Origin of the sequence: Paenibacillus rhizoplanae (assembly GCF_042684125.1) — a bacterium.
Classification (GTDB): domain Bacteria; phylum Bacillota; class Bacilli; order Paenibacillales; family Paenibacillaceae; genus Paenibacillus_AQ; species Paenibacillus_AQ rhizoplanae.
In genome coordinates, this window is sequence record NZ_JBHUKY010000021.1 from 1 (window position 1) to 230,686 (window position 230,686).

Genomic DNA, 230,686 nt, shown 5'->3' on the forward strand with positions numbered 1-230,686 from the left:
TTCAACCCTTCTTGTTATAAAAGGAAATGGAGAAAACCGAAGGAGCTACAATTGCGTTTGACAGTCTCGTTCATATCAGCGATTGGAACAACGGTCCGTTCGCGGAGCGTCCACCCAAGTGAACACGTACATCCTTCTCCATATTAGATAAATTCAACAAACTCATTAACCGGCTTACGGTATCCGCGCGGTCTGATCTTGTGCTGGTTATCCTTGCCGATCGTAATCAGCATCACCGGAACCATATGATCGCCGAGACCGAGGGTAGCCTTGACAGCCTCCGGATTGAAGCCGATCATCGGGCAGGTATCCCAGCCCTTATCTTTGGCAATCAGCATGAACTGCATCGCCGACAGAGAAGCATTGCGGATCGCTTCATCCCGCTGGAACGCATCGTTTCCGGTATAAGCATCGTTGATGGATTGAATGGTCTGCTCGTAAGCATCCTCGCTCATCGCTCCCAGCAGCTTAAGCCCGCTATAGATTTCGGGAGCCTGCAGATAGGCATTCTTGTCACCCAGCACCACAATAACAGCCGATGCAGTGTGGATCTTGTATTGACCATACGCATCATTGCGGATGGCTTCCTTCACGGTATTATCGCTGATTACCTTGTAATGCGTGTGCTGAAGATTATAAGCCGAGGGAGCCAGACGGGCCAGGGAGAACATCTCTTCGAGTTCGCTCTGCGGAATTGTAACACCTTCCAAGAAATTATTAGCTGATCTGCGGGACTGCACCAATTCGGAAAAAGTACTCATAAGTCATTACCTCCATCTAATTATGTATGTTGCTTAGTTATAATAAATTGCTGATATAAATTAATAAACTTACATTTAGTTACTTGCTTAAGATATCACGACTCTCTGTATACGTCAATGAGGAAAAACATAATAATTTGTAAATTTAACCTGATTAAACGGTCGAGTTCGATAAAACCGATGAGGAAGTGATAAAAATCACAAAATAGGTTGCAAAGGCAAAAAGATTGTGACAATAATAACAAATAGAGTGTTATAATAGTCACATAGTTTTATTGGATGTAATTGTGCAAGCATACCATTTGTTAAAGGAGACTTCGATATGTCAGAAACTGTTACTCAATCCCTGCCTGAACAAGAAATACCTGAAGCAGCCCCTCCCAGAGAGGATGTGCTGAAAGAGCTTTTGAAGCCGGAGGTTCAGCAATCTCTGATTAATCTGGTCGAGCAGCTGCCGCAGATCACAGAAATGGTTAGTATTTTGTCCAAATCACTAGAGTTTGTGCAGTCGGTTGCTACGGATGAAGTACTCAAAAATGATACGGTCGGTGCGATCAAGGAAATGGCGGGTCCTGTGGTGGGCACTGCCAAGAATCTGGCGGCCACAGTCATTGAAGCGAAAGACCGCGCAGATGCAAGCAGCGAAACGATCAGCCTGTTCGGCATGATGAAGATGATCAAGGACCCGCAGGTACAGAAGGCTCTCCGGTTCATGAATGCCTATCTGCAAGTCAGCGGTGAACGTCAATCGGGTAAATAGCCCGTAATACTTAATTGTACGGATGGAGGAAATATCATGTCAAAACATATAGTAATTCTAGGTGCAGGCTACGGCGGGCTGCTAAGTGCCTTAACCGTACGTAAATATATGAGCAAAGCGGAAGCCAAAATTACGGTAGTCAATCAGTATCCAACTCACCAGATTATTACAGAATTGCACAGGCTTGCAGCGGGCAGTGCATCTGAACAGGCGGTTGCCATGCCGCTGGCGAAGCTGTTCGCCGGTAAGGATATTGATCTGAAAATTGCCAAGGTCAATTCGTTCTCCGCTGAGAACAAGCAGGTTATTCTCTCGGACGGCGTCATGCTGACCTATGATGCTCTCGTTGTGGGACTGGGCAGTACCACCGCGTACTTTGGTATTCCGGGACTTGAAGAGTACAGCATGGTGCTGAAATCAGCAGCAGATGCGCTCCGGATTCGCCGGCACATTGAAGACCGGATTCGTGACTACTCCAAAACACGAAATGCGGCAGATGCTACGATTCTGATCGGTGGCGGCGGACTGACCGGCGTAGAGCTGGTAGGCGAAATTGCCGACATTCTGCCAAAGCTGACGAAACAATACGGAGTGAATCCTGCTGAGATCAAGCTTTTGCTCGTTGAAGCGGGTCCGAAGATTCTCCCTGTCCTGCCGGATCATCTGATTGAGCGTGCTACGGCCAGCCTGGAGAAGCGCGGGGTTCAGTTCCTGACCGGTCTTCCGGTAACGAAGGTAGCCGACAATACGATTGATCTGAAGGATGGGCAGCAGATTGTGGCGAACACCTTCGTCTGGACCGGCGGGGTGCAGGGCAATCCGCTGGTTGGTGAATCGGGTCTTGAAGTCAACCGCGGCCGGGCCACGGTAAATGAGTTCCTGCAGTCGACTTCACATGCAAATGTATTTGTAGCCGGGGATAGCGCCGTTGTTTTCGCGCCGGATGGCCGTCCTTATCCGCCAACGGCACAGATCGCCTGGCAGATGGGTGAGCTGATTGGTTATAATCTGTTCGCTTATCTTAATGATAAACCGCAGGAGACCTTCAGCCCGGTAAATTCCGGCACACTCGCCAGCCTGGGACGCAAAGACGGGGTAGCCATTGTTGGCGGTAACTCCACTCCGCTGAAAGGACTGCCGGCCACACTGATGAAGGAAGCCAGCAATATCCGTTACTTGACTCATATCCATGGCTTATTCAGCCTGGCCTATTAAATTTTTGTACTAAAGATCCCCCTGGGGCTGTCCTATGACAGTCTTAGGGGGTTTTCTGATTTTAGGAATAATTTTCAATGAAAACGTGTCCGCAGGAAAGTCTATTTGCTATAATGATCATGTTTACATACTACAGATGTTTTCATAGGAGGATTTCAGGCATGCCATTTCAAAAGAACGATATCATCCTGTTTCAGGGGGATAGTATCACAGATTGTGGACGCAATTACGCCGATGCCTCATCGCTGGGTGTAGGTTACGCGCTGATGGCTGGCGCCCGGCTTGGCCTTCAGTATGCGGAGAAGAATCTTACGTTCCTGAACCGCGGAATCAGCGGCAACCGGGCGGTCGATCTGCAGGAGCGCTGGGAGAGGGATTGTCTTGCGCTGAAGCCAACCTGGGTGTCTATTTATATTGGAATAAATGATACCTGGCGGTGGTATGATTCCGGACAGGAGACTACAGCGGCGGAATTCGAGTCTTCCTACCGGGATTTGATTGAACGTACCAAGCAGCATCTGGATGCCAGGCTGGTGCTGGTGGAGCCGTTCGTATTGCCGGTGCCGGAAGACCGCAAGGGCTGGCGTCAGGATTTGGACCCGAAAATTCATGTCGTGCGTGAGCTGGCCCGTGAATACGGCGCTGTGCTCGTGCCGCTGGATGGTCTGTTCGCAGCGGCATCCGTCAAGGCTGAACCTGCCTTCTGGGCGGGGGATGGCGTACACCCTTCACCTGCTGGACATGCCTTAATCGCCGATGCCTGGATGAAGGCCGTAGGTGCAATAAGCTAAGATATACGTTGATTTCACTCTGCGTAACAAGGCTGTTATACTTGTAGGATACATACTCAAGGTGATGCTTTGATAACGAGAGGAATGTGAGCAGGGATGACGAGCGAGACGCTCCAGGATATGCAAGGATTGAAAGCGGCAGGTAAAGTGGTAGGCTACACCATCGCCGAGATGAAGAAAAGTGTAGTTCCCGGTATGACGACTGCGGAGCTGGATGAAGTGGGGGCGAAGATTCTGAACCATTTTGGCGCAAAATCCGCTCCAAAGGTAACGTACAATTTCCCTGGAACGACCTGCATCAGTGTTAATGAAGAGGTAGCGCATGGAATTCCGGGGCCACGTGTGATTCAGGCCGGAGATCTGATTAATATTGATGTCTCTGCCGAGCTGAACGGTTATTTTGGCGATGCCGGGGTATCGTTTCAACTGCCTCCATATAATGAGAAGCTGATCCACCTCTGCCGGAGTACGGAAGAGACCATGATGAGCGTGATTAATCACCTCCGGGCGGGCATGAAGGTTAACGAGATCGGCCGGGTTATGGAGTCGGAAGCACGGAAGCGCGGCTATAAAGTCGTGCGTAACCTGTGCAGCCACGGCATCGGCAAAGCGTTGCATGAGAAGCCGTTTGAGATTCTGCCCTTCTATAATCCGCGTGTAACGACGGTGCTGAAAGAAGGCCAGGTCATAACCATCGAGCCATTTCTGTCCACAGGCACTGATTTTGTAGAGCAGCAGCCGGATGGCTGGACACTCAGCGTTGCCGACAACAGCCGCGTAGCCCAGTTTGAGCATACGATTGTGGTCACCAAGGGCAAGCCGATTATTTTGACTAGTGCGTGAAGATATATAAGACGCACTAAAGCTATTAACAAAAAGCAAAAAGAAGTGGAGGGGAAATTTGGAACTGGAGGAGCGATAGCGTCCGCCTTTGTGTTTGGATTTCTACCGCGAGGAGCGGTTTATATGAAGAAATCCAAACACAACAGCGGCCGGAGGGCCAAATGTTCACCGCAGCGACGACCCAGCTTTTAGTGCAGACCTTAAATGTGTCTTATATATAGGAATATTTAACAGTTGTAATGTATGCATTACGTAAGAAACCCTCATACTAAAGATGATGTTATGATATGGAATGCAAGAATCTTTTTCCAAAATCGGAGGGTTTATTAAAGTGGATAATGTACCGCAAGTCAGTCAAGCCTTTATGACGTTTATGAAGGAAGCGCCGGAGCAGCAAAAGGCCCTTGGCGAAATTGTGAAGAAACTGGATGCCGCAAGCAGTCTGGATGCTAAAACCGAGGAGATTGCTTATATTTCCGTACTCGCGGCGGTTAGGCTGGAGAGTGGGCTGCCCTTTCATGTCAAGCATGCCAAAGCGCTCGGCGCAACCCGTGACGAGATCATCAGCGCAGTGCTGCTGCCCCTTCCGGCAGTAGGCAATGTGGTGATTCAGGCCCTGCCGGTGGCTTTGCAGGCGTATGACAGTGAATAGCGGTTTGCTGTCAGAAAACTCCCCACGGGATTGACAATTGCTCGAAATGTAACTATTATAGTTGCATCTGGCGGAAGTTTTCCGGCCAGTGTGAAGGAGTGATTGACATGAACATCAGCACGCGGTTTGCGGTGGCTATTCATATTCTAACCTTAATCGACAGCAACAAAGACGGCAAAAGTACCTCCGAGTGGATTGCCGGCAGCGTGAATACAAATCCGGTGGTGATTCGCCGCCTTACGGGTATGCTGAATAAAGCCGGACTGGTGGAGGTCCGTCCCGGTGTGGCCGGAGCGAAGCTTGCCCGCAGTGCAGCTGATATTACGCTGCTGCAGATTTATAAAGCGGTGAATGCGGTGGAAGAGGACTCCCTGTTCTCTGTCCATGAGCATCCGAACCCGGAGTGTCCCGTAGGCAAGAACATTGCCGGGGCTATTATTCCAGTGTTCTCCCTTGCGCAGAAGGCGATGGAGAATGTACTGCAGGAGGTTACCCTGGATCAGATCGTACATCAGATTCCAGTGGCTTGAGACAGGAATCTGATGTACGTAAATTTAAGGAAACCTTCAGCCCCGGTTTATGTTTTTTTAAGGTTGGGGGAGTATAGTGAAGTTCTCCACCCCCCAGTGGAACCATTTATGGAAGACCCCGCCGTGCCTCGGCAGGGTCTTTCTTTATTGCTACTGGATATATTCAATCATTTTCATTAAACCTTTATGTGTTTTTCATCTGGCATTAAGCTTCGCTCAGTATAGTAGACCCATGACCCCCTTACAATAGACTTTGGCCCTGCCGGTTACCGGCGGGGCCACTTTTTTGAGTCGTAGCTGTTTGACACTAACTTTACACTTCAATCTCTTTGAATTAGACTGACACATATATGATAGGGACAACAGGGATATCGATGCCGCAATGGTTGGATTTATACTAAATAATACTAAGCGTACATATAAGGAGATGCTGTCCATGAAGAATCAATACACCATCCTGGGAGCTGCCCTAATTTTGGGCTTGTGTCTGGTTGCCAGCAGCTTCGTAATCGGCGACCGGCTTAGAGCGGGTTATGAGCTACAGCAGCAGACACCTACTGGAGCACAGAGTGAAGCGCAATCTGAGGACCATCCGTTAATGACACTTGCAGAGACTGCGCAGTTCCTGCGTCTGAGTGAAGATCAGGTGAAGAATATTATGAAGGCGGAGAATGCAATGTTGCGTAATGACGGACCTTTCGAGGGGGCGAAGCTCCCTTATCTCAGAATAGACAACAAGTTCCTGTTCAATAAGCAGCAGTTGACGGTCTGGATTCTGGCGGCTTCGCAGGAGCACAGGGTATATCTGGGGGAGAAGCTAGCTGGTAAATAAGGATCGAAATAGAGTGGAGGGGACGGCAGAATGAAGTTTTTTACTATACCCTGGTATGAAGAAATGCAGGTGCGCGGGTTCATGGTCTTCCCGGAGACAGAGCAGGACTGGCTGGAGGATGTGGCCTGGCATGTGGCGGAAGGGATAAGCTATGAGGAGCGGGCCAAGGATTTTCTGGAATATATGAAAAAAGATCTGCTGAAATATCTACCCGTGTACTTCCACACTTCGATACATGACGGTACCATAAATTCCGCTTATCCTGTGCCTGAGTTCAAGGAACGGGCCATGCAGTGGGGCAGGGAGTATGACGAACGGCTGCAGTCAAATTTCAGAGAATACCGCAAAGGCTATGAAGCTATTAAGGATAAACTCCCTGCCAATGCCGTACAACTAGTAGAGAATAATCTGCATGATGCCAGAGTAATCTCCTATACCATGCCTTCAGAAGGTGTATTGGAGATGATTCTGGACTGCGGCGGGGCGATGCATTACCAGTGTGAGATTAAGCTAACGTTCAGCGGTGTGAGCGGACTGCGCTTGCCGGAACCGCTGGAGAAGAAATACTGGCTGTACGATGAGATCTATGCCGCGGAGCAGGGGTTCGAGCTTCGGGTTCTGATGGATTCCCCGCCAAGTGAACTAAGAATTACTGCACAGGATGTATCGGTAGATATCCTTGGTGAACCTAAATAACGGAATGACTGCTTCGGAGTCTGGCCTGGTGGCTGGGCTTTTTTGTTGGTCATGATGTGTATTGTAAAAGTAATTGACAAACATATAGATCGCAACTATACTTAAGTAAGTTAATGTGTAACGGAAATTGAAATTACCTTTGCATGGACATGACAGGAACAGTCAACACTAACCGTTATTATGTGGAATATATTCATTTCAGGAGGGATTCCTATGACAGCAACAGCTATATTACCGCAACAACTGGAAATTGGACTTGTACAGATCCGTGTAAGTCATTTGGAGCGCTCGCTCAGCTTTTATCAGAATGTGATCGGACTGAAGATTCTGCGGCAGCAAGGGCGCGTGGTAGAGCTGACGGCGGATGGCCAGCAGGTGCTGCTTGTTCTGCGGGAGATTGAGCAGGCTCAGGTGCTGCGCCGGAACTCGGTGGCCGGATTGTACCATTTTGCAATTCTGCTGCCGGACCGGCCCTCTCTGGGACTGGTGCTGCGCAATCTGATCGACTCCGGGGTATCGGTGGGCCAGGGGGATCATCTGGTCAGTGAAGCTCTGTACATTGAGGACCCTGATCATAACGGAATCGAGCTGTACCGCGACCGGCCCCGTGACACCTGGAAGTACGAAGCAACAGGTAATGTGGTCATGACTACCGATCCGGTGGATGTGGACGGTCTGCTGGCTGCATCGGAAGGCCTGAGCTGGACAGGGCTGCCTGCCGGCACTGTAATGGGTCATGTTCACTTTCATGTCGGTGATCTGGCAGAGGCCAAGAAATTCTATGTGGATGCCCTTGGATTCACGGTGACCGCCCATTACGGCGATGCGGCCATGTTCATCTCGGCTGGAGGCTATCATCATCATATGGGGCTGAATACCTGGGCTGGCAAGGGTGCTCCGGCGGCTCCTGCGAATGCGGCGGGCATCGATTATTTTACACTATTGCTCCCTGACATTCAGGAAGTACATGAAGTGGCTGAACGTGTGAAGCGTGCCGGATACCGTGTGGAAGAAGAAGGCGGGATCATCACCCTAAGGGACCCGTGGAATATAGGCATACAACTGCTAGTGAAACGCTAAAATAACAGGGCGGACAGCACCACGTTACAATATTTACTACTAGACCAGCGGCAGAAGCCGTGAATGATAAGACAACGGAAGGTACGGCGGAGAATTGTAATTTCCGCGGTGCCTTCCGTTTGTTGACGTTAGCCGGGTCAATGCAATATTATAATTGATTATCAGACGGGGAGATGATGGGCTTGGAGACTTTTCTGGCTGTGCTGTTGATGCTTGGATTAATCGCCGTATCGAATATCTTGAACCGCTTCATTCCGTTTGTCCCAGTTCCCCTGATTCAGATAGGACTTGGAATCATTGCTGCACTCATTCCGACGGGAATACATATGCACTTCGAGCCTGAGCTGTTTTTTGTATTATTCATCGCTCCGCTGCTCTTCAATGACGGGCGGCGGACACCGCGCGGGGAGCTGTGGAACCTTAGGGCACCGATTCTGCTGCTGGCGCTGGGACTTGTATTTGTCACGGTATTTGTGGCAGGCTATGCGATTAACTGGATGATTCCCTCGATTCCGCTGGCAGCGTCCTTCGCACTGGCGGCCATTTTGTCTCCTACCGATGCGGTAGCGGTAAGTGCGCTGGCTGGAAGGGTTCATCTTCCCAAAAGCATCCACCGCATTCTCGAAGGAGAATCGCTGATGAACGACGCTTCCGGCTTGGTAGCATTTAAATTTGCGATTGCAGCCATGGTTACCGGCGTGTTCTCTCTGCCTAAGGCTTCGGTCAGCTTTGTAATGATTGCCGCAGGGGGACTGCTGCTAGGTGCAGTGCTGTCGTTCCTGCTGATCCGGCTCAGCGTGTTCATCCGCAGGTTCGGCATGGAGGATGTGACCATCCATGTCCTGCTGCAGATCCTTACGCCGTTCATTATTTATCTGATCAGCGAGGAGATCGGGGTCTCGGGCATCCTGGCCGTTGTGGCAGGGGGTGTCATGTACGCCATTGAGAAGGACCGGGCAGTCTCCCCGCAATATAAGCTTCAGCTTGTATCTGCCAGTACCTGGTCAGTGCTGCTGCTGGTGCTGAACGGTCTGGTCTTCCTGATTCTCGGCGTATCCGTTCCGGATGTGGTCGAGGTTATTTTCCGGGATCAGACCCTGAATAACTTCATGGTTGCCGGCTATGTTCTGGCGATTACAGCGCTGCTGATTGTGCTGCGGTTTCTGTGGGTCTATGGTTACTCCTTATGGGAGAGCAAGCGGCTGAAGGCAGAGAAGGCCCCGCTGAAGTCACAGATTATTACGTCGATCTCAGGGGTGCGGGGAGCGGTAACCCTTGCGGGTGCTTTCTCGATTCCGCTGGTGCTTGGGGACGGAGTGACGCCATTTCCGGAGCGGGATCTCATTATTGCGCTGGCAGCAGGTGTGATTCTGATGTCGCTGGTCATCGCCAGTATCTTCCTTCCGCTGCTTGCGGACAGTGAAGAGACGGTAGTTCAGACTGCCGGAGCTGTGCACGGGAATACGGAGCTGACGGCCAGAAATGTGGTCATTGACGCCGGGATGTCGATGCTGCGTAGTCTGGTCTCAGAGAGCCCTGAGCGCTCAACTCAACCTGTGCTGCTGGAATTCACAGATAAGGTTGACAGACTGTGTGCTGCAAAACCGGATCATGATCCGGCCCATGAGCAGTTCCTCCGTCTGGGAGTCGAGGCGCGCAAGAGCGCGCTCGAAGCCGAACGCACGGAGCTGCGGCGGATCATGGAGAACGGGGCGATACCGATGCCTGTTGCTGTGAAGATGGAGGAACTGCTGGACCATACGGAGTCTCTGCTGTGCAAACGGCTGAATACGCAGATTAAATTCTCTTTAACAGAGATTCAGCGGCTGTTCTCTGGACTGTTCTCAGGTAAGCTGAATGGGGAAGAGGGGCGGCTTGCCATGCAGAATGCCGAAAGCGCGCGGACGGCGAAGATTGCGATGTGCCAGGCGGCAGTATCCGCCGTTAGTGCGGGAATAAGTGATGAGAACCGGCTCGCCTCACAGAAGGTCATCGACAAGTACGAACGGCTGGAATCCCGGCTCGTGCAGGGGGATGGCTGGACCCATGATGGCGTGCTGGATGATGAGAAGCTGGAGCTGAAGCTGCAGGCGATCCAGGAGCAGCGGAACACCGTGCAGGAGATGTACCAGAACGGGGCGATTAATCTTAAGATTGCCGGCAGGCTGCGCCGGTTCGTCGATCAGCTCGAAACCTCCATCTGGGAGGATTAGACTGTTAGAGCGCCGGTGTTGCAATATATTTTACCTGATACAATATACAAAGCCCGCTTGCGCAGGGACCCGGTGTCCTTGCTGCAAGCGGGCTTGTCTGTGGAATGGAGCCTTACGGTTGTTTGGGCAATTTCTTGAGGCGCATAAAGACTTGGCCCAGCACCTCGCTCAAGACCAGACCGGCCGCAATGGCTCCAGACAGCAGGAGCGCCTGAACCCCATACTGGATGCCGAGGTTATTATCGTTCTCCACGAACCTCCGCATGGCATCATACGCAAGACCGCCCGGCACAAGCGGGATGATGCCGCCGACACTGAAGATAATGACCGGCATCTTGAAGGAACGCGCGAAAAACAGGCTGATCAGTCCGACCACAACGGTAGCACCAAAGGTTGCGACGACAGTATCGGAACTGTGATCCAGCAGCAGGTACAGCATCCAGCCGATCATTCCGGCGAAGCCGCATTGCAGCAGCGCGCGCACCGGTGCATTGAATAGAATGCAGAAGGTTGAGGCAGCGATGAAACTGGTGATCAATTGCAAAATCATGGCAGGACGACCTCTTTCAAATGGGTGTTAAAAAATAGACAGGACCAGCCCAATGCCAGTCCCGATGGCGAACGCAGTCAGAAAGGCGTCGGCTCCTTTGGAGATGCCGGATACCAGATGCCCGGCCATCAGGTCACGGACCGCATTGGTGATGAGCAGCCCCGGTACGAGCGGCATTACACAGCCGATGATAATCTTGTCCATCTCCCGTCCCACGCCGAGCTTGACGGAGAAGAAGGCCAGCAGGCCGATAATGAAGGAAGCAATGAATTCTGCGAAAAAACGGATCTGCACCAGACGGTGGAGATAAGTTGCAGCAGCGAAGCCTGCCCCGGAGATCAGGAGTGACGGCAGCGCGTCCCACAGGCTGCCCTTGAACATCACGGTGAAGCAGGCTCCGGTCAGAGCGGCGGCTACAATCTGCAGCCATACCGGGTAAGCATGCGCTGCATCATCGACCACGCCCAGACGCTCACGCGCTTCGGCGGCTGTCAGCTGGCGTTCGGTCAGCCGCCGTGAGATGTCATTGACCTCGGATACCTTTTGCAGGTCTGTTGTCCGTTCGGCGATACGGAAGAGCTTCGCCGGCTCGGTCCGGCTGGTGGTGAACATAATGACCGTCGGCGTGACATAGCTATGCGAACCGGGGAAGCCGAGTGCCGCCGCCATCCGGCTCATGGTATCCTCCACACGGTAGGTCTCTGCGCCGCTCTGCAGCATGATTTTGCCAGCCAGCAGGCACAGATCGATAATGTCATGTGTGGAAGTATTGCTATTCGTGCTTGTACTTTCCAACTTCGTTAATCCTCCCCGGGAATGTTGTCTATTCGATTGTCGCCTGAAAGTCTGAAAATTTCAACCTTTATTCCATAGCATCCGGCAAATCAAGGGTTTTTATCAGTAATAGCGTACAAATCCAGCTCGCAGCGGCGCCATGCTTACCAGCTATTCTTCCAGCGTACATAATCCCGTAGCCACCCCTCCTGAAACAATCGTCAGAATCGAATGGAAAAAAGTCTCCTTGGAGATCAGAATACCGCCTGCACCGATGATCAGGAAGTCCGTCAGGAAGATGATCAGTCCGACATTCAGCGGAAGGTAGCGTTGGATGAATCTGGCCAGGAGGTCTGTTCCGCCTGTACTGGCTTTGAAGCGCAGCATCAGACCAAGTCCGGTGCCCATCAGGAAGCCGCCGATAATGGCGCTTGAGATGGAGCCCAGCTCAATATAGTAGAGGAAATAATACTGAAGCGGAAAGAGCAGCTCGATCAGCAAGGAGGAGGCCAGCAGACCCAGAATGCTATTGTAGAAAATATCCCGTTGCCGGAACCAGGCCAGCAGGAAGATAGGCAGACTGCATAGCATGATGCACAGTCCGATTTTGGTGCCGGAGATATAATTAATAATGAGGGCAATGCCGATAATTCCTCCATCGAGGATTTTATAGGGAACCAGGAAGAAGTTGGTTCCTGTTGCAATTAGCAGGCTGGCCAGCAGAATAATAACATAGCTTGGGAAGGATCGCATAGTCAACATCTCCGGAATTAAGGCATGTCTTAATCCTTATGCGACCATCTGGAAAAAAATAGCTAAAAGTTCTACTCTGCCCGAATTAATTGACCATAAAGCAGGTGAAGTCTGAAATGGGTTATTTCTATAAAATACTGGAGACCGATATGGAGCTGCTGGCTGCTGCACTGTCGGAGGTGCCGGTGGCAGTGTGGCTGAAGAGCGGGGCGGAGCAGCAGCTTGAGACGGGCCCGATCAGAGCCTATACGCCGCAATCCGTGCGGATTCGCGGGTTATCCTACTGCCGGGAGCTGCATCAGTTCCGTATCTTTGCCCCGGGTTCCGCCTAAGTGCATTCATGCTCAGCGCGAATATCGCTTGCGGAAGCGCAGCGGAGAGATTCCGACCTTGCGGCTGAAGCGCCGGGAGAAGTAAGCTGTACTCTCGAAGCCGGTGCGCTCTGCGATTGCCGCGATCGGGATCTCTGTCTTAAGCAGCAGGAGCTTGGCCTGCTCCAGCCGGTAATCGGTCAGGTACTCCATGGGCGTAAGCCCGTAGACACGCTTCATGCAGCGGGCCAGGTAATTGTAGTGAAAATGCAGGGCGTCCGCCAGAGAGGTATTCGTGACTTCTTCCATATAATGATTCCGCAGATAGGCCTCCGTCTGCTCGGCAATCTCGTCTGCCTGGCTTCCGGCCGTATCTTGCCGGGCCAGATCCATCGTCCGCAGCATCTCCTCGAAGATACGCTGCTGATGCCACACGGCGCTTGAGCGCCTGCTATGGCTCAGCTGCAGCAACTGCCCGGCCTGGCCGCTCCGTGCGAAGGGGGCAGGTAGCGGTCCGAACTGGGGAATACGGATGGTATAGGGGTGGGTAAGAAACTGCCGGAAATGCGTTTCCCGGTCCGCATATACCGGCTCACCCGCTGATTCCGTCCATTCTCCCACCGTGTGAAAATGAACCCAGGTGAAGATCGTCTCTGCTTCACACGGCTGCACTGAATAATGGTAGCGGTCAGGCAGCAGCAGCAGGGTATGCCCGGCGCCCACTGCCCATTCTGTATGCTCCTCTCCAATGTGCAGGCATCCCTGCTCCACGATGATCAGATCGAATTTGCCCATACGGCTGCGGTTCGGATGCTGGTCTCCGGGCAAATAGACGGTACGGCCGCATTCCAGGAAATAGGGGAAGGGCGGTGCGGCCAGATGAATATAGGAAGAATTAAGTGTCATTAGCAGCTCCTTGGAAAGGCATATGTCCTGAATTAACTTCGCTAAGCCTTATATAAAAGTTGTGTGAAATAGTACAAAAACGGGGTTGTTTATGCTTCTGTTTTTGTTATATTGTACCGTCTATAATGGCAATTAGCGAGGAAGAAATGCTGAAGAGGAGATGCTACAATGAGTCAATTTGAAGGTACAAAGGTTCGGACAACCGTTCAACCAGATCATTCCGGTCATTCGGATCAGGGAGGCCACAGAGTGTCCGTTCAGGATGAATTCTGGGGCCGTTATATCCGGTTGGTGCAGGAGACAGTGATTCCTTATCAATATGAGGCGCTTCATGACCGCGTGGCCGGGGCTGAACCGAGCCATGCCATTGCCAATTTTGAAATCGCTGCCGGAAGAAGACAGGGTAAGTTCGGGGGGATGGTCTTCCAGGACAGCGATGTAGCCAAGTGGCTGGAGGCAACGGGTTATTCCCTCAGCATCCGGAGGGACCCGGAGCTGGAACGCCAGGCGGACGAGGTGATCGATCTGGTGGGAGAAGCACAGCAGGCCGACGGATACCTGAACACATACTTCACTGTCAAGGAGCCGGGCAAGCGCTGGACGAATCTCCAGGATTGCCATGAACTGTATTGCGCCGGACATTTCATCGAAGCGGCAGTGGCTTATTATGAAGCGACCGGTAAGGACAAGCTGCTGAGTATTATGCGCCGCATGGCCGATCATATCGACTCTGTCTTCGGACCGGAGGAAGGCAAGCTGAAGGGCTACGACGGTCATCAGGAGATTGAGCTGGCGCTGGTGAAGCTGTACCGGCTGACAGGGGAGGAGAAGTATCTGAAGCTCAGCCTCTTCTTCATTGACCAGCGCGGGCAGGAGCCGAACTTCCTGCGCCAGGAATGGGAGAGCCGGGGCAGGGTTACACATTGGGGCGGGCAGACGGATCATATCGATATGGCCTACAATCAGTCCCATATACCGGTCCGTGAGCAGACGGTAGCCGTAGGCCACTCTGTCCGCGCCGTCTATATGTATACCGCCATGGCCGACTTGGCCCGCCTGACCGGAGATGAAGCACTTCGCGAGGCGTGCCTGCGCCTGTGGAGCAATATGACAGAGAGACAGATGTATATCACTGGCGGAATCGGCTCCACCCATCACGGCGAAGCTTTCACCTTTGATTACGATCTGCCTAACGATACGGTCTATGCGGAGACCTGTGCTTCGATCGGGCTGATCTTTTTTGCCAGACGAATGCTGGAATTGACTCCCAATGCCCATTATGCCGATGTGATGGAGCGTGCGCTCTATAATAATGTACTCGGCTCGATGGCGCAGGACGGCAAACATTATTTCTACGTCAATCCGCTGGAGGTCTGGCCGCAGGCCTGCACCTGTAATCCCGGCAAACAGCATGTGAAGGCGCAGCGCCAGGGCTGGTTCGGCTGTGCCTGCTGCCCGCCGAATGTGGCGCGCCTGCTGAGCTCATTGAATCAGTATATCTACACTGAACACAGCGATACGCTCTATACGAATCTGTATATCGGAAGTGAGCTTAGAACTACACTGGGAGGAAAAGAGGTGAAGGTCACTCAGTCCAGCAAGCTTCCATGGGAGGGCATAGTCACACTGAAGGTTGATCCTGCGGAAGCCGGGGTGTTCGGTATCGCCCTGCGTATTCCATCGTGGAGCGGAAAGGTCCGGATCAGCGTCAATGGCGAGCTCCTTCCAGCGCTTGATGCTTTGGAGCAGGGCTATGCGGTAATCCGCAGGGAGTGGCAGCCCGGTGACATAGTGGAGCTGATGCTTCCAATGGAAGCGCACCGTGTATACGCCCACCCGGAACTGCGGGCTAATGCCGGGAAGACGGCTATTCAGTACGGGCCGCTGGTCTATTGTCTGGAATCCGCAGATAACCGCGAGCCGTTAAGCTCGGTATCTCTAAGCAAGGAGGGAACGTTCACGGAATTTTACGATGAAGATCTGCTTGGCGGAGCGGTAGTGATCAGAGCAGCGGGTTGCCGGGTGAAGGAGCAGAGCTGGAGCGGTGGACTCTATAGCACCACCAGGGCGGTGGTACAACCGGTGGAAGTGACGGCGATTCCGTATTATCTGTGGGGCAACCGCGGCAGCGGAGAGATGAAGGTATGGATACCGGAGTAATTCCGGCGGCCGCCTGTCCATAAACAAACACCCCGGCTGGACCGCCTTGGCGGACAACCGGGGTGTTATGCTTTTATAGGAGTGATAGATAATTAGCCGAGAGTGACTACAACCTGGTGAACCGCACCGTCGCCCGCAGGAGCGATAATGTTGCCTTCCACGGCAGCACCGTCGAGGGTCAGGCTGGCTACGCCTTTGGAGACATGTTTCGGGTTCTGGATCGAGATCACATAAGTGTCGCCACGGAAGACGCGGGTAATCTCGAAGCTATCCCATTCTGCAGGGATACAAGGGTCAACCTTGAGCCCGGCGAAGTCTGCCTGAATCCCCAGGATAGACTGCGTGATTGCTACATAGTTCCAAGCCGCTGTACCTGTCAGCCAGGAGTTTTTCGCTTCCCCGTGACGTACGGCATCTTTACCGGCGATCATCTGGGAGTACACGTAAGGCTCCATCCGGTGCACTTCGCTGATGTCCTCCAGGTAGGCTGGGGCAATTTTTTTGTAGATGTCAAAAGCTCTGTCGCCATGTCCAAGGACCGTCTCGGCAATCATGATCCACGGGTTATTATGGCAGAAGATCCCGGCGTTCTCTTTGTAACCCGGAGGGTACGTGGAGATTTCGCCTAAGTTCACATAATACTTGGAATACGGAGGCTGCTGCAAAACAATACCATAGTCCGTATCCAGACGTTCCTGCACGGAAGTCAGGGCGCGGGCCGCTTCACCGTTCTCTACACCGATACCGGCCATTACGCACATTCCCTGCGGCTCGATGAAGATCTGGCCTTCTTCGTTCTCCTTGCTGCCGATCTTGTCGCCATAGTGGTCATAAGCGCGCAGGAACCAGTCGCCGTCGAAGCCGTGGGACAACGTGATGGCACTCATGTTCTCGATCTTGGCAACAGCGTCAGCGGCTACATCATCCAGTCCGCGCATCCGGCAGATCTCGGCATAGTCCGGTCCAACGAAGACGAACAGGCCTGCGATGAACACAGATTCGGCTACGCCGCCTGCGATATTCTCCGTGGTCTGGAACGATTCGCCCGGCTCGGTGGAGAAGCAGTTCAGGTTCAGACAGTCATTCCAGTCCGCGCGTCCGATCAGCGGCAGGCCGTGAGGCCCGAGGTTGTTCGTGACATGCTCGAAGCTCAGCTTCAGATGCTCGAACAGGGTTGCAGTGTGATCCGGATTGCTGTCAAAAGGAACCTGCTCATCAAGAATCGAATAGTCGCCGGTCTCCTTAATATAGGCGGCTGTACCCGAGATCAGCCAGAGCGGATCATCGTTGAAGCCGGAGCCGACTTCGTTGTTGCCCTTCTTGGTCAGCGGCTGGTACTGGTGATACGCGCTGCCGTCAGGGAACTGGGTAGCGGCGATATCGAGAATCCGTTCTCTGGCACGCTCAGGAATCTGGTGGACGAAGCCGAGCAAGTCCTGGTTGGAGTCACGGAAGCCCATACCGCGGCCAATCCCGGATTCGAAGTACGATGCGGAACGGGACATGTTGAAGGTCACCATACACTGGTACGGATTCCAGATGTTCACCATCCGGTTCAGCTTGTCGTCCCCGCTCTTAATCTGGTATTTGGACAGCAGGTTATCCCAATGCGCAGCCAGTACCGCGAGGGCGGCATCCACCTGGGCATCCGTAGCGAATTGATCGATGACAGCCTGGGCTGGCTTTTTGTTGATGACGTTCAGGGCTTCCCACTTCTCATCCTCAGGGTTCTCAATGTAGCCGAGCACGAAGATGAAGCTCTGGGCTTCGCCTGGCTCCAGCGTGATGTCAAGTGCGTGGGAGCCGATAGGTGACCAGCCGCTGGCTACGGAATTCGTAGCTTCACCGGCAGCAACTGCCTGCGGAGCGTCCAGTCCATTGTACATGCCCACGAAGGATTCGCGGTCGGTATCGAAGCCGGCGATTTCTTTATTTACCGAATAGAAGGCGTAATGGTTTCTGCGCTCGCGGTATTCGGTTTTGTGATAGATAACAGAATCCTTCACTTCAACTTCGCCGGTGCTGAGGTTACGCTGGAAGTTGGTCATATCATCATTGGCATTCCACAGACAGAACTCGGCAAAAGAGAACAGCTTAACAGTCTTCTTCGCGTCGCCGGTGTTCTTAACGACAAGGCGGTGTACTTCAGCGTTATGGCCCATCGGTACAAAAGCAAGCTGATTCACGGAAATGCCGTTACGCTCGCCTGTAATGGAAGTGTAGCCCAGGCCGTGGCGGCATTCGTAGAAGTCCAGATCGCGCTTCACCGGCATCCAGCCCGGGGTCCAGAAATCACCGTCATCGTACAGGTAGTAGTAGCGGCCGCCTGTATCCAGCGGAATATTGTTATACCGGTAACGGGTAAGTCTTCTCATCCGCGCATCGCGGTAGAAGGTGTAGCCCCCGGCAGTATTAGAGATCAGGCCGAAAAACTGCTCGTTGCCGAGGTAGTTAATCCAAGGATAAGGTGTTTTGGGGGTGTTGATTACATACTCTTTGCGGGTGTCGTCAAAAGTTCCGAATTTCATGAGAGACAAGTCTCCTTTCGATTGTGAACGCGCGTTTACAAGACGGAGAAAAAATTCCCTCGGGGCAAGGGATTTTTCCGTAGCTATAGCTATACTCTACTTCTTAGGCGGCTGACAGGAATCTCTGGTGATCAGACGCGCCGGGAAACTGATGGTGCTGAAGGTAGGCTGCTGTGAATCACATAGCTCAATGACCTTCTCGACAGCGGCTTTGGACATTTCATAAATCGGCAGACGGACGGAGGTCAGCTTAGGATGAATCCGCGCAGCAAGCTGCACATCGTCGAACCCCGCAATGGAGATATCCTCCGGCACGGAAAGGCCATGCTCCGAGAACGCTTCCATCGCCGATATAGCCATATCGTCATTGGAAGAGAAGAAGGCAGTCGGCAGCGGGCCGCCGGAATCCAGCAGCTTCTTCACTTCCTGGTAGGCAGTCTCCTTGAGAAAATCACCCTGAAGGACGAAGTCCTGCTGCAGGGCAAGTCCATGGCGCTTCAGCGTATTCTCGTAAGCCATGTAGCGCTCCCGTCCGGAATAAGTATTCATCCGTCCGCAGATCATACCGATCTCCTTATGGCCGAGACCGATTAGGTACTCAATGGCTTCTACCGTACCTTCGTAATCCTTGGAATTCACAATAGCGAGATGGTTGCGGTCCAGATGCTCTGACATAATCTCCGAAATGTCATAATCGATCAGTACAAGCGGAGCGCCCAGACCCACCATCTCCCGTACAATCTCGATATCCTTCTGGGTGCCGACAATGATGCCTCCGTCAATCCGTTTCTGGAGGAAGGCCTGCTTGACCTTCAGGAAGTCGTCGGGCGAATAGACGGTGTGAATCAGAACATAACAGCCGCGGGCATTCGACGTATCTACCACAGCATCGACGAACGGGGCGAAGTAATTATTCTGATAGATCCGCGTCGCATTCTCCTTCTCGTTCATACTGATGGCAAACAGCCCGATCGTGTCGGTCTTCTTGCCGGCCAGAGCCCGGGCGAAGCTGTTCGGCTCGTACTGATGCTGCTCAATCACCTTCAGCACCTTGGCCCGGGTCTCTTCAGGGACATTGGAATAATTGTTGATCACACGGGATACGGTGCTTCGCGAAACCCCGGCTAGCTTGGCAATATCTTCGCTTCGCATAAGGTACCCCCTCTAATTGTAAACGCGCGTTTATGAGTTTATTGTAAAATAAACCGGCCTGGAGGTCAATCGTTTGCCGGAAGATTTTAGTTTGAAATAGGCTCTTTACTTTGCATTGCTTACACAAATGTGCCAAACTTGTTATGATAAGGATATAGACTTATATCATGTTGAATTAGGGGGTTGTAAGCTGTGTATATGACAGGTTTTGGGTCCATGCTCGCTGGAGGATTCAGTATTTTTGCTCTTTTGCTCTGGTTCACTTGTCTGGGTATGGGGATTTATTTATTTGTTCTGGTGGTGAAGCTTGCACGCAGGGGAATCATCGCGCTGGACTTGTACAACCACTCCAAAAATCTGGAGATCCGCGAACGTTACGAATCCGTTGGGCGGAGAGATGATTTCTGAATGATTGCATCTGATTGCAGGATTGATTATACTCCGAATATGAAATATTCAAATTTGTCATATCTGGAGAGGAGTTTGAGCGAATGAAGAAGAAGATGACTGCTGCGCTGACTGCATTTGCTGTACTGGGAGGAATGGGCACAGGTGTGTATGCCGGAGCCAATCTGCAGGAGATCAAGGCATTTCTGAATCCAAGCATCAAATTTAAGATGAACGGCCAGCCCGTACAGCTTAAGAATGGCAGCGGTGCAGTAATTGCCCCAATTTCCTATAAGGACACAACGTATCTGCCAGTCCGTTCCGTATCTGATCTGCTCGGGGTTACCGTCAAGTTCGATGCGGCAACGAATACGATCTCTCTGGGAGAACAGACATCGGGCGTACCGATCGCAACAGGTTTTGATGATATGTATCACACCAAAGATCCGGGCAAAACGGTCTTCAAGGACAAGGATTACAAGGATGTCTTCTTCGACAACGCCAGCGGTGACCGCGGCACTTCATTCATGCTCCACCCGGACAAAAAATATCAGAAGCTTTATCTCCAGGTAGCCGCAATCGGCGGGGAGATTAAAGACTTTGCGGTACAAGACAGCGACACCAACACTGTGCTGAAGAAGCAGACCATTGACCCGGCAAACGGGCTTACTACCATCGAAGTAGATATTGCCGGAGTAAGTAGCCTATATGTCAACGGAGATGTAAAGAATGGAACAACGGTCTTCGTTCCGCTTACGACATCGTATTATAAATAAATTTCCGAACTTATATATCATTCATGCATGCCCCGGAAGCCTTGGTTTCCGGGGCATCTTTTTGTCTATTCGTTGTTTTGAGGAAGAAAATAATGGGTATTATCCGGTAAGCCGGTGAATCTAACTGGCCATGTAACTGTTGAATGAATTAATGAGGAGTGAGAAGATGTACACCAAAAAACTAATAATGACCTTATCCTTGACGTTGTTCCTATTGGCCCTCAGCGCCTGCGGTAATGCCGAGGATAAGCCATCCACCGAATCGATGCAGACCACTGCACCGACAGCAGAGAATGTGCAGACTCCAGCGCCGACAACAGAGGCCGAACAGACTGCAGCACCAACGGCGGAGCCGGAGCAGACGCCTGAGCCGTCAACCGGAGGTAACGATACAGCCGCAGGTTCCACGGAGCTTCCGAAATATCTGCCGGAGGACTTCCCGATGCCGGAGAATGTAACAGAGACTGTCCTGTCCACTACGGCGGAGGACGAGGGCAAGAAGTCAGCCATGCTGATCTTTAGAACAACCGACAGTATGGAATCGGTAACGAAGCTGTATGATGATTATCTGGCCTCTAAGCTGGGCGATCAGTCCGTGAAGACCATTGACCCTAAGAACCTGATTATCCAAGGCACGACCAAGGACAACAAGCAGAGCTGGTCGATTATTGGCGGTCCGCTGGCATCCCAGGAGGGGGTCGTGGAACTGACTGTAAGCTGGTCTGAAATTTAATACGGACAGCCAAGCTGCTGTACCCAGAGGAAATCCGTTGAGACTCGATTCAGAGCAGTCAACGGATGTTTTTTTGTAATTGGGCAAAAAGTGTCGAATTTTGTATTTAAGTAGTATACGTCAGGCATGGTGGAGTTATATAATTATTCTTGTGAATGAAATTAGTCAGGCGGTGTAAATGGTGTGTCGTGGGAACCTGTAGGCTTTATGTTTTTCTCAACAATAGAGACGTTTGCGCTCTATTATCTGATTATGTCTCTCTATAGATTCAAATGGAGATGGTACATATGGCAGGCTTTATTCGTGATCTTGCTGAACAATCTGCAAAGCTATCTCTTACGCAATGAACTAGGTATGTCGAATGTCGCACCACTTGTTTTAATCTTAATTTTTATCTTCTTCTTCGCTGCGGTGGTGAGGATGCCGCTGATTTTATCCATCATCGCAACGATATCGGGATTTGCTATTTTCGCTGGGATTCAGACGCTGCTCATCCTGCTTATTTTCGGCTCCATTTCGAATGTGGGTAGTACGGCCAACGGATATTTTCTGCAGGTGGCGACTGCGGCAGTTGTGTTTGGTATCTTTGGGTTTCTGTACCGCAGAGGCAAGGGCTTCACATTCGATTTGGATAAACTCCGCTTTAAGATAGAGGATATCCTGCTGTCCGTGCTGATATTTGCATTCGTCATCGGAGTATCTGGCCTACTCTACTTTAATGATATTCTGCTAAATGCCGTGATTTTCCTGGTGATGTCTGTATTCCTTCTATATTATTCCACCCGGAGGGAGCGGGAAGATGCTTGAATTCATGTCCGGCAAACTGGCATTTACGATTAAAAATATCGTTCCAGAGCACCCGGCATCCTACGCTGTCCTGAAGTTTGCTATTAGTGTAGTGCTTAATGTGGTGTTTATTATTGGGCTGACACTGGTAGTGTCCCTTTTAACGGGCAGGACAAGTGAAGCTCTGCAGATTCTGATCTCCTTTGCCTTATTACGTCAGGTGTCCGGCGGGGCCCATCTCAGGTCAGGTATAGCCTGTGTCTTGTTTACGGTAAGCATGTTCACGGTCCTGTCCTTTGTGGAGCTTAGCTCCTTCTACGTTATGTTATTGAATGCAGCTAGTCTGCTAGTGGTTCTATGGCTGGCGCCCATTGGGATTGAACGACAAACGCGGATTTCCAAGCGGCACTGGCCTAAGCTGAGAATCGTGGCGTTACTGCTAGTAGCTTCCAATATCGTCGTAGGATCACCTGTCATCGCGGCCAGCTTTTTGGCTCAATCCATCAGTCTGATTATAGCTAGAAGGGAGGTGGAAATCTGACAATGAGAGCTTTGCAGCGCAAAGTAGTGTATAAGCTTGCTTCTGGTTTGTCCGCCTTGGCTGCCCTTATCGTGTTGGTTACAGCGAGTGTATTCTACATTAACCAACCGGAGGTACCTGAAGAGTTACTTAAATAACATTGGAGTTGATCCCTTTGAGCACGATATCTGTTACTAGAGACACAGAGGGAAACACTGGTGTATTCTCACTCGATATTGCAAAAATAACTTTTATGGAATTTGAACGGACTATCTATCGGATCATTGTCCATACGTACGATCAAACCTTTTATACAGTAGGTACGCTGAAATATTGGCTCAATACCCTGGCCAGTTCAGGATATAATTTCGTTCTAGCAGATAGAAACACGTTAATTCAGGTTTCTAACATTATCCAATTGGATAAGACGTTTCATATTGCTTATTTTGGGGAAGATCACAGAGGAGTCGAGCAAAAGTGTTTTCTGTCAGAGAAGGGCTATAGAGAAATTCTAAAATACGTAAAGACATCCGAATCGGATATTATATTAGTGGAGCTGCCCCAGTGGTAGCTTTATTTTTTTGGAGGTTTGTATATAAAATAAGGCTGACCCTGCGCAGTGCATTCTGTAGCGCCTGGGCCCGGCCTTTATTCGGTTAGCTTAGTCTGCAGATAATTTGGAATACATACACAGATCAATGAAGCTTCCTTTGGAACGCTCACTCTGCCTCAATATTCCTTCCAGCGAAAAGTTTAATTTCTGCAGTACCTTAATAGAATTGATATTAGCAGGCTGGGCCTTTGCTTCTATTCTATTGAAGCCCAGTGTATCAAACGCATAATCTATTAGTGCGCGAAGGGCTTCAGGCACATATCCTTTTCCCCAGCATTCGCGGCTAAGGTCATAACCAATCTCTGTCTTGGCATTGTCATAGTCCAGCGTATTGAAACCACAGGAGCCGATAATCCGGCCGGATTCTGCTTCTGTAATGGAATAGCGGATCGCCTGATTCTCGGTGGCTAACTTACCCAGCAGCTCAATCATTTCCACGGCCTGACTCTCATCCGTGAAGCTGCTGATATTCATGAACCGGGTGACTTCAGGATCGGACCAGATCGGGAACAGGCTGGCTGAATCGGCGGTGCGCATTTGTCTTAATACTAATCTCTCGGTTTGTAATTCTGTAATCATCAATAAGTTACCTCCATTAAATATATATGGTATTGGTGAGGTACAACTATTGATATCTGCGCATAGTTCAGTCCTTTCCGTGTGTAAGCTGCCTCTATTATATCAGGACCGCTTCAACAAATCTTCATAATGAAGGGTACTTTGCTTGGTGGCCACTTCTAATCTATCAACATATCTTATGTATTGTGAGGACGAAGACAGCGTAGTGATTTCGTTCCTCTCAAATATATTTTAGGAGGTATAGTTTATGCCACATAAACTATCGTCTACCCATCTGATTAACCAGGGAGATACTTCGATTTACTATCCAGGTACCTCTACCTCAGCTTTTACAGACTCTAATTTTTACAAAAAATGCGGGAAAACTGCAGCCGGTGGAGATATTAAGAAATATGGTTGTGCAATTTGCGCTCTTGGGATGTTTATTCTATATAAAGGCAGGTTGTCTAATGCAACCAAATCGAATGTGTATTATGCCGTTGTAGAAGCAACAACGAAAGGGACCAATAATGCTGCTGATTTCACGGCAAGTGGATTCACTGCAAAAATCGGAAGTCAGAGCATAGGTGTAACTATTACTCCGATTGCTGACGTTTCAGTGGAAGCAGAAAAAGGGAACATCTGCATGATGAGACTTGAACAAAACGGAAACTCCCACTATGTCATTGTGGACGGGCATAACTCCTCGGCTTCAAATTTTGATAAATATCTGGTGTGCGATCCTGACGGCGGTGTTCAAAAGACTCTGACAGCAACGATGCAGAAAAGAGGATTTTCGGTTAGTGCCTCTGTAATCACTGAGAGGTATAAGCTTAGTTAAGGGAGTCATGATCGCCATTAATAGAGGCTGTGTGGGCATGTGCTCATGCAGTCTTTTTTTATAACTCTTACAATGGTAACCAAAGGTTTAATTTGGTGCGTGGATGCGGCCTGTTTCTTGTCGCGCCTACGATGGTAAACTTTAGATAAAAACATCTGGGAGGGCATTATGCGAAAAACAGTACTGGTATTATTGTTCTTGTTTGTATTGACCGCTTGTGCAAATTCAAAGGACGGGGTGACCACCAAACACTTAGCCATCCAAAAGGTGAATGATCATAAAGCCATTGTTGAGTATGGAATGAGCCGTGCGGAAGCGGAAGAGGTACTGGGCAAGGGGGAGGAGAAGGATATCGCCAATTCAGTCATGTATAGCTCTGGCGTAAGAATTATGTACCGTGAGGATAAAGTGGCAGGTATCACTCTGGCGGAGGAATCGAAAGATACGTATGAAACCACCGGCGGCTTTAAAATTGGCATGTCTAAGGATGACTTCAAACAAATCTATGGCGATCAATATCTGAAGGATATGGAGCGCAACCTGGATTATGCTTACGATTCCATCAATAAGCGATATTTGCAGGAGAAAGAGTGGGTGGCGAAAGCGGAAGATGACACGAAAATATATGTAATTTCAGCCATGTTCAACGGTAAGGGTGAAGCAGACGCCGTTGTATTGGTGGATAAGCGAATGGCGATCACGTTTAGGTAGAAGGGAAGTTCTGACGATAAAACATATGCTGGTATGTTTCTTAGAGCTTTGGGGACAGAATAGCAGTATATGGGGCCCAAAAGACTGGCTTTGTCTACAACGAGTAGTTCTACCATGATATAATCAATGTATATGATTGGAGTGATAATAGTGGAATTACTCGACGCACGGAATGACTTTATCTTTAAGAAAATTTTCGGCAGTGAGAATAACAAGGATGTCCTGCTGGCCTTCCTCAATAGTACCTTCATGGAGGCAGGCGAACCCCCGCTGACAGAGATTATATTAATGAATCCGTACACAGATAAGGATGCTCCGGCGGAGAAACAGTCTATTCTGGATATCAAGGCCAAGACGGCTGAGGGCAAACGGATCAACATCGAAATGCAGCTGTTCAATCCATACAATATGGAGAAGCGGACACTTTTCTACTGGAGCGAGATGTATTACCACCAGATTCAAAAAGGCGACGATTATAGTCAATTGAAGAAGTGTGTGACGATCAATATATTGAACTACTCCTGCCTGCCGAATGACCGCCATCATAATGTCTTTCGCCTGCGGGAAGATCATACCGGGATATCTCTTAACAATGATCTTGAGATACATGTGATGGAATTAACGAAGCTTGAGGAGCAGGCCGTTCCATTGACTGGTGGTCTGATTAACTGGTTATTATTCCTGAAGGGTGTCGAACAACCAAACTGGGAGGTGCTGACCATGAATGAGCCTATGCTAAAAAAAGCAATGGATACGCTGGAGTTCCTGAGTCAGGATGCCGCTACACGTATGGAATATGATGCCCGGATGAAGTATTTGCGGGATGAGGCGTCGCGGATGAACGGAGCGAAAGCAGAAGGACGAGCAGAGGGTGAACGAAAAAAGGCAGAGGCAATGGTGCGTGAACTTCTTGCTCTTGGAGTGGAAATCTCCATTATTGTTAGAGCCTCAGGCCTCTCAGAGCAAGAAGTTTTAAAGTTAAAGTCAGTTTGATAAGGCATCGGGGCTTTCAATTAATGAAATTCAAAATTTAAAACTGTTGCAATGATAACAACGAAAAACGAAGCCGATCTTATGATCGGCTTCGTTTCTTTAAGTCTTTCTGCGTATAGGACGGATGGGGTTCGAACCCATGACCCCTACCCTGTCAAGATAGTGCTCTCCCGCTGAGCTACCGTCCTGCAACGAGATTTATAATAACATAGGAGGTAAGAGGATGGCAAGAATTTTTTTATTATGCTATAGATGATACAGTTAAGCACGACCCTACTCCACCCGTCCAGTGACAAAAACCCACAACACCCCATCCATAGTATATTACAATATTGGCGCTTGTCTGGAAGTTCTTTAACCAACATAAAAGGTGGAAATCTATCATGATCGTAACATTGCATGAAGCGGAGTGCCCTGGAGTGAGTCTCCAGTATGTAGTGATTTTTATGAAGCAAGGGAAGGATTGGGTGCTGGTGCGGCACCGTGAGCGGTCTACATGGGAATTTGCCGGCGGGCATATTGAGGTGGGTGACATACCCGGGGATTTACCCCACGCTATATGCGAGAGTATGTGAACATGTGAAGCATCTGTGAATCAATTGTAATGCTGAAAGGAGGCCCAGCTCATGAGTTACGAGATTACGAGGTTTAGGCGTCTTGGTGACTACCTGAGATCACGCCGGGAACGTCTGCAGCCTGAAGCTGTAGGGATTAAGGAAACAAACAGTCAGCGCAGAACACCAGGGCTGCGGCGGGAGGAGGTTGCGGTTCTGGCTGGTCTCAGCAGCACCTATTATGCTTGGCTGGAGCAGGGCAGGGAGGTTACCGCCTCCAGAGAGGTCATGGAGAGTCTCAGTCAGGCGCTGCGGTTGTCACCGGATGAGAAGAAGCATCTGTTTGAGCTCTGGAATCCGGGCTTGCCGGATACACTTGCTTCTATAGATACAGCCAGTCCGGAGCTGAACCCGCAGTGGCGGGATATTATCCGCCAATTGACTTATCCGGCTTTTATTACGAATGAGCGGTCCGAGGTACTGGCCTGGAATGACAAAGCGAGTGAAGTGCTTAGTGATTTCGGAAGTCTGCCTGATTCTGAGCGCATAATGCTGCGTCTTCTGTTCCTGGATCTGGAGCTGCGCCGCCGGATGCTGAACTGGGAGGAGTTCGCTCTCTATTCAGTAGGGGTGTACAGAACCTATTATGACATGAACCTGCACGATCCCTGGTACAAGGAGATGGTTGATCAGCTCGTGGAGGATAGTGCGGATTTCGCTGAGATGTGGAAGCAGCACAACATTCAAGGCAAGAAGGTCAACCGTGTGGTCATAGAGAGCCTGGGTACAAGTCAGCCTGTAGTCTACGATATCAATTCGATGGCCAATCTGGCGGATCACCCGGGTGTGCATATTTGTATCTATACCCCTGTCTCAGCGTAGCAGACGATACTCAGGGGACATATGTCATACGGTTCTCCCGCTCCCTGGTAATGATCTTACTAGCATGAACGTACTGTGGCTGCTCCACGGCAGGACGGTTAGAATAAGGACATGTTCGTAAGATCTATTACAGGTACAAGAGGGAGGCAACCATATGCACACAAGAACACTCGGGAACGAAGGGCTGAGCGTATCGGCACTGGGACTCGGAACGATGATGATGCCGGATAATGAAGAGTCTGTAAGAACCATTCATGGTGCACTTGATCTGGGAGTAACCCTGCTGGACACAGCGGATATCTATGGGGCCTTCGAGCAGCAGCGCTTCGGCGGCAATGAACGGCTTCTCGGGCATGCGCTTAAGGGCCGGAGAGATCAGGCTGTGATTGCGACCAAATTCGGCATTACACATACTCAGGGACCGAAGGGAGACCCGGCCTATATCAAAAAATCCGTAGATGCCAGCCTCTATCATCTCGGCACAGATTATATCGATCTGTACTATCAGCACCGTCCTGATCCGAACACCCCTATTGAGGAAACCGCCGGTACCCTGGCTGACCTCGTCAAGGAAGGGAAGATCCGCTATATCGGCTTATCCGAGGCTTCGCCTGAACTGATCCGCCGGGCACATGCGGTGCATCCGTTGACCGCCCTGCAGACAGAGTATTCGCTCTGGAGCCGGGAGGTGGAGGATGAGATTCTGCCGCTGGTCAAGGAGCTGGGCATCGGATTCGTTCCTTATAGCCCGCTGGGCCGCGGTTTTCTGACTGGACAGATCAAGAGCTTCGAGGATCTGCCGGAGGATGATTACCGTCGCCATTACCCGCGGTTCCAGGGAGAGAACTTCACCCGGAACCTGGAGGTCGTCTCGCTGATCGGGCAGATGGCAGCCGAGAAAGGCTGCGCCCCGGCACAGCTTGCGCTGGCCTGGCTTCTTGCCCAAGGGGAGCAGATCGTGCCGATTCCCGGCACCAAGCGGCTGGAGCGGTTACAAGAGAATCTCGGAGCGCTTCAGGTTACTTTGACGGCAGAGGACCTCGCCCGGATTGAGCAGATATCCCCGCAAGGGATTGCAGCCGGAGCGCGTTATCCCGGCCAGAACTAAGTCATCACACAGAGCGGACAGCCGCTGTGTATTCATCTATATTAATTTCCCGTAGCGTTCTTCTCCGTGCCGCTTGCTTTGGTGAGCGGTATGAGAGGCAGGACGCTTTTGTCTTTCATCCGCTCTATTTCCTCCTCTATGCGCTGCACCTCTATCCGCTCAAACAGTAATTCAAGCTCCAATATAGGCTGCTCTACCAGGACGGATACCGGGTGCCATACAGGCTGTTCTATGGACAGGAAGCCTCTAATCTTCTCGCAGGAGAAGGGGATGAACGGGTTCAGCAGGTTAGACAGATTGGCAATAATCTGAACACAAGTGTACAGAGTGTTGCCCCCGGCCGCAGGATCATGCTTGATCTGGAGCCACGGCTGCTGCTGATCGAAATACTTGTTGGCCTGGCGGATATGCGAGAAGATGAACTCCAGGGCTTCCTTGAAATGTCCGGCTTCAATTAACCTTCCTGCTTCCTTATACAGATGCTTCAGATTGCTAACCCATGCTTCGTCCAAGACTCCGTCTGGAACTCTGCCATTCCAGGACTTATTCACAAATGCGAGGCTGCGGTTGACGAAATTGCCGAACGCGCCCAGCAGCTCGCTGTTATGGCTGTAGATGAACTCTCTCCAGGAGAAGTCAGCATCCCGCTTCTCGGGGCCGTTCGCAGTCAGGAAATAACGGACCGAGTCGGGGTCGTACCGGCTGAGAATATCCGGCACCCAGACCGCCCAATTGCGGCTGGTGGAGAATTTCTGCCCTTCCAGGGTCAGGTATTCAGAAGAGAAGATTCGGTCCGGCAGATGCAGCTCCTCAACTCCGAGCAGGATAGCAGGCCAGATCAGGCTGTGAAAAGGAATATTGTCCTTTCCGTGCACATAGTAAGCAGTTGTAGTCGGCTGCCCCTCATTATCTTGGCCGGATGGTACGGACCAGAAATCCTCCCAGCGGCCCCCGGTCTCCGCCGCCCACTGCTTGCTGGCGGACAGATAGCCGCTGACGGCTTCGATCCAGACATAGATTTTCTTGTCAGCGAAGCCTTCAATGGGGACATCCACGCCCCAGTCCAGATCGCGTGTTGCTGCGCGGTCCTGCAGGCCTTCCTGCAGATATCTGCGGGTTAGCCGGACGGCGTTGTCTCTCCAGCCCTGCGCGGAATTAGCATAATCTGTGAGTGCTTGCTGGAAGCTGGACAGCGACAGGTAATAATGCTGAGTAGAGCGCAGCACAGGCGTAGAGCCGCAGAGGGCACAGGTGCGCTCCAGCAGATCCACCGGATCGAGAATCGTTGAACAGTAATCGCATTGGTCCCCCCGGGCCTGCTGTCCGCAGACCGGGCAGAGGCCATTGACATAACGGTCCGGCAAGAAGCGTTGGTCCTGCTCACAATAGCACTGGAGAGTGGATTTCTGGTACAGATACCCGTGATCCAACAGCTTAAGGAACAGCTCCTGCACCGTCCTGTGGTGATGTGCCTGATCGGTCCGGGTATACAAGTCATAGGTGAAGCCTAAGGCACGGAAGCAATCGGCGAACTCCTCATGATACCTGCTGGCGAATTCACCCGGCGATACACCCTCCTGCGCCGCCTGTACAGCAACGGGGGTACCGTGGCAGTCACTGCCGGATACATAGAGTACAGCATCGCCTTTGGCACGGTGGTAGCGGGCCAGAATATCTCCCGGAAGAATGCTGGCGAGTCTGCCCAGATGCAGGGAGCCGTTGGCATAAGGCCATGCCCCTCCGATAAAAATGTTAGTCATATTTCTCTCCTCCTCAAATTTTGTGGACGCAAAAAAGGCACTCATCCCTTAAAGGGACGAGAGCCTGTGCTCACGTGTTACCACCCAAATTCATCAATGCCTCGCGGCATCCACCTCTTCAGGTACGTCCGCAGAAAAAAGCGGGTATACCCTAGCATGGTAACGGATGCGGGTTCCGGCGCAGCCTACGACCCGTTCATGCCGGGGTTCGGTGCGCAGCTCTGAGACCATATTCCCGAGGGTTTTCTTTGCTCCTTTTCACCGGCCGGAGCTCTCTGTGGAAGAATTGCCAGGGTACTCTTTCTCTTCGCAGCTATTGTGGTTATCCTAATTACTGGATATCATATATGCAAGCCGGGAGATTTGTCAACATCATAAGTCTATTTGCAATCCACCGCACTCCTGTGCGACAGTAGAGAGTAAGGGCAAACGGGAAGCAGAGGAATGCCTGATCCGTAGCCTGGAAGTGAAGCGACACAGAGATCAAAAGGAGATTGAGACTATTGCAGGAAAACAAACAGGAGAAAAAAAACTCGGGCGCATGGGGATGGCTGGGCAGCGGGGCGGTATTGCTTCTGCTCAAGGGAAAAGCCATTATCTCTCTGCTTAAGCTGGGTAAAATCGCAGGTCCGCTGATCTCCATGATGGTATCGATCTGGGCGTATGCACTAATTTCGCCATGGCAATTCGCGGTGGGCTTCGTTGCCTTAATGTTCGTTCATGAGATCGGCCATGTGATCGCTGCCAAGCGGATTGGGCTGCCGGTGAGCGCGCCGCTGTTTATTCCGTTTATGGGTGCACTCATTACGATGAAGCGGCAGCCGCTGGATGCCAGACAGGAAGCTTATGTAGCTTTTGGCGGCCCTATATTGGGGAGTGTCGGCGCGCTGATCGTGTTCGGAGCAGCCTATTATTATCATAGCCCCTTGTTATATTCACTGGCTTACATCGGCTTCTTTCTTAACCTGATTAACCTGCTGCCGATCCATCCGCTGGACGGGGGGGAGAATTGCCACGGCCGTTACACGCTGGTTATGGCTGGTAGGGCTCATTGGAGGATTAGCTGTAATCATCTATCTGAAATCTATCCTGTTCGGCATCATCTGGGTAATGTTCGCTTATGATATGTATAAGAAGTACATCAGCCGGCGTACGAAGAATCAGATGCATACTGTGCTCAAAAGCTTCCTGATCCCCATCGAGGATCTGCAGAATCAAGGGTATCTGATCCCCGGGCCCGAGCATAAGCGGGAGCTGCCGTTCACCACCTACAGTGATTTGAACCGCCAGCAAATCGTCGGGGTACGCTGGGATAACCTGGATTACTATGGAACGACAACCATGCCGGTGCAGTCTCTGATCGGAAAAGTCAAAGTCGTGCAGCTCGACCAGCTGTATGTGGATGCCAGCCTTCATATGAAGATGACCTGTGAGATCAGCTTCACGGTATATGACAATGATAAATATTATGAGGTGCCGGCGGCCACCCGCTGGAGATATGGTGCTGCGTATTTTGTGCTTGCCGGAGTTCTCGGGGGCATGATGTATCTTGTCCATGTGGTCGGCAATGTAAATCTGTAAGGATCGTTTATGAACCTCCCGATTCGTCAAAGCTGTAAAGAGCCAAGAAGGAAGAGGGGGTTCACTATGCGTATGGCAAGAATAGGCTTCATAGGGATTGGAGCATGTCTCCTTCTGGGGATCGCCGGATGTACGGCAGGCAAGCAGGTTCCTGAATATACGGATGTTCACAGCATGACCGGACTGGACGGGAGCCTGAATTCACGGGATAGCCTGACCTCGCCGGTTCTGCGGGATGTGTATGATAACTCGATTCCCGAGGAGGTCTATGACACGCCCTGAGTACAGTGTTCAGCGGTTCCTTGCCCGGAAGCTCTCAGGCTCTATACAGGATATTAATAATTCTGTATAATGCTCCATATTGATTGGACCTACAGAGAGGAGCCAGGGAGATGGCAGTAGAAATCGTACATGTTACAACAGAGGAACAGCTGCAATTGGCGCTGGAGATCCGCAAGAAGGTATTTGTGGAAGAACAGAAGGTGCCGGTAGAAGAGGAAATCGACGAATATGATGCCATCAGTGAGCATGTGCATCATTTCCTGCTCATGGAGGGCGGGCAGCCGGCGGCAACCGGACGGCTGATCTATTATAAAGCGGACACCGCCAAGATGCAGCGGATTGCCGTTCAGGAGGCCTTCCGCGCCAAGGGATACGGACGTATCCTGCTGCTGGCTATGGAAGAACGGGCCCGTGAGCTGGGTCTGCAGGCGTCGATTCTGGATGCCCAGTGTCAAGCAGAAACCTTTTACAGCAAGCTCGGCTATGAAGTGATCTCCAAGGAGCCCTTCTATGATGCAGGGATTCTGCATGTAAGAATGAATAAGGCCCTGTAATCTGCCGGGTACATACTCTTTCGCTGCTATGGACAAGCTAGAGTCGAGCCAGGATAGATGGCTAATTCTAGTGCGAAGGAGACGATCCTAAGTGATGAATCAGGAACGGGAACGCTTTATTGCCGCCAAACGTAATGGTGACGGGGATCTGACCGGGTTCCAGACTTCGTCCGGGCGTGTGCTGGATTATCAGCAGGCACTCCAGGAAGTACAGTCCGGCAGCATCGAAGGGGTCAATGTATTTAAGGGCAAAGACGGCGAAATGTATATCCGCGGCGATGCAGACGGAGATCCTACGAACAATCTGGATCAGCTTCCGCAATTTTAGCCGGGCATAGATAACAGGGAGAACGGCCGGACAGGCGTCTTAATGGCGCTGAAGTCCGGCCGTTTTTATGTGCCCAGGAAGACGCGGGCTTCTCCGAAAATGCTTTGTTAAAGCCTGCTGTACAGGCCGAAACCGGTTGCAAGGGGGCTTGATTTTCTTTTCTTCTGCAAAAAGAAATAAATCCCTGAATTCTGCGCAACTTGTCGAAGGCTGAGCAGTATACATTAACAGCATGAATTATTTGGAGGGGCTTTACAATGAGATGGAGAAAAATTGCTCTGTGCACGGTTGTGTTTTTCATGATGGGAAGCTCCTATTTGTTCGCGGACGCTGTGAACCAGAAGATCAAAGTATGGAGCAATGGAAAGGAAATAGCCGATGGCGGCTATTTGATTGACGGCAAGACCTATATTCCCGCCAGGGAGGCAGGGGGTGTCGTCAGCTGGGACGGCTCGGGCAGAGTGACGATCCTCAAGCCGAATGTTCATATCGTACTGTTCAAAGGCGACACGGTATTCGGCAATGTCAACACAGGCAAGCTGAAGATGAAGATTCTAACGCAGGTGGACAGCCTGAAGGACAGCATCGCTGCTGTGAAGGTGGCAATCACTGACCCTTCCGGGAATGTGAAGGATATTCTCGAGGATGCCGGCGGCTCCAAGAATGAGGATTTCTGGTTCTCCACACCGGAGTTCACCTATGATTTCAAAGAACCGGGCAAATATAGCGTAGGCTTCTTCATGAAGGCATCGAGGAGCGGAGATTACATTCTTGTGTCCGAGAAGGTAGTTACGGCCTCATCCAAGAATTAAGTCCCTCCTGCAAATTGACCTGTACTTATCTTACGTGTTACGATACCAAATGTAGGATAATTCAATTAAAGTGAGGTATTACAATGAGCGATCACAAACATGAGCATGGCCATGAACATGGTGAAGCATGCGGTTGCGGACATGATCACGACCATGAGCACGAGGAGTTTGTGCTGACCTTGACGAACGAGCAGGGCGAAGATGTAGAAATGGTACTGGTGGAAACGTTCGATGTAGGCGAGAAGTTGTACGCCCTGCTGCTTGAGCGCGAGAATCCGGAAGCAGACGGAATCATCCTTCGTATGGAAGAAGAGGACGAGGAAATGGTTCTGTACAACATTGAAGATGAAGCTGAATGGAAAGCTGTTGAAGAAGCTTATAACGAGCTGCTTGCCCAGCAAGAATAGATTTCAGGCATTCATGCAAAACCCCGATACTCAATACGTATCGGGGTTTTGCATGTCGCACTGCTATAGGACAAGCCTTAGGAGATAGGCTCTGCTTCGACAATCACCTTTACATTGGTAATGCTGCGGTCCTCGGGTCCTTTGACAGGCAGTCCGATTTCTACATGGTCGATGATATAGTCGATATTATCCTGGGTAATAACTTCTCCAGGGAGAAGAATAGGAATTCCCGGCGGATAGACGTAGATGAATTCTGCAATAATGTAGCCTGCGGACTCCCGGAAAGGAACCAGCTGCGTATCTGCGTAGAAGGCATCTCTCGGGATCAGGGCCAGCTGCGGGATATTCGGCACCTGTACCTTAAGCTCATAGATTTCACCCTTGCTGTAATGGATCGCTGAGAGCACCTGCAAGGCCGCAAGCAGCTTATCTACCGATTCCTGTGTATCACCAGGGGTAATCAGGCAAAGAATATTATACATGTCGCTGAGTTCAACTTCGATGTTATACTTTTGCCGGAGCCAGTTCTCAGTCTCATAACCGGTAATGCCCAGATGCCGGACATGGATGTTCAGCTTGGTCGGATCATGATTGAAGGTAGCTTCTGTTCCGAGAATTTCTTTGCCGAAGCTGTACAGCCCCTCGATCTCATTAATCGAATTACGGGCATAATTGGACAGGGCAATGGTTCTCGCCGCCATCTCATGACCGTTCAGGGCAAGGTTGCGTCTGGAGGTATCCAGAGAGGCAAGCAGAATATATGAAGTTGAAGTGGTGGTCAGCATGCTGAGAATGGTCTGTACCCGCTGTGGGTTGACAAGGCCCGTCTTGGCATTGAGATTCAGTACCGAGCTCTGCGTCATGGAGCCGCCCAGCTTATGGACGCTGGTTGCTGCCATATCTGCACCGGCCTGCATAGCCGATACCGGTAAATCCTCATGAAAATGAATCAGTACTCCATGTGCCTCGTCCACAAGTACGGGAACCCCGTAACTGTGGGCCAGGTCGACAATCGAACGCAGGTCGGCGCATACGCCAAAATACGTTGGATTGATAACGAGGACACCTTTGGCATCCGGATGGCGCCTCAAAGCCCGTTCGAGCGAGCTTGTGGTTATGCCGTGGTCTATCCCAAGATTCTCATCCTGTACAGGAGAGACGAAAATAGGCTTGGCTCCGGAGAAAATAATGGCCGACATCACCGATTTGTGAATATTGCGCGGCACAATAATTTTATCTCCTTCTGAGCAGACAGAGAGGATCATAGTCATGATGGCATTGCTCGTGCCTTGTACACTGAAATACGTGTAATCGGCGCCGAAAGCCTCTGCAGCCAGCTTCTGAGCTTCAAGAATAACCCCGGTGGGCTGATGAAGATCATCAAGCGGTGCAATATTGATCAAATCTATGGATAGAGCGTTATCGCCGATAAACTCACGGAATTCGGCATCGGTTCCTAGCCCCTTCTTATGTCCCGGAATATGGAATTGAACTGGATTTCCGGCGGCATGCTTTTTGAGAGCAGTGAAGAGGGGAGTAGCTTGTTGATTCATTTAATGCTGTCACAACCTTTCGCGAAGAGTAGTTTTTGATTTCTTGCTGAAGCGGAAGTACCGTCCATTGGGACGGATTGGTCTTTTCTACTTAAGCAAGCAAGCATCAGTATAACAAATCAATCAACATAATACTAGGATGTGATGAAATGTCTGGCAAAGTAGCGCAACGTATGCATATCAGTTTAGCCTCACCGTTCATATTAGAAATGTGGATCATTATTTTCCTGGTCGAATTCGTCAAAGGATCGTTGCTGGTAGCCCTCCTGCCAGTCTATATGGAGAATATTCTCGGCCTCTCCGTAACGGTGGTCGGGTTCGCCTTCGCGCTGCAGTATCTCGGGGATAACCTCTTCCGCAGCCCGTTCGGCTGGGTGATGGAGCGGATCGGCTACCGCTGGACGATGACCGGGGCGCTGCTGCTGCTTGTCGTAGCTGTCGGGCTGATTATGTATGCCAAAGATGCCGTTAGCTTGTCCATCGCCTGTCTGATTCTGGGGATTGGCACCTCGCCGCTGTGGCCTTGCACGATGACAGGCATCACCGAGCTGGCGGGCTCTACCCAGAGCGGCAGCAGCGGCGCAGCTATGGGGGCGGTGGAGATGGCTTCGCTGGCCGGAACCGGAGTCGGTCCGATAATTGTCAACTTCATGATGGATCATGGCGGACAGGGCTACCGGACGGTCTTCCTCGTGCTGATGGGCTTCGCTGCTGCTGTTGTAGCCGTGGCGCTGTTCCTGCCCTCGAAGATCGGCGGCCATGCGCCGCGCGCTGTCCGCGAGATATCGGCGGAGGGGCCGCCGGTGCCGCGTAAGCCGGTAAAGCCCTTGCAGAGTCTGAAGCGGACCTGGCAGCAGGTCACCTCCTCCCTGAAGGTAAGCCGCCTGCTGTTCCCGGCATTGTTCCTGCAGGCTTTTGCGATCGGGCTTATGACGCCGGTGGTCACCTTGTTCGCACGCTCGGAGCTGCATGTCACCCCTAACCAGTTCAGCCTGCTGCTGATTGCCGGTGGAGGGATTACCGTGCTGACGCTTATTCCGGCAGGGAAGCTGGTCGATAAGGTCGGCACCTCCATCTTCCTCAATATCGGCTTCCTGCTGGCAGCCTGCTCCATGGCGTTCTTCTCACAGGTCCGCTGGCTGCCGCTGGCCTTCGTGGCGGTGGCGCTGGTTGGGATCAGCTATGCGTTGATTCTCCCGGCCTGGAACGCCTTCCTGGCCAAGCAGGTGCCTGAGGGCGAGCGGGGAACCGTCTGGGGACTCTTCCTGACGCTGCAGGGCTCAGGCATGGTTGCTGGTCCGGTCGTGTCAGGCAAGCTGTGGGATACGGTCAGCCACGGTGCCCCTTTTCTGGCCAGTGCCGGAGTAATGGTTGTATTATTCGGCCTGCATCTGCTGATCGTCCACCGGACGAAGCTGAAGCACGCTAGAGCGCACTGAGTTCAGCAAGCACAGGTAGTGAACCCTTTATGGAAATGCAAGAAGCCGCAGACCCCCTGAAAAGGAGGCGAAACGCGGCTTTATTGCTGTTTTTGCGCATAATAAGACTGGCCAATACCTCCTATGCGGGTCCCGGCGTTTGGAAAAGGCCTAAAACGGGTAAAAATAGTCAATAAACCAAGTTACCGCTACATAATATGAAGTATAAAATAAGTGTAAGCCAAACAAAGAATCAAGGTGCAAGCGGAGGTCCGGCAGTCTGTTCTACTCTTAGGTTAGGCCATAAAGCTGACTATGCTTAAATCAAGCAGTTAGGGGGGAGTGCCGTGAACAAAAATGATGAAGTGGAGTATTGCAATCTGGAGCTGCGGTTCGACAGACAACATATCCAGGATCTAATCAAGGATCTGATCAAGGAAGGTTATTCCCTGTACTGGAGTGAGAACGAGAGTGTTTTTCTTATTTCGGTGCGCACCGGCCGCAAGCTTGTGAAGCTGCGCTTCCAGCGGATTAAGGACGGCTTCAAGCTGGTGGGAGACTACATGATCCGTGATGCGCGCCTGTCAGAATGGATGGAGAAGCTGATTGGGGATATGAGAGGTCATGCCGTTGTCAAGCGCTTCCGCGACCGTCAGATCATTATAGAGAATATTTTATTCGGTGAAGTCATCCGCCTGGTGGAGATTTCCGGTTATCAGCAGCGGGTGCTGTACCAGAAGGGACCGCTACTGTCGGATCAGGAGCTGACGAAGCTGTTCTACTCCATAGAGGGCGAAGAGCGAATCCGCGACCGCAGGCTTGCCGTGGATGAACAGCTCGACTTGCTGAATGAAGCTATGCGTGAGCGCGATACGGATGCGGTCGCTGTTAGCACAGCGAAGCTTGAACAATTGACCAGGGAGCTGGCTGCGCTGGAGTGGTAGTGCGCTGAGTGAATAAATGAGATTAAGGGCATCCCATAGCGGGGTGTCCTTTTATTGTGCCTTTCTGGAGGAGGGGGTTCACTTCTGCGCACAAAACCGTTAAAATAGTCATTGTGAGCAATTTCCCTGATGGATCGAAGTTTGTCAATGAAATTGGTCTCTCTTTCGCAGGCAGAACTTTGCTGTCTCTGACAAAGGGTGGTATTCTAATACTGCGAGAAATGGATTTCACAAAAATACAGGGTGCAAAGGGTGGAGAACCAGATGTCAAAACAACAAATCGGCGTTATTGGCTTGGCGGTAATGGGCAAAAATTTGGCTCTTAACATCGAGAGCAAAGGCTTCAGCGTATCCGTGTTTAACCGTTCCCCGGAGAAGACACATGATCTGGTCGCAGAAGCAGCAGGCAAGAACCTGGTGGGCACGTTCTCCGTTGAAGAGTTCGTACAATCACTGGAAGTACCGCGCAAGATTCTAATCATGGTGCAGGCAGGCCAGGCAACCGATGCTACAATCGAGCAGCTTCTGCCGTTCCTGGATCAAGGCGATATTATCATCGATGGCGGTAACGCTTATTTCCCTGACACGGTACGCCGCAGCAAATATCTTGAAGACAAAGGCTTCCGCTTCGTCGGCACCGGCGTGTCCGGCGGTGAAGAAGGCGCACTCAAGGGCCCTTCTATTATGCCAGGCGGTCAAGAAAGCGCGTATAAGCTGGTTGAACCTATTCTTACGGCGATTTCAGCCCACGTGGGCGGAGAGCCTTGCTGTACATATATCGGGCCGGACGGTGCAGGACACTATGTGAAAATGGTGCATAACGGCATCGAGTACGGTGACATGCAGCTGATTGGCGAAGCCTACCACCTGCTCAAGGACGTTCTGGGTCTGGATGCCAAGGAGCTGCATGGCACCTTCGCAGAATGGAACAACGGCGAGCTGGACAGCTATCTGATCGAGATTACGAAGGATATCTTCGCCCAGTATGACGAAGAGACCGGCAAGCCGATGGTAGACGTCATTCTTGATGCTGCCGGACAAAAGGGTACCGGCAAGTGGACAAGCCAAAGCTCACTGGATCTCGGCGTGCCGCTGTCCATGATTACCGAATCCGTCTTCTCCCGCTTCCTGTCTGCTATGAAGGAAGAACGCGTTGAAGCCAGCAAGGTACTGAGCGGACCTCCTGTAGCTCCTTTCGACGGCGACAAAGCTGAATTCATCGAGAACGTGCGCAAAGCATTGTTCGCCAGTAAGATCGTATCGTATGCTCAGGGCTTCGCCCAGCTGCGTGTGGCTTCTGACGAATACGGCTGGAATCTGAAATACGGCGAGCTGGCCAAGATCTGGCGCGGCGGCTGCATCATCCGTTCCCGGTTCCTGCAGAACATCACAGATGCTTATGAGAGCAATGCAGAGCTGAAGAACCTCCTGCTTGATCCGTTCTTCAAGGATGTTATGGACAACTACCAGTCGGCATGGCGCAAGGTTATCGCTTCGGCTGTAACTCTGGGTATTCCGGTTCCGGGATTCTCCAGCGCCCTGGCGTACTACGACAGCTACCGTACAGAACGTCTTCCGGCGAACCTGCTGCAAGCACAGCGCGATTATTTCGGTGCCCACACCTTCAAGCGCGTGGACAAAGAAGGCGTATTCCACCACAACTGGCTGGCAGAGTAACAGGCAGCCGTTCCGCTTAACTCACAGGGACCCGAGATGCTTTCCGCTTTATGCGGAGGGCTTTCGGGTTTTTTTGCAAATTTGCCGCCATTGTGCAAACTTTTCACCCTGTGTTATGATATGACAAATGTCGCGGCTTGGAGGTAGTTATGGACGATCGAAATATCATTCTCGTCGGGATGATGGCTACGGGGAAATCCACAGTAGGCGCCATTCTGGCCGAGGAGCTTGACTATGAACTGATTGATCTGGATGCAGTAATTACCGGAAGAGAGGGCCGCAGTATTGCGGATATCTTTGCAGATGGCGGAGAGCAGGCGTTCCGGAGCATTGAATCAGAAGTACTTCAGGAAATGCTGCAGGGAGAGCGAAGAGTGATCTCTACTGGCGGCGGGGCGGTGCTTGCGCCCGGAAATGCCGAAGTCATGCTGGAGCATGGATTCGTTGTGGCCCTTACAGCCTCGGAAGATACCATTATTGAACGGGTCAGCGGGGATGAGAACCGGCCGCTGCTCGCCGGCAATGCGGCAAACCGGGTCCGTTCCATTCTGGAACAGCGCAGGGAAGCTTACCGTTTCGCGCATTGCACGGTCGATACAACGGAGCTGAATGTGGCTGAGGTCTCGCAATACATTTTACTGCGTTACCGCGATTGAGCTTTTATGTGTGTTGGCGCTATGCATCAGGATGAAGCTTATTCCGCGCTGGTATCGTCCCACTCAATCATGCCGCCGCTCAGGTTAGAGCCTTGAATGCCGAATTGCTGCAGATATTCACATACCCGCTGGCTGCGGCTGCCGGAGCGGCAGATGAAGATGATCTCGGTATCAGCTGGAAGCTGCTCCGTCTGCTGCGGGATCTGGCCCATCGGGATGTGCTGCGCACCGGGAATCATGCCGAAGGCAACCTCATCGTCTTCACGGACGTCGATCAGTAGAAGTTCTTCGCCGGAAGCGAGTCGCTTACGCAGCTCCTGCGGTGTAATTTGCGGAATTTCATTCATGTTAGTACCCTCTTTTCTGCCCGAATGGGAATGGACTTTCTTCACGCAATAATAACACAACTGCGGATTACCCTGTCAAACAGGACCGTACATACAGACTATATATTATGAAGGAGCGCTTATACTATGGACGTTATTGTTAGGCCTACGCCGACGCTGCAAGGAGAATTCGGAGCCCTGTCCTCCAAAAACTACACCACGCGCTACCTGCTGGTAGCCGCTCTATCTGAAGGAGTCAGCACGATCTACCATCCTGCCCACAGCGAGGACAGCGACGCGATCCGCAGATGTATCGCCGATCTCGGCGCAGTCCTGACCGAAGATGAGGAGAAAATCGTAGTGCAGGGGTTCGGACGCCATCCCCGTGACGTTAAGGAGTTGAATGTCGGGAATGCCGGCGCCGTGCTTCGTTTCCTGATGGCAGTGGCTGCGCTCAGCCCTGAGGTTACGTTCGTGAATACCTACCCGGATTCCCTTGGCAAGCGGCCGCATGATGACCTCATTCAAGCGCTCGGGCAGCTTGGCGTTGAAGTGGAGCATAATCAAGGAAGGCTGCCGATCACCATCCGCGGGGGCAAGCCGCAGGGGGGGCGGATTACCGTCTCTGGTGCCGTAAGCTCACAGTATCTCAGCGCGCTCTTATTCCTGACCCCGCTGCTTGAAGAAGACAGTGAGATTATCGTGCTGGATGATCTGAAATCCAAGGTGGTCATCGGCCAGACGCTGGAGGTTCTGGAGCAGGCCGGGATCATCATACATGCGGCGGATGATTATATGTCCTTCAAGGTACCTGGACGCCAGAACTATGTTGCCAAGACCTATACGGTACAAGGCGATTATCCGGGATCAGCCGCAGTACTTGCGGCCGCAGCGGTGACTAAGTCGGATGTGACTATTCACCGGCTGGCTGAACAGAGCAAGCAGGGGGAGCGGGCCATTGTCGATGTGCTGCGGATGATGGAGGTGCCGCTCACCCATGAGGACGGAACAGTGCATGTGCAGGGGAACGGTATTCTCAAGGCGGTCGAATTCGACGGGGATGCGGCAACCGATGCGGTGCTGGCTATGGTGGCCGCCGCTGTTTTTGCCGAAGGGACCTCGCGCTTCTATAATGTGGAGAATCTGCGCTACAAGGAATGCGACCGCATCACGGATTACCTGGCCGAGCTGACCCGTGCCGGTGCGAAGGTCGAAGAACGGCGTGACGAGATTATTGTCCATGGTACACCGGAGGGGGTTGAAGGCGGCGTGACGATCAATGCCCACTATGACCACCGTGTGATTATGGCACTTACTGTAGTGGGACTGCGTGCCCGCCAGCCGCTGCTGATTAAGGATGCGCATCATGTAGCGAAGTCTTATCCCCAGTATTTCGATCACTTGCGCTCATTAGGCGCTAATGTGGAATGGGTAGAGTGACGGAGACAGGCCAGTTAAGCATAGCTCCGCTTACCCGGGAGGATGTTACCTCGGTAACGGATCTTTACAGGCTTTCGATTACGGATGCTTTTGAAGGGGAAGGACTGGGTCACTTGGACAGTGACATTCAGCAGGAGATCGAGTCCAAGATACGGATGGTTAACATTTCCCTGAATCCGCAGAACTCAGATACGTATTTCTGGGTGGCCCAGATGGACGGTATGGTCGTCGGTACCATCTCGTATGCCCCTTGCGGAGAGGATATCTGGGTCTGTACAGGAAATAAGCTTGATGCTGTAGGTGAGCTGGGCAGTCTATATGTGCTGCCGGATTATCAGGGACAAGGGATTGCTTCGGCTTTGATTGCGGAACTGATGATATTTCTCAGACAACAGGGGATTGCTGCGTTCTGCCTGGACAGCGGCTATAGAGTCGCGCAAACCAAGTGGCTGCAGAAGTTCGGAACGCCCTATGCGGTAGTTAGGGATTATTGGGGACCGGATTCTGTTCATATGGTGTGGCTGTGTCCGGTGAACGGAACAATATAGCGGGATCAAGCGGACGGTTCGGATTTGGAACTTTTTCTGATGCGCGGTATGATGTAGGTATAGCTGAATCTGGTATGTGCCCAGATGCGCAATTAACGGAAGGGGTAATACACATGAGCTTTGAGAATCCGAGCAGGGATCAAATTGGAGACATTCTGGCTGCTGCAGGCAATATTGCCGTAGTGGGCCTGTCCGACAAAACAGACCGCACCTCTTATATGGTAGCCGGAGCTATGCAGAGCCGGGGCTACCGGATTATTCCGGTGAATCCGTCGGTAGACGGGGAGATCCTGGGCGAGAAATGCTACCATACCCTCGCGGAAATTCCTGAGCCGGTGGATATTGTGAATGTATTCCGCCGCAGCGAATATTGTGCAGCTGTAGCGCAGGAGGCCGCTGATATCGGCGCGCGTGTTCTCTGGCTGCAGCAGGGGATTATTAGTCAGGAGGCTGCGGATATCGCCGCTGCCCATGACATGATCGCGATCATGGACCGCTGCATCAAGGTGGAGGAAGCCATTACGATGAAGGGCCGTAGCCGGGGGTAATTGCTTCGAGGACAGCCGGAGGCGGAGTTCCGATTCCGGGTGTGATGCACCGTTCCCGGCAATCATACGAACTCCGCTGTCTCACCCGCAGGAGTTCCGTATTCGCAGAATAATAAGTTTTATTGAGTTTGATTTGCTATACTTTACTTAGACGAAGAACGTCCTTTATCCCATTTTCAGATGGGTAGGACGTTCTTTTTTTATTTTGCGGGAGCGGGAGGAGATTTCTATGGAATTTGAACAGGCACATGGCAACTTTCTGGAGATGCATACTAATGATAGGGGCGGTGAGCGGCGGGGAAGGCTGCTGCGCGGACATAATTATGCGGAGAAGCTGTTTTTGCAAAATGTATGGTGGCCGTTGTTCGAGTCACTGGAGCATTTGCACCCGGAGTATGAAGTGTATGACTGGAACCGGAAGTCACAATTTTTGGACTTTGCTTTTTTACCGCTGAATGGTGCGCGCTTCGGTATCGAATGTGACGGTTATCAGAGCCATATCAAGGACATGGACCGGGAGAAATTCAGCTATGCGCTTAACCGGGATACCTTCTTGACTGGAATGGGCTGGAAACTGCTGCATTTCTCCTTCGACGATATCCAGCAGCGTCCCGAAGTATGCCGGATGCTGCTGCAACTGGCGCTCGCGCCTTATCTGGCCCGGAACAGGGCAGGCGGGGAGCGCCTGTTGTCAAAAGAGAAAGAAGTCCTGCGTCTGGCGTGGCAGCTTGGCAGGCCACTTCGGCCTAAGGATGTCACGGACATTTTTCAGATGAACTATAGAACTGCCCGCAAGCTGTTAAGCTCATTGAGCGCTAAAGGGATGTTACAACCTGTTACTGGTGGAAGAGGGATAAGATCCTATGAACTCCGGCCCATGCATCAGGATCAAACCTGGTGAATATACTCTGCTGCCCGCTCCTTAATGGCTGGAAAGTATAATTGATCGTATTAAAGGAGTACTTGTGCGTTCTATGACACCTGTGGTCTATAGGGTTGTATGGGCAAGCGGGATATTACTGCGAATGTATGGACATGATGATTGCACTTTGTGCAGTAGATACCGCTGGAGAACCACTTTTATAAGGTTCAGTTGCACTTTGTGCAGTAGAAATTTGTATTTAGGTTGATATTGGCCGGATTCTGAGAATTCTAATGTACGAAGTGCAATAGATCGTTAATTTGAGTAGGATTACAGGTGATCTGATGTACAAAATACAATTGCGGCGTATTGCAGCGTAGTTCTCAGGTTACTTGCCGCGACCTTTCGCAACGGAGAGTGGAGCGCACGAATCACACGGATTCTTTTGACAAAAACTGCTGTAACGCTTACCATTCAATATAGAAAGAAAGGAGAGGGTCGCCTTGAATTGGCTCGGATCTTTGCAGCAGTTGGGCAGAGCCATTATGCTTCCTACCATGGTGCTTCCGGCGGCAGCTATCCTGCTGAGTCTGGGCAGCTTACCGTGGTCTGCATGGGGACTTTCTTCGGTATCCGAAGTGACGACGTACGCGGGGCAAGGAATATTCTATTTCATGCCTTATTTGTTTGCTGTCGGTGTGGCGTGGGGGTTGTCCAATCAGGCCGGACCGGCCGGACTGGCTGCACTCGCAGGGATGTTCACTTATGACCGGATTGTGTCCAACATGGGAGACGGGGCTGTGCAGCCTGCAACATTAATTGGTATTATCCTTGGAATCGTAGCCGGTGTGGCGCATAACCGGTTTAAGAATATCAAGCTGCCGGAGGCGATCCAGTTTTTTGGAGGGTCGCGTTTTGTTTTGCTGTTCATGGGCTTATTCTCGGCGCTGTTCGCCTGGGTCATGCTCGGAGTATCCCCGCTCCTGCAAGAGCTGCTTAATCAGCTGTTCAGGGTAGTGCAGATGACCGGCGGCTATGGAGTGTTTGTCTACGGGGTGCTATACAGGGTGCTGACGGCCTTTGGCCTGCACCATATTCTGAATAATGTGTTTTGGTTCCAATTGGGCTCCTTTACGACGCCTGACGGCAGTGCAGTCGTACAGGGGGATTTGCCGCGCTTTTTTGCCGGAGATCCTACAGCGGGTGTGTTCATGGCCGGACTGTTCCCGATTATGATGTTCGCGCTGCCCGCCATTGCCTTTGCGATCATCCAGGAAGCGCGCGAAGACCTTAAGCCTAAGATTAAGAAGACTTTTTTGCGTGCAGCCCTGGTGTGCTTTCTGACTGGCGTATCGGAGCAGATTGAGTTTGCCTTCCTGTTCGCTTCGCCATATTTATTCGCACTGCATGTGGTTATGTCAGGTCTTGCTATGGTGCTGACGTACTCGCTCGGGATTCATCATGGATTCTCCTATTCGGCAGGGACCATTGATTTCTTCCTCAACATGCATTTGTCCCAGCGGGCCTGGCTGCTGATTCCCATCGGGATCGGGTATGGAATTGTCTACTACAATGTGTTCCGCTGGGCGATCCGACGGTTCCAGATTCCTACGCCGGGCCGTGAAGAAGGCTCTGAGCTTGGGGACTGGGCGGGGAATATTCCGTATCAGGCTCCGCTGATTCTGGAGGCGCTGGGCGGCAAGGAGAACATTGTGCAGGTGCAGGCCTGCATAACCAGGCTGAGATTAACAGTGCATAACGACCGTTTCATAGATACAGGGGCGCTTAAGGGGCTTGGCTCCGCAGGCATTATCAAGCTGGGCGGCGGTAATGTGCAGGTCGTGTTCGGTACCTATTCAGAGCTGATCCGCGAAGAGATTGACAAGCTGATGCTGCGCGATCTGCCGCAGGTGCTGTTCAGTTCGCCTATCCAAGGGCGGATGATGCCGATCGAAGAAGTGCCTGACCATATTTTTGCCGCGAAGCTGGTTGGAGATGGAGTAGCCTTTTTCCCGGACAAAGGAGAGCTGGTCTCGCCCGTATTCGGCAAGGTGATGCACGTATACCCTACGATGCACGCAGTGGGCATTGCTACGCCCGAAGGCCTGGAGGTGCTGATGCATATCGGGATCGATACTTCGCAGCTTAAAGGGCCGTTCGAGGCGCTTGTACAGGAAGGTGACAGTGTGGAGCCGGGGCAGCTGCTGGTCCGGTTTGATCTGGCCTACTTGAAGGAGCATGCCGCTTCGCTGGCGACACCGATGGTGATTACCAATCCTGACCGGGTCAAATCCTGGAGCTATGCTCCATTCAAAAACGTCAAAAAGGGGCAGTCTTCCGTCATGTCCGTGGTACTACATGAAAGCAATGTTGGAGGGATCGAAGCATGATACAAGGCATAGGCGCTGCAGCAGGTGTTGCCATCGGGAAGGCCTTTGTTTTGCCGAACTGGGAATGGAGTCTGCCGGACACTCAGGTGAATCCGGTGGATCTGGCTAAGGAGTTCGAACGGTTATACGAAGGAATTCGAACCTCCAAGGACGAAATCGAGTTTATCAAAAAAGAATTCCGGGAGGTTGTCGGACCGGAGGAATCGAGTATTTTCGATGCTCATCTGGCGATCCTGGATGATCCGGTGTTCATGAGCGAAATCCGCGGCATTATCGAACGCCAATATAAAGCGGCCGAGGTGGCAGTGAAGGAAGCGATAGACCACTTTGTAGCGATGTTCGATCTGCTGGACGATGAATATATGAAGGAACGGGCCGTGGACATCAAGGATGTCGGCAACCGCCTGCTGAAGCATCTCCTGGGTGCGCCGGAGGTAACCCTGCCGTCTGACACCCAGCCCTATATCCTTGTGGCTAAGGAACTGTCCCCCTCACAGCTGGCCCATTTGAATCCGGCTTATGTGCTGGGCATCGTTACGATGATGGGCGGCAAAACCTCGCATTCCTCCATTATGGCCCGTGCGCTAGGCATTCCGCTGGTGGCAGGCCTGGAGAACAAGATCCTGACTCCGATCCAGACCGGGGACATGCTGGTGCTGGACGGAGAGACCGGAGCGGTGATGCTCCATCCCGATGAATCTACATTAAGAGACTTCACCTCCAGGCGCGCGAAGCAGCAGAGGAAGCGGGAGCAGCTTGAACTGCTTGCTACAGTCGAGGCAGTTACCAAGGACGGTGTATCGCTGCGGCTGGCCGGTAATATCAGTTCGGTGAAGGAGCTGAACATGGCGCTGAAATATGGGGCCGAGGGAGTGGGGCTGTTCCGCACGGAGTTCCTCTATATGGACCGCAGCTCCTTCCCGACAGAAGATGAGCAATTCGAGGTGTACAAGCTGGTCGCGGAAAAAGTCGGCAAGGAGACCGTTGTCATCCGTACGCTTGATATCGGGGGGGACAAGCACCTGGATTACTTCCAGCTGCCGGAGGAGCAGAATCCGTTCCTCGGCTACCGGGCAATCCGGATCAGTCTGGACCGCAAGGATATGTTCAAAACACAGATAGCGGCGATTCTGCGGGCCAGCCATTACGGTAATGTCCGAATGATGTTCCCGATGATCTCCTCTGTCGAAGAGGTACAGGCTGCCAAAGCGGTGCTGAACGAAGTCAAGAGTGAGCTGGACAGCCGGGGTGTACCGTATAACCGCGAGATGAAGGTAGGCATAATGATCGAGGTTCCGGCCGCAGTGATGATTGCCGACCTGCTGGCGGAGGAAGTGGATTTCTTCAGTATCGGCACGAACGATTTGGTACAATATGTACTGGCTGTGGACCGGATGAATGAGCAGATTGCCCATATGTATCATCCGTACCATCCGGGAGTGCTGCGCATGATCCGCATGACGGTGGATGCAGCGCACAGCGTGGGTATCGATGTCAGTGTATGCGGCGAGATGGCCGCAGACGAGCGCTCGTTACCGCTCTGGCTGGAGCTGGGGATTAGTGTGCTGAGCATGTCGCCGCAAGCTTTGCTGAAGGTGAAGCACCGCACGCTGAACACACTGGCTTCCGAAGCCAGAGAGATTGCGAAGCTTTGCTTCCGCAACCGCACCAGCTCGGAGACAGAGGAGCAGCTCAGTGCTTATGTAGGGCGCAGCGGATTCCCGCTCGGCGCTACTGGAGATTCCAAAGAGAAGACTTCATAGCCTTCTAGCGGCTTAGCGATATCAGCGGAACAATGACAAGTTGAACAAGAATATCGATATTAAGTCCGGGGTGAGGGTCAAGGGGGCCATACACACCGGGCTTTTTGCTTTGAAATTACGGGGGAACAGGTTAGCTGTCAAAAAAGTAAAACCGTTTGGGCTGCGAGACAGTCAGTATATACAGAAGTCAAAAAAAGAAAGGGGAGACTAAGCCTGGATGGAACATACGTGGGAAGGCGAGCAGGTGCGCCACTTGAATGAACAGGAGCAACTGTTTATCGGCCGGGTACTGGAGCAAAAGAAAATACTCTACAGTATTGCGTACAGCTACTTGCGCAGTGAGGCAGAGTCGCTTGAAATGGTTCAGGAAACTACATACCGGGCTTGGGTCAAGCGCAGGAGCCTGAAGGACGATGCCCGGTTCGCACCCTGGCTGACCCGGATTCTGATCAACTGCTGCAAGGACGAACTGAAGCGGAGGAAACGGCTGACTGCTCCCGTGCCGGAACAGGCAAGTGCTGGACTGCAGGAGATGACCAGTGACCGTAAGCTGGATATGGAGCAGGCCCTGGAAGCAGTGAAGCCCAAATACCGTCAGGTGCTTGTGCTGAAGTATTACCGGGATATGACGCTGACAGAAATTTCCGGGGTGCTGGGGAAGCCGGAAGGAACGGTCAAGACCTGGCTGAACAAGGGACTTAAGCAGTTACGTGACAAAATGAGAATCAAAGGGGGACTATAGCATGGTCAAGACCGAAGAAGAGCTGCTGAAGGAGTATTACCACAGTCTGTCGGCAGAAGCGGAGGAGGTCCCGGAAATGCGGCTGAACACGGCAATCCGCAGAGGCATAACACGTTCCCGGAGAAGCTCTATGTCATTAAGGAAGCGTTATGCTCTGGCTACAGCGGCGGCAGTACTTGGACTTGTGCTATTGTTCTCCTTTCCCCGGGCGAGTGAGGTGTTGAAGTCACAGGGGGCAGCTCCGGATCAGGCAGCAATATTTCAGAGCTACGGACCCTTTGAAAAGTACATTCCAGCTGTGATGACCACAAACGCTGTATCTTCGGCAATCGAGGATGGCCTTGTACAGCGCGTCACGGGTGTTACTGCGGAGCAGAACGGATTTGTTCTTACTGTAGATGGAATTGCTGCGGATCAGAAGGGGATTATCGTTTTGTATTCATTACAGAATAAGACTGATGAGAATGCCCGAGTAGCACATATTCAGTTAACATCAGCTGTTTCAAATCCTTTGCATACATCCCTGGGGCCTGATAATTCAATTTCCCCAAAACGTATAACCTACGGTTATGAGGTAAGGCAGTGGGAGAGTGATGATGCAGGCGCTCTTCCCGATCAAATTAAGTTTGAGCTTGAGCTTGGTAAGTACAAGCAGTTCACGCCAGCTTCAGCAGATAGCCCTCTCGCTAAATTTTCTGTAGCTCTTCCGCTGGACAGGGAGCAGATTGCTAAGGCAGGAGAAACCGTACATGTAGACAAAACACTGGAAATAGACGGTCAGAAAATTGAAATTAATGAGGTCTATCTGGCCGCCTCCGGCATTTATCTGGACTATACCTGCGACCCGCTGAACTCCAAACAGATCTTCTCTATGTATAAACCGGGTCTCTTAGCGGGCGGCAGTGGTGATTATACGTATCTGGCTTTACGCGCCGCCAGCTTTACGGACAGTGGGGGCAGACTGATATTTGCTAACGACAGCAGCTTGACACAATCGCTCCAGCTGCAAATCAAAGGAATTCTGGCACTGGATAAGAAGGCAACCCAATTAATTATTGATACGGACAAGCAACAAATTATCAAGGCTCCGGATCAAAATTTGCAAATGTCCGTTCATAACACGGAAAGGGGCTCCACGCTGGTGCTGGAATATTATTCTCAGGCACAGACTAACAGTATCTACAATGACTTAATGCTGGGGCAAAAATTCACCGATGGAGCAGGTACAGTCCATTCAGCAGACAAGTTTGATATTGATATTCCGCGGCGTACTGAGCCGGAGAATGCGAAGTCAATCCCTCACATGTACTACAAGGGTCTGGGCAGCAATAAATACCCGCAGCCGCTGACGTTCACCATTGAGGCGTATCCTGCCCTGATCAAAGAGAAGCTGTCTCTCCCTATCCGCTAATCCTCCTTTAAAAGCGGCAACAAGCCCTGAACCCTGTCAGACGACAGGGCAGGGCTTTGTTTATATCAGATATCATGCTGCCTGTTATTCCCCGGCCAGTGCATCACAGAACGCTTTGCCGTAAGGCGGCAGGTCCGGCGGTCGGCGGGCGGAGATGATGTGGCCGTCCTGGACGACCGGCTCGTCCTTCCAGATGGCTCCGGCGTTCTCCATATCGTCACGGATGCCCGGTGTGGAGGTGACTGTTACGCCTTCAAGAATTTTGGCGGAGATTAAGACCCAGCCTGCATGGCAGATCTGGCCAATCGGCTTTTTCGCGGTGTTGAAATCCTGCACCAGCTTCAGCACTGCGCTGTACCGGCGGATTTTGTCGGGTGCCCAGCCTCCGGGAACGAGGATGCCGTCATAATCGTCAGCCTTCAGCTCGTCCCAGCTGTATTCAGCAGTGGCAGGTACGCCATATTTGCCGACATACGTCTTCCCCTTCTCAAGGCCTGCTAGATGAACCTCGGCCCCTTCCTCGCGCACGCGGTATACAGGATACCACAGCTCGAGGTCTTCAAATTCATCGTCCACCAGCGCAATGACTTTTTTACCTGACAGTCTCATTCTGTACAACTCCCTTCGGCTTAACTTCCTGATATCTATGTCATTCTATCAAAACAGACACTTGAAGTCACTTTTCGATATGGAAATTCCTAAGAATATTGCCAATTAAAACATGATATGCAAACTAGCAGGGATTCAGGGGGATGAAGTCGAATACTAGAGAGGGAAAAGGCAAAACTATGCGTTTTTAAAAGATCATTCTGAGGTGTGGGAGATGTATAAGGAACAATTAATGAAGAAGTCTTGTGGCTGCGGCGGGATCATGACCATACATATGCATACGCTGATTTATAGTGCGAAGATCAAAATTACTCATGTCCCTGTATATACCTGCGGGCAATGCGCCCGTTATGAGCCCCTGCCGGTTATTAAGCGTGACCTGGGTCTGCTGATCCGGGAGCTTGGAGAACGCCCTGCGGGCAAGCTGCATCTGTCCTTTGCGGACCGTAATGAGTGGGCCAGTGTGCTGAAGGATACCTTTGCATCGGGCTTGTTTGCCGGCGGCTTGCCGGAATTGGAGGAGGCTATCCGCAAGGCAATGCAGAGCCGGATTGATCTGCTGCTGGATGTATACCGCACGGCGGCGGATCTGTCCGACAAGAAGTGGATGGAAGAGATCGGCCTGCGGCTCTCCCAGTTGACGGCTCATTCGGCAGAAAGTGCCAAATAAAGAGCATTTTTTGACATTTTGAAAAAAAGTCTGCAAAAACAATGAAAAACTTTCAACGAATGTTGGATTTTTCACGCGCTTTTTGATACGATAGAGAAAGCATACAGAATTCTTGAAATTTTAAGGGCTTCCACTGGAAGCTATTGGAGGATCAGGAATTGGCGGAAGGCGTCAAAGCCGCGCCAGGACTGGCGTTTCAACCTTTGAAAGAAATTTTGAAAGGAAAATGAAGCGTTATCATTGCACAATTGTACAAAGTGTCGTATCATAATTTTAATTAGTCGAACGATAAAATTTATCGCAATGGAGAGAGTAATTTGACGGTAACCATTTACGATGTAGCTCGAGAAGCAGGCGTATCTATGGCTACGGTATCACGGGTTGTGAATAATAACCCCAACGTGAAGCCGCAGACCCGGAAGAAGGTTTTTGAAGCGATTGAGCGTTTGGGCTATCGTCCGAATGCGGTGGCGAGAGGTCTCGCCAGCAAGAAAACGACAACCGTAGGGGTTGTTATCCCTGATATCTCAAACTCGATTTTTGCGGAAATTGCACGCGGGATTGAAGATATTGCCAATATGTATCACTACAACATCATTCTCTGTAACGCAGACAAGCGCAAAGAGAAAGAGATTCGTGTCATTAACACACTGCTCGAGAAGCAGGTGGACGGGCTGCTGTTCATGGGCGGAACCGTTACGGAAGAGCATATTCAGGCGTTCCAGACCTCTGCTGTGCCTATCGTGCTCTGTGCGACCCGCGATGAGAAGGGAACATATCCTTCCGTGGATATCGACCATGAGACGGCTGCCTTTGATGCAGTGAATACGCTTATCCGCCACGGACACAGGGAGATCGCAATGATCAGCGGTACGCTGCAGGACCCTGCGAACGGATATGCCCGGTTCCACGGCTACAAGAAGGCGCTGGAAGCGGCAGGTATCGAGTATCAGGAAGATCTGGTACGCATCGGTAACTATCGTTACGAATCCGGTGTCGAAGCCATGAAGTATTTCCTGGGTCTGAAGAAGAAGCCGACAGCTATCTTTGCTGCTACCGATGAGATGGCGATTGGTGCCATTCACAGCATTCAGGATGAAGGCCTCAAGGTGCCGGATGACTTCTCAATTATCAGTGTTGACAACATCCGGATGGCTTCAATGGTTCGTCCGCTCCTCACTACTGTAGCACAGCCGATGTATGATCTCGGTGCTGTAGCGATGAGATTGCTGACGAAGCTGATGAAGAAGGAGACGGTTGAGAATCCGCGGGTTATTTTGCCGCATGAGACCATTCTTCGTCTGTCTGTCAACCATGTCAACAAATAAGATCAGCGTTTAGCAAGTGAATATAGGTTTCTTAAGAAGCTCCTTCGGGAGCTTTTTATGTTTGCGGGCAGAAAGTTCAAGGGGGATATGAAATGAGCGGAGTGCTGGGTCTGATTGGCGCAATGGATGAAGAAATCAAGCTGCTGCTGGAAGAGATGGAGAATCGGCAGACCACGGTGAAGGCCGGAATTACCTTTTATGCAGGGACAGTATTCGGGAAGGCAGCTGTAGTCTGCAAATCCGGGGTCGGGAAGGTGAATGCCGCAGTAACCACACAGATTCTGTTGGACAGCTTCGGAGTGGAAAAGGTGCTGTTCACTGGAGTGGCGGGGGCGCTGCACCCTGAGCTGAACATCGGGGATGTTGTTATTTCGTCCTCCTGCATTCAACATGACATGGATGTTACAGCGCTCGGTTATGCCAGAGGGGTGATCCCATATCAGGAGATCTCCGCCTTCCAGGCAGATCCGCTGCTGGTGAAGCTAGCAGAAGAGGCCTGTCAAGAGCTTAGACAGAAGTCTGTGACGGGCATTGTGCTGTCCGGGGATCAATTCATTGCCAGCAGGGCGTCAGTAGCTATGCTGCGTGAGCAGCTGGACGGGGCCTGTGCAGAGATGGAGGGTGCGGCGGTCGCCCAAGTCTGCCATATGAACGGGATACCTTTTGTAATCGTACGTTCAATGTCAGACAAAGCAGACGGCTCAGCACATGTGAATTACAGTGAGTTCACCGTAACGGCCTCACAGCATTCACATGCCATTCTGGAGCATATGCTTAAGGCTATGTAACCTGCAGGCAGGCCGCCTGAATTAATACATAAACCGCTGTCTGAAGCGAACCCGGTCGAAGGTCTCACGGGAGGACAGCGGTACTTCCTGGCCCATGCGGACCATTAGGCAATTGGCCGGATGCGAGCAGATCTCCGGATCATCGGTGGCATACCACACCATATCTACCGTCTTCATGAGCTTCTCCATCATCTGGCGGTACTCCCATACACTAAGGCCGCTTCCCTTGAGGTCCCAGTGCCAATAATATTCGGTTGTGAATACGATGCAGTTCTCCAGCTGTCCCTCTTCAAAAGCGCTTGAAACCAGCAGCTTCGCAAGGCCGCACCCGCGATACTCGTCAGCCACTTCGATAGCTCCCAGCTCAACCAGATCCTCCATCCCGCCCTGAGACCATAACTCCAGTTCATCCGGATAATGAAAAGTGACATAGCCCACGATAACGTCTGAGACCACTGCTGCCAGGATGCGTCCTTCAGGTAAGCCAGATATCTCTATCAAGGCTTCAAGCTGCTCCTGCGGCTTACGGAAGGCGTCCAGATCGCGGTGCATGCTTAAGGTCTGAAGCGTTTCGGGTGATAAGGGGCCACCGATAGATATAAGCCGGCCTTGATGCTCTATGGTATGGGATACTGGGATTTTATGATGCTCCATTCTTGGGCTCCCTCCGGTTCACTATAATATGGAATGTAACCGCTTCCTGTGATATACTGATTCCGACACGGAATATTCACATTTAGAGTGTTGACGAAATTAAGAGAATTAGAGGGTACCCTTAAAGCTTAAAGCAAACCAGTAGGGGAGGCAAGAGTAATGGGGCAAGTTCAAGGCGAAATTTTGCCGGGCCGGGTGCAGCACTCGAATATGGAGGACTATTCCCGGGCAGTTGACGAATTCCGGTGGGAGGATGTCGAGCGCAGCTTCTCCTGGCATGGGACCGGCAAGGTGAATATGGCACATGAAGCTATAGACCGTCATGTCGAGGAGGGGCGAGGGGCTGCTACGGCGCTGATCTACAGCGATGCGGTGCGTGAGGAGCGGTACACCTTCGCCGACTTACGGGAACGGTCGAATAAGTTCGGTAATGTACTACGCAAATATGGAATCGGCAAAGGCGACCGGGTGTTCATCTTCATGCCGCGTACCCCGGAGCTGTATTTCAGCCTGCTTGGCATTCTGAAGACGGGAGCAGTGGCAGGTCCGCTGTTCGAGGCATTCATGGAGACGGCGGTCAAGGACCGTCTGGAGGATAGCGGAGCGGTAGCGCTGGTGACTACCCCGGAGCTGCTGCACCGGGTGAAGCGGGAGCAGCTCCCAGGACTGCGCCATATCTTTGTAGTCGGAGCCTCTGCTGCTGAGGATTCCGGGCTGCTGAGCTATGAAACGGAAATGGCTGAAGCCTCCGCTGAGCTGGAACCGGAGTGGCTGAGCCTGGAGGATGGTCTGATCATGCATTATACCTCCGGCTCCACCGGGAAGCCCAAAGGCATCTACCATGTGCAGAGAGCCATGATCCAGCACTATTATACAGGCAAGGTAGTTCTGGACCTGCGCCCGGACGATGTGTACTGGTGCACGGCCGATCCGGGTTGGGTGACCGGAACCTCTTACGGAATATTTGCCCCCTGGCTGAATGGAGTAGCCAATGTGGTCCGGGGAGGCCGCTTCAGTCCGCTGGACTGGTATAAGACGATCGAACGCTTCGGGGTGACGGTATGGTACAGTGCGCCTACGGCTTTCCGGATGCTGATGGGGGCTGGCAAGGAGACTCTGGAGGGGATCGATCTCAGCAGTCTGCGTCATGTGTTATCTGTCGGCGAGCCGCTGAACCCGGAGGTCGTACGCTGGGGCGACAAAATCTATCAGCAGCGGATTCATGATACGTGGTGGATGACCGAGACGGGGGCACAGCTCATCTGCAACTACCCGGGAATGGGCATCAAGCCCGGCTCCATGGGCCGGCCGCTGCCGGGGATTGAAGCGGCTATCCTGGATGACCGCGGCAACATGCTGCCCCCGTATTCCATGGGCAATCTGGCCATCCGCACCCCCTGGCCGTCCATGATGGGCCAGGTGTGGAATAACCAGGCTAAATACGATGAATACTTCCGAATTCCCGGATGGTATATCTCGGGGGATTCGGCGTACATGGATGAAGACGGCTATTTCTGGTTTCAGGGCCGGATTGATGATGTAATCAATTCCTCCGGGGAGCGGATTGGACCCTTCGAGGTCGAGAGCAAGCTGGTGGAGCACCCGGCTGTCGCGGAGGCTGGGGTAATCGGCAAGCCGGATGTCATGCGTGGTGAGATTATCAAGGCCTTCATCTCACTGCGTGACGGATATAGTCCGACCGCTGAGCTGAAGGAAGAGATCGCGGCATTTGTCAAAGCGGGCCTGTCTGCCCATGCTGCACCGCGTGAAATCGAGTTCAAGGATAAGCTGCCCAAGACCCGGTCCGGTAAAATTATGCGCCGTGTACTGAAGGCTTGGGAGCTGCATCTACCCGCAGGTGATTTGTCTACCATCGAAGACTAGGCAGATCTGGAGTGCAATCCATTAAAAAAGCCCGTTCCCCTTATCCCGGGGAACGGGCTTTTGAAGCTTATACTGAAGTCTGCCTGGTGAGCTTAACGTCCTGTATTGCCTGCTGCGTTAGTAGAGGTAGTACCACCGGCATTCCCGCTGGTACTGCCTGCAGGCTTCCCAGTGGTATTCCTGCTACCATTGCCTGCGGGCTTCCCACCGGTATTACCTGTAGCATTCCCTCCGCTGTTTCCGCCGGCTGCATTGGTACCGCCTGACGGAGTAGAATCATCAACGGCAGGCGGCTGAATAATGATCATGCCAGGGTCTTCCGTACTGTCCGGGATGATTCCGGCGTCCGGTGTCGGCTCTGCCTCCGGCGTCTGTTCCGGAGTTGGTGTAGGCTCCGGTGTAGGCTTAATTCCGCCAGCCACACTGCCGGAAGCAGTCTCATGTCCAGCTACGTCCACGGCAGCCACATAGAAGGTAGCGTTGGCGCCAGCCGGAGTTCCCGGCTTGAAGACGGTGCTCTCTCCAGCAGAGAGGACGGCCTGCTTCTGGAAAGATCCGCCGTTCAGGGAACGGTAGAGGCGGTAACCGACAACATCCGGAGAACCGCTTGGAGTGAAGGTAACTACAGCCTTGCCAGTACTGTAGGAGACTATAACTTCTCCGGGAGCACTTGGCCCGTTGCCGTCATCCACGCGCGGATCGACCTCGGACGGGTAGTCTGTTTTGGCATCCTGCGGCATGTAGTACGATAGTGACTCATGTGACTTCATCGCCGGGAAGGCGGCAAGCAGCTCTTTGACCAGCTCCTGAATCGGCTTCTCGCGCTTGACTACGATCTTCTCCTTCAAGAAATCTTCAGGAGTTCCTTCCAGAGGGATGTAGTTCACCCCGTTATAAGTGATGTATCTGGCATTGGAAATGCCGTCGTCGCTCTCCTTAGGAACAAATTTCGCGTTGAACAGATCCGTTGTGAATCTGTCCGTCAGCTTGGAAGGCTTCTTGCCGCTGTATGCCGAGACGGTCGCCTTGACGATACCCTCCGGCTGGGCGAATTCCTTCGTGGTGAACAGCTCGGGACGTTTGTCAATCACTGTATTCATTACCTTGGCCCACAGAGTCTGCGCCTGACGCTTCTGCGTATCCCCCTGAAGGGTATTGACCTGCTCTTTGTAGCCCACCCAAATTCCAAGGGTGACATCCGGAGAATAGCCCATGAACCAGACATCCCCGTAGTTCTGGGTAGAGCCGGTTTTACCGACAATCGGCACTTCCTTGAAATGCTTGTAGTTCCTCTTCACTGTAGTTGCTGTTCCGTCCGTTATTACGGTACGCAGCATATCCGTCATCAGATAAGCGGTCTGCTTGGAGAAGACCTGCTCCGGATTCACTTTATGCTGATAGACGATTTTGCCTTGATAGTCAACGATCTTATCGATCATGTATGCATCATTGAAGGCACCCTGGTTGCCGATAGAGGAGTAGGCATTGGTCAGTTCCTCCACCGACACCCCGTATCGCAGACCTCCGATAACCCCGGTCTGTGCGTTGTAGTCGTTATCCTGAATGGTGGTAATCCCCAGCTTCTTGGAGAAGGTCCAGGCCTTCTCGATGCCTACCTTATCATTGAAGAGCTTCAAGGCGGGCAGGTTCAGGGACTTGTTCAGGGCATAACGTGCAGTAACCAGACCCTGATAGCGGTTGTTGGCATTCTTCGGAATATGGTAGCCCTTGCCCCCGTCCTTCATGACAATCGGCGCATCATCGAGAATGCCGGCAGGCTGAATGAGCCCTGCATCCAGTGCAGGCAGGTACGCTGCTATCGGCTTCATGGTAGAGCCGGGCTGGCGGATCATTTGGGTAGCGTAGTTCATTTGCTCGATGTTGAAGTCGCGTCCTTCGATCATGCCGAGGATCGCTCCGGTCTTATTGTTAATCATAATGCCGGCCGTCTGTTCCTTGCCTCTGGCCTTACTGTCCTTCGTGAAGTTACTGCTGTCTTCGGAGATGGTGTGCATGGCACTGTACACTTTCTTATCAATGGTAGTGTACACCCGGTAGCCGCCGGTCATTAGCTGCTGGCGGGCTTCCTCCAGAAGCTGAGCAGAATTGGATGTGCTGGCAGTATTGCTGGCGGCGTTCTCTTCCTTCAGCTTGAGCAGGATTTCAGACGCCTTGCGTTCAGTCTCCATCATAAGATAAGGGAAGGTGGCATAAGCCTTCTTCGTATGTGGAGCAAGGGAGCCCTTGATGTCGAAGAGCAGGGCTTCGTCGTACTGGGAGGTGGTAATCTTGTTCTCCTCCAGCATCCGCCGCAGCACGAGCCGCTGACGGTCCATCGCCCGTCCGAAGGCCGTCTCGTTGAATTCGCCCACACCATTGAACGCGGAGTACTTAGAAGGGAGCTGAGGCAGGCCCGCGAGGTATGCCGCTTGGGCCACGTTCAGCTTCTCCAGATCATTAATGCCGAAGATGCCCTTGGCGGCAGCCTTGATGCCGAATACATTATAGCCGTTGGAACCGTTCCCGAAAGGAACCTTGTTTAAATAAGCCGTTAATATCTCCTGCTTGGACAAGAAACGCTCCAGCCGCAGTGACAGCAGGATTTCCTTCACCTTACGGTCTTCCGTACGATCCAGGTTCAGGAACACGCGCCGTGCAAGCTGCTGGGTAAGAGTGCTTCCCCCGGTCTGAGTGGATTCATTCAGCACCTTTTGCTTGACGGCCCGCAGGGTGCCACTGAAATCCACCCCTTTATGATTGTAGAAATTATTGTCCTCTATAGCGAGAACGGCATCAATCACTAGCTGTGGAATATCGTTGAATTCAATAAGTCTGCGGTCTTCTTCCGTGCGGAGCTGGCCGATCGGCTGTCCGTCACTGAAATAGGCAAAGCCAGTAATGGCGTTCAGCCCAACCTGCTGCTGGATTAGTTCTTCGGGCCGGACCGGGTCGTCCTTCACTATGGAAGTGACGTAGCCTGCTACGGCGCCGCCGGCAAACAGGCAGCCGAGTATACCGAGTATGAACATCCACTTCACAACTGAACCGAACCTGCGGAGCCAGGATCTGCGCGGTGGACGCTGTTTTGCGGTCTTCTTTTTCTTCTCCTCAACCATCGACGATAATCCTCCTTTTAACGGAACTATTATAGCACAATTTGGCGATTTTGAATGCGCTTCTGCCGGAGAGGATTTATAAAATAACCCCACAAAGTGGGGACTTCAGCTTCGATGATGACTCAGATACTTTGCGGGGGCCCCAAAACATATAAAATCTTATCATAAAAAAAGCTCCCGGATAGAAATCCGGGAGCTTTGATCAGATTCCGCTGTAAGCGAATCTTAACGGTTGTAGAATTCGACGATTTGCTTCTCATCGATATCCTGGGACAGCTCGGCACGTTCTGGCAAACGAAGGAATTTACCTTCGAATGATCCGTCAGCATATTCCAGGTAGCCTGGAAGGTGGGAGCGGTTGTCGAGAGCTTCTTTGATAGAAGTCATAGTGCGGCTTCTTTCGCGGAGTCCGATAACGTCGCCAATGCTTACACGGTAAGAAGCGATGTCGACTTTTTTACCGTTAACGGTTACGTGGCCGTGGGATACCAGCTGGCGTGAACCTGCACGGGAGTTAGCGAATCCAAGACGGTAAACCAGGTTGTCCAGGCGGCTTTCGAGCAGGAACATGAAGTTTTCGCCCGCAATACCCTGAAGCTTTTGTGCCTTAGTGAAAAGAGTTTTAAACTGCTTTTCGCCCAGGCCGTACATGTGACGCAGCTTTTGCTTTTCCATAAGCTGCATTCCGTAGTTACTAATTTTTCTGCGTTGGTTAGCGCCGTGCTGTCCTGGTGGGAAAGGGCGTTTCAGGTCTTTGCCTGTACCGCTAAGGGAAATGCCCAGACGGCGGCTGAGTTTGAATTTAGGTCCGGTGTAACGTGCCATATTATAGTAGACTCCTTTTAATTAAAAAAATGTAGTGTAGGGCCTATTTGCGCCGCAATTCGTATCCGTGAAAGCGTTAAATGGTTCCACACTGCCGAGGGAAGTTCAGCCGCTGCCCTGACAGTAACGAAATGCGTAGAGGGTGACACAACGTTACGCCCAATAAGACTTGTTACAGTCTTGTTCATCAATAAATATTATATGAAAATGACAGTCAAAGTCAAGCGCAACTTAAAAGAGTTTTTGTCTATCTTTGTCGTTAGTTCTTTGGTCCTAAAAAAAATCCCGGTTTTGCGGAAAATATAATGCAATACCTAAAGAAAGGGAGTAAAATATAACTAATTGGATGTTATCGGAAAACTGTAATTTCAAATATCCTTACTATACTTACGCTGGATTGGTAATGTCTCTACTATAGAATTAGGGGGCGTGTTCCGGTCTGGCCTGATTGAAGATGCAAAGGAGGTCCTCTTTATGTCAGAGCAGGGGGCATACGGCCATAAGGATCGGGACAGCCGTATGCTGTTACAGGACAAGAGGCAATCAGGCGGAGAACATGAAGATCCCGCCGCCTGGCTGAGGGAGACGGATATCGTATCTCACGATTTCCCCTACGCCGCCAGCTTAATTGCCGAGAGCTTCAGGGAATGGCTGGGACAGGGAGTCCCCTCCTTCGCGAAGACCTGGAACTGGTGTGTACTGAATTATGAAGGTGATTGGATTGAGCCTGGCTCTGAATTCCGGCAGGGGCGCTGGAGAGCAGATTGGGTAGAAGCGGGGGGAATCTGCCTGCAGACAGGTGGCATACACGCCGCCGAGGTTCTGGAGGAAGGACAAGCCTATACACTGCTGGCTTTGCCGGTATTTACGCGCGGGCACCGGGAGATATTTGCTGTGCTTGGCTGCAGGATGCCGGCAGATCAGTACGAAATGGGCGGAAGGCATACGGCCGAAGCGATGTCGATGCATTTCCAGACCTGTTTTTATCACCGGTTTGAACATGTGTTTGTCTCGGATCTTGCGGGTATTCATCTGCATACCGAGCGTGAGGGCAGCCGCCGTTCGCTGCTTTTTCAGATTGTTCAGCGCATGCATGACAATATCGATGTAGATGCCGTGCTGACTGAGGTTATTGACAGTATCGCGGCGATGTATCCCGGGGCGCGCCTTGATCTCTTCATGTCCCAGGATCACCGCAGCACGCATCCTCAGGTCAAGCCGCTTCCGCTGAAATGGGCGAGCAATGATGTCTGTGCCCGGGCCTTCAAGGATGGGCGGGTTATGCTTCATACCGGGCGTGAAGAGAATGGGATCATAGAGGTAGGCCTTCCGCTCGGCGGCAAGCAGGGGGTATACGGTGTGTTTCATATGATAATGGACAAGGCCTCCTTCCATGAGCTGGATCTCAGCTTCCTGACTATGGTCGCGGATACCGCCGGTACAGCCTTTGAGAACGCGAAGCTGTATGAACGCTCCAACCAGCTGATCAGGGAGCTGAGGATGAGCAATGAACTTACCCAGCGGCTGAATCAGAGCCTTAGGCTTGGTGATATTTTTCAGTTTGCCTTTGAAGAGCTGCTGGCCATGTTCGAGGCGGATTATTGTTGTATCCTCCATAAGAATGAAGAACGCGGCGGCCTTGAGGTTATAGCCTGCAACCATCTGCCGCTGCTGGGTGAAATGGTGGAGTCCGGTCATGGACTCGGCAGTCAGGTCTATGTTACCGGAGAGCCGCTGCTGCTCTCCGATTACAAGTATGCTGCGGGGCAGACTTCAGCGTTGATGGATGCTACCGGCTCACAGTCGCTGATCGCTACTCCGCTTAATGTGGGCGGGGAGGTGCGGGGGGCCATTATGCTGGCGCATAAGCAGGCCCACTTCTTCTCCTATGACAGCTACAGGCTGCTGCAGGCGATGGCTGGTCATATCGGGCTGGCTGTCGGAAATGCGAGACTGCATGCCGAGGTGCGCCGCCTGGCGAACCGTGATACGCTGACCGGTCTCTTCGCCCGCCACTATCTGGATGAAGAGATTAAGCAGCGGCAGTCCAGTGATTTTTGCGGAACCCTGATTGTGGTGGACATCGACCAGTTCAAGATGGTGAACGACACCTATGGACATCAGAAGGGGGACAAAATCCTGAAGCAGGTCAGCGACATCGTGAAGACCTCGATCCGTCAGGGAGATGTCGCAGCCAGATGGGGCGGGGAAGAGCTTGCGGTCTATCTGCCGCAGCTTGGAGTGCAGCAGGCCAAATTTGTAGGGGAGCGTATCCGCAAGCGTGTGATGGGAGAGACGGAGCCGCGAGTGACCGTCTCCTGCGGGATCGCCGAGTGGAGCTGGACCGATGACCGGGTCAGCGTTGAGTCTCTCTTTTACCGGGCGGACATGGCGCTCTACGAAGCCAAGAACAACGGGCGCAACCAGGTAGTAATCGATAACAAAACCGTAGAGAACAATTCGAAGAATCCTTGGGCCTAGGTCTTAAGGATTCTTTTTTGTGCAAATAATAAGGCCGCAAGTCCGTTTCCGCTTGTCCCGGCGTATAAGCCCTGCATTCAGGGAGAACCTAGGTAGAATGCAGGTACACTCTAGTTTTTGCGGAAAGGGCTTGATGGCCATGATGAAATTGCTGTGCGCCCGCACGGGAATCCTTGTACTGCTGATGCTCGGCAGCCTTCCGTTCAGCGGGTGCGTGATGATGAAGGACAAACCGGCTGCGGAGGACTTGAATCTGGTTATGGCGGGGATGGATGGCAGTGACGGGGTGTCCTTTGAAGGGGCGGCTGCTCTGCTGATCGACGGGAAGACGGTCCCGGAGTCCTCGCTCTACTATGGAGGGAAGGTCGCGGATCATAACCAGATTAGCCTGTATTCGCTCCTGCCGGACGGGGGGCATCCCGCTTCTGCGGCGGAATCGGGTCCGCATCCTCTGAAGCAAAGCTCGGGAGATGCGCCCGTCTATTATACCCGGATGGTGAAGGAGGACGGGAAATGGACGATGAAGCAGGCCTCTCCGGCCTTGGATGGCAGCAATCCGCTGGAGGCGTTGAACCCGCTGCGTCAGCTGGAAGAACTGGAGAAGCTGGACAAGAAGGTGACGGAGGAAGCAGGCAGCGCGAGAGGAACCCGGGTCCTGCGGATTGAATTAACGGCACAGGAGGCGCGCAAACAGCTCTCGGCAGAGCTGGAACAGAAGATGCTGGTGATCAAGCCGGCTGCACGAAGAGACGCTGCGGCTGCTGACACTCACGCTAAGGCACTTGAGGCAAAGAGTGCACTGTGGGAACAGAAGCAGGCGGAGCTGCAGCAGAGGCTGAACCAGGCGGATATCCGCACGGTGTATTATCTTAAGGTGGACCCGAAGCGGAATCTGCCTACCCGGCTGACCCGGAACCGCACCCTAACTTATCCCGGCAAGGCCGGAACGACTACGGAAGAAGCCTATATTACACAGGTGGATTTTTACGGTTATAAGTGAGTCCTTCCCTTCCCGCACATGGCTTGCGCTCTATGACAGGCGTGCTACAATATAACGGTATGTTTATTTTCAGCAAGAGGAAGGAAGAGAGAGACCAATGAATGATCCACGGATTCAAAAGCTTGCGGCGAACCTTGTAGGTTACTCCGTAAACGTACAGCCCGGCGAGAACGTGCTCGTCGAAATGATAGGCAGTGAACGAGATTTGATCAAAGCCGTTGTGGAGGAAGTAGGGAAGGCCGGAGGCCGTGCATTTGTGCAGCTGACCGACCGCACCGTTCTGCGCAGTATGCTCAAATATGCAACACCTGAAGGAATTAAGACCTGGGCGGAGATCGACCTGAACCGGATGAAACAGATGGACTGCTATATCGGCATCCGTGCCGGTGAGAATGTAAATGATTTGTCCGATGTGCCGGAAGAGAACATGAAGCTTTACAACTCCCTGTATTCCCACCCGGTACATAGCGAACAGCGCGTTAAGCACACCAAATGGGTGGTGCTGCGCTATCCTAACGCCAGCATGGCCCAGCTTGCCAACACGAGCACTGAGGCTTTCGAGGACTTTTACTTTGAAGTCTGCAATTTGGATTATGCCAAAATGGACAAGGCCCAGGATTCGCTGGCTGAGCTTATGCGCAGAACCGACAAGGTGCGTATTGCAGGTCCCGGAACAGACCTCACGTTCTCTATCAAGGGAATCGGAGCGGAGAAATGCTCCGGCCAGAAAAATATTCCGGACGGAGAAGTGTACAGCGCGCCTGTCCGCGATTCCGTGAATGGAACGATCAGTTATAATGCCGCATCGATCTATAACGGGGTAACCTTCGAGAATGTGAAGTTCACGTTCGAGAACGGCCGGATCGTAGAGGCTTCCAGCAATGATACCGCGCGGCTGAATGAAATTCTGGATTCCGACGACGGCGCACGCCATATCGGCGAGTTCGCCATCGGCTTCAATCCGTACATTCTGCATCCAATGAAGGATATTCTGTTCGATGAGAAAATTGCCGGCAGTCTGCACTTCACACCCGGCCAGGCTTATGATGTAACGGACAACGGCAACCGTTCGTCTATTCACTGGGACCTCGTTCTCATTCAGCGTCCCGATTACGGCGGCGGCGAAATTTACTTCGACGATGTGCTGATCCGCAAGGATGGAATTTTTGTGGTGCCGGAGCTGGAAGGTCTGAATCCGGAGAACTTGAAATAAAATGGTATCAAAGCGGTGATTTCAAAACACACAAAGGCTTGTTTCCAAGAAACACCTTGCGTGAGTAAGCGGATTCAATGTATCATGGAATGGGTAACAAGTGAACATAAGTTTATAATCAAGTTGCGGAGGGATTCCTATGTCCAACAATGCGGCAATCGTGGATATTGCACAGACAGCAAGCCAATTTAATTCATCTATCGTTCTTCAAGCGGACAACAAGTACATTGATGTTAAGAGCATCCTGGGCTTGTTCACTACCCTGGTATCCAGCCAAAGCTACGAGCTGCATGTACATGGCACAGATGCCGAGGAAGCCAAGAAAGCCATGAGCGAAGTTTTCGCCAAACACAATTTGAATTTCACAGTAGTAGCAGAGTAATTCAAGATTTTCCTCAGACGTCCGGCCTTGCGGCTGGGCGTCTTTGCTATGGAACCAGGTGATTTTGCAGGAACTTCGGCAATAACCCAAACTGAAATCTTGTATTAGGTCCTAATTTCGACTAATATTAAGAATAATAAGCATTAGCAGCTGTAACTTTTGGACATGGGGGGGAAAATGCATGACTTCATCGGATTTGCAGGAACAGCTCAATATCAAAGCAATCAATCTTCTTCAAGAAGATGCCGATAAAATTCAGAAGCTCATTGAAGTACAGATGGAGAATTTGGCAACCCGTTACTGCCCTCTCTATGAGGAAGTGCTGGATACCCAGATGTACGGCTTCTCCAGAGAGGTCGATTTTGCGGTCAGAGCAGGGCTGGTGCCGGAGCTTACCGGCAAGCAGGTGCTGAGCAAGCTGGAACGTAATTTAGCTGTATTGTACGAGGCACTGAACAAGAAGGCTGAGGAGCGGGAGATGTAAGTCCCGGTCATCAAGTGGAAACGGCATTGCCGTCCTTGTAAAGGACGGTACCGTTAATTCTTATATTTTCAACAAAACGCACACGAAAGACCCGGGGGTCGATCATGTGCGTTTTTTTAAATGGAGCTATAGGGCCTCAGAAGGGCCTCAGACCAGATAAAACGATACACCGAGAATCAAGTAGACCGCCAGCAGCAGGAGGCCTTCGTACCAGTTGGTAGAACCATCCTGGATAATCGATTTGGCGATGAACACCGATACGGCAATCGCTACGATCTCAATTGTGGTGAAGACAATCGACATGGTGTTGCCCATGAAGTAACTGGCGAAGATCAGCACCGGAGCCACGAATAGGGCAATCTGCAGACTGCTTCCTACGGCGATCTCCACGGCGGCTCCGATCTTGTTCTTCATGGCGAGCATAATGGCAGCGCTGTGTTCCGCGGCGTTACCGATAATCGCTACGAGGAATGCGCCGACGAACAGCTCGCTGAAGCCGAAGCGTTCGGTGAGAGTCTCCAGCGTCCCGACCAGCCATTCACTGACGAAGGCGACCATCACTGTGGCAAGGACCAGATAGAGGATCGAACGGTTCCTGGACCAGACGGGAGCATGCTCATTCGGCAGCTCTTCCGCAGTGTCGTCTGTAACATCCGCCAGGTATTTCTTGTGTGTAATCATGGAGAAGACCAGCCAGGCGAGGTAGGCGGCAATCAGCAGGCCGGCGACGACCAGGCTTAGGACATCGGTGTCTTTCTCCGTGATGGAGTGGGTGTTGAAGAACATAGCCGGGACGAACAAGGCGATGACCGCAACAATCATCAGCGAGCCGTTCAGACCGGCGAGGGTGACATTGAAGTTCTGAACCTTGAACTTCATGCCCCCGGCAAAAATACTCAGTCCGAGAACGAGCAGCAGGTTACCGATGATGGAGCCGGTCAGACTCGCTTTGACCATGTCAAACAGTCCTTCCTTGACCAGGAAGAAGGCGATGATCAGCTCGGCTGCATTGCCGAAGGTAGCGTTAAGGAACCCGCCAAGCCGCTGTCCGGCATAGTGGGCTACGCTCTCTGTTGCCCGGCCGAGGAAACCGGCCACGAAGATGACTGAAACGGCGGACAATACGAACTGAAGGGTATGATCCCAATTCGCATAATGCCCTATGGCGCTAAGGATGAAGCTGATGACTAGCAGCGCCGGTGAGATCCATTTTTTCAAGGGTAAGCACTCTCCAGTCTCTATATGTAGGTTGATTTCATAATCAATATACCCAAATTGTTCCTGACTGTAAACGGGGGTGCGAGAAAGTCATTTGCTTTTTAGCCCGCTTTGGAATTACAATAATTGATAATGAGAGTAGGGGGGATATGGCATGGCAGAACAGCTTCAACTTGAATTGGGAAATATACGGATATCGAATGACGTTGTCTCAAAAATTGCCGGCCTGGCTGCGCTTGAGACTCCCGGAATTGCAGCCATGTCTGGAGGTTTGTCAGAGGGCTGGGCGAAGCGCCTGAGCGGCAAGAACGTGCAGAAGGGTGTAACTGTCGAAGTTGGCCAATTGGAAGCTGCAGTAGATCTTCGTATCATCGTACTGTACGAAACGCCGATTCATGAAGTGTGCCGCATGCTTCAGCAGAATGTCCGCGAGGCCGTGGAGAGTATGACCGGGCTTCACATCGTAGAGGTTAACGTTAAGGTCGAAGGCGTAGCCTTCAAGAACGACGAGATTTCTTAAGCACAATTATATTAGGCATCCATGCAAAAGGCAGTCCGGATATCATCCGGACTGCCTTTAAATTATCTCGACCCTCAACTGTATGTAGCCTCTTAGCGTGCACGGGTGCCGGCACTTCTGTTGTTGCGCACCTGTCTGACGGTAGTCACAGACTTCACGACTTCCTCCTTGGCAGGACGGTTGGTCTCCCGTGAGATGCTGAGCATGATCCCCATGCAGAGCATGGTGACGAGCAGGGAGGAGCCGCCGTAGCTGATGAAGGGCAAGGTGACCCCGGTCATCGGGATCGTATTAGTGACACCGCCGATGTTGATGAAGGCCTGAATGGCGATGAGCCCCATGATTCCGATACCGACCAGGGTGCCGAAGGGATCGGTACACCGCAGTGAAATCAGAATGCCTCTCCAGATAAAATAGAGATAGAGCAGGAGAAACAGGGCGGTCCCCACAAAACCCAGCTCCTCGCCGATTACGGAGAAGATAAAGTCGGTATACGGATAAGGCAGATAATGCAGCTTCTGGATGCTCTGGCCGAACCCGGAGCCTTGTGTGCCTCCTTCGCCAATGGCGATCAGGGATTGCATGATATGATAGCCGTTGCCCGAGGCATCTTTCTCCGGATCAAGGAAGGCTTCAATACGGCCCTGACGGTAATCTTGCCTAATCTCTGCCTTCTCGGTGTGCGGCGACAGGGAGTCAATGGCGGTCTTGGCTCCCCAGACGAGAGCCACGCCCAGAATCAGTAGGCCAATCGAGCCCATAATGTGCTTCATACTGGCGCCGCCGGCATAGATGATCAGTCCGCTGGTTGCGACAAGAATCATACAGGAGCCGAAGTCCGGCTGGAGCATAATCAGTCCAGCTACGATGCCGACGATAATCATGACCGGGATATACCCTGTCCGCAAATCGCGCAGGCGTTCGCCTTTTTTGGTGATCAGGGCAGCCAGATAGAGAATGATGGAGATCTTGGCCAGCTCGGTAGGCTGAATCCCAAGGGTTCCGATACTCATCCAGCTCTTGGCGCCGTTAATCCCCTCGGTGGTTGCTACGAACAGCAGCAGGACGAGTGTAATCACGAAGATCGGGGCATACCATTTCTTGAATTTGCTGTAGTGGATATTCATTACCACGAACATGATGAAGCTGCCCAGCACAGCCCAGATCAGTTGTTTTTTTACGAAGAAAAAGGCATTATTGCTGTATTTCTCGCTGGCAAGGGTTAAGCTGGAGCTGGAGCTGAACACCATAAGCAGGCCGAAGCCCACGAACAGCAGGGTGAGAATAAGTAACTGGAAATCGGGCGTTCCTCTTTTGGGCGGGCGGGCTTTGGCAGCCGTTTTTCCCTTGGCCGTACTCAAGCTCCCAGCAGCGCTTTCAATTCATCAATATGCTTCCGGGCGGTATCTAGCACCGGCTGAGGCACTGGAGATTCATATTCCAGTCCATGGGGAAACGTTGTTTTGCCCAGATAGACGGCTTCAATCGCCAGCACCGCATCTGACTTCTCCAGCTTCCCTTCCACAGCACGGGTATTAATGCGCAGGAAGTATTCGCCGCCATCCTTGTGGTCTTCTATCTTGCAGTCATAAGTCGCGCGGTAGTATTCCCATTGCCATCTGATGAATCCTGCCTTGGTTGCACTCTCGTCGAGATAAAGAAGGTCGCTCTTCAATCCTTCGAGGCCAGTGTTCTCAAATATCATAGCGCACAACTCCCCTTAATGAAGTATAATGATTCATTTGTAATTAAAATTTGCTATTGTTCTTCCTCATGATAGTCTGTTTCCCGGGGTTGTGCAAGGTAGAACGGGCTGATTAATACCCACTTTTTTGCGTTTCTGCTACAATAAAAGAAAGTTGGCAGGCTGCGGAGTGAGCAGAGGTGAAGCGCTCGCTCCGCAGGCTTATCCGCAGGATGCTGCCTGAGAAGGGAATGGAGAATAATGGAGAGGTTAGAAATCGAGGAGCTGCTCCCGGAAATGGTCAAATGGCGCCGCCATCTGCACCGTCATCCGGAGCTGTCCTATCAGGAGAAGGAGACCTCTGCCTATGTTAGGGCAAGGCTCACTGAGCTGGGGATTGAGATCAAGTCGAGCGCAGCGGGCTATGGACTGACAGGTATACTTAAAGGCCGGGAGACTGGAAGAACGGTAGTCCTGCGTGCAGATATGGATGCGCTGAATATTACGGAGGAGAGCGGCCGGGAATATGCTTCACAACAGCCCGGGGTGATGCATGCCTGTGGTCATGACGGGCATACCGCCATGCTGCTGGCTGCGGCAGCGTATTACAGCTCCCGCCGGGAAGATCTAAAGGGGGAGATCCGCTTTCTGTTCCAGCCGGCGGAAGAGGTCTGTCCCGGCGGTGCAGTGGGCATGATTGCGGAAGGCGTGCTTGCGGGTGCAGACGCCGTCTACGGATTGCATCTGTGGACGCCGTTCCCGCTCGGGACGGTAGGCAGTGCGCCGGGGCCGCTAATGGCTTCCGCCGATGAGTTCTTCATTGATCTGATCGGCCGTGGCGGACACGGCGGCATGCCCCACCGCACAGCAGACAGCATTGTGGCCGGTGCTGCACTGGTCACTGGACTGCAGACGATTGTCAGCCGCAACGTTGATCCGCTGCGTCCTGCTGTGGTCAGCGTGGGAACAATTCAAGGCGGTTCTGCCCAGAATATCATTGCCGAGCGCTGCCGGATTACGGGAACGGTGCGGGCATTCGATGAAGAGACGCGGCATCTGATCCGCCGCAGAATCGAAGAGATGGCGGTTTCCGTGGCCGCAGCCTATGGCACAGAGGCGAAGGTGGATTATCTGATGGGGTATCCGCCGCTGGTGAATGACATTGCTGAATATGAGCGCTTCGCCCATGTGGCTCCTGAAGCGCTGGGTACTGATGCCCATGTGATGCTGATGGAGAAAATTATGCCGGCGGAGGACTTCTCTTATTATGTTCAGGAGATTCCTGGCTGCTTCATCTTCGTGGGCGCGGGCAATGCGGCCAAGGATGCCGTCTATCCGCATCATCACAGCAAATTTGATTTCGATGAGGATGCCATGCTCTATGGCGTGAAGCTGCTGGTCGGTATGGCCGACTCCTGTCTGAATGACTCATTATCCGTATAAATGTTACCGCTCCAGGAAAAACTACTCTCAAATGCCATGGTAACGTGGACAGGAGGGTTCGTTCTTGAAGACAGTCAAAGAAGTGATGACCGCGCATCCGGTGTCGGTTACTCTGCTGGACAATATCTATGAGGTTGCCGTCGCTATGAGAGATAGCGGGACAGGCTTCATTCCTGTGGTAGATTCGGCTGACGGGGCAACGCTAATTGGTGTGATTACGGACCGCGATCTGGTCATCCGGGGGTATGCGGCCAAGCATCCCGGCTCCACAGCTGTGGAGACAGTCATGAGCCGGGAGGTCGTCTCCGTTCAGGAGTCCGCCTCCGTGGAGGAAGCAGCAGAGCTGATGGCTTCTGCACAGATCCGGCGCCTTCCCGTGACGCAGGGTAAGAAGCTGATCGGAGTAGTCTCGTTAGGCGATTTGGCAGCAAAGCGAATGTTCGCAGATGAGGCTGCGGAGGCGCTCCACGAAATCTCACAGCGGCAGCAGCTGCATTAATAGAATGACGAATGGCTCATATCCGTTAGCGGAGGTGGGCTTTTTCGTTTCACACACAAGGAGGGAAATGGATGAACGGAGCAGGGGAGTGTCCATGTATTACACGGAACGACCGGACGATTCTGCTGGAATGCGGACATCCGGGATTTGAGGAGGCGCGGGCGGTTCTAAGCGGATTCGCCGAGCTTGTCAAAAGTCCTCCAGCCTACCACACTTACCGGATCACGCCGTTGTCTCTATGGAACGCCGCTGCCGGGGGACAGACTGCAGCAGAGGTCATTGAAGGACTGCGCAGGCTGTCCAGGTGGGGTATTCCTTACGAAGTGGAGGGGGAGATGGAGCTGCTGATGTCCCGTTACGGAAGCTTGCACCTGCATGCGGATGAAAGTGATCCGCAGGTTGTTTCGTTAACCGCTGACCGGGCGAGTCTGCTGGATGAACTGGATGACTCTCAGGAGCTGAAGGAGCTGGGCCTGCGCCGGGCCGGGGAGCTACATAGTCATTGTCCGAAGATGAACCGGGGTCTACTGAAGCAGGAGCTGACCAGACTGGGCTATCCTGTTCTTGACTATGCCGGGTACCGGGACGGGCAGAAGCTGAAGTTAGCCTGGCGGGAGTCTTTGGGGGGGAATGGCGAAGAGAGCAGCGCCGAATTCAGGCTCCGGGATTATCAACGGGAAGCGGTCCGCCAATTTCAGGGGACCAGCGGACACGGCGGCAGCGGTGTAGCCGTGCTGCCCTGTGGGGCAGGCAAAACAGTTGTCGGTCTTGCAGTATTAGAGCAGCTGCAGTGCGAGACACTGATCCTGACTTCGAGCACGACTTCTGTAGAACAGTGGCGCGGGGAGCTACTGCAGCGGACCACACTGAGTGCAGATGAGGTCGGGGAATACACAGGAGAACACCGGGAAGTGCGGCCTGTAACCGTTGCGACCTATCAGATGCTGACCCACAGGCGCTCCAAGGGAGGGCCGTTTATCCATATGAATCTGTTCCATGAACGGAATTGGGGGCTGATTATCTATGACGAGGTCCATCTGCTTCCGGCGCCTGTCTTCCGGGCGACTGCAGATATTCAGGCTACGCGGCGGCTGGGGCTGACAGCAACGCTGGTCCGGGAGGACGGTCGGGAGGGGGATGTGTTCTCTCTGATCGGCCCGAGATGCTACGACCTGCCCTGGAAGGTGCTGGAGCGGCAGGGATGGATTGCAGCTGTCGATTGCATCGAGGTCATCGTTCCGATGAACCAGAAGCTGCGGCAGCAGTATATGTATGCCGGAGCGAAGGAGCAGTTCCGGCTGGCGGCAGGCAATCAGGCCAAGGCGCAGGCCGCAGCGCAGATTGCTGCGGCACATCCCGCAGCGTCGATTCTAGTGATCGGCCAGTACCTCGACCAGCTGGAGCAGATGGCGCTTGCGCTTGCGGCCCCGCTGATCACGGGCAAGACTCCGCAAAAGGAACGGAACGCGCTCTACGCTGCTTTCAATGAAGGCAAGCTGCCGGTGCTAATCGTCTCCAAGGTGGCGAACTTTGCTGTGAATTTGCCGGATGCCTCGGTGGCAATTGAGGTATCCGGCGCCTTTGGCTCCCGGCAGGAAGAAGCTCAGCGGCTGGGCCGTATCCTTCGCCCGAAACCCGGGGATAACCGGGCGTATTTCTACACTCTGGTCACGGGAGACAGCCGGGAGCAGGATTTCGCCCTGCACCGCCGGATGTTCCTTACGGAGCAAGGCTATGAATACGGGGTACGAATGCTCGACCCGGCGGAAGGAGCTGTTCTGTGATGAGACTGGAACTTACAGATGATATTTGCAAGCTGTCTGCGGATGCCTGTGAAGTGCTGCTGCGGATAGCGGCAGAGCATGCGGCTTCACCATGTTCAGCGGATTCTGTAGAGCGGCTGCGGCCTGACTTCCTGTGCCGGGCGGAGCAGGTGCTGGCCCTGGAGGAACTGCTTCTCACAGGGATGCTGGAACTGCGGCAGAAGGTGTGGGGCGAGCGGTTGTATCAGATTCCGCAGCAGCAGTATCCCTTGATCCTGCGGAGCTTCTGGGCAGGCTGCCCCCAGGTGCAGGTGGAGGGAGCAGTCCGGGTTGAGCATGCGGCTTGTTCAGAACTGGCAGGGGAGATATTTCAAGGGCTACTGTTCATAGCACAGGAAGGCCTGCCCTTGACGTCTAAGGGAGTGATACATAAGAAGCAGCTCAGCCGGTTAGCCGGACTACTGTCCATGCCGGAGGATCATCTGAGCCTCATCCAGTCCTCTTCCGGTCGGCAGAGCTATCCGCTGCCAGTTGCGATAATGATTGATCTGCTGAGCGTACTGGGGCTAATTGCCCGCGACAGCAGCGGATATGGGTTAGACAGACCGCTGCTGCAACGCTGGCTGGCTCTCACCGCACAGGAGATGACGGATACACTTTACACCTTGGTAATCAGCCGTTACGGTGCCCCGCTGCCTGAAGAGCAGCATTTCAGACAGTTGCTCTCGGCAGCGGAGTTTAGGCCGGACGAGTGGTTTGCAGTAGCGCCTGTTCTAAGCTGGATGAGACAGAGTGGTCTTGCCGGGGAGCAGCTTGTGCCGGGGGCGGCAGAGACAGCCTCAGCCCCAGCCCCAGCCCTTAATCAGGCTGCACTTGCCTGGATTCGCCTTCTGGCCGCTTTTGGCTGGTGTGAGCTGGGGTCTTCAGCGGAAGGGGAGGCGTGCTTCCGCTGGAAGACATTGAAGCCGCAGTTGACCAGGTATAGCCTAGGAATAACCCCGCAGAATCAAGCGGGGGCAGAGGAAGCGGACAGTGGCCCAGAAACAACCAGCCGTACCCAAAGCACATCCGCCAGCAATCAAGCAATCCTAGACAGCACCTCCGAAGCTCCAGATACCGTCCTCAGCCCGCAAAGACCCGCTGAAGCTGAAGCCGCAAGCAGCCCGCTGCCGCAAGCCCCGGCTTCAGCAGCCCCCGGCTTCATTATTCAGCCGGATTTCGAGGTGCTGGTACCGCCGGAGGTCCCGTATACAGTCCGCTGGACCTTGGCCGGGTGTGCGGAGCTGCTGCATCACGAGGATCTCTGGAGCTTCCGGCTGACGCGGGAGCGGCTCGAAGCCGCAGCGGACCAGGGCCGCGCTCCGGGTGAAGTGATCTCCTGGCTGAACGCCCATGCCGCCGGAGGATTGCCGGAACAGGTCGAGCTGGCGCTCCGCCAGTGGGCCAGAGCGATTGGACGGACCGAGCTGGCGGAGGTTCTTCTGCTGTCCTGTGCCGGAGAGCAGGAGGGCGAGGATATTGCCGCCCATCCCCGGCTGCAGGACATCGTTACCCGGATCGGCCCGCTCCACTTCATCGTCCGGCCGGAGGCTGCCGTACAGCTGCGCAAGGAGCTTGCAGCCGCCGGTCTGACGCCGTCCGTAAAGGATGGGGATCTGAACGGGCCTGTTCCCCATCCTCAGCTGTTCGAACCGTCCGGGTCAGCGCAGCGTTACGAGCTTCCTGCCGCAGCCGGGGAACGGGGCCTGCTGGGAACGGGACCGTCCCCGAAGCTCCTGCCGCTGGATAGAGGCGGCCCCCCGATGCTGGAGCTGCCGGGTGAGGAGGCCGTGCCGCAGATGTGGTTCAATCAGTGGAGGCAGTATCATATCACCACAGCGCAAAAGGTAATGGAGCAGGCCCTAAGCTGGGGAATCAAGGTCCGGCTCTCCTACGGGGGCAAGGCGGCAGACTTCATTCCTGAGCGGATCAGCGGACGTCCATGGAAGGTAAGGGGCATTCTGCTGCTTCCGGGAACGGAGACGGCAGAGGAGATTGAGCTTGCAGCGGAGGACTGGCAGGAAATTCAGCTGCTGCATCCGCTAAAAGCCAGAAATTCTTCTTCTGCTGGGGCGGGCGGATATGTTATGATAAGGTAGTCTATCGCTGCGGTAGAACATTAAATGCAGAAAAGAGTTGAAGTTCATGAGCGTAGCGGAATTAAATACGGTTGATATGGCCGAAGTGCTGACATACGCCTATGAATTAGGCGATATGATTAATCAATCCGCAGAAGTGTCGGATTACCTATACTGGAAGGGACAGGTGGATACCCATCCCGAAATCCAGGCCATGATCAAGCGGCTGCAAGGCAAGAAGGAGCTGTTTGACGAGACACAGCGGTTTGGTCATTTTCACCCGAACTATCACTCGGCCAAGGATGAGGTGGATGCCGTAGAGCGGGAGCTGGAGCAATTCGAAGCGGTGGTCCGGTTCAAGAATGCGGAGAAGACGCTGGATGATATTCTTCATTCCATGTCTGAGGCGATCGCGTTCTCGGTCTCTGACAGCATCAAGGTTCCCAGCAATGATCCGTCCCCCAAGGGCGGATGCGGCAGCGGCGGCAAATGCTCCTGCGGATAAGCTGACCCATGAGGAGATAGAGAAAGAGAGGCGGATGAGCTTATGTTTGCGGAACGGACAGGTTATATCGTATGGGTTAGCGACGTTAAGGCGGCGCGCAACCTGGAGAAGTACGGCACACTGCACTACGTTTCCCGTAAAATGCACTATGCGGTAATGTACGTCAATGCGGAGCGCGCTGAGGAAGTCATGAAGAATGTCCGCAGACTTTCTTATGTGCGCAAGATTGAGCGTTCGTACCGCAATGAACTGAAGACGGAGTATACCAGCAACGGACCGGACAAGTCCAAGTATTACGGTCTGTAGTTCAGGGATAATGGTTATTTAGACAGGCGCCGCTGGCGTCTGTTTTTTTAGAAATATAAGAGCGTATAGGTTTCACGCTATACATTATCCTTCTATTTCTCGCCGAAACGGTACCGTCCTTTACAAGGACGGCACAGCCGTTTCCACTTGAGGGGGACCAGCAATGAACAAAGAGGAACAGGTTTTAACCGCTTTCCGGGAATTATTTAATAAGATGAGCTGGCTGAACAAGTCGAAGATGGAGACCAGTCTTAAGGGCAATAAACCCTCTGAGGTGCACTGTATTGAATACATCGGACGACATGCAGACGCCAACGTGACCAAGCTTGCAGAGGCCTTGTACATGACCAGAGGGGCTATAAGCAAGATTACACGGAAGCTCCTGCACAAGGGGCTTATCGAGAGCTACCAGAAGCCGGAGAATCAGAAGGAAATCTATTTCAGGCTTACCCGTCAAGGGAAGGCTGTATATCAGATCCATGACGAATTGCACCAGGAGTTCCGGGAGCGGGATAGAGCTGTGTTTGAGCAGGTGACCGACAGTCAGTATGCCGGTATGCTCAGCTTCATGGAGAACTACAATAGGCATTTGGATGAAGAGATTAAGAAGCAGGAGCTGGAGAACAGCTCGGAAGAAGATTAATTTCCCCTATATACTTCAGGCAGAATATTTCAGGCAGAGCTACCTTCACCCGGCAGGGTGTTTTTTTATGCTTATTATTTTGTTTCCTTGGAATCAAAATTGTGTTACAGTGATATTGTTTCTTAGGAAACAAATCATAAATTCTAAGGAGAGAAGATGCATGTCCACATCCAGAACCGCGCACAATCAAGATCAACCTTCAGAACCTAAAGTAGATAAGCACGCGCTCATATTCGGACTAATCTCAGTATTTTTATGCGGAATAGGCTTCAGTATCATAGCTCCCGTAGTCCCGTTCCTGGTCCAGCCTTACATCAGCGATCCGGGAAAACAAGCGGTAATGGTTACCCTGCTGACTTCAGCATATGCGGCCTGCCTGTTCTGTGCGGCTCCTGTACTTGGTGCACTAAGCGATAAATACGGCCGCCGTCCTCTGCTTCTGCTATGCTTGCTGGGTTCTGCTGCCGGGTACTTCATATTTGGCCTTGGAGGGGCTTTATGGGTGCTGTTCGCCGGGCGGATCATCGAAGGAATTACAGGCGGGAGCATCGGTACAATCTTCGCTTATTTTGCAGACATTCTTCCGCCGGAGCAGCGGACCAAGTACTTTGGCTGGGTGAGTGCGGTGGTAGGGGCCGGGACTATTATCGGTCCGTCGATGGGCGGGCTGCTGGCCAAGTTCGGGTATTCGGTGCCCATGTATGTTGGCGCAGCCGTAACCTTACTGAACGTGGGTTATGGCTTCCTGTTCATGCCGGAGAGTCTGGAGAAAAGTAAGAGACTGAAGGTAATCCCCTTAGTCAGACTGAATCCCTTCTCGCAGCTTGCGAATCTGCTGTCCATGAAGAACCTCAACAGGCTGTTTATCTCCGCATTCCTGCTGTGGATACCGAATGGATCCTTCCAGGCTATTTTTTCACAGTTCACGTTGGATAATTTCAGCTGGAAGCCGGTTATCATCGGACTGATGTTCTCCATCATGGGCTTGCAGGATATCCTGTCCCAAGGATTCATTATGCCGAAGCTTTTAAAAAGATACACTGATAGACAAATAGCCCTCCTCGGAATGTTCTCGGAAATTGCGGGCTACGCGCTGTTTGCACTTTCTGCCTTGTTCGCCTTCTATCCTCTTTTTATCGCGGGGATGTTTATCTTCGGCTTCGGCGATTCGGTCTTCGGGCCTTCGTTCAACGGAATGCTGTCCAAATCTGCCGCAGCGGGCGAGCAGGGACGGGTTCAAGGGGGCAGCCAATCGATTCAGGCACTGGCGAGAATGATCGGGCCGCTGATTGGAGGACAGCTCTATGTATCACTGGGACCGGCCGCACCGGCATTCATGGGGATGATCCTCATTGGGGCGGCAATCCCTGTGCTGTATGCGATTAACCGGGCCGGAGCATTGTCGAAATAAGTCGTTAATGTGAAAAAAATGCGCAGAAGGCATTGCCCCGTCCCGAAGTTTATCCCTGCTTAATAATTCCAATCTATGCTGAGGAGAGCGTTATTGAATTCACGAAGACAAACATACGGGGGATTAGATGAATAAGACTGGGACCCTGTCCCGCAAGCTTGCGGCCCTGCCGCAATATCTACGGTATATGAGCGGGAGATTCAGGGATGAGGTTCAGGAGCTGGGCAGATTATCTGTGCTGCTGGATATTATGGAGCATGAATTGCTGAATACCTACTTTCAGCCGATTCTGCATTTAAGGAGCGGGGAGACGCTGGGACATGAGGCGCTGAACCGGCCGCCCGCTTCGCCGCAGTTTCCGAGCACGGAGCATTTTTATGATTTTGCCGGACGGACGGATCAGATGTTCCGCTTCGAGCAGTACTGCCGGAGAATGTCGCTGTCCCGGTACGTGGAGCGGCTGCCGGAAGCAGAGGCCGGGAACGGAGAGCTGCTGTTCGTGAATGTGCAGCCCGGTGTACTGTATGATCCCCGCTACAAGAGCGGAGAGACAGTGGCCTATCTGAAGGAGCTGGGGCTTGCGCCAGAGCGGATCGTCTTCGAGCTGACGGAACGTCAGGCGGTACAGGATTATATCCGCTTCGAAAAAGTGCTGTCCCATTACCGCGAGCAGGGCTTTCGCATTGCTGTGGATGATGCCGGCTCCGGCTACAACAGCCTCAAGACGCTGGTCTATCTGAAGCCGGAATTCATCAAGCTGGACAAGTCCCTGATCCGGGGAATCCATACCAGCAGGGAGCAACAGGAGCTGCTCGGGCTGGTCAGGGAATATGCCGACCGCTCCTCCACCCGGGTGATAGCCGAGGGGATTGAGACTGCGCCGGAGCTTCATTTTTTACAGATGGCGGGTGTGGAATATGGTCAAGGCTATGCGCTTGGGAGACCGGCTCATCGGCCTGAGCGTGGCGCATTTCCGTCCCATGTGCTCCAGTATCCAGTCAAGGGAGGGTGGAAGCATGTTTCTTCAGATCGGTGAAATCGCTGAACAAATCCCGGATATTTCGATTCATCATAAATGCGGGTTTGTGGACCAGATTTTTAAAAGCAATTCCCAGCTCCAAGGCGTAGCCGTAACGGAAAATGGGCGTACCGCCGGATTGATTATGAGGATCAGCTTTTATCAGAAAATAGGCACTCTGTACGGGTATACCCTCTATATGGGCAGACCTGTAGAGCTGGTGATGGACAAAAATCCGCTGGTGGTGGACTATAACATCCCGATTATCGAGGTAAGCAGGCAGGCGATGTCGAGGCAGGACGAGAATCTGTACGACTATGTGATCGTGACTCATGAGAAGGCTCTGTTCGGCGCGGTTAGCGTACGGGATCTGCTGCTTAATTTCGCGGAAATTCAGGCGGTGGCTGCCAGCTTCCTGAATCCGTTAACGGGGCTGCCGGGGAATATCAGCATTACCGAGTGGATGGTGAAGACGCTGTTGCAGGATGAATTCAGCGTACTCTACATCGATCTTGACCACTTCAAGGCGTACAACGACACCTACGGGTTCAAGGAAGGCGACCGGATGATTCAGGCCACTGCGGAGCTGCTGAAGCATGAGGCGCTGCGGATGAACGGATTCCTGGGACATATCGGCGGGGATGATTTTATTATTTTTATCAGCGATTATCACTACGAGGAATGCTGTAGAAGCATCATCGCGGCGTTCGATACGGCGGTTAAAGATTTCTATCATGCCGGGCATCTGGCTCAGAAATATGTGCTGACCGAGAGTCGTTCGGGACAACTGGAGGAGATACCGCTGGTCTCGATCTCGATTGCCGTGGTTACGAACCGCAGCCGCCGGTTTGCTTCCATTGAACAGCTGTCTGTAGAGGCGGCCCGCTTCAAAAAAAGCTGCAAAATGATCAGAGGCAGCAGCTACGTCGATGACAGCGATATCAGTGTTTACTGGACGGGCAGCTGAGGTTTCGCCCTGCCGGACTCCCGGGGATGGCGGTATGCTTGAACAACGGTCGTCAATGCGGTAAGATTGACAACAATAAGAGCATGCCAAGACCCTTTTTACGTGGAGTGTGATGACTATGCAGGGCAAGGGGATGGACTGGTGGGGGGTGTACGAGCCCTTCCACATCATGCTGAATAACTACGGGATTGCTGACATCGTCCTGACCCGGCATGCGAAGAGCCGTTATGCGGACCGGGTAGCTGCTGAGGATAGCGGGAAAGTGGAGGTGACCGCCTGGATCTGGCAGGCCCTGAAGCAGAACCGGCTGAAGCCTTACTCGAACAGTGATTATAATGCCTATCTGATCGACAATGATACGGTGATTGTGGTTGATTTCAGGCAGCTTGAGGGCGTAACGACCCTCTCCGGAGAGCCGCTGTATGTCATGGTAATCGTGTCTTTTCTGGGCAAAATATCGGTGACTCCGCAGCTCCGGGATCTCAAAAGGTACTATTCCTGGCTGCGCCATACCCGGCGCATGAAGCTGTCCAAGAAACGCCGCAGGCGCAAGTAAGGTACTTTGAACGAGGGAGGCATGCGGCTTAGGGCTGCGTGCCTTTTTGCTTGAAATCCGGATTAGCGAAGGAGTCAGTAACGTATGAATTTTCATCAGCTTCATATTTTCTATACCGTGTCCGAACGGGGCAGCTTCTCGGCGGCGGCGCAGACTCTGCATATGACCCAGCCTGCGGTGACGATGCAGATTCAGGCGCTTGAGGACTATTTTGGAACCAAGCTGTTCGACCGTTCCACCAAAAAAATCATACTCACCGAGGCCGGCCTCACGCTGATGCCGTTCGCGGTGCGCAGCATGCAGCTGATGCGCGAGACGGATCAGGCGATGTCAGCCTTCACCCACATGCTGGAGGGCCGCCTGATGCTTGGAGCCAGCCTGACCATCGGCGAATATGTGCTTCCCCGCCTGCTGGGGCCTTTCGGCAAGGAATATCCGAATATCTCGATTATGATGAAGGTGATGAACACTTCACAGATTATGGATGAGATTCACAAGCATCAGCTGAATTTCGGGCTGATTGAAGCGCCGGTCTCCCACCCGGACATGGTGATTGAACCGGTCATGGGCGATGAGCTGAAGCTGATCGTTCCCGGGGAGCATCCGCTGGCCGTTCAGGCGGAAGTGACGCTGGCGCAGGCGCTCGCCTATCCATTCGTGCTGCGTGAACGCGGCTCGGGCACACGGCGGGTGATGGAGGAGCAGTTGGAGGCTAATGGACTTGACCCTGCGGCGATGCAGATTGTGATGGAGCTGGGCAGTACCGGGGCGGTGAAGTCGGCGGTTGAGGCGGGGCTGGGGATTACGATCATCTCGACCTCCTCGGTCAAGCATGAAGTGGCGCTCGGCCTGCTGAAAATTGTTAATCTGACGGATGCTTCCTTCAAACGGCAATTCTACGCCATTCATTTGAAATCGACTTTGCTGCCAATCTCGGCGGTTACCTTCCTGAGCTTCCTGCGCCAGCATGCAGGCGGACAGTAGCGGATAGGAACAACTGCGTATATGTATAGGAAAGCGTGTAAACCTAATTGAAAGAATGGAGGAATTCCATGACAGAGCATAAAAGTCATAGTTGCTTATCTGAGGCTGCGTTAGGTACGGCGGGTCTTGCCGATACAGCCGGCAGATGTGATCTGCACACCCATACTCAAGCCTCGGACGGCATGCAGCCGCCGGCTGAGAATGTACGGCTTGGCTATGAGGCTGGATTGACCGCAGTAGCCATTACTGACCATGATACAGTCAGCGGGATAGCGGAAGCGTTGGAAGCAGGCAAGCGGTACGGGATTACTGTGGTTCCCGGTGTTGAGATCAGTACGCGGCAGGGCGGCAAAGAGATCCATGTCCTCGGTTACTACATCGACACGGAGCAGGAGCTGCTGCTGTCCCGCCTGGAAGAGCAGCGAAATACCCGGCTCGGGCGGAATGAAGCGATTCTGGAGAAGCTGCGCGGACTGGGTATTGCGATCACCCTGGAGCAGGTAGTGTCAGGGCTTGGCCGGGAGCTGAAGCCGGATGAGAGCATCGGCCGCCCGCACATCGCGGATGAGCTGGTCCGGCTGGGCGCAGCCGTGGATATGCGTGCTGCCTTCGACAAGTATCTGGGCGAAGGTGCAGCGGCCTATGTCTCGCCTCCGCGCATTACACCGGGGACCGCCTGCGAGTGGATTCGTGAAGCAGGAGGTGCGGCGGTGCTTGCCCATCCGGGAATTTACGGGGATGACGAATTGGTGCGCAGCATCGTGGAGCAATGTGATCTGGACGGTATCGAGGTGTATCATTCCGACCATGGCCCGGCAGAGCATGAGCGCTACCATGCACTTGCAGCGGAATTCGGCCTGCGGGTTACCGGCGGCTCGGATTTTCATGGTGCGCGGCAGGGCGTTGTTTTCCATGGGGATATCGGCAGTGTGAGTGTGCCTGCTGCTGTGCTGGAGCAGCTTAAGGCTGCCAGAGGCTGACAGCAGGACACAGCAAAGAGCGCAGGATACAAAAACACAAAACGCCAGACACAAGACACAAGACACAAGACACTAAAAACCTCCGACTCTTAGCGCACGCGCTACAGGACGGAGGTTTTTTGGTAGGAGCAATCCTTACTGTTAGTAAAGCGCATGATCAGTAAGAGGAAACCAGCCAAATGTATTCGGTTTTCCGCACATATTTGGCCGATTACCTTCACGCGAGCGCGATGTGTTCGGTTTTTAGCATGCATTTGACCAATTACCTACGCGCGAGCGCAATGTGTTCGGTTTTCCGCACATATTTGACCCAAGTGGCCTCATCATGCCCACTCCACTAATTCGCTCGGGTAATGTGATTGCACATCTAACTTGAGCTTAACTCCGCAGCACATTTGGCAGCTGCTTGATCCGCTCTTCATCCGGTGTGACGAACAATGTCTGCTGATGATCGTAGATGACGAAGCCCGGCTTGGCACCGCTCGGTTTGCGCACGTAACGGATCAGAGTGCAGTCCACCGGCACGCTGCTGGATTGCTTGGCCTGGCTGTAATAGGCGGCGAGCTGGGCGGCTTCCTCCAGGGTGGCATCGCCGAATTCCTCACTGCGGATTACTACGTGCGAGCCAGGGATATCCTTGGTATGCAGCCAGGTATCGTTCGGCGCGGCGAGCCGATTGGTGACATATTCGTTTTGCAGATTGTTTTTGCCGACATAGATATCCACCCCTTCAGAGGAAGTGAAGACCTGCAGCGTGGGTCTGGTTACTTTCTTTTTCTTTTTGCCTTTTTTGCTGCGGTCGCGCAGATAGCCTTGGCTGACCAGCTCCTCGCGGATCTCCTCAATGTCATTCAGTGAAGCGTGGGCCAATTGCTGGAGCAGCAGCTCCATATAGGCGATCTCTTCGTGCGTCTTCTTGACCTGCTCACCGATCACCCGCAGGCTGTTCTTGTACTTGTTATATTTCTTAAAATACCGCTGGGCATTGTCCGTAGGACTTAGCAGCGGGTCAAGCGGAACGGTAATCTCCGCTTGATTCTCATCGTAGTAGTTTACTAGTTTTGCTTCCTTGTCGCCTTTGTTCACGGTGTGCAGGGAAGCGAACAACAGCTCGCCCCAAATCCGAAACTGGTCTGCATCCTCGGCTTCGTTCAGATCCTTTTGCAGGTTGGCCAGCTTCTTGATGTTCTTGCTGCGCTCATTGCTGAGGAAGCGGATCAGGTCGCTAACCCGCTGCTTGACGGTGTCCTTCTCCGCCTTGTCCCCGTAATAATCCTCCAGGCACAGGCTAATGGAGCTGTAATGCTTCACATTGCCGCTCATCAGCCTCAGTGGAATGGCGGAGAAGACCGGCTTGCCCTTGGCATTCCAGCCGGTGACCGGAGCGAATTCCTGCTTCGTGACTGGCTCCATGACGGAATGGAAAGCTTCCCATAGCTGTTCAGGCTTATCCAGCACGCTGCTGTAATCCTCAGCTTCGCCGCCTATCTCCTTATACCGGTAGAGAATTTCTCCGGCGATCAGCGGACTCAGGCCGCTGAAGGCATGGACCAGCCAGCCGGACGGATCCGCTGAAGGGGCAGGGCCGCCGGAGCCGTCAGCCTGCGGTGCCTCAAGTGAGGCCAGCAGTCCGGCGATCTCGCCCTCAATCATATCCTCCTCCGGCTCCTGCGGATGCTCGGCGGCGTAGCGGGCCGCTTCCTCTGCCGAGGTCATCAGGTTGAGGAAATCGGGTTGGCTGATCTGCAGGGGATTCAGCTTATGCTGCTGCGGCGGCTGGGTATAGGCCGTTCCCGGCATGACCACCCGGTAGCTGCTGATCGATGGGGTGACATGATGAATGCCGTCGATAATCGTCCCCGTGGCTAACTCTGTAAGAATGATGTTGCTGTGGCGTCCCATCAGCTCAATGATGATTTTTTTGGCGGAGACATCGCCGAGCTCATCCCGGGTTCTGATGGTGATATGAATAATCCGTTCAAGGCCCACCTGGGTAATACTCTCGATGGTGCCGCCTTCACAATGCTTGCGCATCAGCATGCAGAACATCGGCGCTTCCGCCGGGTTGATGCTGCTTCGCTCGGTCAGGTGCAGCCGGGGGTATGTCGGATTTGCCGAGAGCAGCAGCTTGCCGCCTCCGCCCGCACCGCGCAGGGTGAAGATGAGGTCATGTGTGCTGGGTTGATATATTTTGCCGATACGTGCACCGATGAAGGGCTGAAGCTCATGCACGATCGCTTGGGTAACAATGCCGTCTAATGCCATGATAAAGTTCTCCTGTCGCCTAATAATAAAGTACTCCCTCTATGATGCCACACTTTCACCGGTTCGCGCAAAAGGAAGCCGCCGGCGGTGATATTTTGGGACGACCATGAATACACTTGGACATGAACAGGTGGAAAAGCTGTGTGCCGCCGGAAGTCAAGAAACGACCGGGAGGGGAAAGATTAGTCATGGAACAAAAAAGCTGGCACCGGCTCGGTGCTGAGGAGCTGCAGGAGATGTTCGGCGTTCATCCGGGAACGGGCCTGAACGCCGAGGATGCCGCCGCAAGACGCAAAGAGAGCGGGTACAATGAGCTGTCTGAGGGCAAAAGGGTATCACCTTTTACGCTGCTGCTCAATCAGTTCAAGGATTTCATGGTACTGGTGCTGATGGGTGCGACACTGGTATCCGGCCTACTTGGCGAATATCTTGACGCGATTACGATTGTTGCCATTATTCTGCTTAACGGGGTGCTCGGGTTCGTGCAGGAGTTCCGCGCCGAGCGTTCACTGAGGGCGCTGAAGCAGCTCTCCGCACCTACCGCCAAGGTGCTGCGCGGCGGGAAGCAGGAGGTGCTCCCGGCCAAAATGCTGGTTCCCGGAGATATTGTCCTGCTGGAGAGCGGGGACCGGATTCCGGCGGATATCCGCTGGCTGCAGTGCAGCGGGATCTATGCCGAAGAGTCGGCGCTGACGGGGGAATCCCTTCCTGTCTCCAAGCATGCCACCGCCATTCATGCCGAAGACATTCCGCTGGGCGACCAGAAGAACATCGGCTTCATGGGTACCATGGTGAACCGGGGGACCGGCCGGGGAGTCGTCATCCGCACGGGTATGGCTACCGAGATGGGCAAGATTGCCGATCTGATCCAGAATACCGAATCACAGGAGACTCCGCTGCAGCACCGTCTGGAGCAGCTCGGCAAGATTCTGATCTACGTCTCGCTGGGGCTTACCATTGTCGTGGTTCTGGCAGGAATTCTACATGGACAGCCCGCGACAGCGATGTTCCTGGCAGGCGTAAGTCTGGCAGTGGCGGCGATCCCCGAAGGCCTTCCCGCGATTGTGACGATTGCGCTCGCTCTGGGGGTCCAGCGGATGATCAAGCGCAAGGCAATTGTCCGCAAGCTGCCATCGGTAGAGACCCTGGGCTGCGCCTCCGTAATCTGCTCGGATAAGACGGGAACGCTCACCCAGAACAAAATGACAGTCACACAGGTGTGGAATGCGGGGCGGACGTTCGAGGTATCGGGAGAGGGATATGCTCCGGTGGGGAATGTAATGCAGAAGGGCAGGGCCGTTGATCTGAAAAACGACCAGAGCCTCCGGCGCATGCTCCAGGTGGGGGCACTTTGCAGCAACGCAGAGATCTATGAAAGCATCCCCGAGACACGCGGCAAAAAGAAAGGCAAAGGGGCCGATGCGGATAAAGGGGCGAAAGCGGAGCCTGTATGGGAACTGAAAGGCGATCCGACCGAAGGAGCGCTGGTGGCCTTGTCCGCCAAAATGGGACTGACCGCCCAATCCCTTGCTGTAACCTATACCCGGGAAACGGAGTTTCCATTCGATTCTGAGCGTAAGCTGATGTCGGTCATTGTGAATCATCCCGGCGGGCGGATGATCTGCACCAAAGGCGCACCCGATGTGCTGCTGAATTGCTGCACTTATATGCTGTGGGATGGTGGTGTTGTTCCCTGCACGCCGACCTTGCGGCAGAAGGTGCTGGAAGCCAATGAAAAGATGGCTTCAGGTGCGCTGCGCGTGCTCGGAATGGCTTACCGTGACATGCGGAGCGGAGAGGTCGCGGGGAGCGAGAAGGAAGCAGAGAGCCAGCTTGTCTTCGTAGGGCTGGCCGGAATGATTGATCCCCCGCGCAAAGAAGTGCGCGATGCGATCAGCGTCACCCGCCGGGCCGGAATCAAGACAGTAATGATTACCGGCGACCATGGTACGACCGCAGAGGCCATTGCCCATCAGCTCGGCATTCTGCAGCGCGGCGGCACGGTCCTGACCGGCAGCCAGCTTACCCGGATGGACGATGATGCGCTGGATAAGGTGTCCGATAGCGTCTTCGTCTACGCCCGGGTATCACCGGAGCATAAGCTGCGGATCGTCAAGTCGCTGCAGCGCCACGGCCATGTCGTAGCGATGACCGGCGATGGGGTGAACGATGCGCCCGCGATCAAGGCCGCCGATATCGGGATCTCGATGGGGATCACCGGCACGGATGTCACGAAGGAGGCTTCGGCCCTGATCCTTGGAGACGATAACTTCTCGACGATTGTGGCGGCGATTGAGGAAGGGCGGAATATCTATGAGAATATCCGCAAGTTCATCCGTTACCTGCTAGCCTCCAATGTCGGCGAGATTCTGACCATGTTCTTCGCCATGATGCTGGGGCTGCCGCTGCCGCTGGTTCCGATCCAGATCCTGTGGGTCAATCTGGTTACCGACGGCTTGCCTGCTATGGCACTGGGGGTAGACCAGCCGGAGAAGGATCTGATGGAGCACAAGCCACGCGGGGCGAAGGAGAACATTTTTGCCCGGCGGCTGGGCTGGAAGATTGTCAGCCGTGGACTGCTGATCGGCCTCTGTACCTTGGCGGCCTTCTGGCTGACGCTGCGGATTGATCCAGGCAACGCGCAGCAATTAATTCGCGCGCAGTCGGTTGCTTTTGCCACCCTTGTTATGGCCCAGCTCATCCATGTGTTCGATTGCCGCAGCTCCCGCTCGGTCTTCTACCGGAATCCGTTCCAGAACAGATATCTGGTGCTGGCCGTCCTGTCTTCTGTCATCTTAATGCTGGCTGTAATGTACCTCCCTGTGCTTCAGCCGGTGTTCAAGACCGTTCCGCTCAGCTTCCGTGAATGGTGCCTGGTGCTGGTGATGGCCGGAATCCCGACCTTCCTGATGGGAGCGGGCAGCGTCTGGGGCGGCAAGAAGAACCGCAGCCGCAGCGGTGGACGCCAGATGATAAAAAGTACAAAGTTTTCAGCATAAAATCAATAGCCTCAATCCACGCCTATAAGGTATGCTGGTTTCACTGAGAAGCTTGGTTTATGATCAACCAAGAATGTGAAAATAGCTGATTTTACTTATAGGAGTGGACCTGACAATGGAATTTACCAAAATGCACGGTTTAGGCAATGATTTTATTATCGTATTCGGTGAGGATGAGCTGCCGGGCAATGCCCCGGAGCTGGCAGTTACGCTGTGCAACCGGTTCTTCGGCATCGGCGCAGACGGACTGGTGTACATTCTCCCTTCGCAGCGCGGCGATTACATGATGCGCATCATGAATTCGGACGGCTCCGAGGCTGAGCAATGCGGCAATGCGATCCGCTGCGTCTCCAAATATGTATATGAGCAGGGTCTGGTGGAATCGGAGCAGATTGTCATTGAGACGATTGGCGCCGGAGAACAGAAGGTCTCCCTGAAGGTGAAGGACGGCATCGTGGAGAGCGTAACGGTGGATATGGGCGAGCCGGTCCTGTCGGGACTGCAGATTCCTGTCGCCATCGACGCTGAGCCTGTGCTGAACCACCCGATTGAAGCGGACGGAGCAGAGTTCAACTTCACGGGAGTCTCGATGGGCAATCCCCATGCGGTCATTTATGTGGACGATGCGGTCTCCTTCGATCTTGGCACATGGGGGCCGAAGCTAGAGGTTCACCCGCTCTTCCCGCGTAAAGTAAATGTGGAGTTCGCCACCGTGGTTAACCGCGGGCACGTGGATATGCGCGTCTGGGAACGCGGTGCCGGTCCTACCCTGGCTTGTGGCACAGGTGCCTGCGCAACTCTGGTCTCCTCCGTGCTGAACGGATTGACGGACCGCTCGGCGGTCATCAGCCTGAAGGGCGGCGATCTGTTCATCGAATGGAACGAGGAAGACAACCATGTCTATATGACCGGTCCTGCCCAGGTGGTATACACCGGCTCAGTGGATGTCTGAACCTGTTGTAGATCCATAACCGCATATACAGAATGCCCCGCGAGCCTGTAGCTTGCGGGGCATTTTTGCTTCTACTTGTTCGTCTTATGGCAGCCCTTATGGCAGGCCGGCCGAATAATGGCAGGGATATCCGCGAATAATAGAATTTTGGATGAATCAGGAAGGGATGAAGCGGAGATGAAGTCAGGGTCAAACCGAAAAGCGCAGGCACCAGGAACAGGCTCCGCAGCGGGCCAACCGCCAGGCAGTGCCCCTCTGGGCCTGGCGGATACCGTAGCCCAAAGTCTGATCAACCTTCAGACCGAGCTTGGCGGCAGCCCGGATCTCAAGATCCGCAGAATCCGGATTGGCGGAGACAGCCGGATAGAAGCGGCCGCAGTTCATCTCAGCGGGCTGGCGGATACTGTGGCTGTGAATGAATTCGTAATAGGGTCGCTGCTGGACAATACGGATGACCTGCTCCCGGACAAGCCGGAGGACGGCGCCGGTTCTTCCCGTGAACAATCTCCGCTTCCGCAGGTCATCCTAAGCCGCGCCCTCGCCATCGGCGACGCGGTTCTTCAGCAGGAATGGAAGGAGATTATGCTGGCCATTCTCTCCGGGGACACTGCAATCCTGCTGGAGGGCTGCCTCGAAGCGATCATCTGTGATACCAGGGGCGGTGAACAGCGGGCCGTCAGCGAGCCCTCCTCCCAGCTTGTGGTCCGGGGGCCGAAGGATGGGTTCGTTGAGTCCGTGGCTACGAATATTTCCCTGATCCGCCGCAGAATCAAATCCTCCAAGCTGCACCTGGAGGTAATGAAGATCGGTTCAGAGACACACACTCATGTGGCCCTGATGTACATGAAGGGGGTGGCCGGGGAAGATCTGGTCCAGGAGGTCAGAGAGCGCCTGCGTAAGATTACCTTGAATGAAGTGCTGGAGTCGGGGTTTATTGAAGAGCTGATCCAGGACAAGACGTTCACGCCGTTTCCTACTATATACAACTCGGAACGGCCGGATGTGGCTGCGGGCAATCTGCTTGAAGGCCGGGTGGTTATTATTGTGGACGGTACCCCGTTTGTGCTGATTCTTCCGGCGGTCTTTACGCAGTTTTTTCAGTCTGCAGAGGATTATTCCCAGCGGTTTGATATAGCCATCTTGATGCGTCTGGTACGTTATTTGAGCTTCTTTGTCCTGATTCTGGGTCCTTCTGTGTATCTCGCGCTGACCACCTATCATTATGAGATGATTCCGACCACGCTGCTGATTAATCTGCTCTCCCAGCGGGAGAATGTTCCCTTCCCGGCTTTTGTAGAGCTGCTGCTGATGGAGACGGCCTTTGAAATTCTGCGTGAAGCCGGGGTGCGTATGCCGCGCGCCATCGGGCAGACGGTATCTGTGGTCGGAGCGCTGATTCTGGGAACGGCGGTAGTGGAGGCCGGAATAATCGCACCCATCATGGTTATCGTAGTTGCGTTGACCGGGATTGCCAGCTTTGCCATTCCGGCGTATAACATGGCGATTGCCGGCAGAATTATCCGGTTTGCTTTTCTGATTCTGGCGAGTTTGTTCGGCTTCTACGGAATTACACTGGGACTGATTGTATTTGTGGCCCACATGAACAGCCTGCGGTCTTTCGGCGTACCTTACCTGTTCCCCTTCGTACCTCTCTCTGTCAACGGGCAGAAGGATACCATTCTCAGACTCCCGCTCTGGGTCATAGGGCGCGACAAAACACCGAAGCAGATGAGTAAGGAGCTGCCGGAGTATATGCAGTTAACCACAGGCCATGACGGGCAGCTGCCCCCGCTCATTCTCAAGAATGATACTCCTGCAAGGCGGGGGATGGAGGGGGAGAATGATGAGAAATAGATCCTTGTGCCTGAGCCTGGCCCTGCTGCTGGTCCTTCAAGTGCTGTTAACAGGCTGCTGGGACAATGTTGAACTCAACCGGCGGGCCATTATTTCCGGGATAGCGATCGACAGGGGGGACACGGAGGCTGAGAAGTACAAGCTTTCTTTTCAAGTGATTGTGGCGGAGGAAATATCCGGGGAGAAGAGCAGGGGAATCTCACCGGTAGCTCTCTACACAGGGGTAGGCCGGACGATGTTCGAGGCGCTCGCGGACGCTTCCCGCCAGACGGCACGCTTCTTATCGCTGGGACATGTGCGGGTACTGGTGATCTCCGAGAAGTTTGCCCGCGAAGGGATCAAGGACATTCTGGATGTACTGGAAAGGGAGAGTGATACCCGGCTTAACAGCGAGATCTTTATCTCCAAGGGACAGCCTGCCCGTGTATTGATGTCTACCATGACGGTGTTCAGCAAAATCCCGGCCAATGACCTGGTAGAGAAGCTGGAGACGACCTCCAAGCAATTTGGGTATAACTTCAGGATGGCAGTAGATGACGTAATCCGGGGAATTCAGATCAGGGGAGGCGGTCCGATCATCAACGGGGTATATACGAGCGGAGACCGTGAACAGGCAGGCAGCAATGACAGCCTTAAGAATATCGAACCCCGGACGATTCTGAGAGTTTCCGGGCTGGCAGCATTCAAGGATGATAAATTGAAGGGCTGGCTTACGGGCGACGCCGCGGTGGGCACCGTTCTGCTGCATAACAACCTCAGGGAGTATCCGAGCCTGCTCAAAGACAAGGAGGGCGGTTATATTTCCTTCAATATTTATCAGTCCCAGGTCACGCTGAAGGTCCAGTCGGCAGACCCGGAGCATCCCGTCATTACTGTCAAAATCACGCAGCAGGCTGCGCTCAAGGAATCTCCGAATACGCTGGATCTTACTTCTCCCCGGGTGCTGGATGAGCTGTCGGACCAGCTTACAGAAGAGACGGTGAAACAGATTAAGGCGGCCGTAAGTGCTGCCAGAGGATTTAAGAGCGATTATCTCGGCTTTGGAAAAGCATTTCAGCGTAAGAACCCTCGTGGCTGGAAGAAGATCAAGGATCATTGGGAAGAGGTATTTACCACCTGCGGAATCAGATTCGAGGCGGATGTAGTCATCCGGCATACGGATATGCGCGGTAATTCTTTTCAGATCAATTAAGTTTATCCGGGAGGAGATTCAGGGATGGGGAAGGTCAAAATCGGATTGGGCGAGTTTTTTTGTTTGACGGTTCTGTTTGAACTGGGAACGGCGCTGGTTGTTAATCTGGGTATGGAGTCAGGCAGGGATGCGTGGCTCTCCATTCTGCTCGGCTGTGTGGCCGGGCTAATGGTGTTCACAGGGTATGCCTATCTGTACCGTAAGCAGCCGGATCTGCCTTTTACAGCCTATTCGCGGAAGCTGCTCGGCAAATATATCGGGACCCCGGTAGCCTTGGCGTACATTATTCTCTACATTAATCTTGCCGCCCGGGATTTGCGCGATGGCAGCACTATGCTGGCTATGGCGACTATGCACAATACACCCCTGTTCATCCTCAGCGTCCTAATGCTGCTATCGGGTGCCTATGTGCTGCATAAGGGACTGGAGGTGCTGGGCAGAACTTCTATGGTATTTGCGGTTGTGGTAATGCTGATCGGCCTGTTCGGTACCCTGATGCTGATGCTCTCGGGAACGATCAATCTGAACAGATTGTTGCCGGTACTTGAGAATGGAATCCAGCCGGTGCTGGCCTCAGTGATTCATCAGAATTATATGTTTCCGTTCGGGGAGATGGTATGCTTCACAATGCTGATGCCTTATCTGGCAAATGTCAAAAAAGGCCCGTGGGTCATTGCCGCCGCCATGCTGTTCTCCGCGCTTTTGCTCAGCTTCACTATGGCATTGAACATTTCTGTCCTGGGTGAGGATATCGTGGAACGCTCCCCGCTCCCGCTGATGCCGACGATCAGCAAGATTTCCATTTCGGATTTCATTCAGCGGGTAGATATTTTCGTGGTCATGGTGCTGATCATCGGGGTGTTTTTCAAAATGGCTGTGTTCTTCGCTGCCGCTCTGATCGGAATTTCGGACCTGTTCAAGCTGCCGTACCGGAGAATGCTCTATCCCTGTGCGCTAATCATTCTGTTCACCTCTATGCTGGATGCGCGCAGCTTCATTGAACATCTGGATGAGGGCGGGACGCTGCTGTACAGGGTATATCCTTATTTAATGATAGTCATTCCGGTGCTGCTCGTTATTGTAACGGCGGTCCGTGATCATTTCTCCGCTCCCCGGCCGGGCTGACGGCCGCTTACCCAGTAGATGACATCCGGCACGATCTGAAGCAGCACCAGAACAGCCGCAGTCAGCTTTTCGGAAGTGGTGTACAGCAGATAGTTCAGAATGTAGCTGATATTCCCCAGGCCATAGCCCAGCATCCAGTCCGTCAGGTACAGATATAGCACCGAGAGCGCAGACAGCAGGAGGATCACAGCATATTTGCGCAGCAGCAGTTTTCTTATTTTCTTCTTCATTTCTACAATCTCCTTCTGCCAAGTTTATGCGTAGTATGAATCAATTGCCGGACTGGCATACAAGAATAACGGACGGACGCCTCATTTGCCTGCGAAAGCTTATCATCCATCCCGATTTATGTTACATTAGTATGAAACTAATGTCAGTCAAGGGGAGGTTCTTGCGGTGAAGCCGGATTTGCGCTCTGCATGGGAGAATAACGTATTAGTCGGAGACGGAGCGATGGGAACCTTTTTGTATCAAAAGGGTTTCCCGGTCGGCATCTCTTACGAGGAATTGAATCTGACCTCTCCGGAGGTCATTGAGGATGTGCACCGGAGCTATATCAATGCAGGTGCTGTACTGCTGGAGAGTAACACCTACTCTGCAAACTACGACAAGCTGTCCAAGTTCGGATTGGAAGCCAAGGTCGCGGATATCAACCGTGCGGGGGTTCGCATTGCCCGCCGGGCTGCCGGCGAGAACGGTTATGTAGTCGGTGCCATCGGCTCGATCCGCGCCGGCAAACGGGCGAACCTGTCCTCATCCGAGCTGAAGAAATTCTTCTCGCAGCAGATTGCTGCCCTTCTGGAGGAAGCGCCTGACGGGATCATGCTGGAGACCTTCTATGATGTCGAGGAGCTTCATCTGGCGCTGAAGGCTGTGCGCAAGCTCAGCGCTCTGCCGGTGATCTGCCAGCTGGCTGTGGATGATTCGGCGCGGACGCTGGACGGGTTAACCCTGCCGGAAGCCTTCCATATCCTGCAGCAGGACGGAGCGGATGTGATCGGCTTCAACTGCAACACCGGACCGAACGGGATCAAGCGTGCGCTTGCAACGCTGCAGGGCAAGCTGGTGCTGCCGGTGTCGATCTATCCGAATGCAGGGGTAGCCGATTATGTAGACGGCCAGTACCGCTATGGAGCTTCGCCGGAATATTTCGGCCAGATGGCTCCGGTGTTCGCGGATATGGGCAGCCGGATTATCGGCGGCTGCTGCGGGACCACTCCCCGGCATATCGCTGAAATCTCCGCTGCACTGAAGGGCTATGTGGTTGAACCGCTGCCTGAACCCGCTTCAGTCAGTGCGGTTGAACGGATCGCCGTGCAGGAGCATCTGGCGGATGACGAGGGGCAGGGAGGCGGCGAACCGACGCTTGTCGATCTGATCAAGGAACGTCACACCGTCATCGTAGAGCTTGACCCTCCGCGGGACCTGGACATCGCTAAGTTTATGAAGGGGGCAGAGGCGCTGCGCCGGGCCGGAGCCGATGCGCTGACACTAGCCGATAATTCGCTTGCTGTAACCCGGATGAGCAATATGGCGCTGGGGCATCTGGTACAGGCCCGCACAGGTCTGCGGCCGCTGGTGCATGTGGCCTGCCGCGACCGCAATCTCATTGGTACACAGTCCCATCTGATGGGCTTCGACGCTCTGGGCATTGACCATGTACTGGCCGTGACCGGAGATCCTGCAAGGTTCGGGGATCTGCCCGGCTCAAGCTCGATCTATGACCTGACATCATTTGAAATTATACGTATGATCAAACAGCTCAATGACGGTGTGGCCTTCTCCGGCAAGCCGCTCAAGCAGAAGGCGAAGTTCGTTATCGGCGCGGCGTTCAATCCCAATGTCAAGCATCTGGACAAAGCGGTTGAGCGGCTGGAGAAGAAGATTGCCTCGGGTGCGGATTATATTATGACCCAGCCCGTGTATGATCCTGAATTGATTGCCCGTATTGCCAAGGCAACAGAGCATCTGGATATCCCGATCTTCATCGGGATTATGCCGCTGGCCAGCGGACGCAATGCGGAGTATCTTCATAATGAGGTTCCGGGCATTCAGCTCTCCGCCGAGGTCCGCAGCCGGATGGCCGGACTGGAAGGCGAAGCAGGCCGGGCCGAAGGGGTTAAGATCGCCAAGGAGCTGCTGGATGCGGCCACCACGCATTTTAACGGCATTTATCTGATTACGCCGTTTATGTTCTATGATATGAGCGTACAGCTGCTGGAGTATATTTGGGAGAAGCAAGGACGTAAGTTATCCCCCTTGTTTCGCTAGTAATAATCAATTACAATAGTGTAATGGATGTGATTCCGTTGTCATTTAGTATGACCGGATACGGTCAGTCAGCCCTGCAACTCGGCGGACACAAGATTACGTTCGAGGTCAAATCGGTGAATAACCGGTACTGCGAAGTTGTGCTGCGCTTGCCCAGGGAATGGGCGGTGTATGAGGATAAGCTGCGTAGAATGGTTCAGGCCCATATCAAACGGGGACGGGTAGATGTCATTATTAATAGAGAAGTCACCGATGGGGCGGCTGGCGCGCATATACTGGACCACCGCATGGTGAAGTCCTATCTTGAGGCAGCGGAGGTTCTGAACCGGGATTACGGCTTTCAGGGAGAATTGTCCCTTCAGGATATCCTTGCTCTGCCCGGTGCTATGGAATCGAAGGAAGAGTCTGCTGCGGCTGACTCCTCCGGAGAACTTGCGGGTCTTCTGGAGCAGGGGCTTCATCTTTGTCTGGAGGCCCTGCTGGAGATGCGCGGGCGTGAAGGCTCCTATTTGACAGCTGAGCTGACGCGGCGGCTTGACCGTCTCGAAGAGCTGCATGCCGGTATTAGCGGGTTTGCTCCTCTGGTTGTAGAGGAACAGCGCGAGAAGCTGCGGCAACGGCTCAGCCTGCTGAATGACGGGAGCTTCCCATGGGATGAGCATAAATTCGGCATGGAGATTGCCATTTTCGCCGACCGCTGCAATATAGATGAGGAGTTAACCCGGCTTCACAGCCATTTCGGCCAGTGCCGTGCCTTGCTGCTGGGCAGCGAGCCTGCTGGACGCAAGCTCGATTTTCTCATTCAGGAGATGAACAGGGAGACCAACACGATTGGGTCGAAGTGCAGTCATCTGTCGGTGGTGAATCTCACGCTTGATATGAAGGCGGAGCTCGAGAAGATACGTGAGCAGGCGGCGAATCTCGAATGACAGGGACCAGGGAGCAAGCTATGATGTAACTTATGGGGGGAACAACCGGAACATGGCAATCAAATTAATCAACATCGGCTTTGGGAATATCGTGTCAGCGAACCGCATTATTTCCATTGTCAGCCCGGAATCGGCACCGATTAAGAGAATTATCCAGGAGGCCAGAGACAGGCATATGCTGATCGATGCCACCTACGGAAGGCGGACGCGGGCTGTGATTATTACGGACAGCGACCATGTGATTCTCTCGGCTGTACAGCCTGAGACGGTAGCTCACCGCCTATCCAGCAAAGACGACGATAACGACGAATAACAACAATTGGAGTGTATTATGTCAAAAGGATTGCTGATTATATTATCCGGCCCCTCCGGTGTCGGTAAAGGTACGGTATGCACAGCGTTGCGGCCGAAGATGCCTGAACTCGTCTATTCTGTTTCTGCCACCACACGCTCACCGCGTGCGGGTGAAGAGAACGGAGTCAATTATTTTTTCAAATCCAGAGAGCAGTTCGCTGATATGATTGAAGGCGACAGGCTGCTGGAATATGCGGAGTACGTAGGCAATTATTACGGTACTCCGCGTGACTTTGTAGAGAGAACCCTTGAGAGCGGAAGAGATATTATTCTGGAGATCGAGGTTCAGGGAGCTCTCAAAGTCAAAGAGAAATTCCCCGAAGGGATCTTTGTATTCCTTCTTCCCCCGTCCATGGACGAGTTGAAGGACCGTATTCGCGGACGCGGAACAGAGCATCCTGATGTGATCAGCCACCGCATGTCTGTGGCAGAGGACGAGATCGGTTTGATCCGGCATTATGATTATGCCGTGGTGAATGATGAGATTGATCTGGCCTGCAAGCGAATAGAAAGCATTATTATCGCCGAACATTGTAAGGTGCGATGAACAAGTTCTACAGGATTGGTCCATATTTACAGTAAAAGATGAAGAGGTGCCTTACATGCTATATCCATCCATTGACGAACTGGTGACTAAGGTCGACAGCAAGTATTCCCTGGTAGTCGCTTCAGCCCGCCGGGCCAGAGCACTTCGTGAAGGCGGCAAGACCGATATCGTTGCGCCTAAATCGCATAAGTATGTCGGGGTTGCGCTAGAAGAGATCTATGAAGACCGTATTATTGTAACGCGCGGCGAGGAATAGGACGGTTCTAACGGCACAGGGCACTAAATGCCTGGTGCAATAGAGAATCCGTATATTTCCCGCTGAAATGGTGCCGTCTGAACAAGGGCGGCAGTGCCATTTCTGCCGGGTAAGTAATTTTATATTTTGACAATAGCCCGTACCGGGCTGTTCCTGACAACCGGAAGGTTGTTATTTTTTTCTCTATTGATAAGGATATGTGTAGGTCTATATAGATGGGTACAGATTTCAGAAGCGGGGGGAGAGCATAGTGAAGAGCTTACAAGGGAAGTCCATTATACTTGGAATTACAGGCGGAATTGCTGCGTACAAGGCGGCTGCATTGACCAGCAAGCTTACCCAGAAGGGCGCCAAGGTGCATGTCATCATGACAGCATCGGCCAAGCAGTTCATTACGGAGCTGACGCTCCAGTCCTTGTCGAAGCAGCGGGTGTTCAGTGATACTTTTCAGGAACGAGACCCGTCTTCGATCTCGCATATTGATCTGGCGGATTCCGCCGACCTGGTCCTGATCGCTCCGGCTACCGCCAATATTATCGCCAAAATGGCCCATGGGCTGGCAGATGATATGCTGTCAACTACGCTCCTTGCCGTTACAGCGCCTATTATGGTAGCTCCGGCAATGAATGTCCATATGTACCAGCATCCGGCGGTTATCAGCAATATGGATACACTCTATAAGCGGGGTGTACAGTTTATTGAGCCCGGGGAAGGCCAATTGGCCTGCGGTTATGTGGGCAAGGGACGGCTGGAAGAGCCGGAGACGATTGTGAAGGTGGTGGAGAACTTTTTTGTGTTGCAGAAGGAGAAGACCTCCGGACCGCTTGTCGGCAAAAAAGTGGTGATTACTGCAGGAGGCACCGTGGAGCGTATTGATCCGGTCCGTTATATCTCCAATGATTCCTCGGGCAAAATGGGCTTCGCCCTGGCGCGTGCTGCACGTGCTATGGGGGCCGAAGTGACGCTGATCGCCGCACGTACCGACGAAGCGCCGCCTCTTGACCCGGCTATTCATCTGGTCCGCGTCGAATCGGCACAGGATATGTATGAGGCGGTTATGGACCGCTGGACGAATTGCGATATTATGGTCAAAGCGGCCGCGGTTGCGGATTACCGCCCTAGACAGAGCAGCGAATCCAAGATTAAAAAAAGCGGAGACACCATGACGCTTGAGCTGGTGAAGACGACCGATATTCTGGAGAGTCTGGGGAAAAATAAGGATAAGCAGTTCCTGATCGGCTTCGCCGCCGAAACCGGAAACGCCGAATTCTTCGCCAGGGACAAGCTGATCCGCAAGAATCTTGATCTGGTTGTAGCCAATGATGTGGCAATGGAAGGTGCGGGATTTGGCACGGATACCAACATCGTCAAGGTGTATGATGCCGAAGGCCTGGTGCTGGATCTTCCGCTGGCTTCCAAGGATGAGGTGGCGCGCCGGATTCTGCGGCTGGCCGCAGATCGTGTTGCCGGAGCTTTAATATAATGGATATTGCCAAGGTCATTGTCGATGTTCCTGTACGCAGCACCGACCGGCCGTTTGACTATATTATTCCGGATGCTCTGAAGCTATGGATTGAAGTGGGCAGCCGGGTGGCTGTTCCGTTCGGCCCCCGTACGGTCCAAGGGTTCGTAGTGTCTCTGGAATCGGGGGAGACCGGCAGTGTCTCCCGGATGAAGCCGATTGTGGAAGTACTGGATCTGTTGCCGCCACTGTCGCCGGAGCTGGTAGAGCTGGCCGACTGGATGAGCCAAAGATACGCCTGCAGACGGATCTCCGCACTGCAGGCGATGCTTCCGACTGCCCTGAAGGGCAAGGCCGAGCGGTTGATCTCGCTCGGGGATACAGAGGAGGCGGCCAGCGCCCCCGCAGATGAGCTGTTTCCGCTCTTCCTGGAGGCGGACAACGAAGAACAGCAGATCATCGACTTCGTAAGACGCCATAGTGAGGTATCCATGAAGCTGCTGACCCGTACCTTCCCCGAGGCTGCAGAGACGATTAAGTTCATGGTGCGGCGCGGTGTGCTTGCGGAGAGCCAGTCCATCAAGGATAAGATGGGCAAAAAGAAGCTCAAGGCCGTTGATCTGGCTATTGGCTTGTCGGCCGCCCGGGAGTCGCTCTCCAGCTTCCCGGCGCGTTCAGCGCGCCAGAAGGAAGTGCTCTCCTACCTGATTGATATGGAAGCCCTGCTGCCGATGCCGCTCAAGGATATTCTGGCGATCCTTCAGGTGACAGCGGGCACAGTCAAGACACTTGCGGACAAAGGTTATATTGAGATTAGTGAAATTGAAGTCTACCGTGATCCCTACCGGGGACGCGACTTCAAGCCGAGTACCCCGCTTCCGCTGACAGCGGAGCAGGAGGTTGTGTACAAGCGGATTGTGGCGACTGTGGAGCAGCAGGCACATGAGGTCTTCCTGCTGCATGGGGTGACCGGCAGCGGGAAGACGGAAATCTATCTGCAGAGTATCCAGCGCTGCATCGAACAGGGACGGCAGGCGGTGGTGCTTGTGCCGGAGATTGCACTGACTCCGCAGATGGTGGAACGGTTCAAGGGCCGGTTCGGCAGCGGAGTGGCGGTGATGCACAGCCGGCTGTCTGTCGGCGAACGTTATGACGAGTGGCGCAAGATTCGTGAAGGCAAGGCGATGGTTGCAGTCGGAGCGCGTTCTGCGATCTTTGCTCCGTTTGCCAATCTGGGTCTGATTATCATGGATGAAGAGCATGAAGGCTCTTATAAGCAGGAGGAGAATCCGAAATACCATGCCCGTGATGTGGCTGTCCGCAGGGCAGAGCAGGGCGGGGCTGTTGTGATTCTCGGTTCGGCTACACCTTCACTCGAGAGTTATCATGCCTCAAGATCGCAGAGTGATATCCACTTCTCGCCGATTCTGCTGGAGATGCCGAGCCGCGCACTGGGCAACGAGCTGCCGAAGGTGGCTGTCGTTGACATGCGTGAGGAGCTGAAGGAAGGCAACCGCTCCATGTTCAGCCGCAGTTTGCATGCTGCCCTGGTAAGCAGGCTGGAACGCGGCGAACAGACGGTGCTGCTGCTCAACCGCAGAGGCTTCTCGACCTTCGTCATGTGCCGGAGCTGCGGCTACGTTGCAGGCTGCCCGGAATGTGACATCTCGCTGACCTATCACAGCCGCAGCGACAATCTGCGCTGCCACTACTGCGGTCATGCCGAACCTGCGCCCAAGCTGTGCCCGGAATGCGGGAGTGAGCATATCCGCTTCTTCGGAACTGGTACGCAGCGGGTAGAGGAGGAGCTGGGCAAGCTGTTCCCCGGCATCCGGGTCATACGCATGGATGTGGACACGACCACTGAGAAAGGCTCGCATGAGAAGCTCCTGAACCAATTCAGGGACAAGAAGGCTGATGTGCTGCTGGGCACACAGATGGTTGCCAAAGGACTAGACTTCCCCGATGTCACACTGGTTGGGGTCATTACTGCGGATTCTGCGCTCAATCTGCCTGATTTCCGGGCGGCGGAGAAGACCTTCCAGCTCTTGACGCAGGTTGCCGGCCGCGCTGGGCGGCATCAGCTCCCCGGTGAGGTGGTGGTACAGTCGTATACACCGGAGCATTATTCGATTATTCATGCCAGCGGGCATGATTACCGTTCATTCGTCCGGGACGAGCTGAAGCACCGTAAAGAGCTGCATTATCCGCCCTATTGCCGGCTTATTCTGGTCACCCTGTCCCATGAGCAGCTTCCGCTGCTGCTGAAGCTTGCGGAGAACTATGCGCTGAGCATTCAGGGCAAGGCCAGACAGCTGCGCTGGTATGGGAGCCTTGATAAGCTCTCCTCGGATGCGCTGGATCTGCTGGGGCCTGTGGCTTCGCCGCTCCCGCGGCTGAAGGGCCGTTACCGGTTCCAGTGTATTCTGAAATGGCGCGGTGCGATTGATGCCATTGGTCTGGCCCGCCAGGTGGCAGAAGAGCTGGAGGACTCTGTCCGCGATAAGGGACTTCAGATCAGCATTGATGTCGATCCGCAGATGTTGATGTAATTCTCCGGCGTGTTACAATGGTAAGGCAGTTTTTATGATCTCCCCCTCATATACTATAGAAATTAGATATGTTCAGAACAAGGATGGTGTTAGTGTAAATGGCAATCAGGCTGATTGTGAAAGAACCGGATGAAGTGTTGCATAAGAAAGCGAAGACGGTGACCAAAGTTACCCCCAATGTACAAAAATTGCTCGATGATATGGCAGATACGATGTATGACGCGGAAGGCGTTGGCCTCGCAGCCCCGCAGGTAGGAATTCTGAAACGGCTGATTGTAATTGATGCCGATGAAGAGAATGGATTGATCAAGCTGATCAATCCCGAGATCGTCAGCATGGAGGGGGAGCAGTTCGGACCCGAAGGCTGCCTGAGTATTCCCGGCCTGAACGGGGATGTCCGCCGTGCGGAGACAGTGACCGTAGTCGGCCTGAACCGCGAAGGCGAGGAAGTGACGATTACTGGAAGCGGCCTGCTGGCCCGGGCTTTTCAGCATGAGATCGATCACCTGAATGGTGTGCTGTTCACGGACATTGCTGAGAAGGTCTATGAGTACACAGCAGAACGCAGTGAAACTGAGGAGTGAATGAAATGAGAATAGTGTTCATGGGAACGCCGGCTTTTGCAGTCCCATCCCTGCGGATGCTGCTGGAAGAGGGCTATGACGTAGTGGCTGTGGTCACTCAGCCGGACCGGCCGCAAGGCCGCAAGAAGACGCTGGCGCCGACCCCGGTGAAGGTGGCTGCGCTGGAGCTGGGACTGCCGGTTCTTCAGCCTGAACGGCTGCGCCGCCCGGAGTCGGTGGCTGAGCTGGCTGCCTATGAGCCGGATCTGATTGTCACCGCCGCATACGGACAGATTCTTCCGGGGAGTGTCCTGGAGCTGCCAAAGAACGGATGTGTGAACGTCCATGGCTCGCTGCTGCCCAAATACCGTGGCGGCGCCCCGATACAGCACTGTATCATGAATGGCGAGAAGGTGACCGGTGTAACGCTGATGTACATGGCGGAAGGGTTGGACACCGGAGATATGATCTCACGGGTTGAAGTGGCGATAGAGGATGAGGATACCTCAGGTACTGTGTTTGAGAAGCTAAGCGTTGCGGGCGCGGACCTGCTCAAGGCAGAGATGCCTCGCCTGGCAGCCGGCCGCGTAGAAGCTGTCGTGCAGGATGACAGTGAAGCGACCTATGCGCCGAATCTAAGCCGTGAAGATGAACGGATCGACTGGAGCAGAGGCTCGCTTGAGCTATACAACCAGATTCGCGGTCTGGTGCCGTTCTCGGGTGCGTTCACCCTGTGGAACGGCGAGACCTTCAAGGCGTGGGCTGCGGTGAAGCCGCAGGCGGAGGAACAGCCGGGCGGCAGCGCGGCTCCGGGCACAGTGCTGTCCGTGAGTGAACGCGGCGTTGAGGTGAAGACTGGCGACGGGACACTCCGGCTTACGACCGTTCAGCCTGCCGGCAAAAAAGCCATGAGCGCAGCCGACTTCAGCCGAGGGGCGACCCTTGCGCCCGGAACGGTGCTCGGTTGAGCGCGGGCGGCAAGGGAGGGGGCGGACCGCGTCCGCGTACTCCCGGCAATCAGCCTGCGGCTTCAGGCAGAACGGCTGCCGGTGGCAGACCCGGCGGAGCGGGTAGGAATCAGCCCGGCGGCAAACCCTCTGCGCCAGCTTCTGCGCGTGAGGTTGCCCTCGATATTCTCGTCCGCGTAGAGCAGCAGGGCGCCTACAGCAACCTGCTGCTGGGAAGCAGCCTTCAGAAAGCGAGCCTTAGCCGGGAGGATACGGGACTTGCTACAGAGCTGGTCTACGGAACCCTCTCACGGATGATTACCCTGGATTATGTCCTTGGCAGCTTTGTCAGTAAAGGGATTAACAAGCTGGAGCCTTGGGTGCGGAGTCTGCTGCGTCTAAGCCTGTACCAGATCATGTATCTGGACCGGGTGCCTTCGCATGCAGCCGTTAACGAAGCTGTGAATATCTCCAAGAGACGCGGCCATCAAGGCATCTCGGGTATGGTTAACGGTGTGCTGCGCAGTGTGCTGCGCGCCGGAGATCTGCCGGTATTGCCAGAGGGGCTGAGCCGTGAAGAGCGGATCTCCATCGAGCACTCCCATCCCCTATGGATGGTGCAGCGCTGGTCAGCGGAGTATGGCCCGGATACGGCGGAAGCCATGTGTGCGGCGAATAATGAGCCGCCCGCAGTCAGTGTCCGTGTCAATACAACGATGATTAGCCGGGAAGTCATGCTGGCTGAGCTGCTGGAAGCCGGTCTGGATGCCGCCGAATCGAAGGTGAGCCCTGCCGGGCTGGTCATCAGGGGCGGCGGCAATCTGGCGCTGACCTCCTGGTACCGGGACGGCTATCTGTCCGTTCAGGATGAGAGCTCCATGCTGGTAGCCGAAGTTGTCGCTCCTGAAGCCGGGATGAAGGTGCTGGACTGCTGCGCTGCTCCCGGCGGCAAAAGCGCCCATATGGGCGAGCTGATGAGGGACGAAGGCTCCATACTGGCCAATGATCTGCATGATCATAAGGCCAAGCTGATTGCCGAGCAGGCCGCCCGCTTGGGCCTGGAGTGCATCACCACCGCAAGTGGAGATGCCCTGGAGCTGGGTGATACCCTCCAGCCGGAATCCTATGACCGGATTCTGCTGGACGCTCCTTGCTCGGGACTTGGGGTCATACGCCGCAAGCCCGATTTGAAATGGCGCAAGCAGCCGGAGGATATCGCAAGCGTGGCTGCGCTGCAGCTTGAGCTGCTGCAATCGGTCTCGGGGCTGCTCAAGCCGGGAGGCGTACTGGTCTATAGCACCTGTACTACCGAGCAGGCGGAGAACAGCCGGGTTGTCGCCGACTTCCTGGAGCACAACCCCGGCTTTGTCCCGGTCAGCTTCAAGTCAGCAGTCTGGGACCGGCTGGAAGGAACTGCACTTGCTGCAGGTGATGGCATACAACTGCTTCCCCATCATTATGGCAGCGACGGCTTCTATATTGCCCGGCTGGAACGACTCTTGTAATATAGCGATTGTGCTCCTGAATTACAGCTACCCGCCCGCAGATTCCTCCGCGCGGCGGGCTTTCTTTTACCGGCTCAGAGTTTTGTGTTAAAATAGGAAGAATGAGAAATAACACGCATATAATTTATGAAAGCACAGGTGCAAAAATACAATGAAACCTTTAATATATGATTTTTCGTTAGAAGAGTTGCAGCAATGGGCCAAGGACAACGGGGAGCCTGCTTTTCGCGGCGGGCAGATCTTTGATTGGCTGTATGTGAAGCGGATCAATGACTTCGAATCCATGAGCAACCTGTCCAAGGCACTCAGAGCCAAGCTCGTAGACCAGTTCAGTATTTCGGCGCTTACCGAGATTACGAAGCTGGAGTCCAAGGACGGCACAGTGAAATTCCTGTTCGGTCTGCATGATGATCATGCGATTGAGACAGTTATTATGAAGCATAATTACGGCAACAGTGTATGTGTGACGACTCAGGTAGGCTGCCGGATCGGATGTACCTTCTGTGCATCTACCCTAGGTGGTCTCAAGCGGGATCTGACTGCAGGGGAGATTGTTGCCCAGGTTGTCCGTTCCCAGCAGATTCTTGATGCGCGCGGCGAACGTGTCAGCAGCATTGTCATTATGGGGACAGGCGAGCCCTTCGAGAATTATGATGCAACCATGAGATTCCTCCGTCTGATGATCCACGAGAAGGGCCTGAATATTGGCCAGCGCCACATCACCGTGTCCACCAGCGGAATTGTGCCGAACATCTATAAATTCGCTGATGAAGATACACAGATTAATCTGGCGATCTCGATTCACGCTCCTAACGATACGCTCCGTTCCAAGCTGATGCCGGTGAACCGCCGTTATCCGTTCGACGATGTAATCGAGTCCCTGCGCTACTATCAGGCCAAGACAGGCCGCCGGATCAGCTTCGAGTACGCCTTGATCGGCGGCGTGAACGATCAGCCGGAGCATGCAGAAGAGCTGGCCGGGGTGCTGAAGACGATGCTGTGCCATGTGAATCTGATTCCGGTCAATCATGTGCCTGAGCGCAAGTATGTCCGGACTTCCCGCAATGATATCTTTGAATTTCAGCGTATACTGGCCGATCATGGCGTGAATGTTACCATTCGCCGTGAGCAAGGCCATGATATTGCGGCCGCATGCGGACAGCTGCGTGCCAAACATATGGAGTTGGGGTGAGGATATTTGATCAGAACAGTTCAAGCCAGCGACATTGGCCGGGTACGTACCGTCAATGAGGATTCAGTCTGGATCGGCGCCACGCGCCACGGTTATACCCTCGGCATTATTGCCGACGGAATGGGGGGACATCTGGCTGGCGATACCGCGAGCAGGCTGGCACTCGAGACGGTCAGGGGTATTCTGGACCAGCTGGAACCTGATCTGCCTGAGGCAGAGCTGAAGGAGGCGCTGACTGCCGCCATTATGGAAGCCAATAACACGGTTCACAGTGAGGCTCAGAGCGATGAGAAGCTCCACAATATGGGGACTACCATCGTTGCTGCGCTGCTGAAAGGGGCGGCAGGCTATATCGGCCATATCGGGGACAGCAGGGCTTATCTGATTCAGAACGGTGAAGCCAGGCAGCTAACCGAGGATCATACGCTGGTGAATGAGCTGTTCAGGAACGGCCAGATCAGCCTGGAGGAGCTGGATAATCATCCGCGCCGCAATGTGCTCACCAGGGCACTGGGCACGGATACAGTGGTGTCTGCGGATCTGGCTTATGTTACGCTTGCAATCGGTGAGCTCTTGCTGCTGTGCAGCGACGGACTCAGTAATTATGTCAGCCAGGAGCATCTGGGCAAGGTAGCCGGAATTAACGAAATATCTCTGGAAGAAAGAGCAGAGCGATTACTTCAACTGGCATTGCTTGCTGGGGGCAGCGATAATATAAGCGTTGCTATGCTGGAACACCAAGGAGAGGCCGCAGTGCCCGAGACAAAGGAGTGGGAAAGATGATCGGTCACGAATTGGGCGGCCGTTACCAAGTCATCGAACGGATTGGCGGAGGAGGCATGGCGCTTGTCTATAGAGCCCATGATATACTGCTTAACCGGAATGTTGCTATCAAAGTACTGCGCAATCAGTTTGTGCATGATGAGGAATTCATCCGCCGGTTCCGGCGGGAGGCGCAATCTGCTGCATCGTTGTCTCATCCAAACGTAGTCAGCATATACGATGTCGGCCAGGAAGATGAAGTCCATTATATTGTTATGGAGTATATTGAAGGCAAGAACCTGAATGAAATTATCAAAGAGCGGGCACCGATGCAGGTGGATGAATCCGTGCGGATTGCCTCGCAGATCTGTGATGCGCTGGATCATGCGCATATGAACCAGATTATTCACCGCGATATTAAACCGCATAATATTCTGATGGGACGTAACGGGCGGGTTAAGGTTACCGACTTCGGAATCGCCCGGGCGGTTACGTCAACTACCATTACCCAGACGGGTTCTGTGGTGGGCTCCGTGCATTATTTCTCGCCGGAGCATGCCAAAGGCGTAACAACAGGCGAGAAATCCGACCTCTACTCTCTTGGCATCGTGCTCTATCAGATGCTTACAGGCGTGCTTCCTTTCTTGGGGGAAAGCCCGATCAGTGTGGCGCTGAAGCATCTGCAGGAGGAATTCGAGGAGCCGCGACTGCTGAATCCGCTGATTCCGCAAAGCGTGGAGAATGTAATCCTGAAGTCGATGCGCAAGAACCCGGAGGAGCGTTATCAGTCCGCCAAGCAAATGCTGCAGGATCTGGAGACCTGTCTGCTGCCGGAACGGCGCAGTGAAGCCAAAACGTTATTCCAGGATGATGATGATGAAGACAGAACACGCATCATTCCGGCGATCAAGCCACTGCAGCGCGGGCTAACCAGCCGTGGCGGCGAGGAGCGGACCCGCAGTATGGAGGAAGCTCCGCCGCCTGCTTCTTCGAAGCGTAAAGGCCGCGCCGCGCTGTGGATTAGCCTTACACTGGTCGTGCTGATTGCCATGACCGGAATTGTGTGGTATGTCAATTCCAAGTTGTCGGTCGATGAAGTCTCGGTGCCCGCGGTGACAGGCAAGACCTTCGAGGAAGCCAAGGCACAGCTTGAAGCTGTGGGGCTGTTTGCCGAGGAGCCGGCGCTGATTGCGTATAATCCTAACTTCGAAGAGAATATTGTCTGGAAGCAGAGCAAGACCAATACGATGGTCAAAGAAGGAACTCATATTATCCTAACGGTTAGCACCGCCAAGGTATTGCCTAAACTTAAGGATGTTTCTAACCTGAGTTATGATGATGCCGTCAAGGAGCTGATTGCCCTTGGTATTGCCCAGGATAGAATTACAACACCGGATGAACGCTATAGTGAGGAGTTTGCCAAAGGCAAGGTTATTAGCTCCGAGCCTGCCGCAGGAACCGATTACGATCCTGATACGGTAACCGTCAAGCTGATCGTAAGCAAAGGCAAAGAGAGCACCCAGATGCCGGATCTCCTCGGGAAGACAGAGAAGGAAGCCAAGGCTGCGCTGGAGAGTGTAGGTCTAGTGCTGGATGCGGTTAAGGAAGAGCCGAGCTTCATTTACGAGAAGGGTAAGGTTACGAAGCAATGGGCTTACGAGGCAGGGGATCTGGTCCCTCCAGGCGAGAAGATTACGATCTACATCAGCACAGGGTATCCTCCGGAAGCTCTGGAATTCACGTTTAATGTTCCGGTAGCACCTGCTGCGGACGGCAAGAAAAGCAAGATCCGTATTGTGTTTGCAGATGCGCGCAATGGAGGCGAGAACCAGGAGTGGGGCACCCGCACGATTGGTAAAAGCCAGACCTTGTCTGTGAATATGCTGCTTGCCCCTAACAAAGACGGTATGGTATCCGTATACCGGGACGGGGAGTTCCTGGAGACCTTCCCTATAACTTATGTGGATGTCAAGAATAACACTGTGCAGCAGCCTGAACCTCCTCCAGTGGAGACACAGACGCCTACACCGACGGTTGCTCCTACCGAGGCTGTCCAGCCTACTGAGACGCCGGTTCCCGACCCGACAGCAGAGCCTGAGATTCTTCCGCCGGACACCGGGGAAGGTGAAGGGACAGGCGGGACCAACCAGACGGGTTATGTTCCGGGTAACGGACAGAATAACAGTGTGCTGGCTTCTGCCCGCAGCAAGGGCAATATCAATAGCAACAGTAATGGTAATGGTAAGGGCCTTAACAACAAGCACGGCAAGGATAAAGGCCATAAATAATATAACAGAGATAAGCTTCAGCGGAGTTGCCAGGGAATATCGGCACTGCTGAGGCAGCGAAATGACCCGGGGGTTCCACACTTGGGTCATTTGCGCAATATCAGGAGAGGAAGGCTCAGCATGTATGCCTGAAGGAATCATAATTAAAGCACTTAGCGGATACTACTATGTAAAGCCACTCAAGAATGAACAGATCGTGACAGAAGCCCAGGCGGTGCAGTGCCGTGGACGCGGGATTCTGAAGAAAAAAGGAATTGCGCCTCTGGTCGGTGACCGGGTAAACTATGTGTTGACCGAGAACGGAGAGGGCATGGTGGACGAGCTGCTTCCCCGTGAATCAGAGCTGATCCGCCCCCAGGTGGCCAACGTTAAGCTGGCGGTGCTGCTGTTCTCCGTGCGGGAACCGGATATGAATCTTAATCTGCTGGACAAGTTCCTGGTGCATATCGAGCATTCCGGCCTGGAGACGCTGATTGTGCTCACGAAGCAGGATTTGGCTGATGATGAAGGTCAGGCTACGGAAGCTGTCAAAGCTCTGTATGAGCAGGTTGGCTATGAAGTGATGGTAACAAGCTCACTGAACGGATCAGGTGCTGATAAACTGCAGCAGCGCCTAGCCGGAATCATCAGCGTCTTCTCAGGACAGTCGGGCGTAGGGAAGTCCACTCTGCTCAACCGACTTGTACCGGGCCTTGCGCTGGAGACAGGGGAGATTAGCCTCCGTCTCGGGCGCGGACGCCACACCACGCGCCATGTTGAGTTGATGGATATAGGTAACGGCGGATTTGTGGCCGACACACCGGGCTTCAGTCAGCTGGATTTCCTGGAGCTTGGAGTGGATGAGCTGTCCGTGTGCTTCCGGGAGTTCGCCTCCTATGCAGAGAACTGCAAATTCCGCGGCTGCAGCCATCTGCACGAACCGGGCTGCAAGGTGATAGAGGCCTTGCAGTCCGGGGATATTGCGGATAGCCGTTACGAGCATTACAAGCTGTTCTTTAATGAAATGAAAGATAAAAAGCGGAGGTACTAAACTCATGGTAAAAATTGCTCCTTCCATATTGTCAGCAGATTTCGCAGCGCTTGGCGCAGAGGTGGCCGAAGCGGAAGCCAGCGGTGCGGACTGGATTCATGTAGATGTGATGGACGGACATTTTGTGCCGAATATTACGCTGGGTCCCGCGATTGTTTCAGCGGTGAGATCCAACACTTCACTGCCCCTCGATGTACATTTAATGATTGAGAACCCGGAACGCTATATTGCTGATTTTGCAGCTGCGGGCGCTTCTATAATTACGGTTCACGCCGAAGCCTGTGTGCATCTGCACCGTGTAATTCATCAGATCAAGGAGCTCGGCCTGATGGCGGGGGTAGCCATTAATCCGGCTACACCGGCAGCAGCTGTACGGGAGGTTCTGGAGGATGTGGATATGGTGCTTGTTATGACTGTCAATCCGGGCTTCGGCGGGCAGGCGTTCATTCCGCGTACGCTGCATAAGATTACACAGCTCCGGGAGTGGGCTAAGGAGATCAATCACAAAGGCCTGCATATCGAGGTGGACGGCGGAGTAGCCGAAGCTACAGCGCCGCTGGTGGCTGCAGCAGGGGCAGATATACTTGTGGCGGGCAATGCGGTCTTCGGCCGCAGTGACCGCGCAGGGGCGATCAAGGCCATCCGTGAGGCAGCGGACAGTGCAGTCCGGCAATAGGTGATGATGCCCATTTACTAATGCACGAATAGACCCTCAATCTGCTGCATTCGCAGACGGAAGGTATAGGCCAAGTTGTCGGCGCATAAATATGGTTACATGAGCAGAAATCTCATGTAGCCTTTTTTGCGGAGGTCTGCAATCGATGGTACATTCTTCATCAAGACAGGATAGTCTCCTTCTGCACGGCATGAATTGATGGGAGGGTTAATCATGAAATTTTACACGTTCAAGCTGCCGAGATTCTTGGGAGGTTTTGTTAAAGCGATTTTGAACACGTTTCAGAAGAGTTAAGGCCGAAGCAGACATGTAAATATGAAAAAAAGCACCTTACGTATGTAAAGGGTGCTTTTTGCTACAAATATAATATCTCTTCTATTCTCGCTGAAACGGATACCGTCTATGAAAGAACGGCATGTCCGTTTCTACTTGGTATGAGATATCGCTAGGCCCGGGAATGATCGGAAACTAGACGCGTTCAACTTTACCGGATTTCAAAGCACGGGTGCTGACGTACACGCGTTTCGGTTTGCCGTTCACCAAGATACGAACCTTCTGAACGTTAACTCCCCAAGAGCGACGGTTGCGGTTGTTAGCGTGAGACACGTGGTTACCGCTGCCCGGTTTCTTGCCTGTTACTGTACATGTGCGGGACATAGATTACACCTCCTTGTTACTTACACCTGCGTAAAACAATACTTGAATATCATATCACAGCAAAAATTGCTTCGTCAACCGATTCAAAAACATTTATTTCTGCAGACTCTTATAGTACAATATAAATTAGTGCATTATGTCCAGTTGATCATCGAATTGATTAGGCATGAAGGTAGGAAGGGGAATTCTCATTGAGTAAGCGTTCTATAAACGGGACAGATTTTACCGCAATGGTACTAGCCGGTGCGGAAATGCTGCAGCAGCATGCCGAACATGTCAATTCATTGAATGTGTTTCCGGTGCCGGATGGCGATACGGGAACAAACATGAACCTGACAATGACCGCAGGCGCGAACGAATTGAAGAGAAACAATACAGCCTCCGTCGGTCAATGTGCGGGCGTGCTGTCGAAGGGACTGCTGATGGGCGCGCGGGGGAACTCCGGCGTTATTTTGTCACAGCTGTTCAGAGGTCTTGGACGTTATGCGGCCCAATATGATGAACTCAATACACAGCAGTTCGCTGCTGCCCTGCAGACCGGGGTAGATACTGCCTATAAGGCAGTGGTGAAGCCGGTTGAAGGCACCATTCTTACGGTTGCCAAGGAAGCTGCAAGGCATGCAGTGTATTATGCACGGCGCACAACGGATATTACCGAGCTGATGACCGAAGTCCTGGCCAAAGCCAAGGAAGCCTTGGCGCATACGCCTGAGCTTCTGCCTGTGCTGAAGCAGGTGGGCGTAGTGGATTCGGGGGGGCAGGGTCTGGTCTATATCTATGAAGGCTTCCACCAGCATCTGACTAGCGGATCAGCCGCTTCGCCGGTACAGACTTCTGTGCAAGGACAAGCCACGGCTCCGGTATCCGTACCGGCACCCGTGTTGACCAAACCTGAGAATGCCTTGTCCTCCGTACAGTCTTCCGCGCAATCACAGCTCCATACGGAAGACATTGAATTTTTATATGATATGGAATTTTTCATTAACCGTCAGCTTGGCGCAGCCGTAAAAGCGGATTTTGATGAGGAAGCTTTTCGGAAAGCGTTATCAGTCAACGGGGATTCAATTATCGTCATCTCGGATGATGAGACGATCAAGGTGCATGTACATTCCAAGACACCCGGAGAGGTGCTGAACCTGGCGCTCGTCCACGGGGAGATCACCCAGATTCACATCCTTAACATGCGCGAGCAGCACCGCGACCTGTTGACGGCCGGTATGGACATCGCGCCAATGCCTGATGTCTTCGCCGATATCCCGGAAGAGAAGGCCAGCGTGCAGGCGCCGGCGGTTCCTCCTGCGGATGATCTGGCGCCGTACGGCTTCATTGCGGTCTCCTCGGGAGACGGAATCTCGGATATCTTCCGCAGCCTGGGCGTCGATGCAATCCTGGCCGGCGGCCAGACGATGAATCCCAGCACAGAGGATTTCGTGAATGCGATCTCTTCGATTTCCGCGAAGCATATCTACATTCTGCCGAATAACTCCAACATTGTCCTGGCTGCCCAGCAGGCCAAGGAGCTGCTCGAGGGCGAACGTGAGATTACAGTGATTCCGAGCAAGAGTATTCCACAGGGAATCTCGGCAGCCTTTGCCTTCCAGGAAGAGGATGCGGTCGATACCAACACCAGCAATATGCTGGAGGCTATCGCCCAGGTCAAGTCCGGACAGATTACCAATGCTGTACGGGATACTGTGATTGAGGATCTGGAGATCAAATCCGGGCAGTATATCGGCATTGAGAGCTCCAAGATTGTCGCTGCTGCTGATGATTTGCTCACTGTCAGCAAGCAGCTGCTGTCCAGCATGCTGGTGAATGGTGACGAGATCGTTACTGTGCTGACCGGCGCAGACACCGGGGCGGACATTACGGATGCTCTTGGAAGCTGGCTGGAAGAGACGTACCCGCAGGTTGAGGTTGAGATTCATGAAGGCGGCCAGCCGCTGTACTATTATCTTTTCTCAGTGGAGCCATAGACCTCTTAGGGCTTAAGCATTAAGCAGGCATAGTGGATCAGCTATATCACAGTATGGGGAGGAACATTATGAATCGTACCGTAATCGTTACCGACAGCACTTCCGATATCCCGCCTGCGTTGGCGGCGCAATACGGCATTGAAGTCGTTCCGCTGACGCTGATGTTCGGCGAAGAGGCATTCCGGGATAACGTGGATATGACTCCGGAACAGTTCTACGAGCGTCTTCCCCGCTCGCAACAATTGCCGACCACTTCGCAGCCGTCTCCTGTAGAATATATGAATGTGTACCATCGTATATTGGAGCAGCATCCGGGCAGCTCAATCCTGTCCTTCCATATCTCCTCAGGCTTAAGCGGCACCTATCAGTCTGCTGTCATGGCCAAGTCCATGCTGGAAGAGGAAGGCGAAGCTATCACCGTTGTAGATAGCCTCTCCGCCTCCTACGGCTTCGGGTTCATGGTTGTGGAAGCCGCCAGGCTGGCGGAGCAGGGGCATGCTCCTGCGGAGATTCTGGCGCAGGTGGAGAGTCTGCGCCAATCCCGCAAGCTGTATTTTCTCGTGGATACACTGGAATATCTGCAAAAGGGCGGAAGAATCGGCAAGGCATCGGCCATCTTGGGCACGCTGCTCAATATCAAGCCGATCCTGTCCATTGATGCAGAAGGCATTATCTATGCGGTAGAAAAGGTCAGAGGGCGCAAGAAGGCAGTCGCCCGCATGATCGAGCTGTTCAAGGCAGATCTGCCGGGTGTGAATACAATACATGTGGCCGTGGGTCATACGGCTGAACCGGCTTCCGGCGAAGAATTCCTGCGGGAATTAGCCGGACATTTCACCTTGAAAGAGAAGGTTCTGACCAATGTCGGCCCGGTTGTGGGCAGCCATGTCGGGAACGGGACCTTAGCCGTATTCATCTGGCCCGCCTAAGTATAGGGGATGAACATGGTGCTTACTTTGGATTCAATTGAAGTGAAACAAATAACTGGCGTGAGCGCTCAAAAGCAAAGTGAGCTTCACGCCTTTGGCGTTTTTACTGTGAAGGATTTGCTGGAGTATTACCCTTTCCGGTATGAGGATTTCCGCCCGAAATCTCTCAGTGAGGTCAAGCATGGCGATAAGGCGACCGTGGTAGCCAAGGTCATCGGTATTCCGGTGCTCCAGCGCTTCGGGGGCAAATCCCGTATGAGCTGCAAGATGGTGGCGGAGCCGTGGATGTTCACCGCTACGTGGTTCAACCAGCATTATGCGCGTGAACAATTGACTGTCGGCCGTGAAGTGGTGCTGACGGGGAAGTGGGACCAGAAGCGCAATCAGATTACGGTGACCAACTATGAGTTCCCGGACCGCGGGGAAGGCAAGACAGGAACGCTGCAACCGGTATACTCAATCGGGGGCAAGATTACGCAGTCCTGGATTCGCCGAATTATCGGCCAGGCTCTGCAGCAGTATGGGGACCTGATTCCGGAGATTCTGCCGCAGAGCATTATGCGCAAATATGATTTCATGTCACGCAAGCGGGCCATTGCCACGATCCATCAGCCCGAGGATACGCGTGAGGGCCAGCAGGGAAGACGCCGGATGGTATATGAGGAGCTGTTCCTGTTCCAGCTGAAGGTACAAGCCTTCCGCGTGCTGAACCGTGGCCGGATGGATGGTGTGGTTCATACCGTGGACAATGCAACAGTGAGGCAATTCGTGCGGAGCCTGCCGTTTGAGCTGACCGATGCCCAGAAGCATGTGGAGCTGGAGATTCTGCAGGATATGCGTTCAGGATATTGCATGAACCGGCTGCTTCAAGGCGATGTGGGCTCCGGCAAAACCGTACTCGCGGCGATTGCGCTCTACGCGACTGTGAAATCCGGATTTCAGGGTGCGCTGATGGTGCCGACTGAAATCCTGGCAGAGCAGCATATGCGTTCGCTCACGAGGATGTTCGAGCCCTTCGGCATTACCGTGGGCCTGCTGACCGGGAGCGTAACCGGCCGGAAACGGAAGGATCTGCTCGCCTCCCTGCAGATGGGAGTGCTGGATGTGATTGTCGGAACCCATGCGCTGATCCAGGAGGATGTCTTCTTCCGCAGCCTGGGGCTTGTGGTTACGGATGAGCAGCACCGCTTCGGGGTGAACCAGCGCAGTGTCCTGCGGCGCAAAGGGTACAACCCGGATGTGCTGACCATGACAGCTACCCCGATCCCACGGACGCTGGCGATCACTGTCTTCGGCGATATGGATGTGTCTACGCTGTCCGAACGGCCAAAGGGGCGTGTGCCGATCACCACCTATTGGGTGAAGCCGGATCTGATGGAGCGGGTGATGAACCTGATCAGCCGTGAGATTGAGCAGGGTCGGCAAGCCTACCTGATCTGTCCGCTGATTGAAGAGTCGGAGAAGCTGGATGTGCAGAATGCGATTGATCTGCATGTGCAGATGTCACAGGCTTTTCCGAATTATAAGGTGGGCTTGCTTCACGGGAGAATGACGCCGTCCGAGAAGGACGAGGTGATGCGGAGCTTCTACAGCAATGAATTACAGCTCCTGGTGTCTACAACGGTCGTAGAGGTCGGTGTCGATGTCCCGAATGCCACGCTGATGATCATCATGGACGCTGACCGCTTCGGGCTGTCTCAGCTGCATCAGCTGCGCGGCCGGGTCGGCAGAGGGGAGCATGCTTCCTACTGTGTGCTGATGGCTGATCCGAAGTCGGAGATCGGGCGCGAGCGGATGACTGCGATGACAGATACCGATGACGGGTTCGAGGTATCACGGCGGGATCTGGAGCTGCGGGGACCGGGGGATTTCTTCGGGACAAAGCAGAGCGGCCTGCCGGAATTCCGGCTGGCGGATATGACGGCTGACTTCGAGACGCTGGAGCTGGCGCGCGATGATGCCGCTGAGCTGCTACGGGAGGCTTCATTCTGGACCTCGGCGGATGTTGCGCCGCTGCGCGGGTATTTGCAGCAGGAACAAATTTTCCAGGGGGATTTAATTGACTGAACAGGCACATCTGGGCACCTGCCCTCATATACTGTGAATGATTGGATATGACAGGAGGTGCTGCGCTTGGGTTATCAGCAATATGGAATCAGTCCCCAGCTGGTGGATCGCATCAAGCTGAAGATGAAGAATCCGGCGGTCAAGGAACGCGTCAAGAATATGATCACCGGTATCTCCAAACAGGAGCTCCAGGATACAGCAGTCGTGCGCAAGCTAGTGCGTAATGCGTCATCTGTGATGCATGAGAAGCTGACGTCTGCACAGGAAGAACAAATTGTGAAGTTCGTCATTGCCCAAAAGATCGACCCCGGCAATACGTTTCACTTAATCCGCTTATGGGGGATGTTCCGCTGACAAATAGCAGAATTCAATATCCTCCGATAGGCTTGCAATCCAAAAAGCGTTCCCGTAAGTAACACACGGGAACGCTTTTTGGATTAGTTACTTGAGTTCACAATAGGACGAATTGCTGGTCAGCCCGGCGGTTTATTGCGGAAAAGCGCTGAGATCCGGTTGTTCCGCGCGGCATTGATCACAATCTTGCTATCCTGATCACAGTCATGCACGATAGAGGCTAGCTGTTCTTCCTCCAGCCTGCTGGCCAGGCAGAAGACCGTACCAGGCTCGCCCTCCGGTCCTGTGGATCTTACGAGCTTCACCTCGCGGTCCAGCGACTGCTGGAGCTTGCGGCGGATCTCCTCGCATTTGCTGCTGGTAATAAAGACTGCCTGCGTGAGCGAGAGGTCCCTTAAGGAGAACCGCAGCGCTTCAAAGGCAAGCAGATACGCAATGATACTGTACATCGCCTGATCCCAGCCGAATAATGATCCGCCGTAGAGCAGGATGAGCATATTGAACAGCATGATCGGCATCTCAGCCGATTTGGGCGGCCCTCCATTCAGCAGCCGGACGCTCTGCTTCTCGCTTCCTGCGGTCAGCCCTCCGAAGCGTACAGAGATGCCCAGGCCGAACCCGAGACATAGCCCCCCGGCAATAGCCGCGGGCAGTGGCTCGCTGATTGCTGCCGGGAAATGGTGCAAGGCCAGAGACCCTGCCGTCAGACAGATCAGGCCAAGCATAGTATATAAGGCAAAGCGGAGATTGATCTGCCTGCGTGACATCAGAATAAAGGGAAGGTTGAACAGGAACAGGAATAATCCAAGCCGCATTTCTGTCACATGGGACAGCAGGGCGGATAATCCGGCAATGCCGCCCGGAAGCAGCTTATGCGGCATCAGGAACAGCTCAAGACCAACGGCTGCAAGTAATCCTCCGCCTACAATGGACAGCAGACGCAAGGTCTTGGAATAACGTAAGGGTGCAGCATTTCTATATCTGACTTTCATAAGATTTCCTCCTTTCAGCAGGAAACCGGAATTTGTGTTGCGAATCACGGCGCTTGCAGCTTCATTCAGCGTACAGCCGTACTCCTGTGAAATGTGAATTATATTTCAGCGGAATCAGCAGCAGCACCGGAAGGAACACAGCCTTCAGCAGATCCGGCAGCGTCAGACGCGTCCAATCTCTCCTCATGAGAACACCCTCTTTTTTGTACATTGTAGTTAAAGCATATCATAGGATCTAAGCAGGGCCAAATATAATACGCTATTATTTCAAGGCGTGCGTCTGCGGAATAACGAAACCGGAGCTGCTACGCTGCGTATTCTCTAGTAAATTGAACTTTTTGTGAAAAAATTATCGGAAGGAGCGGTTAATTTGCATAATGCAGGCATATTTAACGGTTTGTACCCGGCAGTTGCCAGCAGCCAGAGCGGATTTTTCACGGAGGGGCCATTCTTGTTAAAGCTCATTCTGGTGCTGATCGCGGGCTTTGTTGCTTACATGATTTGGAGAGGGATCAAGACCTGGATGACGAACCAGACCAGCCCTCTGCAATCAAGGGTAGTTACGGCTGTTGCCAAACGGACAGAGGTGTGGGGCGGAAGAGGGCATATGGGGACGCATACGAGTTATTATGTGACCTTTGAATTCCATAATGGCAGCCGCAGAGAGCTTGAAGTGAAGCCGAGGGCGTATGCCATGATTGTAGAGGGGGACCGGGGGGAGCTGTCGTATCAGGGCAGCCGGTTCAAAGGATTCGTGCGGGCAGGGATGCAGAGGGATAGCGGCGGCAGCCGATGATTCTTCAAGCAAACGGAGCCGCCTCCGCTGCAATTTTACATGAATGTACATAGGTTATCAGAATTCTCAGGCTATTTTTGGGTAAAACTCCATATATGGATATGTTGCACAGAATAGATCACTAAGGAGCTGATGGCTTGAATTCGGATGCTGCCAAAAGAAAGAGCCAGGAGAGCACGGCCTACCACACGCTGGATTCCGAGGAAGTGCTGAAGCTGCTGGAGAGCCGGAAAGAAGGGCTCAGTACAGAGCAAGCGGTACAGCGGCTGGAGCGTTACGGCAAAAATGTGCTGCAGGAAGCCAAGCCCAAAACGCTGTTGGCCAAATTTATCGAGCAGTTCAAGAATGTGATGATCTTCATTTTGCTGGCTGCTGCGGTACTGTCAGGAATTCTCGGGGAGTGGGCGGATACGGTCATCATTCTGCTGGTCGTCATTCTGAACGCTGTGCTGGGTGTGATCCAGGAGAACAAGGCGGAGCAGGCGCTGGAGGCGCTCAAAAGCATGTCTTCCCCAGAAGCCAGAGTCCGGCGGGGCGGACAGGTCACCGAGATCAAAAGCGAGGAGCTGGTGCCGGGCGATCTGGTGCTGCTGGAAGCCGGCAATGTGGTGCCTGCGGATGTCCGGCTGCTGGAAGCGGCTTCGCTGAAGACCGAGGAGGCTGCACTGACCGGTGAATCCCTGCCTTCGGAGAAGCAGGCGGGAGTGCTGGAGGGCTCAGACCTGGTAATCGGCGACCGGACAAATATGGCTTATATGAGCAGCAGCGTCACTTACGGGCGGGGTGTGGGAGTGGTCACGGCTACGGGCATGGACACAGAGGTGGGCCGGATCGCCGGATTTATCTCGGAGGCCGAGAATGAAATCACCCCGCTGCAGAAAAAGCTGGATGAGCTCGGCAAGTATTTCACTTTCATTATTCTGGGTGTCTGTGTAGTGATCTTCATCGTTGGCTGGCTGGAAGGGCGTGAGCTGCTCGATATGCTGCTGACCTCTATCTCGCTTGCGGTAGCGGCCATTCCGGAAGGATTGCCCGCCATCGTGACGATCATTCTGGCCCTCGGGGTCCAGCGGATGGCGAAGCGCAAGGCGATTATCCGCAAGCTGCCTGCGGTGGAGACACTGGGCAGTACGGAGATCATTTGCTCGGACAAAACTGGGACCCTCACCCTGAACAAAATGACTGTCGAAAAGCTGTACGTGGGCGGGGAGACGGTGGAGGCGGACGCCGGGCTGAGTGAAATACCGGGCGGTGAACTGCTGCTGCAGGCGATGACTCTGTGCAACGATTCCAGCATTGATGACAGCGGGGGCGCAGCAGGTGAGTCTTCGCCGGAGAAGCCAGTCCAGGGCAGCGGGACGAGAAGCGGCAAAGCGATCCTTGGCGATCCCACAGAAACGGCGTTAGTAGACTATGCGCTTAGCATAGGGACACATAAGCGGGAGCTGGAGCAGCGTTATCCGCGTGTGGGTGAGCTGCCGTTCGATTCCGATCGCAAGCTGATGACTACAATCCATAAGCTGGATAACGGGCAGTTCCGGGTTCTGACCAAAGGAGCACCGGATGTGCTGGTCTCGAAATGCAGTCACATCTATGAGGACGGTGTAGCTGTACCTCTGACGGAGGAGCATACCCGCCGCATTACCGCGAGCAACAAGGAGCTGGCTGATGAAGCCCTGCGGGTATTGGCCTTTGCCTACCGGGATGAGGCTTCGCTGCCGGCGGCGCCTTCGCCTGAGGTGACAGAGCAGGCGCTGGTGTTCGTGGGGCTGACCGGAATGATCGATCCGCCGCGAGAGGAGGTCCGGGATGCTGTGGCGGTCTGCAGACGGGCGGGCATCCGGCCGGTGATGATCACCGGGGACCACCGGGACACGGCTGCTGCGATTGCCAAGCGGCTTGGGATCATCGAGGATGACCAGGCAGTGCTGACCGGCCGCGAGCTGGATGGAATCAGCGAGGAGGATTTTGCAACAAGGGTGGCTGATTATTCTGTGTACGCCCGGGTCTCACCGGAGCATAAGGTACGGATCGTCAAGGCCTGGAGGAATAAAGGCAAGATTGTCGCCATGACCGGAGACGGCGTAAATGACGCCCCAGCCCTGAAATCTGCCGATATCGGAGTGGGCATGGGGATTACCGGGACGGATGTTGCCAAGGGCGTATCCGATATGGTGCTGGCCGATGATAACTTCACAACCATTGTGGTGGCGGTGGAGGAAGGGCGGAAGGTATACAGCAACATCCGCAAATCCATCCAGTTCCTGCTGTCGGCGAATCTGGGGGAAGTGGTCACCCTGTTCATCGCCACGCTGATCGGCTGGCGGATTCTGGAACCCATTCATATTCTCTGGATCAATCTGGTGACGGATACCCTTCCGGCACTTGCCCTGGGGCTGGAAAAAGCGGACGGAGATGTAATGGCGAAGCAGCCGCGTAAGTCCAGCAGCAGTATTTTTGCAGATGGTGTGGGGATCTCAATTATCTACCAGGGCCTGCTGGAGGCCGGGCTGACGCTCATGGTCTATTACTGGGCACATACGCATTATGATGAAGGAATTGCGGTCACGATGGCATTCGCCACCCTGGGACTGCTGCAGCTTACCCATGCGTTCAACGTCAGATCGAATACGAAGTCTCTGTTCCAGATCGGCGTGTTCAGCAACCGCTATATGCTGGGCGCATCGGTGATCTCCGGCCTTCTGCTGGTGCTGGTGATCATCATTCCGGGACTGAATGAATGGTTCGGCGTGGAGCATCTAAACGGCTTGCAGTGGGGTATTGTCTGCGGCGCTGCGCTGTCCATCGTGGTCATTGTGGAGCTGGTCAAGCTGGTTCTCCGCCTGAGCGGGCGTATGAAGAGCTGGGAGTAACCTTTGGAATAACAATGATTTGCAGCAAAAAAATGCAAGGAAGCGGACCGGTCGCTAAGTGAGCGAGCCCGGGCTGTCTTCCTTGCATTTATTATTTCCCGGTCTAGAGCACACGCTGCATGTGCAGGATAACGTTGCTCCAGTATCCGCTGTCCAGCTCACTGATCTGCACGCCGGGGTCACCCCAGGTGTGAATGAAATTCCCGCCGCCGATGTAGATACCGACATGACCGGGAACCGCGTCGCTCTCGAAACGTCCGGGTACGGTGAAGAAGATCAGATCGCCGGGCTCCAGCGAGCTGCGTGATACCCGTCTGCCGATATTGTCCTGATCTTTGGCCAGCCGGGGCAGATCTACCCCGAATTTCTGAAAGACATGGCGTGTAAAGGACGAGCAGTCGAAGCGCTTGGTCTCTTCATAGGAACCGGCGCCGAAATCGTAAGGTACACCGAGAAATTTTTTGGCATAAGAGACCAGCTCGCCCGTGTCCACATTCGATACACTCTGAATCCGCAGCGGCTTCGCAGCTTCCACCTTGCCGGAGTTCTCTGTGCTCTCCCTGTCGGAAGGGGTGGCGATGTTAATCTCGCCGGTACCGGGATTCCAGCCGACCTCAGTCTGCAGCAGCTTAGACAAGGCGGTGGGCGTGATATAGATTTGACCCTCACGGCGGATGGGAACATCGGGAAGGGTGATATGCTGGCCCAATGAGAACACCTGGCTGGAATCCGGCCGCAGCATGTACATGACATCACTATAGCCTAGCTTAATATATCCGCCGCTTGCTGTATCGTCCTTCATTCTGTAGCCGATGGAGGCTGCTGCCGGCTTGAGCGGAATCCAGTACTTGCCTTCTTTGTCGGCATATGAATTCTTCTCATAGTAGCTGCCTGCAAACGTTCCGGACGGCGTCAGGGAGTTAACCTTGGGAGTGTTGTCCTTACTGGTATTGTAGCTACAGGCGGTTGTTCCGGCAATGGCGGTAACTAGGATGGCGGAGGATAGTATGATTTTGCTTGTACTCAGATTGATTATTGGCATTGGGCACGCTCCATCTTCAAACTTTAAGGTAAGTTTGTGCAGAGCCGCTTTTTTTATGTACTGCAGGCTTTAGCAAACAATGTCAAGAGAAACCGTAGATTGTTGAAGCGAGGACACACTCATTGTGCTTATTTTGTAAAATATGGACCTCACTTAAATGATTGACGGGAAATCAACCTACATATAATATATGTTTAATAGATTCGGGGAGCGGATGGGGGCAGGGTGCGGGCCTTCGCTTTAATGCTTTTAAAGATGAAAGCGATAATGCTGGACCGCTAGCCCAGGTTCTCGCGCTGAACCCGTACAAGAAGAGGGGTTATCTGATGAAGACGAAGAAGATTTGGATGGGGCTTAGTATGGCCTTGATGCTCGTAGCTGCCGGTTGCGGGAACAATAATGCCGCAGTGAAGAATGACGCGGGCACCGGGAATGCCCCGGCAGCAGCCACGGAAGCTCCAGCTTCAAATGCAGGCTCCGGCGATGCCAAGTCCTACAAGATTGCCATCTCGCAATATGTTGAGCATCCGTCACTGGACGCTACCCGTGAGGGATTCGTGGCTGCACTGAAGGATGCAGGGATTGTTGAAGGGGAGAATCTGAAGGTGGATCTTCAGAACGCTCAGGCGGATCAGGCCAACAACCTGTCCATTGCCCAGAAGATTGCCGGCGACAAGAACGATCTGGTGCTGGGGATTGCTACACCTTCGGCTCAGGCTGTCGTACAGAATGTGAAGGACACTCCGATTCTGTTCGCAGCGGTAACCGACCCTCTCGATGCCAAGATTGTCAGTGATCTGGAGCATCCCGGAGGTAATGTGTCAGGCGCATCGGATACCAATCCGGAGTCGATTACCCGCCTGATGAACTTCATTGCGACGCAGTTCCCCAAGGTGAAGAAGCTGGGCCTGGTCATTAATGAAGGGGAGCCCAATGCTATAGTTATGGCAGATATCGCCAAGGGTGAGCTGGACAAGCACGGGATTGAGCTGGTGAAGGCGGCGATTACCAATACTTCGGAAGTGAAGCAGGCAGCAGAATCGCTTGTAGGGCGTGCAGACGCGCTGTACATTACGCTCGATAACTCCGTTGTCAGCGGCGTAGACGCGATTATCCAGACTGCTAACGACAACAAGCTTCCGTTCTTCTCGGCAGACCGCGATACGGTGGAGAAGGGTGCTTTTGCTACGGTAGGCTTCAAATACTATGATCATGGCTATCAGGTCGGCCAAATGGCGGTAGAAGTGCTTAAGAACGGAAAAAGTCCCGGTGATATGAAAGTAACCATGCAGGAGAAGCTGGACCTGGTGCTTAACCTCAAGGCGGCGGCAGCACAGGGAATTGAAGTAACCGATGCCATGAAGGCTGAAGTGGCTGATCCGGGCAATAATATTATTCAATAATCTACAGAGTTCATAAACAGGGTGCGTCCTAGATGGGCGCCCTTTGCCGCTTGAGGGAGGAAGTCAGCAATGTATAATTCATTAATCGGGGCTCTGGAAATGGGCCTGCTCTACGCATTCATGGCACTTGGGGTCTATATTACCTTCCGTATTCTGGATTTTCCCGATCTGACGGTGGATGGAAGTTTCACCACAGGCGGCGCGATTGCCGCAGTGATGATCAACAGCGGTTATTCTCCGCTATTGGCGACCCTGTGTGCACTGCTCGGCGGAATGGCGGCAGGGATGTGTACCGGTCTGCTTCATACCAAAGGTAAAATCAACGGGCTGTTGTCCGGCATACTGATGATGATTGCCCTCTATTCGATCAATCTGCGGATTCTGGCGAAGCCGAATGTCTCCTTAATGGGAGAGGATACGTTATTCAGCTCCATTAATCCGCTGCTGGTCATGCCTTTTATCGTCGTGCTGGTCAAAATCCTGATGGACCTGTTCCTGCGCACCGATCTGGGACTGGCCCTGCGGGCCACCGGCGACAACTCGCGGATGATCCGCAGCTTCGGAGTGAACACGGATGCAACAACCATTCTGGGGATCAGCCTGTCGAACGGGCTGGTGGCGCTCTCGGGTGCATTGATCGCCCAGTATTCTACCTTCGCCGATGCCTCAATGGGGATCGGGATGATTGTCATCGGACTCGCGTCGGTAATTATCGGTGAGGCAATCTTCGGTGCGAAGAACGTCTTCCGGGCGACACTGGCTGTGCTGCTCGGTTCAATCGTGTACCGGATCGTTGTCGCTCTGGCACTCCGGGTATCTTGGCTCAAGGCTTCCGACCTCAAGCTGATTACCGCAATTATCGTCATTATTGCGCTCGTCTTCCCGTCGGTTCAGCGGTATGTGAAGCAGAAGAGCACGGCCCGCAGACGGACCGCAGAGCTCGCTGAGCTGGCTCAGCGCAGCAAGCAGAGAGGAGGGGCGGCCAATGCTGAAGCTTGATAATGTATGTAAGCTATTCAACCCCGGCTCGCCGGATGAGAAGGTCGCGTTGCTGGGAATTGATCTAGAACTGAACGCCGGGGATTTTGTAACGATTATCGGCAGTAACGGTGCCGGCAAATCTACGCTGATGAATATTATCTCAGGCGTGATGAAGCCCGATCTGGGGGAAGCACGTATTGAGGGCAGCTCGATCAGCCATCTGGCGGAATACCAGCGCGCACGCTGGATCGGCCGGGTCTTCCAGGACCCGATGGCCGGGACTGCGCCGCATATGACGATTGAGGAGAATCTGGCCATGGCCTACAAGCGGGGCAAGCCCCGCGGGCTGTCCCTGGGTGTCAATGCGCAGAGACGTACGCTGTTCCGCGAACAGCTCAGCCGCCTGGGCATCGGCCTCGAGGACCGGCTACGGGCGAAGGTGGGGCTGCTCTCAGGAGGCGAGCGGCAGGCGCTGAGCCTGCTGATGGCGACCTTCACCCAGCCGCAGATTCTGCTGCTGGATGAGCATACGGCTGCGCTGGACCCTTCGCGCGCGGAATTGATCACCACCCTTACGGAATCCATTGTCCGTGAGATGAAGCTGACTACACTGATGGTTACTCATAACATGGATCAGGCGATCCGCCTGGGCAACCGGCTCATCATGATGGATAAGGGTTCAATCATCCTTGATTTCGATGAGACGCGCAAGAAGGATCTGACGGTAGAGCGTCTGCTTGGCGAATTCGAAGCGATCAGCGGCCATAAGCTGGCTGACGACCGGATGATGCTGGGCTGATTCGGGATCATCATTCTTTAGCGTTAAGGCTTGATCTGCAGCCGGTTTGTCCGGCAGCGGGTCGAGCTTTTTTTCCATTTCAGGCACTATGGTCCGATTCATTTCCAGGTATGAGAGGTAAAGTTAAGGGAAAGAACTTGACTTGAACATCAAACACCAATGGAGGCGACTACACATATGAATGCGAAGAAACTGGAAGGCAAGGTAGCGATCGTTACAGGAGGCGGCTCGGGCATCGGCCGGGCATCTGTGCTGGAGTTCGCCAGAAGCGGGGCCAAGGTGGCACTTCTGGACCGGACGGTGGAGAATGCGGAGAAGGTGGCCGCTCAGATCCGGCAGGAGGGCGGGGAAGCTGCAGTGTTTGAATGCGATATCGCTGATCCGCCGCAGGTGGAGCATGCTGTGAAGCAGGTTGTCCAGAAGTGGGGACAGCTTGATGTGGTCTTCGCCAATGCCGGGATCAACGGGGCCATGACACCGATTGAGACGATGGACATCGAGTCCTGGGATCAGACGATTCAGATTAATCTGCGGGGCACCTTCGCCACCGTCAAATATGCGATTCCCCATCTTAAGGAGAAGGGCGGCAGCATTCTGATCAACAGCTCGATCAACGGCAACCGGGTATTCTCCAATGTCGGATTCTCCGCATATAGTACGACCAAGGCGGGCCAGGTGGCTTTTATGAAGATGGCTGCGCTTGAGCTGGCCCAGTATAAGATTCGTGTAAACGCTATCTGTCCGGGTGCGATTACCACGAATATCGATGATAATACCTATCCTTCGGATGATCTTAAGGAAGTGCAGATTGCAGTGGAATTCCCGGATGGCGGGCAGCCGCTGGAGAAGGGGCCGGGGCGTCCGGATCAGGTGGCCAAGCTGGCGCTGTTCCTCGCTTCTGAGGATTCGGATCACATCACGGGCACAGAAATCTACTGTGACGGAGCGGAATCGCTTCTGCACGGCTAATCCTTCTATAAGTCACTCATCGCTCATATGATGGGATATGTGAAGTGTTCTCTGAAGCGGACGATGTTCCTTGCCGGAGCCTCAGGCAGTACTGCCTGGAGTTCCCGGTTAGCGGGGATAGGCGTCCGTTTCTTTTTTTGCTCGGGCAGCAGAAAATTTCAGTAAAGATTGCAGCGCATTTCAGGTATACTGATTCTATGTGCCATGACGGGCGAGGAAGGAGGGAAATGAATTATGAATATGGACCTGCTGCATACGGAATCAATCATTAAGCTGCTGGTGGCCATGCTGTTCGGGCTGTTCATCGGCATTGACCGCCAATTGAAACAGAAACCGCTGGGAATCCGGACCAGTATGGTCATTAGCATCGCCAGTTGTCTGGTAACTCTGGTATCCATTCATGCGTATGACAAATTCGGCGGACCGGAGCATCCTAGCATGGACCCGATGCGTCTGGCGGCGCAGATCGTCAGCGGTATCGGTTTTTTGGGAGCGGGTGTTATTCTGCGCAGAGGCGGTGATGCCATCTCCGGGCTGACCTCGGCGGCGCTCATCTGGACGGCTTCCGGCATCGGGATTGCAGTCGGCGCGGGCTTTTTTGTAGAGGCGGGTTACGCGGTTATACTGCTTATGTTCGCGGTTAACGCCGTGCCTCTACTCATCAAAGCCATCGGTCCTGAAGTGCTGAACAAGCACGAGATCTCCATCAAAATCATTATGGAACCGAACTATATTCTGACGGATGTGATCCAGAAGATTGAGCAGCGGAATGTCATTACCGACCAGCGCAAAACGCGCAAAACCGGCCGCACCATCCGGCGGATGAAGATCAAGGATCTCGAGGATGGCAGGCAGATGATCGACATGGTCGTTTCTGCGCCAGACAAGGATTATGCTACGGAAGTCTATTATGATGTGAAAAAAATTGAGCATGTCATGAGTGTCGAAGTGGAGCAGCTGTAAAAATGGCATGTTGCCATTCCGGCAGATGTGGTACTCTATCTATGAGAGAGTCATTTTGATCATATGGAAGGAGATTAATGTAATGACACCGATTACAGCATTTGAAGGACACTATGAGGGCGAAGCTGCCATCTGGCTAAAGGCTGGCCGTTATGAAGCCGCTATTCTGCCGGGCATCGGCGGGAATCTGATCTGCTTCCGTGATACTGATAGTGGTTACCGTTTCTTGCATGAGCCGGGCGCGGAGGAGATGGAAGCGTTCAAGGCGAACCCGGGGATTCACGGCATTCCTGTGTTATTTCCACCGAACCGTTATGAGGATGGAGAGTTCCCGTGGAACGGACAGACCTACCATCTGCCCGTCAATGAAGCCAAGACCGGCAATCATCTGCACGGCTTCCTACATACAGCTGCATGGGAGGTAGAGGAATTCGGCACCGGCACAACTGATAGCTTCGTCACTGTAGCTATCAAGGTGGATGAGAACCATCCGTCCTATCAGTATCTGCCGTTCAAATACACGGTTAAGCTGCGCTACACGCTCGGTGAAGGCGGCCTGTCCCAGCAGCTGCTGGTCCACAATGATGGCGATGTGCTGATGCCATGCCTGCTGGCGTTCCATACTGCGATTAATGCACCGTTCGCACCCGGCAGCAGCGCGCAGGATTACCGCGTCAAGGTGACTATCGGTGAGCGCTGGGAGCTGAGCAGCGACCGGATGCTGCCAACAGGCAAATTCCAGGAGCTGACTGCTGATGAAGTGGCTCTGCGCGGCGAAGGAGTGTATCCGTTCTATGCTTCAATGGACAACCACTATACCGCAGCCGCCCAGAATGGACGGAACCGGATGGAGCTTACTGACAGTAAGGCAGGAGTTACACTGGTATATGATGTGGGCACCTCGTATAAGCAATGGATGATCTGGAACAACGGCGCGACCGAGGGCTTCTTCTGCCCAGAGCCGCAGATCAACCTGGTGAACGCCCCGAAGGTGGATCTGCCTGCTGATGACATCGGCTTGTTCGGGCTGGAGCCTGGGGAATATTGGGAGGAGAGCAGCCGGATATACGTGAAGTAGGGGGATGTCTTGAAGCGGTAAAACCCCCTCAGGGGTTATCCGTGGCTGCAAAGAAGGTTTGACTTCCGGCCGCTGTTAGGTTTGTATTTCCTGATTTAAACTGCTGTTCGCAGTAGAAATACAAACCTAAAGGCGAACGCTATCGCTCCTCCAGTTCAAACTTCTCTTCCGCCACTTCCCCCTGAGTGTATATTACAAATTCAAGCTATCCCGCTGGGATGAGAGTAGAAAAGAAAAGAGAGAACAGAGCAGCGTCTGATGTTTGGATGCTGCTCTTTTTTGCGGGAAAATCTAGCGCACATTTCCTATCCAAATCATGGTGACGCAGGAGATCAACAGAGGGTATGCCCAATTGGCTACTGAATTTTAAGGCGGTTTTAAGCTTAAAGGCGTATACTACTCCTTTAATAGTTAGGAGTGAATGAACTTGTCACGGTTATTGCCATCGAAGCGTTTGTCGTATTTATTAATCATTTTACTGGCTGTTGGGTTTGGGCTGAATTTGTTTTTGCAGGCTGCTTCTTTTCGGATGGATGTGCTTCATGCGTTAAAGTGGGTTAGCGCTTATCCTTGGCTGTATTGTACAGGAAGTCTGTTTATTTTCTTCATCCTGCTCTTAAGTTCAGTGATTGTACCGAATGCGTATGCGGGGCCGGCGGTGGTCTCGGCGCTGTTCGTGCTGCTGGGGATTGCCAGTGATCAGAAGCTGGCTACGAGAGGCGAACCGCTGTTTCCGTGGGATCTGATGCTGCTGAAGAATGCCGAAGGAATGAGCAAGATTACCAGCGGGATGATCTCTCCGCTTGCTATAGGGGCCGCTGTTCTGCTGGTTGCCGGTCTGGTCGTTATGATTATCAAGCTGCCGAAGAACCGGATCAGACTGTCCTTGCGCGTGACGCTGGCAGGGATCTCTGTAGGGCTCAGCGCATGGTTTCTGGTGCTGGTCACCGGTCAATCTCCGGTTGTTGCAGCGATGAGCTATCAGAACATCTTCTGGAATCAGAAGGTGAATTATACGCAGAACGGGTTCGTGTATGCGTTCGCCGGGAATCTGCGGCAGAGCCTGATGGACAAGCCGGAGGGCTATAGCCGCGAAGCGGTTGAAGCGGTAGCTGCCAAGTATTCGGCATTGCCGGATGTGCAGGTAGAGGCCGCGCCGGAGGAACAGCCGAACATCCTGTTTATGATGAATGAGGCATTCTTCGACCCTACGCGCCTGCCTGGGTATACATTAAGCGAAGATCCGCTGAAGTTCATCCATGGGGTGGCGGGTCAGACGCCGTCCGGTTATTTGCTGTCCCCGGAATTCGGCGGCAATACGGCTAATGTGGAGTTCGAGGCCCTGACCGGGCTGTCGATGTATTTTCTGGGGGATGGAACGATTCCTTATCAACAGCGCATCGTCAAAATGTCCTCCCTGCCGTCGATCGTCAGTATTCTGAAGGACAGAGGGTATGAGGCACTGGCGTTGCATCCGTTCGATGAGACCTTCTATAACCGGAACCATGTCTATCCGGTGCTGGGCTTCGACCGCTTCACGAGTGAGAAGGATCTGCCGGACGCTGACCGCCTGACTCCAGAGGGGTATGTCTCGGATAAAGCGTCAGTACAGGAGGCAGTCCGGCAGCTACAAGCGGCTTCGGGCCCGGCATTCCTGCACCTGGTGACGATGCAGAATCATTTTCCATTCGTCAAAGGCGTGAACGGACCGAACACGATCACCGTCCAGGGCGGCCTGCCGGAGCAGAAGGATGAACTGGAGACTTATATACAGGACACCAAGCTGACAGACGAGGCCATGGCTTATCTCCAGCAGGAGCTGGTGAAGATCAAGCGGCCCACCATTGCGGTGTTCTGGGGAGATCATCTGCCTGCGCTCAGCGCCGGGATCTATACCGCAGCAGGCTGGGATCAGGAGCCAAGGCTGAAGCATGAGACGAAGCTGTTGGTACTTGCTAACTTTGAGATCGGGAAGGAGCCGCTCGGGACACTTAGCCCGGCCTTTCTCGGCCCTGCGGTCTTCCGGTTATCCGGGCAGACACTTCCAGCCTTTTACAAGCTGCTGGAGCAGGTACGGGCTGAAATTCCGGGACTTAGCAAGAAGGTGCTAATCGGGCCGGGCGATACCGGAATTCTGAAGGAGCTGACCCCTGAGCAGCAGGTGCTGCTGAATGACTACCGTCTGGTCGAATACGATTTGCTGGAAGGGGAGAAATACGCGGAGTCGCTGATGTTCTGAGCACTCCGTCAGGGCTTAGCGCAGTCCCACATCATGGAAGCGGTTCTCGATCGGCTCACGGAGCAGCAGGCGGATGGACTGGATCGCTGCGGTCTCGATACGCTTGGCTTCCCGGAGGAGCGGCAGCAGGCCCTCAGCATTAATGGAGCATGGTGCCTCTGGAGCTAGCACAGGCCTCTCGTTAAGAGCGTCTGTAATTTCATTATAGACAGCGGCTAGAGCCGTATAATGTTCGGCAATGCCTTCGAGCTCGGGCCAGTACAGGCTGGCTTCTCTGGCGTAGGATGCCGTATCCTGTTTCATGCCTGCATAGAAGACCAGCGTCTTATAGGCTCCGGCAGCATCATAGGTCTTGTCTTCCAGCGCTTCCAGCATAGCATCATAGGCCTTAAGGCCGCAGGCATAGTCCGATTCCGGCAGCATCGGATCATGAACCTCTGCCTTGTACACCGCCTGAATGAAGGACTCCCGGATTACCTGAAGCATATCCTTTTGGATCTGACCTTCATAGATCTGGCCGTACCAATAAGGTGAATCATTCTTCCCAAGCTGCTCGTAAGGCAGTTCGTGCTCAGCGGCTGAATTCAGCTCCTTATAGTAAAAGAGCTGCCGCCTATCATCACAGCGTGTAATGACCACGAACTGGTCTTTCCAGCAAACAACGCCGGTGCCTTGCTCAAGTGATTGGCGGATTGCCGCAACGGCCTGCTTCTGATAGAGCGGGAAGGTAGGGCTGAAGTTAAAGCCTGCACCCTGGCTGGCGATAATGCCGATTAGATCTGCCGCTACGAAATGTTCAGCCGCCCAGTTATAAGCTGTAGCTGAATCCGGGTGAAGCTGCCTGTGCACGGACAGGCGGAAACATAAGGCTGTCATGCCGGACAGCATATGAACGGGCAGGCTGAACCAGCCTTTGGCCGACAGGACCTGGTGCATGGCATCTGCAAAAGAAGAAGAGAGCGGCACACGGGGCTGATCAGCAGAACCTGAAGCTTGTTTGCTAAGATAGTCATTCATCGTGCGGTATGTGCCCCCCATCTTGGTAATGTGGACCGCTTCAGGTCAGGATACTGGCCTGAAATTGTTGAAACCTGTTGCATCGCCCGTTCCTCCATCTCCAAGGCCTTCTTCAAAGCAGAGCAGAGGGACGGAAGTTGTTCCTGGTTCAGCAGCTTGCCACTGTTATTCTCTGAGATTGCAGCTGCGAGCGGACCCCTCAGCCCCTTCACCAGCTCAGCATACAAGCGCTGAACCTCCTCCAGCCCTGGCAATACAGACTGAACCTCCCGCAGATAAGCGGAGATTTCGATCCGCGATGTCTGGAAGGATTCAAGGATGTAGACAGCACCGTTACTGTCGAACCCGCCCTGCTGTAGCGCCCGGATCAGGAAGCTGTAGGCCAGGCGGCCAGAAGCGATGCTTAGGTCGGGCAATGTTTTGTAAGAAGTCTCCCAATCCTCCAGTGCAAGCCGAAGCGACTCCAGCACAGCATCCTGCAGCGGAATCTTCACGTGCTCTCCTATAAAATTACAATCCCAGAAGGGCGTGAAGTTAAGGCCGAAGTTATCATACAGTACAACCTGCGTCTCGCCGGACCAGCCATCCTGTACATAGAACACCCGGTCGTCCTCATCATAACCATGAATCACGCCGAATTCCGGTATCCAGTAGATGCAGGCCCGGCCGCGGTCCAGACTCTGCTTGACACTGTCAATAGCGATCCGTTGATACTCCCCGAACGAAGCATGTCTGGTTCTCCCGCCGTCATATTGGAAGAAGATGCCGAGGTTATCGACGGCTGGACTATGCTCTCTGCCCCACTGCCCATAAGCCGTAACGGACAAGGGGAGGAGTTTCTCGTGTACGGTGAATTTGAAGGCCATGCCGCTTAGCCCCGAGAGCATGAATTTCGGTCCCTCGAATAACCCGGCGGCAGTCACTACGGCATAGAGCGCATCGGTAAAAGATTTGGATTCACGCTTCATCTGAACGTCAAGAATTACGCCTGTTCGCTTGCTCACTGTTCATTCTCCTGTTCATCCAGCCGTCTCACTGCTGCCTCACAGATGCTGCGGAGCTTGTCCTTCAGCCATTTGGGGGACAGGAGGGCACTCCACTCCGCCTGGAGTAATTGTGCGATGAACGCGCTGGTATCATAAAAATCAACCTCATAGACCTCCTCAGCGGCGGCGCGAAGCCGATAACCACCCCATGAGCTATCCTGAGGCACTCCGTTCATACGGATTCTAGCCGTGAATGGCTTCAAGGGTCTGGCCTGCTCCGCCGGTGCTGCCGGGTCATCCTCTCCAGGTATGAAGACCCTGCCGGTCAGCGTTAACTGGCGGATGCCGGACAGGCTGAAATACTCACTCCGTCCGTCGCCCTCCACAGCGGCCACCAGATAATCTTCCTCTACCCGCCGGCTTAATTGCTGGGGGCAGAGATACAACTCCTGCGGAGTGTCCTGCCCGTTCCGGTAGAGAACATGGACCACCCTGCGGGCCAGGATCGCCTGCTCCAGCATCTCCATCATCTGTATGCGGTGGGCATTCACTTCAAAGACAGGCAGCTTAAGCTCCCTGTTCGTAAGAGGCTGCTCGGTGAACCGCTCCAGCAGGCTCCCTACTTTACGTATACTCTGGGCATTCTCGTAATCATAGTGACTATACCGGTAAGCCAGATATTTAAGCACCCGCTGCTCCTCGTCCGTAATGTACAGATGAGGTAGCACGAAGCTGTTGTCCTCGTATATATATCCGCGCTGCTTCGCCACATACCGGAGCGGAGCCCGCAGGGATTCTGTCAGGTATTCAATATCCCGCTGCGCCTGGCGTCTGGAAATCTCAAACTGCTCCGCCAGCTTGCTGCTGTTCGGATAAGCAAGCTGGCGGATCTGCTGGTCAAACCACTGAATCCGGTGAATATGGCTCATACGGCTCCCGCTCCTTCCTGTCAGCCTCCAGTATAGCTGGTGATGACTCGTAAGACCAGTACGGCCGTTCCCGACAAGAAACAAGGATGCTGTCCGGCAGCCATGCACGTAGCATGAAGCTTAGGAGGCATCCTTGCGCCATTTTACCGGGTTGCTGCGTCTACTCTAACCTGCGTCGCCTTGTCACAGCGCTTGCAGACCTTCAGGGCTGTGCCGTCGGATTTTATTTTGGTGTAGAGCAGCTTGATTCGGGTGGACCCGCAGACCGGGCAGGTGCCGCGTCCACGGGAAGGAAGGGTCCAGAGTACCCGTCCGCGTTTGGTTTTTGACATTATTGTAATCCTCGTTTCATTGAATTGTTGGTACCTGTCCAGTATAGAACAAGCGGTACGACATAAAATGTCGCATCAGATAACGAGTTTTTAACTATAGGCACTGTAACGTAATTGACGGAATGGCTGCCAAGCCAGTAGACTAGATTGGACATAGATGGAAGAACCTGGGGGCTATGAGCCTTCGGTATTCATCGTTATGAAAGGGGTTACATATGTGAAAAAGCTTTGGCTTGTCTATGTGCTGCTAATCGGCATCTTCGTGCTCTACGTGCTGAATTACAAGCAGCAGGGGAACGCGGCAGACCCGTGGGAGACTACCGGACTGCGCGGGAATATTGAGGACAAGTACGTAATGGTCACGTTCCAGATCGGTATTGATTACTGGAAAAGCGTGCTAAAGGGCTTCGAGGACGCCGCCGAGGAGCTTAATGTATCCGTCGAGTATCACGGCTCCACCCAGCACAACGCGAGTGAACAGATGACAGTGCTGGAGCAGACCATCGCCAAGAAGCCGGCGGGAATTGCCATCTCGGCCGTGAATTCCAAGCTGCTTACAGCGACGATTAACAAGGCTGTGGAGAGCGGCATTCCGGTGGTGCTGTTTGATTCGGGCGCTGAGGGCAGCAAGGCGTATTCCTTCCTGGGAACGGACAACTATAATGCCGGAACGCAGGCGGCGCATAAGATGGCTGAGCTGACCGGGGGCAAAGGCGAGGTCGCCATTATCACCACACCGGATCAGCATAATCATCAGGAGCGGACGGACGGCTTCTCGGATACAATCCGCAGCAAGTACCCGCAGATGAAGCTGGTGGCGGTCAAGGATGGGCGGGGAGATCAGGTGGCGTCCAGGGAGGCTGCCGAGCAGCTGCTGGTGCGGTATCCGCAGCTGGCCGGGATTTTTGCCACGGAAAGTAATGGCGGCATCGGGGTCGCGGAAGCTGTTGATGCCACCCCTGGCAGCGGACCGGTCCCGCAGATTATCAGCTTCGATACGGATAAGGGCACACTCGATCTGGTGAAGGAAGGCAAGATTGCCGCAACCATGGCCCAGGGCACCTGGAATATGGGGTATTGGTCGCTGACTGAGCTGTTTCATCTGCACCGTGATCTGGAGGCTGACCCTGAGGCCTATGCCAATAACAAGCCCCTGCCTGTCCCCGATTCTGTAGATACCGGAATTGATGTGGTCACGCGGCAGAATGTGGACAATTATTATGCCAAATAGGCGGCAGAGGGGGAGGCTGGGATGCGCAAGACGGGCGTGAGCATGGAGAAGCTGAAGCTGAATAATATGCCGATCCGCTATAAGCTGATTATTCACTTTTTGCTGATTAGCATCCTGCCTTCCATTGGACTGGGGCTGTTGATTGGCTGGACGGTGGACCGGATCGTGGAGGAGCAGAGCACTGAGAACACGATGCAGCTCATCCGCAAGGTGAATACCGCCATTGAGAGTGACGTAGAGAATCTGCAGAAAATTACATACCTGATTTCGTTCGATCCGGGCGTCCAGAAGTTCCTCAAGGGAGAGTCGCCGGCTCCGGCACAGCCGGACCCCGCAGCAGGCAACGGGGAATCGGCGGAATACAATATCCGCAAATTTCTGCAGGGCTTCACCACACTCAGCTCCGAGATTGCCGGCATCATGCTGGTCAACCGTGAAGGTGATTTTATCAGCAATGAGATGTATACCCGTTCCGGTACGCGGCTGACGGAGGAGAGCTGGTACAAGCAGGCGGTAGAGAATAAGGGGATTTTCCTGATCGTCGGGCATCCGTATGGCCGTGCGGTCAGGTCCCATGTGGACTATAAGGAGAGCGAGGTAGTCTCGGCTGTACGGGCCATTGTGAATCCTGAGACGCAGGTGGTGCAGGGCGTGGTGCTGGTGGATCTGAAGCTGCGGGTGATCGCGGAGACGGCCAGAGATGTCACGCTCGGCAAGACCGGATATCTGACGGTGGTGGACAATCGCGGAGAGATGATTTACGCACCGCAGCACCCTTTAATGCGTACCATCCCGGCAGGTCTGTTCACCGAGTCCTCGGGCATAACCTCGGAGACCGTAGACGGCCGCAAGCTTCAGCTGATCTACCGGACCTCGCCGTTTACCGGCTGGACCACGATGGGCGTGTTCCCGATGGATGAGTCGGCTTATGGAATCCGCGAGATTACGTTCAATGTTGTCACCTTTGTATTTGTGGTCTGTATGCTGGGCATGACCGCTTCGTTCTATCTGGCCTATTCGATCTCCCGTCCTATCGGCCAGTTGGCCTCCTTCATGAGCAAGGCGCAGTCCGGCGATCTGACGATCCGCTACTGGGGCAGCCGTTCCGATGAGATCGGGCTGCTCGGCCGCAGCTTCAATACAATGCTGGCCCAGATTGGCCGGCTGCTATCCCTGACCGAGCTTCAGGCGCGGCAAAAGCGTGAGGCGGAGCTGCGCAGTCTTCAGGCGCATATCAAGCCGCATTTTCTGTACAATACGCTGGATACGATTCACTGGATGGCCCGCAGCAAGGGGGCGGAGGATATCGCCGAGGTGGTCCAGTCCCTGTCCAGGCTGTTCCGGCTGGGCTTAAGTAAAGGGAGCGATATCATACCGCTCTCCGATGAGCTGGAGCATATCGTCAGCTATCTGAAAATCCAGCATGTCCGTTACAGCACTAAGCTGACCTATTCCATTGAAGTGGAGCCGCACTTACAGGAGCTGTATGTGCTTAAGCTGCTGCTGCAGCCGATGGTGGAGAACGCGATCTATCACGGCATCAAGGAGCGGCGCGGCCCAGGACACCTCTACATTGCAGTCGTGGAACGGGACAGCGAGCTGTATCTTACCGTACGCGATGACGGCGCGGGGATGTCTGCGGATAAGCTGAAGGAGCTCAGACAGCGGCTTGAAGCCGTTGGCACAGAAGAACTGGAGCGTACGGAGACGGACATGGCTGGAACAGGCAGCGCTGGAAGCGGGTACGGCATATTGAATGTGCAGGCGCGGATCAGGCTGACCTATGGGGAGCCGTATGGTATCCAGATTGAGAGCGAGCCGGGACAGGGGACGCTTGTAACCGTGCGTCATCCGGTTGTTCGTGAGAGTTACCCTGAGAAGTACTAGGACAGAGGAGGAGGATCCGCAGATGGTAGACAAATGGAAAGTAATCATTGCCGATGATGAGCGCATTATCCGGGAGGGCATCCGGCAATGCGTGGACTGGGATAGCCTCGGCATGGAGGTGTCCGCAGAGGCAGAAGACGGGGAGGAGGCACTGGAGCTGGCCGTGGAGCATGCCATTCATATCGCTCTAGTCGATCTGAACATGCCGATTATGCACGGCATGGAGCTGATGAAGCGGCTGCGGGAAGCGCTGCCCGGCTGCAAGATTATTGTGATCACCGGCCATGATGAATTCGCTTATGCGCAGGAGTCGATCCGGCTGCAGGTGAATGATTATATTCTCAAGCCTGCGGAGCCGAAGCAATTGATGCAGGTGCTGCGGGGCGTCCGCGATGAGCTGGAGTCCGAGCGGCAGCAGAGCCAGCATCTGGAGCAGGCCTCCCGGCAGCTGATGAAGAACTTCCCGCTGCTGCGCGAGCGCTTCTGCCAGGAATGGCTGGACGGCAATCTGAGCCAGGCGGAGATCAGGGAGCAGCTGCAATTCCTTAAGCTTCCGCCGCAGCGGCCGGAGCTGATCGGCATCATCCGCTGGAGGTGGGAGGGCCAGCATCCGGCGATGAAGGAGAAGGAGCGGCAGCTCTTCCTGTTCGCCATCGAGAATATCGCCGCCGAGCTGCTGGACCCGTATCCCAAGGTGATGTTCCGGGACGCCGCCGGACTGATTGTTATCCTGCTGTGGGATGCCGCCGGTGAGCGCATCCTGGCCGGAGTGGAGGCCGCTGTGCGCAGCCATCTCAAAATCGCCGTTGAAGTCGGCAACCGGCTGATCCAAGGAGAGATTACAGAGCTGGCCGCCGCCTACCGGAGCTGCCGGGTGGCGCTGGTCAAGGAGCAGCCGCTGTCCCCGCTCGTCCGCCGGGCGAAGCAGCATATCCAGGAGCATTACAGCGAATACGGGCTTACCCTGGAGGCCACAGCTGGCCTGCTTCAAGCCTCCCCGGTCTATCTGAGCCGCCTGTTCAAGCAGGAGCTGGGCGAATCCTTCGGCACGTATCTGACCCAGACCCGTATCCGCCGGGCCGCCCAGCTTTTGCATTCAACCGAGCTCAGTATTAGCGAGGTGGCGGAGCAGTCGGGGTATGAGACCCAGCACTATTTCAGCACCGCCTTCAAGAAGCAGACCGGTGTGGCTCCGCTGCAGTTCCGTAAAGGGGTGCAGGCTGAGGTACGCAAGTAATAGAAGATCTGATTAATAGTGGGGAATGCTTTCGCAGCTATCTATAAGCGAGGGGGCATTCCTTTTTGCATATATAAAGTTGCATTTTCACAAAAACAGTAGCCTCAGTGTAAATACGGAATCTGCTCCCGGTTGCTATACTCGATTTGTCACACGGGAACACCTGTGGAAGACAACAGAATAGTTCAGGGGGTAGTGCAGGAATGAAAAGATATTCAATGATCACGCTTCTGCTAACAATGGTACTCATCTTATCTGCATGCGGCAACAGCGGTAATTCATCCAGCAGTGCTGGCAGCTCTTCCGGCGGCGGGGACACATCCAAGGGCAAGGTGGGCATTGCGATGCCGACCAAATCTTCGGAGCGCTGGGTGAATGACGGCAACAACATGGTCAAGGAGTTCGAGAAGCTGGGCTACGGCACGGATCTGCAATACGCGGAGGATGTGGTGGAGAATCAGGTGTCGCAGATTGAGAACATGATTACCAAAGGCGTGAACGCGATTGTAATCGCTTCAATTGACGGCGAGGCGCTAACGGATGTGCTGCAGAAGGCACATGACGCTAATGTTAAGGTGATTGCCTATGACCGTCTGATTAAAAAAAGTGAATTCGTAGACTATTATGCGACTTTCGATAATTTCAAGGTGGGTGTGCTGCAAGGCTCCTACATCGAAGAGAAGCTTGGCCTGAAGGACGGTAAGGGACCATTCAACATTGAGCTGTTCGGCGGATCGCCGGATGACAACAATGCCTATTTCTTCTTCGATGGCGCCATGTCGATTCTGAAGCCGTATATCGATTCCGGCAAGCTGGTGGTCCGCAGCAAGCAGCTTACGATGGATAAGGTAGCTACGCTGCGCTGGGACGGGGCTGCCGCCCAGTCACGGATGGATAACCTGCTGAGCGCGAACTATGCAAGCGATAATCTGGACGCCGTCTTGTCTCCTTACGATGGCATCAGCATCGGTATCCTGTCTTCACTCAAGGGCATAGGCTACGGCTCCGGCGACAAGAAGCTTCCGGTGGTTACCGGACAGGACGCCGAGCTGGCTTCCGTGAAGTCCATTCTTGCTGGAGAGCAGACCCAGACCGTATTCAAGGATACCCGCGAGCTGGCCAAGAAGGCGGTGGAGATGACCGAGAGTGTGCTGAAGGGAACCGAAGCCGAAGTCAACGATACCACCACCTACGACAATGGGGTCAAAATCGTCCCGTCCTACCTGCTGGAGCCGGTCTCTGTGGATGCGGGCAACGTGGATAAAGTGCTGGTAGACGGCGGGTACTATACCAAGGAGCAGCTGGGACAATAGCCGTCAGAGCCGCAGGTTTAGCGGGTACCCGGCGGCAGCTGTGAAGCAGGAACGCCGCCGGAGAACCGCTGCACAGTCACAAGGAAAGCTGGGTGAGGGGCACTTGAGTGAAATTATTTTGGAGATGAAAAGCATTACGAAGACATTCCCTGGCGTCAAAGCGCTCTCGTCAGTCAATCTGCAGGTGAAGGCAGGCGAGATCCACGCCCTCTGCGGAGAGAACGGGGCAGGCAAGTCTACGCTGATGAAGGTGCTGAGCGGAGTGTATCCGCATGGAACCTATGAAGGGGATATCTTGTATCAGGGGCAGGTATGCAAGTTCAAGGATATCAAGGACAGCGAGGGCCTGGGGATCGTCATTATCCATCAGGAGCTGGCGCTGATTCCGTATTTGTCGATTTCGGAGAACATCTTCCTCGGCAATGAACAGGCCAGGCGCGGGGTGATCAACTGGAACGAAACGACGGTCAAGACCAAGGCGCTGCTAACCACCGTCGGCCTCAAGGAATCGCCGTTTACAGGAGTCTCTACGATAGGTGTCGGCAAGCAGCAGCTTGTAGAGATTGCGAAGGCGCTCTCCAAGGAAGTGAAGCTGCTCATACTCGATGAACCGACAGCGGCGCTGAATGAGGATGATAGCGAGAACCTGCTGCTGCTCATTCTGGAGCTGAAGAAGCAGGGGATATCCTCGATTATCATTTCCCACAAATTGAACGAAATCGAGAAGATAGCGGATTCCGTCACGATTCTGCGGGATGGACAGACCATCAAGACCCTGGATATGAAGCGGGATGCCGTTACTGAGGATGTCATTATCAAAGGCATGGTCGGGCGCGATCTGACGAACCGTTATCCTGAGCGCACACCGAATCTGGGTGAGACGATCTTCGAGATCCGGGATTGGAATGTCTATCATGAGACGCAGGCAGACCGCAAAATGCTGGATCAGATCAATCTCCACATCCGGCGCGGCGAAGTGGTCGGTATTGCCGGGCTGATGGGCGCAGGGCGCACGGAGCTGGCGATGAGTGTGTTCGGCAAGTCTTATGGCAAGCGGATCAGCGGCCAGACTTTTATGCACGGCAAGGAAGTACACCTGAACAATATCAGCCAGGCGATTGAGAGCGGATTGGCCTACGTGACTGAGGACCGCAAGCATTACGGCCTGATCCTGATCGACGATATTAAGCGGAACATTTCACTGAGCAGCCTGAAGAAGCTCTCCCGCCATGGCGTCATTAATGAGAATGAGGAAGTGCTGGTCGCGGAGGAATACCGTAAGAAGCTGAATATCAAGACCCCCAGCATCCTGCAAAAAACCGTGAATCTCAGCGGCGGCAACCAGCAGAAGGTGGTGCTCAGCAAATGGATCTACGCTCAGCCGGACATTCTGATCCTCGATGAGCCTACCCGTGGAATCGATGTCGGGGCCAAATATGAAATTTATTCCATCATCAACAGTCTTGCCGCAGAGGGGAAGGGCGTGCTGGTCATCTCTTCCGAGCTGCCGGAAATTATCGGGATGTGCGACCGGATCTACACCATGTGCGAAGGGCGGATCAGCGGGGAAGTGGAGCGGAAGGACGCCACGCAGGAGCTTTTGATGAAATTCATGACACGAAGCAGGGGGTAACACCGCATGGGAGCCATTAGTGAACTGTTCAAAAAAAATATCCGCCAATACGGCATGATCATTGCCTTGATCTTTATTTCGGTATTCTTTCAAATTATGACCGACGGCATTCTGCTGAAGCCGCTGAACGTGACCAATCTCATTCTGCAGAACAGCTACATACTGGTGCTGGCCATCGGGATGGTGCTGGTGATCATCACCGGTCATATCGATCTCTCCGTTGGCTCGGTAGCCGCCTTCATCGGCGCCCTGTCGGCCATTATGATGGTGGATATGGAGCTGAATCCGGTACTGGCCGTAGTGATCTCGCTGCTGATGGGCGCGCTGGTCGGGGCCTGGCAGGGCTTCTGGGTCGCTTATGTCAAAATCCCGGCGTTCATAGTGACCCTGGCGGGCATGCTGCTGTTCCGGGGCCTTACGATGATTGTGCTGAACGGGCAGTCGATTGCACCTTTTCCGAAGACGTTTCAGAAGATCAGCTCCGGGTTCGTTCCCGATGTCGCAAGCGTAGGTTCGCTGAATGTGCTGACCCTGATCATCGGCGTTCTGCTGTCGCTGCTGGTGATCTATCAGGAAATCCGCAGCCGCCGGATCACGGTGAAGTACGGCTTCGAGCAATCGCCAGCTTGGATGTCTGTTGCTAAGGCCGCTGCGCTGGTGATCGTCATCAACCTGTTTACCTATGTTTTGGCGCAATATAACGGGATTCCTAACATTCTTGTAATTCTGATGGTGCTGATCGTGATTTACTCCTTCGTCATGAACCACATGACCATGGGGCGGCATATCTATGCCCTGGGCGGCAATGAGAAGGCGGCAAGCCTCTCCGGCGTCAAAACCAAACGGGTGACCTTCTGGGTATTCGTCAACATGGGTGTACTCGCTGCCCTTTCCGGTCTGGTCTTCGCGGCACGCCTGAACTCAGCCACCCCTAAGGCCGGTACGAACTTCGAGCTGGATGCCATCGCTGCCTGCTTCATCGGCGGAGCCTCTGCCTCCGGGGGAATCGGAACCGTGGTCGGCGCGATCATCGGCGGTCTGGTCATGGGAGTTATGAACAACGGTATGTCGCTCGTCGGCCTAGGCGTAGACTGGCAGCAGGGAATCAAGGGACTGGTGCTGCTGCTGGCCGTAGGCTTTGATATCTATAACAAATCGAAGACGGCGTAATAGGCATGATATAGGATAGAGAGCCGGGCCGGAACTGCTCCAGAGGGAGCGGCTCCGGCTTGCCTGTCGTACAAGTCTTCCCGCGCAGCTTGCAGCATCCGGCTCTGGCATGGATAATAGCACCTAAGGTGCTTTATATTTCATGTTATATAGATTGAACTAAAATTTAAGTTAAAGGAAAAGTGGCGGAGGGGAATTTTGGAACTGGAGGAGCGGTAGCGACCGCCTTTGTCTGCGGATTTCAACCGTTAAAAACGGTAAAAATCATGAAATCTGCAGACAACAGCGGCCGGAAGTCCAAAACTTCTCTGGAGTCACGGCTAATCCCAAAACATAAAAACCATTAGTTCAATTTATATAGTACAGGAGGCTACAGATGCAGATTATTGCCATGCTGACCATGCTGATTGACCACGTTGGGCTGATCTTTTTCCCGGGGGAGCTTGCCTGGAGATATGTGGGGAGAATTGCCTTCCCGATCTACTGCTACGCGCTGGCGCAAGGCTATATCCATACCTCCTCCAGACCCCGCTATCTGCGGCGGCTGCTTGTCATCGCTGTGCTGGCACAGATTCCGTACAATCTGGCGATTCATCCGGGAGGCTGGAATGTTGTCTTCACCCTGCTGATCTCAGCGCTAGTCCTTGCCCTGCTTGATAAGCTGCCAAATCTGTGGGCTGGCCTTCCGGTAGTCGCCGTAGCTGTGCTGCTGATGGATGCGCTGCCGCTCGATTACAACGCTTACGGCCTGCTGCTGGTGCTGATCTTCCGTTATACCCGCTCTTATGTGCTGGTGCTGGCTCATTTGGCACTGAATGTATTCTATCTGTTCTATTATAATTGGCTGGTGCAGATGGCCAGCATCATTCCGACCCTTCTGATTGCGCTGACCCCGGGTTTTTGGGTGCTGCTGGAGAAGAAGCGTCTGCCGCGCTGGGTCTGGTGGTGCTTTTATCCGGCCCATTTAGCAATACTTGCGTTGGTAAAGTTTCTCTTTTTCAAAGAATGGGTATTTATAGAATGGCGGAGTTTATTTAGCGTATGAGCGTTAATCATTTCCGGGTGCTGTATTTACAAATTCATGCTCCTCTGAGATGATGGGTACGTTGCCAAATTATGAGCTAGAGGAGACATGCTATGAAGAAAATGAAAGCAAGAACCAAATGGCTGGTGCCGATTCTCGCCCTGCTGCTGATTCTGTCAGGCTGCCAAGCGATTGGCGGCTTCGATGTCAATAAGGCATTGCTGGGGGATCTGGATGTCAAATCGTCTGAATCCAGCACTACGATGAGCCTGAGCGCTGTTCCGGCTGCAGGCATCACCGCAGAGGACCGGGAAGTTGTTGATCTTATTAATTCCTTATCGCTTACGCTCGGCCATGTGAAGGTTCAGGATAACGGCAATGTCTCGGCCACGGGAGTTGTGGGTTACAAGGAGTTCAAGATTCCTTTCTCCCTCTTCACGGACCAGAAGAACCTGGTCTTCACTGCAGAAGGCGCGAAGCAGCCGTTCTACATGCCGCTTCAGAGCAATGAAATGCTGCTTGGCCTGGAAGCAACCGATCCTGCCAAGACCTTGGAATTCACTAAGCTGGCCTCCCAGTTTATGATCAAGAATCTTCCGAATCCGGGTGCGATCACAGTTACATCAGTTAATGAATCCGTATACGGCCAGCCAACCAGCTTGACGAAGCTACATACGGAAATTACAGGGGAAGAGCTTCCGGTATTGCTTAAGAGCTTCCTGAGATCTGTGTCTAAGGATACCGAAGGTTTCACTGCCCTGATCAGCGGTTTGTATGATTACATGTATCCGCTGATTAAAGACAGAGCTGAAGATCTGAACAGCATCGGTCTCGGCGATATTCCGCTGGAGGACAAAGAAGGGGTAGTCACCGTAGTGCATGATGCAGCGAAGCTGGCTGTAGATGCCCTGCTGCTGGTCTATGACAAGCAACTGGAGAACCTCTATGAATCGACCCCTGAACTTAAGACTGTTCTCGGCAAGGATACGAAGCTGACTGCAGATATCTTCGTGGATAGCGGCTTCCATGTCCGCAAACAGAACATCGACTTCAATGTTGCTCTTCCGGCCGATGAATATCTGCCGCTGCAGAGCATCAAGATGAAGCTGGTGTCCGAGACCTGGAATGTGAACGGTCCGGTAACGGCTGATCCGATCAGCACGACAGGCGCAATTGATTATTCCAAGGGAGATCTTACGCCGGGTGAGACGCTGAGAAGCTTCGATGCCAATTCATCCGTCTATAAGCTGCTCAAAGAGGAGATGGCCATTACCTCCAAGAGTCTGATGATCTCACCGGATGATGACTATTATTATCCAATCGTGGACAATGGTACGACTTATGTTCCACTGCGTTATATTGCTGAGGACTTGGATGCTACTGTAGAGTGGGATGCAGCTAACCGGGCAATCAAGGTTACTGACGATGTATACGGCGATCAGCTCGTATTCAAAATCGGTTCCGCGCAGGCCCAGATTGCCGGCAAGACCGTCAAGCTTCCGCAAGCGGTATCCGTAGATGAGTACGGAGATGCTTATGTGCCGCTGCGTGTATTGGCCCAAGGCCTGCACGCCACGGTTGAAGTGGATGATGACGGCTATATCTGGATCGAACGTCCGTAAGAAGTACCGTTATAATCAAGAAGCCGGGACCCCTGAGCAATCAGGCGGTTCCGGCTTTTTTGTGTGAGGTTACCGAGGGAGGATCCTTGACAATATAGGTTTACTGCAATAGACTTAACATCGTTAGGTCTACTACAATAAACTTATAAGGAGTGAACGGAATGGAACCGTACAAATTATACGATGCAGAATATAAATTCGCCTGCCTTATCTGGGATCATGAGCCTATTAATTCTACAGAGCTCGTGAAGCTGAGTCTCTCGGCGCTGGGCTGGAAGAAGTCCACGACCTATACCGTATTAAGAAAGCTATGCGAGCGGGGGATTCTGAGGAATGAGGGGGCAATGGTCACAGCCGTCATCCCGAAGTCGGAGGCTCTGCGGCACGAAAGTCAGACGGTAGTGGACAAAGCCTTTGGCGGGTCGTTGCCGCAGTTTTTGACCGCTTTTCTCGGGGATAAGAAATTATCGGCCAAGGAAGCGGCGGAGCTGAAGAGGATTATCGAGGAGGCTTCCCAATGACGGACCTGTGGATCAGTATTCTGAACATGAGCATTACCGCCAGTTATGTGGCCGTTGCCGTGATGCTGGCGAGAATCCTGCTGCGGCGCGCTCCCAAAATCTTCTCCTATATGCTGTGGTCAGCAGTAATGATCAGGCTTATCCTTCCGGTCAGCTTCACTTCAAGCTTCAGTATCCTGAAGCTGGCAGGGCCTGCGGGCTCGTCCGGCACAGGACAGATGCAATTCGTTCCGAAGAACATGGGCATGCAGGCGCAGCCTGCGGTGGACACCGGAACGGCTTCTGCGGGAAGTCTGTTGAACAGCCTGCTTCCGCCGGCTGCACCTGCAGCAAGCGTGAATCGGGTGCAGATCATCCTGTGGGCCGGCAGCATGATCTGGCTGATAGGCGCAATAACACTGCTGCTGTACAGCGTGTTCTCTTATGTAAGAATCATGCGCAGAGTCCGTACGGCAACCCTTGTGAAGGGGCATGTTTTTGAGACCGACCAGATTATGACTCCTTTCGTCTTCGGCTTCTTGAAGCCAAGGATCTACATTCCGGCCGGAATGAGTGAACAGGAGCTGTCCCATATTCTGCTGCATGAGCAGACTCATATTGACAGACGGGATTATCTGGTCAAGCCGCTTATGTTCCTGCTGGTCATTCTCCATTGGTTCAACCCGCTGATGTGGCTGTCTTTTGTGCTCATGAGCAAGGATATGGAGATGTCCTGTGATGAAGCGGTGATCCGGAAGCTGGGTCCGCAGGTTAAAAGCAGCTACTCAGGCTCCCTGCTCGGTTTCTCGGTGCGCCGAAGCGGGCTTATGACGGGTAGCCCGCTGGCTTTTGGAGAGAGCAGTGTAAAGGCCCGGATCAAGCATATTCTCGCATACCGTCAACCGACCTCAAGGAGCATGGCCGCTTGTACCCTGGTTATTGTGCTCTTGCTTATTGGATGTACGGCCAATCCCAAGACTGTGGAGCACCCGGCGCAAGTGTCAGATTCCGGTTATTCGGTGGATCAGCTGCTGGAGAGCAAAACAAAGTATATTGGCGACGCCAGTAAAGTCACAGCGCTGCTTGGTGCGATGCCGCTGCCGCAAGGCCTGGAGAGGGCTGGCATTGAGCTGACAACAGGTTCCCGCCCGTATGCATTAACCATCAATTATAAAGTGAACGATATTAAGGGAATGTGGAACGATGAGCTTCAGGCTTTAAGCCGGGAGCCTCTCCTGCATAATTCGATCTTGCTGTTCAGCCTGATTGATAACGCGGATATTATAAATTACTCGCTTGCTGATGAAGGAATAAACTACAGCTTCAAGTTTACGAGAGAAGAGATTGATAAGCTGCTTGGAGAGGACGTCCGCCCTTATGGAGCGGATGAGGTTGGCCTTCGTAAGCTGATTGACCGGCTGGAGAGTGTCAAGCTGACTCCTTAAATGCCGATTTTTACAGAACATTTACGAAACACTGCTGCACCTTTTATCCAATGCTTGAACGCGTATGATAATCTGGAATGAGGTATACATTCTAGGGTCAAGGGAGCAATAGTATGCAAGCAGAGAAGCAGGCGGTGCCGGGAGAACATCGGAAGGGGAAGGCTGGGGCGTTACTTGAGATCCTGTTTGTATCGGCCCAATTGGGTCTTACCTCCTTCGGCGGACCGGTCGCCCATCTGGGTTATTTCCACAATGAATATATCCGCCGCCGGAGATGGATGGATGAACGGAGCTATGCGGATCTGGTAGCGCTCTGCCAGTTCCTACCGGGTCCCGCGAGCAGTCAGGTGGGGATTGGCATTGGAATGGTGCGGGCAGGCTGGCTGGGTGGTATAGTGGCTTGGCTGGGCTTCACTTTGCCTTCCGTCCTTGCGCTGGTCGCGTTTGCCTTCCTGCTGCAGGGCTATGATATTGCTGGTGCAGGCTGGATTCACGGTCTGAAGATCGTAGCTGTAGCAATTGTTGCCCAGGCCATCCTTGGCATGGGGCAGAAGCTGACCCCGGACCGGGAAAGAATAGCCATCGCGGTTATAGCAACAGGTGTTACATTATCATGGCAGACGGGCTACAGCCAGATTCTCACGATTGCTGTAGCGGGCATAGCCGGGTTATGGCTGTACCGCCACAGTTCTACGGAGAACGTGACAAATCTTCCGATCCCCATCCGCCGGTCGTCTGGCATCGTTTGTTTAGCATTGTTCGGCGTACTCCTGATAGTGCTCCCGTTCCTTAGAGGGACGGCTGAGGCGGGAGGAATGGCGATATTTGACAGCTTTTATCGTTCTGGTGCCTTAGTGTTCGGCGGTGGACATGTCGTGCTTCCGCTGCTGGAACAAGAAGTTGTTCCTACCGGCTGGGTGAGCCAAGCCGATTTCCTGGCGGGATACGGGGCCACACAGGCCGTACCGGGTCCGTTGTTCACTTTTGCAGCCTATCTTGGGGCAATGACCGCCGGTGTTCCCGGGGCCATCGTGGCCACGCTCGCGATTTTCCTGCCAGCCTTTCTGCTGGTTGCGGGCGCATTGCCTTTTTGGAACAGCTTAAGAAGGAGCCCCCGGATGCAAGGAGCCTTAACCGGAATCAATGCTGCTGTGGTCGGCATCCTGCTTGCCGCCTGGTATGACCCCCTGTGGACGACAGCCATTCTCGCGCCTTTGGACTTCGCCCTGGCTGTCATTCTGTTCGTGATGCTGGTCTTCTGGAAGCTTCCGCCCTGGGTGGTTGTGGTGGCCGGTGCGGCGGGTGGAATGGTGATCGGGTGGTGACTTAACCGTATAACTCATGAAATGCTTTATATTGAACTGGCCATTGCGTAGTTGCATGGTCAGTTTTTTGGTATAATGCCAGGTTCATCATCCATTCGTAACATTGTAAGTTCAAAGATCATGTGATAAAATAATAATAAGGATATAGAAAAAGGTAACCTAAATCAAAAAAAAGAGAGGACAAAACAAATTGAGTCAAAATGAACTAAAGATAGGTCTTTCCAATAAAGAAGGCCAATTAGGGTTCATGTCTGCAAGAGGAGGTCCCCGGGAGGGAGCAGGCCGCAAGAGCATAGGCGTAACGAAAAAAGTATCGGTAACCTTAACTAATGAGCTTTGGGAGAAGGTCGAACAGCATTGCGCAGAGCATAAATTATCCCGGTCGGAGCTTATCCGATCTCTGATTGAGTCTAGTGATTTGTAATGTAGCTTAAGGAAATAGGTGAAGCCCGTGCGGATCAACGTAAGCAAGGATATTCTTCTCAAAGCTCTTCAGCAAGTGCTAAAGGCTGTACCGGCAAACCAACGGATTCCCATACTGGCAGGGGTTCATATACAAGCTCTAACCAACGAATTAATAGTTACCGCAAGCAATAGCAGTATGACTATCCTGTACCGGATTCCCGGTGAAGATAGCTCTTTGACGGTTCAGAGAATTGGAGAAGTGGTTGTACCGGCAAGGTATTTTTGTGAAATAATACGTAAGTCTGATTCTGGGATGATTACTTTGGAAGTCGACAGCTCCTTACGGCTCAGCATATCCTCAGAACATACACAAATCCGGTTATGCGGAATGGATGCTGTAGATTATCCGGCGATACATCCTGCTGAGAATCATGCTGCACTTAAATTAGCAGTTAATAATCAACTATTGAAGGATTCCATCCTACAGGTGGCAGGAGCGGCTTCTTCATCAGAACATAGGCCTGTGTTGACTGGGGTATCTTTTCAGTATCGAAATCATCGGTTACAGTTAACGGCTACTAACGGTGTTCGTCTGGCTTCCCGGACTATAGATGTGGAACATGATGCTGAGATGGAGAGGCATATTATTGTTCCTGGCAGAAATTTAGTTGAAGCGGTTAAAATCATGGATGGCGAGGACAGAACAACAGAAGTTGAAGTAACCAACCGTCATATTAGATTCACTGCTAACCATATTATGGTTCAATCTGCTTTAATTGAGGGGGAGTACCCGTCCCTGCACCATGTGATTCCGCACACTTTTATATCAGAGATTACGATTGGAACAGCCCCTCTGTTAAAAGCCGTCGAACGGACAACGGTATTGGCCAGTGAAAGTATTATAAGGTTAGAGACCACTGCCGATACACTACGTTTGTTATCCCAAACCGCAGAAATCGGAGATATTGAGGATGAAGTATCAATACTCGAGAAGAACGGGGAGGATTTCACGATCTCGCTAAATGGAAAGTATGTGGCAGACATCCTACATGGTACGAGTAGTGATTTCATACGCTTGAGATTCACCGGCAAAATGAGCCCGATGGTCATACACCCGTTGAATGATCTTTCTTCAACTTTTTTTCTAATTACTCCAGTGCGAACCGCAAAGTAAGCGTTAGGTATAGCCCTGTTATCCGTAATTCTTAACTATGTACCAATTCGCACAAGGAATTGCCGAACGTAAGGGAGGCTTTGCTGTCTGCTATTGTGTAGTCAGAACCATCTCCAGCGAGGTATTGCTCACTTCTGCATGCTCCGCCATACTGCGGATGTATCCGGACATGAAGCCGCCCTCCATACTCTCCCACAGCTTGAATCCCGGCATCGACCGGATCTCCTCCAGCGAATCAGCAGCGTTCCCGGCAAAATACTTCACGTTCAGCTTCGACATCACCTCTGCCATCGACTGCTTCTGAGCTTCTGTGAAGCTGCTCTCCTTCAGCTTGTTCATCGCTTTGTCATACGAATTCTCTGCGAAGATCTGCTCCGCATACGCTTTGAAGTTTAGCAGGTGCGGATCAGTCTTATGTTTGGCCTTGGCCCAGCCGTCAACATCTACTTGAGCGGTGTGGTAGGTCACTGCCCGCGATGCGGGATCGAAGGTCATTCTGCCGTACTGGTGCGGGTTCACCGCGAAGGCGCTTGTAGCAATATCATAGACAGGCAAGGCCGGATCTATCGAGGCTGCTGGAGGATCGCGGCGGATATCCTGCATATGAATATGCCCGGATAATACCAGATTTAGCCCGTTTTTGCGAAAAGCCTTCATCGTCTCCTGGCCGTTATTAAGCTTGAACCCGGATACAGCCATGGAGGTATGGCTCAGCAGATTATGATGCATCACGGTAATCACAGACGCATGCTCCTGAGCGGCCAGCTTCATATTGTCGTCAATCCAGGCAAGGGTGGAGGGCAGAAGACGCCCGTCGGTCTGCGGAAAATTATATTCTTCGTTATGCGCATACTGGGCACTGTCAAGCATCAGCAGCCAAAGGCCGGGAGCTGCCTTCACGACATAGCTTAAGCTGTCTTTATCCCGCGAGACTGCTTCGTTATATCCGAAATCGTCATAGATGCGCAGGAAATCCTCTACATTAATATGCTTGGCAACGACCTGCTTGTCACCGTCGAACGATCTGGCCCAGGGGTTGTTAATATCATGATTACCCGGAGTCACGTAGACGCGGGTTCCGGCAGCCTCCATCCGGTGCAGCTTCGCGGCCAGCTCCTTATGACTACCCGCTTCACCGTTATTGGTGAGGTCGCCACTCAGAATGAGGAAGGCCGGCTTGTTCTGCTCCACATCACGGACCAGTGCTTCGGTCAGCTCATCGCTGTAGGGGAGCATTTTGCCATCGCCGCCTGTGACATAGGTCTGGAAGGCTTGACCGCCATCCTCCAGGGCTTTGTCCAGATAATGCGTATCGGTGGCGACCCAGAAGGATACAGGTTCTCCGGATTCTGTAGCAGGGGTCACGGCCTCTGCGGCCGCTGGAACAGCGTCCAAGGCAGAAGAAGCGGAGTCTTTACATCCGCTGAGGATGAGGAGGGAAGGGAGGAGCATCATTAAGATGAGCTTCACCGTAAGGGTTGTGCTCTTATGAAGAAAAGCGCGCATGGCTTAACCTTCTTTCTGTATTTTAGCTGAATCATTGTAGCTTATTTATGACCGGATTGTATATACGATATGTTAGCCGTTGTTTCTGAACCTCCAGAATAGCTTATAGAAAATAGTGGAAGGTGCATAAATGAACTCAATTCAGCGACACTAAGAGCGGATATACAAATAAAGAGCTTGTGCAGGAAAATGTTGTGAACGATGTGTTGTATTCAGACCGGAAAAGTGTTATAATTAAAAAAAGTAAGTTACTTAATTAAATGGAGGTAGTTATTTTATGTCTAAGACTTTTTTTGAAGCGGTAAAAGGTAGACGTTCCATATACGCCATCAGTAAAGAATCCCCAATCTCTGATGAACAAATCCAAAAGATTGTAGAAGAGGCTGTTCTACATAGCCCAACTTCCTTCAACTCGCAAAGCTCCAGAGCTGTAGTATTACTGGGCGAACAACATGATAAGCTGTGGGATATTACGGCAGAAACCCTGCGTAAGATCGTTCCTACTGAACAATTCGAAGGTACTGCCCAGAAGCTGTCCTCCTTCAAAGCAGGCTACGGCACTGTGCTCTTCTACGAAGATCAGGCAGTGGTGAAGCACCTGCAGGAGAACTTTGCACTGTATGCTGAGAACTTCCCGATCTGGTCCAACCAATCCTCCGGGATTCTGCAATACGTAGTATGGACTGCCTTCGCCGAAGAAGGTCTGGGAGCTTCCCTTCAGCACTATAACCCGCTGATCGACGATGAAGTGAAGGAGACCTTCGGTATTTCTGCGGACTGGAAGCTGATTGCCCAGATGCCATTCGGTAACATCCTGACTCCTCCAGGCGAGAAGGAATTCCAGCCGATTGAAGAACGCGTGAAGGTAATGAAGTAAGTAAATCTTGCGATAAGCAGTTTAGAACCTCCCTGATCCGGCTAAGTATGAATATAGCCCGATCAAGGAGGTTTTTGTTATGCCATGGAATAAGGAGAACTACCCGGATTCACTGAAGAACTTCACTGCACCTGTTCGCAACAAAGCGGTGGAGATTGCCAATGCGCTGCTGGAGGACGGATATGACGAGGGGCGGGCCATTGCCATTGCTACCGCACAAGCCAAAGAGTGGGGCGAGAATCACGATAAGCAGATCCGTAAAAAGGACCACTGACAACTCAGTCTGGACGGCGGTAGTCAGGCTTATATCTGTACACAAGCAAAGAGGACAAGCGGGTATCCGCCTGTCCTCTTTGTATAAATAGCTTGTACACCAATACAGTATTCGTTATTTCGTAGCTGGTGCTTCCGTTGCAGCAGCAGGAGCTTCACTTGCTGCCGGAGTAGCGGATGCATCCGGTTTGTCAGTCAGTGTATTCGTGATCTTGGAATTCTTGTTCAGATCCGCCAACCAGGTAGCAGACATCTCAGACACTTTTTGTGCAATTAGAGTCTTTTTGATCTCATCTTTCTTCTCGGCGAGTGTATATTCCTTGGCTTCCTTGCGGTCGGTAACCTTGATAATGTGGTAGCCATACTCGGACTTCACTGCACCGCTGGTTTCGCCAACCTTCATCTTGAAGGCAGCATCGGAGAATTCAGCAACCATGTCTCCGCGTTTGAAGAAGTCAAGATCGCCGCCTTTGTCCTTGGAGCCGGTATCAGCGGATTTTTCCTTGGCCAATGCGGCAAAGTCTCCACCCTCTTTGAGCTGCTTAACAATGGCTTCGGCTTCTTCCTTAGTCTTCACTAGAATGTGGGAAGCGCGTACTTCCTCTTCCTGATTGTATTTAGCCTTATTCTCGTCAAAATATTTAGAAATATCTGCGTCGGTAATTGTGATCTTAGGTTCGATTAGCTTGCGGATCTCAACCTGGAGCGGCATTTGCTTCTTCAGATCTTCAATCGTCATCGAGCTCTGCTGCAAAGCGTTATTGAGCGCTTCCTCGCCGCCGAACTGGGTTTTGAGATCTTCGATTTCCTGATTAATGTCAGCATCGGTAACCTTAATGTTGGCCTTCTTGGCTTCCTGGCCTACAAGTGTGGTAGTAATCAGGTTTTGCAGGGTGGATTCCCCGCCGGCTTCAACCAATTTATCATATAGCTGCGCTTTGGTGATGTCTGTTCCGTTCACGGAAGCAACGGCAATTTTGCTGTCATCTTTCTTGAAGGGCTGTACGATCAGTACTACGATCAGCGCTGCTGCGAGTACGAGCGATGCAATCATCCAGCCTTTACCGCCGCCGGATGCAGCAGGTGAGGAAGGAGGAGTACCTCCGCCGCCGACTTTGTTCATCACGGGAACGCTTTCTTCAACTCGTGGAGCTTGCGGTCTGCCGGAGCCCTCAGCTGCGGCTTGTACAGGTTCCTGCGGTACAGAGGCTGTTCCTGCAGTTTGAATTTCTTCTGCCGGAATAATCACAGAAGCGTCGTTCTCTTCCGGCGTAATGCCGTTTTCTAGCTTTTCATTTTCATTGAAATCTTTTTTGTCCATTATAATTAATGACTCCCTTCAATATAGGTGGTGCCTGTCTTTCTACAACTTTACCAGAAAACAGAATTCCAAACCTTAAGAAAGTATAAAAAAGCTGAATTACTTTTTAAGATTCCATTAAGAAACAGGTAAACACAGGAAAAACCGGAGCAGCACGGGTGTCCCCAGATGCGCTCCGGCCTGATGAGAGAGACTGTAATGAATCCATGAATAGAATGGTGTATCCCCAAGCTGTAGATGTCTGCGGGCAGGTGCCGGTTCTAGGAGCCCAGTCCTTTAAGCAGATGACGGATGTTCTCCTGCTTACGTCTGGGAACACGTACAGACTTGGCATATAGGCCCATTTCACCGAAGTAGATGCAGTCGTCCTCGATGGAACTGATCTTGTTCAGGTTCACGTAGCAGCTCCCGTACACGTGATAATAGCTGTTGCTCGACAATAAGCGGTTCAGTTGCTCGGCAGTCATTCTCTTTTTAATATTGTAGTTTCTGCCGTGAAAAATGACCAGGTCATGGTCCCCGACCTTAAAGAACAGAATGTCTGTCTCCACCTCGAAGTCCTCATATACATTTCTGGCTTCCAGCAGGCTGCTCATTCGTGTTCCCCCTTTATCTTGATTAATAACATTAATGTTAGCGCTTTCATTATATCATACTCTGAATGACTTGAGAAGTCTTATTTTTGAAATGTTTTTTGTCATTTTTTCCGTTGCATTTGTCATACCTCACGAAAAAATGTAAATTATATAGATGGCTGTTTAACATGAGGAGGAATTCTAGATGAACGAGAAGACGAAGCTGCTGTTATTTACCGGTTCGTATGCCACCGCAGAAGAGAGCGGAATCCAGGTGTTCGCTTTTGACGGTGAAGCCGGGGGTACTCTGGAGCGGCTGGATACCGCAGAAGGCCTGACGAATCCTACGTTTGTCAATGTGGACCCTTCCGGCCGGAAGCTGTACGCCATAGGGGAGAAGCCGAATGGAACGGGAGGCAAGGAAGGGGAGGTTATAACCTTCGCTATCGATCCTGAGACCGGCAAGCTGAGCGAATTGCAGCGGATTCAGACTATGCCTTCTGAAGGCAAAGGCCAGAGCACGACCTGTAACATTAACCGGGACGCCAAGAATGAACATCTTATAGTGTGCAGCTATCACGGGGGATCGGTTGGACTCCTCACGCTGGACCAAGAAGGACTGCCGGTAGCATTGACGGATACTGCCCAGCATACCGGACATGGAGCGACACCAGGCCAGGACCGCCCGCATCCGCATTCGGCGATCTTCAGCCCCGATGGACGTTACCTGTTCGTCTCGGATCTGGGACTGGATCTGATCCGCAGCTACCGGATAGATGCAGAAGCGGGAACCTTTGAAGCGATTGGAGATACCCCGCTGCATGCCGGGGCAGGACCGCGGCATTTCGTATTTCATCCAGACGGGAAGTCCGCGTACGTCATTAATGAGCTGGACAGCACGGTCACATCATTCCTGTATGATGCTGCGGCAGGAACCCTGAAGACTGCTGCTACCGTATCCACACTGCCTGAAGGATATGGGGCCGACCAGAACAGCTGTGCAGAGATCGCATTCTCTAAGGATGGCAAATATCTGTACGGCTCGAACCGCGGACATGACAGCATCGTTCAATATGCTGTGAATCCGCAGACGGCCGGGCTGACTCTGGTAGAGCATGTATCCACCAAAGGCGGACATCCCCGTCACTTCACGGTTACACCGGATGGAGCTTATCTGATTGTGGCCAACCGGGATGGCAATAATCTGGTCGTCTTCTCCCTGGACGAAGGCAGCGGCCGCCTGAGCTTCACCGGCAATACAGCCGAGCTGTCGAAGCCGGTATGCGTGATGCCGGCGGTCTTCCCCGCATAGGAGAGGCTGCCTGACCCTGAGGAGTCAACGGCAAAAGGAACACCGGGATGCTGCTCCGGTGTTCCTTTTGAGTTCCTGTACGGTTCATTTGTAGTAGCTTAGGTTAGAATGTGCGCCGTGCAGACAGCTTATTTGAGTGAGACGGGCTTCAGCGGCACCACGGTAGAGACTGCTGATTTGAAGAGTACATTCTGTCTCCCGTCACCCTGACCCTGCAAGGTGATCGTATAAGCGTCATAAGAGGTTACCAGTCCCTGCATTTTGACTCCGTTAGTTGTAAAGATCGTCACAGGCATCTTTGTTGAGATGCACTGGTTCAACAAACGTTCCTGCAATTTTAGACTTTCCACTTGGCAGCACTCCATCTTTAATTGAAATAATTTCTCCAGGCCATTATAACACGGCACAGACCTTCCCAGGAAATGTGTTCATAAGGCCTGACAAATAGACAAGGGGGTAGTTATGCTATATTATCATTACTGGTCCCGTGGATTCCGGTGGTTTATAGGGTTTTTGCTGGCTTTTATCCTGATTGCATTACTGGTTAAGCTGGGCGGAGCCCGGGGCTTCGACGATGCGGTGATCCGGTTCGTGCAATCGATGGAATCCCCGCCGCTGACGGCGCTGGCCAAAGGCTTATCTCTGGTCGGCTCCTCGAAGCTGGCGGTCGGGATCTCCCTGCTGACCATGCTCATACTCTTCTTCGCCCTGAAGCACCGGCTGGAGCTTGCCTTGTTCCTGTGGGTAGGCCTTGGCTCACAATTGCTGAACACGCTGCTGAAGCTGTGGTTCCACCGGGAGCGTCCCACCATCCACAGGCTGATTGAGCAGGCGGGATACAGCTTCCCCAGCGGGCATTCGATGGCAGCCTTCTCGTTATATGGAGTCATTGCCTATCTGCTATGGCGGCATATGCATAGCCGGAGCGAGCGGTTACTGCTGATTCTGTTCACTGTGCTGATGACGGGGGGGATCGGCTGGAGCCGGATTTATCTGGGGGTGCATTATCCGAGTGATGTGGTCGGCGGCTATGCCGCGAGCGGAGCCTGGCTGATGCTGTCGGCTGCCTGCTTCGAGGCTTACCGGAATCACAAGGCGAAGCCGCATAACATAAAGAATGCCCGGAAGAAGTAGTCTTCCGGGCATCTGCAGCCTGTTCAGGGGGCCTTCGTTGCAGCAGGCGGCGGTGACGGCTTGCCTTGGTGAAGCTGGGCTACACGGCTGAGGCTGCGCTTGATCAGCGTTGGCAGGCCTGGCTTTAGCTTCGCCGCGTCTTCCTGCGTCAGCTTCCCTTCCTTGACGAATCCATCCAGCTTCAGGCTGGCGGCATCGCTCAGCTTCTGGACATACTGGTCTTGGCTCCAGCCTTTCTTCTCCTGGGCCAGGCCGGTCAGGGTCTTGCCCGACTTCAGGCTGGTAATCAGCTCTTCACGGCCCATTCCGAGCAGCTCAGCCGTTTCACTGATAATGAAATGGCCTCCGGCCCTGAAATTCCGGTCTGCGCTGCGGGGAGGGGCATGCTCTCTGCCGGTATGCGGGGATACTGGCGGAGGGGTTGCAGTGCCTTTGGGCAACTGTTCGCCATAGGCGGCAGCAGGAGCTATAGTAAGCATCATGGCTGCTGCCCATGCGGTTATCGTGCGGGTCGTTTTTTTCATGAATACACCTCTTCTGATGGTTGTAGTTACTACCCGGTATAACAGTATTCCCTGAAAGCTGAAAGAATCCTGAAGCCCGGCTTAAGACATACTAAAATTCGCCAGCGTAGATCATGGGTAATAACAGGATATACATAAAGGATGAACATCCGCAGTAATTATGATAAGCTTCAAGCTCTTGGGAGGGATGGACTTGGCTTTCGGTGCCCGCATACTCAAAACAGGAATGGCCGTAACGCTTGCCCTTTATCTGTCCGTTCTATTCAACTTCGCCTCTCCTGTCGGTGCGGCTATTGCGGCAATCTTTGCCATGCAGCCGTCCATTTACAGATCATGGCGGTATTTCCTGGATCAGATCCAGACCAGCACGATGGGGGCGGTGATAGCGCTGCTTGCCGGAATGCTGCTCTCCAATGAACCGATTGCGGTTGGACTGGTATGTATCCTGGTGATTATGATCAGCATGAAAATGAACCGCGCCGATACGATCGGCCTGACGCTGGTCACAGTCATCTCTGTCATGGAGGCTTCCGGTCAGTGGCAGTTCGCATTAACCCGGTTCCTGCTGACTTTGACCGGGATTCTGTCGGCATTTATTATCAATATTTCCGTATTTCCGCCGCAGCCGCGCAAGCAATACATCCAGCAGATTGAGAATGTGTTCACCAGCCTGTCGCTGCTGCTGCGGACGGCGGTGTCGCATGAGATGAAGGAAAGTGTGTTCCGGGATGAGAAGAATGGCCTGGAGGGCTCGATTAAAGCGCTGGCTGATAAATACGCGTTGTTTGAGGAAGAGCAGAAGCAGCTCCGCAGGGCTAAATACAGTCAGACGAGACAGATGGTAGTCTACAAAAACCTGCTGAATTCCCTGCAAAAGGGCTATCAGGTGCTTGAGGCGATTGACCGGCATTATTTCCAGGCTGACCGGACGGAGCAAACGGATGAGCTGTTCGACCGTCATCTGGAGCAGCTGATTAAGTATCATGAGTACATTCTGCTGAAATTCGAGGATAAGCTGAAGCCGGGGGCTAATGACTCCGAGCCGCTGGCGGAGGATAATGACCGCTTCCTGAAATCCGCCATTAACGGGTATGATCCGCAGAAATCCGGGCAGCTCCGTCTGTCGGTAGTGGCGGCGGCCATCTATGACTACGGCTATCAGCTGGAGCGTCTGGACAAGGTGGCCGACCAGATCCACCGCATGAACGCAGAAGACAAGGAAAGTGTTGTGCTGAGTGAGAAAATTTAGAGCGTAAGATTATATGGCAAAAACTTGTAAAAGGACTACAGAGTTGGTAACATTGTTAGTCAACCTTCCGAAGGGGATGAAATGAATTGGATAAACATGATCACGAGTGGCAAAAGGAGCAGGAGCGGGTAAGTGACATCACCAAGCTGCTGTCTACCCATATCCGGCTGCTGTCAGAGGAGCTGGGACTCCACCGCACGGATGTCGTGGATATGCGCAAAGACTTCTGGGAAGAGGTCACAGTGAACTTCAGCAGCCCCGACGACCTGGGGGAGACTTCAACCAGTCTGCGGCAGCAGGCACAGATTCTGAACGAACGCGAACGCCATCATCTGCAATCCAGCAAGTCGCTCAAAAAATATAAAAAGCTGGTGGTATCGCCCTATTTTGGCCGAATTGATTTCTCCGAGGCGGGGGATGCTGCGGCTGACACCATCTATCTGGGCATCGGTTCGCTGATGGAGGATAACGGGACCTTCCTGATCTACGATTGGCGCGCGCCTATCTCGAGCCTGTATTATGACGGGGCACCGGGACCTGCATCCTATGCGACGCCGGGCGGACAGATTACGGGCACCATGGAGCTGAAGCGCCAATTCGTGATTGACAACGGTGAGATTGAAGTCATGTTCGACACGGGCGTCACCATCGGCGATGAGCTGCTTCAGCAGGTGCTGAGCCACAGCGCCGATGACCGGATGAAATCGATCGTAGCTACTATCCAGAAGGAGCAAAACGCGGTTATCCGTAATGATAAAAGCCGGATGCTGGTTGTGCAGGGAGCTGCCGGCAGCGGCAAGACTTCTGCGGCGCTCCAGCGGGTAGCCTATCTGCTCTACAAGTACCGTGAGGTGCTTCAGGCGGATCAGATGCTGCTCTTCTCGCCTAACCCCTTGTTCAACAGCTATGTATCCACTGTGCTGCCTGAGCTGGGGGAAGAGAATATGCAGCAGACGACCTTCCAGATGTATCTGGAGCACCGGCTGGGCCAGGAATTTCAGCTGGAGGATGTGTTCAGCCAGACGGAGAGTCTGCTGAATGCCCCGGACGGAGAGGAAGCGTTCATACGCCGGGAAGGCATTGCTTATAAATCATCGGTGTCCTTCCTTAGTGCTATCCGGCAATATGTGAATTTGCTGGAGCATGAAGGCATGCTGTTCAAGCCGCTGATGTTCCAGGGGAAGGCCGTTGCCTCTAAGGAAGAGATGGAGCGCCAGTTCTACAGCTATGACCCGGGCATCAAGCTGGCGAACCGGATTGAGCTGATGACGGGCTGGCTGCTCAAAAAAATTGCGGCCTTCGGCGTAGAAGAGCGGAGTGCGGCCTGGGTAGACGAGCAAATTGAGCTGATGGATAACAGCGATTATCAGCGGGCCTACAACCAGATGCGCCGCAAGGGCGGAGGGCATAACGACAGCTTCGATGATTATGAGGCGGAGCGAATCCTGCTGGCCCGCTACGTGGTCAGCCAGCGTCTTAAGCCGCTGCGCGGCTGGACCAAGCGCGGACGCTTCGTGGATGTGAAGGCGCTGTACAGCCGCTTATTCGAAGGTCGTGAGCTGATTGAGAGCCTGGATACCCGCCAGCCGCTGCCAGAAGCGTGGGATGAGATCTGCGCACAGACGCTGGCTGCGATTAGGAGCAATGAGCTGGCCTATGAAGATGCGACGCCGTTCCTGTATTTGAAGGAGCTTAGCCAGGGCTTCCGGACGAACACGCTGATCCGTCATGTCATTGTCGATGAGGTGCAGGATTACTCGCCGTTCCAGCTGGAATTCATGCGCCGCCTGTTTCCCCGGGCCAAAATGACCGTGCTCGGCGACCTGAACCAGGCGATCTATGCCCAAGGCGAGGTGCTGGGAGATCTGGCGGGGCTGGTGAGTATCTATGGTGAAGAGAACACTGAGGTGATCTCCTTGACCCGCAGCTACCGTTCTACGTATGAGATTGTTGAATTCACGCGGGCGATGATTCCCGGTGGCGAGAAGATCGTACCCTTTCACCGCCGGGGGGAGGAGCCGCTCCTGACGCTGGTGGACAGTGAAGCGGATCTGCTCTCCTCAGTGGAACAGGATGTGCTGAAGCTTCATGCAGAGGGTTATCATTATGTGGCCGTGATCTGCAAGACAGCGGAAGAGAGCGCACAGGTGCACCGTGAACTGGAGAAGCGGCTGCCGGTGCGGCTGGTCACGAAGGAAACACCTAATTTTCAAAAAGGGACGCTGGTGCTTCCGGCCTACCTCGCCAAGGGTGTCGAGTTCGATGCTGTAATCATCTATAACGGTTCCGCTGAGAAATACGGGCGTGAACATGAACGTAAGCTGTTCTATACCGCCTGTACCCGGGCGATGCATCTGCTTCATATCTACAGTCTGGGAGAGCCAAGCCCGTTCATGCCTGCTGCTGTGCGTGAAACGGTTACGGCTGGTACGCAGGAGAAGTGAGAAATAGGTATGAAAAGACAAAACCGCCTGCGCGTGTGACGCGAGGCGGTTTTTGTCTTTTCCACGGAAGTGTAGCTTCCTGCTATCCCTGTAGGGCCGCTTTGTGCTTACGGGATCGCTGAGTCACGAGTACCATAAGATAAACAGCGAGCAGCAGGAGAGGTGCCAAGATCGAATACCGGTACATTACGGCGTAGCTGGTGAACATGGCGACAGCACCGAGCAGTATGGAGCCGATGGCGACACCGAGATCCAGGGAGTTCAGGAACATTCCGTTGGCTAACCCGCGCTGGCGCGGCTCGACAGACTGGATCATCCAGGTCTGGAGCGCAGGCTGCATGGAGCCGAAGCCGAAGCCGTAGCATAGAGCAGCCGGGAACAAGCCCGCCGTTGTGGAGGCGAAGGACAGCAGCAGCAGGCCGGCGACGATGAACAGGCTTCCCGGGATGAGCAGGGCAGCCGGGCCGAAGCGGTCATAGATTCTGCCGGACAGCGGCCGGATCACTAGGATGGCTACGGCATTGAACAGGAAGAAGTAAGCGATATGCTGGAGGTGCTTCTCTTGCCCGTAGAGCGCCAGGAAGCCCAGCAGCCCGCCGTAAGAGATCGATAAGAGGAAGTTAAGCAGGCAGGGAAGCAGCAGCCTGCGGTAAGGATTGCTTCCCGCAGCTGCAGCCGGAACTGCGGGCGGCTCCAGATGTCCGCCAGGCAGTGACTTCGCCAGGCGGAAGCCCATCGGCAGGATCAGAGCAAGCGCGACAGCCGTCCCCAACAGCAGGGACCCGAATCCTGGTCCTTGCAGCAGGCTGAGTCCGATCAACGGGCCAGCCGACATGGCTAGGCTGGTGGATAATCCGAAATAGCCCATGCCCTCGCCCATCCGCCGGATGGGGATAACATCGGAGGCCATGGTCGGGAACGCTGTGCTGGCCATACCGAAGCCTATGCCGAACAGCATGCGGAATAGCAGCAGGGTGAAGATGCTGCCTGCGAAATAATATCCCGCCACCGCAGACAAGGAAATGGCAAGGCCGAGGAAGATCAGCAGGTTGCGCCCGCCTTTCTCCATGGCTCTGGCCGAGAAGAGGCGGGAGGCAATCGCACTGAAAGCGAACAGGCTGGTGACAAGGCTGACCTGTACGGATGAAGCATGCAAAGCACTTTCCGCATAAGCCGGAAGGGTAGACAAGGTCATCTGCAGTCCTATGAACAGCAGGAGATTGCAAAGGGTGAGTGTAATGAAGGATGTAGTCCATAGACGTTCAGATGATTGATTCAAGTGTTTTGACTCCTATTCCTGATGTATATTTCCGGTGTTGTGATAGATTTGCTCCAGCATACTGCGGAGATCTTCAAGCTGCTGCGGCTGCAACCCGGATACAGCCATATCTATAGTCTGCTGCTCCAGTGCTATAGTGTTCTCGATTAACGCCTGCCCCTCTGCGGTGGCGTAGAGCTGGAACGCCCTGCGGTCCTCCGGGTTGGCTGTTTTGGTAATGAAGCCTTTCTTGAGCAGGAGCTCCACGATCCGGGCGGTGGTCGGCTGGTCTTTGGCGGAGGCAACGGCAACCTCCTTCTGGCTGACTCCGCTGCGGTCACAGATCATCAGCAGGGTGGACCATTGCTCGGGTGTGATGTCATACGGCTTCAGCGCCCGGGCGAAGCTCACTGAGATTCTCCGATGGGTGGAGCCCAGCAGGAAGCCGAGGAATTGCTGAGGTGAGGAAAGAGTCATAAATGAACTGCTCCTTTGAAATTACTTGTTACAACAAGTATAAGCATAACAAGTAAATGGGTCAAGGCTGTATGGCGTCCGTCCAATCTAACAACACCAAAAAAGCCCCGCTCCGCATAATGCGGAAAGGGGCTTGAACTTTATGCTTTGTTTTTAAACCTGTGGAACCTTCTCCCAGTCCTTGAGGAAGCGTTCGATACCATTATCGGTCAGCGGGTGCTTCCAGAGCGATGGCAGGAGTGATCCCGGGATGGTAGCGATGTGAGCGCCGGCAATGGCAGCTTGCTCCACATGGGCAATGTTGCGGATACTGGCGGCGATGATCTCGGATTTCAGGTCGTAGTTGGTCAGAATCGTCTTCAGATCCTTGATCAGCTTCATGCCGTCTACACCGATATCATCCAGACGTCCGACGAACGGACTGATATAAGTAGCTCCTGCCTTGGCGGCCATGAGGCCTTGAGCAGCGGAGAATACGAGCGTTACGTTGGTTTTGATGCCTTTTTTGGTCAATTCATAACAAGCTTCCAGACCATCTTCGGTCATAGGCAGCTTGATGACCACGTTCGGAGCCCATTCAGCGATCTCGTAAGCTTCCTTAAGCATCTCTTCAGCCGTAAGACCGATAACCTCAGCGCTTACAGGACCAGGGACAATCGCTACGATCTCTTTGATTACGTCCTTAAACAATCTGCCTTCCTTGGCAATCAGCGACGGGTTCGTCGTTACGCCATCCACTAATCCGAGGCGGGTAATACGTTTGATTTCCTCAATATTTCCGGTATCCAAGAAAAATTTCATTTCCAGGTATCCTCCCTTGATTTCGTATGGATTTGACAAAACAGCAGGCTCCACTTCATTATGAGACATGCCACGTGAAGTTTCAACTGTTAATTTGAATCTCTCAAAATAACTTTATGGAATCGGCGCAAAAAATTGTTTTTACATGGGTAGGACCATTCCCGGCTACTTCTGTCCATGATACTATAGAAGCGGTATTGTTCATTACAGGCGATGGGCTGGTGACAGGAATGTATACTTTGATTGTGGGAGCGGTGCTGTTTCTGCTGCTCACGGCCGGAATTATTGCTTATCAGAACAGCAGAATTCTTGCGGAGCAAGAGACACATGCTTCCAGGACACATACCGGCAATCTGATGTATTCGGTATATAATCAGAGGTTCTCTGCGGACGAGGAGCTGCCGGAAGCTGTACCGCTGTTTCAATTCACGGTGTATGAGCGCGGGGAAGAAGACCTGCCGGAGGCAGAGGCGGGAACGACCCGTGCCCTATGTAGGGTTGCAGCCGGTACGGGCGAGATGGCGTTATCTGATGCGCAGAATTATATGCTGGGCATTCTCCGCCAGGCCGCAGTGCAGGGGGGCCGGCTTACGCATGTTTCTTTTTCAGGGAAGGCTGCCCGCAGGGGTGAGAAGGAACTGATTCAGGCGATGGAGACTGCGGCGAAGGAGGAGACCCGCTATGCAGATCAACGTTAATGATGTAGTCCTGTCTGTGCAGGAGGGTGATATAACCGCCTGGCAGGGCGAGATGATCGTCAACGCCTCGAACTCCGGTCTGTATGGAGGCGGGGGAGTGGACGGGGCTATACACCGGGCCGGGGGCCCGGGAATTGCGGAGGAATGCGCGGTTATCCGCCAGAAGCAGGGTGGCATCCTTCCCGGCGAAGCTGCGCTCACCAGTGCGGGGCGGCTTGCTTTTCGCGGAGTGATACATACGGTTGGGCCGATCTGGAAGGGCGGTAAGGCCGGTGAAGCGGCTGTGTTGGCCAGATGCTATAAGAGCAGCCTTGATTTGGCCTGCGCCCATGGGGTGAAGAGCCTGGCTTTTCCGAACATCAGCACGGGCATTTACAACTTCCCGAAGGAGCTGGCCTGTAAAACGGCGCTGGAAGCTGTAGTTGGGTATGTCCGCGCGAAGAGCCCGGCAGAGATGCCGCTGCGGCAGATCGATTTCATCTGCTTCGAGCATGAGAATGCCGGGCTGTACGGGGCGATGTTTGGGAATTATAGCTGAACAGACGCTGGAGAACCGATAGAAAAGATGAAGGAGTGCGTTACCTTGAACCCTGTAACTGAAGTGAATTTCGTGCGCGTTGATCCGCACAACACAGATTTGAGAGCGCTGGTCGACCAGCTCGATAAGGATTTGAAGTCCCGTTATCCGCATGAGATGATCTATGGTGTGGATTTCTCTGACCCTAAGGTGCAGGAGATGACGTTCGTGGTCGCGTACCAGAATGAGCGGGCGGTAGGCTGCGGCGCGCTGCGTCCGCTTGATCCGCAGAGCTCTATAATGGAGCTGAAGCGGTTCTATGTAGATCCGGGTTCCCGTAAGCAGGGAATCGCCAGCCGGATGCTGCAGGATCTGGAGGCACGGGCTATCGCCGCAGGATGCGGTGAGATCCGGCTGGAGACCGGCATCAAGCAGCCGGAATCCATTGCCTTATATCTGAAGCACGGCTACCAGCCTATTGACCTGTTCGGGCCTTACATAGGTGATCCGGATAGTATGTGTTACGGCAAAAGCCTGCCTCGGCCAAAGCCCGGGATTCAGGCGTGATACTTGCCCGCTGGGGCGTTCAGTACCCATTCCAGCATTAGAATCAGCTCTTCTAGCCGGTTAAGCTGGGCGCCCAGGGCGGTCCGCTGCGGGTCACCGGGGGGCAGGGGAGTCAGGCGTGACTCCAGGGATCTGCGCTGGAGCGTCATTTCGTTGATTTTGGATTGGATCTGGTTCTCAGTTCTCATGCGGATACCTCCTGATGGATTATTAGTGTCAGGCTGATGGGTAAGGATAAGAATTCCTTGTGGACAGGCACAGCCGATTCCACTTCGTTCATTATAACGGATAACATGGAGGGAATAAAATGAGTATCAATGTGAAACAGCTGGCAGCGGAGAAGGCAGTTGAATATGTGCAGGACGGGATGAAGGTAGGCCTGGGAACAGGCTCAACTGCTTACTGGGCCATCCGCAAGCTGGGTGAGCGGGTGAGCGGGGGCTTGCAGATTACGGCCGTAGCTACCTCACAGGCGTCTGAGGATCAGGCCCGTGAGCTGGGCATTCCGCTGGTAGCGTTCGGTGATGTGGACAGCCTCGACCTGACGATTGACGGGGCGGATGAGCTGGACGGGGCGCTGCAGCTGATTAAGGGCGGCGGCGGTGCGCTTTTGCGGGAAAAGATTGTCGCCATGGGCAGCGCCCGCATGATCGTTGTGGCCGATGAGAGCAAGGCGGTGACCACGCTCGGAAAGTTCCCGTTGCCGGTGGAGATTGTACCGTTTGCCTGGGAGTGGACGGTTGCCGCTCTGGCTAAGCTGGGCTGCAAGACGGAGCTGCGGCGCAGCGGTGAAGACCTGTACAAGACGGATAACGGCAATTATATCGCCGACTGCCGTTTTGTAGCGATTGAATCGGCGGCAGAGCTGGCGCTTGCCCTTCAGCGAATTCCGGGAGTCGTCGAGCACGGCCTCTTCATCGGGATCGCGGATCTGGCGATCATCGGCAAGAGTGACGGCACAATTGAGATTATTGAAGGTGGCCAGGATCGCTAAGCCGCATGCAGGCCGCCGGAAGGGGAAGGCTTCATCAGCCAAGCAGGCGCTGCCGCCCGGACGGCGGTTCCTGGCCTGGCTGCTGCTGATCGCGTATAGCGGAATGCTGCTGTACTGGATGTTCATCGGGTTCGGACGGACGGTTCAGCTGGACGGGCCATTCCGTTACAATCTTGAACCGCTGCGTACAGTGCGTTTATACTTTGATATGAATAACGGATTATCGTCTGCCAACAGGCTGGTGAATCTTCTGGGGAATGTGGCGGTATTCGCGCCGTTTGGCATTCTGCTTCCGCTGGTGGTCACCGGCTCCCGTTCTTTGATCCGGCTGACGCTTCTGTCTGCACTGGGTATCCTTGTACTGGAGCTGCTGCAGATGCTGCTGCATGTCGGGAGCCTGGATATCGACGATCTGCTGCTTAACCTGCTTGGGGTTTGGACGGGTTATGCGCTGCTGCGGCTGGTGCGGGGATAGTGGATTCGCTGGGCTCAGGTATAATTTTAGGAGGATGAGACACATGTTGATAGATTTGAAGCCGCTTGTCGGCACACCGCAGGTGAATGAGCTGCTCTCTTATGCGGTTATAGATGACCCGGATGTGCTGATACGCACTTCGGAGGAATATAGTAAGCTTGCGGCCATGCAGCTGTGCGGCTGGGAGGAGGACGGGCTGCTGCTCGGACTGACCGGGTATGAAGAGACCGAAGACGGCTCGCTCGACATCCGCCATATCGCAGTGCTCCCGGAGAACCGGGGCAAAGGGTACGCGCGCGGCATGATTCTGGAGCTGGTCACCTCCCGTCAGCCGCGTTATCTGGTAGCGGAGACAGAGGACGAGATTGCCGCTGACTTTTACCGCAGCCTGGGCTTCATGGTATACAGCCTGGGAGAGAACGCTGCCGGAATCGAAATGTTCCGCTGTGTCTACGAGGTGGAAGAGACGGAGGACGAGGAGTAAGGCGGGCAGACGGTGTGCGGTAGCGGAACTGGAACTGGAACCCGAACCCTGGCTGCTTTAAACAGTTCTTCATAAACAGCCATTCTGCACATTACAGTGCGGGGTGGCTGTTTTTGCGTTCAAGCACACCAACTTGCAGGAGAATCCTGCATATTATACAACACGGCAGAGCCCGGCTCGGTAAGCGGATGGAAATCCTGCACATTTTGCAACAATACACGGTATAACCCAAGCCAAACCTCCGGAAATCCTGCATAATGTGCAACAAAGTTGAATCCGGACCGCTGATCCGTCACAAATCCTGCATAATGTGCAACAAGTCTGGTATCTGAATGGCTAACGCGGGACAACCATAGTCATTATTTTTCTGGAAATCAGGCCAGATGGAGCTGAGACAGCCCAAATGAATCTCAATGTAAAATTCATGAAAACCAGTTGACTTTTAATGAAAAGGACAATATAGTTTTACTGTGAAACTGTTCGACACGTGAACTAATATGGAAAGGCGGAAGCAGCATTGAAGAAAGACGCAGAAGAATGGATCAATCGCTACGTAGATGCTTATATGGTCGTTACGAGGCAGATCAATGCGCGGCTCCGGGATATTTTTGGCGAAGGTCTGACAACGGACCAATTCCTCATTCTCAGGCTGATCAGCGGGCAGGAGAAGTGCACCTCGACGTATCTGGCTGAAGCAGTCGCCGTTGGCAAAAGCTCGATTACTGCCATCATCAACCGGCTGGATGAAGCCGGGATGATTCAGCGGACCCGGGACGAGAATGACCGCAGGCAGGTGTATCTGACCATGACGGAATACGGAGAGAGTGTCTACAAGACCTCTGAGAAGCAGATGCAGCAGGTGATCTCCCCATACTTGTTCCACTTCGAGGATGACAATATAGAGCTGTTTATTACGATGTTTGAGAAGCTGGCATTTCTGATGCAGGATGCAGGGGGGAGAAGCAATTGAGAACGATTTTGAAGGCAAGATGGGCGGTTATCGCGGTGTGGGTGGCTGTGGCGGTAGTGCTATTCCTCACGGCTCCGGGGATGTCCGATCTGGTGCGCGAGAAGGGGCAGATCACTGTTCCGGCTGGCTATACCTCATCGCGGGCTGCGGAGATTATGAAGGAGGTCGCTGCGGCTAAGGACGGGGAGACGGTGCATCAGGTAGCCCTGGTGTTCCATAAGCCTGAGGGGCTGACGGCCGCAGACACCGAGAGTATTAAGCAGGGTGTTGAGAAGCTGGCCGGGAACAAGGATTCCCTTAAGCTCGGCGCGATTACAGATCCGTTCGCACAGCCTGAGTTGAAGGATACGCTAATTGCTGGGGACGGCAAGACGATTATGGTGGCATTGTCGGTGCAAGGCGGAGAAGCGGCGGTCAAGGAGCTGCCGGGCAAGTCTGCTGAGCTGCTAAGTAACGTTACGGCGGAGCATTATATGACCAGTGAAGGGCTGATTACGGAGGATACGATTGCCAGCTCGGAAGCCGGTCTGAAAAAGTCGGAATATATCACAGTCGTGTTTATTCTGCTGATTCTGTTCGTGGTGTTCCGTTCGTTCGTTGCTCCGTTCGTGCCGCTGCTGACGGTGGGGCTGAGTTATATCGTGTCCCAGTCGATTGTCGCGTTCCTGGTGGACCGCTTTGACTTTCCGCTATCGACGTTCACCCAGATCTTCATGGTGGCTGTCATGTTCGGGATCGGGACCGATTACTGTATCCTGCTGATCAGCCGGTTCAAGGAGGAGCTTGCTCATTCGGAGGATACACAAAGCGCGATCATCGCCACTTACCGGAAGGCCGGTGGAACGGTGTTCTATTCAGGGCTGGCCGTCTTCGTCGGCTTCGTGGCGATCGGCTTGTCCAAGTTCATGCTCTATCGTTCGGCGGTGGCGGTGGCGGTCGGCATAGCGGTGATGCTGCTTGCACTTGTGACCGTTGTGCCGTTCTTCATGGCGGTGCTGGGTCCTAAGCTGTTCTGGCCCTCCCGCGGCAAGCTGGAGCACAGTGAGAGCCGGATCTGGGGAGCGGCCGGTTCGTTCTCGCTGAAGAGACCCTGGGCTGCGCTGCTGATCGTTGCTGCGGTTGTGGCACCGTTCCTGCTTACCTACAGCGGGAAGCTGAGCTTCAACAGCATGGATGAGATCGGGCCTAACTACGCCTCGGTCAAAGGATTCAATATTATATCCGAGAGCTTCGGTCCGGGTGAATCCATGCCGGGCAAAATTGTCATTAAGAATGACGACCGGATGGACACTGCTGAGTACATGGGCCTTGCAGAGAAGATCAGCCGCGAGCTGGAAAAGGTGGATGGCGTTAAGGCTGTGCGCAGCATGTCCCGGCCTACCGGGGAGCAGATTAATGACTTCCTGATTCCTACTCAGGTGGCTACGCTGGCGGACGGTCTGGATCAGAGCAGTGAAGGGTTAACCAAGATCCAGAGCGGGCTGAGCGAAGCAAGCAAGCAGCTGAAGGACAATGGGCCTAAGCTTGCCGAGGCCGCCTCGGGCAGCGCGAAGCTGACAGAAGGAACGGCTGAGCTGAAAAAAGGCATTGACGCGCTGGGCGATGGCCTAACGCGGATCGAGGAGGGTATCCGCAGCGGCGGGGCCGGAGCGGGAGAGATCAGAGCCGGCCTGGCGCAGGCAGCAGGCAGTGCGAAGCAACTGGCACAGGCCAATGCCGCGCTGCTCGAAGGGTACAAGAAGATCGGCGGCGGCCTGACAGCACTGAACGGGGGCCTCACCGGTCTGCAGACACAGCTTCAAGGCGTGGCAGATGCGCTTAACGGTCTGGGAGCTTCCTTCTCTGGACTGGAAGCCGCCTATCCGGAGCTGCTCCAGGATGTGAATTACCAGACGATCAAAGGTACAGTTACGCAGAGCGGTACGGGAGCTGCGGGACTTGCCGGAGGACTGGGCCAGATCTCGGCCCAGCTGAGCGGTGCGGCGGCCGGATTGACGGAGGCCAATGCCGGATATTCCAAAGCGGCAGCGGGTCAGGCTGCGCTGGCGAAGGGGCTGGATCAGCTCGTAGCCGGTATCGGCAAGCTGCAGTCCGGGCTGAAGCAGGCGGCAGACGGCCAAGGGCAGATTGTCGGCAAGCTTCCGGCGATCACTGCCGGGCTTACACAGCTCCAGGGCGGGCAGAAGCAGCTTGCCGACGGGTTCGGTGAGCTTACAGGCCAGCTTGGCCAGCTAACGGACGGACTGACCCAAAGTGCGGATGGTCTGGGACAAATCACCGGAGGCTTAAGCTCAGCGCAGGACTACCTCAAGCAGATTCAGGATGCCAAAGATGATGAGCTGAGCGGGTTCCTGGTTCCGGCAGAGGCTCTCAAGGCCAAGGGGATGCAGCAGGTATTCGATACCTATCTGTCGGGGGACCGCAAGGTCATGACCCTGGATGTGGTTTTCGCCGGGAATCCATACAGCGCAAAGGCTATTGACAGTGTCGGACAAATTCAGGCTGCGGTTGACCGTGCCGTGGCCGGCACCAAGCTGGAGAATGCGGAGACAGCCATGAGCGGTGTGACCAGCACCTACAATGATTTGCAGACCATCTCCAATGAAGATTACACGCGTACGGTCATTCTGATGCTAAGCGGTATTTTCATCATCCTGGTGGTGCTGTTCCGCTCGATGATTATGCCGCTGTACATCATTGCCTCATTGTTAATCACTTACTTTACGGCACTGGGCATCACGGAAGCGATCTTCGTGCATCTGCTGAACTATTCGGGAATCACCTGGACGACGCCGTTCTTCAGCTTCGTCATGCTGATTGCCCTCGGGGTGGACTATAGTATCTTCCTGATGGACCGCTTCAATGAGAACAAAACCTGGGATGTGCGTGAAGCCATCCTGCACGCCATGCGCAATATGGGGACAGTGATTCTCTCGGCTGTAGTGATTCTGGGCGGTACCTTCGCCTCGATGTACCCTTCCGGAGTCCTGTCGATGATGCAGATTGCTACAGTCGTGTTATCGGGTCTGGCGCTATATGCACTGGTATTCCTGCCGTTCTTCGTGCCGGTGATGGTGCGCATGTTCGGCCGGGCCAACTGGTGGCCGTTCCGTCCGGCGGCTGCGGACGAACACCCGAAATCACTGGATATGTAATATTCAGTATTATATGATGGGTCACAATGATGGAATACAGTACAAGAGCAGGCTTTCGCTACTAAGCGGAGCCTGTTCTTTGGTGTTTACGTAAGAAGAAGAGAAAATAATTGTTAATGCGGAGTAACCTTATGCGCCTGTGCTCCATCTAAACAGATATATACAACTAACAAGCGGGAAGCAGTAGCATCCCGAAGGAAGGGAGGAGATCTACCCTGGATACCGTACAAGAGGAACTGGTCCAGCGTGCACAGGCAGGCGACAGTGAGGTCTTCATCCAACTGGTGAAGAGTCTGGATAGGCGGATGTACAGTATGGCGAAGTCCATGGTCAGGAATGACGAGGATTGTGCAGACGCCATGCAGGAGACGGTGCTTAAGGCATTTAAAGCAATCTCCGGATTGAAAGAGGCGGCATATTTTAACACCTGGCTGTTTCGTATTCTGATCAATGAATGCAACATGATTCTGCGCAGACGGGATAGGGTTATAGTCATGTCCGATCCGCCGGAGAGCATACAATCCCCTTCTTCGACTGCAGAAGATATGGATCTGCGTCAGGCCATCAGTGGGCTGGAAGAGGTATCGCGGACGATTGTTAAGCTGCATTATTATCAGGGATTGAGGCTTCAGGATATTGCAGAACTGCTTGAGCTGTCAGAGAGCGCAGTCAAGACCAGGCTGCACCGGGCCAGAAAAACCTTATATCACACACTCTCGCAACCCTTAGAAAGGAAGGTGTACGAATGAGTCAGCATGAGTTGGAGAAGCGGCTGGCAGGCCTCAAGGAGGAGAGTCTTCCTGAACTGCCGGAAGTTGTGCACACACGTATGGAAGAAACTTACCGGATGATCGTAGAGCGGGATGAGGCAAGCCTGGAGGAGACTCGGCCAAAGGATATTTCCAAACACAGGAGAAAACATAGCTGGCTGTACCGGGTGATAATCAGTGCAGCATCAGTGGCTGCCGGGCTTGTGATTATCATTAGCCTGGGGTTCATCTCTCCGGCCATGGCAGAGACCTTGAAGCAGCTGCCCTTCCTGGAAAGTGTGTTCAATCTTGTAGGAGATGCCGGACTTCAAAAAGCAAATAAAGCAGGTCTGACCACAAATGTTCAGCAGAGCGTCACTCAGGACGGGACGACGATCAGTGTGTCGGAGCAAATGTATGACGGAAGCCGCTTGTCAGTGGTGCTTACCCGTGCTCAGACAGACGGCAGTGACAAGGGGAAATGGCTAGATTTGACCCGCATGGGGGAGGAAGCCGGAGGAATCAATAATATTGAATTTAGGGTGAACGGAAAATCAGTGAATACGGGGAACAGCATGGCGTCGGGAGGGACGGGGGAACCAGACTCTGTCATCGTTACAGCGCTGAATGAAGCTAATCTGCAAGTGCCTGAGTCATTTGATCTCACAATGTTGGTCTCTATTAATGGAATTAAAAAGCCATTCCGCTTTGAGTTTCCGGTGAGCAAGAATACTTTGGGCGATCTTGTGCTGGTTCCGGGAGAGGTCAAGGTACATGACCCTATTCATTTGCAGCATACGCGGCTGGAATTAAGCCAAACCTCAACCCGGCTGCTAACTGAAGTTACGGGAGACCCTGGAGCGGATAACAAAGCGATTGAGGAAGCCATTCCGGATAAATACAAACAACAGGGGAGCTTCAATTTAGGGTTCGAGCTGTGGGATGGGCAAGGGCAAGAGGCCGTTATGGTAGATGGCAGCAGTAGAGGTAACGTGGATAAGCTAACTTACAGCAATGTCTTTGAACCTTTTGAGAAGAAGCCGGAAGAAATCATCATTAAGGCTTTCGTCATTAAGGATGAAAAGAAGCTCTATATCCCGGAACTTGAGATGACGGTTCCCGTACAATAACACAAACAACCTCCGGGGTCTGCAATGTGCAGCAGCCGGAGGTTGTTGCGGTTAATAGCCTATAACTCAATAATCTGCCGCTTAGCGCAGCTTCGCAAAATAACTGCGCAGCGCCCAGCCGCGTTCCTGACGCTTCTTGTACTTGGGCAAGGAGCGGTAGACGGCAAGCGATTCGTTAAAAGCAAGCTTGGCATCCTCCGTGCGCCCCAGCGTCTTGAACATCGAGCCAGCCAGATAATAAGCTTCGCTGGAGGAGGATTGAATCTCCTGGAATTGGCTCACATAGTGGAGCGCCTTGTCCTGGTCCACATGCCGGAAGATCTCGGCCAGACGCAGGTAAGGCTGCCCATATTGCGCCCGGCGGTTGATGTCCAGCCCCTTGAGCATCTGGGCTTCTCCTTCGGCAAGCTGGCCCAGCTTGAGGTTGGCGTATCCCAGCTCCACCCAGTATTCAGCGGATGTCTCATAACGGTCGGCGATGGCACTCAGCAGCTCCTTGGCTTCGCTGTAGCGTTTGCGTTCAATGAGTAGCCGGGCCAGATCGAATTTGGCGGTGACATCGTTCGGGTTCTGGGCAATGGTCGTCCGTAGCTTCGACATCTGGCGGCTGCGGCGGAATGGCTTGGAGAGGCTGGGCAGAATGCCGACATAACGGCGGTCCAGAAAATACAGGACTACCAGTAGAATAATCAGAGCCAGAATCGGATTGCCAAGCAGCCGGTAAAGCAGCAGGAAACCTAGAATTTTAATCATGAATATGAATTCCCTCCATTACATTTGTGGTTCATTTGTGCTTCCTGCAAATTGGATATGAATAGGCAGGGTAATTATACCATATCAACCTTTTTAGAGGCCACGATAAAAGAGACTGGGGGCCGGTTATCCAGTTCCGGGTGATCCATAAGCCCCCAGCTCCTGCCTGCACTGCTGTCATTGACAGGCTGCTGCCGAAGTCATAAGCTTTGTGTACAGTCAGATTGTCTCATCGCTATATTAGCTCTTATATAACAGTGTATTCAACTAACACTTGGAAAGAAGGAAGAACCGTGGAGACATTGACAAGCAAGGTCCAGCTGCGTCCTCTGGGACGCTCTGAGTTATCGGTATCGCCGCTTGGCCTGGGCTGCTGGCAGTTCAGCCGGGGCAAAGGATTCGTAGGCCGTTACTGGAGCAATATTACAGACGCGGATATTCTGGATATTGTGCGGGTCAGCCTGGAAGGCGGCATGAACTGGGTGGATACGGCAGAAGTCTATGGCGGCGGCAAGTCGGAGGAGGCGCTCGCTCATGTGCTGGATCAGCTTCAGCAGGAAGGCAGCCCGCAAGCGGCTCCGCTGATTGCGACCAAATGGTGGCCGATGCTGCGGACAGCGCACTCGATTACCTCCACGATTGATCAGCGGATTGCTTGCCTGGGCGGCAGAGACATTGATCTGTACCAGATCCACCAGCCGTTCTCCTTATCCTCCATTGCCAGTGAGATGAAAGCAATGGCGGGACTGGTACAGGCCGGCAAAATCAGGTATGTCGGGGTAAGCAATTACTCAGCTAAGCAGATGGTGGAAGCGCACCGCATCTTGCAGACCTACGGGCTCACCCTGGTCTCCAATCAGGTCAAATACAATCTGCTGCACCGCAGCATCGATCAGAACGGCATCATGGCTGCGGCCAAGGAGTTGGGTATCTCGATCATCGCCTATTCCCCGCTCCAGCAGGGTATCCTGACCGGACGGTTCCACGCAGATCCGTCGCAGATTAAGGCAGTCTCGCGGTCCCGGCGGATGATGTCCGGCCTGGACGACAAGAGCCTGGCCCGCAGCAAGCCGCTGATCACCTCCCTGACCGCACTCGCTGACAAATACGGTTGCACACCGGGACAGATTGCGCTTAATTGGCTGATTCATTATCATGGTGACACCGTAGTTGCGATTCCGGGCGCTTCCAAGGTCCGTCATGCCCGGGAGAATGTCGGCACCATGACCTTCCGGCTGGAGCGGGACGAGCTGGAGCTGCTGAATGAGGCCTCCTGGGCTGGCTTGAAGAAGTAACCCTGAATTCGGCAGCTCTTCATTAACTCAAACGGGGAGTGAACTGACATGAATCAGAAATACTGGCTGGTTGTCCAATATCCCATGAAGAGTCTGCAAGGGAGCCAGCGCGATCAATGGTTGAGGGATAAAGTAACGGAATACCTGAATCTCTTTTTAGCGGATGCGGAGCTTGGCTATGTAGACGGGTCTGAGATGGGCAAAACGGTATCAGACCCGCAGCAATTTGTACTTAACATCTTTTGTGTCATTACGGATGAACAACGGGGGATAGCTCTGATCAAAAAAGTTATAAGAGAGCATAGGCTTGATTATACCCGGATCAAACTGGCCACGATGCCCTTTGAGGGTGGAGGAACCTATACGCTAAAATATGCCTCTAAGAAAGGCGTGACTGATTTTTCGTTATAGCCATTATTTAGTCGAGCTGATGAATGAATAGAATGATACTCAGCAGCGGACCCGGACTTTGATTTTCAAGTCCGGGTCCGCTATTTCCATTTTTCTGAGATAAAACTGTTTAGGACTGGAAAGAGCAGGTTATATAAGGGATAAGATGCTTCGCACTCACGCAAATAAGGTGAAGATTATGGAAGGAGGTTGAACTTCAATGAGTATGAGCGTACATAACCTTATGGCTTTTAATCATCAGTTTTTTAGACCTCAGCCTGTTATCAATCCCAAAGCGCAGAGACAGGAAGACAAAGTCCAAAGCTTTCAGGAAGTCCTTAACGAGAAGCTGAGCAACTATGGCGACATGAAGAAATAAGCAATGGAGCAGCAGAACTATTTTCCACAGAAGATCTTGCAGCAAATCATAGAGCCTTCAGCAAAAGCAGCAAAAAGGTGCCTCCCGAAACTCGGAAGGCACCTTTTGTTTAGGAAATTATAATTTCCTGCTCTTGTGGACAAGGTGTGTGTATTAGCGGAATAAGGGCTCTTTGAATGGTATGGCCCGAATGTATGCGGAAAACAGCATACATTGTGCTGGTGCGCAGGCATATGGCTCGTATGTATGCGGAAAACAGCATACATTATGCTGCGCGCGGGCATATAACCCGAATGTATGCGGAAAACAGCATACATTGTGCTGGTGCGCAGGCATATGGCTCGTATGTATGCGGAAAACAGCATACATTATGCTGCGCGCGGGCATATAACCCGAATGTATGCGGAAAACAGCATAACATTGTGCTGGTGCGCAGGTAATCCTATTCATCCGTTAGGATGACTTAGTTCCTATGCTTTGCATCCTGAGAGCGCCTGCATCATCCTGCTGACCGGCAGATTAACGTTTGCTTCGTACGCGCTTTGATTTGCGCAGCTTCGGTTCGGAGCCCGGTGCCTGCCGCATGATCCATTTCAGGTAGGCGGAAATCTGCGGGTCGCTGCGCAGGCTGTCCAGTGTCGTAAGGCCAAGAACAACGAGATCGTTGTTGGTATACAGGGCATGAATCTGCCGGTGGCAAGCCTTGCACAGAAGGGCAGTCGGGAGCAGGCCGCCGCCTTTCTCGCGGGGGATCAAATGATGAACGGTAGTTGCAAGAGGAGAACGGCCGCACAGCTCACACGTGTCCAAGGCCCGGACAGTCATCCCTTAAGGCCGGACTTCGAAGAATTCGCAGCGGCTGCGCGAATAATAGGTTAAGTCGCTGACACGGGACTGGATTACAACATCCGAATCGGTAAACCGCACTATAGTAGCGCCGGAATTCACCAGATGGTCATCCTGGAAGACGCGGACGGGCAGCTTGCGGTCAATCGCTTCCTGCAGATCCTGGTCAGTCAGCAAGGGACGGTTAATGGGCATGCGATATAAATCTCCTTTATATAGGGATAACTGCTGCTTCAGCAAATACGATCAGTATACTCGTCTGCCCGCCAGAAATCCACTTAACACTTACTTTGGTGCGAAATATGAAAATGAAGGGAATTATGACAACTGGTTTAGCAAGTCCATCTACTTTTGAAGTTCGCCAACCCCTTAATGCTAGTAATATTGCTTTTTTTACCAAATTGGTGTTGTTAAGTAAAAGACTAGGAAATATAATATATATGTTTGTTCGTATCAATACATTAGTTTTGAAGAGTGAAAACGGGAGGGGAACATTTGTGAGTAAGGTCGTATTACTAATTTCTAGTGTCGTTGTAGGTGTGCTTATAATGATATCACCAGGATTTATCACTGGGCATACTTTCGGCTCAACGCAATACCAAGGGAGCCTCTATATTGCTGAGTTCGTTGTTAGAAGTTTGGCTTTAATTATTGGATTGATGGTCATATATGATGGAATCAAATCCTTTTTCAAAAGACTGGAAAATATTTAATACAGAGTTTAGAAATGATACGAATATTACATAACAAAACCCCGGATCGTTATTCCGGGGTTAAATCTATTCACACGCCACTCCGTCACCCTCTCGGTCAAGCTTTCTGGAGTATCCAGGCTCTCCAGCATAGATCGGCGCAGCACCGGCTGCTCTCACGGCAGAACAGTTCTTGTAGTAAATATCTTGAACTGATTGCGGGGTTGCTTTTGGTTTCGGTTTTTTAGTAGCGGTAGGCTTCGGTGTGGCTGTGGGCTTAGGTGACGGTTTAACTGTGGGAGTGGGCTGGATAGTAGCTTTAGCCACAACGGTATCATCATATCCTTTATCAGATGCGTAATCTTTTAAGCTCCATATCCCTAATTTTGCTGCTTGAGCTTTTTTCTGGATAGACCTGAACTGATCCACATTTTTCACATTCGGCTGAAAGACAGCGACTCGTGCAAGACCTTTCTCCAGCAGCAATTCATTTACCATTTTATCATCAACATAGGCGTAAGCAAGGATACGTCCGTACTGGTCACGTTCGGATACATCGAATTCAAGTCTGACTGTATTATCCATAAGCAACTTTGTTGTAAACGCACTCGCCTCTGGCCCGAAGGGCTGTACAGGTTTTGTTTCAGGAGTGTCGATTAGGATGAGCCGCACCTTTTCAAACTTTCCATCTAATTTGACTGTGAAGGTATCACCATCAGTCACTGCGGTGACCTTTGCTTCAATGGTTTTTGCATTCATAGACAAGCTGGCAAGTTCAGCATTCTTCTGAGTGGTTTCAGACTTAAGCACATATGTGTCGAGAACTTCTGTGTGGTCATCAGTCTTATTAGTAGCTTGTTCCAAGGGAGAGGCTTTTGGAATTGCAATAACGAACAAAATAAAAAATATAATAAACATAACAGCAGAATATTTGGTAATTGTTTTTCGATTTCCCCGGCGAACAATGGTCGGCTTAAACATGCCAACAAACCAAAAAATAATTACAGCAAGTGAGGCAAGAAGAAAGTTCATCCCTAAGGCTTCTCTCAAGGACATGCCTGTAAAAATAGCAATTTCTAATAAAGCGATGATTCCGATGGAAATTAGAAGCTTTTTTGATCTGAACATTAAAATCCCCCTTTGTACGTCTACCTTTTAAACTATCGGTAATTTACAATGATTTGTAAATACTGTAATGATAAAAACTCTCCTGTTATAGAATCGTAAGTATTTCCACCATAAATCAGCAATATGCCTCCTCAAAAAAAACCGTGGCCTACGGTACACTAAATCTTGTAAAAGAAACCTTTGAGAGGGGTACAGAGGAATGAAAAAAACAAAGAACCTGGCGCTGACGCTGGTCTCTATCATGCTCATGAGTTCACTCGCAGCATGCGGAGGAAATAACAGCGGCGGCAACAAGTCTGCCGAAGGAAATACGGGTAACAACCCGGCAAGCACAGCAGCACCCGCAGCTGAAGGAGACAAGACAGAGCCCGCAGAGAAGGTGGAGCTGTCGTTCTGGACGCTGGGCAACGTGAACTATGAAGAGCTGGCTGCTGCCTACACCAAGGAACACCCTAATGTAACTATTAAAATTCAGAATACCGGTGACCAGACGGCTCACCACAACAATCTGACCACAGCACTCTCGGCGGGTTCAGGCGCACCTGACATTTTCCAGCTTGAGATCGGTTTCATGGAACGCTTCCTGGGCGCCCAGGACAAATTCTACAACCTGAATGACCTCGGAGCCAAAGACATCCAGGCCAACTATCTTGACTGGAAATGGAAGCAGGCTTCCTCCATCGACGGCAGCTTCCAGCTTGGACTTCCGACGGATATCGGCCCGACAGTAGTCTACTACCGTACTGACCTGGCTGAAGCAGCCGGACTGCCAAGCGATCCTGAAGGCTTCGGCGCAGCCATCGATACGTGGGACAAATTCGCCACTGTAGCAAAAGCATTCAAAGACAAGACAGGCAAGTATTTCTCCGACTTGACCGATCTGACGTACAATGCGCTTCGTGACCAGTCGGCAGACGAGATCTACTTCAGCAAAGCGGACGGCAGCTTCATCGGCGATACCAATCCGCAGGTGAAGAAAGCGTATGACTTTACCGTTAAAGGCATTCAAGAAGGCTGGATCAGCAATGTAATGCTCTGGTCGCCTGAATGGGGCCAAGGCATGAACGATGGATCGTTCGCCGTCGTGATGGGCCCGGCCTGGATGGCCGGCAATATCAAGAGCAACGCGCCGGACTCTTCCGGCAAATGGAGAATCGCCCAGCTTCCTGAGGGCGCTGGTAACTGGGGCGGTTCGTTCATCACGCTGCCGAAGGAAGGGAAGCACTCTAAGGAATCTTATGATTTCATCCAGTGGCTCGTGAACAAGGATAACCAGCTGGAATCCTTCAAGACCAAAGGCCTGATGCCTTCTATTCCTGCCCTGTACGAAGATCCTGCGTTCGTAGATTTCAAGGATGACTTCTTCGGCGGACAGCAGACGGCGGTGGAATTCGGTAAAGCGGCTAACCGCGTGAAGCCGGTATACTACGGACCGCTGCATGACCAGACGGATACCTTCTTCAAGAATGCGCTGAAAAACGTACTGGAGAAGAAAGCCGATCCGGCCAAAGAGTGGGACTCTGCTGTGAAGCAGGCGAAAACGCTTGCAGAACGCGGCTAACCTGTAATTCGCGGGGAACAGGCTTCCCCAAATGTCCGGATTCACGGAGTATTCCCTCTGTGAATCCGGATTTAGATATGAATTCCCTGGAGGTGTGACATGGCAGAGCCCGTAATTACGAGTCCGCATGCCGAGAGCAAACGACCTTTCCTCACTGAACAAAGACGGAGCCGCTTCACTGCATATACTTTCATTTCACCGTTCTTTATTCTGTTCTCGATATTCGGACTATATCCAATTTTCTTCACATTCTATTTATCGTTCTACAAGTGGGACGCCTTAGGTCCAATGAAATACGTCGGCTTCAAAAACTTCGAGCTGATCACCTCGGACCCGACCTTCTGGATCTCCTTCAGTAACACGCTGATTATGGGGCTGATGGGTACTGTGCCGCAGGTTATTCTGGCGCTGCTGCTGGCGGTGCTGCTGCATTCGGGGATGACCCGGTTCAAGAAGACCTTCCGTATCCTCTATTTCATGCCGAATATCACTTCGATCGTGGCCGTTACGCTGGTATTCAGTACGCTGTTCGGCAATAACGGTATGATCAACTGGCTGCTTAACGGAATCGGGGTAGAGAGCATGGCCTTCAACTCCGGCTGGTGGGGGGTCAAAATCGCCATCTCCACCATGGTCATGTGGCGCTGGACGGGCTACAATGCGATCCTGTTCCTCTCGGGCCTGCAGAGCATTCCGATGGATCTGTACGAATCCGCCAAAATCGACGGAGCCAACCGCAGACAGCAGCTTTTCTCCATCACGCTGCCGTTGCTTAAGCCGTTCATTATCTTCGTATCCCTGCAATCCACCATTGGTGCGCTGCAGCTCTTCACAGAGCCTTATGTCTTCCTCGGCCAATCCGGCACCGGATCTACCCGGCAGGAAGGGATCACGATGGTCACTTATTTGTACAGTGAGGCCTTCCGTAACGGCTTCTTCGGCACGGCGGCAGCTACAGCGGTTCTGCTGTTCCTCGTTACGATTCTGTTCTCTGTCCTCAATATGCTGATCTCAAGAGGCGGCAGAGAGACTGGAGGGAAAAAAGCGTGAGTACACTGCGTATGTTCAGAAAAAAACCGGATGATCTCGGCTTCTTCGGCAAGCTGGGTTTCTATCTTCTCCTGATTCTCGGAGCACTGGTCTCCATCTTCCCGTTCTATTGGATGTTTGTGGTCGGGACCAATGACAAGGGAGCCGTGTTCCACGTACCGCCGCTGTTGACCATAGGAGACCAGTTCTTCGAGAACTTCAAGCGGGTACTGGAGAAATCGGACTTCTTCCAGGCGCTCGGCAACTCGCTGTTCGTATCGTCCATGGTGACGGTCTCGGTCGTATTCTTCTGTACACTGGCCGGGTATGCTTTTGCCAAATATGAATTCCCCGGTAAAAACGTGCTGTTCGTATTCGTTATTGCCACCCTGATCGTTCCCCAGCAGCTTGGCGTATTGCCAACCTATGTCATTATGGCCAAGCTTCACTGGATTGACAGCTTCAAAGCGCTGATTGTTCCGGCTATGGTCAATGCCTTCGGCATCTTCTGGATGCGGCAGTACATTTCGTCGGCTGTACCTACCGAGCTGATTGAAGCGGGGCGTATTGACGGGGGAGGCCACTTCCGGATTTTCTGGAGAATTGCCGTTCCGGTCATTACACCGGCGATGGCTACCCTGGGTATTCTGAATTTCATGACGGTATGGAACGACTTCTTCTGGCCGCTGGTAGTCTTGAAGAACAAGGAGCATTTCACGATTCAGATTGCATTGCAGCAGCTGTTCACTACACGTGACGGTCTTGATTACGGGATGATTATGTCCGCTACCTTCACGGCCACACTGCCGCTGCTGGTTGTCTTCCTGCTGTTCAGCCGCTGGGTGATTGCGGGACTGACTTCAGGCGCCATCAAGAGTTAACCGTCTGTCTATCTGGTAAGTAAGAGGATTTACAGAATGCTGTGAAGAATAATAATCAAGTGGAAACGGCTTTGACGTGCTTTTGAAGGACGGCATTCGTTTCAGCGAGAAATAGAAGGATAAGTTATGGTGTGAAACAGATAAATTCTTCTATTTGGACATAGACCGCAGGAGGAAGGGACCCGTCATGAAGCTCCGCCGCAAAATCTTGTTCGCTATTATTCTTCTTGTATTCATTCCTGTGATTGTTATGGGGATTGTTACGTACGTGAATTATTCGAATGCCATGGAGAAAAAATCAAGTAATTTCTACTGGATCTCCTTGCTGGAGACGGACCGCAAGCTGAAGTTCGCCCTCAGTGAGATTTCATCGATCACCAATTCTGCTATTACACAGCCTGCGATCCAGCAGTCGCTGAAGCAGCAGAATTTCGTCCTCACCTATGACCGCAAGCAGGAAATCAACAACCTGCTGATTAACCATCCGATGATCACCTCGTTTAGCCTATACGGCAAAGACCGGCTGCTGTACCAATACAATGCGCCGATGTCTTTTGCAGATATGCACAAGCAGGTGTGGTTCGGAGCCATGGAGGCTGCCGAAGGGCGTCCTGTCTGGTCCGGTCCCGGAGAGAACGGCTCGGCCAGCGGCGATAAGCCGGTTCTGGTCCACGCCAGAGTGATTAAGGACTATTATTCGCTGGAGGATATCGGCTATCTGGTTGTATATGTGAAGCCGGATCTGCTCGATCAGATTTTCTGGGAGGCTGCGACCCTGAAGAAAGGGGATATTCTGCTGGTCAACAAGCAGGGCAATATCGTCTTTAACAAGTCCGGGGAGCATATCGGAGAACGGACAGATTTTCCTTTTTTGCAGGAGAATTATAACCAGGAGCAGGACTATTACATTGACAATTATCAAGGGGAGCGTTCTCTGATCACTTTCCTGCCTTCACATAACGCGGACTGGTATCTGGCTGCCATTACGCCGATGAACCTGATCTCCTCCGAATCGGTCTCCATCCGCAATATTGCGATTATTCTCGGCATGGTGTCGCTGCTGTCGGCCTTCTTGTTCGACCGTTATTTCATCCGCAGGCTCGTCCGCAGCATTAACAGTGCCGTGAACGGTATGAAGCGGGTCAAGCAGGGGATCTTCACCCCGATTCCGGTTCCGCTGCGGGCCAATGATGAGAGCGATTCCCTGATTGACGGCTTCAACCGGATGAGCTCGCAGATCAATGAGCTGATCGATCAGGTTCAGACTGAACAGGGACGCAAAAAGGAAGCGGAGATGCAGGCGCTGATGGCCCAGATCAATCCGCATTTTATCTATAATTCACTGGAATCGATTAACTCCATGGCGGTGCTGGCAGGCAACCGGGATATCAGCAAAATGGTCATCTCGCTCGGCCGGCTGCTGCGGATCAGCATTAGTCAGAATCAGGAGCTGATCCCGCTGCAAATGGAGTTCGAGCATGTCCGCCATTACCTGGATATCCAGAAGTTCCGGTTCGAGGACAAATTCTCCTATGAGCTGGAGCTGCCCGAGCCGCTGAAATACGTGATGACCCAGAAGCTGATTGTTCAGCCGATTGTGGAGAACGCTTTGTATCATGCCATTGAGCAGATGGAGGAGCACGGGACGATTACGGTCACCGCCCAGGAGAATGGCAAGGATATTATCATTATTGTGAAGGATAACGGGCCGGGCTTCGATCTGGAGGTGCTGATGAGCCAGTGGGATAAGGAGCGGAGCAATCCCAAGAAATACAGCGACAGCGGGGTTGGACTGAAAAATGTGCATGAGCGCCTGAACATCCGGTTCGGCAATCCCTATGGTATTCTGGTCTGCTCCTCACCGGGCTTCGGATCAGCCATCTGCATCCGGATTCCAAGGATACAGCCGTCATGAGAGGGAGAAACGAAATGAAGGACCAGCGGCATGTGCTTAGATGGTTGACCAACTGGGGATGGATTCTGCTCTATATTGTACTGATGTCCGGCGCCGTATGGTTCATTATGCAGGAGGACCGGGAGCAGATTGAGGATACCTCGCCTGAGAAAATCACACTGACCTTCCGGCATTTCTGGATCAAGGAGCATGACCGGCCGCTGCTGGCGATCTTCGAGGAGGTGGTGCGCAGCTACCAGGAGAGCCATCCGAATGTGAAGGTGAACTTCGAGGGGCTGGACCAGAATATCCACCGGGAGCAGAAGCTGAAGAGTGAGATGGTAACCGGCACGCCGCCTGATATGTTCGTTCTGTTCGGCGGGGCGGAGATTGAGCCTTATGTGCGTTCAGACCGGCTGATGGATCTGACCGATTTCACTGTAGAGAACGGTCTCAGCAACCAGTTCAAGGATCTGCATCTCTGGACGTTCAACAAGCATATCTACGGACTGCCGATTGAGGGCAATGCAGAACCGCTCTATTACAATAAAAAAATCTTCACCAAGCTCGGCATTGACACTCCGAATACGGTGGCTGAGCTGGATGCAGTGATGGCGAAGCTGAAGGCAGCGGGGTATATCCCGTTTGCACTGGGGAACGAAGACCGCTGGCCTGCGGGGATATTCGCCCATTATCTGATGGACCGCTACGCCGGACCGGACCTGATTCAGAAGCTGGTTACGGGCGAGGACATGTCGAGCTTCCAGAATAGCGGCTACCTGGAAGCGTTCCGGCACCTGAACAGATGGGTGGAGGCAGGCTATTTCAGTGAAGACTCTAACGATACCTCTACTGAGGGGGCGGTCCGCCTGTTCACTGAAGGCAGAGCAGCCATGTATCTGAACGGCAACTGGGATATCAATTTATTCTCGGGGGATAATGCACCGGACGATTTCCAGAGCCGGGTTGGAGTCATTCCCTTCCCTGCACGGGAGGCCGGGACAGAGCCGTCCATCGCCGGAGGGTATACGATCGGTATCGGGCTGTCTTCGAGCCTCACCGGAGCGAAGCGGACAGCGGCCCTGGAATTAATGAAGGGCTTTTATACGAAAGAGATTCAGACGCGGATTGTCTATGAGGGCCTCCGAATTCCGTCGATGCGGATTGCCTTCGACCCGGATAAGACCGGACCGGTCTTCGCCCAGGTGATGGATATGATGGAGGAGAACCAGCAGAGCTTCGTCCCGTATGACAACCTGTTATCGCCTGAAGTGAAGAAGACCTTCCTCAGTGTCATCGAGGAGATGATTGACGGAGGGCTGCAGGCGGAGCAGGCTTTGCAGCAGCTGCAGGACGCGTCCAAGCAGTATTGGAATCTGATCCGGAGTTCTTCGGGTCAATAAGCCTGGGGGGTGTAAGAGATGAAGGAGCAGCAGGAGAAATATAAGGTACTGCTCGTAGATGATGAGCCGATTATACTGCGCAGCCTGAAGGTTGCGATTCCATGGGATGAGCTGGGCCTGAGCATTGTGGGAGAAGCGAAGAACGGCGAGGCCGCCTTGCAGCAGATACAGCAGACTGCACCGCACATCATTATCAGTGACATCCGCATGCCGGTGATTGACGGGATCACACTAATGAAGGAGGTGCTGCCGCGCAGCGCCAAGCTGATCTTCATCTTCATCAGCGGCTACGGGGAGTTCGAATATGCCAGGGAAGCCCTGCGGCTGGGGGCCTTTGATTATTTGCTGAAGCCGATTGACCATGACGAGCTGGTGGAGATGCTTAAGCGGGCCAGAGAGCGTCTGGACCGCCAGAAGGAGAACGAGCAGCTGATGCTCTCGGTGCAGACCCTGTCGCTGCTGGCCCGCGAACGCATGCTGGCTGAATTCACGCTGGGCAATCCGCGGCCGCTCCAGCATCTCAAATGGCTGGAGAACAGCGAGCTGGAAGGCGAATACTTCATGGCCGTGGTCCGTCTCGACGACTACGCCGCGCTGACGGCGAAATGGAGCGCTGAAGAGAAGCATCTGTGGCTGTTTGCCGTGCGCAATATCCTGGAGGAGTGGTCGCTCGAGAACGGAGCGTTGTCCATCTTCCCGTTTTATAACGGGGAATGGATTCTGCTCTTCCCGGCCAGCCTGAATGACGGCAAGCGGGCACTCGGGGAGCAGCTCATTGCCGGGATCAAGCGCTACTCCAAGCTGAACTGCTCTGTCGGCATCAGCAGAAGCACCAGCGGGATTGATCAGCTTAGCACGGTATACCCGTTAGCCTCCCAGGCTCTGTACCAGCGCTTTTATTCCGGCCAGGCCGGAGTCTTCCTGGAAGAGGAGACAGCGGCGGCTGGCAACCGCGAGGTGCAGTATCCGAAGGAGCTGGAGCTGTCCTTAATTGAGAGTATCCGCACGTTGAACCTTGAGCGGATGCTGACTCTTTTTGACGAGATGTCCCTCTTCATTGAAGCCCAGAGTCTGCCCCAGCCGCTGGCGGAGCGTCTGATGATTGAGATGAGTGTGGTGCTGTACCGGCAGTTCGAGCATCTGAATACCCATAATGACTGGTCCATTGAAGGGCTGCTCAGCAAGCTGAACGGACTCGGCACACTGCCGGACATGATGAATGTTCTGAAGACCACCTTCCGCGACTGGCTGGAGCAGAGCCATAAGACCGCAGCCCGGGAGGACGGCCGGAGCATCATTGAGAAGGTCAAACGGTACATTGAATCCAACTACCATAAGGATCTCAGCATCGAGGAGGTATCCGAGGTGGCCGATCTCAGCATCAGCCATTTCTGCACCCTGTTCAAGCAAATCTCCGGCTACACGTTCCTCGAATTCGTCACCCACTGCCGGATGGAGAACGCCAAATACATTCTGCGCAGCAGCAATGTGAAGGTCTATCAGGTCGCGCCGCTGGTCGGCTATCAGGACCCGAGATACTTCACCCAGGTATTCAAAAAAGCGACTGGCAAGACCCCCACAGAGTACCGTGAGGAGCATGTGAAGCAGGCTTAGCTTTACTAAACCAAGTACAGCAATCTCAACGGAGTACAGAAATATACATAGACAAAAGATACGTACGTATAAGCGCCTAAGCAACTTAGGTGCTTTTTTGTCGTTTGCTGAAAGGGATAAATACCTCTGAATGCGCCGGAGGCGGGCAATACGGGGAGAGATAACCAATAAAAATAGATAAATTACAATTAAATCTATAATAAAGTAGACAAAACTAATTAAAGTCTATATATTATTAAACAGATTAGATGTACATCTATTTAGTCTATTTTGAACGATGGAGGATGTTAACGTGTTAAGTAACAAGTATGTACGGATGATTATGCTGTCGAATGTGCTATTGCAGCTCGGGGTGTGGGTGCGGAATTTTGCGATTCTGTTGTATGTGACGGAGATTACGCAGAATAATCCTTATTATGTCTCGCTCATTTCAGTGGCTGAATACGGTCCGCTCTTTCTGTTTGCCATCATCGGGGGAACCTTCGCAGACCGCTGGCGGCCCAAACGGACCATGATCGTAAGTGATTTGCTGTCCGCGTGTTCCGTCTTTGTTGTGCTGCTTGTGGTCATGTCAGGCTCCTGGCGGGCTCTGCTGTTCGCAACGATGGTGTCGGCCATCCTGTCCCAGTTCTCACAGCCTTCGGCGATGAAGCTGCTTAAGCGGCATGTGCCTGAAGAGCAGTTGCAGAGTGTAATGGCTATGTTTCAGTCGCTTACGGCGTTCTTCATGGTCATTGGTCCAGTCATCGGCACCTTCATCTATAGTCATTACGGCATTGAGGTCTCGCTTGCGGTGATGGGCGGGATGTTCCTCGGCTCGGCGCTCATTCTGGTCAAGCTACCCGCTGATCATGAGGAGAAGACCGGACAGACGCGCAGCGGGTTCCTGGCGGAGATGATATCCGGACTGAATTATGTGCGTGCAAATCGGGTGCTGAAGAATCTTGGAGTAACCTTTGCCTTCGCCGGGCTTGCCGCCGGACTGGTTCAGCCGCTAGGCGTCTTCATCATTATGGAGAATCTGGGCAGAGACAAAGGCTTCCTGCAGTGGGTGATGATGGCGAATGGAGCGGCCATGCTGCTGGGCGGAATGTTTATTATGAGTAAAGGTAAAACTATGAAGCCACAGACGATGTTATCCCTAGGTCTGCTCGTCAGTGCGGCTGGAACGGTAGGAGTAGGCTGGTCGCATCACACGGCGCTGACACTGGCGCTTCAGACGGTTAGCGGTTTCTTTTACCCTTGTATCCATATCGGTATCAATACCCTGCTGCTTCGTCATACGGAGACTGCCTATATGGGCAGGGTTGGCGGAATTATGGGTCCGATGTTCATGGGCTCCATGGTGATCGGCATGTCTGTAGCCGGCTATGCAAAAGGAATACTCTCCTTGTCCGCCGTCTTCACCGGGAGCGGCATACTGTTCCTGATTGCGGTGCTGATTATGCTGCCGCTGCTCAGAACGAAGGAGACGGGCAGACGAGCTCTCCAGAGCCGACTATGACATTTGTCATATATCAGAGTTGATATTTATGACTTACGGGGGTGACACTTCTTTCTTTATACTGAAAATATAAGAAGTATCCGTGAATGGATGCATCCGAGGAGGAAACGATCCCGATGACCAACAACCAGATACCCCAGCTCTCTACATTGAAGAAAAGCGTAGCTCCTTACGAGAAAACAGACCTCAACACAAGCATAAAACAGCTCATCAATACGCTTGGGCCGCTGGTGCTGCTATGGACCGCCGCTTACTTAAGCTTATCCGTGTCCTACTGGCTGACGCTGTTGTTCGCTATTCCGGCTGCCGGCTTTGTCATCCGCACCTTTATTATTTTTCATGACTGCTGTCATGGGTCGTTCTTCAAGAACCGCAAGGCCAATGATATTGTCGGTACCATCACCGGCGTGCTTACCCTGGTCCCTTACCGTCAGTGGAAGCACAGTCATTCGATCCATCACGCCGGAAGCAGCAATCTTGACAAAAGAGGCATCGGAGATATCTGGATCATGACAGTGGACGAATATATGGCTGCCAAGCCGCTGACGCGCCTGTATTACCGGATCTACCGCAACCCGCTGGTGCTGTTCATCATCGGACCGATTGCCGTGTTCCTCATCCAGTACCGGTTCAATGCCAAAGGGGCAAGACGCAAGGAACGGATGAATACGTACCTGACCAATGTGTCCCTTGTTGCTCTATATGCTGCGCTTATTCTGCTCATAGGCTGGCAGGCGTTCTTGCTGGTGCATCTGCCGATTGTGTTCGTATCCGGCTTCCTCGGCATCTGGCTGTTCTATGTGCAGCACCAGTTCGAACATACCTACTTCGAGCATGATGAGGAGTGGAGCTATGTGAACGCTGCCGTAGAAGGAAGCTCCTATTATAAGCTGCCGAAGGTACTGCAATGGATTACCGGCAATATCGGATTTCACCATGTGCATCACTTGAGTCCGAAGGTGCCGAATTATAATCTGGAGCTGGCCCACAATGCCAGTCCGCCCTTGCAAAAGGCGACCACCATCACACTCAGCACAAGTCTCGAAGCTCTGAAATACCGTCTGTGGGATGAGGAGCGCAAGGTCTTTGTCAGCTTCAAGCAGTTGAAGCAGCGGTTGCGCATGAACGAGCCAGCGTTATCAGAGGGGCTGAAGGTAATCAAACCGGGGTTCCAGAGCGAATAGAAGCAGTGATACGCCAGAAAAGACAGATCCGGAGCTCAGGCTGCCGGGTCTGATCTTTCTTTTGGGGATATCAGCGGGGATGTATGTTAAAATGGGGGTATAAACTTGCTGGCAAAAAGGATGGCTAACATGCAGAAGTGGCATCATATTTTTCATAAAAGCACGGGACTTAGCCCTTATGTATGGGTTGTTTTTTACATTCTTCCCTTCTATTTCATCTTCCGTTCCTCTTCAGCGAACCGCTGGGTCTATGGCATTCTGATGATTATGGTCTTCTTCGCCTGCTATGTGCTGTCGTTTAAGGCCAGGGGCTGGGTGGTCTATTTCTGGACCAGCGTGCAGATGGTCGTCTCAATTACGATGACGCTGCTGTTCGGGTACATGTACTTTGCGCTGTTTCTGGCTTTTTTTATCGGGAATATCCAGAAAAGGACGGCCTTCTTCACCCTCTATCCGATCCATCTGCTGACAACTATTGTAGCGATTAACTATGAGCTGATTATGCGCAATCCCGTATTCCTCTCGCAGCTGCCGTTCGTGCTGGTCAGTATCATTGCTGTGGTGCTGCTTCCGGTCACAACGTATAACCGCAACAGGCACGATAAGCTGGAGGAACAGCTGGAGGATGCCCATAAACGGATCTCTGAGCTGGGCATTATGGAAGAGCGTCAGCGGATCTCCCGGGATCTGCATGATACGCTGGGACAACGCCTGTCACTGATCGGACTGAAGAGTGACCTTGCGGGCAAGCTGATTACCAAGAATCCGGCGCAGGCGATGATCGAGATCAACGATGTGCGGGTAACAGCCCGCAGTGCGCTGAAGGAAGTCCGGGAGATGATTACGCAGATGCGGGGCATCCGGGTTGAAGATGAGCTGGTACGCATCCGGCAACTCCTCCAGGCGGCGGAGATCGGTTATATGCTGGAGGGTGACCCCGTTCTGACCCAGACCTCGCTGATTACCGAGAACGTGCTGAGCATGTGTATGAAGGAGGCGGTAACCAATGTGGTCAAGCATAGCGGGGCCTCGCTGTGCCGGATTCAGATCGAATCCTCGCGGACTGATCTGATTATCAGGGTGAAGGACAACGGCGGAGGGATCGAGAGAACCAAGCTGTATCACAAGGGGCATGGCCTGCAAGGGATGAGGGAGCGGCTGGAATTCGTCAACGGTTCAATGGAAGTGATCCAGGATCAAGGAACTACACTAGTCATTAAGGTGCCGAATGCGTCGCAGCAGCCGGACATGGAGGTGAATGCGCAATGATATCCATCGTGATAGCCGAAGACCAGCGGATGCTGCTGGGAGCCTTATCGGCTCTGCTGGACCTGGAGGAAGATATGCAGGTGGTCGGTAAGGCAGGCAACGGGGAAGAGGCCGTGAAGCTGGTGAAGCAGCTGCAGCCGGATATCTGTATTATGGATATTGAAATGCCCGCCATGACGGGCCTGGAAGCGGCAGAAGCTCTGAAGGGAGAAGGCTGCAAAATCATGATTCTGACCACCTTTGCCCGGGCAGGGTATTTCGAACGTGCGGTCAAGGCCGGAGTGGATGCCTATCTGCTCAAGGACAGTCCTAGCGAAGAGCTGGCGCTGTCGATCCGCAGTGTCATGGACGGCAAACGCATGTACGCGCCGGAGCTGATGGATGAGGCGTATAGCAAGGAAGCGAATCCGCTGACCGAGCGGGAGAAGGAAGTGCTGGGGCTGATTGCCGACGGCAAGAATACGAAGGAGATCGCCAGCCAGCTCTATATCACCACTGGAACGGTCCGCAACTACATCTCGGTCATTCTGGACAAGCTGGATGTGGGCAACCGGATCGAGGCGATTACGCGCTTCAAGGAGAAGGGCTGGTTTAAATAAAATATCCCTGCGGGGAAGCTGGAACGGCGGCTGTCTTTAGGAGGGCCGGCCGTTTTTTTTGTTCGACTATAGAGCTTACATAAACCGCTTAGAACGGAGCTTGACTAGAAGCAAATCTAGGACCTATCACCCAATTTTCATCTGAAAGCGATTACTCTATTGGATCAGCCGTCAAGATTTGCTAAAATAAATGCAAACATATGATCCTGTTTGTAGTCGTTTCATGTGAAGTTGGGTAATGAATACTTGTGCCCCGTATGCACGTTCATTCATTCTGCTTACATCCTAATTCAGCCGGGAGGAATCTAATTTGCCAGAGCTAACATCCACGTACGTCGATTCACTTGCACCCAATGCTGCTGCAATCAAGAACGGCCAAGGGCTGGTCCGCAAGAAGAGCTTTGTGGAGCTCCATCAGTCGGAGAACGGAGAGCTATTGTTCGGAAAATGTGCCGGGAGCGGCAAAACGCCCTATGAGTGTTCGGTGGACTTCATCGCAGCAGACAGCCCGGTCTTCCGCTGCACCTGTCCCAGCCGCCAGTTCCCCTGCAAGCACGCGCTAGGTCTGCTCTATGCCTATACCGAAGGCCAGACGTTCACGCCTGCCCCGGTTCCCGAAGACATCGCATCGAAGCGCGAGAAGGCCGAGAAGCGGGAAGAGAACAAGGTGAAGCAGGCGGCAGAAGGAGCAGACCCCAAGCCGAAGAAGATCAACAAATCCGCGCTGAAGAAAAAAATCAACGCACAGCTCGAAGGGCTTGATCTGCTGGAGAAGCTGGTGCTCTCCTTTGTACGCAGCGGCCTGTCCACGATTGACAAGTCTGCGGCCAAGACAGTTCAGGGGCATGTGAAGCAGCTCGGGAACTATTATCTGTCCGGGGCCCAGATTGAGCTGCGCCGCTTCGCAAATCTGATGTTCAGCGGCAAGGATCAGGAGCAGAACTATACATATGCGGTGGAGCAGCTGACACGGCTACACGCATTTATCAAGAAGGGCAGGGCGTATCTCCAGGCCCGGAGCGAGGACCCGGAGCTGGCGCTCGATCACGAATCCACTATTGATGAATGGCTGGGCCATGCCTGGCAGCTTAGCGAGCTGAAGGAATACGGGCTGGTGAAGGAGGGGGCGGAGCTGCTGCAGTTGTCCTTCTACAGCTACAACGATGCGGCCCGTCAGGAGTTCGTAGACCTTGGCTTTTGGCTGGACCTCTCTGCGGAAGGCGGAGAGATTCGCCGGACATTTAACTACCGCCCATACAAAGCGGCGAAGCTGATGCGCGAGGAAGACAGCTTCTTCGATATTGCCGTAGTTCCTCAATTGTACACCTATCCTGGGGACATGAATGCCCGGATCAGGTACGAGTCCATGTCTCCAAGACCCGTGCAAGCTACAGATCTTGAGCGGACGGCCGCCAAGGCTCACCGTTCTTATGTTGAAGTGTTCAAGAAGGTGAAGAACCAGATCAAGAATCCGCTGAGCGACAAGCAGCCGGTCATGCTGCTGCATGCCGCAGCTCTGGGCGTTACAGAGAACGGCCAGTATGTTATGACCGACGGGGAAGGAACAAGGCTGCTCCTGGAGGATCTTCCATCGGTCCCGCAGGGCACGGTGGAACTGCTGCCGTTCCTTCCGGCCGGCGCCCGCGAGGACTGCGCGGTTCTGGTCATGTTCGAGCATGACCTGGACCAGGGACGTCTGCGCGCCCAGCCGCTAAGTGTCATTAAGGACGAAGAGATCACTCGTCTGCTGTTCTAGAGTACTTCACCTATCCACTATCCACATACTTTATTCATATGGGAGGACAATCCATGAGCACAGCGTTATTACAGGAGCTGCATCAGGAATTCAGAAGACTGTATATTGCCGGGAGCGAGCTGGCGGCAGGGGATTTTCGCTTGAAGCGGCTGCTTCCGCAATTTCAGCAACTCGGCGAGCGGTCACCGGTGTTCAAGAAGTTAGGCGAGGGAATCGCTGCGTTGCTTGAACCGGGCAGCCCTGACGGACCTGCACCGGGCGTTCAATTGCAGGAGCATACCCTGCTGCTGGAGTCCGTGCTGTACACCCAGGGAACGACAGCCGTGGAGGGAACTCCCGGACCCTTGCCGGTACGTAATTTCACGCTGCGCACGAATCAGCCATACCGGAAGCTTGCGCCTGTGCTGGAAGCGCTCACCACTACCGGAAGCGGCAGGTATGAGACCGTGCTGGATGCTTATAAGGAAGGGGTCTTTCAGGATCTGCGTCTGCTGCCGCTGGCAATCTCTGCGTTGAATGACCCTTATTCGGAGCTGGCTGAATACGCAATGAACCATATTCTCCCCTCCTATGGGCCGGAGATTGCCGGATACCTGCTGGAGAGCTTCAACCCGGAAGGGGGGCGGAGCGAGGTCCGCAAGCTGGAGGTGATCCGCAAGGTCGGCGCTGACGAATATCTGGATAAGATCTTCCAGGCCGCCGGAAATGGCAGTGAGGAGATCCGGGCTGCGGCTATTCAATGCCTCGGCGGCTATGAGCAATACCTGGATCATCTGCTGGAGTGGTCCACCGACAAGAAGAAAGCCATCCGTGAAGCAGCCTATACAGCGTTGGCGGCAGGCGGTTCGGAGCAGGGCGTAGAACGGCTGGTGGAAGCGTTCATCAAGAAGAAGGACCGCGAGATGCTGGGCAGAGTGCTGGCAGGCGGGCATTCTGCAGAGGTAAGTGCCAGACTGGCGGCATTATTCATGGAGGAGCTGCAGGCCGCGCCGCAGACGAATGCCGACAAGAAGCTGACGGAAAAGGTGTGGGATGAGCTTCTTCCCTACATGACCGCGCTTCGCCACGTGCGCAGCCCGCAGCTGGATGAAATCTACAGCTATATCCTTCAGGAGTATGCCCGTTTCTCCCCGCTGGGCTGGATTCCGCTCATTGACCACGCGGCCTGGTATAAAGAGCGGACATCGGATGGAGCAGCGCTGGCTGAGCTTGAAGAGCTGGATAAGCGGAGCGCGCGGTTCCTGCCGAATTATTTCCGTGTCGCCCAGCAGTCCTTGAGCCCGAAAGAGCTGTACAACCGGTTCGGCGGAAGCTTTATGGATAAATTGAAAGCATTGGTGGGCAAAGAGGCCAAGGATGCGGCTCAGCGCTCGCAATTGCTGATTGATACGATTGAGGAACAGGTGGTGGATATCCGCCGGAGGAATTACGAGGTGGAGTGGGATGCTTCAGGAGTCAGACAGCCGTACAGCAGGGAGTTGCTGTCTGCCGAAGAGATTGCGGCAGACTGGGACCCCCGCTGGCTGGACTGGTTCATCAAGCAGGACGCGGTGAATTTGGCCAGTGCCTTTGCCCGGCCGGGTCATCGGGGTGTACAGGACTACCTGCTTGGCAAGCTGCAGGAGCCGTATAAACGCCGCACTTATGATTATATTCCTAATCTCTTCAAAGGCCTTGAAAGGGCGGGAGTGCCGGAGCCGGAGCGCCTGGAACTGCTGATGACCGCCTTGGAGAATAAGAATGTCCATACGCCTTATACGTTTGAGTTCTATGTATTTAAACTGATGGAGCGCTTCCCTGCCAGCTATGCGGACCGGCTGGAAGCGGTCATTCCTAAATATAGATATGAATGTAAGCAGCAGCTGGAATATGTGCTGAACAGCCTGCGGAGTGCCAGCTAATACCTGATGAGTCTGGACTTATCTTTTCACAAAAACGTTGTATCTAAGGAGAGGTGTACATGTCAACCGAACAAGATCAGCTTCAGGATTACATGCGTCTGCCGGCCGAAATCCTATACCAGGAGGAGCTGGAGGCTCTGCGCAGGGAGGACACTGGACGTATTCCTGCCGGCTGGCAGATGTCACCGCGCTCCGTCCTGACCTTCATCGCTGGCGGCAAGGCGGGCAAGACCGTAATTACCCCGAAATATATCGGGAACACCCGGCTGATCGAGATGGCGGTTGCCACGCTGGTTACCGACCGGGCGCTGCTTCTGATCGGGGAGCCGGGCACGGCGAAATCCTGGCTATCCGAGAATCTGGCGGCGGCGATCTACGGCAACTCAGGCATGGTTGTGCAAGGGACGGCGGGAACAAGCGAAGAGCATGTGCGCTATTCCTGGAACTATGCCATGCTCCTGGCGAACGGTCCAACGCCGGAGGCGCTGGTCAAGAGCCCGATTATGCGGGCGATGGAGGACGGCGGTATTGCCCGGTTTGAAGAAATCTCCCGCTGTGCCTCTGAGGTGCAGGATGCGCTGATTTCGATTCTGTCGGAGAAGACGATCTCCGTGCCGGAGCTCGGCAAGGAGACCAGTGCCCGCAAAGGCTTCTCGATTATTGCCACCGCTAATACCCGGGACCGTGGAGTCAATGAGATGTCCGCAGCCCTGAAGCGGCGGTTCAATATCATTGTGCTGCCTGCACCGTCGGATCTGGAGACGGAGCTGTCTATCGTGAAGAAGCGTGTCGCTGAGATTGCCTCCTCGTATGAGCTTCAGGCTGCCGTTCCGGCGGATGAAGCGCTGCTGAAGGTGGTTACGATCTTCCGCGAGCTGCGCAGCGGCATGACCCTCGACAAGAAGGAGAAGGTCAAGACTCCAGCCGGTGTGATCTCGACCGCAGAAGCGATCTCGCTGCTGACGAACAGCATGGCACTGGCGGCCAGCTTCGGCAGCGGAGAACTGACCGATCGGGATCTGGCAGCGGGACTCCAAGGGGCGATCGTTAAGGATGACGACAAGGATAAGCTGGTCTGGAAGGAATATCTGGATAATGTAATGAAGAAAAAAGGAGTGGACTGGCGCGGACTCTATCAAGCCTGCAAGGAGATGAACGAGTGAGCAGGGCAGCGGTTGCCGGCGTTCATGTCTTCGGGGTCCGGCATCTGTCTCCGGGCGGTGCCAGGCATGTCCTGGAATACTTGAACGAGCTGCAGCCGACCGCCGTTCTGATTGAGGGGCCAAGTGATGCAAGCGGAGAGATCCGTCATTTAACCCATGCGGTTACGAAGCCTCCGGTGGCTATTCTGGCCTTCACCGAGGATCTGCCCGTGCGGACGGTACTCTGGCCGTTCGCTGTGTATTCCCCGGAATATCAGGGGATGAAATGGGCACAGGAGCATGGAGCGGAGGCAGAGTTCATCGATCTGCCTTCCTCTGTAACCCTTGGGCTACAGGATGCGTTGCGGCAGGATGCCGGCGGCCGCCCGGAGCTGCAGCCTGTGGCTGACGAGCAGGGGGAGCCGGCAGAAGAGGAGATCCACGAGCCGGAGTCGGTATACAGCCGGATTGCCCGGCTTGCCGGTGAGCATGACTATGATATGTACTGGGAGCGTAATTACGAGCATAACGCCAGCAGCGGTGCCTACCGCGCCGCGATACTGGCCTTCTCTGCCCAGATGCGTGAGCTGTCGGAGGCCGCGGAGCGCGCAGAGCAGCCGCGGGAATATGCGTATAACGCGTTGCGCGAGTCTTATATGCGGCGGCGGATTCAGCTCAAGATTGACGAAGGACATCTGCCGGAGAAAATTGTCGTGATCTGCGGTGCATACCATGCCGCTGCGCTAGCCGATCCCTCGGAGGGGATGAGCGATGCGGAGCTGGCGTTACTGCCTACACGCTCTACCAAGCTGACGCTGATGCCTTATTCCTACTATAAGCTCTCCACCATGTCAGGCTACGGCGCGGGCAACGCGGCTCCGCACTACTTCCAGATGATGTGGGAGCTGATGGCCTCCGGCCGTTCTGAGGGGCTGCCCCATCTCTACCTGTCCTCTGTAGCCCGGCAGGTACGCGGCGCAGGGACACACCGCTCCACGGCCGAAGTGATCGAAGCGGTGCGGCTGGCAGAGTCGCTGGCCGCACTGCACGGCGGAAGCGCTCCTACGCTCCGTGATCTGCGCGATGCGGCGCAGACCTTGCTCGGTCACGGCGATCTGGCCGTTATCGCCGATTCGCTGGCCCGGATCGATGTCGGTACGAACATCGGAAGGCTGGCCGATGGCGTCAGCCAGACGCCGATTCAGGATGACTTAAACCGGCTGCTGAAGCGCTACAAGCTGGAGAAATACAGATCGACTGTAGCCAGCGACCTGGCGCTGGATCTGCGCGAGAACCGCCGGGTGTCAAGCAGCGAAGCGGCTTATCTTGATCTGCACCGCTCTGTGTTGTTCCACCGGCTGGAACTGCTCGGCATCCACTTCGCCCGCAATGTGCCAAGCGGCCAGTCCGGGGCGACCTGGGCGGAGCACTGGATACTCCAGTGGGCCCCGGAGGTGGAGATTGAGATCGTGGAGTCCACCCTGCTGGGGGAGACTATTGAGGTGGCGGCAGCCTACGTGCTACGCGAGAAGCTGCTGGAATGCGGTTCGATCACCGGGGCATCCGCGCTGATCGTCACCGCTTGCGAATGCGCCATGACCACGCAGATGGAGGAGAGCAGCCGCGTGCTGCAGCGGCTTGCGGTAGACAGCCGCGATGTCGTTTCGATTGCTACGGCCGCCAGAGAGCTGGCCAAGATCATCGGCTATGGCGACATCCGCAAGGTGGATACGGCCCCGTTCATACCGCTGCTGGAGGAGTTGTTCCGCCGGGGCTGCCTGTTCCTGCTAGATGCCAGCGGCTGCAATGATGAAGCGGCGGCGCTGATGATCGGCGCGATGAATGACCTGAACAACATCTCGCTGGAGCATAGCGAGATTGCAGATACCGCTCTGTGGCTGCAGGAGCTGCTACAGCTGGCACAGCGGGATGACCGCAACCCGCGGCTGTCGGGCTTCGCCTGTGCGATCCTGATGGAGCGTGGAGCCATCCCTGCCGGGGAGGTTGCGGCGGAGGTGTCGCGCCGCTTGTCTCCAGGGATACCGGCGGACCTCGGGGCAGGCTGGTTCGAAGGGCTGTCCATGCGTAACCGTTATGGACTGCTGTCGCGGATGAGCCTGTGGGAACAGTTAAATGATTATATCAACGCCTTGGAGGATGAGGAATTCAAGCGTGCTCTGGTCTTCCTGCGCCGGGCGTTCAGTACCTTCTCCCCGCGTGAGAAGATGATGATCGCCGAGCTGCTGGGCGAGCTGTGGGGCGTGAACACAGAGCAGGCTGCCGAGATTCTGACAGGAGAACTGAAGGAGGAGGAAGCCAAAATGCTGGATGATCTGAATGATTTTGACTTCGGGGATCTGTAGATGGGTGATGAAGAGCTGAAGCATGATGACCAGAACAGCGCCCTTACACGCTGGCGGCTGATTCTGGGGCAGGAAGCGGAAGCGGCTTTGCCCGGATACGGCCAAGGGAGCGGCCGGACGCTAAGTGAGGAAGAGCTGATTATGGATGCAGCGCTGGCTGCTATCTATAATGAGACAGGCGCAGGCAAGGCAGACGGGGGTGCCGCTGCCGGATCGAAGGGCAGAGGTGCAGGCTCGGGACATGCCGCGATTAACCTGTCCAAGTGGCTCGGGGATGTGCGTAATTTCTTCCCGGAGGATGTGGTCTCGGTCATTCAGACCGATGCGATGGAGCGCAAAGGCTGGAAGCAGCTGCTCTTCGAGCCGGAGCTGTTGGCGGCGGTGAAACCGGATATCCAGCTGGTCGGTACATTGCTGGCACTCAAGGGCAAAATCCCGGAGAAAACCAAAGATACCGCAAGAATGCTCGTCCAGGCGCTTGTGGATGAGCTGGTCAAGCTGCTGGAGACCGATATCCGCCGTGCGGTTACCGGAGCGCTTAACAAGCGGCAGCATTCTCCGCTGCCTTCACTCAGCGGGCTGGACTGGAAACGGACGATCGAGCGTAATCTGAAGCACTACGATGCGGAGCGGCGGATGATTATCCCTGAGCGCTTCTTCTATTTCGACCGGGCCCGCCGCAGCAAGGAATGGACGGTCATTGTGGATATTGATCAGAGCGGCTCGATGGCCAGCTCTGTGATCTGGGCGTCGGTGATCGGCTCGATCTTCGCCAGTATCCCGGCGCTGGACACGCGTGTCGTTGCTTTTGACACCGAGGTGGTAGACTTGACGGAGCAATGTGCGAATGATCCTGTTGACATGCTCTTCGGCATCCAGCTCGGAGGCGGCACGGATATCCATAAGTCGGTGAAGTATTGCGAGCAGTTCATCGAAGAGCCGAAGAAGACATTGTTCATTATCGTATCGGACCTGTATGAGAACGGCAATCAGGCCGGGCTGGTCCGGCGGATGCGCGAGCTGCGGGAATCTGGAGTGCGGACCATGACGCTCTTGGCCCTCTCCGATGAAGGTAAGCCTTCCTATGATGAACGGCTGGCCGCCCAGCTCGCCCGTGATGGAACGCCTTGCTTCGCCTGTACTCCGGCACTGCTGCCTGTCCTGGTGGAGGGGGCGCTGAAGGGCCAGGAGCTGGGTGAGCTGGCGAAGCGGCTCGGGATGACACGGTAATTTTATGAGAAGAGGAAACACTTACTTTAGAATCACATATTGTGTAACATGCCGCTATCCTTTATAATCGGTTATTAAAAAGCACCTTTCGCTAGGCGCTGCTTGAAAGGAAATGAATTTCATTATGTCGAGGAAGCTCAGAGCGGGTATTGTTGGCGGTACCGGTATGGTCGGCCAGCGTTTCATTGCACTTTTGGAGAATCATCCATGGTTTCAGGTAACAGCGATTGCGGCGAGCGTGAATTCAGCCGGCAAGTCCTATGAGGAGTCTGTTCAAGGCAGATGGAAGCTGTCCACTCCTATGCCCGAAGCCGTCAAAGGCATCATGGTTCAAGACGCCTCCAAGGTGGAGGAAGTGGCTGCGGATGTGGATCTGATCTTCTGCGCCGTAGATATGAAGAAGGAAGAGATCAAGGCGCTGGAAGAGGCTTATGCGCGTACCGGAACTCCGGTGATTTCCAACAACTCGGCACACCGCTGGACACCGGATGTTCCGATGGTGATTCCCGAGATCAACCCGGAGCATCTGGAGGTCATCGCCCAGCAGCGCAAGCGTCTGGGGACAGAGACCGGCTTCATCGCCGTGAAACCTAACTGTTCCATTCAGAGTTATATGCCTACCCTGAATGCGCTTCATGAGTTCAAGCCCTCCAAGGTGGTTGTAACCACTTATCAGGCGATTTCAGGTGCAGGTAAGACCTTTACGGACTGGCCGGATATGGTGGATAACGTGATTCCTTACATCGGCGGAGAAGAAGAGAAGAGCGAGCAGGAGCCGCTGCGGATCTGGGGTAAGGTAACCAGTGAGGGGATTGTCCCAAGCACGCAGCCGGTAATCACCACACAGTGTATTCGTGTGCCTGTTGCTGACGGCCATATGGCGGCTGTCTTTGCCTCCTTTGAACAAAAGCCTTCCCGTGAAGAGATTCTGGAACGGTGGAACAGCTTCCAAGGGCGTCCGCAGCAGCTCGGTCTGCCGAGCGCGCCTAAGCAGTTCATCACGTATTTTGAGGAAGAGAACCGTCCGCAGACCCGTCTGGACCGTGACATTGAGAACGGCATGGGCATCTCCGCAGGACGTCTGCGCGAGGATTCACTGTACGATTACAAATTCGTCAGCCTGTCCCACAACACGGTAAGAGGCGCTGCCGGCGGTGCGGTATTGATCGCTGAATTGCTTAAGGCCGAAGGATACATTCAGCCCAAATAAGCATCTCTATGCTCTTGGATGGATACCCGTTACGCAGCCTGCCGGAGGCTCTCCGCGCAGGCTGTTTGCAGTTGGACCTGACAATCCGCCCGAAATAATGGTAAGATAGAGTAATGTACGACGAAAACTGAATATTGACGGAGTGATATTGTGGCAAAAAGTAAAGGCGGCGGCACAGGCAGAGGAACAGGCAGCAAGGGCTGGACCCGTTGGAATAAGACGGCAAAACCCGTGAAGCCGGCCAAAAGCGGCCCTCCCGGAACCCCAGGCACCAAAGGGGCCAAACCAGTCAAGCCAGCTAAGAGCGGCAGCGGCAGCAGCAGCAACAAAACCGGAGGCGCTAAATAAGCGGACATCTGCCCATTGATAATTACCAAATATAAGGGTTATAGGTTGGAGCAACATCTGATTTGTATGTGAATCAGGTGTTCTTTCATATGTAGGACCTGAAAGCGGGCACTTCATGAGAATTAATAAATATATCAGTGAGACCGGTGTCTATCCGCGCAGAGAGACGAACCGGCTGATTGCCGACGGAAGGATCACGATTAACGGGAAGGTCTGTGCGCCTGGAGCAAGTGTGGAGCCTGGAGATGCGGTGGCTGTAGACGGAATTACTGTGACTCCAGACCGGGAGGAGCGGGTCTATCTGGCGCTGAACAAGCCGGTAGGCATTACCTGTACTGCCGCCCGGCACGTGATAGGGAATATAGTAGATTATATCAACTATCCCTCCCGGATTTTTGCTGTCGGCAGACTGGATAAGCACTCGGAAGGGCTGATTCTCCTGACCAATGACGGGTCGATTGTCAACCGGATGATGCGGTCTGAGCATAGTCATGAGAAGGAGTACCGGGTGAGCGTGGACAAGCCGGTCACGGAAGACTTTTTGGCGGAGATGTCAGCGGGTGTAGATATTCTGGAGACCCGGACCAAGCCATGCCTCACCCGGCGGATCTCGGACAAGGAGTTCATGATTATTCTGACCCAGGGGCTGAATCTCCAGATCCGCCGGATGTGCAAGGCGCTGGGCTACCGTGTGCTCCGCCTGGAGCGGGTACGGATTATGCACATCACGCTCAGCGGTCTTCCGCAAGGGCAGTGGAGACGGCTAACGGAGGAAGAACTGGTGGAGCTCCACGCACAACTGGATGGTTAACCGCAATTCACATACTAAGGTACAGGCTTCCGAAGCGGGCTCTGCGATGGGCATATAGGAAGTCTTGCTGCCACGACACGACATTTAGGAGGATCACATGCGGATTATAAGCTTATTAATAGCCTTAGCAATCATAGCGGGTTGCTCAAGAACAGGGGATGGCGGATCAGCAGATCCGTCCGCAGCGCCAGCCGCTTCCCCGGCAGCGGATCTCTCAGCAGTACCTGGAGGGCATCAGGAGGAAGACGCGGCTGCTGCAGCGCTCGCGGAAGTGTCCCCTGAAATAGCGGATGAGTACTCGGGCTTCGTACATATGGATGCGGTGCAGTTGAACGGGCAGATTTTTAAGGTATATTACTGGAACAAGGGAGAGTTCAGCTATACACAGTTCGCCATCGTCAAGGAGGGCAAAATGGTCTTTGACAGCAAGAAGGCCGGGCTTACCCTGGAAGGCGGCGACATTTGGAATGAGGAGGAGCAGCTCTGGGCCGAAGCGATTGTGCAGAACAACCGGAATACCTTCTTGTTCAGTCTGATGGACAACCGTCCTGCGTACGCGTCTATTGTAGTCGAAGAGATTGACGGAACGATGCAGGTAACGGTTAACGATCTGTTCAGCGTGAATTATGAGGATGTGGATCAGGACGGGAGCGAGGATCTGCTGGCCAGTCCTTATCCGGGGCAATCCCCTCTAGGTCCGGCGCTTATGGGCATCTACCAGCTGGAAGGGACGAATTATGTGCCGGATAAGCTGCTAACCAAGCGATATGCGGTCGATCAGCTTCAGCTCAGTGAGCAGGAGTATAAAAACAATCCGTCCGAGCAGACGTTAGAGCAGCTGCTGAATGCCTACCTGATTCTCGGGCGGCGCAGTGTCGCACTGACGCGGTTCGAAGAGTTCCATGAGTGGGCCGGACAGCTTGCCGGTGACGGCGGCTATGTGGACGAATACCAACGGCTGCTGCGCAGCACGGAGACGGCAGAACAAATCAGCGGCTGGATGGACAAGCTGAAGCCGCTGCGTACAACGCGATAAGCCGGAGTGATCGCGGACAAGAAGAGAAGGGATTCTCAGGGCAGGTGATGCTGCTCCGGGAATCCCTTTTTATATGCGACCGCGCCTATTGACTTATGAACCTTCCCGCTGAAACTGCTTGTTGTACAAATCCCGGTATACGCCATTCTCTGCCAGCAGGGAGGCGTGCTGCCCCGACTCTACAATCCTGCCGTCCTGAACAACCAGAATATTGTCGGCTGCCATGATCGTAGAAAGACGGTGGGCGATAACCATGCTGGTCTTGCCCCGCAGCAGTTCATGCATGGCTTGCTGGATGTAATATTCCGATACCGTGTCCAGCGACGAGGTGGCCTCGTCCATGATGATGATGGGCGGATTCTTGAGCAGCACGCGCGCGATGGACATCCGCTGCTTTTCACCGCCGGACAGCTTAATGCCCCGGTTGCCGACGACCGTATTGTAGCCCTCAGGCAGCTTCAGAATGAAATCATGAATATAAGCGGCTTCGCAGGCGGCCGTCAGCTCGGCTTCCGTGGCTTCGGCGTTAGCATAGAGCAGATTCTCGCGGATCGTCCCGTTGAACAGGTACGTGTCCTGGGTGACGAGGCCAATCTGCGAGCGAAGCGAATGCAGCGTGAACTCACGGATGTCCTTACCGCCGATACGGATCACGCCTGAATCCAGCTCATAAAGCCGGGGAATCAGGTTGGTGATAGTGGTTTTGCCTGCTCCGCTGGGTCCGACCAGGGCTGTGAGTGATCCGGCGGCTGCCGTGAAGGAGATCCCGCTTAGTGCAGGCTTGTCCGGGGCGTAGGCGAAATTCACCTGCTCGAAGACGATATCTTGTCCCTCTACGCGGCTTGAAAGAGCCAGCGTAGCATCCACAATCAGCGGGTCCATATCGAAGTAGTCAAAAATCCGTTCAAACAGCGCCACTGAACGGTTCACATCCACATAGAGATTGGTCATCTGCATAACCGGAATATACAATCTGCTCAGCAGTGCCACAAAGGTGATAATCGCTCCGATGCTCAGCTCTCCCTGGATGAATAAATAGCCTCCGTACAGATAAATCAGCATCGGCCCGATACTGGTGAAGGTGGTAAGGACCAGCATAAACCAGCGGCCGGCCATCGATTCGCGGATTTGCAGCCGTGTCGCCTGGGCATTTACGGTCCGGAAACTTGCCAGCGCGCTGTCCTCTCTGGTGAACAGCTTCATAAGCATGTACCCGCTGAGGCTGAGCGTCTCCTCAATGATCTGATTCTGCTCCGAGATCTTCTCCTGTGTCTCTTTGGCCAGCTTCCAGCGGACATTGCCCATTTTGCGGGTCGGCACGATGAATAAGGGGATGACCAGGAGGCCTAGCAGTGCAAGTTTCCAGTTCATGATGAACAAGGTTGCTGCCGTGGAGATCAGAATGAACAGATTGCTGGCACAATTGACGATCGTGCTGTTGAAGACACCCTGAATTCCGGCAATGTCACTGGTCATCCGGGTGATGACCTCGCCTTGCTTGACGCCTGAGTAGAACTGCAGCGGCATGCTCTGCAGATGGCGGTACATCTGGTTTTTCATATCATGGACAATATTCTGGGAGATAAAAGAGTTCAAATAATTCTGCAGCACGCCCAGCAGTCCTGACACAACCGTTGTAGCCAGTGAGGCGGCAACAAGCAGGAAGAGCAGCTGCAGATTCTTGTCCGGGAGCGCCCGGTCAATGATCTGCTGAATCAGGAGGGGAGGGAGCAGCCCCAGCACTGCGGATATGCACAGCACGGACATCACCAGCAGCGTCTGCTTCCAGTACGGCACGAAATATTTGACGATGCGTAATAGCAGCGCTTTGGATATCTCCGGCTTCGCCTCCTCCTCATCGAACTTTAATTTGCCAGGCCCGAAGCCTCCTCCGGGTCCCATGCCTCTGAAGCCTCTTGACAAAAGGGTCACCAGCTTTGCTCAAATTTTAGGGATACTATATATGTAAAAATAATCCTGAAACATGTCTGTCATGGGCATTATACGCCTGGATTTTACGGATGTAAATGCTAAACTGGATAGGCTGGCATGAACCGGAGAACGCGATTGCTGCCTTAAGCTTGGGAGGAGAGAAGCAGAATGATTATTGTTGCACAGGGATATGAAAATAAAGGGCTCCGCTACACGGTGAGATCCGCCTCACCGCAAGATGCCCTGCAGTTGTCCGCGCTGAGGCTGAAGATCGACGGGGAGACGGAGAATTTAGACCGGGTTCAGGGGGAAGGATTCATCGGCCCGGAGGGCTTCCGGTCGCTTATAGCGGCGGATACGGCCAGCGGCACGAACCTGTTCCTGGTTGCCGAGATTCAGGACAGGCTGGCGGGCTTCGCCAGATGTGAAGGAAGTCCGCTCCGCAGACTGGCCCATCAGGCCGAATTCGGAGTCGGAGTGCTGCAGGAGTTCTGGGGATACGGCATCGGCCGGAGCCTGCTGGAGCAGTCTATTGCCTGGGCGGATGCCATCAGCCTGGAGAAGCTGAGCTTGAAGGTTCTGGAGAGGAATGACAAGGCGATCCGGCTCTATGAGAGCCTGGGCTTCGAGGTCGAGGGTGTCCTGCGCAGAGATAAGCGGCTGGCAGACGGACAATTCTATTCTACTATTGTTATGGGCAGATTACGCGGGGATAGCGCAGAAGATTAATGATCTCGGATCTCGGCGGACAAAGGCCGAATGTATGCGGAAAACCGAACACAATTGGACTGGGCGCGCCGCGTAGGACGAATGTAATCGAAAAACCGAACACACTTGGACTGGGCGCGCCACGTAGGCCGAATGTAATCGGAAAACCGAACACAATGGGACTGGGCGCGCCATGTCAGCCGAATGTAATCGAAAAACCGAATACAATTGGACTGGACGCGCCACGTAGGCCGAATGTAATCGGAAAACCGAACACAATCGAAAGAGACTCCCAATGCTGCTCATGGTAAACGCTATATGTCACCAGAAAACGGGCGGATGGACAAGTCGGGTATGGTCTATGCGTGGCATGAGGCACCAGCATTGCTCCACCAACATCGTTCCACCCGCAGCGTGCCTGGTTTGAAATTATGAAGAAGGAGCAGTGACGAGCTGCGCGAATCTCCGCGCAGTCTCGCGTATATCCTCAGCTCCGGCAATGGCCGAGATGATGGAGAGACCATCTGCACCCGCCCGGATGACTGGCGGGGCATTCTCCAGGGTGATGCCGCCGATTCCCACTACGGGAATGCTCAGGCCGCTTCGTCTTAGCTCTTCAATGACAGTAGTTCCCCGGACGGCCTGGGCATCATCCTTGGACGTAGTAGGATAGACAGGTCCGACTCCGAGATAATCGGCTCCATCCGCGATGGCCTGCCGGGCTTCCGTCAGATTATGCGCGGAGACTCCGATGATCTTATGCTCACCAAGTCGCTGACGGATCAAGCGGGCCGGAAGATCATCCTGGCCGACATGTATCCCGTCCGCATCAAGCGCGGCAGCAAGCTCCAGATCATCATTTACGATGAACTTGATGCCGCTATTCCGGCAGATTTCCCTGAGCTGCCCTCCAAGCTGGAGCAGTGCGGCGCCTTTGAGCGCAGAGAGACCTTTTTCCCGGAACTGGAACAGAGTGATACCCCCATCGGTAGCAGCGGTTAAAGTATCCTCCGGCGAGAGGCGGCAGTTCACACTGCCCATAATGAAGTACAGCTTCAGCAGTCTGCGCATGTCCTCGCTATCTATCCGTGTCATAGCAGTATCCCCCTTGATCTCATCCGGTTCCCATAAGCAAAATGATTCGTCGGTCCCTGCCCGGCCCCGATGTTCAGACTATCCTCAATTGCCGCTTGAATGAAGGCCTTGGCGGTAAGGACGGCTTCAGGCATGGAATGGCCCAGCGCAAGACCTGCCGTCACCGCAGCCGAGAAGGTACAGCCGGTTCCGTGAGTATGCTTCGTCGCAATCCGCGGGCTGGACATATACTGGAATTCCCGTCCGTCATAGAGCAGATCTACCGCCTCATCTCCTGAGGAGTCATGTCCGCCTTTCAAGATAATGTACTCGGGTCCCATCTGATGAAGCAGTCTTGCCGCCTGTTCCCGGTCTTCCCGGCCCTCAATCTTCATACCTGTCAGCATCTCTGCTTCAGGAAGATTGGGGGTGATGGCAAGTGAGAGAGGAAGCAGGCTTGTAATCAACGCCTGTACTGCCTCTTGGAGCAACAGCTGTGAGCCGCCCTTGGCGACCATGACCGGATCGATCACCAGCTTCTGCTGCCAGCCGTACTGCTGCACTTTACTGGCCACCACGCGGATAATGTCACTGCTGAACAACATACCGGTCTTAATGGCATCCGGCGGCAGATCACTGCCGATCGAATCCAGCTGGGCTGCAACGGTCTCCGGCTCCATCGGATAGACTCCCTGGACACCAAGTGTGTTCTGGGCGGTGAGTGCAGTAAGTGCAGACATGCCGTACACTCCCAGCTCCTGAAAAGTCTTCAAATCCGCCTGAATCCCGGCCCCGCCGCCGCTGTCGGAGCCGGCAATGGTCAACGCTTTGCGTATGCTAGTCATCTTGTTCTCTCCTTTGGGATGTGCCATTTAGGCTTCGAGCAGCTTCAGCCTTGAACGGCTGCTGTATTGCTCCGGGGTCACCAGCGACAATTGATTCAGGAACAAGGTCTGGAAGCTGCCGGGACCTTGGGCTTCAGCCGCTTCAGCAGCAAGCTCTGCTGCCATACCGTAGAAAGAGAGGGCTTCAGCAGCAGCCTCAAGTACCTCCCCGCCGCTTACGGCGAGAAATGCGCCCACCACAGCACTGAGCAGGCAGCCGGTTCCGGTCACCCGGGTCAGGATGGAGTGGCCGTTGCTGGCGATATAAGTGCGTTTGCCGTCTGTAATGATGTCTTCCCTGCCGGTGATAATCACGACACAGTTCAGCTTCAGTGCCGCCTTATTGGCTAGAGCGACTACATCGCCTTCGCCTGCTCCGGCATCTACGCCTTTGCTGGCCCAGCTCTCCCCGGCCACATTGGCAACCTCGGCCACATTGCCGCGCAGCGCAGTAAGCTGAAGCTCACTGAGCAGCTTGGCCGTAACGTCCGTGCGGTAGGCGGTAGCCCCGGCTCCAACGGGATCAAGCACGAGCGGCACATGGTGGAGGTTCGCAGCCTTCCCGGCCTCGATCATGGAAGCGATGGCGGCTTCATTAAGTGTGCCGATGTTCAGCACAACCGCTCCCGACATGGCGGCGACATCCGCTACTTCTTCGATGGCATCGGCCATGAACGGCGAGGCTCCCAGAGCCAGCAGCCCGTTCGCTGTGAAGTTAGCGACTACGATATTCGTGATATTATGCACCAGCGGGTTCGCTTGGCGTACTTTGGACAGATAAGACATATGAATTCCTCCTGTAGGTATAATTTAAAAATTAATAAAAGCATTCTTAACATCCACTTTCGCAGCCAGCAGGCCGTTCTTGCTCAGCCACTGGTTCACCTTCTCCCATGAAGCGCTGTCCTGATAGCCGAAGGGCTGGGAACCGGCATCCATCAGAGGCAGCAGGATCTCCAGACTGCGCTGTTCAATCGCTTCATCCAGCGGTGCGGTGTCCTCCTGATGAGCAAGCAGCAGCTTCAGCGCTTCATCCGGGTGACCGGTTACATACTGCTGGCCTTGTCGTATGGCTTCCACGAATTTGTGATAAAAGCCCTGTGAATCCTGCAGTCCCTGCTCACTGGCGACCAGCACCAGCTCATAATAATCCGGGACCCCGTAATCCACGGGATTGAAGGAGCGCACCGGATGATCTTGCTGCTCCAGAATCAGCTGCTCATGGTTAATGAACCCGCCCATAATGCCATCCACCCGTCCGGTGGAGAGAGCAGGGATCAGCTCATAGCCGACATCCACCAGCTTGAGGGAGGATGGGTCCCCGCCGTCGCTCTTGACCATCGTGTTCAGCATGGCTTCATATAACGGGACGGAGGAATACCCGGCCTGCTTGCCAGACAGCTCTCCCGGGCGGTTAATGCCGCTGTCTGCGGCTACCATGAGATGATTCAGCGGGTGGCGCACCAGCGCAGCGATCGACTTGACCGGAATCTGCTCCCCCCGTGCCATCAATACCTGCGGCTGATAACTGAGTGCGAGATCCACCTTCCCCGCAGCAACAAGCTTCAGCGCATCATTGGTATCGGCCGGCATCTGAATCTCAACCTCCAGACCTTCCTCAGCAAAATAACCTTCAGCCTGTGCCGCATACAAAAAGGAGTGGACTGCATTGGGATACCAGTCGAGCATAATCGTCAGCTTTTGGGCGGCACTCTTAGTCCCAGCCTCAGAGGTTGCGGTAGTACCAGCCGGGGAGCCGGAGGCCGCCGGACTATTCGTATTGGTGCAGCCTGCCAGGATAGGCAGCATACAGAGTAGCAGAGCGGACAGCAGCATGGCTGGTCTTGAAATTGCATGATGCAGATAACGGGTATAGCGGATAGTAGTCATGAATAACGTCCTCTTTTCTTCAGAATAATCTTCTCCAGCGCGGCGACTGCCAGAAACAGCAGAATACCGAGTACGGATAACAAGACAACAGCGGCGAACATCTTGGCGCTCTGCAGATTCCCGGCCATTCTACGGCTGAAATAGCCCAGCCCCTGGCTGCCCCCAAGCCATTCCCCGATCGTTGCACCAATCACACAGTACACAGCCGACAGCTTCAGTCCGGAGAAAAAAGAGGGCAAAGCCAGCGGAACGCCCACCTTTCCGAGAATCTGCCAGCGGTTCGCGCCGTACGTCAGCAGCAGGTCCCGGTAGGCATCCGTGTTTTTGGACAACCCGTCATAGGTACCAATGACTACCGGGAAGAAAGCAGTCAGGAAGACAACGGCGACCTTGCTCCATAGGGTGTAGCCGAACCACATGATGAACAGGGGAGAGAGGGCGATCAGCGGAACCGTCTGGCTGATAATCAGCAGCGGGTACAGCGCCTTGGCCAGCGGACTGAACAGGTGCATGGCGATTCCCAGCAGACTGCCGCAGACCACAGATAGTGCGAAGCCTGTGAGTACTTCAAGCAGGGTAGCAGGCAAATGCACCCCGAATAACAAGCGGCGTTCCTCCAGCAAGGCCTTGCAGATGGCGGACGGAGCCGGAAGGATGAAGGGAGGAACCAGGCCCAGCCGTGCTACAGTCTCCCAGACCGCAAGCGTCAGCAGGGCGAGCAGGGCCGCCGGACCGTAATGCTGGAGCAATCTTCTAGGAGCGGCGGTTCTCATATAGCTTCAGCTCCAATTCCTGGCGCAGGGCGGCGAACTGCGGTTGATAGTTCAGACTGTGATGGCGCGGACGGGGGAGACCGGCTGAGAATTCCTGCATCCCGCTGCCCTCTCTGCCAGTCATTAGATAGATTCTGTCACTGAGCAGGAGCGCCTCCTCCAGATCATGGGTGATGAACAGCACCGTCTTGTCCAGCTCCGCCCATAACTCCAGCAGCCAACGCTGCAGCGAGCGCTTCGTAATGGCATCGAGCGCCCCGAACGGCTCATCGAGCAGCAGCAGGTCATTCCCGGCCGCCACGGTGCGGAGGACCGCCACGCGCTGGCGCATCCCGCCGGACAGCTCCTGCGGATAAGCCCCTTCAGTTCCGTCAAGGCCGAAACGGTGCAGCAGGGTGCGGATCTCGGCAATAGCGGCTGCTTTGGGACGGCTGCGCTTAAGCTCCCAGGGCAGCAGACAATTGTCCAATACGGTGCGCCAAGGCAGGAGGAGATCCTGCTGCGGCATGTAGGCCACACTGCCCAGCCTCTTCGCTGCTGTAGCGGACTCGGCTCCGTTCAGCGTAATCCTGCCGCTGCCCGGCTCCAGCAGACCGGCGATGATTTTGAACAAAGTGCTTTTGCCGCATCCGCTCCCGCCTACAATAGAAATGAATTCGCCGCGCTGCACAGTCATGGATAGCCCTGAGAATACGGGGGTCCGGGACGAACCGGTCCCGAAGGCATAGGACAGATTGCTAATGTTGATCATAAGACTATGTACGAGCCTCCTCGGATTGAAATACATACTGCGCGGAGCACAAAAAAGCCCCATTCATTCCCGGAGGCAATGAATGGGGCGGAAGGTACAGTCAGCTGCGGCCCTGTGACGGGTACCACTGTTACATTCTGCTCCACTTCCCTCCGCTGGTATGATCCAGATCAGGTTCAAAGGGTCCGAAGCTTAAGCTCCGTCTCAGTCGGCCGACTCCCCTAGTGAATAATGTTGCTATTGAATTCGTAATTGCTACTTAATATACCACAAATCTCCCTCTTGTAAAGAGCAGGCGGTCAGCGCTTAGCCAGACCGGTCACGAACAAAGTGACGATGCCCCTGGAGATGTCCAGCTTGGAGGCGTGGTGCCGCTTCTGCTCATACAGGTACAGATCGGGACTGAGGACAGAGATTAAGGCTGTGGCCGCAAAGGCCGGATCGATGTCAATCAGCTCACCGCCCGCCGCGGCGCGCTGCAGCAGCTCTGTCATCATCACCCCCAGCCGCTGGAAAAAAGGATGCTCAAACTGAGTCAGCTGCTTCTTGCCGGTGAACTCGGCTTTGATCATATTCAGCAGCTCGGCATACTGCTCAATGAAATCGGCAATCTGCTCAATGCTGCTCTGCAGCTGAGCAAGAGCCGGGGCTTCACCGGCACTGGCAGCGACCTGCTGCTCCAGCCCGGACAGGAATTGATCTGCGCTGCCCTTCAGCAGTGCAGAACAGATCTCACCCTTGTCCGTGAAACGGCGGTACAGGGAGCCTTGCCCTATGCCTGCCCGCTTGGCAATGCTGTACATGCTGACCGCCTCAAGTCCGCTCTCGGTGAACAACTGGCGGGCAGCTTCAAGAATCCGCTGTACATAAGGATCGGCGGACTCGGGCGGAGCGGAGGCTATGGGTTGCGGAGCTGACGGCGGGAACCGTGCAGCATCGGTGTCTGGCTTTTTCATGAGAACCCCTTTCAGAAAAGAATTGACACAACGGACAATTGTCCGTAGACTATGAATTGCACTTACGGACAGTTGTCCGTTCACTCATTATATAGAACAATCTGCCCGCAGGTCAATGTAGAACGCGGACAGCTGAGGAGGAGAAGAGATATGGATCAGACCTTGAAGCAGGAAGCCGATTTCCGGCTGTCCAGTATTCTGGTTCCCTTGCTGGCCATTATTGCAGGAGTATTTATGGTTGTGCTGGACAGTACGGCGATGAATGTAGCCTTGTCCAGGCTGGTGGTTGATTTCAAGACGGATCTGCATACGCTGCAGTGGGTAGTTACCGGATATATGCTGGCTCAGGCTTCCGTTATTCCGCTGTCAGGCTGGCTGTCAGACCGGTTCGGAGCCAAGACGGTATTCCTGACGGCGGTAATTGTGTTCACGATAGGCTCGATTCTGTGCGCTACACCAAGCAGCGCCGAATGGCTGATTGTTTTCCGGGTCATTCAGGGACTGGGCGGCGGCTGTGTGCTCCCTGTCGGGATGGCCTATGTGTACAGACTGGCTCCCAAAAGCAAAGTTGGCGTTGTCATGGGCATTATGGGCATTCCCGTCCTGTTCGCACCGGCTATTGGTCCGGTATTGTCGGGCTGGCTGGTTGAATACCATTCCTGGCGCTGGATCTTCCTCATTAATATTCCGATTGGCATCATTGCGGTGCTGATTGGACTGCGCAAGCTGCCGAATGCGGCGAAGAATAGCGTGCCTGGCATGGATAAGCTCGGTATGGTTCTTGGACCGCTGGCTTTTGCTTCGTTAACCTACGGGGTTAGCCAGGGCGCGCAGAGCTGGACCTCTGAGAAAACACTGATCGGGCTGCTGCTGGGCGTTGTGGCGCTGATCGCTTTTGTCATCGCTGAACTGCGCTCCAAGACACCGCTGCTGGAGCTGCGGATTCTGAAATCCGTTGATTTCACGACAGGAATCATCGTGCAGTGGATTGCCCAGTTCGGCTTATACGGCGCGTTATTCCTGCTCCCGCAATTTCTGCAGCAGGCCCGCGGCTTCGGCGCATTTGATACCGGTCTGACGCTGCTGCCGCAAGCGATCGCTTCCGGGCTGATGATGCCGATTGCCGGGATCCTGTTCGACCGGATCGGTGTGCGCTGGCTCGTGGTCTGCGGTCTCAGTCTGGTCTCCGGCGCGTTATTCCAGTATTCTCATGTCGATCTTACCACGCAGAGCCGTGACCTGATCCTCCCGCTGATCATGTGCGGGGCTGGAATGGGCATGATGATGATGCCGATGAACACGCATCTGCTCAACAAGGCGCCAAGCCATCTGGTGAACCGGGTAACCTCGCTCACGAACTCGATGCAGCAGGTAATTACTTCGCTGGCCGTCTCGACTCTGGTGACGATTCTGACTGCAAGAACAACCGCGCGCGGTTTAGAGATGCAGGAAGCGGCAGCTGCTGCCGGGAAAAGTACCACAGGCGCTTCACAGCAAGCGTTGCTGCTGGCTAAGCAAACCGTATTATCGCAGGGCTTCGCGGACACGTTCCACATTATGATGTTTGTCGCGCTTGGCGGTGCGGTCCTTGGACTGCTGCTGCGCCGGGGCCGCCATTCTGGAACTGAACATTCTAAGGAACAGGCAACGCCGGAAATCATGCACGTATAGTAATGCCCATATAGAGCTTATGTTGCCAAAGAGCAGCGATTCTCCTTTTGCCGGAGGATCGCTTTTTGTGTTGATTTCTCTTCTGGATATCCTGATGCAGGAGCAGAAATTGGGGCAAGCTAAGCTAAGGAAAATCAATACAACACAAATCCGATGAATATAATCGGAAAAAGTTGTTGACGCAGGTAACACCCCGGTGTTACGATACATTTTGCCGGTAAATACGGTGCCTAAAGAGAAGATACGAGAGGGGATTCATCGAATGAAAAAACTAAGTCTAACTATTATGCTGCTCCTGACCATGGTCACGGCTGCGGCTTGCGGAACCAACAATACTGACAAGACAGCAACGGGCGGCAATACTCCGGCGGAACCCACGGCTGCGGCTACAGAGGGTGCAGCTTCAGGGGAGCAGAACAGCCTGGAGGCCGTCAAAGCCAGCGGCAAGCTGCGCATCGGAACCGAAGGAACCTACGCACCGTTCACCTTCCATGATGCGGACGGCAAGCTGACGGGCTTCGATGTCGAGATCGCCGAAGAAGTGACCAAGCGCCTCGGTGTGAAGCCGGAGTTCATTGAGACGCAATGGGACGGGATTTTTGCCGGGATGGATGCTAAGCGCTTCGATGTGATCTTCAATGAAGTCTCGATCACCGATGAGCGTAAAGTGAAATATGATTTCTCCGATCCGTATATTGTCTCCAAGGCTGTGCTGATCGTCCCCGAGGATAATCAGGATATCAAGACCTTCGCTGATCTGAAGGGTAAAAAGGCCGGCCAGTCCCTCACCAGCAACCTCGGCAAAATCGCCACAGACAACGGTGCGGAGATCGTATCTACCGAGGGCTTCAATCAGGCGATTGATCTGCTGACCTCCGGCCGGATCGATGCTACCGTGAATGACGGCTTGTCCTTCCTAGATCTGAAGAAGCAGAAGCCGGATATCAAGATCAAGAAGGTGGATGAGATTGCCGAAGGCTCGCATAGTGCCGCAGTCTTCCTGAAAGGGAATGACGAGCTGGTGCAGGCTGTGAACGAAGCGCTGACCGCTATGAAGAGCGACGGAACCTACCTTAAGATCTCCGAGAAGTATTTTGGCGCTGACGTATCGAAATGATGGATGACCGCCAAATACAAATATTTCTCGATTCACTGCTGCCTCTGTTTAAAGCCGGGGTGGCTTTTACCCTTCCGCTTGCGGGGGTATCCTTTATTCTGGGGCTGCTGCTGGCGGTGATTACTGCACTTGCCCGGCTGTCCTCCTTCAGGCTTCCAAGGCTGATCGCCCGTTTCTATGTCTGGGTGATCCGGGGAACGCCGCTGCTGGTGCAGCTGTTTATTATTTTCTATGGACTACCCGCCGCCGGGATTGTGCTTGATCCGTTCATCGCCGCTGTCATCGGGTTCACGCTCAGTGTCGGGGCCTATTCTTCGGAGATTGTCCGGGCTGCTATTCTGTCTATTCATAAAGGCCAGTGGGAAGCCGCGTTCTCCGTGGGGATGAGCCGGAAGCAGGCTCTGCGCCGGGTGATATTGCCTCAAGCTGCCCGCGTGTCGGTTCCGCCGTTATCGAATTCTTTTATTAGCCTGGTCAAGGATACTTCGCTTGCGGCCAGTATTACTTATGTCGAGATTTTCAGAAAAGCCCAGCAGATTGTGGCGACATCCTATGAACCCCTGCTGTTATATTGCGAAGCGGCGCTGTTCTATCTGCTGTTCTGTTCCGTATTGTCGGCGCTGCAGAATTACTTGGAGAAGCGGCTGGACCGGTATTCGGCCAGTTAAGGTTAAGGAGGCACACGCATGATTGAAATACGCGATTTACATAAGTCCTTCGGCCCGCTTGCGGTGCTGAAAGGTGTGGATCTCACCGTTGAACACGGACAGGTGATGGTCATTATCGGACCTTCCGGCTCCGGCAAAACCACGCTGCTGCGCTGCTTCAACCTGCTGGAGACCCCCGACAAGGGCAGTCTTACGCTGAACACGATTAAGCTGGATTTCACCCCGGGCGCCAAAATTCCACAGCGTACCGTACTGTCCCTGCGCCAGCAGACAGGAATGGTGTTCCAGTCTTATAATCTGTTCCCGCATATGACGGCGATCGGCAATGTCATGGAGGGACAGATCACGGTGCAAAAGCGTTCCAAGGAGGAAGCGCGCAGCAAGGCGCTGGCACTCTTGGACAAGGTGGGTCTGGCAGACAAGGCAGATGCGTATCCGCATCAGCTGTCCGGCGGCCAGCAGCAGCGCGTAGCAATAGCCCGCGCCATGGCGGCCACGCCGGAGGTGCTGCTGTTCGATGAGCCGACCTCGGCGCTTGACCCTGAGCTGGTCGGCGAGGTGCTGAAGGTCATCAAGCAGCTGGCCCGGGAAGGAATGACAATGGTCATCGTCACCCATGAGATGAAATTCGCGGCCGATGTGGCCGACCGGATCATCCTGATGGACAACGGAGTTATTTTGGAGCAGGGAACCCCCCAGCAGGTACTGGAGCAGACGAAGAACCCGCGCGCCCTCCAATTCCTTAACCGGTTGAGCGGGGAAGAGTGATTGCGGACGTAGTATATTAAGGCAGACCGGGAGGGGAGTCCTGGTCTTCTTTTTTATTGTTTTGTAGGAAATTATAGTTACTGTCTATTGCGGATAAGTTGTACAGCAGCATATGGACCGAATGTATGTGAAAAACAGCATACATTGTTTTCGCGCGAAGGTAATCTTATTCATCCGTTAGGATGATTTTGTTCATGGGAATCTACGTGTAGTTCACCTGAACTTACCGGAGGTGGGCGGCGAACGTAAATGAAGAGCAGAAGTGCACTTGAATCTGTGTTTGTAACTCCCCCTCTTAAACAGCGGAGCGTGCTCCAAAGCGTCGCCGTAATTTATACTCCATTACAAATACAATAAAAAAAGGGGGTCCTCATCAGAGCTCACTCGTTGATATTTCCTCATTTATAAACTAATTTGCCTGAGTAGAACATGTGATCCTGCGTATGAATCTGGATCAGTGTGCTGCCCAGTTTGTGATTGTCACGGTAAGCGGTAACTTCCAGAATGCCGTCCGTGGCTGCGGGTTGGGAAGAGCCGTCTGCTATGGGACTCCAGTAGATTGTGTCACCTGATTGAACTGCGGCAGCTTGCCGCTGTGGGAGTATCTTGGAATCGGCCGGATTCCATAGGAGCAGTTCTCCTTCGGAGGCTTGCAGCTCAATCCTGTCGGCACCTTCAGCAACAAGGGTTAAGGGAAAGCCCGGCACACTGCTCATGAACATAGAATACTTGCCCAGCGGAAATTCGACATCGGGTTGTACCGCTACCGGGGCGCCGTCAGCTGCATAAGCTGTCACCATGAACCCGCTGTAAACGGGAGAAGGGTTAGCTGGATCGCCGCTGTTTTCAAGGAGCGGTCCCCAGATGGCGATTAAGAGTATAATCACACAGGAGAGTACAGTGGTCATAATTTTTCTGCGAAATGTCCAAGCTGAGGTCTTTGGCGTACCGGAATTATTCGTGACTCTGCGGATTATAGTTTGTTTGAGTGCCTCGTCTGCTTTGATTTCGTTCATCCCCTGCACATATTTATGCTTCATCATCATCCCACTCCTCCATTATCTTCGTCTTCAGAAGGGCTTTGGCCCGTTTAAGCTGTGTGCGGACCGTATTCTCATTGATGCTCAGGAGCTGCGCAATTTCTGCTGTTTTGTAGCCCTTCAGCCGGTCCATTAGGAAGAGGGACTTCTTCATAGGGGGAGAACCATTTCCGCCACGGGCTGCGGATGACGTCCCTGCACGTATTAATTGTTACTCTTATAAACCATGCTTTCTCATGCTCCGGGTTGTTAAAGATACGTTGGTGCTTGAAATACTTGATGTATACCTCTTGGCACACATCCTGAGCATCCGCCAAATTACCGAGATGAGCCAGTGCCAAGCGAAGTATCATATCGGCATACTGGTTGACAGTAGTTGTTAAGTTGTCAGGTTCATTCAAAAGGTTGTCGTTGTTCCCCATTATTCGCCTCCATTCACTCCTAACACGTATGGTAAGCGGAGAATGTTTCACTTCACAATAAGCCTACGTATTTCCTGTCAAAAAAACAAGGCTGCCCCCTAGCCGTAACGGCTTCCGGGACAGCCTTTTATCTATCATACGCGGATAAAGCGGTATGAACGAATCCAACCTTCCTTTACTTCTGTGTGCCGCCATCGCTAACGGACTTCAGATAGTCCAGCGTGTTATACAGCATAACTGCTGCTTCAGCGCGGGTAATGGTGCTTTTCGGATTGAACTTACCGCTGGCATCGAGGGTAGTGATCTTGTATTTCAGGGCCCGCTGAATGCTGCCCTGGTAGGAAGGGTCCAGCGCGTCTGCATCTGCAAGTTCAACCGGGACGAGGTTAATCATCGGCAGGTTGCCGGCCTTTTCTACGGCTTGAACCAGCATACTGGTATACAGCTCTTTGGAAATCGGCTTGGCCGAATCGATATTGGCGGGGATATTTACACCATTATAGTGCGCATTGATGAAGGCTTCTGCGTACCAGGCATTATCCTTTACTTTGGAGAAGAGCGCACTTGCCTGGGGAGCCTTATTGAAATCAATTGCCGCCAGGCTAAGCTGGAGACCGCCGGAGATGAACTGTACACCTTGTGCAGTGGATACTATTGCTCCGGGAAGAAACTGGGTATCCGAGATCCCTTTAATGAGGCCCTTTTCCTTTAGTGCATTGATTTGATCCTTGCCGCTTATACTGCCGATATCCTTGAAACTGCTGCCTGCTGCAAACATCTGCCCGCCGAGCGAGAAGGAGAGAAGGGTGGCTGCGGTTAAAGCTGCGATAGTGTATTTTTTCATTGTCATTTGAATTCCACCTCTATTATAGGGTTGGGCCGTTTGGCCTGTATCAACTCCTCTAACGAAGTGAGATCAGAAAAGGTTGCAAGCGTATCAATCCCGATCTGCGGGACCGGTAAGCTACATCACTTCCTGAAATAAAAGATTGCGGTAAGGGTACTTGCTGAACCTGGTTTTGAACAGCAGAGCGATTCCGCTTTCTTCAATCGTAACGGATTTCAGTGACTTGGTCTTCACCAGCCTGCGCACCATGATCCTTACCGCCCGGGTATCCTTACGCCGGATGGCGGCAGCCATAGCTTCCGCGAAGCTCCGGTTAACCGCAAGCTCGCGGTACAACGGGATGATGGAACGCGCTATGCAGCGGTGGGCGTCTGTATTGAAGGTGAACTGGGCGGTTCCCGGCGGAATCGTCGTGCCATTGGTATAGAAGGCAACCGGCAGCGGAAAAGGGAAAGAGATGAAATAACCGATCCCGTTCGTTCCGTAATTCTCCGCGTCAGCAAGTGCGGGGATACTGTGGAGCAAGCTGCCCATCAGGTCCAGGTCGGCAGTGACAATAGCGGTTGTCCATTGCCTGGCATAACTGCGGTTTCCGGCAATTTTCCGGTAGAACGGCAGCATGGCCGCAGCTACGCTGCGCAGTACACGGGCTGTTACAAGCCGCTGCGTCTGCTTAGGTTGTACTTTCGCCATCCGGATCATCCTCACTTTTAAGAGATTAGTTTATATAGAGTATGGGAATTGCGCACAATTCGGAATGGGCAACCACGGTTTCGGCAGAAATATTATCTATGCGTGGAGCGGCAGAGGGGGGCTATTGTGAGCAAGTGATGTTATACTGGTGTCAGGACTTTTCTTTGACGGGCAAGTTTGTTATGCTTATATCGTAACGATTACTAATTATTCTGCAGGAATTGTTCTACTTCCGGAAAGGTGGGAACCCGGGTGAACCGAGTGGCAAATATCAGCCAGCAGTTTGCGGCTCATAATTATAAGCTTACACCACAGCGTGAGGCGATAGTGAGAGTGCTGCTGGATAATGAGAAGGATCATCTAAGCGTGGAAGAGGTATATATGCTGGTCAAGCGCAGTTACCCGCATTTGGGGCTGGCGACGGTCTACCGTACCTTGGAGCTGCTGTGTGAACTTCATATTGTGCAAAAAATGAATTTCGGCGACGGCGTCGCCCGTTATGATCTGCGCGACGACGATCATGTGCATATGCATCATCACCTGATCTGCAATGTATGCGGTAAGCTGGAGGAGATCAAGGATGATTGGCTGGTGGAGCTGGAGGCGCGGGTAGCCCGTGAATACGGCTTCAGTGTGACCGATCACCGTCTGGATTTCAAAGGCACCTATAATAGCTGTCAAAAGAACGGCTGCAAGGGCGACAAGGACTGCCGCGCCGTCTCATAAGCTACATCTGCAACGCACAGAAGGCGCAAGGCTGAAGTTCAGCCTGCGCCTTCTTGCAAATATAAGAAGTTATATGTTTCACTCTATAACTTATCCTTCTATTTCTCGCTGAAACGGTGCCGTCCCTAAAAGGACGGCACAGCCGTTTCCACTTGTGTATACGGAATCTGCAGAATGCCGCTGCTAGGAGCGGTTCGGCACGAAGGATTTGATCCAGGTTCCGAAGCTGCCGGGATTGCGGGTCTGAACCAGGATCACCCCTTCGCCGCGGAACCGGCAGACCAGGGCCTCGCCGCTGGTTAAGCTGTTCAGCCAGCCGGAGGCTGCTTTTTCCACCTTGTAATCCATATAGTCCGGCCAAGCTACAAGGTGTCCGTTATCGATGATCATCTCTTCGCCCGGTCCGAGGTTAATCGCGTGAATCGCTCCGAAGGAGGAGAGGAAGACGGTACCTCTTCCGCTGATTTCGAGAATGAAGAATCCTTCGCCGGAGAACAGGCCGCGGGTCAGATTCTGCATCTTGGTATTGACCTGAATGCCTTGGGTTCCCGCCAGGAATCCGTCCTTCTGTACGATCAGCTTGTACGACCCATCCAGCTCAATGGCCTGTACATCCCCAATGGAACCGGGTGAGAGCAGCACCTCACTCTGCCCGCGCGTGGCGGTCAGCTCCTGGAAGAAGAATTTCTCCCCGCTCAGCATGCGGCCCAGGCCGCGCATAATTCCGCCGTCCACGGTGCCCCGCAGCTCCACATTCGGTGACATGGCGACCATAGCCCCCATCTCAGCCTTAACGCTCTCGCCCGGCTCCAGCAGGACCTTCAGCATGGCGAAGGCGCCGTCATACAGCACATCATATTTCATATAGTACTCCTCCTCATTCTTGCGGTTATTTGTTATGATCACAGGTATGTATCTTGCTCTTCAAGGATACTGTACCAGATAGTCCAACTGCAAGCTGCGCAAGGATCAGAATAATATGTTAGAATGGAACAGACAGTGCAGCCGCACTGAATATAGGATTGACAAGGAGTGTCGCCGCTTATGGCACGGACAAGAACACAGAAGGCGCTGCTTAAGGCAGAGCGCTCAGGCACATGGGTTGCAGAAAGAAACCGCAGACTCAATCAGGATTACGGGGCCATCTCCCAGCATGTCAGAGTTACACCCGGCAAACGCGAGCAATTGAATAAGGTCAAACACAAGGAGCGGATCTTCCATGATGGCGCTCCTTTTGCATGTCTGGGCATAACTGCATAATGCTTAAGCCTGTGCCCTGCTGTGAATACGGTACTCCTTGGGCGACATGCCGAACCGGCTGCGGAAGATCCGGTGGAAATAGGTATAGTTCGCAAATCCGCAGGTCTCGGAGACATGCTCCAGCGGCATGGGGCTGAATGTAATTTTTTCCCGGGCCATATCCAGCCGTACATCATTTACATATTTGACAATCGTGGTGCCGAACGCTTCCTTGAACAGATGAACTGCCCGGGAGACCGAGATATCCACATGTGCGGCCACATCCTCAAGCCGGAAGGCGTAAGAGGCATGCTCTTCAACGTACTGCTTCATCCGGTAAGCCAGATAAGCCTTCGGTGAGATCGCGGGCTGATCAATCATCAGCCGGTCAATCTCCATACAGAGAATCTGCAGATAACATGAAGAGATGTCCGGTGAGGAGTCCGACAAGCGGCGCTGCTCCAGCACAAGCTGGCGGAAGAGGCTGAGAATATGATCGTTCATCGGCAGGCGGAGTACCGCCGGACGCTGCTTGCGTCCCCACCATTCTTCAATCCATGGGCCGCTGCAAAAGATATGATAGTCGCCGCTCTCGATCCTCGGCTTGCCGACAGGATAGACTTCTTTGTCGATACTCAGATAGTAGGGGTCATTCGGTGCGAACAGCATGAGATCACCGCTCTCAACGGTCGTAATGGCGCCGTTCTCCCTGGTGCGGCTGCGCCCTTCAGTCTGGAGCCGCAGCAGATAATACTGTACGCCCTCGCTGCGTGACATATGAAATGGTTTGCGGTGGAAGGAGAATCCGGCGGATAGAATGTGGCAAGCGGCAGATGTTGTCATGTGTCCCTCCTAGTCTAATAAATGATAAGCAGATTGTTCATGTTTTAATCATATTATTCATTTTATTATATACGCTTTCATATTACCATGTACCTAAGCGAAAAACATAAAAATGATGTGGAGAAGGCCGTATTGCGGCGCTAAACGCTACATTTACAAACTCTGGAAACAGTGGATGAAACCAAGAGAACTCGTCGTTCTCCAATGTTTACAGCCCGTTTGTTCAGGTGATGTACTTCAGGGAAGATAACCGGGAGTGCGGCGGCAGCAAGAACTGGATAACTCCGGATCATATAAGGAGTGGGAATAATAATGCTTAAGGTTGGACTACAGCTGTACACACTAAGAGAAGAACTGGAACAGGATTTCGAGGGAACTATACGTAAGGTAGCCGAGCTGGGCTACAGCGGTGTGGAGTTCTTCCACTATTTCGGCCGTACGGCCGAACAGGTGAAGGCGCTGCTTGAAGAGACAGGGCTTGTTGCTGTCGGAGCGCACCGCCCGTACGATGCGATGCTGAATGATACGGAGCAGGAGATTCGCTTCAATCTGGAGTTCGGCAACCGCAACCTGATCGTGCCTTATCTGACAGAAGAACAACGGAACTGGCAGGAGGTAGCGGCGGGTCTGCGGACCATCGGCGAGAAATGCCAGGCTGCCGGTGCTGTTCTGTCTTATCATAATCATGATTTTGAATTCACGGAGAAGGTTGACGGCCAGCCAGCTTTTGATTATCTGTTCGAAGCGGTCCCTGCTGAGCAGCTTCAAGTAGAGATGGATACATGCTGGGTGTATTTTGGCGGATATGATCCGGCAGAATATATCCGTAAGTACGCAGGACGCCTGCCGATCATTCACCTCAAGGATCTGAAGAAGAAAGAAGACGGCTCACCGGAGACTGTAGTGCTGGGCGAAGGTGAAGTGGATCTGGCTGCGATCATTGAAGCAGCGTCTGCGGCTGGTGTGGAATGGGCAGTGGTGGAGCAGGACTTCTGCAGCCGCTCGCCGCTTGGTAGTGTGGCTGACAGCCTGAACTGGATCAAAACATATGAGAATCAAGGAGGAAGTATTCATGTCTAACAAACTCAAAATTGCTATTATCGGTTGCGGTGGTATCGCAAACGGCAAACATATGCCAAGCCTTGCCCGTCAGGAGAATGCCGAAATGGTGGCATTCTGTGATATCGTGGAAGAACGTGCCCAGGAGGCTGCCAAGACCTACGGCTGCGAAGGCGCTGCCGTATTTACCGATTTCCGTGAGCTGCTGGCAACGGGCGGATTCGATATCGTGCATGTCTGCACGCCGAACGACAGCCACTCCGAGATTACGGTTGCAGCACTGGAAGCCGGCAATCATGTATTGTGTGAGAAACCGATGGCCAAGACCACTGCACAGGCTAAGGAAATGCTGGATGCCGCCAAGCGTACTGGCAAGAAATTGTCCATCGCCTATCAGAACCGTTTCCGCGCAGACAGTGAATATCTGAAGGGGCTGTGTGAAGAAGGGGAACTCGGCGATATCTATTACGGTAAGGCTATTGCGCTTCGCCGCCGTGCGGTTCCAACCTGGGGCGTGTTCCTGGATGAAGAGAAGCAGGGCGGAGGACCGCTGATCGATATCGGTACCCATGCGCTGGATCTGACCCTCTGGCTGATGAATAACTACAAGCCGCGTATGGTAGTAGGTTCTACTTTCCATAAGCTGGGCCAGAAGAAGAATGCCGCGAATGCCTTCGGTCCGTGGGACCCTGAGCAATTCAAGGTTGAAGATTCCGCCTTCGGCTTCATTACAATGGAGAACGGTGCTACAATTGTACTTGAAGCCAGCTGGGCGCTGAACGTATCTGAATTCGGTGAAGCCAAGACGATGCTTGCCGGAACGGAAGGCGGAGCCGATATGAAGGACGGGCTGCGTCTGAACGGCGAACGTGCCGGCCGCCTGTATGAGACTAAGGTGGACCTGTCCTCCGGCGGTGTAGCCTTCTACAGCGGAGCTGCGGAGAATGAAGCAGACCGTGAAGCCCGTCTGTGGCTGGAAGCCGTAAGAGAAGACAAGGACCCGGTGGTTCTGCCGGAGCAGGCCTTCGTAGTTACCCAGATTCTTGAAGCAGTGTATGAATCAGCACGTACCGGACGCGCCGTATATTTCGACGGAAGTTCTGACAACTAAGAGCATCTCCGGTTCACGCGACTATCAGAGAAACAGGAGTGGAATCCATGAGTTCAATCAAACATACTGTAGCCATCGTTGGTTACGGCGGAATGGGAAGCTACCATACCCAACTAATCAAAGAGAGTGACCGGGTGGTAGTGACCGGCGCTTTCGATCTGCTGGAAAACCGGCGCGCCTTGGCTGAGGAAGCAGGCTACACCGCTTATTCCAGCTATGAGGAATTGCTGGCAGATCCGGCGGTGGACATCGTACTGATTGCTACACCGAATGATGTGCACAAGGACATCGCCCTTCAGGCTTTTGAGGCGGGCAAGCATGTAGTCTGTGAGAAGCCGGTTGCCATGTCCTCGGCTGAATTCATCGAGATGCAGGCTGCTGCGGAGTCGGCCGAACGGGTGCTGATGGTGCATCAGAACAGACGCTGGGATGAGGATTTCCGCGTAATCAGGGAGATGTATGAGCAGGCGACGATTGGATCACTCTTTCAGATTGAATCCCGGGTGCACGGTGCTAACGGGATTCCCGGCGACTGGCGTCATGTGAAGGAGCAAGGCGGCGGGATGCTGCTCGACTGGGGCGTGCATCTGCTGGATCAGCTGTTGTTCATGATTGACAGCAAGGTGAGCAGTGTCAGCAGCAGCCTGAGCTTTGTCCTCGGCAATAATGTGGATGACGGATTCGATGCGGTGCTGCAGTTCGAGAATGGGATCAGAGCCATCGTGGAGGTAGGGACAACCAACTTCATCACGATGCCAAGATGGTATGTGAAGGGCACCGGGGGAACCGCTATTATTGAAGACTGGTCGCTGAGAGGCAGAATTGTAGCCCCCAACCACGAATCGGAAAAGATTGAACCGACACCGATCCGCGCAGGTGTAGGCTTGACAAAGACCATGGCCCCGCCTTCAGAAGGCTCGACCGTCCTTGAAGATCTGCCTGCGGCATTAGAGATGCCTTCCAGCTTCTATGATAATCTGGCTGCTGTTATCGAAGGTGCGGCGGAACCGATTGTCAAGAATGCCGAGGTACTTCGAGTGCTGAAGCTCATTGAGGCGATCTTTGAAGCTGCAGAGCGTAATGAGACAGTTAAGAATTTCGATATCTACGGAGCTTAAGCTAAGCTTCAATACGACCCTAGGAGAGGTGGAATCTGCAAATGAAACTTGGAGTATTTATGGTGTTGTTCGGCGGCCGCAAGCTGGAGGATGCATTGGATTATGTGGTCTCCAAAGGACTTAAGGCTGTTGAGATCGGTACCGGAGGGTACCCTGGAAACAGCCATTGCAATCCCAAAGAGCTGCTGGAGAATGAAGCGGCCCTTCAGGAATTCAAGCAGCAAATTGAATCCCGCGGCTTGATCATCAGCGCCCTAAGCTGCCACGGCAACCCGTTGCACCCGCAGAAGGAGCTGGCAGACAAGGATCATGAGGTGTTTGTAGACACCGTGAAGCTTGCACAGAAGCTGGGCGTCAAGGTTGTGAATACCTTCTCCGGCTGTCCGGGCGATCATGAAGGCGCGAAATATCCGAACTGGCCGGTTGCCCCATGGCCGAACGATTACCAGGAGATTCTGGCCTGGCAGTGGGAGAACAAGGTCATTCCTTATTGGACAGAGCAGGCGGCCTTCGCCACTGCACATGATGTGAAGATTGGTCTTGAGCTGCACGGAGGCTTCTCGGTACACACTCCGGCTACCCTGCTGAGATTAAGAGAAGCTGCCGGGGATGCCATTGGTGCGAACCTTGACCCGAGTCATATGTGGTGGCAGGGAATTGATCCGGTACAGGCGATTCATATTCTCGGCCGTGAAGGCGCGATCCATCACTTCCATGCGAAGGATACCGTTATTGATCCGGTGAACGTCAACAAGTATGGCCTGACGGACATGCAGTCTTATGCGAATATGCTGGACCGCGCCTGGCAGTTCCGTTCCGTAGGCTACGGACACGATGTTAAGGTCTGGGCAGATATGATGAGCGCACTGCGTCTGGTAGGCTACGACTTTGTAGTCAGCATCGAGCATGAAGACGGCCTGATGTCCATTGAAGAGGGCTTCTCCAAAGCCGTAGACAATCTCAAGCAGGTGCTGATCGAAGAGCCGCTGTCCGAGATGTGGTGGGTTTAACCGGTGGAGAGCTTCACTAAAGTCCAATTGAACGACCGGCAGCTGAGTCTCTTGACTGCCGCAGCCTTTGGTACAGATATCCAGATCGCCAGCAGCAGGGAGCTGACCGCTGGATTCTTTAATACGGCCTATGATCTAGAGTTAAGCGATGGCCGATCGGTCATTCTTAAGGTGGCTCCGGACCCGGAGACAGAGACTCTAAGCTACGAGAAGGATATCATGCGTGCTGAGGTGGAGGCTCTCCGACTGGTCCGTGCTGCTGGCGGTGTGCCTGTGCCGGAAGTGTACAGCTATGACGACAGTCTGCAGTTGGTTCCGTGTCCGTATTTTTTCATGGAGAAGATTGAAGGGCAGCCGTATAACGAGGTGAAGGAGAGTCTCACCGAGGAACAACGGCATTCCATTGAATACGAGCTGGGTCAGTATCAGCGGAGAATCAATGCGATTGAAGGGCCAGCCTTCGGGCTGTTCGGCAAAGAGCCTGACAGGAGCATACTCACCTGGAGAGAGACCTTCCGGTCTATGCTGCTGAATCTGCTTCAGGATGCGGTCAGACTGGAGGCGCGGCTACCGGCTAGTCAGCAGGAAATAGAGCAGGTGCTGGAGCTGTATCTGCCGGCCCTGGATGAAGTGACGCAGCCGCGGTTGGTACACTGGGATCTGTGGGGCGGCAACCTTTTTGTACAGGATGGGGTAATCGTATCGATTATTGACTGGGAGCGGGCGATGTGGGGCGATGTGCTGCTGGAGTATTATTTCCGGCATTTCGAGAGCTCGGCAGCGTTCTATGAAGGGTATGGGTCGGCTTTTACCAGCCGGAATGAACTTCTGCGCAAGCAGCTATACGACCTGTATCTGGACCTTATCATGCTTATAGAATGTTATTCTCGCCAGTACAAGGATGAGAATCATGTGAACTGGGCGCATGACAATCTTGCAGAGTCCTGGAAGCTGTTCTCGGGTCTGGTACTATAGGATACACAAGAGGCCGGATCTCTTCTGAGATTCCGGCCTCTTGAGATTGTGTACAACAGACCAGATGAATGTCAGTCAGCAATCAGTAGCTGCTGTTACGGATGGCAACAACCGGATCGGTGTCAGCCTCATAGTCAATGCCGCCGGATTCGAAGCCAAACAACTGAAAGAACTCGCGTCTGTAACCGGCCAGATCGGAATATTCGTAGACATTCTCCGTGCTTAGCATGGGCCAGATGCGGTCCACTTCCGTCTGTACAGCATGGCTCATCTCATGGTCATCTATCCGGATACGTCCTTGCCCATCTACCGGCGTCCCTTCCGGGTTGTACAAGAAATCTTTATACAGCCGGTAGGCCTGTTCTATGCAGCCTTCGTGCAGTCCCTGTTCTTTCATGACCTTATAGAGGACTGAGATGTAGAGTGGAACAACGGGAATCGCCGAGCTGGATTGGGTCACCAGGCCCTTGCTGACGGCTACATAAGCGCGGCCTCCAGTGGGTGCTAACTGTTCGTTCAGCTGCAAGGCAGTGGCTTCCAGATGATCTTTAGCCCGGCCGATGGTACCGTCGCGGTAGACAGCCTGTGTTAGCTCCGGACCTATATAGGAGAAGGCGAGAGTGACCGCATCTTCTGCTAGAACACCGGAATCCCGGAGCGCTTCAATCCATAGCTGCCAGTCCTCTCCGCCCATCACATGAACTGTATCATCGATTTCAGCTTCGGTTGCCGGTTCAATTTGTACAGTGCTCAGTTCTCCGGTATGGAAATTGACCGTTGTATTGGTATAAGGGCTGCCGATGGGCTTCAATACAGATTGATGAACTGCTCCGGTCTGCGGGTCTGTTCTGCGCGCAGAGGCTACGCTATAGATGACCAGATCAACCTGCCCCAGCTCGCGGCGGATCAACTCTACGGTCCGTTCCTTCGTTTCAGTTGTAAAAGCATCCCCGCACACGCTGTAGGAGCGCAGGCCGGACGTATAAGCCATCTCCTCGAACGCTGCGGAATTATACCAGCCTGCGGAGGCCGTCCGCGTCTCACTGGCTGTGCTGGGTCTGTAGACACCAACGGTGGCAGCTCCTGCACCGAAGGCTGCTGCAACCCTGGCTGCAAGCCCATACCCGGTGGAAGCCCCGATTACAAGTACCTTGCGGGGACCGGTGAATTGTCCTTGGCTCTGTACATAGTTCACTTGCTGCTGTACCTGATGCGCACAGCCTGCGGGGTGGGCAGTCGTACAGATGAACCCGCGTGTTCTGGGTTTTATAATCATATTAGTGTTACCTCGCTTTCCTGGGTGGCCATAGGATATAATTTACTTTATCGAGTGTTATCCCGCAACTTTCCCGGCAAAGAGGCGAATATTATGATGTTGAACTGGCTTCAAATACATATGGACGAAATAAGCCTGCTGTGGCTGCTGCCTGTAGTCTTTATGTTTCATGATTTTGAAGAGATTCTTACAGTGGAGGCATGGGGGAACAAACACGGTCCAGCTATAACAGCGTCGCTTTCCCCCGCATTGCGGAAGCGGATGGCACCTATGATGGGCATGACCACCAGGGATTTTGCCATGGATGTGCTGTTCGTGTATATTCTGATAGTAGGGGTAACCTTCGTTGCGGTATTTTTAGAGTTCTACTGGCCCTACTTAGCTGTCCTCGCTGTGTTTCTGCTGCATGTCTTCACACATTTGGCACAAAGTATGGTTCTGAAGCTGTATACCCCGGGTGTTGTGACAGCCGTGCTTCTGGCTTTTCCGTATTCCTTGTATGCTTTTTACCGCCTGCTGCATGAGGGTATTGTCAGTGAAGCTGACATAGGCTGGTCGCTGCTGCTGCTGTTGATTCTAACACCGCCGCTCGTATGGGGATTGATGAAGAAGCGGACAAGGCATAAGCATAGCGAAGAATGATGATTGTTGACGGTGACGTTTTCAGAAAAATCTTGACGTAAGCCCCTAAAGATAGATAAAATAATAGTATTGCGTGTTTTTTGGAATCACTATCATAACTTGAAAAGAAACAGAGAGGGTGACAGGATGGAGCGCCTTTTAGAGGTAAAAGACCTGGCTATATCATTCAGAACACGCGGAGGAGAAGTTCAAGCAATCCGTGGTGTCAGCTTTCATGTAAATAAAGGGGAGACACTGGCGATTGTTGGCGAATCCGGTTCCGGTAAGAGCGTAACCTCGCAAGCAGTCATGAAGCTGGTTCCTCAGCCTGCGGGCGAATATAAGCGCGGACAGATCCTGTTCGATGGACAAGACCTGATCCGCAAGAGTGAGAAGCAAATGCAAAAAATCCGCGGTAAAGAAATCGGAATGATCTTCCAAGATCCGATGACCTCGCTGAATCCGATGATGAAGGTCGGCCGGCAGATTACGGAAGTGCTGTTCAAGCACGAGAATATTACGAAGGATGCTGCCTACAAACGTGGTGTTGAATTGCTTAATCTGGTAGGGATTCCGTCACCGGAACGCCGTTTCCAGCAGTATCCGCATGAATTCAGCGGCGGGATGCGCCAACGTGTTGTAATTGCTATGGCACTGGCTGCTAACCCTAAGCTCCTGATTGCCGATGAGCCGACAACTGCGCTTGACGTAACTATTC

222 protein-coding genes, 1 tRNA gene, 1 pseudogene and 1 riboswitch (1 of these 225 cut by a window edge) are annotated in these 230,686 nt (G+C 53.4%); of the genes and pseudogenes, 166 read left to right on the forward strand and 58 right to left on the reverse strand.

From position 1 onward, the window contains the following. Positions 1-143: 143 nt before the first annotated feature. Positions 144-761, reverse strand: a complete 618-nt coding sequence (locus ACFSX3_RS10190) for a nitroreductase family protein (protein ID WP_209985228.1) — start codon at positions 759-761, stop codon at positions 144-146. Between the two features lie 322 nt (positions 762-1,083). Between ACFSX3_RS10190 and ACFSX3_RS10195 the strand changes: the two genes are divergently transcribed. The 10 genes from ACFSX3_RS10195 (at position 1,084) to ACFSX3_RS10240 (ending at position 10,373) form a co-directional block, all read left to right on the forward strand. After that, entirely contained in the window at positions 1,084-1,521 is a 438-nt protein-coding gene (locus ACFSX3_RS10195; RefSeq protein ID WP_209985231.1) for a DUF1641 domain-containing protein, read from the forward strand. A 36-nt stretch (positions 1,522-1,557) separates the two neighbouring features. After that, positions 1,558-2,736 (forward strand): NAD(P)/FAD-dependent oxidoreductase, encoded by a 1,179-nt coding sequence (locus ACFSX3_RS10200; protein ID WP_209985235.1) that lies wholly within the window; start codon positions 1,558-1,560, stop codon positions 2,734-2,736. Positions 2,737-2,897: 161 nt separating this feature from the next. Then, positions 2,898-3,527, forward strand: a complete 630-nt coding sequence (locus tag ACFSX3_RS10205; RefSeq protein WP_209985237.1) for an SGNH/GDSL hydrolase family protein — start codon at positions 2,898-2,900, stop codon at positions 3,525-3,527. A 96-nt stretch (positions 3,528-3,623) separates the two neighbouring features. Further along, on the forward strand, positions 3,624-4,370 hold the full coding sequence (gene map, locus ACFSX3_RS10210) for a type I methionyl aminopeptidase (protein ID WP_209985240.1): 747 nt from the start codon (positions 3,624-3,626) through the stop codon (positions 4,368-4,370). 292 nt (positions 4,371-4,662) lie between these two features. Next, positions 4,663-5,022: a carboxymuconolactone decarboxylase family protein gene (locus ACFSX3_RS10215; RefSeq protein ID WP_209985244.1), complete on the forward strand. Its 360-nt coding sequence runs from the start codon at positions 4,663-4,665 to the stop codon at positions 5,020-5,022. 107 nt (positions 5,023-5,129) lie between these two features. Beyond that, positions 5,130-5,552, forward strand: coding sequence for an Rrf2 family transcriptional regulator (locus ACFSX3_RS10220; RefSeq protein WP_209985247.1), 423 nt, complete (start codon positions 5,130-5,132; stop codon positions 5,550-5,552). A gap of 436 nt (positions 5,553-5,988) precedes the next feature. Further along, positions 5,989-6,384, forward strand: coding sequence for a hypothetical protein (locus ACFSX3_RS10225; RefSeq protein ID WP_209985250.1), 396 nt, complete (start codon positions 5,989-5,991; stop codon positions 6,382-6,384). A gap of 30 nt (positions 6,385-6,414) precedes the next feature. After that, positions 6,415-7,080, forward strand: a complete 666-nt coding sequence (locus ACFSX3_RS10230; protein ID WP_209985253.1) for a DUF4085 family protein — start codon at positions 6,415-6,417, stop codon at positions 7,078-7,080. Positions 7,081-7,293: 213 nt separating this feature from the next. Further along, positions 7,294-8,160, forward strand: coding sequence for a VOC family protein (locus ACFSX3_RS10235; RefSeq protein WP_209985257.1), 867 nt, complete (start codon positions 7,294-7,296; stop codon positions 8,158-8,160). 182 nt (positions 8,161-8,342) lie between these two features. Continuing rightward, positions 8,343-10,373, forward strand: a complete 2,031-nt coding sequence (locus tag ACFSX3_RS10240; protein WP_209985260.1) for a Na+/H+ antiporter — start codon at positions 8,343-8,345, stop codon at positions 10,371-10,373. Between the two features lie 112 nt (positions 10,374-10,485). Here the strand turns inward: ACFSX3_RS10240 and ACFSX3_RS10245 are convergent, their stop codons facing one another. The 3 genes from ACFSX3_RS10245 to ACFSX3_RS10255 all read right to left on the reverse strand — a co-directional run bounded on the left by ACFSX3_RS10245 (position 10,486) and on the right by ACFSX3_RS10255 (position 12,450). Beyond that, positions 10,486-10,923 carry a threonine/serine exporter family protein gene (locus ACFSX3_RS10245; protein WP_209985263.1) on the reverse strand — a complete coding sequence of 146 codons (438 nt, stop codon included), beginning with the start codon at positions 10,921-10,923 and terminating at the stop codon, positions 10,486-10,488. A 27-nt stretch (positions 10,924-10,950) separates the two neighbouring features. Beyond that, a complete protein-coding gene (locus ACFSX3_RS10250; protein WP_209985266.1) occupies positions 10,951-11,718 on the reverse strand; it encodes a threonine/serine exporter family protein in 768 nt (255 codons plus the stop codon). Positions 11,719-11,868: 150 nt separating this feature from the next. Then, entirely contained in the window at positions 11,869-12,450 is a 582-nt protein-coding gene (locus ACFSX3_RS10255) for a YitT family protein (protein WP_209986349.1), read from the reverse strand. 116 nt (positions 12,451-12,566) lie between these two features. Here ACFSX3_RS10255 and ACFSX3_RS10260 point away from each other — a divergent pair, with 116 nt between their 5' ends. Continuing rightward, positions 12,567-12,782, forward strand: coding sequence for a hypothetical protein (locus ACFSX3_RS10260; protein ID WP_209985269.1), 216 nt, complete (start codon positions 12,567-12,569; stop codon positions 12,780-12,782). Positions 12,783-12,794: 12 nt separating this feature from the next. Here the strand turns inward: ACFSX3_RS10260 and ACFSX3_RS10265 are convergent, their stop codons facing one another. Next, positions 12,795-13,667, reverse strand: coding sequence for a helix-turn-helix transcriptional regulator (locus ACFSX3_RS10265; RefSeq protein ID WP_209985272.1), 873 nt, complete (start codon positions 13,665-13,667; stop codon positions 12,795-12,797). A gap of 168 nt (positions 13,668-13,835) precedes the next feature. Here ACFSX3_RS10265 and ACFSX3_RS10270 point away from each other — a divergent pair, with 168 nt between their 5' ends. Beyond that, positions 13,836-15,827 (forward strand): glycoside hydrolase family 127 protein, encoded by a 1,992-nt coding sequence (locus ACFSX3_RS10270; protein ID WP_209985275.1) that lies wholly within the window; start codon positions 13,836-13,838, stop codon positions 15,825-15,827. Between the two features lie 92 nt (positions 15,828-15,919). Here the strand turns inward: ACFSX3_RS10270 and ACFSX3_RS10275 are convergent, their stop codons facing one another. Both ACFSX3_RS10275 and ACFSX3_RS10280 read right to left on the reverse strand, forming a co-directional pair. Further along, positions 15,920-18,355 carry a GH36-type glycosyl hydrolase domain-containing protein gene (locus ACFSX3_RS10275; protein ID WP_209985279.1) on the reverse strand — a complete coding sequence of 812 codons (2,436 nt, stop codon included), beginning with the start codon at positions 18,353-18,355 and terminating at the stop codon, positions 15,920-15,922. 96 nt (positions 18,356-18,451) lie between these two features. After that, the gene (locus tag ACFSX3_RS10280; RefSeq protein ID WP_209985282.1) at positions 18,452-19,507 is read right to left on the reverse strand and encodes a LacI family DNA-binding transcriptional regulator; all 1,056 of its coding nucleotides are present in this window, start codon (positions 19,505-19,507) and stop codon (positions 18,452-18,454) included. A gap of 198 nt (positions 19,508-19,705) precedes the next feature. Here ACFSX3_RS10280 and ACFSX3_RS10285 point away from each other — a divergent pair, with 198 nt between their 5' ends. From ACFSX3_RS10285 to ACFSX3_RS10315, 7 genes are all read left to right on the forward strand, one after another. Then, positions 19,706-19,915, forward strand: coding sequence for a hypothetical protein (locus tag ACFSX3_RS10285; RefSeq protein WP_379258814.1), 210 nt, complete (start codon positions 19,706-19,708; stop codon positions 19,913-19,915). 83 nt (positions 19,916-19,998) lie between these two features. Beyond that, entirely contained in the window at positions 19,999-20,670 is a 672-nt protein-coding gene (locus ACFSX3_RS10290; protein WP_209985284.1) for a stalk domain-containing protein, read from the forward strand. A 166-nt stretch (positions 20,671-20,836) separates the two neighbouring features. After that, positions 20,837-21,403, forward strand: coding sequence for a hypothetical protein (locus tag ACFSX3_RS10295; protein WP_379256707.1), 567 nt, complete (start codon positions 20,837-20,839; stop codon positions 21,401-21,403). Between the two features lie 303 nt (positions 21,404-21,706). Next, positions 21,707-22,210, forward strand: a complete 504-nt coding sequence (locus tag ACFSX3_RS10300; RefSeq protein ID WP_379312852.1) for a hypothetical protein — start codon at positions 21,707-21,709, stop codon at positions 22,208-22,210. Next, a complete protein-coding gene (locus ACFSX3_RS10305) occupies positions 22,203-22,730 on the forward strand; it encodes an accessory gene regulator ArgB-like protein (RefSeq protein ID WP_209985292.1) in 528 nt (175 codons plus the stop codon). The genes ACFSX3_RS10300 and ACFSX3_RS10305 overlap by 8 nt, the downstream gene beginning before the upstream one ends. A gap of 2 nt (positions 22,731-22,732) precedes the next feature. Beyond that, positions 22,733-22,867 (forward strand): cyclic lactone autoinducer peptide, encoded by a 135-nt coding sequence (locus tag ACFSX3_RS10310; protein WP_209985295.1) that lies wholly within the window; start codon positions 22,733-22,735, stop codon positions 22,865-22,867. Between the two features lie 17 nt (positions 22,868-22,884). After that, positions 22,885-23,280, forward strand: a complete 396-nt coding sequence (locus ACFSX3_RS10315) for a LytTR family transcriptional regulator DNA-binding domain-containing protein (RefSeq protein ID WP_209985297.1) — start codon at positions 22,885-22,887, stop codon at positions 23,278-23,280. 90 nt (positions 23,281-23,370) lie between these two features. Here the strand turns inward: ACFSX3_RS10315 and ACFSX3_RS10320 are convergent, their stop codons facing one another. Beyond that, the gene (locus tag ACFSX3_RS10320; RefSeq protein WP_209985300.1) at positions 23,371-23,901 is read right to left on the reverse strand and encodes a GNAT family N-acetyltransferase; all 531 of its coding nucleotides are present in this window, start codon (positions 23,899-23,901) and stop codon (positions 23,371-23,373) included. Between the two features lie 247 nt (positions 23,902-24,148). Here ACFSX3_RS10320 and ACFSX3_RS10325 point away from each other — a divergent pair, with 247 nt between their 5' ends. The 3 genes from ACFSX3_RS10325 (at position 24,149) to ACFSX3_RS10335 (ending at position 26,425) form a co-directional block, all read left to right on the forward strand. Then, positions 24,149-24,721, forward strand: coding sequence for a hypothetical protein (locus ACFSX3_RS10325; protein ID WP_209985303.1), 573 nt, complete (start codon positions 24,149-24,151; stop codon positions 24,719-24,721). Positions 24,722-24,889: 168 nt separating this feature from the next. Next, the gene (locus tag ACFSX3_RS10330; protein ID WP_379256704.1) at positions 24,890-25,432 is read left to right on the forward strand and encodes a hypothetical protein; all 543 of its coding nucleotides are present in this window, start codon (positions 24,890-24,892) and stop codon (positions 25,430-25,432) included. A 147-nt stretch (positions 25,433-25,579) separates the two neighbouring features. After that, positions 25,580-26,425 (forward strand): Rpn family recombination-promoting nuclease/putative transposase, encoded by an 846-nt coding sequence (locus tag ACFSX3_RS10335; RefSeq protein WP_379258812.1) that lies wholly within the window; start codon positions 25,580-25,582, stop codon positions 26,423-26,425. A 116-nt stretch (positions 26,426-26,541) separates the two neighbouring features. On the opposite strand, the gene ACFSX3_RS10340 is transcribed toward ACFSX3_RS10335, so the two are convergent. Continuing rightward, positions 26,542-26,613, reverse strand: a tRNA-Val gene (locus ACFSX3_RS10340). Positions 26,614-26,808: 195 nt separating this feature from the next. Here ACFSX3_RS10340 and ACFSX3_RS10345 point away from each other — a divergent pair. The 3 genes from ACFSX3_RS10345 (at position 26,809) to ACFSX3_RS10355 (ending at position 28,969) form a co-directional block, all read left to right on the forward strand. Next, on the forward strand, positions 26,809-27,000 hold the full coding sequence (locus ACFSX3_RS10345) for a hypothetical protein (protein ID WP_209985312.1): 192 nt from the start codon (positions 26,809-26,811) through the stop codon (positions 26,998-27,000). Positions 27,001-27,051: 51 nt separating this feature from the next. Continuing rightward, a complete protein-coding gene (locus ACFSX3_RS10350; RefSeq protein ID WP_209985315.1) occupies positions 27,052-27,861 on the forward strand; it encodes a helix-turn-helix transcriptional regulator in 810 nt (269 codons plus the stop codon). 154 nt (positions 27,862-28,015) lie between these two features. Further along, positions 28,016-28,969: an aldo/keto reductase gene (locus tag ACFSX3_RS10355; protein WP_209985318.1), complete on the forward strand. Its 954-nt coding sequence runs from the start codon at positions 28,016-28,018 to the stop codon at positions 28,967-28,969. 41 nt (positions 28,970-29,010) lie between these two features. Here the strand turns inward: ACFSX3_RS10355 and metG are convergent, their stop codons facing one another. Further along, positions 29,011-30,729, reverse strand: coding sequence for a methionine--tRNA ligase (gene metG, locus ACFSX3_RS10360; RefSeq protein WP_209985321.1), 1,719 nt, complete (start codon positions 30,727-30,729; stop codon positions 29,011-29,013). 503 nt (positions 30,730-31,232) lie between these two features. Here metG and ACFSX3_RS10365 point away from each other — a divergent pair. The 6 genes and pseudogenes from ACFSX3_RS10365 to ACFSX3_RS10390 all read left to right on the forward strand — a co-directional run bounded on the left by ACFSX3_RS10365 (position 31,233) and on the right by ACFSX3_RS10390 (position 34,693). After that, positions 31,233-32,310 (forward strand): annotated as a pseudogene (locus ACFSX3_RS10365) (site-2 protease family protein). Between the two features lie 66 nt (positions 32,311-32,376). Further along, positions 32,377-32,592, forward strand: a complete 216-nt coding sequence (locus tag ACFSX3_RS10370) for a hypothetical protein (protein WP_209985325.1) — start codon at positions 32,377-32,379, stop codon at positions 32,590-32,592. A 110-nt stretch (positions 32,593-32,702) separates the two neighbouring features. Further along, a complete protein-coding gene (locus tag ACFSX3_RS10375; RefSeq protein WP_209985328.1) occupies positions 32,703-33,146 on the forward strand; it encodes a GNAT family N-acetyltransferase in 444 nt (147 codons plus the stop codon). Positions 33,147-33,237: 91 nt separating this feature from the next. Continuing rightward, the gene (locus ACFSX3_RS10380) at positions 33,238-33,474 is read left to right on the forward strand and encodes a DUF3892 domain-containing protein (protein WP_209985331.1); all 237 of its coding nucleotides are present in this window, start codon (positions 33,238-33,240) and stop codon (positions 33,472-33,474) included. Positions 33,475-33,731: 257 nt separating this feature from the next. After that, complete coding sequence (locus ACFSX3_RS10385) at positions 33,732-34,286, forward strand: copper amine oxidase (protein ID WP_209985334.1); 555 nt, start codon at positions 33,732-33,734, stop codon at positions 34,284-34,286. Between the two features lie 83 nt (positions 34,287-34,369). Further along, positions 34,370-34,693, forward strand: a complete 324-nt coding sequence (locus ACFSX3_RS10390; RefSeq protein ID WP_019911532.1) for a DUF1292 domain-containing protein — start codon at positions 34,370-34,372, stop codon at positions 34,691-34,693. A 77-nt stretch (positions 34,694-34,770) separates the two neighbouring features. On the opposite strand, the gene ACFSX3_RS10395 is transcribed toward ACFSX3_RS10390, so the two are convergent. Then, positions 34,771-36,246, reverse strand: coding sequence for an aminotransferase class I/II-fold pyridoxal phosphate-dependent enzyme (locus ACFSX3_RS10395; RefSeq protein WP_209985337.1), 1,476 nt, complete (start codon positions 36,244-36,246; stop codon positions 34,771-34,773). A 149-nt stretch (positions 36,247-36,395) separates the two neighbouring features. Here ACFSX3_RS10395 and ACFSX3_RS10400 point away from each other — a divergent pair, with 149 nt between their 5' ends. From ACFSX3_RS10400 to ACFSX3_RS10415, 4 genes are all read left to right on the forward strand, one after another. Beyond that, positions 36,396-37,685, forward strand: a complete 1,290-nt coding sequence (locus ACFSX3_RS10400) for an MFS transporter (protein WP_209985340.1) — start codon at positions 36,396-36,398, stop codon at positions 37,683-37,685. A gap of 326 nt (positions 37,686-38,011) precedes the next feature. Continuing rightward, positions 38,012-38,608, forward strand: coding sequence for a hypothetical protein (locus ACFSX3_RS10405; protein WP_209985341.1), 597 nt, complete (start codon positions 38,012-38,014; stop codon positions 38,606-38,608). Between the two features lie 264 nt (positions 38,609-38,872). Then, positions 38,873-40,285 carry an NADP-dependent phosphogluconate dehydrogenase gene (gene gndA, locus ACFSX3_RS10410; RefSeq protein WP_209985344.1) on the forward strand — a complete coding sequence of 471 codons (1,413 nt, stop codon included), beginning with the start codon at positions 38,873-38,875 and terminating at the stop codon, positions 40,283-40,285. Positions 40,286-40,434: 149 nt separating this feature from the next. Then, on the forward strand, positions 40,435-40,941 hold the full coding sequence (locus ACFSX3_RS10415; RefSeq protein WP_036695027.1) for a shikimate kinase: 507 nt from the start codon (positions 40,435-40,437) through the stop codon (positions 40,939-40,941). A gap of 38 nt (positions 40,942-40,979) precedes the next feature. Here the strand turns inward: ACFSX3_RS10415 and ACFSX3_RS10420 are convergent, their stop codons facing one another. Then, positions 40,980-41,288: a rhodanese-like domain-containing protein gene (locus tag ACFSX3_RS10420; RefSeq protein WP_209985348.1), complete on the reverse strand. Its 309-nt coding sequence runs from the start codon at positions 41,286-41,288 to the stop codon at positions 40,980-40,982. Between the two features lie 126 nt (positions 41,289-41,414). Here ACFSX3_RS10420 and aroA point away from each other — a divergent pair, with 126 nt between their 5' ends. From aroA to ACFSX3_RS10460, 8 genes are all read left to right on the forward strand, one after another. After that, a complete protein-coding gene (gene aroA, locus ACFSX3_RS10425) occupies positions 41,415-42,707 on the forward strand; it encodes a 3-phosphoshikimate 1-carboxyvinyltransferase (protein ID WP_209985350.1) in 1,293 nt (430 codons plus the stop codon). Further along, entirely contained in the window at positions 42,695-43,255 is a 561-nt protein-coding gene (locus tag ACFSX3_RS10430) for a GNAT family N-acetyltransferase (RefSeq protein WP_209985353.1), read from the forward strand. Before aroA ends, ACFSX3_RS10430 begins: the two co-directional genes overlap by 13 nt. Before the next feature lie 113 nt (positions 43,256-43,368). After that, positions 43,369-43,803, forward strand: a complete 435-nt coding sequence (locus ACFSX3_RS10435) for a CoA-binding protein (RefSeq protein ID WP_173126154.1) — start codon at positions 43,369-43,371, stop codon at positions 43,801-43,803. Positions 43,804-44,032: 229 nt separating this feature from the next. After that, positions 44,033-44,704, forward strand: coding sequence for a hypothetical protein (locus ACFSX3_RS10440; RefSeq protein ID WP_209985356.1), 672 nt, complete (start codon positions 44,033-44,035; stop codon positions 44,702-44,704). Between the two features lie 464 nt (positions 44,705-45,168). Further along, the gene (locus ACFSX3_RS10445) at positions 45,169-47,055 is read left to right on the forward strand and encodes a glucose PTS transporter subunit IIA (RefSeq protein ID WP_209985359.1); all 1,887 of its coding nucleotides are present in this window, start codon (positions 45,169-45,171) and stop codon (positions 47,053-47,055) included. Beyond that, the gene (gene ptsP, locus ACFSX3_RS10450) at positions 47,052-48,818 is read left to right on the forward strand and encodes a phosphoenolpyruvate--protein phosphotransferase (RefSeq protein WP_209985362.1); all 1,767 of its coding nucleotides are present in this window, start codon (positions 47,052-47,054) and stop codon (positions 48,816-48,818) included. The genes ACFSX3_RS10445 and ptsP overlap by 4 nt, the downstream gene beginning before the upstream one ends. Positions 48,819-49,035: 217 nt before the next feature. Beyond that, positions 49,036-49,560, forward strand: coding sequence for a sigma-70 family RNA polymerase sigma factor (locus ACFSX3_RS10455; RefSeq protein ID WP_209985365.1), 525 nt, complete (start codon positions 49,036-49,038; stop codon positions 49,558-49,560). Positions 49,561-49,780: 220 nt separating this feature from the next. Further along, positions 49,781-50,971 (forward strand): DUF4179 domain-containing protein, encoded by a 1,191-nt coding sequence (locus ACFSX3_RS10460; protein ID WP_379256702.1) that lies wholly within the window; start codon positions 49,781-49,783, stop codon positions 50,969-50,971. Between the two features lie 84 nt (positions 50,972-51,055). Here ACFSX3_RS10460 and ACFSX3_RS10465 read toward each other — a convergent pair whose 3' ends face one another. After that, positions 51,056-51,580, reverse strand: a complete 525-nt coding sequence (locus ACFSX3_RS10465) for a type 1 glutamine amidotransferase domain-containing protein (protein WP_209985371.1) — start codon at positions 51,578-51,580, stop codon at positions 51,056-51,058. A 232-nt stretch (positions 51,581-51,812) separates the two neighbouring features. Between ACFSX3_RS10465 and ACFSX3_RS10470 the strand changes: the two genes are divergently transcribed. From ACFSX3_RS10470 to ACFSX3_RS10480, 3 genes are all read left to right on the forward strand, one after another. Further along, a complete protein-coding gene (locus ACFSX3_RS10470) occupies positions 51,813-52,250 on the forward strand; it encodes a hypothetical protein (RefSeq protein ID WP_209985373.1) in 438 nt (145 codons plus the stop codon). A 317-nt stretch (positions 52,251-52,567) separates the two neighbouring features. Beyond that, a complete protein-coding gene (gene ccpA, locus ACFSX3_RS10475; protein ID WP_036695017.1) occupies positions 52,568-53,578 on the forward strand; it encodes a catabolite control protein A in 1,011 nt (336 codons plus the stop codon). Positions 53,579-53,670: 92 nt separating this feature from the next. After that, the gene (locus ACFSX3_RS10480; protein ID WP_209985377.1) at positions 53,671-54,366 is read left to right on the forward strand and encodes a 5'-methylthioadenosine/adenosylhomocysteine nucleosidase; all 696 of its coding nucleotides are present in this window, start codon (positions 53,671-53,673) and stop codon (positions 54,364-54,366) included. 21 nt (positions 54,367-54,387) lie between these two features. Here the strand turns inward: ACFSX3_RS10480 and ACFSX3_RS10485 are convergent, their stop codons facing one another. Continuing rightward, positions 54,388-55,020: a GNAT family N-acetyltransferase gene (locus tag ACFSX3_RS10485; RefSeq protein WP_209985381.1), complete on the reverse strand. Its 633-nt coding sequence runs from the start codon at positions 55,018-55,020 to the stop codon at positions 54,388-54,390. 159 nt (positions 55,021-55,179) lie between these two features. Here ACFSX3_RS10485 and acsA point away from each other — a divergent pair, with 159 nt between their 5' ends. Further along, the gene (acsA, locus tag ACFSX3_RS10490; protein WP_209985384.1) at positions 55,180-56,904 is read left to right on the forward strand and encodes an acetate--CoA ligase; all 1,725 of its coding nucleotides are present in this window, start codon (positions 55,180-55,182) and stop codon (positions 56,902-56,904) included. Between the two features lie 92 nt (positions 56,905-56,996). Here acsA and ACFSX3_RS10495 read toward each other — a convergent pair whose 3' ends face one another. Further along, positions 56,997-60,020: a transglycosylase domain-containing protein gene (locus ACFSX3_RS10495; protein WP_209985387.1), complete on the reverse strand. Its 3,024-nt coding sequence runs from the start codon at positions 60,018-60,020 to the stop codon at positions 56,997-56,999. Between the two features lie 225 nt (positions 60,021-60,245). Next, positions 60,246-60,845 carry a 30S ribosomal protein S4 gene (gene rpsD / locus ACFSX3_RS10500; RefSeq protein ID WP_209985390.1) on the reverse strand — a complete coding sequence of 200 codons (600 nt, stop codon included), beginning with the start codon at positions 60,843-60,845 and terminating at the stop codon, positions 60,246-60,248. A 474-nt stretch (positions 60,846-61,319) separates the two neighbouring features. Here rpsD and ACFSX3_RS10505 point away from each other — a divergent pair, with 474 nt between their 5' ends. From ACFSX3_RS10505 to ACFSX3_RS10525, 5 genes are all read left to right on the forward strand, one after another. Further along, positions 61,320-63,326 carry a GGDEF domain-containing protein gene (locus ACFSX3_RS10505; protein WP_209985393.1) on the forward strand — a complete coding sequence of 669 codons (2,007 nt, stop codon included), beginning with the start codon at positions 61,320-61,322 and terminating at the stop codon, positions 63,324-63,326. Between the two features lie 139 nt (positions 63,327-63,465). After that, positions 63,466-64,326 (forward strand): hypothetical protein, encoded by an 861-nt coding sequence (locus ACFSX3_RS10510; protein ID WP_209985394.1) that lies wholly within the window; start codon positions 63,466-63,468, stop codon positions 64,324-64,326. Between the two features lie 97 nt (positions 64,327-64,423). Continuing rightward, positions 64,424-65,539 (forward strand): aminopeptidase, encoded by a 1,116-nt coding sequence (locus ACFSX3_RS10515; RefSeq protein WP_209985397.1) that lies wholly within the window; start codon positions 64,424-64,426, stop codon positions 65,537-65,539. Positions 65,540-65,678: 139 nt separating this feature from the next. Further along, complete coding sequence (locus ACFSX3_RS10520) at positions 65,679-65,921, forward strand: HPr family phosphocarrier protein (protein ID WP_036695008.1); 243 nt, start codon at positions 65,679-65,681, stop codon at positions 65,919-65,921. 181 nt (positions 65,922-66,102) lie between these two features. Further along, positions 66,103-66,405: a YlaN family protein gene (locus ACFSX3_RS10525; RefSeq protein WP_036695007.1), complete on the forward strand. Its 303-nt coding sequence runs from the start codon at positions 66,103-66,105 to the stop codon at positions 66,403-66,405. 147 nt (positions 66,406-66,552) lie between these two features. Here ACFSX3_RS10525 and cax read toward each other — a convergent pair whose 3' ends face one another. After that, positions 66,553-67,623 carry a calcium/proton exchanger gene (cax, locus tag ACFSX3_RS10530; protein WP_209985400.1) on the reverse strand — a complete coding sequence of 357 codons (1,071 nt, stop codon included), beginning with the start codon at positions 67,621-67,623 and terminating at the stop codon, positions 66,553-66,555. 154 nt (positions 67,624-67,777) lie between these two features. Between cax and ACFSX3_RS10535 the strand changes: the two genes are divergently transcribed. Then, a complete protein-coding gene (locus ACFSX3_RS10535; RefSeq protein ID WP_036695005.1) occupies positions 67,778-68,143 on the forward strand; it encodes an Asp23/Gls24 family envelope stress response protein in 366 nt (121 codons plus the stop codon). 92 nt (positions 68,144-68,235) lie between these two features. Here the strand turns inward: ACFSX3_RS10535 and ftsW are convergent, their stop codons facing one another. Together ftsW and ACFSX3_RS10545 are read right to left on the reverse strand one after the other, a co-directional pair. Beyond that, entirely contained in the window at positions 68,236-69,504 is a 1,269-nt protein-coding gene (ftsW, locus tag ACFSX3_RS10540; protein ID WP_209985403.1) for a putative lipid II flippase FtsW, read from the reverse strand. Further along, positions 69,501-69,848, reverse strand: coding sequence for a YugN family protein (locus ACFSX3_RS10545; RefSeq protein WP_209985406.1), 348 nt, complete (start codon positions 69,846-69,848; stop codon positions 69,501-69,503). The genes ftsW and ACFSX3_RS10545 overlap by 4 nt, the downstream gene beginning before the upstream one ends. Positions 69,849-70,088: 240 nt before the next feature. On the opposite strand from ACFSX3_RS10545, the gene ACFSX3_RS10550 reads away from it, so the two are divergent. The 13 genes from ACFSX3_RS10550 (at position 70,089) to ACFSX3_RS10610 (ending at position 83,019) form a co-directional block, all read left to right on the forward strand. Continuing rightward, the gene (locus tag ACFSX3_RS10550; protein WP_209985409.1) at positions 70,089-71,270 is read left to right on the forward strand and encodes an amidohydrolase; all 1,182 of its coding nucleotides are present in this window, start codon (positions 70,089-70,091) and stop codon (positions 71,268-71,270) included. A 64-nt stretch (positions 71,271-71,334) separates the two neighbouring features. Continuing rightward, on the forward strand, positions 71,335-71,769 hold the full coding sequence (locus tag ACFSX3_RS10555; protein ID WP_209985412.1) for a CBS domain-containing protein: 435 nt from the start codon (positions 71,335-71,337) through the stop codon (positions 71,767-71,769). A 71-nt stretch (positions 71,770-71,840) separates the two neighbouring features. Continuing rightward, the gene (locus ACFSX3_RS10560) at positions 71,841-73,553 is read left to right on the forward strand and encodes a DNA repair helicase XPB (protein ID WP_209985416.1); all 1,713 of its coding nucleotides are present in this window, start codon (positions 71,841-71,843) and stop codon (positions 73,551-73,553) included. After that, entirely contained in the window at positions 73,553-75,670 is a 2,118-nt protein-coding gene (locus ACFSX3_RS10565; RefSeq protein ID WP_209985419.1) for a helicase-associated domain-containing protein, read from the forward strand. The genes ACFSX3_RS10560 and ACFSX3_RS10565 overlap by 1 nt, the downstream gene beginning before the upstream one ends. Positions 75,671-75,716: 46 nt before the next feature. Beyond that, entirely contained in the window at positions 75,717-76,154 is a 438-nt protein-coding gene (locus tag ACFSX3_RS10570) for a YlbF family regulator (protein ID WP_209985421.1), read from the forward strand. A gap of 42 nt (positions 76,155-76,196) precedes the next feature. Continuing rightward, entirely contained in the window at positions 76,197-76,460 is a 264-nt protein-coding gene (locus ACFSX3_RS10575; protein WP_036694997.1) for a YlbG family protein, read from the forward strand. A 163-nt stretch (positions 76,461-76,623) separates the two neighbouring features. Further along, the gene (locus ACFSX3_RS10580; protein ID WP_209985424.1) at positions 76,624-77,103 is read left to right on the forward strand and encodes a MarR family transcriptional regulator; all 480 of its coding nucleotides are present in this window, start codon (positions 76,624-76,626) and stop codon (positions 77,101-77,103) included. Positions 77,104-77,263: 160 nt separating this feature from the next. After that, on the forward strand, positions 77,264-78,514 hold the full coding sequence (locus ACFSX3_RS10585) for an MFS transporter (RefSeq protein ID WP_209985427.1): 1,251 nt from the start codon (positions 77,264-77,266) through the stop codon (positions 78,512-78,514). 127 nt (positions 78,515-78,641) lie between these two features. Further along, positions 78,642-79,550, forward strand: a complete 909-nt coding sequence (locus tag ACFSX3_RS10590; protein WP_209985430.1) for an EAL domain-containing protein — start codon at positions 78,642-78,644, stop codon at positions 79,548-79,550. Then, on the forward strand, positions 79,531-80,499 hold the full coding sequence (locus ACFSX3_RS10595; RefSeq protein WP_209985433.1) for a GGDEF domain-containing protein: 969 nt from the start codon (positions 79,531-79,533) through the stop codon (positions 80,497-80,499). Before ACFSX3_RS10590 ends, ACFSX3_RS10595 begins: the two co-directional genes overlap by 20 nt. 118 nt (positions 80,500-80,617) lie before the next feature. After that, complete coding sequence (locus ACFSX3_RS10600) at positions 80,618-81,055, forward strand: hypothetical protein (RefSeq protein WP_209986352.1); 438 nt, start codon at positions 80,618-80,620, stop codon at positions 81,053-81,055. 84 nt (positions 81,056-81,139) lie between these two features. Then, positions 81,140-82,039 carry a selenium metabolism-associated LysR family transcriptional regulator gene (locus ACFSX3_RS10605; protein WP_209985436.1) on the forward strand — a complete coding sequence of 300 codons (900 nt, stop codon included), beginning with the start codon at positions 81,140-81,142 and terminating at the stop codon, positions 82,037-82,039. Between the two features lie 68 nt (positions 82,040-82,107). Further along, positions 82,108-83,019: a PHP domain-containing protein gene (locus tag ACFSX3_RS10610; protein WP_209985440.1), complete on the forward strand. Its 912-nt coding sequence runs from the start codon at positions 82,108-82,110 to the stop codon at positions 83,017-83,019. 378 nt (positions 83,020-83,397) lie between these two features. Here the strand turns inward: ACFSX3_RS10610 and ACFSX3_RS10615 are convergent, their stop codons facing one another. Continuing rightward, positions 83,398-85,284: an Rqc2 family fibronectin-binding protein gene (locus ACFSX3_RS10615; RefSeq protein WP_209985443.1), complete on the reverse strand. Its 1,887-nt coding sequence runs from the start codon at positions 85,282-85,284 to the stop codon at positions 83,398-83,400. A 188-nt stretch (positions 85,285-85,472) separates the two neighbouring features. Here ACFSX3_RS10615 and ACFSX3_RS10620 point away from each other — a divergent pair, with 188 nt between their 5' ends. The 5 genes from ACFSX3_RS10620 (at position 85,473) to ACFSX3_RS10640 (ending at position 93,406) form a co-directional block, all read left to right on the forward strand. Continuing rightward, positions 85,473-88,283 (forward strand): calcium-translocating P-type ATPase, SERCA-type, encoded by a 2,811-nt coding sequence (locus ACFSX3_RS10620; RefSeq protein WP_209985445.1) that lies wholly within the window; start codon positions 85,473-85,475, stop codon positions 88,281-88,283. Between the two features lie 115 nt (positions 88,284-88,398). Next, complete coding sequence (dapF, locus tag ACFSX3_RS10625; protein ID WP_209985448.1) at positions 88,399-89,235, forward strand: diaminopimelate epimerase; 837 nt, start codon at positions 88,399-88,401, stop codon at positions 89,233-89,235. A 177-nt stretch (positions 89,236-89,412) separates the two neighbouring features. Next, positions 89,413-91,089, forward strand: coding sequence for a spore germination protein (locus tag ACFSX3_RS10630; RefSeq protein ID WP_379256697.1), 1,677 nt, complete (start codon positions 89,413-89,415; stop codon positions 91,087-91,089). After that, complete coding sequence (locus tag ACFSX3_RS10635; protein ID WP_209985453.1) at positions 91,076-92,281, forward strand: Ger(x)C family spore germination protein; 1,206 nt, start codon at positions 91,076-91,078, stop codon at positions 92,279-92,281. The genes ACFSX3_RS10630 and ACFSX3_RS10635 overlap by 14 nt, the downstream gene beginning before the upstream one ends. Before the next feature lie 24 nt (positions 92,282-92,305). After that, positions 92,306-93,406, forward strand: a complete 1,101-nt coding sequence (locus ACFSX3_RS10640) for a GerAB/ArcD/ProY family transporter (protein ID WP_209985456.1) — start codon at positions 92,306-92,308, stop codon at positions 93,404-93,406. Here the strand turns inward: ACFSX3_RS10640 and ACFSX3_RS10645 are convergent. Beyond that, positions 93,379-93,636 carry a hypothetical protein gene (locus ACFSX3_RS10645; RefSeq protein ID WP_209985459.1) on the reverse strand — a complete coding sequence of 86 codons (258 nt, stop codon included), beginning with the start codon at positions 93,634-93,636 and terminating at the stop codon, positions 93,379-93,381. The genes ACFSX3_RS10640 and ACFSX3_RS10645 overlap by 28 nt on opposite strands. A 166-nt stretch (positions 93,637-93,802) precedes the next feature. Between ACFSX3_RS10645 and ACFSX3_RS10650 the strand changes: the two genes are divergently transcribed. The 16 genes from ACFSX3_RS10650 to spoVM all read left to right on the forward strand — a co-directional run bounded on the left by ACFSX3_RS10650 (position 93,803) and on the right by spoVM (position 111,034). Continuing rightward, entirely contained in the window at positions 93,803-95,677 is a 1,875-nt protein-coding gene (locus ACFSX3_RS10650; RefSeq protein ID WP_209985462.1) for a bifunctional homocysteine S-methyltransferase/methylenetetrahydrofolate reductase, read from the forward strand. A gap of 38 nt (positions 95,678-95,715) precedes the next feature. Next, positions 95,716-96,606, forward strand: coding sequence for a YicC/YloC family endoribonuclease (locus tag ACFSX3_RS10655; RefSeq protein ID WP_209985463.1), 891 nt, complete (start codon positions 95,716-95,718; stop codon positions 96,604-96,606). Between the two features lie 52 nt (positions 96,607-96,658). Beyond that, on the forward strand, positions 96,659-96,919 hold the full coding sequence (remA, locus tag ACFSX3_RS10660) for an extracellular matrix/biofilm regulator RemA (RefSeq protein ID WP_006209218.1): 261 nt from the start codon (positions 96,659-96,661) through the stop codon (positions 96,917-96,919). 18 nt (positions 96,920-96,937) lie between these two features. Continuing rightward, the gene (gene gmk / locus ACFSX3_RS10665) at positions 96,938-97,507 is read left to right on the forward strand and encodes a guanylate kinase (RefSeq protein WP_209985465.1); all 570 of its coding nucleotides are present in this window, start codon (positions 96,938-96,940) and stop codon (positions 97,505-97,507) included. A gap of 55 nt (positions 97,508-97,562) precedes the next feature. Continuing rightward, positions 97,563-97,763, forward strand: a complete 201-nt coding sequence (gene rpoZ, locus ACFSX3_RS10670) for a DNA-directed RNA polymerase subunit omega (RefSeq protein ID WP_036694519.1) — start codon at positions 97,563-97,565, stop codon at positions 97,761-97,763. Positions 97,764-98,010: 247 nt separating this feature from the next. Next, on the forward strand, positions 98,011-99,246 hold the full coding sequence (coaBC, locus tag ACFSX3_RS10675; protein ID WP_209986354.1) for a bifunctional phosphopantothenoylcysteine decarboxylase/phosphopantothenate--cysteine ligase CoaBC: 1,236 nt from the start codon (positions 98,011-98,013) through the stop codon (positions 99,244-99,246). Further along, complete coding sequence (gene priA / locus ACFSX3_RS10680; RefSeq protein ID WP_209985468.1) at positions 99,246-101,777, forward strand: primosomal protein N'; 2,532 nt, start codon at positions 99,246-99,248, stop codon at positions 101,775-101,777. Before coaBC ends, priA begins: the two co-directional genes overlap by 1 nt. A 98-nt stretch (positions 101,778-101,875) precedes the next feature. Continuing rightward, the gene (gene def, locus ACFSX3_RS10685) at positions 101,876-102,361 is read left to right on the forward strand and encodes a peptide deformylase (RefSeq protein ID WP_209985471.1); all 486 of its coding nucleotides are present in this window, start codon (positions 101,876-101,878) and stop codon (positions 102,359-102,361) included. A gap of 5 nt (positions 102,362-102,366) precedes the next feature. Continuing rightward, positions 102,367-103,308: a methionyl-tRNA formyltransferase gene (gene fmt, locus ACFSX3_RS10690; RefSeq protein WP_209985474.1), complete on the forward strand. Its 942-nt coding sequence runs from the start codon at positions 102,367-102,369 to the stop codon at positions 103,306-103,308. Continuing rightward, complete coding sequence (gene rsmB, locus ACFSX3_RS10695; protein WP_209985478.1) at positions 103,305-104,792, forward strand: 16S rRNA (cytosine(967)-C(5))-methyltransferase RsmB; 1,488 nt, start codon at positions 103,305-103,307, stop codon at positions 104,790-104,792. The genes fmt and rsmB overlap by 4 nt, the downstream gene beginning before the upstream one ends. 151 nt (positions 104,793-104,943) lie before the next feature. Next, positions 104,944-105,984: a 23S rRNA (adenine(2503)-C(2))-methyltransferase RlmN gene (rlmN, locus tag ACFSX3_RS10700; protein ID WP_209985480.1), complete on the forward strand. Its 1,041-nt coding sequence runs from the start codon at positions 104,944-104,946 to the stop codon at positions 105,982-105,984. 6 nt (positions 105,985-105,990) lie between these two features. After that, positions 105,991-106,767 carry a Stp1/IreP family PP2C-type Ser/Thr phosphatase gene (locus tag ACFSX3_RS10705; protein ID WP_209985483.1) on the forward strand — a complete coding sequence of 259 codons (777 nt, stop codon included), beginning with the start codon at positions 105,991-105,993 and terminating at the stop codon, positions 106,765-106,767. Beyond that, positions 106,764-109,034 (forward strand): Stk1 family PASTA domain-containing Ser/Thr kinase, encoded by a 2,271-nt coding sequence (gene pknB, locus ACFSX3_RS10710; protein ID WP_209985486.1) that lies wholly within the window; start codon positions 106,764-106,766, stop codon positions 109,032-109,034. The genes ACFSX3_RS10705 and pknB overlap by 4 nt, the downstream gene beginning before the upstream one ends. Before the next feature lie 124 nt (positions 109,035-109,158). Next, the gene (gene rsgA / locus ACFSX3_RS10715) at positions 109,159-110,064 is read left to right on the forward strand and encodes a ribosome small subunit-dependent GTPase A (RefSeq protein WP_209985488.1); all 906 of its coding nucleotides are present in this window, start codon (positions 109,159-109,161) and stop codon (positions 110,062-110,064) included. A gap of 4 nt (positions 110,065-110,068) precedes the next feature. Continuing rightward, complete coding sequence (rpe, locus tag ACFSX3_RS10720) at positions 110,069-110,740, forward strand: ribulose-phosphate 3-epimerase (RefSeq protein WP_209985491.1); 672 nt, start codon at positions 110,069-110,071, stop codon at positions 110,738-110,740. Between the two features lie 213 nt (positions 110,741-110,953). Then, entirely contained in the window at positions 110,954-111,034 is an 81-nt protein-coding gene (gene spoVM / locus ACFSX3_RS10725) for a stage V sporulation protein SpoVM (protein ID WP_020431362.1), read from the forward strand. Positions 111,035-111,208: 174 nt separating this feature from the next. On the opposite strand, the gene rpmB is transcribed toward spoVM, so the two are convergent. Continuing rightward, on the reverse strand, positions 111,209-111,397 hold the full coding sequence (gene rpmB, locus ACFSX3_RS10730) for a 50S ribosomal protein L28 (protein WP_076074411.1): 189 nt from the start codon (positions 111,395-111,397) through the stop codon (positions 111,209-111,211). A gap of 191 nt (positions 111,398-111,588) precedes the next feature. Here rpmB and ACFSX3_RS10735 point away from each other — a divergent pair, with 191 nt between their 5' ends. The 4 genes from ACFSX3_RS10735 to ACFSX3_RS10750 all read left to right on the forward strand — a co-directional run bounded on the left by ACFSX3_RS10735 (position 111,589) and on the right by ACFSX3_RS10750 (position 116,723). Beyond that, complete coding sequence (locus ACFSX3_RS10735) at positions 111,589-113,373, forward strand: DAK2 domain-containing protein (RefSeq protein WP_209985494.1); 1,785 nt, start codon at positions 111,589-111,591, stop codon at positions 113,371-113,373. Positions 113,374-113,441: 68 nt separating this feature from the next. Continuing rightward, positions 113,442-114,302 carry a DegV family protein gene (locus tag ACFSX3_RS10740; protein ID WP_209985498.1) on the forward strand — a complete coding sequence of 287 codons (861 nt, stop codon included), beginning with the start codon at positions 113,442-113,444 and terminating at the stop codon, positions 114,300-114,302. A 15-nt stretch (positions 114,303-114,317) separates the two neighbouring features. Beyond that, the gene (gene recG / locus ACFSX3_RS10745) at positions 114,318-116,369 is read left to right on the forward strand and encodes an ATP-dependent DNA helicase RecG (RefSeq protein ID WP_209985502.1); all 2,052 of its coding nucleotides are present in this window, start codon (positions 114,318-114,320) and stop codon (positions 116,367-116,369) included. A 66-nt stretch (positions 116,370-116,435) separates the two neighbouring features. Next, the gene (locus ACFSX3_RS10750) at positions 116,436-116,723 is read left to right on the forward strand and encodes a stage VI sporulation protein F (RefSeq protein WP_209985506.1); all 288 of its coding nucleotides are present in this window, start codon (positions 116,436-116,438) and stop codon (positions 116,721-116,723) included. 119 nt (positions 116,724-116,842) lie between these two features. On the opposite strand, the gene ACFSX3_RS10755 is transcribed toward ACFSX3_RS10750, so the two are convergent. Beyond that, positions 116,843-117,715, reverse strand: coding sequence for a YitT family protein (locus ACFSX3_RS10755; protein WP_209985508.1), 873 nt, complete (start codon positions 117,713-117,715; stop codon positions 116,843-116,845). A 61-nt stretch (positions 117,716-117,776) separates the two neighbouring features. Continuing rightward, positions 117,777-117,902, reverse strand: a complete 126-nt coding sequence (locus ACFSX3_RS10760) for a hypothetical protein (RefSeq protein ID WP_379256695.1) — start codon at positions 117,900-117,902, stop codon at positions 117,777-117,779. Positions 117,903-118,166: 264 nt separating this feature from the next. On the opposite strand from ACFSX3_RS10760, the gene ACFSX3_RS10765 reads away from it, so the two are divergent. Continuing rightward, positions 118,167-118,511 (forward strand): DUF2500 domain-containing protein, encoded by a 345-nt coding sequence (locus ACFSX3_RS10765; protein ID WP_209985510.1) that lies wholly within the window; start codon positions 118,167-118,169, stop codon positions 118,509-118,511. A gap of 137 nt (positions 118,512-118,648) precedes the next feature. Then, entirely contained in the window at positions 118,649-121,384 is a 2,736-nt protein-coding gene (locus ACFSX3_RS10770) for a calcium-translocating P-type ATPase, SERCA-type (protein WP_379312862.1), read from the forward strand. Positions 121,385-121,487: 103 nt separating this feature from the next. On the opposite strand, the gene ACFSX3_RS10775 is transcribed toward ACFSX3_RS10770, so the two are convergent. Further along, positions 121,488-122,426 (reverse strand): C40 family peptidase, encoded by a 939-nt coding sequence (locus tag ACFSX3_RS10775; RefSeq protein WP_339224624.1) that lies wholly within the window; start codon positions 122,424-122,426, stop codon positions 121,488-121,490. A 326-nt stretch (positions 122,427-122,752) separates the two neighbouring features. Here ACFSX3_RS10775 and ACFSX3_RS10780 point away from each other — a divergent pair, with 326 nt between their 5' ends. The 7 genes from ACFSX3_RS10780 (at position 122,753) to ACFSX3_RS10810 (ending at position 130,858) form a co-directional block, all read left to right on the forward strand. Then, positions 122,753-123,829, forward strand: a complete 1,077-nt coding sequence (locus ACFSX3_RS10780) for an ABC transporter substrate-binding protein (protein ID WP_209985515.1) — start codon at positions 122,753-122,755, stop codon at positions 123,827-123,829. Positions 123,830-123,898: 69 nt separating this feature from the next. Further along, positions 123,899-124,828, forward strand: coding sequence for an ABC transporter permease (locus ACFSX3_RS10785; protein WP_209985518.1), 930 nt, complete (start codon positions 123,899-123,901; stop codon positions 124,826-124,828). After that, positions 124,815-125,609, forward strand: coding sequence for an ABC transporter ATP-binding protein (locus ACFSX3_RS10790; protein ID WP_209985520.1), 795 nt, complete (start codon positions 124,815-124,817; stop codon positions 125,607-125,609). The genes ACFSX3_RS10785 and ACFSX3_RS10790 overlap by 14 nt, the downstream gene beginning before the upstream one ends. Before the next feature lie 177 nt (positions 125,610-125,786). Beyond that, a complete protein-coding gene (locus tag ACFSX3_RS10795; protein WP_209985523.1) occupies positions 125,787-126,578 on the forward strand; it encodes an SDR family oxidoreductase in 792 nt (263 codons plus the stop codon). Positions 126,579-126,818: 240 nt separating this feature from the next. Beyond that, positions 126,819-127,541, forward strand: coding sequence for an MgtC/SapB family protein (locus tag ACFSX3_RS10800; RefSeq protein ID WP_209986359.1), 723 nt, complete (start codon positions 126,819-126,821; stop codon positions 127,539-127,541). 82 nt (positions 127,542-127,623) lie between these two features. Continuing rightward, positions 127,624-128,619, forward strand: coding sequence for an aldose 1-epimerase (locus tag ACFSX3_RS10805; RefSeq protein WP_209985527.1), 996 nt, complete (start codon positions 127,624-127,626; stop codon positions 128,617-128,619). 427 nt (positions 128,620-129,046) lie between these two features. Then, entirely contained in the window at positions 129,047-130,858 is a 1,812-nt protein-coding gene (locus ACFSX3_RS10810) for an LTA synthase family protein (protein ID WP_379312864.1), read from the forward strand. A gap of 15 nt (positions 130,859-130,873) precedes the next feature. Here ACFSX3_RS10810 and ACFSX3_RS10815 read toward each other — a convergent pair whose 3' ends face one another. The 4 genes from ACFSX3_RS10815 to ACFSX3_RS10830 form a co-directional block, all read right to left on the reverse strand. Beyond that, positions 130,874-131,875, reverse strand: coding sequence for a hypothetical protein (locus ACFSX3_RS10815; RefSeq protein WP_209985533.1), 1,002 nt, complete (start codon positions 131,873-131,875; stop codon positions 130,874-130,876). Further along, positions 131,872-132,879 (reverse strand): hypothetical protein, encoded by a 1,008-nt coding sequence (locus tag ACFSX3_RS10820; RefSeq protein WP_379256692.1) that lies wholly within the window; start codon positions 132,877-132,879, stop codon positions 131,872-131,874. The genes ACFSX3_RS10815 and ACFSX3_RS10820 overlap by 4 nt, the downstream gene beginning before the upstream one ends. Next, the gene (locus tag ACFSX3_RS10825; RefSeq protein WP_209985538.1) at positions 132,876-133,790 is read right to left on the reverse strand and encodes a helix-turn-helix transcriptional regulator; all 915 of its coding nucleotides are present in this window, start codon (positions 133,788-133,790) and stop codon (positions 132,876-132,878) included. The genes ACFSX3_RS10820 and ACFSX3_RS10825 overlap by 4 nt, the downstream gene beginning before the upstream one ends. A gap of 143 nt (positions 133,791-133,933) precedes the next feature. Then, positions 133,934-134,122 carry a hypothetical protein gene (locus ACFSX3_RS10830; RefSeq protein WP_209985541.1) on the reverse strand — a complete coding sequence of 63 codons (189 nt, stop codon included), beginning with the start codon at positions 134,120-134,122 and terminating at the stop codon, positions 133,934-133,936. 217 nt (positions 134,123-134,339) lie between these two features. On the opposite strand from ACFSX3_RS10830, the gene ACFSX3_RS10835 reads away from it, so the two are divergent. From ACFSX3_RS10835 to dnaN, 13 genes are all read left to right on the forward strand, one after another. Next, on the forward strand, positions 134,340-135,353 hold the full coding sequence (locus ACFSX3_RS10835) for a substrate-binding domain-containing protein (protein ID WP_209985542.1): 1,014 nt from the start codon (positions 134,340-134,342) through the stop codon (positions 135,351-135,353). Positions 135,354-135,374: 21 nt separating this feature from the next. Then, on the forward strand, positions 135,375-137,240 hold the full coding sequence (locus tag ACFSX3_RS10840) for a cache domain-containing sensor histidine kinase (protein WP_209985545.1): 1,866 nt from the start codon (positions 135,375-135,377) through the stop codon (positions 137,238-137,240). A gap of 22 nt (positions 137,241-137,262) precedes the next feature. Next, entirely contained in the window at positions 137,263-138,477 is a 1,215-nt protein-coding gene (locus ACFSX3_RS10845) for a response regulator transcription factor (protein WP_209985548.1), read from the forward strand. A 203-nt stretch (positions 138,478-138,680) separates the two neighbouring features. Further along, positions 138,681-139,790, forward strand: a complete 1,110-nt coding sequence (chvE, locus tag ACFSX3_RS10850) for a multiple monosaccharide ABC transporter substrate-binding protein (protein WP_379256688.1) — start codon at positions 138,681-138,683, stop codon at positions 139,788-139,790. A gap of 103 nt (positions 139,791-139,893) precedes the next feature. Further along, positions 139,894-141,423, forward strand: a complete 1,530-nt coding sequence (mmsA, locus tag ACFSX3_RS10855; RefSeq protein WP_209986364.1) for a multiple monosaccharide ABC transporter ATP-binding protein — start codon at positions 139,894-139,896, stop codon at positions 141,421-141,423. 6 nt (positions 141,424-141,429) lie between these two features. After that, entirely contained in the window at positions 141,430-142,593 is a 1,164-nt protein-coding gene (gene mmsB, locus ACFSX3_RS10860) for a multiple monosaccharide ABC transporter permease (RefSeq protein ID WP_209985552.1), read from the forward strand. 376 nt (positions 142,594-142,969) lie between these two features. Further along, positions 142,970-143,638 carry a TraX family protein gene (locus tag ACFSX3_RS10865; RefSeq protein ID WP_209985555.1) on the forward strand — a complete coding sequence of 223 codons (669 nt, stop codon included), beginning with the start codon at positions 142,970-142,972 and terminating at the stop codon, positions 143,636-143,638. A gap of 92 nt (positions 143,639-143,730) precedes the next feature. Further along, complete coding sequence (locus tag ACFSX3_RS10870) at positions 143,731-145,239, forward strand: copper amine oxidase N-terminal domain-containing protein (protein WP_209985557.1); 1,509 nt, start codon at positions 143,731-143,733, stop codon at positions 145,237-145,239. Positions 145,240-145,400: 161 nt separating this feature from the next. Continuing rightward, a complete protein-coding gene (locus ACFSX3_RS10875; protein WP_209985560.1) occupies positions 145,401-145,760 on the forward strand; it encodes a BlaI/MecI/CopY family transcriptional regulator in 360 nt (119 codons plus the stop codon). Beyond that, positions 145,757-147,184 (forward strand): M56 family metallopeptidase, encoded by a 1,428-nt coding sequence (locus ACFSX3_RS10880; protein ID WP_209985563.1) that lies wholly within the window; start codon positions 145,757-145,759, stop codon positions 147,182-147,184. Before ACFSX3_RS10875 ends, ACFSX3_RS10880 begins: the two co-directional genes overlap by 4 nt. A 113-nt stretch (positions 147,185-147,297) precedes the next feature. Further along, positions 147,298-148,509 carry a chromate transporter gene (locus ACFSX3_RS10885; RefSeq protein WP_209985566.1) on the forward strand — a complete coding sequence of 404 codons (1,212 nt, stop codon included), beginning with the start codon at positions 147,298-147,300 and terminating at the stop codon, positions 148,507-148,509. A 247-nt stretch (positions 148,510-148,756) separates the two neighbouring features. Beyond that, complete coding sequence (locus ACFSX3_RS10890) at positions 148,757-148,933, forward strand: ribbon-helix-helix protein, CopG family (RefSeq protein WP_209985569.1); 177 nt, start codon at positions 148,757-148,759, stop codon at positions 148,931-148,933. A 27-nt stretch (positions 148,934-148,960) separates the two neighbouring features. After that, a complete protein-coding gene (gene dnaN, locus ACFSX3_RS10895; RefSeq protein ID WP_209985572.1) occupies positions 148,961-150,088 on the forward strand; it encodes a DNA polymerase III subunit beta in 1,128 nt (375 codons plus the stop codon). A 90-nt stretch (positions 150,089-150,178) separates the two neighbouring features. Here the strand turns inward: dnaN and ACFSX3_RS10900 are convergent, their stop codons facing one another. Beyond that, positions 150,179-151,594 carry a metallophosphoesterase gene (locus ACFSX3_RS10900; protein ID WP_209985575.1) on the reverse strand — a complete coding sequence of 472 codons (1,416 nt, stop codon included), beginning with the start codon at positions 151,592-151,594 and terminating at the stop codon, positions 150,179-150,181. A 277-nt stretch (positions 151,595-151,871) separates the two neighbouring features. Here ACFSX3_RS10900 and ACFSX3_RS10905 point away from each other — a divergent pair, with 277 nt between their 5' ends. Next, complete coding sequence (locus ACFSX3_RS10905; protein WP_209985577.1) at positions 151,872-152,471, forward strand: nitroreductase family protein; 600 nt, start codon at positions 151,872-151,874, stop codon at positions 152,469-152,471. 79 nt (positions 152,472-152,550) lie between these two features. Further along, positions 152,551-152,745: a DUF2188 domain-containing protein gene (locus ACFSX3_RS10910; protein WP_209985580.1), complete on the forward strand. Its 195-nt coding sequence runs from the start codon at positions 152,551-152,553 to the stop codon at positions 152,743-152,745. Between the two features lie 114 nt (positions 152,746-152,859). Here ACFSX3_RS10910 and ACFSX3_RS10915 read toward each other — a convergent pair whose 3' ends face one another. Both ACFSX3_RS10915 and ACFSX3_RS10920 read right to left on the reverse strand, forming a co-directional pair. Further along, positions 152,860-154,065, reverse strand: coding sequence for a foldase protein PrsA (locus tag ACFSX3_RS10915; protein ID WP_209985582.1), 1,206 nt, complete (start codon positions 154,063-154,065; stop codon positions 152,860-152,862). 260 nt (positions 154,066-154,325) lie between these two features. Further along, complete coding sequence (locus tag ACFSX3_RS10920; RefSeq protein ID WP_209985585.1) at positions 154,326-154,661, reverse strand: LytTR family transcriptional regulator DNA-binding domain-containing protein; 336 nt, start codon at positions 154,659-154,661, stop codon at positions 154,326-154,328. A 184-nt stretch (positions 154,662-154,845) separates the two neighbouring features. Between ACFSX3_RS10920 and ACFSX3_RS10925 the strand changes: the two genes are divergently transcribed. After that, entirely contained in the window at positions 154,846-155,952 is a 1,107-nt protein-coding gene (locus ACFSX3_RS10925; RefSeq protein WP_209985588.1) for a lactonase family protein, read from the forward strand. Between the two features lie 128 nt (positions 155,953-156,080). Here the strand turns inward: ACFSX3_RS10925 and hfq are convergent, their stop codons facing one another. Beyond that, positions 156,081-156,302 (reverse strand): RNA chaperone Hfq, encoded by a 222-nt coding sequence (gene hfq, locus ACFSX3_RS10930; protein ID WP_051478328.1) that lies wholly within the window; start codon positions 156,300-156,302, stop codon positions 156,081-156,083. A gap of 112 nt (positions 156,303-156,414) precedes the next feature. On the opposite strand from hfq, the gene ACFSX3_RS10935 reads away from it, so the two are divergent. After that, a complete protein-coding gene (locus tag ACFSX3_RS10935) occupies positions 156,415-157,086 on the forward strand; it encodes a phosphatase PAP2 family protein (protein WP_209985591.1) in 672 nt (223 codons plus the stop codon). A 23-nt stretch (positions 157,087-157,109) separates the two neighbouring features. On the opposite strand, the gene ACFSX3_RS10940 is transcribed toward ACFSX3_RS10935, so the two are convergent. Next, the gene (locus tag ACFSX3_RS10940; RefSeq protein ID WP_209985593.1) at positions 157,110-157,610 is read right to left on the reverse strand and encodes a hypothetical protein; all 501 of its coding nucleotides are present in this window, start codon (positions 157,608-157,610) and stop codon (positions 157,110-157,112) included. A 193-nt stretch (positions 157,611-157,803) separates the two neighbouring features. On the opposite strand from ACFSX3_RS10940, the gene ACFSX3_RS10945 reads away from it, so the two are divergent. Both ACFSX3_RS10945 and helD read left to right on the forward strand, forming a co-directional pair. After that, a complete protein-coding gene (locus tag ACFSX3_RS10945) occupies positions 157,804-158,859 on the forward strand; it encodes an FUSC family protein (RefSeq protein ID WP_209985596.1) in 1,056 nt (351 codons plus the stop codon). Positions 158,860-158,945: 86 nt separating this feature from the next. Beyond that, a complete protein-coding gene (gene helD, locus ACFSX3_RS10950; RefSeq protein WP_209985600.1) occupies positions 158,946-161,303 on the forward strand; it encodes an RNA polymerase recycling motor HelD in 2,358 nt (785 codons plus the stop codon). An 82-nt stretch (positions 161,304-161,385) separates the two neighbouring features. Here helD and ACFSX3_RS10955 read toward each other — a convergent pair whose 3' ends face one another. From ACFSX3_RS10955 to fsa, 3 genes are all read right to left on the reverse strand, one after another. After that, complete coding sequence (locus tag ACFSX3_RS10955) at positions 161,386-162,582, reverse strand: MFS transporter (protein ID WP_209985603.1); 1,197 nt, start codon at positions 162,580-162,582, stop codon at positions 161,386-161,388. 12 nt (positions 162,583-162,594) lie between these two features. After that, entirely contained in the window at positions 162,595-163,038 is a 444-nt protein-coding gene (locus ACFSX3_RS10960) for a MarR family winged helix-turn-helix transcriptional regulator (RefSeq protein ID WP_209985606.1), read from the reverse strand. Between the two features lie 153 nt (positions 163,039-163,191). Further along, the gene (gene fsa / locus ACFSX3_RS10965) at positions 163,192-163,839 is read right to left on the reverse strand and encodes a fructose-6-phosphate aldolase (protein WP_036694437.1); all 648 of its coding nucleotides are present in this window, start codon (positions 163,837-163,839) and stop codon (positions 163,192-163,194) included. A 230-nt stretch (positions 163,840-164,069) separates the two neighbouring features. Here fsa and ACFSX3_RS10970 point away from each other — a divergent pair, with 230 nt between their 5' ends. The 3 genes from ACFSX3_RS10970 to ACFSX3_RS10980 are packed head-to-tail and all read left to right on the forward strand — an operon-like array spanning position 164,070 to position 165,621. Beyond that, positions 164,070-164,537, forward strand: a complete 468-nt coding sequence (locus ACFSX3_RS10970; RefSeq protein ID WP_379312868.1) for a hypothetical protein — start codon at positions 164,070-164,072, stop codon at positions 164,535-164,537. Continuing rightward, positions 164,521-165,075, forward strand: a complete 555-nt coding sequence (locus ACFSX3_RS10975) for a macro domain-containing protein (protein WP_209985611.1) — start codon at positions 164,521-164,523, stop codon at positions 165,073-165,075. The genes ACFSX3_RS10970 and ACFSX3_RS10975 overlap by 17 nt, the downstream gene beginning before the upstream one ends. Before the next feature lie 45 nt (positions 165,076-165,120). Next, on the forward strand, positions 165,121-165,621 hold the full coding sequence (locus ACFSX3_RS10980; protein WP_379256681.1) for a GNAT family N-acetyltransferase: 501 nt from the start codon (positions 165,121-165,123) through the stop codon (positions 165,619-165,621). Here the strand turns inward: ACFSX3_RS10980 and ACFSX3_RS10985 are convergent. Continuing rightward, positions 165,612-165,809: a hypothetical protein gene (locus ACFSX3_RS10985; RefSeq protein ID WP_209985617.1), complete on the reverse strand. Its 198-nt coding sequence runs from the start codon at positions 165,807-165,809 to the stop codon at positions 165,612-165,614. The genes ACFSX3_RS10980 and ACFSX3_RS10985 overlap by 10 nt on opposite strands. A 125-nt stretch (positions 165,810-165,934) precedes the next feature. Between ACFSX3_RS10985 and rpiA the strand changes: the two genes are divergently transcribed. From rpiA to ACFSX3_RS11020, 7 genes are all read left to right on the forward strand, one after another. Continuing rightward, entirely contained in the window at positions 165,935-166,615 is a 681-nt protein-coding gene (gene rpiA, locus ACFSX3_RS10990) for a ribose-5-phosphate isomerase RpiA (RefSeq protein WP_209986366.1), read from the forward strand. Beyond that, positions 166,584-167,090, forward strand: a complete 507-nt coding sequence (locus ACFSX3_RS10995) for a VanZ family protein (protein WP_379256680.1) — start codon at positions 166,584-166,586, stop codon at positions 167,088-167,090. The genes rpiA and ACFSX3_RS10995 overlap by 32 nt, the downstream gene beginning before the upstream one ends. A 43-nt stretch (positions 167,091-167,133) precedes the next feature. Then, positions 167,134-167,574: a GNAT family N-acetyltransferase gene (locus ACFSX3_RS11000; RefSeq protein ID WP_209985620.1), complete on the forward strand. Its 441-nt coding sequence runs from the start codon at positions 167,134-167,136 to the stop codon at positions 167,572-167,574. A gap of 517 nt (positions 167,575-168,091) precedes the next feature. Further along, positions 168,092-168,544, forward strand: coding sequence for a MarR family winged helix-turn-helix transcriptional regulator (locus tag ACFSX3_RS11005; protein WP_209985623.1), 453 nt, complete (start codon positions 168,092-168,094; stop codon positions 168,542-168,544). Continuing rightward, on the forward strand, positions 168,541-171,699 hold the full coding sequence (locus ACFSX3_RS11010) for an MMPL family transporter (protein WP_209985626.1): 3,159 nt from the start codon (positions 168,541-168,543) through the stop codon (positions 171,697-171,699). Before ACFSX3_RS11005 ends, ACFSX3_RS11010 begins: the two co-directional genes overlap by 4 nt. Positions 171,700-171,935: 236 nt before the next feature. Further along, complete coding sequence (locus ACFSX3_RS11015) at positions 171,936-172,448, forward strand: sigma-70 family RNA polymerase sigma factor (protein ID WP_379312890.1); 513 nt, start codon at positions 171,936-171,938, stop codon at positions 172,446-172,448. Further along, the gene (locus tag ACFSX3_RS11020; protein ID WP_209985640.1) at positions 172,445-173,578 is read left to right on the forward strand and encodes a DUF4179 domain-containing protein; all 1,134 of its coding nucleotides are present in this window, start codon (positions 172,445-172,447) and stop codon (positions 173,576-173,578) included. The genes ACFSX3_RS11015 and ACFSX3_RS11020 overlap by 4 nt, the downstream gene beginning before the upstream one ends. Before the next feature lie 81 nt (positions 173,579-173,659). Here ACFSX3_RS11020 and ACFSX3_RS11025 read toward each other — a convergent pair whose 3' ends face one another. Next, a complete protein-coding gene (locus ACFSX3_RS11025; RefSeq protein WP_209985644.1) occupies positions 173,660-174,331 on the reverse strand; it encodes a tetratricopeptide repeat protein in 672 nt (223 codons plus the stop codon). Positions 174,332-174,624: 293 nt separating this feature from the next. Here ACFSX3_RS11025 and ACFSX3_RS11030 point away from each other — a divergent pair, with 293 nt between their 5' ends. From ACFSX3_RS11030 to ACFSX3_RS11040, 3 genes are all read left to right on the forward strand, one after another. Next, positions 174,625-175,626, forward strand: a complete 1,002-nt coding sequence (locus ACFSX3_RS11030; protein WP_209985647.1) for an aldo/keto reductase — start codon at positions 174,625-174,627, stop codon at positions 175,624-175,626. A gap of 48 nt (positions 175,627-175,674) precedes the next feature. Beyond that, entirely contained in the window at positions 175,675-176,037 is a 363-nt protein-coding gene (locus ACFSX3_RS11035) for a hypothetical protein (protein ID WP_209985650.1), read from the forward strand. 199 nt (positions 176,038-176,236) lie between these two features. After that, the gene (locus ACFSX3_RS11040; protein ID WP_209985653.1) at positions 176,237-176,395 is read left to right on the forward strand and encodes a hypothetical protein; all 159 of its coding nucleotides are present in this window, start codon (positions 176,237-176,239) and stop codon (positions 176,393-176,395) included. A 519-nt stretch (positions 176,396-176,914) separates the two neighbouring features. Here the strand turns inward: ACFSX3_RS11040 and ACFSX3_RS11045 are convergent. Both ACFSX3_RS11045 and ACFSX3_RS11050 read right to left on the reverse strand, forming a co-directional pair. Further along, positions 176,915-177,205 (reverse strand): HNH endonuclease, encoded by a 291-nt coding sequence (locus ACFSX3_RS11045; RefSeq protein WP_379256679.1) that lies wholly within the window; start codon positions 177,203-177,205, stop codon positions 176,915-176,917. Positions 177,206-177,223: 18 nt separating this feature from the next. Beyond that, positions 177,224-177,436 carry a hypothetical protein gene (locus ACFSX3_RS11050; protein WP_209873220.1) on the reverse strand — a complete coding sequence of 71 codons (213 nt, stop codon included), beginning with the start codon at positions 177,434-177,436 and terminating at the stop codon, positions 177,224-177,226. Between the two features lie 107 nt (positions 177,437-177,543). Between ACFSX3_RS11050 and ACFSX3_RS11055 the strand changes: the two genes are divergently transcribed. Then, positions 177,544-177,954, forward strand: a complete 411-nt coding sequence (locus tag ACFSX3_RS11055) for a hypothetical protein (protein WP_379312870.1) — start codon at positions 177,544-177,546, stop codon at positions 177,952-177,954. 66 nt (positions 177,955-178,020) lie between these two features. Here the strand turns inward: ACFSX3_RS11055 and ACFSX3_RS11060 are convergent, their stop codons facing one another. Next, complete coding sequence (locus tag ACFSX3_RS11060; protein WP_379256677.1) at positions 178,021-179,061, reverse strand: thermonuclease family protein; 1,041 nt, start codon at positions 179,059-179,061, stop codon at positions 178,021-178,023. 199 nt (positions 179,062-179,260) lie between these two features. Here ACFSX3_RS11060 and ACFSX3_RS11065 point away from each other — a divergent pair, with 199 nt between their 5' ends. From ACFSX3_RS11065 to ACFSX3_RS11155, 19 genes are all read left to right on the forward strand, one after another. Beyond that, on the forward strand, positions 179,261-180,622 hold the full coding sequence (locus tag ACFSX3_RS11065; RefSeq protein ID WP_209985662.1) for an ABC transporter substrate-binding protein: 1,362 nt from the start codon (positions 179,261-179,263) through the stop codon (positions 180,620-180,622). Between the two features lie 99 nt (positions 180,623-180,721). Beyond that, the gene (locus tag ACFSX3_RS11070) at positions 180,722-181,672 is read left to right on the forward strand and encodes a carbohydrate ABC transporter permease (RefSeq protein ID WP_209985665.1); all 951 of its coding nucleotides are present in this window, start codon (positions 180,722-180,724) and stop codon (positions 181,670-181,672) included. Then, entirely contained in the window at positions 181,669-182,532 is an 864-nt protein-coding gene (locus tag ACFSX3_RS11075) for a carbohydrate ABC transporter permease (protein WP_209985668.1), read from the forward strand. The genes ACFSX3_RS11070 and ACFSX3_RS11075 overlap by 4 nt, the downstream gene beginning before the upstream one ends. A 187-nt stretch (positions 182,533-182,719) precedes the next feature. After that, a complete protein-coding gene (locus ACFSX3_RS11080) occupies positions 182,720-184,447 on the forward strand; it encodes a cache domain-containing sensor histidine kinase (RefSeq protein ID WP_209986376.1) in 1,728 nt (575 codons plus the stop codon). Next, complete coding sequence (locus ACFSX3_RS11085; RefSeq protein WP_339224691.1) at positions 184,444-185,829, forward strand: ABC transporter substrate-binding protein; 1,386 nt, start codon at positions 184,444-184,446, stop codon at positions 185,827-185,829. The genes ACFSX3_RS11080 and ACFSX3_RS11085 overlap by 4 nt, the downstream gene beginning before the upstream one ends. Before the next feature lie 18 nt (positions 185,830-185,847). Continuing rightward, positions 185,848-187,443, forward strand: a complete 1,596-nt coding sequence (locus ACFSX3_RS11090) for a response regulator (RefSeq protein ID WP_209985671.1) — start codon at positions 185,848-185,850, stop codon at positions 187,441-187,443. Between the two features lie 292 nt (positions 187,444-187,735). Continuing rightward, positions 187,736-188,947 (forward strand): MFS transporter, encoded by a 1,212-nt coding sequence (locus ACFSX3_RS11095; protein ID WP_209985673.1) that lies wholly within the window; start codon positions 187,736-187,738, stop codon positions 188,945-188,947. 116 nt (positions 188,948-189,063) lie between these two features. Then, the gene (locus ACFSX3_RS11100) at positions 189,064-190,131 is read left to right on the forward strand and encodes a fatty acid desaturase (protein WP_209986382.1); all 1,068 of its coding nucleotides are present in this window, start codon (positions 189,064-189,066) and stop codon (positions 190,129-190,131) included. 129 nt (positions 190,132-190,260) lie between these two features. After that, positions 190,261-191,400 carry a sensor histidine kinase gene (locus ACFSX3_RS11105; protein WP_209985676.1) on the forward strand — a complete coding sequence of 380 codons (1,140 nt, stop codon included), beginning with the start codon at positions 190,261-190,263 and terminating at the stop codon, positions 191,398-191,400. Next, positions 191,397-191,999, forward strand: coding sequence for a response regulator (locus tag ACFSX3_RS11110; RefSeq protein ID WP_209985680.1), 603 nt, complete (start codon positions 191,397-191,399; stop codon positions 191,997-191,999). Before ACFSX3_RS11105 ends, ACFSX3_RS11110 begins: the two co-directional genes overlap by 4 nt. A 310-nt stretch (positions 192,000-192,309) precedes the next feature. Beyond that, positions 192,310-193,755, forward strand: coding sequence for an SWIM zinc finger family protein (locus tag ACFSX3_RS11115; RefSeq protein ID WP_209985683.1), 1,446 nt, complete (start codon positions 192,310-192,312; stop codon positions 193,753-193,755). A gap of 53 nt (positions 193,756-193,808) precedes the next feature. Then, positions 193,809-195,656 carry a HEAT repeat domain-containing protein gene (locus tag ACFSX3_RS11120; protein WP_209985686.1) on the forward strand — a complete coding sequence of 616 codons (1,848 nt, stop codon included), beginning with the start codon at positions 193,809-193,811 and terminating at the stop codon, positions 195,654-195,656. 59 nt (positions 195,657-195,715) lie between these two features. Further along, positions 195,716-196,819 carry an AAA family ATPase gene (locus ACFSX3_RS11125; RefSeq protein WP_209985689.1) on the forward strand — a complete coding sequence of 368 codons (1,104 nt, stop codon included), beginning with the start codon at positions 195,716-195,718 and terminating at the stop codon, positions 196,817-196,819. Beyond that, on the forward strand, positions 196,816-199,161 hold the full coding sequence (locus ACFSX3_RS11130; protein WP_209985692.1) for a DUF5682 family protein: 2,346 nt from the start codon (positions 196,816-196,818) through the stop codon (positions 199,159-199,161). The genes ACFSX3_RS11125 and ACFSX3_RS11130 overlap by 4 nt, the downstream gene beginning before the upstream one ends. After that, the gene (locus ACFSX3_RS11135; protein WP_209985695.1) at positions 199,162-200,391 is read left to right on the forward strand and encodes a VWA domain-containing protein; all 1,230 of its coding nucleotides are present in this window, start codon (positions 199,162-199,164) and stop codon (positions 200,389-200,391) included. Between the two features lie 124 nt (positions 200,392-200,515). Then, positions 200,516-201,601: an aspartate-semialdehyde dehydrogenase gene (gene asd / locus ACFSX3_RS11140; RefSeq protein WP_209985698.1), complete on the forward strand. Its 1,086-nt coding sequence runs from the start codon at positions 200,516-200,518 to the stop codon at positions 201,599-201,601. A gap of 147 nt (positions 201,602-201,748) precedes the next feature. Next, on the forward strand, positions 201,749-201,949 hold the full coding sequence (locus tag ACFSX3_RS11145; RefSeq protein WP_209986386.1) for a DUF3934 family protein: 201 nt from the start codon (positions 201,749-201,751) through the stop codon (positions 201,947-201,949). A gap of 115 nt (positions 201,950-202,064) precedes the next feature. Then, positions 202,065-202,760, forward strand: coding sequence for a pseudouridine synthase (locus ACFSX3_RS11150; protein ID WP_209985700.1), 696 nt, complete (start codon positions 202,065-202,067; stop codon positions 202,758-202,760). A 97-nt stretch (positions 202,761-202,857) separates the two neighbouring features. After that, the gene (locus ACFSX3_RS11155) at positions 202,858-203,796 is read left to right on the forward strand and encodes a hypothetical protein (RefSeq protein WP_209985703.1); all 939 of its coding nucleotides are present in this window, start codon (positions 202,858-202,860) and stop codon (positions 203,794-203,796) included. Positions 203,797-203,889: 93 nt separating this feature from the next. Here the strand turns inward: ACFSX3_RS11155 and ACFSX3_RS11160 are convergent, their stop codons facing one another. After that, entirely contained in the window at positions 203,890-205,698 is a 1,809-nt protein-coding gene (locus ACFSX3_RS11160) for an ABC transporter ATP-binding protein (RefSeq protein WP_209985705.1), read from the reverse strand. Between the two features lie 198 nt (positions 205,699-205,896). Between ACFSX3_RS11160 and ACFSX3_RS11165 the strand changes: the two genes are divergently transcribed. Next, on the forward strand, positions 205,897-206,457 hold the full coding sequence (locus ACFSX3_RS11165; RefSeq protein ID WP_209985707.1) for a GNAT family N-acetyltransferase: 561 nt from the start codon (positions 205,897-205,899) through the stop codon (positions 206,455-206,457). A 408-nt stretch (positions 206,458-206,865) separates the two neighbouring features. Here the strand turns inward: ACFSX3_RS11165 and thiE are convergent, their stop codons facing one another. The 7 genes from thiE to ACFSX3_RS11200 form a co-directional block, all read right to left on the reverse strand. Next, positions 206,866-207,531 carry a thiamine phosphate synthase gene (thiE, locus tag ACFSX3_RS11170; protein WP_209985711.1) on the reverse strand — a complete coding sequence of 222 codons (666 nt, stop codon included), beginning with the start codon at positions 207,529-207,531 and terminating at the stop codon, positions 206,866-206,868. Then, positions 207,528-208,355 (reverse strand): bifunctional hydroxymethylpyrimidine kinase/phosphomethylpyrimidine kinase, encoded by an 828-nt coding sequence (thiD, locus tag ACFSX3_RS11175; protein ID WP_209985714.1) that lies wholly within the window; start codon positions 208,353-208,355, stop codon positions 207,528-207,530. The genes thiE and thiD overlap by 4 nt, the downstream gene beginning before the upstream one ends. Positions 208,356-208,382: 27 nt before the next feature. After that, the gene (thiM, locus tag ACFSX3_RS11180; protein ID WP_379258798.1) at positions 208,383-209,186 is read right to left on the reverse strand and encodes a hydroxyethylthiazole kinase; all 804 of its coding nucleotides are present in this window, start codon (positions 209,184-209,186) and stop codon (positions 208,383-208,385) included. Between the two features lie 18 nt (positions 209,187-209,204). Next, entirely contained in the window at positions 209,205-210,284 is a 1,080-nt protein-coding gene (locus ACFSX3_RS11185; RefSeq protein ID WP_379256672.1) for an ABC transporter substrate-binding protein, read from the reverse strand. After that, a complete protein-coding gene (locus ACFSX3_RS11190; protein ID WP_209985721.1) occupies positions 210,281-211,057 on the reverse strand; it encodes an ABC transporter permease in 777 nt (258 codons plus the stop codon). Before ACFSX3_RS11190 ends, ACFSX3_RS11185 begins: the two co-directional genes overlap by 4 nt. Beyond that, entirely contained in the window at positions 211,038-211,808 is a 771-nt protein-coding gene (locus ACFSX3_RS11195) for an ABC transporter ATP-binding protein (RefSeq protein ID WP_209985724.1), read from the reverse strand. Before ACFSX3_RS11195 ends, ACFSX3_RS11190 begins: the two co-directional genes overlap by 20 nt. A 130-nt stretch (positions 211,809-211,938) precedes the next feature. After that, a riboswitch (TPP riboswitch) is annotated at positions 211,939-212,041 on the reverse strand. Between the two features lie 66 nt (positions 212,042-212,107). Beyond that, positions 212,108-212,764: a TetR/AcrR family transcriptional regulator gene (locus ACFSX3_RS11200; RefSeq protein ID WP_209985727.1), complete on the reverse strand. Its 657-nt coding sequence runs from the start codon at positions 212,762-212,764 to the stop codon at positions 212,108-212,110. Between the two features lie 150 nt (positions 212,765-212,914). Here ACFSX3_RS11200 and ACFSX3_RS11205 point away from each other — a divergent pair, with 150 nt between their 5' ends. From ACFSX3_RS11205 to ACFSX3_RS11220, 4 genes are all read left to right on the forward strand, one after another. Further along, positions 212,915-214,435 (forward strand): DHA2 family efflux MFS transporter permease subunit, encoded by a 1,521-nt coding sequence (locus ACFSX3_RS11205; protein ID WP_209985730.1) that lies wholly within the window; start codon positions 212,915-212,917, stop codon positions 214,433-214,435. 262 nt (positions 214,436-214,697) lie between these two features. Continuing rightward, positions 214,698-215,552, forward strand: coding sequence for an amino acid ABC transporter substrate-binding protein (locus ACFSX3_RS11210; protein WP_209985732.1), 855 nt, complete (start codon positions 214,698-214,700; stop codon positions 215,550-215,552). Then, complete coding sequence (locus tag ACFSX3_RS11215) at positions 215,552-216,220, forward strand: amino acid ABC transporter permease (protein ID WP_209986391.1); 669 nt, start codon at positions 215,552-215,554, stop codon at positions 216,218-216,220. Before ACFSX3_RS11210 ends, ACFSX3_RS11215 begins: the two co-directional genes overlap by 1 nt. A gap of 18 nt (positions 216,221-216,238) precedes the next feature. Then, a complete protein-coding gene (locus tag ACFSX3_RS11220; RefSeq protein ID WP_209985737.1) occupies positions 216,239-216,988 on the forward strand; it encodes an amino acid ABC transporter ATP-binding protein in 750 nt (249 codons plus the stop codon). Between the two features lie 398 nt (positions 216,989-217,386). On the opposite strand, the gene ACFSX3_RS11225 is transcribed toward ACFSX3_RS11220, so the two are convergent. From ACFSX3_RS11225 to ACFSX3_RS11245, 5 genes are all read right to left on the reverse strand, one after another. Beyond that, a complete protein-coding gene (locus ACFSX3_RS11225) occupies positions 217,387-218,034 on the reverse strand; it encodes a hypothetical protein (RefSeq protein WP_209985739.1) in 648 nt (215 codons plus the stop codon). Further along, complete coding sequence (locus ACFSX3_RS11230; RefSeq protein ID WP_379256670.1) at positions 218,018-218,182, reverse strand: RNA polymerase sigma factor; 165 nt, start codon at positions 218,180-218,182, stop codon at positions 218,018-218,020. The genes ACFSX3_RS11225 and ACFSX3_RS11230 overlap by 17 nt, the downstream gene beginning before the upstream one ends. Further along, positions 218,103-218,450, reverse strand: coding sequence for an RNA polymerase sigma factor (locus tag ACFSX3_RS11235; protein WP_209985745.1), 348 nt, complete (start codon positions 218,448-218,450; stop codon positions 218,103-218,105). The genes ACFSX3_RS11230 and ACFSX3_RS11235 overlap by 80 nt, the downstream gene beginning before the upstream one ends. A 175-nt stretch (positions 218,451-218,625) precedes the next feature. Next, complete coding sequence (locus ACFSX3_RS11240) at positions 218,626-219,300, reverse strand: S-layer homology domain-containing protein (protein WP_209985749.1); 675 nt, start codon at positions 219,298-219,300, stop codon at positions 218,626-218,628. 114 nt (positions 219,301-219,414) lie between these two features. Next, complete coding sequence (locus ACFSX3_RS11245; RefSeq protein WP_209985751.1) at positions 219,415-219,990, reverse strand: hypothetical protein; 576 nt, start codon at positions 219,988-219,990, stop codon at positions 219,415-219,417. A 252-nt stretch (positions 219,991-220,242) separates the two neighbouring features. Between ACFSX3_RS11245 and fur the strand changes: the two genes are divergently transcribed. Beyond that, positions 220,243-220,716 (forward strand): ferric iron uptake transcriptional regulator, encoded by a 474-nt coding sequence (gene fur, locus ACFSX3_RS11250; RefSeq protein ID WP_036729146.1) that lies wholly within the window; start codon positions 220,243-220,245, stop codon positions 220,714-220,716. Positions 220,717-220,899: 183 nt separating this feature from the next. Here the strand turns inward: fur and ACFSX3_RS11255 are convergent, their stop codons facing one another. Further along, complete coding sequence (locus tag ACFSX3_RS11255; RefSeq protein WP_036729143.1) at positions 220,900-221,580, reverse strand: TIGR00266 family protein; 681 nt, start codon at positions 221,578-221,580, stop codon at positions 220,900-220,902. A 180-nt stretch (positions 221,581-221,760) separates the two neighbouring features. On the opposite strand from ACFSX3_RS11255, the gene ACFSX3_RS11260 reads away from it, so the two are divergent. Beyond that, on the forward strand, positions 221,761-221,976 hold the full coding sequence (locus ACFSX3_RS11260) for a hypothetical protein (protein WP_209985754.1): 216 nt from the start codon (positions 221,761-221,763) through the stop codon (positions 221,974-221,976). 3 nt (positions 221,977-221,979) lie between these two features. Here ACFSX3_RS11260 and ACFSX3_RS11265 read toward each other — a convergent pair whose 3' ends face one another. Next, on the reverse strand, positions 221,980-222,798 hold the full coding sequence (locus ACFSX3_RS11265) for a helix-turn-helix domain-containing protein (RefSeq protein ID WP_209985756.1): 819 nt from the start codon (positions 222,796-222,798) through the stop codon (positions 221,980-221,982). Between the two features lie 312 nt (positions 222,799-223,110). Between ACFSX3_RS11265 and ACFSX3_RS11270 the strand changes: the two genes are divergently transcribed. The 5 genes from ACFSX3_RS11270 to ACFSX3_RS11290 are packed head-to-tail and all read left to right on the forward strand — an operon-like array spanning position 223,111 to position 228,071. Further along, a complete protein-coding gene (locus tag ACFSX3_RS11270; RefSeq protein ID WP_209985759.1) occupies positions 223,111-223,878 on the forward strand; it encodes a sugar phosphate isomerase/epimerase family protein in 768 nt (255 codons plus the stop codon). After that, positions 223,871-224,968: a Gfo/Idh/MocA family protein gene (locus ACFSX3_RS11275; protein WP_209985761.1), complete on the forward strand. Its 1,098-nt coding sequence runs from the start codon at positions 223,871-223,873 to the stop codon at positions 224,966-224,968. The genes ACFSX3_RS11270 and ACFSX3_RS11275 overlap by 8 nt, the downstream gene beginning before the upstream one ends. A gap of 47 nt (positions 224,969-225,015) precedes the next feature. Then, the gene (locus tag ACFSX3_RS11280; RefSeq protein ID WP_209985765.1) at positions 225,016-226,086 is read left to right on the forward strand and encodes a Gfo/Idh/MocA family protein; all 1,071 of its coding nucleotides are present in this window, start codon (positions 225,016-225,018) and stop codon (positions 226,084-226,086) included. Between the two features lie 41 nt (positions 226,087-226,127). After that, entirely contained in the window at positions 226,128-227,096 is a 969-nt protein-coding gene (locus ACFSX3_RS11285; protein WP_209985768.1) for a sugar phosphate isomerase/epimerase family protein, read from the forward strand. 3 nt (positions 227,097-227,099) lie between these two features. Continuing rightward, positions 227,100-228,071 carry a phosphotransferase family protein gene (locus ACFSX3_RS11290; RefSeq protein ID WP_209985771.1) on the forward strand — a complete coding sequence of 324 codons (972 nt, stop codon included), beginning with the start codon at positions 227,100-227,102 and terminating at the stop codon, positions 228,069-228,071. A gap of 82 nt (positions 228,072-228,153) precedes the next feature. On the opposite strand, the gene fabV is transcribed toward ACFSX3_RS11290, so the two are convergent. Beyond that, positions 228,154-229,347, reverse strand: coding sequence for an enoyl-ACP reductase FabV (gene fabV, locus ACFSX3_RS11295; RefSeq protein ID WP_209985774.1), 1,194 nt, complete (start codon positions 229,345-229,347; stop codon positions 228,154-228,156). Positions 229,348-229,440: 93 nt separating this feature from the next. On the opposite strand from fabV, the gene ACFSX3_RS11300 reads away from it, so the two are divergent. Together ACFSX3_RS11300 and ACFSX3_RS11305 are read left to right on the forward strand one after the other, a co-directional pair. Then, on the forward strand, positions 229,441-229,989 hold the full coding sequence (locus tag ACFSX3_RS11300) for an HXXEE domain-containing protein (RefSeq protein WP_209985777.1): 549 nt from the start codon (positions 229,441-229,443) through the stop codon (positions 229,987-229,989). Positions 229,990-230,115: 126 nt separating this feature from the next. Next, a protein-coding gene (locus tag ACFSX3_RS11305) for an ABC transporter ATP-binding protein (protein ID WP_209985780.1) crosses the window boundary here: on the forward strand, positions 230,116-230,686 show its 5' portion. It continues 500 nt past the right edge of the window; 571 of the gene's 1,071 nt are visible here — the first part of the coding sequence; it begins with the start codon at positions 230,116-230,118; its stop codon lies off the right edge, out of view.

Coding starts and splice junctions, on each gene's coding strand:
- ACFSX3_RS10190 (WP_209985228.1), bottom strand. CDS start 761: ATGAGTACTTTTTCCGAATTGGTGCAGTCCCGCAGATCAGCTAATAAT.
- ACFSX3_RS10195 (WP_209985231.1), top strand. CDS start 1,084: ATGTCAGAAACTGTTACTCAATCCCTGCCTGAACAAGAAATACCTGAA.
- ACFSX3_RS10200 (WP_209985235.1), top strand. CDS start 1,558: ATGTCAAAACATATAGTAATTCTAGGTGCAGGCTACGGCGGGCTGCTA.
- ACFSX3_RS10205 (WP_209985237.1), top strand. CDS start 2,898: ATGCCATTTCAAAAGAACGATATCATCCTGTTTCAGGGGGATAGTATC.
- map (WP_209985240.1), top strand. CDS start 3,624: ATGACGAGCGAGACGCTCCAGGATATGCAAGGATTGAAAGCGGCAGGT.
- ACFSX3_RS10215 (WP_209985244.1), top strand. CDS start 4,663: ATGCAAGAATCTTTTTCCAAAATCGGAGGGTTTATTAAAGTGGATAAT.
- ACFSX3_RS10220 (WP_209985247.1), top strand. CDS start 5,130: ATGAACATCAGCACGCGGTTTGCGGTGGCTATTCATATTCTAACCTTA.
- ACFSX3_RS10225 (WP_209985250.1), top strand. CDS start 5,989: ATGAAGAATCAATACACCATCCTGGGAGCTGCCCTAATTTTGGGCTTG.
- ACFSX3_RS10230 (WP_209985253.1), top strand. CDS start 6,415: ATGAAGTTTTTTACTATACCCTGGTATGAAGAAATGCAGGTGCGCGGG.
- ACFSX3_RS10235 (WP_209985257.1), top strand. CDS start 7,294: ATGACAGCAACAGCTATATTACCGCAACAACTGGAAATTGGACTTGTA.
- ACFSX3_RS10245 (WP_209985263.1), bottom strand. CDS start 10,923: ATGATTTTGCAATTGATCACCAGTTTCATCGCTGCCTCAACCTTCTGC.
- ACFSX3_RS10255 (WP_209986349.1), bottom strand. CDS start 12,450: ATGCGATCCTTCCCAAGCTATGTTATTATTCTGCTGGCCAGCCTGCTA.
- ACFSX3_RS10260 (WP_209985269.1), top strand. CDS start 12,567: ATGGGTTATTTCTATAAAATACTGGAGACCGATATGGAGCTGCTGGCT.
- ACFSX3_RS10265 (WP_209985272.1), bottom strand. CDS start 13,667: ATGACACTTAATTCTTCCTATATTCATCTGGCCGCACCGCCCTTCCCC.
- ACFSX3_RS10270 (WP_209985275.1), top strand. CDS start 13,836: ATGAGTCAATTTGAAGGTACAAAGGTTCGGACAACCGTTCAACCAGAT.
- ACFSX3_RS10275 (WP_209985279.1), bottom strand. CDS start 18,355: ATGAAATTCGGAACTTTTGACGACACCCGCAAAGAGTATGTAATCAAC.
- ACFSX3_RS10280 (WP_209985282.1), bottom strand. CDS start 19,507: ATGCGAAGCGAAGATATTGCCAAGCTAGCCGGGGTTTCGCGAAGCACC.
- ACFSX3_RS10285 (WP_379258814.1), top strand. CDS start 19,706: ATGACAGGTTTTGGGTCCATGCTCGCTGGAGGATTCAGTATTTTTGCT.
- ACFSX3_RS10290 (WP_209985284.1), top strand. CDS start 19,999: ATGAAGAAGAAGATGACTGCTGCGCTGACTGCATTTGCTGTACTGGGA.
- ACFSX3_RS10295 (WP_379256707.1), top strand. CDS start 20,837: ATGTACACCAAAAAACTAATAATGACCTTATCCTTGACGTTGTTCCTA.
- ACFSX3_RS10305 (WP_209985292.1), top strand. CDS start 22,203: ATGCTTGAATTCATGTCCGGCAAACTGGCATTTACGATTAAAAATATC.
- ACFSX3_RS10310 (WP_209985295.1), top strand. CDS start 22,733: ATGAGAGCTTTGCAGCGCAAAGTAGTGTATAAGCTTGCTTCTGGTTTG.
- ACFSX3_RS10320 (WP_209985300.1), bottom strand. CDS start 23,901: ATGATTACAGAATTACAAACCGAGAGATTAGTATTAAGACAAATGCGC.
- ACFSX3_RS10325 (WP_209985303.1), top strand. CDS start 24,149: ATGCCACATAAACTATCGTCTACCCATCTGATTAACCAGGGAGATACT.
- ACFSX3_RS10330 (WP_379256704.1), top strand. CDS start 24,890: ATGCGAAAAACAGTACTGGTATTATTGTTCTTGTTTGTATTGACCGCT.
- ACFSX3_RS10345 (WP_209985312.1), top strand. CDS start 26,809: ATGATCGTAACATTGCATGAAGCGGAGTGCCCTGGAGTGAGTCTCCAG.
- ACFSX3_RS10350 (WP_209985315.1), top strand. CDS start 27,052: ATGAGTTACGAGATTACGAGGTTTAGGCGTCTTGGTGACTACCTGAGA.
- ACFSX3_RS10355 (WP_209985318.1), top strand. CDS start 28,016: ATGCACACAAGAACACTCGGGAACGAAGGGCTGAGCGTATCGGCACTG.
- metG (WP_209985321.1), bottom strand. CDS start 30,729: ATGACTAACATTTTTATCGGAGGGGCATGGCCTTATGCCAACGGCTCC.
- ACFSX3_RS10370 (WP_209985325.1), top strand. CDS start 32,377: ATGCGTATGGCAAGAATAGGCTTCATAGGGATTGGAGCATGTCTCCTT.
- ACFSX3_RS10375 (WP_209985328.1), top strand. CDS start 32,703: ATGGCAGTAGAAATCGTACATGTTACAACAGAGGAACAGCTGCAATTG.
- ACFSX3_RS10385 (WP_209985334.1), top strand. CDS start 33,732: ATGAGATGGAGAAAAATTGCTCTGTGCACGGTTGTGTTTTTCATGATG.
- ACFSX3_RS10390 (WP_019911532.1), top strand. CDS start 34,370: ATGAGCGATCACAAACATGAGCATGGCCATGAACATGGTGAAGCATGC.
- ACFSX3_RS10395 (WP_209985337.1), bottom strand. CDS start 36,246: ATGAATCAACAAGCTACTCCCCTCTTCACTGCTCTCAAAAAGCATGCC.
- ACFSX3_RS10400 (WP_209985340.1), top strand. CDS start 36,396: ATGTCTGGCAAAGTAGCGCAACGTATGCATATCAGTTTAGCCTCACCG.
- gndA (WP_209985344.1), top strand. CDS start 38,873: ATGTCAAAACAACAAATCGGCGTTATTGGCTTGGCGGTAATGGGCAAA.
- ACFSX3_RS10415 (WP_036695027.1), top strand. CDS start 40,435: ATGGACGATCGAAATATCATTCTCGTCGGGATGATGGCTACGGGGAAA.
- ACFSX3_RS10420 (WP_209985348.1), bottom strand. CDS start 41,288: ATGAATGAAATTCCGCAAATTACACCGCAGGAGCTGCGTAAGCGACTC.
- aroA (WP_209985350.1), top strand. CDS start 41,415: ATGGACGTTATTGTTAGGCCTACGCCGACGCTGCAAGGAGAATTCGGA.
- ACFSX3_RS10430 (WP_209985353.1), top strand. CDS start 42,695: ATGGGTAGAGTGACGGAGACAGGCCAGTTAAGCATAGCTCCGCTTACC.
- ACFSX3_RS10435 (WP_173126154.1), top strand. CDS start 43,369: ATGAGCTTTGAGAATCCGAGCAGGGATCAAATTGGAGACATTCTGGCT.
- ACFSX3_RS10440 (WP_209985356.1), top strand. CDS start 44,033: ATGGAATTTGAACAGGCACATGGCAACTTTCTGGAGATGCATACTAAT.
- ptsP (WP_209985362.1), top strand. CDS start 47,052: ATGATACAAGGCATAGGCGCTGCAGCAGGTGTTGCCATCGGGAAGGCC.
- ACFSX3_RS10455 (WP_209985365.1), top strand. CDS start 49,036: ATGGAACATACGTGGGAAGGCGAGCAGGTGCGCCACTTGAATGAACAG.
- ACFSX3_RS10465 (WP_209985371.1), bottom strand. CDS start 51,580: ATGAGACTGTCAGGTAAAAAAGTCATTGCGCTGGTGGACGATGAATTT.
- ACFSX3_RS10470 (WP_209985373.1), top strand. CDS start 51,813: ATGAAGAAGTCTTGTGGCTGCGGCGGGATCATGACCATACATATGCAT.
- ACFSX3_RS10480 (WP_209985377.1), top strand. CDS start 53,671: ATGAGCGGAGTGCTGGGTCTGATTGGCGCAATGGATGAAGAAATCAAG.
- ACFSX3_RS10485 (WP_209985381.1), bottom strand. CDS start 55,020: ATGGAGCATCATAAAATCCCAGTATCCCATACCATAGAGCATCAAGGC.
- acsA (WP_209985384.1), top strand. CDS start 55,180: ATGGGGCAAGTTCAAGGCGAAATTTTGCCGGGCCGGGTGCAGCACTCG.
- ACFSX3_RS10495 (WP_209985387.1), bottom strand. CDS start 60,020: ATGGTTGAGGAGAAGAAAAAGAAGACCGCAAAACAGCGTCCACCGCGC.
- rpsD (WP_209985390.1), bottom strand. CDS start 60,845: ATGGCACGTTACACCGGACCTAAATTCAAACTCAGCCGCCGTCTGGGC.
- ACFSX3_RS10505 (WP_209985393.1), top strand. CDS start 61,320: ATGTCAGAGCAGGGGGCATACGGCCATAAGGATCGGGACAGCCGTATG.
- ACFSX3_RS10510 (WP_209985394.1), top strand. CDS start 63,466: ATGATGAAATTGCTGTGCGCCCGCACGGGAATCCTTGTACTGCTGATG.
- ACFSX3_RS10515 (WP_209985397.1), top strand. CDS start 64,424: ATGAATGATCCACGGATTCAAAAGCTTGCGGCGAACCTTGTAGGTTAC.
- ACFSX3_RS10520 (WP_036695008.1), top strand. CDS start 65,679: ATGTCCAACAATGCGGCAATCGTGGATATTGCACAGACAGCAAGCCAA.
- ACFSX3_RS10525 (WP_036695007.1), top strand. CDS start 66,103: ATGACTTCATCGGATTTGCAGGAACAGCTCAATATCAAAGCAATCAAT.
- ACFSX3_RS10535 (WP_036695005.1), top strand. CDS start 67,778: ATGGCAGAACAGCTTCAACTTGAATTGGGAAATATACGGATATCGAAT.
- ACFSX3_RS10545 (WP_209985406.1), bottom strand. CDS start 69,848: ATGATATTTGAGAACACTGGCCTCGAAGGATTGAAGAGCGACCTTCTT.
- ACFSX3_RS10550 (WP_209985409.1), top strand. CDS start 70,089: ATGGAGAGGTTAGAAATCGAGGAGCTGCTCCCGGAAATGGTCAAATGG.
- ACFSX3_RS10560 (WP_209985416.1), top strand. CDS start 71,841: ATGAACGGAGCAGGGGAGTGTCCATGTATTACACGGAACGACCGGACG.
- ACFSX3_RS10565 (WP_209985419.1), top strand. CDS start 73,553: ATGAGACTGGAACTTACAGATGATATTTGCAAGCTGTCTGCGGATGCC.
- ACFSX3_RS10570 (WP_209985421.1), top strand. CDS start 75,717: ATGAGCGTAGCGGAATTAAATACGGTTGATATGGCCGAAGTGCTGACA.
- ACFSX3_RS10575 (WP_036694997.1), top strand. CDS start 76,197: ATGTTTGCGGAACGGACAGGTTATATCGTATGGGTTAGCGACGTTAAG.
- ACFSX3_RS10580 (WP_209985424.1), top strand. CDS start 76,624: ATGAACAAAGAGGAACAGGTTTTAACCGCTTTCCGGGAATTATTTAAT.
- ACFSX3_RS10585 (WP_209985427.1), top strand. CDS start 77,264: ATGTCCACATCCAGAACCGCGCACAATCAAGATCAACCTTCAGAACCT.
- ACFSX3_RS10590 (WP_209985430.1), top strand. CDS start 78,642: ATGAATAAGACTGGGACCCTGTCCCGCAAGCTTGCGGCCCTGCCGCAA.
- ACFSX3_RS10595 (WP_209985433.1), top strand. CDS start 79,531: ATGTTTCTTCAGATCGGTGAAATCGCTGAACAAATCCCGGATATTTCG.
- ACFSX3_RS10600 (WP_209986352.1), top strand. CDS start 80,618: ATGCAGGGCAAGGGGATGGACTGGTGGGGGGTGTACGAGCCCTTCCAC.
- ACFSX3_RS10605 (WP_209985436.1), top strand. CDS start 81,140: ATGAATTTTCATCAGCTTCATATTTTCTATACCGTGTCCGAACGGGGC.
- ACFSX3_RS10610 (WP_209985440.1), top strand. CDS start 82,108: ATGACAGAGCATAAAAGTCATAGTTGCTTATCTGAGGCTGCGTTAGGT.
- ACFSX3_RS10615 (WP_209985443.1), bottom strand. CDS start 85,284: ATGGCATTAGACGGCATTGTTACCCAAGCGATCGTGCATGAGCTTCAG.
- ACFSX3_RS10620 (WP_209985445.1), top strand. CDS start 85,473: ATGGAACAAAAAAGCTGGCACCGGCTCGGTGCTGAGGAGCTGCAGGAG.
- dapF (WP_209985448.1), top strand. CDS start 88,399: ATGGAATTTACCAAAATGCACGGTTTAGGCAATGATTTTATTATCGTA.
- ACFSX3_RS10630 (WP_379256697.1), top strand. CDS start 89,413: ATGAAGTCAGGGTCAAACCGAAAAGCGCAGGCACCAGGAACAGGCTCC.
- ACFSX3_RS10635 (WP_209985453.1), top strand. CDS start 91,076: ATGATGAGAAATAGATCCTTGTGCCTGAGCCTGGCCCTGCTGCTGGTC.
- ACFSX3_RS10640 (WP_209985456.1), top strand. CDS start 92,306: ATGGGGAAGGTCAAAATCGGATTGGGCGAGTTTTTTTGTTTGACGGTT.
- ACFSX3_RS10645 (WP_209985459.1), bottom strand. CDS start 93,636: ATGAAGAAGAAAATAAGAAAACTGCTGCTGCGCAAATATGCTGTGATC.
- remA (WP_006209218.1), top strand. CDS start 96,659: ATGGCAATCAAATTAATCAACATCGGCTTTGGGAATATCGTGTCAGCG.
- gmk (WP_209985465.1), top strand. CDS start 96,938: ATGTCAAAAGGATTGCTGATTATATTATCCGGCCCCTCCGGTGTCGGT.
- rpoZ (WP_036694519.1), top strand. CDS start 97,563: ATGCTATATCCATCCATTGACGAACTGGTGACTAAGGTCGACAGCAAG.
- priA (WP_209985468.1), top strand. CDS start 99,246: ATGGATATTGCCAAGGTCATTGTCGATGTTCCTGTACGCAGCACCGAC.
- def (WP_209985471.1), top strand. CDS start 101,876: ATGGCAATCAGGCTGATTGTGAAAGAACCGGATGAAGTGTTGCATAAG.
- fmt (WP_209985474.1), top strand. CDS start 102,367: ATGAGAATAGTGTTCATGGGAACGCCGGCTTTTGCAGTCCCATCCCTG.
- rlmN (WP_209985480.1), top strand. CDS start 104,944: ATGAAACCTTTAATATATGATTTTTCGTTAGAAGAGTTGCAGCAATGG.
- pknB (WP_209985486.1), top strand. CDS start 106,764: ATGATCGGTCACGAATTGGGCGGCCGTTACCAAGTCATCGAACGGATT.
- rsgA (WP_209985488.1), top strand. CDS start 109,159: ATGCCTGAAGGAATCATAATTAAAGCACTTAGCGGATACTACTATGTA.
- rpe (WP_209985491.1), top strand. CDS start 110,069: ATGGTAAAAATTGCTCCTTCCATATTGTCAGCAGATTTCGCAGCGCTT.
- spoVM (WP_020431362.1), top strand. CDS start 110,954: ATGAAATTTTACACGTTCAAGCTGCCGAGATTCTTGGGAGGTTTTGTT.
- rpmB (WP_076074411.1), bottom strand. CDS start 111,397: ATGTCCCGCACATGTACAGTAACAGGCAAGAAACCGGGCAGCGGTAAC.
- ACFSX3_RS10740 (WP_209985498.1), top strand. CDS start 113,442: ATGAATCGTACCGTAATCGTTACCGACAGCACTTCCGATATCCCGCCT.
- recG (WP_209985502.1), top strand. CDS start 114,318: ATGGTGCTTACTTTGGATTCAATTGAAGTGAAACAAATAACTGGCGTG.
- ACFSX3_RS10755 (WP_209985508.1), bottom strand. CDS start 117,715: ATGAAAGTCAGATATAGAAATGCTGCACCCTTACGTTATTCCAAGACC.
- ACFSX3_RS10760 (WP_379256695.1), bottom strand. CDS start 117,902: ATGAGGAGAGATTGGACGCGTCTGACGCTGCCGGATCTGCTGAAGGCT.
- ACFSX3_RS10775 (WP_339224624.1), bottom strand. CDS start 122,426: ATGCCAATAATCAATCTGAGTACAAGCAAAATCATACTATCCTCCGCC.
- ACFSX3_RS10780 (WP_209985515.1), top strand. CDS start 122,753: ATGAAGACGAAGAAGATTTGGATGGGGCTTAGTATGGCCTTGATGCTC.
- ACFSX3_RS10785 (WP_209985518.1), top strand. CDS start 123,899: ATGTATAATTCATTAATCGGGGCTCTGGAAATGGGCCTGCTCTACGCA.
- ACFSX3_RS10790 (WP_209985520.1), top strand. CDS start 124,815: ATGCTGAAGCTTGATAATGTATGTAAGCTATTCAACCCCGGCTCGCCG.
- ACFSX3_RS10795 (WP_209985523.1), top strand. CDS start 125,787: ATGAATGCGAAGAAACTGGAAGGCAAGGTAGCGATCGTTACAGGAGGC.
- ACFSX3_RS10800 (WP_209986359.1), top strand. CDS start 126,819: ATGGACCTGCTGCATACGGAATCAATCATTAAGCTGCTGGTGGCCATG.
- ACFSX3_RS10805 (WP_209985527.1), top strand. CDS start 127,624: ATGACACCGATTACAGCATTTGAAGGACACTATGAGGGCGAAGCTGCC.
- ACFSX3_RS10815 (WP_209985533.1), bottom strand. CDS start 131,875: ATGAATGACTATCTTAGCAAACAAGCTTCAGGTTCTGCTGATCAGCCC.
- ACFSX3_RS10825 (WP_209985538.1), bottom strand. CDS start 133,790: ATGAGCCATATTCACCGGATTCAGTGGTTTGACCAGCAGATCCGCCAG.
- ACFSX3_RS10830 (WP_209985541.1), bottom strand. CDS start 134,122: ATGTCAAAAACCAAACGCGGACGGGTACTCTGGACCCTTCCTTCCCGT.
- ACFSX3_RS10840 (WP_209985545.1), top strand. CDS start 135,375: ATGCGCAAGACGGGCGTGAGCATGGAGAAGCTGAAGCTGAATAATATG.
- ACFSX3_RS10845 (WP_209985548.1), top strand. CDS start 137,263: ATGGTAGACAAATGGAAAGTAATCATTGCCGATGATGAGCGCATTATC.
- chvE (WP_379256688.1), top strand. CDS start 138,681: ATGAAAAGATATTCAATGATCACGCTTCTGCTAACAATGGTACTCATC.
- mmsB (WP_209985552.1), top strand. CDS start 141,430: ATGGGAGCCATTAGTGAACTGTTCAAAAAAAATATCCGCCAATACGGC.
- ACFSX3_RS10865 (WP_209985555.1), top strand. CDS start 142,970: ATGCAGATTATTGCCATGCTGACCATGCTGATTGACCACGTTGGGCTG.
- ACFSX3_RS10870 (WP_209985557.1), top strand. CDS start 143,731: ATGAAGAAAATGAAAGCAAGAACCAAATGGCTGGTGCCGATTCTCGCC.
- ACFSX3_RS10875 (WP_209985560.1), top strand. CDS start 145,401: ATGGAACCGTACAAATTATACGATGCAGAATATAAATTCGCCTGCCTT.
- ACFSX3_RS10880 (WP_209985563.1), top strand. CDS start 145,757: ATGACGGACCTGTGGATCAGTATTCTGAACATGAGCATTACCGCCAGT.
- ACFSX3_RS10885 (WP_209985566.1), top strand. CDS start 147,298: ATGCAAGCAGAGAAGCAGGCGGTGCCGGGAGAACATCGGAAGGGGAAG.
- ACFSX3_RS10890 (WP_209985569.1), top strand. CDS start 148,757: ATGTCTGCAAGAGGAGGTCCCCGGGAGGGAGCAGGCCGCAAGAGCATA.
- ACFSX3_RS10900 (WP_209985575.1), bottom strand. CDS start 151,594: ATGCGCGCTTTTCTTCATAAGAGCACAACCCTTACGGTGAAGCTCATC.
- ACFSX3_RS10905 (WP_209985577.1), top strand. CDS start 151,872: ATGTCTAAGACTTTTTTTGAAGCGGTAAAAGGTAGACGTTCCATATAC.
- ACFSX3_RS10910 (WP_209985580.1), top strand. CDS start 152,551: ATGCCATGGAATAAGGAGAACTACCCGGATTCACTGAAGAACTTCACT.
- ACFSX3_RS10915 (WP_209985582.1), bottom strand. CDS start 154,065: ATGGACAAAAAAGATTTCAATGAAAATGAAAAGCTAGAAAACGGCATT.
- ACFSX3_RS10920 (WP_209985585.1), bottom strand. CDS start 154,661: ATGAGCAGCCTGCTGGAAGCCAGAAATGTATATGAGGACTTCGAGGTG.
- ACFSX3_RS10925 (WP_209985588.1), top strand. CDS start 154,846: ATGAACGAGAAGACGAAGCTGCTGTTATTTACCGGTTCGTATGCCACC.
- ACFSX3_RS10935 (WP_209985591.1), top strand. CDS start 156,415: ATGCTATATTATCATTACTGGTCCCGTGGATTCCGGTGGTTTATAGGG.
- ACFSX3_RS10940 (WP_209985593.1), bottom strand. CDS start 157,610: ATGAAAAAAACGACCCGCACGATAACCGCATGGGCAGCAGCCATGATG.
- ACFSX3_RS10960 (WP_209985606.1), bottom strand. CDS start 163,038: ATGACTCTTTCCTCACCTCAGCAATTCCTCGGCTTCCTGCTGGGCTCC.
- fsa (WP_036694437.1), bottom strand. CDS start 163,839: ATGAAATTTTTCTTGGATACCGGAAATATTGAGGAAATCAAACGTATT.
- ACFSX3_RS10970 (WP_379312868.1), top strand. CDS start 164,070: ATGTATACTTTGATTGTGGGAGCGGTGCTGTTTCTGCTGCTCACGGCC.
- ACFSX3_RS10975 (WP_209985611.1), top strand. CDS start 164,521: ATGCAGATCAACGTTAATGATGTAGTCCTGTCTGTGCAGGAGGGTGAT.
- ACFSX3_RS10985 (WP_209985617.1), bottom strand. CDS start 165,809: ATGAGAACTGAGAACCAGATCCAATCCAAAATCAACGAAATGACGCTC.
- ACFSX3_RS11000 (WP_209985620.1), top strand. CDS start 167,134: ATGTTGATAGATTTGAAGCCGCTTGTCGGCACACCGCAGGTGAATGAG.
- ACFSX3_RS11020 (WP_209985640.1), top strand. CDS start 172,445: ATGAGTCAGCATGAGTTGGAGAAGCGGCTGGCAGGCCTCAAGGAGGAG.
- ACFSX3_RS11025 (WP_209985644.1), bottom strand. CDS start 174,331: ATGATTAAAATTCTAGGTTTCCTGCTGCTTTACCGGCTGCTTGGCAAT.
- ACFSX3_RS11035 (WP_209985650.1), top strand. CDS start 175,675: ATGAATCAGAAATACTGGCTGGTTGTCCAATATCCCATGAAGAGTCTG.
- ACFSX3_RS11040 (WP_209985653.1), top strand. CDS start 176,237: ATGAGTATGAGCGTACATAACCTTATGGCTTTTAATCATCAGTTTTTT.
- ACFSX3_RS11050 (WP_209873220.1), bottom strand. CDS start 177,436: ATGCCCATTAACCGTCCCTTGCTGACTGACCAGGATCTGCAGGAAGCG.
- ACFSX3_RS11055 (WP_379312870.1), top strand. CDS start 177,544: ATGAAAATGAAGGGAATTATGACAACTGGTTTAGCAAGTCCATCTACT.
- ACFSX3_RS11060 (WP_379256677.1), bottom strand. CDS start 179,061: ATGTTCAGATCAAAAAAGCTTCTAATTTCCATCGGAATCATCGCTTTA.
- ACFSX3_RS11065 (WP_209985662.1), top strand. CDS start 179,261: ATGAAAAAAACAAAGAACCTGGCGCTGACGCTGGTCTCTATCATGCTC.
- ACFSX3_RS11070 (WP_209985665.1), top strand. CDS start 180,722: ATGGCAGAGCCCGTAATTACGAGTCCGCATGCCGAGAGCAAACGACCT.
- ACFSX3_RS11080 (WP_209986376.1), top strand. CDS start 182,720: ATGAAGCTCCGCCGCAAAATCTTGTTCGCTATTATTCTTCTTGTATTC.
- ACFSX3_RS11085 (WP_339224691.1), top strand. CDS start 184,444: ATGAGAGGGAGAAACGAAATGAAGGACCAGCGGCATGTGCTTAGATGG.
- ACFSX3_RS11090 (WP_209985671.1), top strand. CDS start 185,848: ATGAAGGAGCAGCAGGAGAAATATAAGGTACTGCTCGTAGATGATGAG.
- ACFSX3_RS11100 (WP_209986382.1), top strand. CDS start 189,064: ATGACCAACAACCAGATACCCCAGCTCTCTACATTGAAGAAAAGCGTA.
- ACFSX3_RS11105 (WP_209985676.1), top strand. CDS start 190,261: ATGCAGAAGTGGCATCATATTTTTCATAAAAGCACGGGACTTAGCCCT.
- ACFSX3_RS11110 (WP_209985680.1), top strand. CDS start 191,397: ATGATATCCATCGTGATAGCCGAAGACCAGCGGATGCTGCTGGGAGCC.
- ACFSX3_RS11120 (WP_209985686.1), top strand. CDS start 193,809: ATGAGCACAGCGTTATTACAGGAGCTGCATCAGGAATTCAGAAGACTG.
- ACFSX3_RS11125 (WP_209985689.1), top strand. CDS start 195,716: ATGTCAACCGAACAAGATCAGCTTCAGGATTACATGCGTCTGCCGGCC.
- ACFSX3_RS11135 (WP_209985695.1), top strand. CDS start 199,162: ATGGGTGATGAAGAGCTGAAGCATGATGACCAGAACAGCGCCCTTACA.
- asd (WP_209985698.1), top strand. CDS start 200,516: ATGTCGAGGAAGCTCAGAGCGGGTATTGTTGGCGGTACCGGTATGGTC.
- ACFSX3_RS11150 (WP_209985700.1), top strand. CDS start 202,065: ATGAGAATTAATAAATATATCAGTGAGACCGGTGTCTATCCGCGCAGA.
- ACFSX3_RS11155 (WP_209985703.1), top strand. CDS start 202,858: ATGCGGATTATAAGCTTATTAATAGCCTTAGCAATCATAGCGGGTTGC.
- ACFSX3_RS11160 (WP_209985705.1), bottom strand. CDS start 205,698: ATGGGACCCGGAGGAGGCTTCGGGCCTGGCAAATTAAAGTTCGATGAG.
- ACFSX3_RS11165 (WP_209985707.1), top strand. CDS start 205,897: ATGATTATTGTTGCACAGGGATATGAAAATAAAGGGCTCCGCTACACG.
- thiE (WP_209985711.1), bottom strand. CDS start 207,531: ATGACACGGATAGATAGCGAGGACATGCGCAGACTGCTGAAGCTGTAC.
- thiD (WP_209985714.1), bottom strand. CDS start 208,355: ATGACTAGCATACGCAAAGCGTTGACCATTGCCGGCTCCGACAGCGGC.
- ACFSX3_RS11185 (WP_379256672.1), bottom strand. CDS start 210,284: ATGACTACTATCCGCTATACCCGTTATCTGCATCATGCAATTTCAAGA.
- ACFSX3_RS11190 (WP_209985721.1), bottom strand. CDS start 211,057: ATGAGAACCGCCGCTCCTAGAAGATTGCTCCAGCATTACGGTCCGGCG.
- ACFSX3_RS11195 (WP_209985724.1), bottom strand. CDS start 211,808: ATGATCAACATTAGCAATCTGTCCTATGCCTTCGGGACCGGTTCGTCC.
- ACFSX3_RS11200 (WP_209985727.1), bottom strand. CDS start 212,764: ATGAAAAAGCCAGACACCGATGCTGCACGGTTCCCGCCGTCAGCTCCG.
- ACFSX3_RS11205 (WP_209985730.1), top strand. CDS start 212,915: ATGGATCAGACCTTGAAGCAGGAAGCCGATTTCCGGCTGTCCAGTATT.
- ACFSX3_RS11210 (WP_209985732.1), top strand. CDS start 214,698: ATGAAAAAACTAAGTCTAACTATTATGCTGCTCCTGACCATGGTCACG.
- ACFSX3_RS11215 (WP_209986391.1), top strand. CDS start 215,552: ATGGATGACCGCCAAATACAAATATTTCTCGATTCACTGCTGCCTCTG.
- ACFSX3_RS11220 (WP_209985737.1), top strand. CDS start 216,239: ATGATTGAAATACGCGATTTACATAAGTCCTTCGGCCCGCTTGCGGTG.
- ACFSX3_RS11225 (WP_209985739.1), bottom strand. CDS start 218,034: ATGATGATGAAGCATAAATATGTGCAGGGGATGAACGAAATCAAAGCA.
- ACFSX3_RS11230 (WP_379256670.1), bottom strand. CDS start 218,182: ATGAAGAAGTCCCTCTTCCTAATGGACCGGCTGAAGGGCTACAAAACA.
- ACFSX3_RS11235 (WP_209985745.1), bottom strand. CDS start 218,450: ATGGGGAACAACGACAACCTTTTGAATGAACCTGACAACTTAACAACT.
- ACFSX3_RS11240 (WP_209985749.1), bottom strand. CDS start 219,300: ATGACAATGAAAAAATACACTATCGCAGCTTTAACCGCAGCCACCCTT.
- ACFSX3_RS11245 (WP_209985751.1), bottom strand. CDS start 219,990: ATGGCGAAAGTACAACCTAAGCAGACGCAGCGGCTTGTAACAGCCCGT.
- ACFSX3_RS11255 (WP_036729143.1), bottom strand. CDS start 221,580: ATGAAATATGATGTGCTGTATGACGGCGCCTTCGCCATGCTGAAGGTC.
- ACFSX3_RS11260 (WP_209985754.1), top strand. CDS start 221,761: ATGGCACGGACAAGAACACAGAAGGCGCTGCTTAAGGCAGAGCGCTCA.
- ACFSX3_RS11265 (WP_209985756.1), bottom strand. CDS start 222,798: ATGACAACATCTGCCGCTTGCCACATTCTATCCGCCGGATTCTCCTTC.
- ACFSX3_RS11270 (WP_209985759.1), top strand. CDS start 223,111: ATGCTTAAGGTTGGACTACAGCTGTACACACTAAGAGAAGAACTGGAA.
- ACFSX3_RS11275 (WP_209985761.1), top strand. CDS start 223,871: ATGTCTAACAAACTCAAAATTGCTATTATCGGTTGCGGTGGTATCGCA.
- ACFSX3_RS11280 (WP_209985765.1), top strand. CDS start 225,016: ATGAGTTCAATCAAACATACTGTAGCCATCGTTGGTTACGGCGGAATG.
- ACFSX3_RS11285 (WP_209985768.1), top strand. CDS start 226,128: ATGAAACTTGGAGTATTTATGGTGTTGTTCGGCGGCCGCAAGCTGGAG.
- fabV (WP_209985774.1), bottom strand. CDS start 229,347: ATGATTATAAAACCCAGAACACGCGGGTTCATCTGTACGACTGCCCAC.
- ACFSX3_RS11300 (WP_209985777.1), top strand. CDS start 229,441: ATGATGTTGAACTGGCTTCAAATACATATGGACGAAATAAGCCTGCTG.